The sequence below is a fragment of the Nocardia sp. NBC_01499 genome, from assembly GCF_045040275.1.
In the GTDB taxonomy this organism is placed as follows: Bacteria; Actinomycetota; Actinomycetes; order Mycobacteriales; family Mycobacteriaceae; genus Nocardia.
Genome location: NZ_CP109426.1, coordinates 1,954,005 through 2,184,690, shown reverse-complemented (window position 1 = coordinate 2,184,690; position 230,686 = coordinate 1,954,005). Strand labels below are relative to the sequence as shown.

General features: G+C 67.3%; 217 protein-coding genes and 1 pseudogene (2 of these 218 only partly in view). 145 read left to right on the top strand and 73 right to left on the bottom strand.

Annotated elements, in window-relative coordinates:
* The 5 genes from alaS to OG203_RS09915 form a co-directional block, all read left to right on the top strand.
* Positions 1-1,378, top strand: partial view of an alanine--tRNA ligase gene (gene alaS / locus OG203_RS09935; RefSeq protein WP_405165383.1) — the 3' portion only. 1,286 nt of this gene lie to the left of the window's left edge; the window shows 1,378 of its 2,664 coding nt (coding positions 1,287-2,664); its start codon lies off the left edge, out of view; its stop codon occupies positions 1,376-1,378.
* Between the two features lie 335 nt (positions 1,379-1,713).
* The gene (ruvX, locus tag OG203_RS09930) at positions 1,714-2,256 is read left to right on the top strand and encodes a Holliday junction resolvase RuvX (protein WP_405167816.1); all 543 of its coding nucleotides are present in this window, start codon (positions 1,714-1,716) and stop codon (positions 2,254-2,256) included.
* Positions 2,253-3,818, top strand: a complete 1,566-nt coding sequence (mltG, locus tag OG203_RS09925) for an endolytic transglycosylase MltG (RefSeq protein WP_405165382.1) — start codon at positions 2,253-2,255, stop codon at positions 3,816-3,818. The genes ruvX and mltG overlap by 4 nt, the downstream gene beginning before the upstream one ends.
* 97 nt (positions 3,819-3,915) lie before the next feature.
* The gene (locus tag OG203_RS09920; protein ID WP_405167815.1) at positions 3,916-4,749 is read left to right on the top strand and encodes a shikimate dehydrogenase; all 834 of its coding nucleotides are present in this window, start codon (positions 3,916-3,918) and stop codon (positions 4,747-4,749) included.
* A 676-nt stretch (positions 4,750-5,425) separates the two neighbouring features.
* Positions 5,426-5,872: a B-4DMT family transporter gene (locus tag OG203_RS09915; protein ID WP_405165381.1), complete on the top strand. Its 447-nt coding sequence runs from the start codon at positions 5,426-5,428 to the stop codon at positions 5,870-5,872.
* A 439-nt stretch (positions 5,873-6,311) separates the two neighbouring features.
* Here OG203_RS09915 and aroB read toward each other — a convergent pair whose 3' ends face one another.
* From aroB to OG203_RS09895, 4 genes and pseudogenes are all read right to left on the bottom strand, one after another.
* Positions 6,312-7,430, bottom strand: coding sequence for a 3-dehydroquinate synthase (gene aroB, locus OG203_RS09910; protein ID WP_405165380.1), 1,119 nt, complete (start codon positions 7,428-7,430; stop codon positions 6,312-6,314).
* Between the two features lie 572 nt (positions 7,431-8,002).
* Positions 8,003-8,521, bottom strand: a pseudogene (locus OG203_RS09905) (shikimate kinase); the annotation flags it as partial.
* Positions 8,518-9,729, bottom strand: coding sequence for a chorismate synthase (aroC, locus tag OG203_RS09900; RefSeq protein ID WP_405167814.1), 1,212 nt, complete (start codon positions 9,727-9,729; stop codon positions 8,518-8,520). The pseudogene OG203_RS09905 and the gene aroC, both read right to left, overlap by 4 nt.
* 217 nt (positions 9,730-9,946) lie before the next feature.
* Positions 9,947-10,414 carry a prepilin peptidase gene (locus tag OG203_RS09895; RefSeq protein WP_405165379.1) on the bottom strand — a complete coding sequence of 156 codons (468 nt, stop codon included), beginning with the start codon at positions 10,412-10,414 and terminating at the stop codon, positions 9,947-9,949.
* Positions 10,415-10,648: 234 nt separating this feature from the next.
* Between OG203_RS09895 and OG203_RS09890 the strand changes: the two genes are divergently transcribed.
* From OG203_RS09890 to OG203_RS09860, 7 genes are all read left to right on the top strand, one after another.
* Complete coding sequence (locus OG203_RS09890; RefSeq protein ID WP_405165378.1) at positions 10,649-11,776, top strand: M24 family metallopeptidase; 1,128 nt, start codon at positions 10,649-10,651, stop codon at positions 11,774-11,776.
* A gap of 47 nt (positions 11,777-11,823) precedes the next feature.
* The gene (gene efp / locus OG203_RS09885) at positions 11,824-12,387 is read left to right on the top strand and encodes an elongation factor P (RefSeq protein ID WP_397135805.1); all 564 of its coding nucleotides are present in this window, start codon (positions 11,824-11,826) and stop codon (positions 12,385-12,387) included.
* Positions 12,388-12,480: 93 nt separating this feature from the next.
* On the top strand, positions 12,481-12,987 hold the full coding sequence (gene nusB, locus OG203_RS09880; RefSeq protein WP_405165377.1) for a transcription antitermination factor NusB: 507 nt from the start codon (positions 12,481-12,483) through the stop codon (positions 12,985-12,987).
* Complete coding sequence (locus OG203_RS09875; RefSeq protein ID WP_405165376.1) at positions 12,984-13,247, top strand: YciI family protein; 264 nt, start codon at positions 12,984-12,986, stop codon at positions 13,245-13,247. Before nusB ends, OG203_RS09875 begins: the two co-directional genes overlap by 4 nt.
* A gap of 235 nt (positions 13,248-13,482) precedes the next feature.
* Positions 13,483-14,373: a hypothetical protein gene (locus tag OG203_RS09870; RefSeq protein WP_405165375.1), complete on the top strand. Its 891-nt coding sequence runs from the start codon at positions 13,483-13,485 to the stop codon at positions 14,371-14,373.
* Positions 14,373-15,059 carry a hypothetical protein gene (locus OG203_RS09865; RefSeq protein WP_405165374.1) on the top strand — a complete coding sequence of 229 codons (687 nt, stop codon included), beginning with the start codon at positions 14,373-14,375 and terminating at the stop codon, positions 15,057-15,059. Before OG203_RS09870 ends, OG203_RS09865 begins: the two co-directional genes overlap by 1 nt.
* Positions 15,059-15,916 carry an inositol monophosphatase family protein gene (locus OG203_RS09860; RefSeq protein WP_405165373.1) on the top strand — a complete coding sequence of 286 codons (858 nt, stop codon included), beginning with the start codon at positions 15,059-15,061 and terminating at the stop codon, positions 15,914-15,916. Before OG203_RS09865 ends, OG203_RS09860 begins: the two co-directional genes overlap by 1 nt.
* 49 nt (positions 15,917-15,965) lie before the next feature.
* On the opposite strand, the gene OG203_RS09855 is transcribed toward OG203_RS09860, so the two are convergent.
* Positions 15,966-17,234 (bottom strand): SLC13 family permease, encoded by a 1,269-nt coding sequence (locus OG203_RS09855; RefSeq protein WP_405165372.1) that lies wholly within the window; start codon positions 17,232-17,234, stop codon positions 15,966-15,968.
* A gap of 27 nt (positions 17,235-17,261) precedes the next feature.
* On the opposite strand from OG203_RS09855, the gene OG203_RS09850 reads away from it, so the two are divergent.
* The 3 genes from OG203_RS09850 (at position 17,262) to OG203_RS09840 (ending at position 25,035) form a co-directional block, all read left to right on the top strand.
* Complete coding sequence (locus tag OG203_RS09850; protein WP_405165371.1) at positions 17,262-23,000, top strand: TIR domain-containing protein; 5,739 nt, start codon at positions 17,262-17,264, stop codon at positions 22,998-23,000.
* A gap of 116 nt (positions 23,001-23,116) precedes the next feature.
* The gene (locus OG203_RS09845; RefSeq protein WP_405165370.1) at positions 23,117-23,677 is read left to right on the top strand and encodes a DUF4334 domain-containing protein; all 561 of its coding nucleotides are present in this window, start codon (positions 23,117-23,119) and stop codon (positions 23,675-23,677) included.
* Between the two features lie 122 nt (positions 23,678-23,799).
* Positions 23,800-25,035, top strand: a complete 1,236-nt coding sequence (locus tag OG203_RS09840; protein WP_405165369.1) for an FAD-dependent oxidoreductase — start codon at positions 23,800-23,802, stop codon at positions 25,033-25,035.
* A gap of 269 nt (positions 25,036-25,304) precedes the next feature.
* Here OG203_RS09840 and OG203_RS09835 read toward each other — a convergent pair whose 3' ends face one another.
* Positions 25,305-26,273 (bottom strand): zinc-binding alcohol dehydrogenase family protein, encoded by a 969-nt coding sequence (locus OG203_RS09835; RefSeq protein ID WP_405165368.1) that lies wholly within the window; start codon positions 26,271-26,273, stop codon positions 25,305-25,307.
* 85 nt (positions 26,274-26,358) lie between these two features.
* Here OG203_RS09835 and OG203_RS09830 point away from each other — a divergent pair, with 85 nt between their 5' ends.
* On the top strand, positions 26,359-26,934 hold the full coding sequence (locus tag OG203_RS09830) for a TetR/AcrR family transcriptional regulator (protein WP_405165367.1): 576 nt from the start codon (positions 26,359-26,361) through the stop codon (positions 26,932-26,934).
* A gap of 14 nt (positions 26,935-26,948) precedes the next feature.
* On the opposite strand, the gene OG203_RS09825 is transcribed toward OG203_RS09830, so the two are convergent.
* From OG203_RS09825 to OG203_RS09810, 4 genes are all read right to left on the bottom strand, one after another.
* Complete coding sequence (locus tag OG203_RS09825) at positions 26,949-27,761, bottom strand: CPBP family intramembrane glutamic endopeptidase (protein WP_405165366.1); 813 nt, start codon at positions 27,759-27,761, stop codon at positions 26,949-26,951.
* A gap of 88 nt (positions 27,762-27,849) precedes the next feature.
* Positions 27,850-28,563, bottom strand: a complete 714-nt coding sequence (locus OG203_RS09820) for an HD domain-containing protein (RefSeq protein ID WP_405165365.1) — start codon at positions 28,561-28,563, stop codon at positions 27,850-27,852.
* 326 nt (positions 28,564-28,889) lie between these two features.
* Positions 28,890-29,516, bottom strand: coding sequence for an alpha-ketoglutarate-dependent dioxygenase AlkB (locus OG203_RS09815; protein ID WP_405165364.1), 627 nt, complete (start codon positions 29,514-29,516; stop codon positions 28,890-28,892).
* A 56-nt stretch (positions 29,517-29,572) separates the two neighbouring features.
* Positions 29,573-30,127, bottom strand: a complete 555-nt coding sequence (locus OG203_RS09810) for a TetR/AcrR family transcriptional regulator (RefSeq protein WP_405165363.1) — start codon at positions 30,125-30,127, stop codon at positions 29,573-29,575.
* 97 nt (positions 30,128-30,224) lie between these two features.
* On the opposite strand from OG203_RS09810, the gene OG203_RS09805 reads away from it, so the two are divergent.
* The 17 genes from OG203_RS09805 (at position 30,225) to OG203_RS09725 (ending at position 49,942) form a co-directional block, all read left to right on the top strand.
* Positions 30,225-31,073, top strand: coding sequence for an SAM-dependent methyltransferase (locus OG203_RS09805; RefSeq protein ID WP_405165362.1), 849 nt, complete (start codon positions 30,225-30,227; stop codon positions 31,071-31,073).
* A gap of 145 nt (positions 31,074-31,218) precedes the next feature.
* Positions 31,219-31,851 (top strand): bifunctional pyr operon transcriptional regulator/uracil phosphoribosyltransferase PyrR, encoded by a 633-nt coding sequence (gene pyrR / locus OG203_RS09800; RefSeq protein WP_405165361.1) that lies wholly within the window; start codon positions 31,219-31,221, stop codon positions 31,849-31,851.
* A gap of 67 nt (positions 31,852-31,918) precedes the next feature.
* Complete coding sequence (locus tag OG203_RS09795) at positions 31,919-32,875, top strand: aspartate carbamoyltransferase catalytic subunit (protein WP_405165360.1); 957 nt, start codon at positions 31,919-31,921, stop codon at positions 32,873-32,875.
* The gene (locus tag OG203_RS09790; RefSeq protein ID WP_405165359.1) at positions 32,872-34,164 is read left to right on the top strand and encodes a dihydroorotase; all 1,293 of its coding nucleotides are present in this window, start codon (positions 32,872-32,874) and stop codon (positions 34,162-34,164) included. The genes OG203_RS09795 and OG203_RS09790 overlap by 4 nt, the downstream gene beginning before the upstream one ends.
* A gap of 147 nt (positions 34,165-34,311) precedes the next feature.
* A complete protein-coding gene (locus OG203_RS09785) occupies positions 34,312-34,830 on the top strand; it encodes a transporter (protein WP_405165358.1) in 519 nt (172 codons plus the stop codon).
* Positions 34,827-35,942, top strand: coding sequence for a glutamine-hydrolyzing carbamoyl-phosphate synthase small subunit (gene carA, locus OG203_RS09780; RefSeq protein ID WP_405165357.1), 1,116 nt, complete (start codon positions 34,827-34,829; stop codon positions 35,940-35,942). Before OG203_RS09785 ends, carA begins: the two co-directional genes overlap by 4 nt.
* Entirely contained in the window at positions 35,942-39,268 is a 3,327-nt protein-coding gene (gene carB / locus OG203_RS09775; protein WP_405165356.1) for a carbamoyl-phosphate synthase large subunit, read from the top strand. The genes carA and carB overlap by 1 nt, the downstream gene beginning before the upstream one ends.
* A 19-nt stretch (positions 39,269-39,287) precedes the next feature.
* A complete protein-coding gene (gene pyrF, locus OG203_RS09770) occupies positions 39,288-40,112 on the top strand; it encodes an orotidine-5'-phosphate decarboxylase (protein WP_405165355.1) in 825 nt (274 codons plus the stop codon).
* A gap of 612 nt (positions 40,113-40,724) precedes the next feature.
* Entirely contained in the window at positions 40,725-41,045 is a 321-nt protein-coding gene (gene mihF, locus OG203_RS09765; protein ID WP_014986450.1) for an integration host factor, actinobacterial type, read from the top strand.
* A gap of 8 nt (positions 41,046-41,053) precedes the next feature.
* Positions 41,054-41,638 (top strand): guanylate kinase, encoded by a 585-nt coding sequence (gene gmk, locus OG203_RS09760; RefSeq protein WP_405165354.1) that lies wholly within the window; start codon positions 41,054-41,056, stop codon positions 41,636-41,638.
* A 26-nt stretch (positions 41,639-41,664) separates the two neighbouring features.
* Positions 41,665-41,946: a DNA-directed RNA polymerase subunit omega gene (rpoZ, locus tag OG203_RS09755; RefSeq protein ID WP_357392002.1), complete on the top strand. Its 282-nt coding sequence runs from the start codon at positions 41,665-41,667 to the stop codon at positions 41,944-41,946.
* A 128-nt stretch (positions 41,947-42,074) separates the two neighbouring features.
* Entirely contained in the window at positions 42,075-43,298 is a 1,224-nt protein-coding gene (gene coaBC, locus OG203_RS09750; protein ID WP_405165353.1) for a bifunctional phosphopantothenoylcysteine decarboxylase/phosphopantothenate--cysteine ligase CoaBC, read from the top strand.
* Between the two features lie 214 nt (positions 43,299-43,512).
* On the top strand, positions 43,513-44,724 hold the full coding sequence (gene metK, locus OG203_RS09745; RefSeq protein ID WP_405165352.1) for a methionine adenosyltransferase: 1,212 nt from the start codon (positions 43,513-43,515) through the stop codon (positions 44,722-44,724).
* Positions 44,725-44,901: 177 nt separating this feature from the next.
* Positions 44,902-48,099: a hypothetical protein gene (locus OG203_RS09740; protein WP_405167813.1), complete on the top strand. Its 3,198-nt coding sequence runs from the start codon at positions 44,902-44,904 to the stop codon at positions 48,097-48,099.
* A 60-nt stretch (positions 48,100-48,159) separates the two neighbouring features.
* Positions 48,160-48,561 (top strand): SSI family serine proteinase inhibitor, encoded by a 402-nt coding sequence (locus OG203_RS09735; protein ID WP_405165351.1) that lies wholly within the window; start codon positions 48,160-48,162, stop codon positions 48,559-48,561.
* An 80-nt stretch (positions 48,562-48,641) separates the two neighbouring features.
* Complete coding sequence (locus OG203_RS09730; RefSeq protein ID WP_405165350.1) at positions 48,642-49,247, top strand: TetR/AcrR family transcriptional regulator; 606 nt, start codon at positions 48,642-48,644, stop codon at positions 49,245-49,247.
* The gene (locus OG203_RS09725; protein WP_405165349.1) at positions 49,244-49,942 is read left to right on the top strand and encodes a hypothetical protein; all 699 of its coding nucleotides are present in this window, start codon (positions 49,244-49,246) and stop codon (positions 49,940-49,942) included. The genes OG203_RS09730 and OG203_RS09725 overlap by 4 nt, the downstream gene beginning before the upstream one ends.
* A 3-nt stretch (positions 49,943-49,945) precedes the next feature.
* On the opposite strand, the gene OG203_RS09720 is transcribed toward OG203_RS09725, so the two are convergent.
* Positions 49,946-50,791: an SDR family oxidoreductase gene (locus tag OG203_RS09720; RefSeq protein WP_405165348.1), complete on the bottom strand. Its 846-nt coding sequence runs from the start codon at positions 50,789-50,791 to the stop codon at positions 49,946-49,948.
* 79 nt (positions 50,792-50,870) lie between these two features.
* On the opposite strand from OG203_RS09720, the gene OG203_RS09715 reads away from it, so the two are divergent.
* The 8 genes from OG203_RS09715 (at position 50,871) to OG203_RS09680 (ending at position 58,138) form a co-directional block, all read left to right on the top strand.
* A complete protein-coding gene (locus OG203_RS09715; protein ID WP_405165347.1) occupies positions 50,871-51,455 on the top strand; it encodes a TetR/AcrR family transcriptional regulator in 585 nt (194 codons plus the stop codon).
* A 104-nt stretch (positions 51,456-51,559) separates the two neighbouring features.
* Positions 51,560-52,210 (top strand): PadR family transcriptional regulator, encoded by a 651-nt coding sequence (locus tag OG203_RS09710; RefSeq protein ID WP_405165346.1) that lies wholly within the window; start codon positions 51,560-51,562, stop codon positions 52,208-52,210.
* Positions 52,211-52,355: 145 nt separating this feature from the next.
* Positions 52,356-53,279 carry an esterase/lipase family protein gene (locus OG203_RS09705; RefSeq protein ID WP_405167812.1) on the top strand — a complete coding sequence of 308 codons (924 nt, stop codon included), beginning with the start codon at positions 52,356-52,358 and terminating at the stop codon, positions 53,277-53,279.
* Positions 53,280-53,416: 137 nt separating this feature from the next.
* On the top strand, positions 53,417-54,016 hold the full coding sequence (def, locus tag OG203_RS09700; protein ID WP_405165345.1) for a peptide deformylase: 600 nt from the start codon (positions 53,417-53,419) through the stop codon (positions 54,014-54,016).
* On the top strand, positions 54,016-54,939 hold the full coding sequence (gene fmt / locus OG203_RS09695; protein ID WP_405165344.1) for a methionyl-tRNA formyltransferase: 924 nt from the start codon (positions 54,016-54,018) through the stop codon (positions 54,937-54,939). Before def ends, fmt begins: the two co-directional genes overlap by 1 nt.
* Positions 54,940-55,384: 445 nt before the next feature.
* On the top strand, positions 55,385-57,013 hold the full coding sequence (locus OG203_RS09690) for a transcription antitermination factor NusB (protein ID WP_405165343.1): 1,629 nt from the start codon (positions 55,385-55,387) through the stop codon (positions 57,011-57,013).
* A gap of 25 nt (positions 57,014-57,038) precedes the next feature.
* The gene (locus OG203_RS09685) at positions 57,039-57,674 is read left to right on the top strand and encodes an HD domain-containing protein (RefSeq protein WP_405165342.1); all 636 of its coding nucleotides are present in this window, start codon (positions 57,039-57,041) and stop codon (positions 57,672-57,674) included.
* 119 nt (positions 57,675-57,793) lie between these two features.
* On the top strand, positions 57,794-58,138 hold the full coding sequence (locus tag OG203_RS09680) for an MmcQ/YjbR family DNA-binding protein (RefSeq protein WP_405165341.1): 345 nt from the start codon (positions 57,794-57,796) through the stop codon (positions 58,136-58,138).
* Position 58,139: 1 nt separating this feature from the next.
* Here OG203_RS09680 and OG203_RS09675 read toward each other — a convergent pair whose 3' ends face one another.
* Both OG203_RS09675 and OG203_RS09670 read right to left on the bottom strand, forming a co-directional pair.
* Entirely contained in the window at positions 58,140-59,048 is a 909-nt protein-coding gene (locus tag OG203_RS09675) for an RNA polymerase sigma factor SigF (RefSeq protein WP_405165340.1), read from the bottom strand.
* Complete coding sequence (locus OG203_RS09670; protein WP_405165339.1) at positions 59,048-59,470, bottom strand: anti-sigma factor; 423 nt, start codon at positions 59,468-59,470, stop codon at positions 59,048-59,050. The genes OG203_RS09675 and OG203_RS09670 overlap by 1 nt, the downstream gene beginning before the upstream one ends.
* 96 nt (positions 59,471-59,566) lie before the next feature.
* On the opposite strand from OG203_RS09670, the gene rpe reads away from it, so the two are divergent.
* Positions 59,567-60,223 carry a ribulose-phosphate 3-epimerase gene (gene rpe / locus OG203_RS09665; protein ID WP_405167811.1) on the top strand — a complete coding sequence of 219 codons (657 nt, stop codon included), beginning with the start codon at positions 59,567-59,569 and terminating at the stop codon, positions 60,221-60,223.
* A gap of 13 nt (positions 60,224-60,236) precedes the next feature.
* Here the strand turns inward: rpe and OG203_RS09660 are convergent, their stop codons facing one another.
* Positions 60,237-60,707, bottom strand: a complete 471-nt coding sequence (locus OG203_RS09660) for a hypothetical protein (protein ID WP_405165338.1) — start codon at positions 60,705-60,707, stop codon at positions 60,237-60,239.
* A 589-nt stretch (positions 60,708-61,296) separates the two neighbouring features.
* Here OG203_RS09660 and OG203_RS09655 point away from each other — a divergent pair.
* From OG203_RS09655 to OG203_RS09635, 5 genes are all read left to right on the top strand, one after another.
* A complete protein-coding gene (locus OG203_RS09655) occupies positions 61,297-61,920 on the top strand; it encodes a riboflavin synthase (protein WP_405165337.1) in 624 nt (207 codons plus the stop codon).
* A gap of 244 nt (positions 61,921-62,164) precedes the next feature.
* Complete coding sequence (locus tag OG203_RS09650; protein ID WP_405165336.1) at positions 62,165-63,409, top strand: bifunctional 3,4-dihydroxy-2-butanone-4-phosphate synthase/GTP cyclohydrolase II; 1,245 nt, start codon at positions 62,165-62,167, stop codon at positions 63,407-63,409.
* A gap of 22 nt (positions 63,410-63,431) precedes the next feature.
* Positions 63,432-63,911, top strand: coding sequence for a 6,7-dimethyl-8-ribityllumazine synthase (gene ribH, locus OG203_RS09645; protein ID WP_405165335.1), 480 nt, complete (start codon positions 63,432-63,434; stop codon positions 63,909-63,911).
* A 155-nt stretch (positions 63,912-64,066) separates the two neighbouring features.
* Positions 64,067-64,528, top strand: a complete 462-nt coding sequence (locus OG203_RS09640) for a PH domain-containing protein (protein ID WP_405165334.1) — start codon at positions 64,067-64,069, stop codon at positions 64,526-64,528.
* A gap of 84 nt (positions 64,529-64,612) precedes the next feature.
* The gene (locus OG203_RS09635; RefSeq protein ID WP_405165333.1) at positions 64,613-65,152 is read left to right on the top strand and encodes a GNAT family N-acetyltransferase; all 540 of its coding nucleotides are present in this window, start codon (positions 64,613-64,615) and stop codon (positions 65,150-65,152) included.
* Positions 65,153-65,199: 47 nt separating this feature from the next.
* Here the strand turns inward: OG203_RS09635 and OG203_RS09630 are convergent, their stop codons facing one another.
* Entirely contained in the window at positions 65,200-67,164 is a 1,965-nt protein-coding gene (locus OG203_RS09630) for a gamma-glutamyltransferase family protein (RefSeq protein ID WP_405165332.1), read from the bottom strand.
* Between the two features lie 224 nt (positions 67,165-67,388).
* Between OG203_RS09630 and OG203_RS09625 the strand changes: the two genes are divergently transcribed.
* The 9 genes from OG203_RS09625 (at position 67,389) to tpiA (ending at position 77,377) form a co-directional block, all read left to right on the top strand.
* A complete protein-coding gene (locus OG203_RS09625; protein ID WP_405165331.1) occupies positions 67,389-68,084 on the top strand; it encodes an HAD family hydrolase in 696 nt (231 codons plus the stop codon).
* Between the two features lie 137 nt (positions 68,085-68,221).
* Entirely contained in the window at positions 68,222-68,665 is a 444-nt protein-coding gene (locus tag OG203_RS09620) for a hypothetical protein (RefSeq protein ID WP_405165330.1), read from the top strand.
* 172 nt (positions 68,666-68,837) lie between these two features.
* Positions 68,838-70,847, top strand: coding sequence for an excinuclease ABC subunit UvrC (uvrC, locus tag OG203_RS09615; protein WP_405165329.1), 2,010 nt, complete (start codon positions 68,838-68,840; stop codon positions 70,845-70,847).
* 174 nt (positions 70,848-71,021) lie between these two features.
* Positions 71,022-72,002 carry an RNase adapter RapZ gene (gene rapZ / locus OG203_RS09610; RefSeq protein WP_405165328.1) on the top strand — a complete coding sequence of 327 codons (981 nt, stop codon included), beginning with the start codon at positions 71,022-71,024 and terminating at the stop codon, positions 72,000-72,002.
* Positions 71,999-73,045, top strand: a complete 1,047-nt coding sequence (yvcK, locus tag OG203_RS09605; protein ID WP_405165327.1) for a uridine diphosphate-N-acetylglucosamine-binding protein YvcK — start codon at positions 71,999-72,001, stop codon at positions 73,043-73,045. The genes rapZ and yvcK overlap by 4 nt, the downstream gene beginning before the upstream one ends.
* Positions 73,036-74,019, top strand: a complete 984-nt coding sequence (whiA, locus tag OG203_RS09600) for a DNA-binding protein WhiA (RefSeq protein ID WP_040736336.1) — start codon at positions 73,036-73,038, stop codon at positions 74,017-74,019. The genes yvcK and whiA overlap by 10 nt, the downstream gene beginning before the upstream one ends.
* 307 nt (positions 74,020-74,326) lie before the next feature.
* Complete coding sequence (gene gap, locus OG203_RS09595) at positions 74,327-75,346, top strand: type I glyceraldehyde-3-phosphate dehydrogenase (protein WP_405165326.1); 1,020 nt, start codon at positions 74,327-74,329, stop codon at positions 75,344-75,346.
* A 4-nt stretch (positions 75,347-75,350) separates the two neighbouring features.
* A complete protein-coding gene (locus OG203_RS09590) occupies positions 75,351-76,565 on the top strand; it encodes a phosphoglycerate kinase (protein WP_405165325.1) in 1,215 nt (404 codons plus the stop codon).
* A 14-nt stretch (positions 76,566-76,579) separates the two neighbouring features.
* Entirely contained in the window at positions 76,580-77,377 is a 798-nt protein-coding gene (gene tpiA, locus OG203_RS09585; protein ID WP_405165324.1) for a triose-phosphate isomerase, read from the top strand.
* A 57-nt stretch (positions 77,378-77,434) separates the two neighbouring features.
* Here the strand turns inward: tpiA and OG203_RS09580 are convergent, their stop codons facing one another.
* Positions 77,435-78,217 (bottom strand): META domain-containing protein, encoded by a 783-nt coding sequence (locus OG203_RS09580; RefSeq protein ID WP_405165323.1) that lies wholly within the window; start codon positions 78,215-78,217, stop codon positions 77,435-77,437.
* Positions 78,218-78,265: 48 nt separating this feature from the next.
* Positions 78,266-79,687: a lipase family protein gene (locus tag OG203_RS09575; RefSeq protein ID WP_405165322.1), complete on the bottom strand. Its 1,422-nt coding sequence runs from the start codon at positions 79,685-79,687 to the stop codon at positions 78,266-78,268.
* 162 nt (positions 79,688-79,849) lie between these two features.
* On the opposite strand from OG203_RS09575, the gene OG203_RS09570 reads away from it, so the two are divergent.
* The 4 genes from OG203_RS09570 (at position 79,850) to secG (ending at position 83,876) form a co-directional block, all read left to right on the top strand.
* Positions 79,850-80,479, top strand: a complete 630-nt coding sequence (locus tag OG203_RS09570; protein WP_405165321.1) for a TetR/AcrR family transcriptional regulator — start codon at positions 79,850-79,852, stop codon at positions 80,477-80,479.
* Positions 80,480-80,821: 342 nt separating this feature from the next.
* The gene (locus OG203_RS09565; RefSeq protein ID WP_405165320.1) at positions 80,822-81,742 is read left to right on the top strand and encodes a DMT family transporter; all 921 of its coding nucleotides are present in this window, start codon (positions 80,822-80,824) and stop codon (positions 81,740-81,742) included.
* 244 nt (positions 81,743-81,986) lie between these two features.
* Positions 81,987-83,582, top strand: a complete 1,596-nt coding sequence (locus tag OG203_RS09560; protein WP_405165319.1) for an MFS transporter — start codon at positions 81,987-81,989, stop codon at positions 83,580-83,582.
* Between the two features lie 60 nt (positions 83,583-83,642).
* On the top strand, positions 83,643-83,876 hold the full coding sequence (gene secG / locus OG203_RS09555) for a preprotein translocase subunit SecG (RefSeq protein ID WP_405165318.1): 234 nt from the start codon (positions 83,643-83,645) through the stop codon (positions 83,874-83,876).
* On the opposite strand, the gene OG203_RS09550 is transcribed toward secG, so the two are convergent.
* Positions 83,863-84,996, bottom strand: coding sequence for a YbfB/YjiJ family MFS transporter (locus OG203_RS09550; RefSeq protein WP_405165317.1), 1,134 nt, complete (start codon positions 84,994-84,996; stop codon positions 83,863-83,865). The genes secG and OG203_RS09550 overlap by 14 nt on opposite strands.
* 84 nt (positions 84,997-85,080) lie before the next feature.
* A complete protein-coding gene (locus tag OG203_RS09545; RefSeq protein WP_405165316.1) occupies positions 85,081-85,929 on the bottom strand; it encodes an SDR family NAD(P)-dependent oxidoreductase in 849 nt (282 codons plus the stop codon).
* A 134-nt stretch (positions 85,930-86,063) separates the two neighbouring features.
* On the opposite strand from OG203_RS09545, the gene OG203_RS09540 reads away from it, so the two are divergent.
* Both OG203_RS09540 and OG203_RS09535 read left to right on the top strand, forming a co-directional pair.
* The gene (locus OG203_RS09540; protein ID WP_405165315.1) at positions 86,064-87,053 is read left to right on the top strand and encodes an alpha/beta fold hydrolase; all 990 of its coding nucleotides are present in this window, start codon (positions 86,064-86,066) and stop codon (positions 87,051-87,053) included.
* A 60-nt stretch (positions 87,054-87,113) separates the two neighbouring features.
* Positions 87,114-87,716, top strand: coding sequence for a hypothetical protein (locus OG203_RS09535; RefSeq protein ID WP_405165314.1), 603 nt, complete (start codon positions 87,114-87,116; stop codon positions 87,714-87,716).
* A 48-nt stretch (positions 87,717-87,764) separates the two neighbouring features.
* Here the strand turns inward: OG203_RS09535 and OG203_RS09530 are convergent, their stop codons facing one another.
* The gene (locus tag OG203_RS09530; protein ID WP_405165313.1) at positions 87,765-88,274 is read right to left on the bottom strand and encodes a hypothetical protein; all 510 of its coding nucleotides are present in this window, start codon (positions 88,272-88,274) and stop codon (positions 87,765-87,767) included.
* Positions 88,275-88,706: 432 nt separating this feature from the next.
* Between OG203_RS09530 and OG203_RS09525 the strand changes: the two genes are divergently transcribed.
* Genes OG203_RS09525 through OG203_RS09500 form a run of 6 tightly spaced genes read left to right on the top strand, consistent with a single transcriptional unit; the run spans position 88,707 to position 93,926 of the window.
* Positions 88,707-90,053 (top strand): sensor histidine kinase, encoded by a 1,347-nt coding sequence (locus tag OG203_RS09525; protein WP_405165312.1) that lies wholly within the window; start codon positions 88,707-88,709, stop codon positions 90,051-90,053.
* On the top strand, positions 90,050-90,466 hold the full coding sequence (locus OG203_RS09520) for a roadblock/LC7 domain-containing protein (protein ID WP_405165311.1): 417 nt from the start codon (positions 90,050-90,052) through the stop codon (positions 90,464-90,466). Before OG203_RS09525 ends, OG203_RS09520 begins: the two co-directional genes overlap by 4 nt.
* On the top strand, positions 90,463-90,834 hold the full coding sequence (locus OG203_RS09515; RefSeq protein WP_357392043.1) for a DUF742 domain-containing protein: 372 nt from the start codon (positions 90,463-90,465) through the stop codon (positions 90,832-90,834). The genes OG203_RS09520 and OG203_RS09515 overlap by 4 nt, the downstream gene beginning before the upstream one ends.
* Complete coding sequence (locus tag OG203_RS09510) at positions 90,815-91,429, top strand: GTP-binding protein (protein ID WP_405165310.1); 615 nt, start codon at positions 90,815-90,817, stop codon at positions 91,427-91,429. The genes OG203_RS09515 and OG203_RS09510 overlap by 20 nt, the downstream gene beginning before the upstream one ends.
* The gene (locus tag OG203_RS09505) at positions 91,426-92,709 is read left to right on the top strand and encodes a cytochrome P450 (RefSeq protein WP_405165309.1); all 1,284 of its coding nucleotides are present in this window, start codon (positions 91,426-91,428) and stop codon (positions 92,707-92,709) included. The genes OG203_RS09510 and OG203_RS09505 overlap by 4 nt, the downstream gene beginning before the upstream one ends.
* On the top strand, positions 92,706-93,926 hold the full coding sequence (locus tag OG203_RS09500) for a cytochrome P450 (protein ID WP_405165308.1): 1,221 nt from the start codon (positions 92,706-92,708) through the stop codon (positions 93,924-93,926). The genes OG203_RS09505 and OG203_RS09500 overlap by 4 nt, the downstream gene beginning before the upstream one ends.
* 244 nt (positions 93,927-94,170) lie before the next feature.
* Here the strand turns inward: OG203_RS09500 and OG203_RS09495 are convergent, their stop codons facing one another.
* The 6 genes from OG203_RS09495 to tkt all read right to left on the bottom strand — a co-directional run bounded on the left by OG203_RS09495 (position 94,171) and on the right by tkt (position 103,358).
* Complete coding sequence (locus tag OG203_RS09495; RefSeq protein WP_405167810.1) at positions 94,171-96,513, bottom strand: thiamine pyrophosphate-dependent enzyme; 2,343 nt, start codon at positions 96,511-96,513, stop codon at positions 94,171-94,173.
* Between the two features lie 354 nt (positions 96,514-96,867).
* The gene (pgl, locus tag OG203_RS09490) at positions 96,868-97,617 is read right to left on the bottom strand and encodes a 6-phosphogluconolactonase (protein WP_405165307.1); all 750 of its coding nucleotides are present in this window, start codon (positions 97,615-97,617) and stop codon (positions 96,868-96,870) included.
* Complete coding sequence (gene opcA, locus OG203_RS09485) at positions 97,610-98,518, bottom strand: glucose-6-phosphate dehydrogenase assembly protein OpcA (protein ID WP_405165306.1); 909 nt, start codon at positions 98,516-98,518, stop codon at positions 97,610-97,612. The genes pgl and opcA overlap by 8 nt, the downstream gene beginning before the upstream one ends.
* Positions 98,515-100,074, bottom strand: a complete 1,560-nt coding sequence (gene zwf / locus OG203_RS09480) for a glucose-6-phosphate dehydrogenase (RefSeq protein ID WP_405165305.1) — start codon at positions 100,072-100,074, stop codon at positions 98,515-98,517. Before zwf ends, opcA begins: the two co-directional genes overlap by 4 nt.
* A 5-nt stretch (positions 100,075-100,079) precedes the next feature.
* Complete coding sequence (gene tal / locus OG203_RS09475; RefSeq protein ID WP_405165304.1) at positions 100,080-101,210, bottom strand: transaldolase; 1,131 nt, start codon at positions 101,208-101,210, stop codon at positions 100,080-100,082.
* 6 nt (positions 101,211-101,216) lie between these two features.
* Positions 101,217-103,358 carry a transketolase gene (gene tkt, locus OG203_RS09470; RefSeq protein ID WP_405165303.1) on the bottom strand — a complete coding sequence of 714 codons (2,142 nt, stop codon included), beginning with the start codon at positions 103,356-103,358 and terminating at the stop codon, positions 101,217-101,219.
* A 571-nt stretch (positions 103,359-103,929) separates the two neighbouring features.
* Here tkt and OG203_RS09465 point away from each other — a divergent pair.
* Entirely contained in the window at positions 103,930-104,919 is a 990-nt protein-coding gene (locus OG203_RS09465; RefSeq protein ID WP_405165302.1) for a heme o synthase, read from the top strand.
* Here OG203_RS09465 and OG203_RS09460 read toward each other — a convergent pair.
* Positions 104,912-106,333 (bottom strand): FAD-dependent monooxygenase, encoded by a 1,422-nt coding sequence (locus OG203_RS09460; protein ID WP_405165301.1) that lies wholly within the window; start codon positions 106,331-106,333, stop codon positions 104,912-104,914. The genes OG203_RS09465 and OG203_RS09460 overlap by 8 nt on opposite strands.
* 90 nt (positions 106,334-106,423) lie before the next feature.
* On the opposite strand from OG203_RS09460, the gene OG203_RS09455 reads away from it, so the two are divergent.
* The gene (locus tag OG203_RS09455) at positions 106,424-107,020 is read left to right on the top strand and encodes a TetR/AcrR family transcriptional regulator (RefSeq protein ID WP_405165300.1); all 597 of its coding nucleotides are present in this window, start codon (positions 106,424-106,426) and stop codon (positions 107,018-107,020) included.
* Positions 107,021-107,098: 78 nt separating this feature from the next.
* Here OG203_RS09455 and OG203_RS09450 read toward each other — a convergent pair whose 3' ends face one another.
* Positions 107,099-108,064 (bottom strand): quinone oxidoreductase family protein, encoded by a 966-nt coding sequence (locus tag OG203_RS09450; RefSeq protein WP_405165299.1) that lies wholly within the window; start codon positions 108,062-108,064, stop codon positions 107,099-107,101.
* Between the two features lie 119 nt (positions 108,065-108,183).
* On the opposite strand from OG203_RS09450, the gene OG203_RS09445 reads away from it, so the two are divergent.
* The 15 genes from OG203_RS09445 to OG203_RS09375 all read left to right on the top strand — a co-directional run bounded on the left by OG203_RS09445 (position 108,184) and on the right by OG203_RS09375 (position 121,424).
* Positions 108,184-108,534, top strand: coding sequence for a hypothetical protein (locus OG203_RS09445; protein WP_405165298.1), 351 nt, complete (start codon positions 108,184-108,186; stop codon positions 108,532-108,534).
* 3 nt (positions 108,535-108,537) lie between these two features.
* Positions 108,538-109,332, top strand: coding sequence for a transporter substrate-binding domain-containing protein (locus tag OG203_RS09440; protein WP_405165297.1), 795 nt, complete (start codon positions 108,538-108,540; stop codon positions 109,330-109,332).
* Positions 109,333-109,439: 107 nt separating this feature from the next.
* A complete protein-coding gene (locus OG203_RS09435) occupies positions 109,440-109,649 on the top strand; it encodes a hypothetical protein (protein ID WP_357392166.1) in 210 nt (69 codons plus the stop codon).
* A gap of 9 nt (positions 109,650-109,658) precedes the next feature.
* Positions 109,659-111,119: a flotillin family protein gene (locus tag OG203_RS09430; RefSeq protein ID WP_405165296.1), complete on the top strand. Its 1,461-nt coding sequence runs from the start codon at positions 109,659-109,661 to the stop codon at positions 111,117-111,119.
* A gap of 387 nt (positions 111,120-111,506) precedes the next feature.
* Complete coding sequence (locus OG203_RS09425) at positions 111,507-112,382, top strand: MlaE family ABC transporter permease (protein WP_405167809.1); 876 nt, start codon at positions 111,507-111,509, stop codon at positions 112,380-112,382.
* Positions 112,382-113,251 (top strand): MlaE family ABC transporter permease, encoded by an 870-nt coding sequence (locus OG203_RS09420; protein ID WP_405165295.1) that lies wholly within the window; start codon positions 112,382-112,384, stop codon positions 113,249-113,251. Before OG203_RS09425 ends, OG203_RS09420 begins: the two co-directional genes overlap by 1 nt.
* Positions 113,252-113,254: 3 nt before the next feature.
* On the top strand, positions 113,255-114,283 hold the full coding sequence (locus tag OG203_RS09415) for an MlaD family protein (protein ID WP_405165294.1): 1,029 nt from the start codon (positions 113,255-113,257) through the stop codon (positions 114,281-114,283).
* Complete coding sequence (locus OG203_RS09410; protein WP_405165293.1) at positions 114,280-115,287, top strand: MlaD family protein; 1,008 nt, start codon at positions 114,280-114,282, stop codon at positions 115,285-115,287. The genes OG203_RS09415 and OG203_RS09410 overlap by 4 nt, the downstream gene beginning before the upstream one ends.
* Positions 115,284-116,330, top strand: a complete 1,047-nt coding sequence (locus tag OG203_RS09405) for an MlaD family protein (RefSeq protein WP_405165292.1) — start codon at positions 115,284-115,286, stop codon at positions 116,328-116,330. The genes OG203_RS09410 and OG203_RS09405 overlap by 4 nt, the downstream gene beginning before the upstream one ends.
* Positions 116,330-117,379, top strand: coding sequence for an MCE family protein (locus tag OG203_RS09400; protein WP_405167808.1), 1,050 nt, complete (start codon positions 116,330-116,332; stop codon positions 117,377-117,379). The genes OG203_RS09405 and OG203_RS09400 overlap by 1 nt, the downstream gene beginning before the upstream one ends.
* Positions 117,376-118,395 (top strand): MlaD family protein, encoded by a 1,020-nt coding sequence (locus tag OG203_RS09395; RefSeq protein ID WP_405165291.1) that lies wholly within the window; start codon positions 117,376-117,378, stop codon positions 118,393-118,395. Before OG203_RS09400 ends, OG203_RS09395 begins: the two co-directional genes overlap by 4 nt.
* Positions 118,392-119,336, top strand: a complete 945-nt coding sequence (locus tag OG203_RS09390; protein WP_405165290.1) for an MlaD family protein — start codon at positions 118,392-118,394, stop codon at positions 119,334-119,336. The genes OG203_RS09395 and OG203_RS09390 overlap by 4 nt, the downstream gene beginning before the upstream one ends.
* A gap of 15 nt (positions 119,337-119,351) precedes the next feature.
* Positions 119,352-120,137: a hypothetical protein gene (locus OG203_RS09385; protein ID WP_405165289.1), complete on the top strand. Its 786-nt coding sequence runs from the start codon at positions 119,352-119,354 to the stop codon at positions 120,135-120,137.
* Positions 120,138-120,141: 4 nt separating this feature from the next.
* Positions 120,142-120,816: a TetR/AcrR family transcriptional regulator gene (locus OG203_RS09380; protein ID WP_405165288.1), complete on the top strand. Its 675-nt coding sequence runs from the start codon at positions 120,142-120,144 to the stop codon at positions 120,814-120,816.
* Positions 120,813-121,424, top strand: coding sequence for a TetR/AcrR family transcriptional regulator (locus tag OG203_RS09375; RefSeq protein WP_405165287.1), 612 nt, complete (start codon positions 120,813-120,815; stop codon positions 121,422-121,424). Before OG203_RS09380 ends, OG203_RS09375 begins: the two co-directional genes overlap by 4 nt.
* On the opposite strand, the gene pip is transcribed toward OG203_RS09375, so the two are convergent.
* From pip to mptB, 5 genes are read right to left on the bottom strand one after another with little or no spacing between them, the layout of a single operon-like run.
* On the bottom strand, positions 121,421-122,419 hold the full coding sequence (pip, locus tag OG203_RS09370; RefSeq protein ID WP_405165286.1) for a prolyl aminopeptidase: 999 nt from the start codon (positions 122,417-122,419) through the stop codon (positions 121,421-121,423). The two genes, OG203_RS09375 and pip, sit on opposite strands and share 4 nt — an antisense overlap.
* Positions 122,420-122,459: 40 nt before the next feature.
* Positions 122,460-123,428, bottom strand: a complete 969-nt coding sequence (locus OG203_RS09365) for a COX15/CtaA family protein (RefSeq protein WP_405167807.1) — start codon at positions 123,426-123,428, stop codon at positions 122,460-122,462.
* A 55-nt stretch (positions 123,429-123,483) separates the two neighbouring features.
* Positions 123,484-124,275 (bottom strand): ABC transporter permease, encoded by a 792-nt coding sequence (locus tag OG203_RS09360; RefSeq protein ID WP_405165285.1) that lies wholly within the window; start codon positions 124,273-124,275, stop codon positions 123,484-123,486.
* Positions 124,272-125,204, bottom strand: coding sequence for an ABC transporter ATP-binding protein (locus OG203_RS09355; RefSeq protein ID WP_405165284.1), 933 nt, complete (start codon positions 125,202-125,204; stop codon positions 124,272-124,274). Before OG203_RS09355 ends, OG203_RS09360 begins: the two co-directional genes overlap by 4 nt.
* Positions 125,201-126,895 carry a polyprenol phosphomannose-dependent alpha 1,6 mannosyltransferase MptB gene (gene mptB, locus OG203_RS09350; protein ID WP_405165283.1) on the bottom strand — a complete coding sequence of 565 codons (1,695 nt, stop codon included), beginning with the start codon at positions 126,893-126,895 and terminating at the stop codon, positions 125,201-125,203. Before mptB ends, OG203_RS09355 begins: the two co-directional genes overlap by 4 nt.
* A gap of 105 nt (positions 126,896-127,000) precedes the next feature.
* On the opposite strand from mptB, the gene OG203_RS09345 reads away from it, so the two are divergent.
* The 9 genes from OG203_RS09345 (at position 127,001) to OG203_RS09305 (ending at position 135,518) form a co-directional block, all read left to right on the top strand.
* On the top strand, positions 127,001-127,747 hold the full coding sequence (locus tag OG203_RS09345; RefSeq protein WP_405165282.1) for a TetR/AcrR family transcriptional regulator: 747 nt from the start codon (positions 127,001-127,003) through the stop codon (positions 127,745-127,747).
* A gap of 52 nt (positions 127,748-127,799) precedes the next feature.
* Positions 127,800-128,819 carry a zinc-binding dehydrogenase gene (locus OG203_RS09340; RefSeq protein ID WP_405165281.1) on the top strand — a complete coding sequence of 340 codons (1,020 nt, stop codon included), beginning with the start codon at positions 127,800-127,802 and terminating at the stop codon, positions 128,817-128,819.
* Between the two features lie 346 nt (positions 128,820-129,165).
* A complete protein-coding gene (locus OG203_RS09335) occupies positions 129,166-129,969 on the top strand; it encodes a helix-turn-helix transcriptional regulator (RefSeq protein ID WP_405165280.1) in 804 nt (267 codons plus the stop codon).
* Entirely contained in the window at positions 129,966-131,402 is a 1,437-nt protein-coding gene (sufB, locus tag OG203_RS09330; RefSeq protein ID WP_405165279.1) for a Fe-S cluster assembly protein SufB, read from the top strand. Before OG203_RS09335 ends, sufB begins: the two co-directional genes overlap by 4 nt.
* Positions 131,402-132,610 carry a Fe-S cluster assembly protein SufD gene (gene sufD, locus OG203_RS09325; protein ID WP_405165278.1) on the top strand — a complete coding sequence of 403 codons (1,209 nt, stop codon included), beginning with the start codon at positions 131,402-131,404 and terminating at the stop codon, positions 132,608-132,610. The genes sufB and sufD overlap by 1 nt, the downstream gene beginning before the upstream one ends.
* A gap of 37 nt (positions 132,611-132,647) precedes the next feature.
* Positions 132,648-133,424 carry a Fe-S cluster assembly ATPase SufC gene (sufC, locus tag OG203_RS09320; protein WP_405165277.1) on the top strand — a complete coding sequence of 259 codons (777 nt, stop codon included), beginning with the start codon at positions 132,648-132,650 and terminating at the stop codon, positions 133,422-133,424.
* Between the two features lies 1 nt (position 133,425).
* On the top strand, positions 133,426-134,679 hold the full coding sequence (locus tag OG203_RS09315) for a cysteine desulfurase (protein WP_405165276.1): 1,254 nt from the start codon (positions 133,426-133,428) through the stop codon (positions 134,677-134,679).
* A gap of 3 nt (positions 134,680-134,682) precedes the next feature.
* Positions 134,683-135,153: a Fe-S cluster assembly sulfur transfer protein SufU gene (gene sufU / locus OG203_RS09310; RefSeq protein ID WP_405165275.1), complete on the top strand. Its 471-nt coding sequence runs from the start codon at positions 134,683-134,685 to the stop codon at positions 135,151-135,153.
* Positions 135,150-135,518, top strand: coding sequence for a metal-sulfur cluster assembly factor (locus tag OG203_RS09305; RefSeq protein ID WP_405165274.1), 369 nt, complete (start codon positions 135,150-135,152; stop codon positions 135,516-135,518). Before sufU ends, OG203_RS09305 begins: the two co-directional genes overlap by 4 nt.
* 41 nt (positions 135,519-135,559) lie before the next feature.
* On the opposite strand, the gene OG203_RS09300 is transcribed toward OG203_RS09305, so the two are convergent.
* Positions 135,560-136,459 (bottom strand): type IV toxin-antitoxin system AbiEi family antitoxin domain-containing protein, encoded by a 900-nt coding sequence (locus tag OG203_RS09300; protein WP_405165273.1) that lies wholly within the window; start codon positions 136,457-136,459, stop codon positions 135,560-135,562.
* A 326-nt stretch (positions 136,460-136,785) separates the two neighbouring features.
* Between OG203_RS09300 and OG203_RS09295 the strand changes: the two genes are divergently transcribed.
* Positions 136,786-137,181 (top strand): DUF4189 domain-containing protein, encoded by a 396-nt coding sequence (locus OG203_RS09295; RefSeq protein WP_405165272.1) that lies wholly within the window; start codon positions 136,786-136,788, stop codon positions 137,179-137,181.
* Between the two features lie 152 nt (positions 137,182-137,333).
* The gene (locus tag OG203_RS09290; protein ID WP_405165271.1) at positions 137,334-137,765 is read left to right on the top strand and encodes a DUF4189 domain-containing protein; all 432 of its coding nucleotides are present in this window, start codon (positions 137,334-137,336) and stop codon (positions 137,763-137,765) included.
* A gap of 76 nt (positions 137,766-137,841) precedes the next feature.
* On the opposite strand, the gene OG203_RS09285 is transcribed toward OG203_RS09290, so the two are convergent.
* The 3 genes from OG203_RS09285 to OG203_RS09275 are packed head-to-tail and all read right to left on the bottom strand — an operon-like array spanning position 137,842 to position 140,398.
* Complete coding sequence (locus tag OG203_RS09285) at positions 137,842-138,504, bottom strand: methionine ABC transporter permease (protein ID WP_405165270.1); 663 nt, start codon at positions 138,502-138,504, stop codon at positions 137,842-137,844.
* An 11-nt stretch (positions 138,505-138,515) separates the two neighbouring features.
* Positions 138,516-139,526, bottom strand: a complete 1,011-nt coding sequence (locus tag OG203_RS09280) for a methionine ABC transporter ATP-binding protein (RefSeq protein WP_405165269.1) — start codon at positions 139,524-139,526, stop codon at positions 138,516-138,518.
* A complete protein-coding gene (locus OG203_RS09275) occupies positions 139,523-140,398 on the bottom strand; it encodes a MetQ/NlpA family ABC transporter substrate-binding protein (protein WP_405165268.1) in 876 nt (291 codons plus the stop codon). Before OG203_RS09275 ends, OG203_RS09280 begins: the two co-directional genes overlap by 4 nt.
* A 132-nt stretch (positions 140,399-140,530) precedes the next feature.
* Here OG203_RS09275 and OG203_RS09270 point away from each other — a divergent pair, with 132 nt between their 5' ends.
* Positions 140,531-141,397, top strand: a complete 867-nt coding sequence (locus OG203_RS09270; protein WP_405165267.1) for a MetQ/NlpA family ABC transporter substrate-binding protein — start codon at positions 140,531-140,533, stop codon at positions 141,395-141,397.
* A 6-nt stretch (positions 141,398-141,403) separates the two neighbouring features.
* Here the strand turns inward: OG203_RS09270 and OG203_RS09265 are convergent, their stop codons facing one another.
* Complete coding sequence (locus tag OG203_RS09265) at positions 141,404-142,441, bottom strand: isopenicillin N synthase family dioxygenase (RefSeq protein ID WP_405165266.1); 1,038 nt, start codon at positions 142,439-142,441, stop codon at positions 141,404-141,406.
* Positions 142,442-142,593: 152 nt separating this feature from the next.
* Between OG203_RS09265 and OG203_RS09260 the strand changes: the two genes are divergently transcribed.
* The 3 genes from OG203_RS09260 to OG203_RS09250 all read left to right on the top strand — a co-directional run bounded on the left by OG203_RS09260 (position 142,594) and on the right by OG203_RS09250 (position 145,178).
* Positions 142,594-143,880, top strand: a complete 1,287-nt coding sequence (locus tag OG203_RS09260; protein WP_405164989.1) for an IS256 family transposase — start codon at positions 142,594-142,596, stop codon at positions 143,878-143,880.
* Positions 143,881-143,988: 108 nt separating this feature from the next.
* Positions 143,989-144,516 (top strand): hypothetical protein, encoded by a 528-nt coding sequence (locus OG203_RS09255; RefSeq protein WP_405165265.1) that lies wholly within the window; start codon positions 143,989-143,991, stop codon positions 144,514-144,516.
* A gap of 44 nt (positions 144,517-144,560) precedes the next feature.
* Positions 144,561-145,178, top strand: a complete 618-nt coding sequence (locus OG203_RS09250; protein WP_405165264.1) for a hypothetical protein — start codon at positions 144,561-144,563, stop codon at positions 145,176-145,178.
* 41 nt (positions 145,179-145,219) lie between these two features.
* On the opposite strand, the gene OG203_RS09245 is transcribed toward OG203_RS09250, so the two are convergent.
* The 5 genes from OG203_RS09245 to OG203_RS09225 form a co-directional block, all read right to left on the bottom strand.
* Positions 145,220-145,774, bottom strand: a complete 555-nt coding sequence (locus OG203_RS09245; RefSeq protein WP_405165263.1) for a GNAT family N-acetyltransferase — start codon at positions 145,772-145,774, stop codon at positions 145,220-145,222.
* Positions 145,775-145,808: 34 nt separating this feature from the next.
* Complete coding sequence (locus OG203_RS09240; RefSeq protein ID WP_405165262.1) at positions 145,809-146,729, bottom strand: Ku protein; 921 nt, start codon at positions 146,727-146,729, stop codon at positions 145,809-145,811.
* Positions 146,730-146,817: 88 nt separating this feature from the next.
* Positions 146,818-147,954 carry a lycopene cyclase family protein gene (locus tag OG203_RS09235; RefSeq protein WP_405165261.1) on the bottom strand — a complete coding sequence of 379 codons (1,137 nt, stop codon included), beginning with the start codon at positions 147,952-147,954 and terminating at the stop codon, positions 146,818-146,820.
* The gene (locus OG203_RS09230; RefSeq protein WP_405165260.1) at positions 147,927-148,385 is read right to left on the bottom strand and encodes a hypothetical protein; all 459 of its coding nucleotides are present in this window, start codon (positions 148,383-148,385) and stop codon (positions 147,927-147,929) included. Before OG203_RS09230 ends, OG203_RS09235 begins: the two co-directional genes overlap by 28 nt.
* Before the next feature lie 75 nt (positions 148,386-148,460).
* Positions 148,461-149,225: an SDR family oxidoreductase gene (locus OG203_RS09225; protein ID WP_405165259.1), complete on the bottom strand. Its 765-nt coding sequence runs from the start codon at positions 149,223-149,225 to the stop codon at positions 148,461-148,463.
* 161 nt (positions 149,226-149,386) lie between these two features.
* Between OG203_RS09225 and OG203_RS09220 the strand changes: the two genes are divergently transcribed.
* Together OG203_RS09220 and OG203_RS09215 are read left to right on the top strand one after the other, a co-directional pair.
* Entirely contained in the window at positions 149,387-151,018 is a 1,632-nt protein-coding gene (locus tag OG203_RS09220) for an ABC-F family ATP-binding cassette domain-containing protein (RefSeq protein WP_405165258.1), read from the top strand.
* 80 nt (positions 151,019-151,098) lie between these two features.
* Positions 151,099-151,332: a helix-turn-helix domain-containing protein gene (locus OG203_RS09215; RefSeq protein WP_040736162.1), complete on the top strand. Its 234-nt coding sequence runs from the start codon at positions 151,099-151,101 to the stop codon at positions 151,330-151,332.
* 269 nt (positions 151,333-151,601) lie between these two features.
* Here OG203_RS09215 and OG203_RS09210 read toward each other — a convergent pair whose 3' ends face one another.
* The 4 genes from OG203_RS09210 to OG203_RS09195 form a co-directional block, all read right to left on the bottom strand.
* A complete protein-coding gene (locus OG203_RS09210) occupies positions 151,602-152,564 on the bottom strand; it encodes a hypothetical protein (RefSeq protein WP_405165257.1) in 963 nt (320 codons plus the stop codon).
* Positions 152,565-152,575: 11 nt separating this feature from the next.
* Positions 152,576-153,094 carry a hypothetical protein gene (locus OG203_RS09205; RefSeq protein WP_405165256.1) on the bottom strand — a complete coding sequence of 173 codons (519 nt, stop codon included), beginning with the start codon at positions 153,092-153,094 and terminating at the stop codon, positions 152,576-152,578.
* Between the two features lie 271 nt (positions 153,095-153,365).
* Entirely contained in the window at positions 153,366-153,782 is a 417-nt protein-coding gene (locus OG203_RS09200; RefSeq protein ID WP_405165255.1) for an acyl-CoA thioesterase, read from the bottom strand.
* Between the two features lie 77 nt (positions 153,783-153,859).
* Positions 153,860-154,363, bottom strand: a complete 504-nt coding sequence (locus tag OG203_RS09195) for a cupin domain-containing protein (RefSeq protein WP_405165254.1) — start codon at positions 154,361-154,363, stop codon at positions 153,860-153,862.
* 99 nt (positions 154,364-154,462) lie between these two features.
* On the opposite strand from OG203_RS09195, the gene OG203_RS09190 reads away from it, so the two are divergent.
* The 7 genes from OG203_RS09190 (at position 154,463) to OG203_RS09160 (ending at position 165,439) form a co-directional block, all read left to right on the top strand.
* A complete protein-coding gene (locus OG203_RS09190) occupies positions 154,463-155,005 on the top strand; it encodes a MarR family winged helix-turn-helix transcriptional regulator (protein WP_405165253.1) in 543 nt (180 codons plus the stop codon).
* 450 nt (positions 155,006-155,455) lie between these two features.
* A complete protein-coding gene (locus OG203_RS09185) occupies positions 155,456-156,277 on the top strand; it encodes an SDR family NAD(P)-dependent oxidoreductase (RefSeq protein WP_405165252.1) in 822 nt (273 codons plus the stop codon).
* A 33-nt stretch (positions 156,278-156,310) separates the two neighbouring features.
* On the top strand, positions 156,311-156,385 hold the full coding sequence (locus OG203_RS09180) for a 50S ribosomal protein bL37 (protein ID WP_405167806.1): 75 nt from the start codon (positions 156,311-156,313) through the stop codon (positions 156,383-156,385).
* Positions 156,386-156,577: 192 nt separating this feature from the next.
* Positions 156,578-157,372, top strand: coding sequence for a hypothetical protein (locus tag OG203_RS09175; protein WP_405165251.1), 795 nt, complete (start codon positions 156,578-156,580; stop codon positions 157,370-157,372).
* 875 nt (positions 157,373-158,247) lie between these two features.
* A complete protein-coding gene (locus OG203_RS09170) occupies positions 158,248-161,115 on the top strand; it encodes a hypothetical protein (protein WP_405165250.1) in 2,868 nt (955 codons plus the stop codon).
* A gap of 60 nt (positions 161,116-161,175) precedes the next feature.
* Positions 161,176-161,406, top strand: a complete 231-nt coding sequence (locus tag OG203_RS09165) for a hypothetical protein (protein ID WP_405165249.1) — start codon at positions 161,176-161,178, stop codon at positions 161,404-161,406.
* Positions 161,407-161,644: 238 nt separating this feature from the next.
* Entirely contained in the window at positions 161,645-165,439 is a 3,795-nt protein-coding gene (locus tag OG203_RS09160; protein WP_405165248.1) for a WD40 repeat domain-containing protein, read from the top strand.
* Between the two features lie 100 nt (positions 165,440-165,539).
* Here the strand turns inward: OG203_RS09160 and OG203_RS09155 are convergent, their stop codons facing one another.
* Both OG203_RS09155 and OG203_RS09150 read right to left on the bottom strand, forming a co-directional pair.
* On the bottom strand, positions 165,540-166,106 hold the full coding sequence (locus OG203_RS09155) for a helix-turn-helix domain-containing protein (RefSeq protein WP_357392088.1): 567 nt from the start codon (positions 166,104-166,106) through the stop codon (positions 165,540-165,542).
* 87 nt (positions 166,107-166,193) lie between these two features.
* Positions 166,194-169,013: an aconitate hydratase gene (locus OG203_RS09150; RefSeq protein ID WP_405165247.1), complete on the bottom strand. Its 2,820-nt coding sequence runs from the start codon at positions 169,011-169,013 to the stop codon at positions 166,194-166,196.
* 368 nt (positions 169,014-169,381) lie between these two features.
* Here OG203_RS09150 and OG203_RS09145 point away from each other — a divergent pair, with 368 nt between their 5' ends.
* The 8 genes from OG203_RS09145 to OG203_RS09110 all read left to right on the top strand — a co-directional run bounded on the left by OG203_RS09145 (position 169,382) and on the right by OG203_RS09110 (position 177,838).
* Positions 169,382-169,957 (top strand): DUF6676 family protein, encoded by a 576-nt coding sequence (locus tag OG203_RS09145; RefSeq protein WP_405165246.1) that lies wholly within the window; start codon positions 169,382-169,384, stop codon positions 169,955-169,957.
* A gap of 266 nt (positions 169,958-170,223) precedes the next feature.
* Positions 170,224-171,636, top strand: coding sequence for an NlpC/P60 family protein (locus OG203_RS09140; RefSeq protein WP_405165245.1), 1,413 nt, complete (start codon positions 170,224-170,226; stop codon positions 171,634-171,636).
* Between the two features lie 204 nt (positions 171,637-171,840).
* Positions 171,841-173,061: an AAA family ATPase gene (locus OG203_RS09135; RefSeq protein ID WP_405165244.1), complete on the top strand. Its 1,221-nt coding sequence runs from the start codon at positions 171,841-171,843 to the stop codon at positions 173,059-173,061.
* A gap of 26 nt (positions 173,062-173,087) precedes the next feature.
* A complete protein-coding gene (locus OG203_RS09130) occupies positions 173,088-174,044 on the top strand; it encodes a DUF58 domain-containing protein (RefSeq protein ID WP_405165243.1) in 957 nt (318 codons plus the stop codon).
* Positions 174,041-175,045: a VWA domain-containing protein gene (locus OG203_RS09125; protein ID WP_405165242.1), complete on the top strand. Its 1,005-nt coding sequence runs from the start codon at positions 174,041-174,043 to the stop codon at positions 175,043-175,045. The genes OG203_RS09130 and OG203_RS09125 overlap by 4 nt, the downstream gene beginning before the upstream one ends.
* Before the next feature lie 114 nt (positions 175,046-175,159).
* Positions 175,160-175,882, top strand: a complete 723-nt coding sequence (gene fabG1 / locus OG203_RS09120; protein ID WP_405165241.1) for a 3-oxoacyl-ACP reductase FabG1 — start codon at positions 175,160-175,162, stop codon at positions 175,880-175,882.
* A 45-nt stretch (positions 175,883-175,927) separates the two neighbouring features.
* The gene (gene inhA, locus OG203_RS09115) at positions 175,928-176,764 is read left to right on the top strand and encodes an NADH-dependent enoyl-ACP reductase InhA (protein WP_405165240.1); all 837 of its coding nucleotides are present in this window, start codon (positions 175,928-175,930) and stop codon (positions 176,762-176,764) included.
* 18 nt (positions 176,765-176,782) lie between these two features.
* Positions 176,783-177,838: a ferrochelatase gene (locus OG203_RS09110; protein WP_405165239.1), complete on the top strand. Its 1,056-nt coding sequence runs from the start codon at positions 176,783-176,785 to the stop codon at positions 177,836-177,838.
* A gap of 21 nt (positions 177,839-177,859) precedes the next feature.
* Here the strand turns inward: OG203_RS09110 and OG203_RS09105 are convergent, their stop codons facing one another.
* The 3 genes from OG203_RS09105 to OG203_RS09095 form a co-directional block, all read right to left on the bottom strand.
* On the bottom strand, positions 177,860-178,612 hold the full coding sequence (locus tag OG203_RS09105; RefSeq protein ID WP_405165238.1) for a serine protease: 753 nt from the start codon (positions 178,610-178,612) through the stop codon (positions 177,860-177,862).
* 149 nt (positions 178,613-178,761) lie between these two features.
* Positions 178,762-179,577, bottom strand: a complete 816-nt coding sequence (locus tag OG203_RS09100; RefSeq protein ID WP_405165237.1) for a hypothetical protein — start codon at positions 179,575-179,577, stop codon at positions 178,762-178,764.
* An 89-nt stretch (positions 179,578-179,666) separates the two neighbouring features.
* The gene (locus OG203_RS09095; RefSeq protein ID WP_405165236.1) at positions 179,667-180,482 is read right to left on the bottom strand and encodes a DUF3097 domain-containing protein; all 816 of its coding nucleotides are present in this window, start codon (positions 180,480-180,482) and stop codon (positions 179,667-179,669) included.
* 138 nt (positions 180,483-180,620) lie between these two features.
* On the opposite strand from OG203_RS09095, the gene OG203_RS09090 reads away from it, so the two are divergent.
* The 4 genes from OG203_RS09090 to OG203_RS09075 all read left to right on the top strand — a co-directional run bounded on the left by OG203_RS09090 (position 180,621) and on the right by OG203_RS09075 (position 183,517).
* Positions 180,621-181,052, top strand: coding sequence for an NfeD family protein (locus OG203_RS09090; protein WP_405165235.1), 432 nt, complete (start codon positions 180,621-180,623; stop codon positions 181,050-181,052).
* On the top strand, positions 181,052-182,371 hold the full coding sequence (locus tag OG203_RS09085) for an SPFH domain-containing protein (protein WP_405165234.1): 1,320 nt from the start codon (positions 181,052-181,054) through the stop codon (positions 182,369-182,371). The genes OG203_RS09090 and OG203_RS09085 overlap by 1 nt, the downstream gene beginning before the upstream one ends.
* Positions 182,372-182,425: 54 nt before the next feature.
* Positions 182,426-182,563, top strand: a complete 138-nt coding sequence (locus tag OG203_RS09080; protein ID WP_405165233.1) for a hypothetical protein — start codon at positions 182,426-182,428, stop codon at positions 182,561-182,563.
* Positions 182,564-182,839: 276 nt separating this feature from the next.
* Positions 182,840-183,517: an O-methyltransferase gene (locus tag OG203_RS09075; protein ID WP_405165232.1), complete on the top strand. Its 678-nt coding sequence runs from the start codon at positions 182,840-182,842 to the stop codon at positions 183,515-183,517.
* Positions 183,518-183,789: 272 nt separating this feature from the next.
* Here the strand turns inward: OG203_RS09075 and OG203_RS09070 are convergent, their stop codons facing one another.
* From OG203_RS09070 to OG203_RS09060, 3 genes are read right to left on the bottom strand one after another with little or no spacing between them, the layout of a single operon-like run.
* Complete coding sequence (locus OG203_RS09070) at positions 183,790-184,362, bottom strand: exonuclease domain-containing protein (protein WP_405165231.1); 573 nt, start codon at positions 184,360-184,362, stop codon at positions 183,790-183,792.
* Positions 184,363-184,416: 54 nt separating this feature from the next.
* A complete protein-coding gene (locus OG203_RS09065; RefSeq protein ID WP_405165230.1) occupies positions 184,417-185,412 on the bottom strand; it encodes a zinc-binding dehydrogenase in 996 nt (331 codons plus the stop codon).
* Between the two features lie 52 nt (positions 185,413-185,464).
* A complete protein-coding gene (locus OG203_RS09060; protein WP_405165229.1) occupies positions 185,465-186,145 on the bottom strand; it encodes a TetR/AcrR family transcriptional regulator in 681 nt (226 codons plus the stop codon).
* 91 nt (positions 186,146-186,236) lie between these two features.
* On the opposite strand from OG203_RS09060, the gene OG203_RS09055 reads away from it, so the two are divergent.
* From OG203_RS09055 to OG203_RS09035, 5 genes are all read left to right on the top strand, one after another.
* Positions 186,237-187,742: an MFS transporter gene (locus OG203_RS09055; RefSeq protein ID WP_405165228.1), complete on the top strand. Its 1,506-nt coding sequence runs from the start codon at positions 186,237-186,239 to the stop codon at positions 187,740-187,742.
* Between the two features lie 79 nt (positions 187,743-187,821).
* Positions 187,822-188,712 (top strand): SDR family NAD(P)-dependent oxidoreductase, encoded by an 891-nt coding sequence (locus OG203_RS09050; protein ID WP_405165227.1) that lies wholly within the window; start codon positions 187,822-187,824, stop codon positions 188,710-188,712.
* Positions 188,713-188,872: 160 nt separating this feature from the next.
* Positions 188,873-189,505, top strand: a complete 633-nt coding sequence (locus tag OG203_RS09045; protein WP_405167805.1) for an urease accessory protein UreF — start codon at positions 188,873-188,875, stop codon at positions 189,503-189,505.
* A gap of 26 nt (positions 189,506-189,531) precedes the next feature.
* Complete coding sequence (gene ureG, locus OG203_RS09040; RefSeq protein ID WP_405165226.1) at positions 189,532-190,248, top strand: urease accessory protein UreG; 717 nt, start codon at positions 189,532-189,534, stop codon at positions 190,246-190,248.
* On the top strand, positions 190,238-190,891 hold the full coding sequence (locus tag OG203_RS09035; protein WP_405165225.1) for an urease accessory protein UreD: 654 nt from the start codon (positions 190,238-190,240) through the stop codon (positions 190,889-190,891). Before ureG ends, OG203_RS09035 begins: the two co-directional genes overlap by 11 nt.
* 417 nt (positions 190,892-191,308) lie before the next feature.
* On the opposite strand, the gene OG203_RS09030 is transcribed toward OG203_RS09035, so the two are convergent.
* Together OG203_RS09030 and OG203_RS09025 are read right to left on the bottom strand one after the other, a co-directional pair.
* On the bottom strand, positions 191,309-192,028 hold the full coding sequence (locus tag OG203_RS09030) for a hypothetical protein (RefSeq protein WP_405165224.1): 720 nt from the start codon (positions 192,026-192,028) through the stop codon (positions 191,309-191,311).
* A 389-nt stretch (positions 192,029-192,417) separates the two neighbouring features.
* Positions 192,418-193,854: an NAD(P)/FAD-dependent oxidoreductase gene (locus OG203_RS09025; RefSeq protein ID WP_405165223.1), complete on the bottom strand. Its 1,437-nt coding sequence runs from the start codon at positions 193,852-193,854 to the stop codon at positions 192,418-192,420.
* A 197-nt stretch (positions 193,855-194,051) separates the two neighbouring features.
* Here OG203_RS09025 and OG203_RS09020 point away from each other — a divergent pair, with 197 nt between their 5' ends.
* Positions 194,052-195,563, top strand: coding sequence for a cytochrome P450 (locus OG203_RS09020; RefSeq protein ID WP_405165222.1), 1,512 nt, complete (start codon positions 194,052-194,054; stop codon positions 195,561-195,563).
* 22 nt (positions 195,564-195,585) lie between these two features.
* Here the strand turns inward: OG203_RS09020 and OG203_RS09015 are convergent, their stop codons facing one another.
* Positions 195,586-196,431 carry a tat pathway signal sequence gene (locus OG203_RS09015; protein ID WP_405165221.1) on the bottom strand — a complete coding sequence of 282 codons (846 nt, stop codon included), beginning with the start codon at positions 196,429-196,431 and terminating at the stop codon, positions 195,586-195,588.
* Positions 196,432-197,110: 679 nt separating this feature from the next.
* Here OG203_RS09015 and recC point away from each other — a divergent pair.
* From recC to OG203_RS08975, 8 genes are all read left to right on the top strand, one after another.
* Positions 197,111-200,494, top strand: a complete 3,384-nt coding sequence (recC, locus tag OG203_RS09010; RefSeq protein WP_405165220.1) for an exodeoxyribonuclease V subunit gamma — start codon at positions 197,111-197,113, stop codon at positions 200,492-200,494.
* Positions 200,495-200,756: 262 nt separating this feature from the next.
* Positions 200,757-204,242, top strand: coding sequence for a UvrD-helicase domain-containing protein (locus OG203_RS09005; RefSeq protein WP_405167804.1), 3,486 nt, complete (start codon positions 200,757-200,759; stop codon positions 204,240-204,242).
* Positions 204,239-206,152, top strand: a complete 1,914-nt coding sequence (gene recD / locus OG203_RS09000; RefSeq protein WP_405165219.1) for an exodeoxyribonuclease V subunit alpha — start codon at positions 204,239-204,241, stop codon at positions 206,150-206,152. Before OG203_RS09005 ends, recD begins: the two co-directional genes overlap by 4 nt.
* Positions 206,153-206,195: 43 nt before the next feature.
* The gene (locus OG203_RS08995) at positions 206,196-206,675 is read left to right on the top strand and encodes an RNA polymerase sigma factor (protein WP_405165218.1); all 480 of its coding nucleotides are present in this window, start codon (positions 206,196-206,198) and stop codon (positions 206,673-206,675) included.
* Positions 206,675-207,289 (top strand): methylated-DNA--[protein]-cysteine S-methyltransferase, encoded by a 615-nt coding sequence (locus OG203_RS08990; RefSeq protein ID WP_405167803.1) that lies wholly within the window; start codon positions 206,675-206,677, stop codon positions 207,287-207,289. The genes OG203_RS08995 and OG203_RS08990 overlap by 1 nt, the downstream gene beginning before the upstream one ends.
* A gap of 76 nt (positions 207,290-207,365) precedes the next feature.
* Complete coding sequence (locus tag OG203_RS08985; RefSeq protein WP_405167802.1) at positions 207,366-208,094, top strand: 2OG-Fe(II) oxygenase; 729 nt, start codon at positions 207,366-207,368, stop codon at positions 208,092-208,094.
* Between the two features lie 7 nt (positions 208,095-208,101).
* Complete coding sequence (locus OG203_RS08980) at positions 208,102-208,365, top strand: Ada metal-binding domain-containing protein (RefSeq protein WP_405165217.1); 264 nt, start codon at positions 208,102-208,104, stop codon at positions 208,363-208,365.
* A complete protein-coding gene (locus OG203_RS08975) occupies positions 208,362-208,937 on the top strand; it encodes a methylated-DNA--[protein]-cysteine S-methyltransferase (RefSeq protein WP_405165216.1) in 576 nt (191 codons plus the stop codon). The genes OG203_RS08980 and OG203_RS08975 overlap by 4 nt, the downstream gene beginning before the upstream one ends.
* Here the strand turns inward: OG203_RS08975 and OG203_RS08970 are convergent.
* Positions 208,930-209,325: a hypothetical protein gene (locus OG203_RS08970; RefSeq protein WP_405165215.1), complete on the bottom strand. Its 396-nt coding sequence runs from the start codon at positions 209,323-209,325 to the stop codon at positions 208,930-208,932. The two genes, OG203_RS08975 and OG203_RS08970, sit on opposite strands and share 8 nt — an antisense overlap.
* Positions 209,326-209,435: 110 nt before the next feature.
* Here OG203_RS08970 and OG203_RS08965 point away from each other — a divergent pair, with 110 nt between their 5' ends.
* On the top strand, positions 209,436-210,080 hold the full coding sequence (locus OG203_RS08965; RefSeq protein WP_405165214.1) for a TetR/AcrR family transcriptional regulator: 645 nt from the start codon (positions 209,436-209,438) through the stop codon (positions 210,078-210,080).
* Positions 210,081-210,141: 61 nt separating this feature from the next.
* Here the strand turns inward: OG203_RS08965 and OG203_RS08960 are convergent, their stop codons facing one another.
* Complete coding sequence (locus OG203_RS08960) at positions 210,142-210,345, bottom strand: cold-shock protein (RefSeq protein WP_069166293.1); 204 nt, start codon at positions 210,343-210,345, stop codon at positions 210,142-210,144.
* 410 nt (positions 210,346-210,755) lie between these two features.
* Positions 210,756-211,058, bottom strand: a complete 303-nt coding sequence (locus OG203_RS08955; protein WP_405165213.1) for a cytochrome P450 — start codon at positions 211,056-211,058, stop codon at positions 210,756-210,758.
* A 324-nt stretch (positions 211,059-211,382) separates the two neighbouring features.
* On the opposite strand from OG203_RS08955, the gene OG203_RS08950 reads away from it, so the two are divergent.
* The 7 genes from OG203_RS08950 to OG203_RS08920 all read left to right on the top strand — a co-directional run bounded on the left by OG203_RS08950 (position 211,383) and on the right by OG203_RS08920 (position 217,410).
* Positions 211,383-212,321: an alpha/beta hydrolase gene (locus tag OG203_RS08950; protein ID WP_405165212.1), complete on the top strand. Its 939-nt coding sequence runs from the start codon at positions 211,383-211,385 to the stop codon at positions 212,319-212,321.
* 115 nt (positions 212,322-212,436) lie between these two features.
* Positions 212,437-213,033, top strand: coding sequence for a TetR family transcriptional regulator (locus OG203_RS08945; protein WP_405165211.1), 597 nt, complete (start codon positions 212,437-212,439; stop codon positions 213,031-213,033).
* Between the two features lie 107 nt (positions 213,034-213,140).
* Positions 213,141-214,343 (top strand): cytochrome P450, encoded by a 1,203-nt coding sequence (locus OG203_RS08940; protein WP_405165210.1) that lies wholly within the window; start codon positions 213,141-213,143, stop codon positions 214,341-214,343.
* A gap of 12 nt (positions 214,344-214,355) precedes the next feature.
* Positions 214,356-214,586 (top strand): ferredoxin, encoded by a 231-nt coding sequence (locus OG203_RS08935; RefSeq protein WP_405165209.1) that lies wholly within the window; start codon positions 214,356-214,358, stop codon positions 214,584-214,586.
* A 267-nt stretch (positions 214,587-214,853) separates the two neighbouring features.
* Positions 214,854-215,213 (top strand): hypothetical protein, encoded by a 360-nt coding sequence (locus OG203_RS08930; RefSeq protein WP_405165208.1) that lies wholly within the window; start codon positions 214,854-214,856, stop codon positions 215,211-215,213.
* A gap of 48 nt (positions 215,214-215,261) precedes the next feature.
* Positions 215,262-216,053: a MerR family transcriptional regulator gene (locus tag OG203_RS08925; RefSeq protein WP_405165207.1), complete on the top strand. Its 792-nt coding sequence runs from the start codon at positions 215,262-215,264 to the stop codon at positions 216,051-216,053.
* A 67-nt stretch (positions 216,054-216,120) separates the two neighbouring features.
* Positions 216,121-217,410 (top strand): IS256 family transposase, encoded by a 1,290-nt coding sequence (locus OG203_RS08920; RefSeq protein WP_405167794.1) that lies wholly within the window; start codon positions 216,121-216,123, stop codon positions 217,408-217,410.
* 88 nt (positions 217,411-217,498) lie between these two features.
* On the opposite strand, the gene OG203_RS08915 is transcribed toward OG203_RS08920, so the two are convergent.
* The 3 genes from OG203_RS08915 to OG203_RS08905 are packed head-to-tail and all read right to left on the bottom strand — an operon-like array spanning position 217,499 to position 219,011.
* Positions 217,499-217,900, bottom strand: coding sequence for an NUDIX domain-containing protein (locus OG203_RS08915; RefSeq protein WP_405165206.1), 402 nt, complete (start codon positions 217,898-217,900; stop codon positions 217,499-217,501).
* Positions 217,897-218,766: a helix-turn-helix domain-containing protein gene (locus tag OG203_RS08910; RefSeq protein WP_405165205.1), complete on the bottom strand. Its 870-nt coding sequence runs from the start codon at positions 218,764-218,766 to the stop codon at positions 217,897-217,899. The genes OG203_RS08915 and OG203_RS08910 overlap by 4 nt, the downstream gene beginning before the upstream one ends.
* Positions 218,763-219,011 carry a DUF6879 family protein gene (locus OG203_RS08905; protein WP_405165204.1) on the bottom strand — a complete coding sequence of 83 codons (249 nt, stop codon included), beginning with the start codon at positions 219,009-219,011 and terminating at the stop codon, positions 218,763-218,765. Before OG203_RS08905 ends, OG203_RS08910 begins: the two co-directional genes overlap by 4 nt.
* A gap of 355 nt (positions 219,012-219,366) precedes the next feature.
* Between OG203_RS08905 and OG203_RS08900 the strand changes: the two genes are divergently transcribed.
* Positions 219,367-219,699 carry a hypothetical protein gene (locus OG203_RS08900; protein WP_405165203.1) on the top strand — a complete coding sequence of 111 codons (333 nt, stop codon included), beginning with the start codon at positions 219,367-219,369 and terminating at the stop codon, positions 219,697-219,699.
* 112 nt (positions 219,700-219,811) lie between these two features.
* On the opposite strand, the gene OG203_RS08895 is transcribed toward OG203_RS08900, so the two are convergent.
* The gene (locus OG203_RS08895) at positions 219,812-220,561 is read right to left on the bottom strand and encodes a nucleotidyltransferase domain-containing protein (protein WP_405165202.1); all 750 of its coding nucleotides are present in this window, start codon (positions 220,559-220,561) and stop codon (positions 219,812-219,814) included.
* A gap of 151 nt (positions 220,562-220,712) precedes the next feature.
* The gene (locus tag OG203_RS08890) at positions 220,713-221,306 is read right to left on the bottom strand and encodes a helix-turn-helix domain-containing protein (RefSeq protein ID WP_405165201.1); all 594 of its coding nucleotides are present in this window, start codon (positions 221,304-221,306) and stop codon (positions 220,713-220,715) included.
* A 76-nt stretch (positions 221,307-221,382) separates the two neighbouring features.
* On the opposite strand from OG203_RS08890, the gene OG203_RS08885 reads away from it, so the two are divergent.
* On the top strand, positions 221,383-222,405 hold the full coding sequence (locus OG203_RS08885; RefSeq protein WP_405165200.1) for an NAD(P)/FAD-dependent oxidoreductase: 1,023 nt from the start codon (positions 221,383-221,385) through the stop codon (positions 222,403-222,405).
* Positions 222,406-222,769: 364 nt separating this feature from the next.
* On the opposite strand, the gene OG203_RS08880 is transcribed toward OG203_RS08885, so the two are convergent.
* The 7 genes in view from OG203_RS08880 to OG203_RS08850 are tightly spaced (at most 32 nt apart) and all read right to left on the bottom strand, a layout consistent with a single transcriptional unit that may run on beyond the window.
* A complete protein-coding gene (locus tag OG203_RS08880) occupies positions 222,770-224,884 on the bottom strand; it encodes an MMPL family transporter (protein WP_405165199.1) in 2,115 nt (704 codons plus the stop codon).
* Positions 224,881-226,080: a peptide synthetase gene (locus OG203_RS08875; protein ID WP_405165198.1), complete on the bottom strand. Its 1,200-nt coding sequence runs from the start codon at positions 226,078-226,080 to the stop codon at positions 224,881-224,883. Before OG203_RS08875 ends, OG203_RS08880 begins: the two co-directional genes overlap by 4 nt.
* A 32-nt stretch (positions 226,081-226,112) precedes the next feature.
* Positions 226,113-227,159 carry an NAD-dependent epimerase/dehydratase family protein gene (locus OG203_RS08870; protein ID WP_405165197.1) on the bottom strand — a complete coding sequence of 349 codons (1,047 nt, stop codon included), beginning with the start codon at positions 227,157-227,159 and terminating at the stop codon, positions 226,113-226,115.
* Positions 227,156-227,431, bottom strand: a complete 276-nt coding sequence (locus OG203_RS08865) for a hypothetical protein (protein ID WP_405165196.1) — start codon at positions 227,429-227,431, stop codon at positions 227,156-227,158. Before OG203_RS08865 ends, OG203_RS08870 begins: the two co-directional genes overlap by 4 nt.
* Positions 227,428-229,101, bottom strand: coding sequence for a fatty acid CoA ligase family protein (locus tag OG203_RS08860; RefSeq protein WP_405165195.1), 1,674 nt, complete (start codon positions 229,099-229,101; stop codon positions 227,428-227,430). Before OG203_RS08860 ends, OG203_RS08865 begins: the two co-directional genes overlap by 4 nt.
* Positions 229,098-230,006: a hypothetical protein gene (locus tag OG203_RS08855; RefSeq protein WP_405165194.1), complete on the bottom strand. Its 909-nt coding sequence runs from the start codon at positions 230,004-230,006 to the stop codon at positions 229,098-229,100. The genes OG203_RS08860 and OG203_RS08855 overlap by 4 nt, the downstream gene beginning before the upstream one ends.
* Before the next feature lie 8 nt (positions 230,007-230,014).
* On the bottom strand, positions 230,015-230,686 hold the 3' portion of the coding sequence (locus tag OG203_RS08850) for a 3-oxoacyl-ACP synthase III family protein (protein ID WP_405165193.1). The gene runs 378 nt beyond the window's last position; only the last 672 of its 1,050 coding nucleotides appear in the window; its start codon lies beyond the right edge, outside the window; its stop codon occupies positions 230,015-230,017.

The following is a 230,686-nucleotide window of genomic DNA, read 5'->3' as shown; positions in this document are numbered from 1 at the left end:
CGAGCAGCGCAAGCGGGCCAAGGACGACGCGCAGGCCCGCAAGCACGCGCACGCCGACCTGACCGTCTACAAGGAACTGGTCGACCGCGGCGCCACCGAGTTCACCGGCTTCGACGAGCTGACCTCCGAGGCGCACGTGCTCGCGCTGATCGCCGACGGCGTGCGGGTTCCGGTCGCCACGGTCGGTCAGGACGTCGAGGTGATCCTGGATCGCAGCCCGCTCTACGCCGAGTCCGGTGGTCAGATCGCCGACCGCGGTTCGATCACGGCCAGCGGGCTGAAGTTGCGCGTCAACGATGTGCAGAAGATCGCCAAGAAGCTGTGGGTGCACAAGTCCACCGTCGAGCAGGGTCAGGTCACCGAGGGCGATGTCGTTCTCGCGCAAGCGGATCCGGCGTGGCGCCGCGGTGCCACCCAGGGTCACTCCGGCACGCACATGGTGCATGCCGCGCTGCGTCAGATCCTTGGCCCGAACGCGGTGCAGGCCGGTTCGCTGAACAAGCCGGGCTACCTGCGGTTCGACTTCAACTGGCAGGGCCAGCTCTCCGAGCAGCAGAAGTCCGAGATCGAGGCCGTGTCCAACGACGCGGTCAGCGCCGACTTCCCGGTGAACACCTTCGTCACCGACCTGGCCAAGGCCAAGGAAATGGGCGCGATGGCGCTGTTCGGCGAGAACTACGGCGACGAGGTTCGCGTGGTCGAGATCGGCGGCCCGTTCTCGATGGAGCTGTGCGGTGGTACGCACGTGCAGCATTCCTCGCAGATCGGCCCGATCACCGTGCTCGGCGAGTCGTCGGTCGGGTCCGGTATCCGGCGTGTCGAGGCCTTCGTCGGCCTCGACTCCTACCAGTACCTGGCCAAGGAGCGCGCGCTGCTTGCCGGTGTGGCGTCCTCGCTGAAGGTGCCGTCGGACGAGGTGCCCGCGCGGGTCGAGCAGCTGGTCGAGCGGCTCAAGGTGGCCGAGAAGGAACTCGAGCGGACCAAGATGGCCGCGGTGCTGTCCTCGGCGGGCAAGTTCGTCGAGGAGGCCGAGCGGATCGCTGGCGTGCTGCTGGTCGCCGTCGCCGCGCCGGAGGGTGTTCCGGCGGGGGATCTGCGGACGTTGGCCACCGATATTCGCGGCCGGTTCGGCACGCAACCCGCCGTGGTTGTGCTGCTCGGCAATGCCGACGGCAAGGTGCCGTTCGTGGTGACCGTGAACAAGGGTGCTCAGGAACTCGGCTTCAAGGCCGGAGATCTGGTCGCCGCCTTCGGGCCGAGCATCGCGGGACGCGGTGGCGGCAAGCCGGAGATGGCGCAGGGCGCCGGTTCGGATCCGTCGGGTATTCCGACCGGTCTTGCCGCCGTCCGCGCTCGGGTGGCCGAACTGGCCGGGTGATGGCTGACCCCGATAGTCCCGAGAGGTCGGCGTCGCAAGGCGCCGACCGGTCCCATCCCGATACTGATCCCGGTCGGGCAACGCGTGAACCCGCCGACCTCAAGAGACCGGAGCCGCACGGTGCCGACCGCCCCGACACCGATCCCGGTCGGGCGACGCGTGAACTTGCCGACCTCAAGAGACCGGAGCCGCACGGTGCCGACCGCCCCGACACCGATCCCGGTCGGGGGACGCGTGAACTTGCTGACTGCGAGAGGTCGGTGCCGCGTGGTGCCGACCGATCCAACGCTGACTCCGATCGCGGTCGGGCGACGCGTGAACCTGCCAACCTCGAGATCTCACCGCTGAACGGTGCCGACCGACCCGACCCCGCCACCGATCCCGGTCGCGGCAGGCGAATTGCCGTTGATGTCGGCAGTGTCCGAATCGGTGTCGCGTCAAGCGATCCCGACGGCGTCCTCGCGACGCCGGTGGAGACCGTGCCGCGCGCGAAGCCGAACAAGCGCTCGGCCGGGCCCGCGCCCGATATCGCCAGGATTGCTGAAATTGTGCGGGAGTACGAGGCAGTCGAGGTAATCGTCGGACTGCCGCGAACATTGCGCGGGGAGAAGGGCACTGCCGCTACCATTGCCACCGCATTCGCCGAGCAGTTGCGGAGCGCCGTGTCGCCGGTACCTATACGACTTTCCGACGAACGTTTGACTACGGTGTCAGCTGCACGTGCATTGCGGGACAGCGGAGTTCGCGCGCGTGGCCAGCGGCAAGTGATCGATCAGGCGGCGGCCGTCTCGATCCTGCAAGGATGGTTGGACGAACGGAGTGCGGTGTTGAGGTCGGTTGAAGCGGTGCGTCATGCGTCGTCCGAGGACGACGCATGACGGATCGATGGGCGCGGGCCGAGGAACGATACCGACAGCGCGAAGCTGATCGGCGTTACCGGCGTGACGACCGAGCCTGGGGTGGGCAGAACAGCAGAGACGCGCGCGGCAAAACGAACAACCGGGTGGTCGGCCGGGAGCAGGACGACTGGGACGACTACGACGACGACACCACGATCATCCCGCGCTACACCGACGAGATGGACGACCTGCCGCCCCCCGCACCGGCCCCCCGCCCCCGCGAGCGTCGGGAACCACCGCGCTCGCGTGTCGGCCGCAGGGAAGCCAGGGAAGCCAGGGAAGCCGCCGAACGCGACGAGGAACCCGAAGAGCGGCGGCGGTCGAAGAGCCCGCAGCGCAGCAGGCGGTCAAGGGCCGCGTCGCGCAAAGCCAAAGAGCGTAAGCGTCGCCGTCGCACGCTGTGGCTGGTCGCCGGTGTCTTCGTGCTGCTGTTCGCGGGTGCCGCGGTGTTCGCCGGTATGAAGCTGGTCAGCTCGCTCGGCAGTCCCGAGGATTACGCCGCCGGACCGCCAGGACCGCTCGTGGTGGTGCAGGTGCACGACGGTGACGCCTCGCAGCAGATCGCGGCCTCGATGAAGGACCGTGGCGTCGTCGCGAGCACGGGCGCGTTCTTCCAAGCGGCAGTGCGGAATTCGAATATGAACTCGGTGCAGCCTGGCTTCTACGCGCTGCCGAGCCACATCCCCGCCGCGCAGGCGGTTACCGCGCTGGTCGGTAAGGAATCGCGGGTCGGCAACCTGGTCGTCTCCGAGGGACGGCTGCTGCACGACCAACACGACATGAGCACCGGCGGGCGATACGACGGCCTCTACCGCAAGATCGCGGAGGCAAGCTGCATCGGCACCGGACCCAACCAGAAGTGCGTGACCTACGAGCAGCTCGATGCCGCAGGCGCGAGCCTGGACCTGGCCGCGCTCGGGGTGCCGGCGTGGGCGGCGCAGGGCGTCAAGGACTGCCCGGACCGGTCGCGGCAGTTGGAAGGCCTGATCGCTGCGGGCACATGGGATTTCGATCCGAGCGCCCCGCCGGAGCAGATCCTGAAGCAATTGATCACCGCGAGCGCGAAGAGTTATGAGTCGACCGGACTGGTGCAGTCCGGCGGCGACACCAAGCTGACGCCGTATCAGACGCTGGTCGCGGCCTCGCTGGTGGAACGCGAGGCGAAAGCCGAGGACATGGGCAAGGTGGCCCGGGTGATCGTGAACCGGCTGAAGGTCGATCAGATGCTGCAGTTCGACTCGACGGTGAACTACGCGCTCGACCGCACCGAGGTGGCGACCACCGACGCCGATCGTGCCCAGGAGACCCCCTGGAACACCTATGCGATGCGTGGCCTGCCCAAGACACCGATCGCCGCGCCGTCGCTGAATGCGTTGCGGGCCATGGAGAATCCGGAAATCGGGCCGTGGTTGTACTTCGTCACCGTCGACAAGCAGGGGACCACGCTGTTCACCGACGACTATCAGGAGCATCTGCGCCTGATCGCGCGTGCACAGCGCAGCGGGATTCTGGATAGTCCCAAGGACACCGGTGGGCGATAGTCGCGAGGGTTCGGCGTCGGGCCGTGAGGGTTCGGCGTTGGCTCGTGGGGCGGTGGTGTCGGGTCGTGAGGGTTTGGCGTCGGGTCGTGAGGCAGCAGTGTCGGGTCGTGAGGTCGTAGTGCCTGGTCGTAAGGCCGCAGTGCTTGGCAAGCCGATCGCGCACTCGCGCTCGCCTCAGCTACACCTGGCCGCGTATCGCGCGCTCGGACTCGACTGGAGTTACGAGCGCATCGAATGCACGGCCGAGCAACTGCCCGGGTTGGTCGACGGGCTCGGGCCGGAATGGGTCGGGCTCTCGGTGACCATGCCGGGCAAGGAGGCCGCGCTCGCGCACGCCACCGAGCGCACCGAGCGGGCGGTACTCGTCGGCTCGGCCAACACCCTTGTCCGCACTGACGCGGGCTGGCTGGCCGACTGCACCGACGTGGACGGCGTGCTCGGCGCGCTGCGCGGCGGCGGCGTCACCGACGTGACCGAAGCGGTCGTGCTCGGTGCCGGTGGGACTGCGCGCCCCGCGCTGCTCGCGCTGTCCGAACTCGGCGCGAAGACGGTCACCGTGATCGCCCGCGATGCCGGACGGGCAAGCAGCGCACTGGATCTCGCGGAACGCCTCGGCATGAACGCGGCGGTAACCAGCTTCGACCCCGCCGCCCTCGCCGGACTCTGCGAACGAGCCGGCGCCGTGGTCAGCACGATTCCGGCCGAGGCCGCAGCGGTGGTCGCGGACGCGGTCGCCACGGCCCCCGTCGTGCTCGACGCGATCTACAATCCCTGGCCCACGCCACTGGCCGAAGCGGTGGCGCGGGCCGGGCACACGGTGGTCAGCGGGTTGCAGATGCTGCTGAATCAGGCCTACGGGCAGGTCGAGCTGTTCACCGGTCATCCGGCTCCACGCGCGGAAATGGCAGCGGCGCTGGAGACTTCGGCCTGAGTCCGGCCGCGTAGTCTGCTCGAGTCGGCTGGGGAGATCGGTCAAGTCGATCCTCGCGTCGCCTTGGCTCACTGCGGGCGCCCGACTCGAGTTGACTCGTATGGTCGGGCGGAGTGGGTTCTTGTGTCGCCTTAGCTCACCGCTGGTGGTGGCTGTGGTGGCCCGGCCGGGTCGTTTCTCGCGTTGGCCTGAGCTTCGGCAGCGCTGGAGGATTCGGGCTCAGCTGGCTCTCGGTGGGCCGAGGCAGCGGCGTGAACTGGGTGCGCCGGGGCAGTGCTTCGCGGGTACTGCTCGATCCGGCGTACGGGCCGGGTGAACTGTTCGCCGATCGTCCGGCCCCGCGTGCGGAAGATGGCGGCGGCCGTAGGGTTCGGCCTGAGTCCGGTCTCGTGGTCGGCCTGAGCTGACTTCTGGTGGTCGGCCGAATTGGTTCTCGCGCCTGAGCGCTGATTTCTAGTGATCGGTCGAGTCGGTTGCCGCGTCGGCCGTGGCTCAGTCTGGTGGCGCTGTCGTTGTCGGCCTGGGGACGCTCCTGGCGTGTAGAACGAAACGAATCAGGGCGTTCGACAGACCGTCGCCCTCGATCCTCTCGATGGCAGGTGTGCTGCGACGTCCGGCCAGAAACTGATACCGGTTCTAGTTTGGATCGGCGCGGCGCAGGGTTATGGTGGTGCGCATGAATGCTTGGGTGTTGCGGGCCGTTGTGCTCGGTGCGCTGGTCGTCGTGTTGCGTGCAGCGCTCGGGTTCGCGATGGTGAACTGGCCGACCCACGGGGTCTGGATGCGGGTGTTCTGCCTGGTCGTGCTCGTGGTGGCCGTGCTGTACTGGGGCGTGCTCGACGGACGCAAGGACCGGTCGGACCAGCCAGACCCGGAGCGCGGCACTGACCTGACCCTGCTGTGGCTGAAGGCCGCGGCGGCGGGCGGCCTCGGTAGCGGGCTCGTCGCCTGGATCATCGACTGGCTGCCCAAGTTCGACCTCGGCGACAACGGCATCCTCTTCGAACTCACCGCAGGCGCCGCGTTCATCGTCCTGCTCATCTTCATCCCCGCCCTCATCGGCGTCGGCGTCGGCCGCCTCCTCGCCGACCGCGTCCACAACAAACAGTCCACCCCCGCCTGACGCCAGCTCGGCCGCGCCCGAATCGCCTGCCTGACGGCCAACTCGGCCGCGCCCAAATCACCCGCCTGACGCAAGCCCGCCCGCCCACGGAGCCGCCCGCCGCGCACTAAGTCGTCAGCAAAGTCGTGCGCGTCCAGAGAGTTCGTGCGCGGTAGGTAGCCCCGCCGGGCTGCGCGCAACGTGACTGGCCGCGTACCGATTGGCGTGCCGCGTACCGATTGTTCTGTAGCGCGGAATCAGTGTGTGGCGCACGAATTCGTCACTGAAGCCGTACACGGCCGGAGTATTCGTGCGTGGCCCGGGGGCCCGCAGTGCTGCGCACGGACTGACAAGCTACGCACCGGTTGGCATGCCGCGCGCCGGTTGCGTGCCGCGCGCGAATCGGGCTGCGTACGGAATCGTCAGCGAATCCATGCGCCGCACGCGAATCGGTGCGTGGTTACAGCAGAATGCCGGTGCTCGGGGTGCCTTCGCGGAGGATAGCGGAGTAGGCGGCGGCGAGGAGGGTGGGGTCGGGGCCCTCTAGGCGGCCTGGTTTGGCCAGGCCGTCGAGGACGACGAAGCGCAGGACGCCCGAGCGGGTTTTCTTGTCGGTCTGCATTGTGTCGAGCAGTTGGGGGAGGGCGTCGGCGTCGTAAGTGGTTGGCAGGCCGACGCTTTCCAGGACGGCGCGGTGCCGGTCGGCGGTGGCGTCGTCGAGACGGCCGGCGAGGCGGCCGAGTTCGGCGGCGAAGACGAGGCCGACGGAGACGGCGGCGCCGTGGCGCCAGCGGTAGCGTTCGCGGCGCTCGATCGCGTGGCCGAGGGTGTGGCCGTAGTTGAGGATCTCGCGGAGGCTGGCCTCCTTGAGATCGGCGGCGACGACATCGGCCTTCACCTGGATCGCGCGGCGGATCAGCTCGGGCAGCACCTCGCCGGTCGGGTCGAGAGCGGCCTGCGGGTCACGTTCCACCAGGTCGAGAATCACCGGGTCGGCGATGAAACCGGCCTTGATGATCTCGGCCATGCCAGCCACGATCTCGTTGCGCGGCACCGTTTCCAGCGTCGCCAGGTCGACGAGCACAGCGGCGGGCTCATGGAAGCAGCCGACCAGGTTCTTGCCCGCCTCGGTGTTGATGCCGGTCTTGCCGCCGACGGCCGCGTCGACCATGGCAAGCAGCGTGGTCGGCACGTGCACGATCTGCACGCCGCGCATCCAGGTGGCGGCCACGAAACCGGCCAGGTCGGTGGCGGCGCCGCCACCGAGGCTCACCACGACATCGTTGCGGGTCAGGCCGATTCGGCCGAGCACCTCCCAGCAGAAGCCCGCGACGGCGAGTTCCTTGCCTGCCTCGGCATCCGGGATCTCGATGCGGTGTGCGTCGAGGCCGCTGTCGGCCAACGCTTTCCGCACCGCCTCTGCGGTCTCGGCGAGCGGCGGCTGGTGGAAGATCGCGACCGAGCGCACGCCGCTCGTCGCGCCGTTGACCGCCTCGACAAGCTCACCGAGCAACCCGCGACCGATGATCACCGGATACGGATCGGCGGTACGAACTTCGAGACGATTCGGCTCTGTCACGACTTCTCCGATTCTGTTTGTGCTTCCTGGGTTTTACGCGCACGCACGCGAGCGCGCCGGGCACGAGCACGCCTGGCCCGCCCGCTGGATCGCGAATTCTGGCTGGGTTCTTCCGTACCGTCTGATTTCTCAGTCGCGTCGGTCTCGCCGTGCGAAGCCGCGCGACGGCCGCGCCAGCTTCGGCCGGTCGAGTGCGAACCATCAGCGGGCTTTCCATCACTGGACTTCGCAGCTGTAGTTCCTTCGGCCGCAGGCTCTCCGCTCGGAGTGGAGTCCGACGCCGAGGTCTCGCCGGTCGGTGCCGCCGCTTCGGCGCGACGCGCGCGCCAGCTTCGACCACCCGCGGTCGCGGCGGATTTCCCGGTAGGAACCGACTCGCCTGATGCTTCCGCCGATTCCCGCGCGGCCGCTGCCCGGCGTGCGGCGGCACGCGCTCGCGCCCGACGCCGGGCCCGAGATCGGCTGCTGCCCTGCGGAGTTCCGCCGTTCTCGGCCGTGGTCGCCGGAGTGATCTCCGGCAGATCCGGGCTGTCGAGATCCGTTGCGGTGTCCGGAACGGTCGGTTCGACGCCGAGTTTGGCAAGCACCATCTTGACGACCCGGCCGGGACTACGACCGTCGGTGCGCACCCGGACCGACGCGACCTCGCGGTAGAGCGGGCGGCGCTTGCGCATCAGCTCGCGATACTTGGCGGCGGGATCGGCGCCGTTGAGCAGCGGCCGGTTGGTGCTCGCGCCGGTGCGGCGAAGTCCTTCGCCGACACTGATTTCCAGGTAGACGACGGTGCGGTTACGCAACAGCGCACGGGTGTCCTGGGACAGCACAGCACCGCCGCCGAGCGAGACGACGCCGCGCTCGGCGAGGATGGCGCGGCGCACCACCCGCTCCTCGATCTTGCGGAACTCGGGCTCGCCGTCGGTGGCGAAGATCTCGGGAATGGTGCGACCGGTCTCGCGCTCGATGCCGGCGTCGGTGTCGTACAGCTCGACGCCGAGCTCCTTGGCGAGCTTGCGGCCGATCGTCGTTTTCCCCGCGCCCGGCGGTCCGACCAGCACCACGCGCGGCGCGCGCGGATCGGTCTGCACGATCATGGCGCGGGTGCGTCAGCGGGCGCGTTATGCGGGCGGTCGCTGATCCGCTTGACGTAACCGGTGATGTTTCCCAGCGTCTCGCCGAGCGAGTCGCCGCCGAACTTCTCCAGCGCGGCCTGCGCGACAACCAGCGCGACCATCGATTCGGCGACCACGCCCGCGGCGGGCACGGCACAGACGTCCGAGCGCTGGTGGATGGCGACGGCTTCCTCGCCGGTGGTCATGTCGACGGTCGCCAGCGCGCGCGGCACCGTCGAGATCGGCTTCATCGCGGCGCGCACGCGCAGCGCTTCGCCGTTGGTCATGCCGCCTTCCAGGCCACCGGCCCGGTTGGTGGAGCGCAGCACGCCGTCGGTGCCGGGGCGCATCTCGTCGTGTGCCTGGCTGCCTCGGCGGCGCGCGGTCTCGAAACCGTCGCCGACCTCGACACCCTTGATGGCCTGAATGCCCATGAGCGCGGCCGCGAGTCGCGAGTCGAGCCGGTTCTCGCCGCTGGTGAACGAGCCGAGGCCGACCGGAAGTCCCTCGATGACCACCTCGACGACGCCGCCGAGGGTGTCGCCGTCCTTCTTGGCGGCCTCGATCTCGGCGATCATCGCGGCCTCGGCGTCCTTGTCGAACGCGCGCACCGGGCTCTCATCGATGGCAGCGAGATCGGCGGCGGTCGGCACCACGCCCGTGGTGTTCTCGGCGGTGCCGATCGAGACGACGTGCGAGACCACCTCGACGCCGAACGCCTGCCGAAGGAAGTTGCGAGCGACGGTGCCCGCCGCGACGCGTGCCGCCGTCTCCCTGGCGCTGGCGCGCTCCAGCACGTTCCGGGCGTCGTCGAAGCCGTACTTGAGCATGCCGGAGTAGTCGGCGTGCCCGGGCCGCGGCCGGGTGAGCGGGGCGTTGCGGGACAGGTCGGCGAGCTCGGCCGGGTCGACCGGGTCGGCGGACATGACCGTCGTCCACTTCGGCCACTCGGAGTTGGCGATCTCGATGGCGACCGGACCGCCCATGGTGCGGCCGTGCCGGACACCACCGACGACGGTCACCTTGTCGGCCTCGAACTTCATCCTGGCGCCGCGGCCGTACCCTAGCCTGCGGCGCGCCAACTGCGCGGAGATCTCGTCGGACGTGACCTCGACACCGGCCACCATCCCTTCGAGGATGGTGACGAGAGCGGGACCGTGGGATTCTCCGGCAGTTATCCAGCGCAACACACTCTCCATCTTCCCATGTCGGCGCGCCTGCTCCGGCACGCGGCCTCGTGCACGCGCGCCCGCAACCGCTCCAACCGGCCCGTCGCGATAGCGAACGCACGTTCATCCAGCACTCGCACTGGCAAGCGCATAACCATCGCCAGGCACATGGCCGATCCGTACGGTATCGAGATTCGGCGAGGCGAGGCGGCGGGCACCCGGATTCGATGCGGCCCGATCATCCGGCACTCGCACTGGCCAGCGCGCATACCGTCGCAAGACACATCGCGGGCCCGTGCGGTACCGAGATTCGCCGGAGCGGGCCTGGCCAGTCGGTGGGGGCTCTGATTCGACGCAGCCCGATCACAGCAACTCCGACGCTCGCGGTGAGCAACGGCGCAGCCAACGCCGCCAGCACCCACGCCTGCCCACCCCCGAGCGCCGCCGCCGCGCCGAGCCCGACGGCGAGTTTCACATCTCCGGCGCCGAAGGCATCGGGGAGAACCAGATGCACCAGCAGATACGGCACCGCGAGCAGTGCGGCCCCCAGTAACGCGGCTGTGCATTGAGTTGTGGACAGGGCATACCCGAACACCGCGACGGCACCCCATCCGGTCAGCGGATTCGGTAGCCGCCGCTGCCGAAAATCGATGACGCTCAACACAACACACCACGCGAGGAGGGCGGCGAAGGCAACTATCGGCATGCCGTCCACTCTTGTCCGATCGCGGCGCGAGACAACCCCTCTTCCCCCGAATGTGGATAGCTTTCCGACATGTGGACAACACCCGATCCGCATGCCGTCCGGTACGGAAACCGCCCAGCGCCAACGGCATTCCGCGACCGTCACCAAGATCAGCACCACCGGCTCAGCGCAGCGGCAGTGACCAGTACACGTGTTGTATGCGGAGATACGGCGTGTCGGCGGTAGCTTTGAACCATGTGTGCTGATCACCTGGGCCAAGCGCCCGACTACGCCGCGCGGCGTGGCGCGCTGCGGAGTCTGCTGGTGGAGAACGGGGTAGACGCCCTGCTGGTCACCGACCTGGTGAATCTCCGGTACCTGACCGGGTTCACCGGATCCAACGCGGCACTACTCGTGCATTCCTGGGACATGCGCAACGCCGAGGAGCGCACGGTCATCGGCACCGACGGCCGATACCAGACCCAGGTCGCCGAACAGGTCCCCGACCTGCGCGCCGAGATCGCCAAAGCCACCGCCCGCCGGATCATCGAGCTAGCCGGGGAGTGGCAGCTCGGCCGGGTCGGCTACGAGAGCCACATCGTCACCGTCGATCAGCACCGCGGCTTCGTCGACCAGTGCACCGGTCTCGAATTCGTCGCGACACCGAGCCTGGTCGAGCAGCTGCGCATGGTCAAGGACGCCTACGAGGTGGCCCAGCTCCGCGCGGCCTGCGCGGCGGGCGACGCCGGACTCGCCACCCTGCTCGAACGCGGCCTGCTGCGCCCGGGCCGCACCGAGAAGCAGGTCGCCAGGGACCTGGAGTGGGCCATGTTCGAGCACGGCGCCGACGCGGTGTCGTTCGAGACCATCGTGGCGGCGGGCGTGAATTCGGCTGTCCCGCACCATCGCCCGACCGAGGCGGTGCTCGCCGCCGGTGATTTCGTCAAACTCGACTTCGGCGCGATGATCGGCGGGTACCACTCGGACATGACCCGCACCCTCGTACTCGGGCCGCCGAGCGACTGGCAGCGCGAGGTATACGCGCTGGTCGAAGCCTCGCAGCGGGCCGGGTGCGCAGCGCTGCGACCCGGTGTGCCGGTCGACGTCGTCGACGCGGCGTCGCGCTCGGTGATCGAGGCGGCGGGGCACGGCAAGCTGTTCGTGCACGGCCTCGGGCACGGGGTCGGACTGCGGATCCACGAAGCGCCGGGCATCGCGAAAAACGGAACCGGTACACTTCTTGCTGGCGTGGCGGTGACCGTCGAACCCGGTGTGTACTTTCCCGGCCGCGGCGGAGTCCGGATCGAGGACACGCTCGTGGTGCGCGAAGGGGGCCCGGAGTTGCTCACCAACACCAGCAAAGACCTGACCGTCGTCGAATGACGCCGGTTGACCAACATGTTGTTTACGAACTAGGAGATCCGAGGACAGTGGCGGACACCAGCGACTTCAAGAACGGCCTTGTGCTGAAAATCGACGGTCAGCTCCAGCAGATCATCGAATTCCAGCACGTCAAGCCGGGCAAGGGTCCCGCGTTCGTGCGGACAAAGCTGAAGAACGTGCTGTCCGGCAAGGTCGTCGACAAGACGTTCAACGCGGGCGTCAAGGTGGAGACCGCGACGGTCGACCGCCGCGACATGACCTACCTGTACCACGACGGTTCGGACTACGTCTTCATGGACGGCGACACCTTCGACCAGATCTCCATCTCCGAGCAGACCATCGGCCCCGGCGCGCGTTTCCTGCTGGAGAACATGACCGTGCAGGTCGCCACGCACGAGGGCGCGCCGCTGTACGTCGAGCTCCCGGTCACGGTCGAGCTCCAGGTCCAGCACACCGACATCGGCCTGCAGGGCGACCGCTCCACCGGCGGCACCAAGCCCGCCACCCTGGAGACCGGCGCCGAGGTGCAGGTACCGCTGTTCATCAACACCGGCGACAAGCTGCGCATCGATTCGCGTGATGGCAGCTACCTCGGCCGCGTCAACGCCTGATCGCCGCCCGCGGCGGGAGTGCCGGGCCAGGAAGTAACCACGCCGGGCCTGCTGCTACCGCCATAGGAAACAGCGACTGAGATAATGGTGACTGTGGCTGAACAGCCGTTAGACAAGAAGTCCTTCAAGAAGCTCGGCACGCGGCACAAAGCCCGCCGCCGGGCCGTTGACCTGCTCTTCGAGGCGGAGGCGCGGGATGTCGATCCGGCCGACCTGCTCGACGAGCGGGTCGAGCTCGCCACCCGCGACCAGGCCGTCGCGCCGGTGCACGCCTACACGCACACGCTGGTCGAGGGCGTCGCCGACGACCTCGACCGGGTGGACGGCACCATCGAGTCCTACCTCAAGGACTGGGAGCTGTCCCGGCTGCCCGCCGTCGACCGCGCCATCCTGCGGATCGCGGTGTGGGAGTTGTTCCACGCCAACGACGTTCCGCCGGTCGTTGCGGTGGACGAGGCGGTGGAGCTGGCCAAGGAGCTGTCCACCGACGACTCACCGTCGTTCGTGAACGGCGTGCTCGGCCAGGTCGTGCTGGTCGCGCCGCAGGTCCGCGCCGCCGCGGCCGCCACCCGCGCCCCGCGCCCGGAGGCCGACGCGTGAAGAAGTACCTGGTCATGGCGATGCGCACGCCGCGTTTCGACTCGGCCGTACTCCAACCGCACAAGGACTTCCTGCGCCAGCTGAGCGAGCGCGGTCAACTGGTGGAGAGTGCGCGTTTCACCGACGGCACCGGTGGGGCGTACTTCCTCGCCGCCGAAAACCTGGATGCCGCACGGGAACTCGCGTTCGCCGACCCGGTGCACACCACCGGCTCCTCGACCGTGACCGTCTACGAGTGGGAACCGACCACCCCGAACTGACTCGCGGGAGACCCTTGCACTCCCGCCGGGGGTGTACGGGACCGGCGGGAGTGGGATGCCGTGGCATCCGGGCCTGCGGTCGTCGAGTTGTTCGGCGACCGGTTCCCATCCTGGTTCCTCAACCGCACTCGAGGTCAAGCCGTAGCGCCAAGCCGTTGGCGCGCACGACTTCTGGTTTCCTTCGCGTCGCGTGCGCGGCTGCCTCTATCCTGGGGGGAATAGAGGGGAGGGCTGCATGGCGCGGTTGCTGATCTGGTTCCGCAACAACGTCGACGGTGTCGTCGCGCTGGTGCTCGCCGTGACCGTCGGCCTGCTCTCGGTGATCGACGTGATCCCCGTCGATAACGTGAACGCGGCGGTGCTGCTCGTCCTCGCGCTGCTGGCGACCACCCTGCTGCGCGATCGGCACCTGTCGGCCAAGGCCCTCCGCGACGCGACCTCGGTGCAGCTGCTGTACGGACCCGAGATCGGCCACGCGCACACCATCGCCAGGCGCGGCACCGAGCAGTGGATCTTCAAGGGCGGCACCGGAACCTACATCCGAGCGGTGACGCTGCGCGAATGCGTGGAGAACGCGCGACGCGAACAACGCCCGCTGCGTATGCAATTGGAGATCCTCGACCCGACCAACGAAGCGCTGTGCAAGACCTACGCCCAGTTCCGTTCCTCGCTCTCGCCCGAGGCCGACCGCACCGGCGAGCCGTGGACCACCGAACGCACCCGCAAGGAAGCGTTCGCCACCGTCCTCGCCGCCTGCTGGTACCGGCAGCGATTCACCTTTCTGACCATCGACGTCGGTTTGTCGACGGTGATGACGACGTTCCGCTGGGACCTGTCGTCGAGTTGCGTCATTGTCACCCAGGACAATCCGAACACCCCGGCGCTGATGTTCGAGCGGGACAAGCCGTATTACCGCGATTACAACCGCGAACTTGTCGCCAGCTTCAAGCAGACCCGTCAGGTCCCGCTGAGCCGCAGCGAGGAACTGGCGCTGTCCGATGAGCCGACCGTCGACCAGGTCCGCGGCCTGTTCCAGGCGCTGTCGCTGGAACTTCCGTCCGCCTTCACCGATCGCGACGTCGCCGACATCGTGCGTCGCGCGCTCCAGCCGAGGAACCCGTATTAGTGACTGAATATGCCCGCTTGCGCACGCTGATCGGCTCCGATGCCACCGGGGCCGCGGTGCGTGACTGGGTCCGCGAGGTGCTCGCGGGTGTCGTCGACGGTAGCTCGGAGCTGATAGCGGTCCGACATCCGTTGGGGTTCTTGTGTTTTCCCGCCTGGCGCGGCGGCGGTTTCGGTATCTGCGTGCACGTCTGGACCGAGGGGGTGCGCGCCGACCCGACCACGTCCAAGATGCACGCGCACAGCTGGGACCTGCTCAGTACCGTGCTGTACGGCATCGTCGGCAACGAGATCATCGAAATCATCAATGCCCCAGTGCATCCCACGCACCGGCTGTTCGAGATCCAGAGTGCCGCCGACGGCGACTTGGTGCGCGCGACGCAACGACTGGTCACCTACCGCACCCGGTCCCGCGAACACTTCCACACCGGCGAGGTCTACACCCTGCCGCACGGTGCGTTCCACGTGTCCGACGTGCACGGCGAGGCGGCGACCGTGGTCCTCGGTGAGGACAATCGCGGCCGCCCCGACCTGTCGCTCGGCACGCTCGCCACCACCGACCACTGGGTGCACCGAACCCTGTGCACCCCCAACGAAACCCGGCGCGCGGCGCACACCGTGCTCGCCCAGCTGCAGGGCCAGCCCCTGCCGACACAACTGGAGAACCGATGCGAGCGGGCGACGTAATGAACCAGGTACTGCCGGACACCCTCCTCGACATCGCGGCCGGTGTCGCCGTCGCGGCGGCCGTCGAAGCGGGTCACGCGATCCGCTCCGGGCTGCTAGAGGCGCTGACCATCAGCACTAAGGACCCGACCGGCGACGTGGTCACCGACCTGGATTTCCTTGCCGAGGAGATCATCCTGCGTCACCTGCGGCAGGCCTTCCCCGGCCACCGCATCCTCGCCGAGGAATCCGGTGCCATCGACAGCACCGACGACGCCTGGTGCTGGGTCGTCGACCCGCTCGACGGCACCAACAATATCGCCATCGGCCTGCCGGTCTGCACCGTCGGTATCGCGCTGTGCCACAACGGAACACCGGTCCTCGGCGTCGTGCACGAACCGATCGCCGACCGCACCTGGACCGCCATCCGCGGCCGCGGCGCGCACGGCCCGAACGGCCTGCTGTGGCACCCCGCGCACCGGCCCGCGGCTGCAGCCCCGGTCCTCGCGTGGCTCCAGGGTTATCCCGTGGCCCGCGCCGACCCCATCGCCCGCGCCCTGCGCCTCACCCTCGAATCGGCTTCCCGCCGCCTGATCCAACTCTGGTCCCCGCTGCTGTGCTGGGTCATGCTGAGCAACGGCGACATCGACGGCTTCGTCGGCTACCGGGCCGGTCTCATCGATCTCCCCGCAGGTGCCCTGCTCGCCCGCGAATCAGGCATGCACATAACGGATTTCGATGGCACCCTGCTCGACGAGCGCCTCGACCTTCCCGCCGGGGAAGTGGATTTCATCGCAGGCAGCTCCGAAATGATGTCCGAACTCACGTTATTGGTGAAGTCCGCGGCGGAAGTCACCGTCACCGGCCTGCCTGGCTAAGTGCTTTGTCGGAACGCTCAGTGCGGCAAGTATTCTCGCATGCGTCTGCCTATCCGATGACAAGCAGTGCCGCGACCGCCCCGGTGGTACCGATGAGGGCGAGCCCGAGGCCGGTGAGCACGAAGCGGAGCATTGGGACGCGGACGTTGTGAGTGCGGCAGAACTCCAGACACAGCAGGGTCGCGAGCGAAGCCCACGGGGTGACGATTGGGCCGATGTTGGTGCCGATGAGCAGGGCGAGTAGCTGGTTGTGGTTTTCGGGTGGCACGACCGCCTCACCCGCGGTGTAGGCGGGCAGGTTGTTGGCGATATTCGACAGGGTCGCACCCGCGCCTGCCGCACGGAAGGCGCCGACCGCGCCCGAATCGGAGCCGATCAGCGTGTGCATCAGATCAGAGAGGCCGAGGCGGCCGAGGGTGGGGACCACCAGGAACAGCCCGACGACGAAAACCAGCAGCCGCCACGGGATCAACGCGAACCGCAGCGACGAGCGGTCGAACACGGCGAAGGCGAGGACCGCGATGGCGGCCGCGATGGTCGCGGCGATACCGATGCGGGTGCCGACGAACGGGATCGCGAGGATGAACAGCAGGCAGGCACCCGCCGTGGTGTACAGCAGTGCCCGTTCTTTCCCGTTCTCCGGGCGGATCGGCTCGGGCGGAAGGTAGCGGTCGGTATCACGGCGACCACGCCGCCAATACCACAGCCACAGGCACAGCATCGTCGCCACGAGCGAAACGAGCTGCGGCGCCCACATTTTCGCGGCGAACCCGGTCGCGGTCAGCGCGACCCGGTCGGCGGCAAGCAGATTGGTCAGGTTGGACACCGGCAGCAGCAGGCTCGCGGTGTTGGCGAGCCACACGGTGGTCATGGCCAGCGGCAGCGGCGGGATGCGGGCAGGCACGGCGAGCGCGAGCATGACCGGGGTGATCAGCACGGCCGTCGTATCGAGGTTCAACAGCATCGTGGTTGCCGACGCGAACAGCACACACAGCACGAACAGCGCCGGATAGTAACCTCGCCCGAGAATGGCAAGCCGGTGCGCGATCACATCGAACACCTTGGCCTGGCGGGTCAGCTCGGCCAGCACGATCACGCTGCCGAGGAACAGCAGCAGCGGACCGATCCTGCGCATGTTGTCGGCGGCCTCGTCCCGGGGCAGCAGCCCGGTGAGCACGCACAACAGTCCGGCGAGCAACAGCCCGATCCGGACCCAATCCAGCACGCTCAAGCCCCAGCGGGGGCGTTGGACCGCCGCCGTGGCGCTCGACGGAGAGTTCCGTTCGGAGGAGTCGACCTGTTCGGGCACGACTGCCATGCTATTGGCCTGGGCCATACTGGGTGCGTGACACAGCAGGGCGGGCGGGCGCGGGACTTCTTCATCAGCTATTCCCCGGCGGATGAGCGATGGGCTACTTGGCTTGCCTGGCAATTGGAAAGCTCCGGTTATCGCACTCTGATCCAGGCGTGGGACTTCGTGCCAGGCACCAACTTCATCGACTTCATGGACCGCGGCGTGCGTGAGTCGGCCGTCGTGCTCGCCGTGCTCTCCGACAACTACCTCGAATCGCGTTACGGGACAATGGAATGGCAGGCCGCGTTCCGCACCGATCCCGGCAAGCTGCTGCCGATCCGCGTCGCCGACTGCGCGCTGGAGGGCCTGCTCGCCACCCTCACCTACATCGATCTAGTGGACGTGCAGACCGACGAGGAGGCCCGCCGAATCCTGATGGAGCGGGTGCGGCACCTGCTCGCGGGCCGGGGGAAACCGCAGCACGAACCGCGGTTCCCCAACGAGCTCGATGCCGCCGCAACGGACCGGTATGCCGACGAGGACCACGCCGGCCCCGTCGAGTCACCGTTGAACAGGCGTACTCCCGTTGCGGCCCCGGCCTTTCCTGGCGGCACGCACCGTGCCGAGCATCGTTCCGGTGTCAGCGTGCTGCACGTGGCTGGCCCGCGCTTCGGCCGCGGACTGTTCGCGCCCGACGAGCCGAGCACCGCCCGCGAACTGCAGTCCCGCATCTATGCCAACGTCACCCAGCTGGTCGACCAGGGCGTGCCGAAACCCGACATGATCGTGGTGACCGGCGATCTCACCGAATCCGGCCGCCCGCGCGAAGTCGACGAGGCGCTCACCTTTCTGACCGGCTTGCGCGTCCTGCTCGGTCTCGAACCGGACCGGCTGATCGTGGTGCCTGGCAATCACGATGTGTCCAAGGTCGCCTGTCACGCCTATTTCCTGAATTGTGAAGCGCGCGACCGCAAACCGCAGCCACCGTACTTCCCGAAGCTCGAGCAGTACGCGCGGCTGTTCGCCGAGCTGTACCAGGGCCTCGACCATCTGGTGTTCGACGTCGGCCAGCCGTGGACGCTGTTCCCGATTCCCGAATTGCGGGTGGTGGTCGCGGGTTTGAACTCGACGATGGCCGCGACCCACCTGCCCGACGACGACTACGGCCGGATCGGCGAACCCCAGGCCGCCTGGTTCGCCGAGCGCCTTCGCCCGTTCGAGGAGAACGGCTGGCTGCGGCTCGGTGTGGTGCGGCACGACCCGTTGCCAGGCCCGGCCGCCTCGCCGCGCGATCCCGCCCTGCTGCGTGACGCGGACACGCTGTCCCGGCTGCTCGGCGGTCGGCTCAATCTGCTGCTGCACGGCCCGGGTCCCGGTGGGCCGCACCTGGATCGGTTGGACGGCAAGCTCCCCGTCCTCCCCGCGGCGGCCGCGGGTCGCGACGAGATCATCCACCTGACCGCCGATGGCCTCGCTCGATTCTCCGCTACCGCAGCACATTCCGCGGAACCCACCGCGCGCCTGGAGTCGTCCTGGTCGAATGCCGTTGCGGCACTGGCCTCGAATACGCTGCTCGAGCTCACCGCCCCCGACGAGCCCGTCGTGGAAACCCCCGCCATCATCGACCCGCACGGCCGGCTGCTGGAACGGGTGGCCGAGGTGTGCGAGACCCGCTTCCCTGATGCCAAAATCCGCCGTGTCGAGACCGATCCGCCGCACCTGTTCATCACCCATCAGCGCGACGACGTCACCGCGCAGTGGCGCGTCGGTGTGCACGTCGGCGATATGACAAGGGAGGTCGTCGAGGAATTCCTCGGCAACGACCCGGAATACGGCTCCGAACTCGTCTATCGCGGTGCCCCGCCGCCGCGTTCGCTGCGTGACGAGGCGGCGAGCCACGGCCTGCGCGTGCGCAGCTTCACCGAATTCCAGGGCCTGCTCGACCTGGACGACTATCTCGCCAAGCAGGTGGAGCGGCTGCGCACCGACCGCCGCTACCCGCCGGATCTGTATGTGCCGCAACGTTTCCGGGTGCTCGAGCATGGCGATCAGCTGATCAGCGAGGATCTCGTCGCCGAACTGCTGCGCCTGGTCGCCGTCGATCACGGCCGATTCGTCCTGGTACTCGGCGATTTCGGGCGTGGCAAGACCTTCGCGCTGCATGAGCTGGCCCGCCGCATCACCGAGACCATGCCGGTGCTGATTCCGATCCTGATCGACCTGCGCACCCTGGACAAAACCCATTCGGTGGACGCGTTGGTCGCCGCGCATCTGGCCAATCACGGCGAGGACCGGATCGACCTGAAAGCGTTGCGCTACATGCTCCGTGAGGGTCGCGTGGTGCTGTTGTTCGACGGCTTCGACGAACTCGTCACCCGGATCAGCTACGAGTTCGCCGCCGACCATCTGGAGACCCTGCTGCAGGCCGCGGTCGGCAAGGCGAAAATCATTGTGGCGAGCCGCACTCAGCATTTCGAGTCGCGCGCGCAGGTGCTGACCGCGCTGGGGGAGCGGGTCGGGCTGCTGCAGGACCGGCAGATCCTCAATATCGAGGACTTCGCGCCCGCGCAGGTGCACGCCTTCCTCACCAACCGCTACGGCGGTGACGTGCACCGCGCCGACGCCAGGATGCGGCTGATCACCGGCATCCAGGATCTGCTCGGCCTGGCCCAGAATCCGCGGATGCTCAGCTTCATCGCCGATCTGGACGAGCGGCGGCTGCGGGCAGCGGCCGGTGCGCAGCAGACCGTCGGCGCGGCCGGGCTGTATCGGGAGATCCTCGAATCCTGGCTGTCCTACGAGACGGACCGCACCGCGGCGACCACTGGTTCGCTGCCCGGCCTCGGGCTGCACGAATTGTGGCTCGCGGTCACCGAATTCGCGTTGCGCATCTGGGAGACCGGCGAGCCGTACCTGCGGTTGGCCGAATTGACCGAGGTGGCACAGAGTCTCGTGGAGATGACCGGGTCCAACCGAATGTCGGTGCAGCAGTCCGCGCACGCCATCGGGTCGGGGAGCCTGCTGGTGCGTACCGAGGACAACCTGTTCGGCTTCATCCACTCGTCGGTGCCGGAATGGCTTGTCGCCAACCACATTGCCGAACAGTTCGGCGCGGGCATCGCCGCGCCGCCGCAGCTCGCGCACCGGCCGCTGTCCCAACTCTCCATCGACTTCCTGTGCGATCTCGCCGATGTCCGCAAGGCGCGCACCTGGGCCGACGGCGTACTGGATGACCTGGCCGCCGATGAGATCTCCCGCACCAACGCGATCCGGCTCACCACCCGCCTGCGCACCGCGCCGACCGCCGACCTGCGCGGCGCGATCCTGGTCGGCGAGGACCTTTCCTATCGCGATATGCAGCAGGTCGACCTGACCGGCGCGGACCTGACCGGCGCCCGGCTGGTCGGGGTGAACCTGGACCGGGCGATCCTGCGCGGCGCCCGGTTGACCGGTGCTCGGCTGGACGAGGCGAGCCTGGTCGGCGCGGACCTGACCGACGCCGATTTCACCAGAGCTCGGCTGGCGCGTGCGGACCTGACCGGTTCCCGCGGGACGGGCAGTCGCTGGAACCGAGCGGCACTGCTCGACGTCATCGGGACACCGGCGGGCACCGACCTGCACGGCGCGGCGGTGGTGCCCGGCTCGGTGGCCAGGACCGAATTCGCCCCTGCCGCAATCGGAGTCAGGCACGGGTTTCACGCCAGGCACGGCAGGTTGCCGCAGCCGCTTGCCTACAGCCCGGACGGCGGCACCCTTGCTATTGGCAGCGACGACGGCGGCGTGCTGATCTGCGACGCCGAGACCGGGCTGCCGCTGCGCACGCTGCAGGGGCATCGCAACCGCTCGTTCGCCGTCGCCTACACCGATACCGTGCTGATCAGCGGGTCGAGCGACGGCACGGTCGGCATCTGGGACGCGGCGACCGGCGAGCTGCGCCGAATCCTGCACGGGCACAGCGAATGGCCGTGGCCGGTCGTGCTGAACCGCGCGGGTGATCTGCTGGCCACCGGTGACGCGGAAGGGAAGCTGCGACTGTGGTCGCTGCCGAGCGGTGACCTGCGGCACGAGTGCCTGCCCGCGGACGGAAGCCGGGAGCTGATCTACAGTTTGGCCATTCACGACGGAGTGGTCGCCGCCGCCTATCGCGACGGGGTGGTTCGGCTGTGGGATATCGAAAGCGGGCGCGAGCGCGGCGAATTCGTCGGTGCGTCCGGCTCGGTGTTCCGGATCGCGTTCAACCCGGCGGGTGATCTGCTCGCCGTCGGCGACGTGCACGGCCTGGTCGCGCTCTGGGATCCGGTGCGCTGCACGGTGATTCGCGAGCTGCCCGGCCACACCGGACGGGTATACACCCTGGCTTTTCATCCGCGGCTTCCGCTACTCGCCAGCGGGGATACCGATGGGGGACTGCGCATCTGGGATATCGAGACCGGTCAGTCGAAGCACGCGCCGACCGACCACAACGCCGCCATCTACTGGGTGATCTTCGATCCGAGCGGCGATCTACTCGTCTCCGGCGACAGCGCGGGCCTGCTCTGCCTGCGCGACAGCGCCACCGCCGAACTGCGGCACCGGATCACCGCGCACACGGGCTCGATCTGGCCGTTCGCGTTCCGGCCGGACGGCGCGCAGCTCGCCGTCACCGACGACCAATTCACCACGCGCCTGTGGGATCCCGTGACGGGAGTGTGCAGGCATGTGCTCACCGGGCACGGCAGGCAGGTCAGGTCGGTGACCTTCAATACCGACGGCACGCTGTTGGCGGCCGGTGGCAACGACGGCGTGGTTCGGCTGTGGGATCCGGTGACGGCCAAGCTGATTCGGCGTCTGGTCGGCAGCGAGGATCGCCTGGTGACCTTCGAATCGGCGCTGTTCAGCAGGAAACAGCCGCAACAGCTCGGAGTGGTCGGCAACGACGGACGGTTCAGTCTGCTCAATCTGGATACCGGGTTGTTCCAGCGGCACATCAATGTCGAGGCCGCGCCCGTCTGGGCGATCGCTTTCGATCCCACCGATCAATACGTGGCCACCGCGAACGACGACGACACGGTGATCATCTGGAGCCGTACCACCGGCGCGCTGCACATGGTGTGCGCGCAGCATCACGGACGGGTGCGGTCCATCGCCTTCAACGCCGACGGCACCCTGATGGCCACCGGCTGCGACGATTCCGTGGTGCGGCTGTGGGACGTCGATTCCGGCAGGCTGCTGCGCGAGCTGACCGGCCATAGCGATCGGGTCTACGCGGTGGTCTTTCACGGTGATCGGCTGGGCAGCGTCTCCTGGGACAAGACGGTGCGCATCTGGGATGTCGACACCGGGGTGAGCCTGCACGAGCTGACCAGGCACACGGGGCGCGTGTGGGCGGCGGCGATCGATCCGCGCAGCGGCATCCTGGCCACCGGTGGTGAGGATCTGGTAGTTCGCCTGTGGGACATGGCGACTGGGCGTCATCTGCACACCATGGAGGGGCACAAGCGGCAGGTGTGGTCGCTGGCCTTCCATCCGTCCGGGCGGCTGCTGGCCAGTGGCGGTGACGACGGCAACACGATCCTGTGGACCGTGCCAGGGGGCGACGACCCGGATATGGAGACCGCGCCGACCATTCGCGCCGAGCTGCTCGGACTGCCGGAAGGATGGGCGGCGCTCGCGCCCGATGGGCGATACAAGTTCGAAGGGAATACGGCGGGTCAGTTCTGGCATGTGATCGGGATGTCACGGTTCGAATCCGGGGAGCTGGATCCGTATGTGCCGGAGGTCGGGCAGCTCCCGTTGGACGCGCCGTTCTGAGCTAGCAGGCGCCGCGCGCGAGGGGCACCCTCGGGTTTGCCCCGTCGCGCCGACGGCGGCTCTGACGCAGAGATAGTGTCAATGGCGCGACGTTGCCCCTAGTGAGGAGAGCTGAGATGGCCGAGACGAAGGGAACGGGAGCAGCCGAGTTGGCGGCGCTCCGAGCCCACCGCTGCACCCCGGAACAGGCATCGGCGTTGTTCGACAGCCTGCCCGAGGTGCCGTTCGCCGAGATCACCACCGGGCGCTGGCGCGGCGATGAACTCGATACCGGGCACCCGTTCGCCGGGGTGCTGGTCGCGTCGGGGTGGTACGGCAAGCAGTTCGATGACGCGGACACCGTGCATCCGCTGCTGTTCGCCGCCGACGGGGTCGTGTTTCCGGTCGACCCGCGCCGGGTGCCGCTCGGGCTCGCCGGGAAGGTGCCGATGGCGGGGGTTCGGGTCGCGAAGAAGCTGCTCGGCTACCTTCGGTTCGCGTTCCAAACCCACAGGCCGACAGCGCGTTTGCGGAATATCGAGTATCGCGGCGTTGTGAGTGCCGCGATGATCTACGACCACCTGCCGATCGTCGATCACTTCCGGCGGGTCGACGAGCGCACCCTGCTCGGCGTGATGGACATGCGCGGGTTGACCGAGCCGTACTTCTTCATCCTGCAGCAGGACGCCGCCTCTTGATCGACGGCCCACCCGGGTTATGGCCCGCGACAACCGATCTCGGCCCAGCACCGATCACCGCGCAGTAGCATTGGAGTACAGGCGATACCTTGCGGCGATGCGGTGACCGAGGAGGGAAGTCGATGGACGAGACGACATGCCTGGTGGTCGGCGGTGGTCCGGCCGGGATGATCCTCGGACTGTTGCTTGCCAGGGCCGGGGTCGACGTGACCGTGCTGGAGAAGCACAAGGACTTCCTGCGCGACTTCCGCGGCGACACCGTGCATCCCACCACCCTCGACCTGCTCGATGAACTGGGGCTCGGTGCGGAATTCGCGAAACTGCCTGCGCGCAAACTGGATCAGGTCGCGCTGCCGACCACCGGCGGACTGCAAACCCTTGCCAGCCTGAAACATTTGCCGGGTAAGCACAAGTACATCGCCATGGTGCCGCAGTGGGATCTGCTCGATCTACTCGCCCGCGCCGCCGACCAGGAGCCGAGCTTCCATCTGCGGATGAATACCGAAGCGACCGACCTTGTTTGGTCGAACGGAAAGGTTACCGGCGTCAGCTATCGGACCACCGACGGTGGTAGCGGCGAGATCCGCGCCGACCTCACCGTCGCCTGCGACGGCCGTGCCTCGGTGCTGCGCGCCGCGGCGGGGTTGCCCTCGCGAAGCTGGCCGACGCCGATGGACGTGTGGTGGTTTCGCGTGCCGCGCACCGACATCGACCCCGTGGGCGCCATCCCCATCGTCACCGCCCGCCGAGCCGCGGTGTTCCTCGACCGCGGCGACTACTGGCAATGTGCCACTCTCATCGCCAAAGGCACCGATGAGGCGGCGCGGCGCGGGCCGGTCGAGGAAATCATGGGCGCCATGTCCGACTCGGTGCCCTGGCTCAAGGACCGTGTCGACGCCCTCACCAGCTGGGACGAGGTGAAACTCCTCGACGTTCAACTCGACCGCCTGACCACCTGGTACACCGACGGCCTGCTCTGTATCGGCGATGCCGCGCACGCCATGTCCCCGGTCGGCGGCGTCGGCATCAACCTCGCCGTCCAAGACGCCGTCGCCGCCGCGAGAATCCTGGCCGCCCCGCTGATCGCGGGCTCGGTCAGCACCCGCGACCTGGCTCGCGTCCAGCGCCGCCGAAGCCTGCCGACCGCGGTAACCCAAGGCATACAACGCTTCTTGCATGCCCGCGCGATCCAACCGGCTCTCGCGGGAACCGTCGACATTGCCGGATCCGCCCGAGCGCCATTGCCGATCCGCGTCATCCGCCGAATCCCCGTGGTCCGCAGCATCCCCCCGTTCCTTGTCGCCCGCGGCATCCGCCCCGAACACGCCCCCGGCTTCGCCCGCCGCGCCCCCAAATAACGTCCCGCGCAAAAAGGTTCGGCCCGTGCGCGAATTGGTTGGCAATTCCGTGCGCAGCTGGACGACCCGTGCGTAGCGCCACGTCGAGCCGGATAGTGCGTTGCCGCATGCAAGAATTCGATCGCTCGCGATGGCACGCCCCCGCTGGGGCGCCGGGCAGGTCTTGCCTTTCCGCGTACGAATCGGCCAGCGATTTCGTGTGTGGCGCGAGAATCAGTGCGCGGCGGGAGAATTGGTGCGCGTGGTGTCAACTCGGCGGTGACATCGGGCTAGGGGCGGAGGATGAACTTACCCAGGGGGCTGCGGGCTTCGATTAGTTGGTGGGCGTGGGCGGCTTGGTCGAGGGGGAGGACTGCTTCGATCAGGGGAGTCAGGGTGCCGGTGGCGGCGCGTTGGAGGGTTGCGGTGCGGGCGTTGGCGACTCGGGTCAGCCAGTCAGGGCCCGCGCAGCCGGTGAGGGTGAGGCCGCGGGTGATGAGGTCGGTGGCGGTGAGTTGGGCGGGAGCGCCGGAGAGCCAGCCGTAGCTGAGCATTCGGCCGCGGAGGGGAGTCATGGTGTCGAGGAGGTCGAGGGCGGTGGTGCCGCCGATGGAGTCGAAGATTACGTCGAGGGTTGTGCCGCTTAGGGTTTCGCGCAGTCGGGTGGTCCATTCGGGGTCGTTGTGGTCGATGACCTCGTCGGCGCCGAGTTTGCGTGCGTGTTCGGCCTTCTCGGGACCGCCCGCGGTGGCGATGACGCGGGCCGCGCCGTATTCCTTGGCGAGCTGGGTGAGGTAGCTGCCGATACCCGTTGCGGCGGCTTCGATCAGCACTGTTTCGGCGCCGGTGAGGGCGGCTGTTTCCAGCAGCGGCAGTGCCACCGAGCCGCTCATCAGGACCGCGGCCGCGTCCACCGAGGACAGACCGTCCGGGATCAGGGTGACGGAATCGGCTGGTGCGCTGACGAATTCGGCGTAGGAGCCGAATCTCATGGTGGCCACCGTGACTCGGCGGCCGATCAGCGCGGGATCGACGTCGGTGCCAACCTCGGTCACCACGCCCGCGGCCTGGAAGCCGAAGACCAGCGGCGGCTCGACACCGAGGGGGAACTCGCCGGCGCGTAGCTTGGTCTCGGGGAACAGGACAGGGATCGCCTCGGCGCGGATCACGACGTCACCCGCTGCAGCCCGTGGCGCCGGGATCTCCTCGAGGACCAGTACCTCGGGCCCGCCGGTCGCCGTCATTACGATTGCCTGCATTATGAACTCCATAAGTTGACTGCCGGTCCAGTTGCCTTCGCAACGATATGGACCGCCGGTCAAGTTGTCAACGAAAGCGGGTGTGATGACCGACGGGCGTCCGAAGGAACGGGCCGACGCCGCGCGCAACCGGCGCGCGATTCTCGACGCGACGACCGCGCTGCTCGCCGAACACGGCGCCGAGGCGATCACCATGGACCGCGTCGCCGCCGCGGCCGGGGTGGGGAAGGGCACGATCTTTCACCGCTTCGGCAATCGTGCCGGACTGTTGCACGAGATGGTCGCCGAGAGCGCGCTCACGCTGATGGACGCGATCACCGATGGGCCGCCGCCGCTGGGGCCAGGAGCGCAGGCCGGTGCGCGGCTGCTCGCCTACTTCGACGCGATGACGCGCTTGGTGATCGAGAACTCGGAGCTCATGGTCGCCTATCGCACGGTGCCGCCGCATCCGCGGACCGGGGAGTTCCACGCGTTCTGGGACAACCACATCACCGCGCTACTGCGCGAGGCGCGACCGGATCTGGATGCCGAGGTGGTCGGCAGGCTGCTACTCGGTGCGATCGGTGGGGAATTGGTGCACACCATGGTTCGTTCCGGCGAGACCGATCGACTGCTCGGCGCCGTTCGTGAACTGGTCGAATCGGTGCTGCGCACGCCCTGAAAAGCCGTGTGCCGTCACCATATTGCGGCGAGCATCGGAATCGGCAGATTGATGACGCCGTGAACAAGGAAGAGCAGCCAGGGATTTCGGTATCGAGACCACAGGTAGCCGAGGAAGATCCCGTATCCGCCGATGTGCACGAAGGCGCTGGCGAGGTCGACACCGAAACCGTTGCCGCCGTGGATCACCGCGTGCCAGGAAGCGAATACCAGCGAGGTGACGAGGATCGCGGGCCAACGCCCGACGCTGGCCTCCAGCCGGGTCTGTAGCCAGACTCGGTAGAAGATCTCCTCCAGCATCGCATTCAAGATGAATACGCCAAGCACCGTGATCAGGTCCGGTCGCGAGCCGGTATAGCCGTGTCCGAACAGCGTGAACAGGGCAAGGAAGATGAGTATCGCGGGCGCGGGTCGAAGCCATCGGCCTCGGGTGTCGACCCGATACCACTCGCGCCAGGACGCCAATCGGAACAGCAGCGGAATGGCAAGCAGCAGTGGCAGTTTCAGGCCGAGGAACCAGCCGTTGCCGCCGGGGGAGAGGGCGAAGGCGATCACGAAGGTGAGGGCGAGCGCGAAAAGCCACCAGCCCTGACGTGTGGTGCGTGGGTCGTCCGGCAGTCCGTCGTCGCGGCGTTTCGGCGGCACCAGCCAGGCGACCGCGAGCCCGCCGAACACCGTCAGGCCGAGCATCCATAGCGGCAATGTGTCGGTGTTGTCGGCGGAGATGCGCAGTTCGGTGTGGTCTGTCCAGATCAGCGTCACCAGCGCGGCGACGAATACCAGAAGTCCCGCTGCCAGTAGAAAGCCGCCCGCCCCTCGGAGTTTCATGCGCATCACGATGCCATCGGGGGCGCGCCGTTCGAACCCGGTGAGTCCGATATCGGCCAAATGTCATACGAAGGGATGACGGCGGAGATCAATCACCGGCGAGGATGGCCTCGAAACGTTGGTCAGCACTGTCGAGTTGGTCGAGGATATGCTGTTTGACGTCGTCGGCCAGTGGCGTGTCGGGGCGGGTGACGAGGTCGCGGTAGATGGCGGTGAGCGGGCGGTATTTGGTCGCGAGCCGGTGCATGGCCGGGCCGGTCGCGTACAGGATGCCGACGCCGTTGTCGGTGAAGTCGGACAGCTTGATGATCCTGGCCCACGGTGCGCGGTCGAGGTTGGCGGCGACGTGCTCGCGGTATTGCAGATGCCGGTCGATCGCCGGGTCCGGTTCCGGGTTGGTGACGGCCGCGACGAGCTCGGCAACGCGGTCGCCGAAGCGGTCGGCGAGTTCGGCGAGGGCGGCGGCGGTGGGCGGGCCAGGTCGGTCACCGGCCAACTCCGTCGGATGATCCTCGACGGAATCGTGCAGCAGGCCCGCGGCGATCAGATCGCTGTCCGGGACCTTGTAGTGGCTGATGATCCGGATCGCCACCCGCAGTAGATGATTGAGATACGGTTCGCGGCCGTACCGATCGTCGCGGTGTAGTTCTGCGGCCAGGTCGAGGGCCGCGATGAGTCGATCGGTATCGGGTAGCTCCGCGATCTCCAGTAGTAATCGTTCGCGCAGACCGGCCTCGCCGTAGACCTCGCTGATCGTATGCAGCGGCATCACGGCCAGGACTCCCGCCCCAGGATTGCTCATGCTGCCAATCTAACGGGGTCGCGCGGTCGGCGTCGCATGGAAAATCCGTTGCCGGTCACTGCCCGGCCGTGGCGTCCAGAATGCACCGCGAGGCCAGGAATCGGACCGTCTCCACCCTCCCGGAGCCCTCCCCGAACAGACGCCATGGTGCGCATGGAGTTTGGTGGGTCGCGTTCAAGATCATGGGGAACTGGTGGCGGCATCGGGCGAGAAAAACCCGCCGTCAGTTCCCCATGATCAGTCGTCCAGATCCCTCCGGCGCAGCGCCGCACCCCTCGGTGCTGTTGCGGCGCTGCGCCGTTGGGGGCGGTTAGTCGGTTCGGTGGTCAGCGAACTCCGCGCGGGCGGAACTGAATGCTGATCCGCGGACCGGTCGGCTTCCTGGTCTTCGGTATGGCATGTTCCCAGGTGCGCTGGCACGAGCCGCCCATCACCAGCAGATCGCCGTGCCCCACCTGGTATCGAATGCTTTCGCCACCCCCGCGCGGCCGCAGCAGCAGCGCTCGCGGCGCACCGATCGACACGATCGCGACCATGGTGTCGTGGGTCGCGCCGCGGCCGAAGTTGTCGCCGTGCCAGGCGACGCTGTCCTGTCCGTCGCGGTAGTAGCAGAGTCCGGCCGTGCGGAACGACTCGCCGAGCTCGCGTCGGTAGTGCTCGCTCAGGGTCTCGCGCGCGTCGGCCAGCGCCGGATCGGGCAGCGGCTCGTGCTCCTCGTAGAACTTCAGCAGCCGAGGCACATCGACCACGCGGTCGTACATCGGCCGCCGCTCGGCCTTCCATGGCACGTCGTCGACCAGCCGATCGAACAGCGCGTCGGCGCCGGACAGCCAGCCGGGCAGCACATCCACCCAGGCACCGTGATCGAGCACCGTGCGCCGCGCGGCACGAAGCGACCCGAATTCGGTATCACCGAACCCGTCGAGCAGTGATCCCTGCAGCGGTGTCGACATGCCAGCGAATCTACCCGCAATCGAACGTATGTGCTAGCGCCATTCGGACGCGACAGTCAATTCTTGGCGAGAATCCCGTGCGCGATATCCACCGCGGCCGCGTAGCACTCGTCGTCGCTGAGCGGCAGATCGCCCATCATGGCGGTGCTCCAGCTGATGGCGAGCAGCGCCTGCCTGGCATGAAAGACCGCGCGCGGCTCGTGGTCGGGTTCGGTCATCAGATCGGCAAGTACCCGGAACTGATACCGCAGACTCACGCCGAAGCCGAGTTCCCGGAACGCGGGCTGGTTTTCGGCCATGAAACGCACCATGTCGCGTCCGACGCCGTGCAGCAGCGCGCCGTAGCGGTCGAGAATCTGTTGCGCGCGTTCAGGTCCCGGCGCTGCGGTCTCGGCCAACGCGACGATGTCGTCGATGCCGCGCCGCAGGTCGTCGGACAGGCTCGCGACGATGTCCTCTTTGGTGCGGAAGTGGTAGTAGAGCGCGGCTTTGGTCACGTCGAGGCGCTCGGCGATCTCCCGCAGTGACGTCTTCTCGTAGCCGCGCTCGGAGAACAACTCCATCGCCACCGCGCGGATTCGTTCCCGCATGTCGCTGCGACGGCGATCCATGGCTCTCCCTTTGCTTGACGACCGGCTAGTTGGAGCCTAGCGTGACGGCTGCGGCGAGATACCTAGCCGGTCGGCAAGTAAATCTTTTGGAGGGATCATGACCGAAACGCGACCTGAGGCACCGACTGCCGGTGTGGCGCTGACGGCGATCGGGGTGGCGGTGATCCGAGCGCGGGAATCGCGCAGGCCGGACCGGCTGTACGACGACCCGCTGGCGCAGCGTTTCGTCGACGCCGCGCGGCGCAGTTATGGGGAGGAGGGGGCGCAACGCTGGGCGCGGCTGGAAGCGTTGGCCGACACGTTCTTCGAGGGGCGGACCGTCGGGGTCCGGCTGGTCGACGATCGGATGGTGGCGGCCGTCGAGGCCGGTTGCCGCCAGATTGTCATCCTCGGGGCGGGCTTGGACACCCGCGCGTTCCGGTTGACGCTGCCCGCTGATGTTCGATTCTTCGAGATCGATCTGCCGGAGCTGTTCGCGTTCAAGGAGCCGGTGCTGGCCGACGCGGTGCCGAAGTACGACCGCACCGTCATCGCCGCCGACCTCCGTGAAGAGTGGTCGGAGATGCTGCGCGCCAAAGGTTTTCGCGCGGACGTGCCGACCTACTGGGTCGATGAAGGGTCCCTCGGCTATCTAGGCCGTGCCGATGCGTTGCGAGTCGCCGAGACCCTGACCGAACTCTCCGCTCCCGGAAGCCAATTCGGCGCGGGCCGCTTCCACGTCGACCGAAACCTGCCGCACTACACCGAACTCGGGCGGTTGGTCGGCGGCGAGCACCACGGCGAAGGTCGCGACCTGAGCGGACTCGGGCCGGACGCGCAGAACTGGCTCACCGCGCACGGCTGGCGCACCAGCTTCCGGAGATGGGACGACATGGTCGCTCCGCTGAACCGTCCCGCCGCCATCCGCGACGCCGAGGTCGGCCTCATCCTCGCGATCCGCGAATAGCCGATGTGGCCGGGCCAACCCCCTTCCCGTGGCCCGGCTCACACCGCGCTACACCTGGTGAAAGCCGGGCTCGGACCGCTGTTACGCTGCTTGCCGTAAGACATCCTTTAACGGACCGTCCGGTGAGGCGGGGAAGGAGGTCGGCATGGCCGTGCCCGAACGGGCCGCCAAGTCCGGCGCTGCCGAAACATCGCAGCGACACACCCCAGAGGGGGTGGAGGCGGGGCGGGAGCTGTTGTCGGCTTCCGATGTCAGTCGGACCATCGCGCGCATCGCGCATCAAATCATCGAAAAGACCGCGCTGGACGCGGGCGAGCAAGGCGCACCGCGCGTCGTGCTCATCGGCATTCCCACCAGGGGCACCTCCCTGGCCGCGCGGCTCACGGACAAGATCGAGGAATTCTCCGGCGTCCGCCCGGCCCTCGGCTCGCTCGACATCACCCTCTACCGCGACGATCTGCGCACCCGGCCGCACCGGCCGCTGGAACGCACCTCGGTCCCCGAGGGTGGCATCGAAGACGCGCTTGTCGTGCTGATCGACGATGTCCTCTTCTCCGGCCGCACCGTCCGCTCCGCCCTCGACGGACTGCGCGACCTCGGCCGCCCCCGCGCCGTGCAGCTCGCAGTGCTGATCGACCGCGGCCACCGCGAACTCCCGATCCGTGCCGACTACGTCGGCAAGAACGTGCCAACTTCGCGCGCCGAGGACATCTCGGTGCTGCTCACCGAACACGACGGCCGCGACGGCGTTTACCTGCGCCAGGAGGCTGAAGCGTGAGCGAGCGAACCATGGACACAGCGGCCCTGTGCCGAACGACGGAGCCGAGCGTCAGCGAGGTGGAGTCGTGAGGCATCTCCTTACTGTCAGTGATCTTGATCGCGCCACCGCGATCGAATTGCTCGACGAGGCCGAACGTTTCGAGCAGGCCCTGCTCGGCCGCGAAGTACACAAGCTGCCGACCCTGCGCGGACGCACCGTGATGACGGTCTTCTACGAGAACTCCACCCGCACCCGCGTCTCGTTCGAGGTCGCGGGCAAGTGGATGAGTGCCGACGTGATCAACGTCAGCGCGAGCAGCTCCTCGGTCTCCAAGGGCGAATCCCTGCGCGACACCGCGCTGACCCTGCACGCCGCCGGCGCCGACGCGCTGATCGTGCGGCACCCGGCTTCCGGTGCGGCACACCAGATCGCGCGCTGGATGGACGCCTGGGCCGTTGCATCCGGCAGCTCCGGCCCGGCCATCATCAACGCGGGCGACGGCACTCACGAGCATCCCACGCAGGCGCTGCTCGACGCGCTGACCCTGCGCCAGCGGCTCGGCGATATCGAGGGCAAGCGGGTCGTGATCGTCGGCGACATCCTGCACAGCCGGGTCGCCCGCTCCAACGTTTTCCTGCTGGCCACCCTCGGTGCGGAGGTCGTGCTTGTCGCCCCGCGCACGCTGCTTCCGGTCGGCGTCGACGCATGGCCCGCGCGGATCGCGCACTCGCTGGACGCCGAATTGCCCGGCGCCGACGCGGTTCTCATGCTTCGCGTGCAGGCCGAGCGGATGAACGGCGGGTTCTTCCCGTCGGCCCGCGAATACTCGATCAATTACGGACTGTCCGAACGCAGGCTCGCCCTGCTGACCGAACACGCGACGGTCCTGCATCCGGGCCCGATGCTGCGCGGCATGGAAATCGCCTCGCCGGTAGCCGATTCCGCGCAGGCCGCGATCTTGCAACAGGTGACGAACGGAGTACACATGCGCATGGCCGTCCTGTTCCGGCTGCTGGTCGGTACGCAGGAGGCGGTGGCATGACGCGACTTCTGATCAAGGGCGCCCGGGTCTACGGGGAGGGCGAACCGGTCGACGTGCTGATCGCCGACGGTGTAATCCGGGAGATCGGCACCGATCTCAGCGCCGACGACGCGGAAGTCATTGCGGCTGAGGGCCAAATCCTGCTGCCCGGCTTCGTCGACCTGCACACGCACCTGCGTGAGCCGGGCCGCGAAGATACCGAGACCATCGAATCCGGTTCCGCCGCAGCCGCGTTGGGCGGTTACACGGCGGTGTTCGCGATGGCCAACACCAGCCCGGTCGCCGACTCGGTGGTCGTCACCGATCACGTGTGGCGCCGCGGCCAGGAGGTCGGCCTTGTCGACGTGTACCCGGTGGGTGCGGTGACCGTCGGTCTCGAAGGCAAGCAGCTCGCCGAAATGGGCACCATGGCCGCCGGAGTCGGCGCGGTGCGGATGTTCTCCGACGACGGCCACTGCGTCTACGACCCGCTGCTCATGCGCCGCGCCCTGGAGTACGCGAACACCCTCGGCGTGCTGATCGCCCAGCACGCGGAGGAGCCGCGACTCACCAAAGGCGCGATCGCGCACGAGGGCCCGACCGCGGCCCGCCTCGGCCTGGCCGGCTGGCCGCGCGCGGCCGAGGAGTCCATCGTGGCCCGCGACGCGATCCTCGCCCGCGATGCCGGTGCGCGCGTGCACATTTGCCACGCTTCCACCGCAGGCACCGTGGAACTGGTGAAATGGGCCAAGGCGCAAGGCATTTCGATCACCGCCGAGGTCACCCCGCACCACCTGCTGCTGGACGACTCGCGCCTGGAGACCTACGACGCGGTGAACAAGGTCAACCCGCCGCTGCGTGAGGCGTCCGACGCCGCCGCGCTGCGTCAGGCGCTGGCCGACGGGATCATCGACTGCGTCGCCACCGACCACGCCCCGCACGCCGAACAGGACAAGTGCTGCGAGTTCGCCGCCGCCCGTCCCGGCATGCTCGGCCTGGAGACCGCGCTCTCGATCATCGTGCAGACCATGGTCGAACCCGGCCTGCTGGACTGGCGCGGTGTCGCCAGGGTGATGAGCGAGCAGCCCGCCGCGATCGTCGGGCTCGACGAGCACGGCAGGCCGATCGAGGTCGGTGAGCCAGCGAACCTGACGCTGGTCGACCCCGACGCCAGCTGGACGGTGCGCGCCAAGGAGCTCGCCAGCATCTCGAACAACACACCGTTCGAGGACATGACGTTCCCGGCCCGAGTGACAACGACGTTGCTCCGTGGTCGGGTAACTGCCCGTGAGGGCAAGGTCGGTGGGTAGCCGCGCGGTGCGAGCGACGGGCCCGGAGGCGGTAGCGCCGAATCAGCGCAGTCGGCCGGAGGCCGGCCGTTGAGGGCGGCGGTGGGTGACGGGTGGGCCCACACAGGGCACCGGGAGCGCAGCCGATTGGACACGGGAGGTTCGTAAGTGGAGAGAACGCTTTGGGTTATCGGGCTGCTCGCGCTGTTCGCCGTGTGCGTCTGGCTGATGTATCGGGGCTGGCAGAACCGGGCCGCGCGCCAAGGGGCACGCATCGGTGAACTGCCGACCGTGCCCGCCGACCTGGGCGCACAGGTGCTCGAGCCGACCACCGGACTGTATCTCGGCAGCACCATGGCGCCCAGCTGGCAGGACCGGATCGCGGTGGGCGACTTGGGTTTCCGGGCCACGGCGGAACTCACGCGGTTCGAACGGGGGATCCTGCTCGAGCGCGACGGCGCGACGGTGATCTGGATCCCGCAGGAATCCATTACCGCGGTGCGCACCGAGCGCGGGCACGCGGGCAAAGTAATGACAGCAGATGGTGTGCTGGTAGTTCGCTGGAAGCTGCCCACCGGAACCGAGATAGATACCGGTTTCCGGGGTGACGACAAGGCGGTGTACCCGGCTTGGACTCGGGGGTTGCAAGCAGACACCAGCACGACGACGGGAGACGACGAGGGATGAGTCAACAAGACGCTGCTCTAGTGCTGGAGGACGGCCGGGTATTCCGCGGCTCGGCCTACGGCGCCGTGGGCGAGACGCTCGGTGAGGCGGTGTTCTGCACCGCGATGACCGGCTACCAGGAGACCCTCACCGACCCCAGCTACCACCGCCAGATCGTGGTCGCCGCGGCACCGCAAATCGGCAACACCGGCTGGAACGACGAGGACGACGAGTCCGGCAAGATCTGGGTCGCCGGTTACGTGGTGCGCGACCCCGCGCGCCGCGCCTCCAACTGGCGGGCCACCGGCACACTGCCCGAGGCGATGCAACGCCAGGACATCGTCGGCATCGCTGGCATCGACACCCGCGCCCTGGTGCGCCACCTGCGCACCCGCGGCTCGATGAAGGCGGGCATCTTCTCCGGCCCCGCCCTCGCCGACACCGACGAGCTGCTCGGCCGGGTCACCGGCCAGCCGTCCATGCTCGGCGCCGACCTGGCCGAAGAGGTGAGCACCGACTCGATCTACACCATCGAGCCGACCGGCGATCCGCGCTTCACCGTCGTCGCGGTCGATCTCGGCATCAAGACCAACACCCCGCGGATGTTCGCCGAACGCGGCATGCGGGTGCACGTGGTGCCCTCGAACACCTCGATCGACCAGATCCTCGCGCTGAACCCGAACGGTGTCTTCCTGTCCAACGGCCCCGGCGACCCGGCCACCCAGGACGGCGCGGTCGCGCTGACCAAGGGCGTGCTCGAGCGCGGCCTGCCGCTGTTCGGCATCTGCTTCGGCAACCAGATCCTCGGCCGCGCGCTCGGCCGCAAGACCTACAAGATGAAGTTCGGCCACCGCGGCATCAACGTCCCGGTGATCGAGCACGGCACCGGTCGCATCGCGATCACCGCGCAGAACCACGGCTTCGCGCTGGAAGGCGAGCAGGGCGAGCAGTTCGACACCCCGTTCGGCAAGGCCGAGGTCAGCCACGTCTGCGCCAACGACGGCACGGTCGAGGGCGTCCGCCTCATCGACGGCCGCGCGTTCTCGGTGCAGTACCACCCGGAGGCCGCCGCCGGACCCCACGACGCTGCTTATCTCTTCGACCGTTTCGCCGGTCTCATGGAAGGAGCCTGATGCCACGCCGCACCGATCTGAAGCACATCCTGGTGATCGGCTCTGGACCGATCGTCATCGGACAGGCCTGCGAGTTCGATTACTCCGGCACCCAGGCGTGCCGGGTGCTGCGGGCCGAGGGCCTGCGGGTTTCACTGGTGAACTCCAACCCGGCGACCATCATGACCGACCCCGAGTTCGCCGACGCCACCTACGTCGAGCCGATCACCGCGGAGTTCGTTGAGAAGGTCATCGCCAAGGAACGTCCCGACGCCATCCTGGCCACCCTCGGCGGGCAGACCGCGCTGAACACCGCGGTCGCGCTGCACGAGAACGGGGTGCTGGAGAAGTACAACGTCGAGATGATCGGCGCCGACTTCGACGCCATCCAGCGCGGTGAGGACCGGCAGAAGTTCAAGGACATCGTCGCCAAGGTCGGCGGCGAAAGTGCCCGCTCCCGTGTCTGTTACACGATGGACGAGGTGCGCGACACGGTCACCGAGCTCGGATTCCCTGTGGTGGTGCGGCCTTCGTTCACCATGGGCGGCCTCGGCTCCGGAATGGCCTACAACGACCAGGATCTCGACCGCATCGCCGGTGGCGGCCTGTCCGCCTCGCCGACCGCGAACGTGCTCATCGAGGAATCCATCCTCGGCTGGAAGGAATTCGAGCTCGAGCTGATGCGCGACCGCAGCGACAACGTGGTCATCGTCTGTTCGATCGAGAATGTCGACCCGATGGGCGTGCACACCGGCGACTCGATGACCGTCGCGCCCGCGATGACGCTCACCGACCGCGAGTACCAGAAGATGCGTGACCTCGGCATCGCGATCCTGCGCGAGGTCGGCGTCGATACCGGCGGCTGCAATATCCAGTTCGCGGTTGACCCCGCCGACGGTCGACTGATCGTCATCGAGATGAACCCGCGCGTCTCGCGTTCGTCCGCATTGGCTTCCAAGGCAACGGGATTCCCGATCGCCAAGATCGCCGCCAAGCTGGCCATCGGCTACACCCTCGACGAGATCGTCAACGACATCACCAAGGAAACCCCGGCCTGCTTCGAGCCGACCCTGGACTACGTGGTCGTCAAGGCGCCGCGGTTCGCGTTCGAGAAGTTCCCCGGCGCCGACCCGACGCTGACCACCACCATGAAGTCGGTCGGCGAGGCAATGTCGTTGGGGCGCAACTTCGCCGAGGCGCTCGGCAAGGTGCTGCGTTCGCTGGAGACGAAGGCCGCCGGCTTCTGGACCCTCGAAGACGGCAAATGGACTGACGTCGAAGCGATCCTGGAAGACCTGCGCACACCCATCGAGGGACGCATCTACCAGGTCGAGCGGGCGCTGCGCCTCGGCGCGAGCATCGAAGACGTCGCCGCCGCTTCTGGCATCGACCCGTGGTTCGTCGCGGAGGTCGCCGGACTGGTCGAGCTGCGTACCGAGATCATGGACGCGCCCGTGCTCGACGAGACGCTGCTGCGCCTGGCCAAGCACTACGGCCTGTCCGACGGTCAGATCGCCGCGCTGCGCCCGGAATTGGCCGGGGAGACCGGCGTTCGCGCGCTGCGGCACCGGCTCAGCGTCCGCCCGGTCTTCAAGACGGTCGACACCTGCGCCGCCGAGTTCGAGGCCAAGACCCCGTACCACTACTCGACCTATGAGCTCGATCCCGCCGCGGAATCCGAAGTGGCCCCGCAGCGCGAGCGCGACAAGGTGATCATCCTCGGCTCCGGCCCGAACCGGATCGGCCAAGGCATCGAGTTCGACTACTCGTGTGTGCATGCGGCGCAGACACTTTCGCAGGCCGGGTACGAGACGGTGATGGTCAACTGCAACCCGGAGACCGTCTCCACCGACTACGACACCGCCGACCGGCTCTACTTCGAGCCGCTCACCTTCGAGGATGTGCTCGAGGTGTACCACGCGGAAAGCGAGTCGGGGCACGTCACGGGCGTCATCGTGCAGCTGGGCGGGCAGACCCCGCTCGGCCTGGCACAGCGGCTCACCGACGCCGGTGTCCCGGTGGTCGGCACCAGCGCCGCCGCCATCGACCTGGCCGAGGACCGCGGCGAATTCGGTGACGTGCTCGTCGCGGCCGGACTGCCCGCGCCGAAGTACGGCACCGCCACGACCTTCGCGCAGGCCAAGAAGATCGCCGCGAGCATCGGCTATCCGGTACTCGTCCGCCCGTCCTATGTCCTCGGCGGGCGCGGCATGGAGATCGTCTACGACGAGAACTCCTTGGAGGGCTACATCTCTCGGGCCACCGAGCTCAGCCCCGAGCATCCGGTGCTTGTCGACCGGTTCCTGGAAGACGCCATCGAGATCGACGTCGACGCGCTGTGCGACGGCGACGAGGTCTACCTCGGCGGTGTGATGGAACACATCGAAGAGGCAGGCATCCACTCCGGCGACTCCGCCTGCGCGCTGCCGCCGATCACACTGGGCCGCAGTGATATCGAGGCGGTGCGGCGCTCGACCGTCGCGCTGGCCAAGGGCATCGGCGTCAAGGGCCTGCTCAACGTGCAGTACGCGCTCAAGGACGACGTGCTCTACGTGCTAGAGGCGAATCCGCGGGCCAGCCGGACGGTTCCGTTCGTGTCCAAGGCCACCGCGGTGCCGCTGGCCAAGGCGGCCGCGCGGATCATGCTCGGCGCCACCATCGCCGACCTGCGCAAGGAAGGCATGCTGCCCGGCGAGGGCGACGGCGGGCACGTCCCGCTGGACGCACCGGTCGCCGTGAAGGAGGCCGTGCTGCCGTTCCACCGGTTCCGCAAGGCCGACGGCACCGGCGTGGATTCGCTGCTCTCCCCGGAGATGAAGTCCACCGGCGAGGTGATGGGCATCGACGCCGACTTCGGCACCGCCTTCGCCAAGAGCCAGACCGCGGCCTACGGTTCGCTGCCCACCGAGGGCACCGTGTTCGTCTCGATCGCGAACCGGGACAAGCGCGCGATGGTCTTCCCGGTCAAGCGCCTGCACGACCTCGGGTTCCGCATCCTGGCCACCGAGGGTACGGCGGAGATGTTGCGCCGCAACGGTATTCCGTGCGAGCAGGTGCGCAAGCACTCGGAGCCGGAAACGGTGGCCGCCAATGGTGATGTGCCGCAGCCGACGATCGTCGAGCAGATCAGGGACGGCGAGATCGACATGGTCTTCAACACCCCCTACGGCAATTCCGGGCCGCGCATCGACGGTTACGAAATCCGCAGTGCCGCGGTCGGTGTGAACATCCCGTGCATCACCACGGTGCAGGGTGCGGCCGCCGCGGTGCAGGGCATCGAGGCGAGCATCAACGGTGGGATCGGGGTGCGTTCGCTGCAGGAACTGCACTCGGTGCTGCGTGGGTGAGCGGGACGGAGACGACACCGTGAAGAGCTTCGGCGCTCGATTGCAGCACGCCATGGGGCATTTCGGCCCCGTGTGCGTCGGCATCGACCCGCACCCCGGCCTGCTGGAGTCGTGGGGTCTCACCGCCGACGCGGACGGGCTGGAGAAGTTCGCGGAGATCTGCGTCGAGGCCTTCGACGGCCGCGTCGCGCTGGTGAAGCCGCAGGTCGCGTTCTTCGAGACCTACGGCTCGGCCGGAATCGCGGTGCTGGAGCGCACGATCGAGGTGTTGCGTGCCTCGGGCACGCTGGTGCTCGCCGACGCCAAGCGCGGCGACATCGGCTCCACCATGGACGCCTACGCGCACGCCTGGCTCAGCGACGGCCCGCTCGGCTCCGACGCCGTCACGGTCTCGCCGTACCTCGGATTCGGTTCGCTGGCACCGGCTTTGGCGCTGGCCGAGGCCAACCGTCGCGGGGTGTTCGTGCTCGCGGCGACCTCGAATCCCGAAGGGGCGCAACTGCAACGGGTCGTCACGGCGGACGGCCGCAGCATCGCCAAGACGATGGTCGACGAGGCCGCCGCGCGCAATGCCGGCCCGGAATTCGGGTCGGTCGGCGTGGTGATCGGCGCGACGTTGACCGAGGCGCCTGACCTGTCTGCGCTCAACGGGCCGATCCTGATGCCCGGTGTCGGAGCACAGGGCGGGGGCCCGGAAAACATCCGTGACCTGGTCCCGGAGGCGATGCTGGCGGCCGCGGTGCCGACCGTCTCGCGGGAGGTTCTGCGCGCCGGACCGGCCGTTCCGGCGCTACGCGCCAGCGTGAGCGAGCTCCAGGAAACGTTCGCGTTCTTGCAGAAATAACCACGGGGACCGGCGCAATCGCGCCGGTCCCCGGTGGTTTCCGGCCAGCGTGCGGTCATGTGCACGCGTGCATGTGGCCCGTAGCGGGGTCTGTATGCCCTGCTACGGCCGTATCCCGGCCGGATGGTGCTCCGCATGGGCCGAACCGCCCGGATCGGCCCAGAACGGCGATTTCGTCAGTGCAGGTCGACAAACCCGGCGGTGCAGATCGACAATCGATCGGCCGCCGAAGCCGCCCGAACCGGTCGTTCGACCTGTCTGTGGTCCACGACACGCTGAAGGACAACGCGACACGCGGGAATTTCCGAGAAAGTTCCTGGTCGGGCAGGCATGGGTTTGCTGGCGCCGCATGTCACGTCATAGCAACCCTCCCGCTAACCTGTGTCAATAGTGAAAACTCCCTGCTGAGGAGGCATTTCGCGATTTCGGCGGTACGATCTGCGCAGCGACAGAGGAGCAGTGCGGATCGCGCTGCTCTCGCGTCTACGGCATCCGGAATCATGCGCTGACCTGGGGGGTGGGTTCGCAATCTGCGGATGCCGTGGGTACGGTCGCTGAGACTGCCGGGTTACCGGCAGGAGTTGATGCAATGAACGATGAGACGGAGGAACCGTGGCCCTTCCCCAGCTGACTGACGAGCAGCGCGCCGCTGCTTTGGAGAAGGCGGCTGCCGCTCGCCGCGCTCGGGCGGAGCTCAAGGAGCGCCTGAAGCGAGGCGGCACCAACCTGAAGCAGGTCCTCACCGATGCCGAGTCCGATGAGATTCTCGGCAAGATGAAGGTGTCGGCGCTGCTGGAGGCTTTGCCGAAGGTGGGCAAGGTCAAGGCAGCGGAAATCATGAGTGAACTGGAGATCGCCCCCACCCGGCGTCTGCGCGGACTCGGCGATCGGCAGCGCAAGGCGCTGCTTGCCCGGTTCGACTTCGACGCCTGATAACGAGGGTGGTCGAACATACGCGGAAGGGTCGACTGGTTGTACTGGTCGGCCCCTCGGCCGTCGGAAAGTCGACCGTGGTCCGTTGCGTCCGCGAGCGACTGCCGCACCTGATCTTCAGTGTGTCGGCAACGACTCGGGCCCCTAGGCCCGGGGAGGTCGACGGCCTCGACTATCGATTCGTGTCCAGGGAAGAGTTCGACGCCATGATCACGGCGGGCGAACTACTCGAGTGGGCGGATATTCACGGTGGTTTGCAACGTTCGGGCACCCCGGCCGCACCGGTACGGGCCGCCCTCGCAGAGGGTCTGCCCGTACTGGTCGAGGTCGATCTAGCAGGGGCGCGGTCGGTACGCGAGGCCATCCCCGAAGCGATCCTCGCCTTCCTCGCCCCACCCAGCTGGGACGAACTGGTATCCAGGCTCACCTCGCGGGGCACCGAATCACCGGAAGTGATCGAGCGCAGGCTGGAAACCGCCAGGACCGAATTGGCGGCCTGTGACGAGTTCGACATCGTCATCGTGAACGACGAGGTGACCAGCGCCTGTGAGCAGTTGGTATCCTTGTTCGTTAGCACAAATTCGAGTTCGTAATCCTTCGATCCGCAGGAGCCCCCCTAGTGAGCAGTACGGACAGCAAAGTCGTTCCCGCCTACGACACCCCGATCGGCCTCACCAACCCCCCGATCGATGAGCTGCTGGAGCGCACTTCGTCCAAGTACGCCCTGGTCATCTACGCGGCCAAGCGCGCGCGTCAGATCAACGACTACTACAACCAGCTCGGCGACGGCATCCTCGAGTACGTCGGCCCGCTGGTCGAGCCGGGCCTGCAGGAAAAGCCCCTCTCGGTCGCCATGCGCGAGATCCACTCCGACCTGCTCGAGCACACCGAAGGCGAGTAAGCGCCGCCGTTGTTCCGCAGTACCGAACTCCCCGTGTTGACGGGGATGATCCAGCCGGAGGCGTAGTGACCGCACGGATTGTCGTCGATTTCCCCGCGGCCGCGGGGTTCAGCGAGCCGGAGGCGTAAGTGACCACACGGATCGTCGTCGGCGTCGGCGGCGGGATCGCCGCGTACAAGGCCTGCTCGCTTGTCCGGCGGTTCACCGAGACCGGACACCAGGTCAGGGTGATCCCCACCGAGTCGGCGCTGCAATTCGTCGGTAAGGCAACCTTCGAGGCACTGTCCGGGAACCCGGTGCACACCGACGTGTTCACCGATGTGCCCGAGGTGCCGCACGTTCGGCTCGGCCAGGAGGCGGACCTCGTTGTCATCGCCCCGGCGACCGCCGACCTGATGGCGCGCGCCGCCCAGGGCCGCGCCGACGACCTGCTCACCGCGACGCTGCTGACGGCCCGATGTCCGATCCTGTTCGCGCCCGCGATGCACACCGAGATGTGGGAGCATCCGGCGACCGTCGCCAATGTCGCGACGCTGCGCGCGCACGGAGCGATCGTCATGGAACCCGCGTCGGGCCGACTCACCGGCACCGATACCGGTCCTGGACGGTTGCCCGAGCCCGAAGAGATCTTCGGGCTCGCCGCGCTGCTGCTCGAACGCGCCGACGCCATCCCGCGTGACCTGGAAGGCCGCCGGGTGGTCATCACCGCGGGCGGAACCAGGGAACCGCTGGATCCGGTGCGTTTCCTCGGCAACCGCAGCTCCGGGAAACAGGGTTACGCCCTGGCTCGGGTCGCGGCCCAGCGCGGCGCGCATGTGACGCTGATCGCGGGCAACACGATCGAGATGGCCGCGCCTGCGGCCGTCGACCTGGTGCACATCACCACCGCCGAACAGCTCAAGACCGCCGTCGACAAGCATGCGGTCGGTGCGGACGCGGTGATCATGGCGGCGGCGGTGGCCGACTTCCGGCCCACCGATGTGGCCGCGGCCAAGATCAAGAAGGGCGTCGGGGAACCGGACACCATCGCGCTGACCAAGACCACCGACATCCTGGCCGGTCTGGTGCAGGCCCGCCGCGACGGGCAGTTGACCGGCACCGCGATCGTCGGATTCGCCGCCGAGACCGGCGATGAGCACGGCGACGTCCTCACCTACGCGCGGGCAAAACTCGCGCGCAAGGGATGCGACCTGCTGGTGGTCAACGCGGTCGGCGAGGGCAAGGCGTTCGAGGTGGACACCAACGACGGCTGGCTGCTCGGTGCGGACGGTACCGAACAGTCGCTCGATCATGGATCCAAGGCGCTGCTCGCCAGCCGGGTGCTCGACGCGCTCGGTCCGCTGTTGCGCTGAAATCCGTTGTGTGACTGGGATAATGACCCGGTGATCAACCATCGGCGCCGCGGTGTCCCCGAGACCGATCGGACGAACTGTCTGAGATAGAGATCTCTTGGTCCCCGGCATGTCAGTGGTTTGCCATAGTCTGGAAAGAAGGGTTGCGCGGTAACGGCATCGCGTTACTGTCGCAAACCGAGACGAAATACCCGTTGAGGGAGAGGGAAGAACTGTGCGCACGTCCGGCAGCCGGCTATTCACCAGTGAGTCCGTGACCGAAGGTCACCCGGACAAGATCTGTGACGCCATCAGCGATTCCATTCTCGACGCGTTGCTTGCGGACGACCCGCGCAGCCGGGTCGCGGTGGAAACCCTCGTGACGACCGGCCAGGTCCACGTCGCGGGTGAGGTCACCACTTCCGCCTACGTCGACATTCCCCGGATCGTTCGGGAAAAGGTCCTCGAGATCGGATACGACTCCTCGGCAAAGGGATTCGACGGGAACTCCTGCGGCGTCAACATCGCGATCGGCGCGCAGTCGCCCGATATCGCGCAGGGCGTCGACACCTCGCACGAGGCGCGCGTCGGCGGGTCCGACGACGAGATCGAGAAGCAGGGCGCGGGCGATCAGGGCCTGATGTTCGGCTACGCGACCACCGATACCCCCGAGCTCATGCCGCTGCCCATCGCGCTCGCGCACCGGCTCTCGCGCAGGCTCACCGAGGTGCGCAAATCCGGCGTGCTGCCGTACCTGCGCCCCGACGGCAAGACCCAGGTCACCATCGAATACGAGGGTGACCGCCCGGTTCGGCTCGACACCGTCGTGATCTCCACCCAGCACGCCGCCGACATCGACCTGGACAACCTGCTCGCGCCCGACATCAAGGAAAAGGTCGTCGAGGCCGTGATCGCCGACCTCGAGCTGCCCTCGCTGGACACCTCGAGCATCCGGCTGCTTGTCAACCCGACCGGCAAGTTCGTGCTCGGCGGCCCGATGGGCGACGCCGGCCTGACCGGCCGCAAGATCATCGTCGACACCTACGGCGGCATGGCGCGCCACGGCGGCGGCGCCTTCTCCGGCAAGGACCCGTCGAAGGTGGACCGTTCGGCCGCGTACGCCATGCGCTGGGTCGCCAAGAACGTCGTCGCGGCCGGGCTGTCCGAGCGCGTCGAGGTCCAGGTGGCCTACGCCATCGGCAAGTCCGCACCGGTCGGCCTGTTCGTGGAAACCTTCGGCACCGAGAAGGTCGACCCGGCCCGCATCTCGGCCGCCATCGCCGAGGTCTTCGACCTGCGCCCCGGCGCGATCATCCGCGACCTCGACCTGCTGCGCCCCATCTACGCGCCGACCGCCGCGTACGGCCACTTCGGCCGCACCGACGTCGACCTGCCCTGGGAACACACGGACCGTGCGGACAAGCTCCGCGCCGCCGTCGGCCTGTAGGAAGGTGGCGGTGTGGATGTGTCGACCTGCCCTGGGAAGCCCCATCCGATGCGCGCGGACAAGCTCCGCGCCGCCGTCGGCCTGTAGGCCCGACCGCACCGAGTGAACAAACCCGCGGCGGGCACCCCCGCCACACCGGGGGTCCCGCCCGCGGGCCCCGCAGCCGTGGAGCACCCGATCGCTCGGGTGCTCCCTTTGCTGTCTCCGGCACACCTGGACCGCGACTTCGACTACCTGGTTCCGCCCGAGCTGGACGAACTCGCCCAGCCGGGGGTCCGCGTCCGCGTCCGCTTCGCGGGGCGGCTCGTCGACGGCTATCTGCTGGAGCGCCGCACCCACAGCGACCACAGCGGCAAACTGGTGAAACTCGAACGAGTCGTTTCCGCCGAGCGTGTCCTCACACCCGAGATCATGAAACTGGCCACCGCGGTGGCCGCGCGTTATGCGGGCACCCGTGCCGACGTCCTGCGCCTGGCCATCCCGCCGCGGCATGCGCGCACGGAAACCGGGGGATCGAAGAAGAAGTCGGCCGAAGCCGATGCGACACAAGAGGACTCGACGGCTACCGCTGCGGATACGGCGAGTCCCGCAGGGCGGCAAAAAGGTTCAGCTGCGAGTTCCCCGCTCCGTGTGAACCCGTTGCCCGCGGGGCCCTCCTCCGCCGATTCCATTGGGGTCGAGGGTGATTCGGCTGACCCCGGTCCGACACTCGATGCGAGTTCCCCTACCGTCGCGTCCAATACGGCTGACGCCGCGGAGACTCGCGGCGATCCGGACATATCCTCTGGCGCGGATGGCGCGGATGGCGCGGATGGCGCGGATGGCGCGGATGGCGCGGACGGCGCGGACGGCGCGGACGGCGCGGACGGCGCGGACGGCGCGGCTCGGTCGGCGCAGCCGTCCAGCACTGCGGTGAGTACCGATTCTGCTGGAGTCGAAGCTGATTCGGTGACGCGCGCTCCGGCGACTGATACGAATCCCGCCGCCGATTCGGCCGCGGAAAGCCCCGCTGCGATACGACGTGTCTCACCCACGCCATCCGGCGTCAATGCGCCAGTGCGGTCGGCGAAGTCGCGAGAGTCGGCACCCTTGAGCACGGATCCGCTTGTGGCTGAAGCTGATTCGGCGACACTCGGTCCGACGGCCGATTCGCGCCCCCTCGCCGCCGATCCTGTTGGGACGCAAGGTGACCCGTCCACGCCGCTAGGAGTGGACAGTGCCGCCCAGTCGGCGCACTTCCCCGACGCGACGCCTCCGGAGGGTGATTCCGCTGGTGTAGAGGCCGATTCGGTGCCGACTGGCCGTGCCGCTGGTGCGAGTGCCGCAGCGGACGCCGTGGCGGACGCTGCTGGTTCCGCACGGGCACAAGGGGACCCGCCCGAGTCGTCGGACAACAATGCCACCGCGCGACTGTCGAAATCCGTATCCTCGAATGCCGACCGAGTCGAATCCAAAGGGGCGCAAGACGACCCGTCCACACCGTCGTCAAGCGATGCTGCGGCGCTGTCGCCGGAATCGGCGTCCTCGACCGCCGACCGAACTGAATCCAATTCGATGCTCACCGGTCCGACGGCAGACGTGGCCCAGACGGCAGGGGTGGGGGACGCGGGCGGTGAGTCTGGTTCGGTGATTGCCGGTTCGGCGGCAGACGTGGATGAGGCGGTAGGCGCGGGGGATCGGGGTGGCGAGCCTGTCGCGGCGTCGGCGTCGGCGTCGGCGTCGGAGTCGGAGTCGGAGTCGGTGGGGGGACAACCGGCTGTCGACCACGGACCTTGGGGGCAGTACATCCATGGTCCGGCGTTTATGGCGGCGCTGGTGGAGGGTAGGGGGCCGCGGGCGGCGTGGCAGGCGTTGCCGGGGGAGGATTGGCCGCGGCGGTTGGCGGAGTTGGCGGCGGCGGTGGCTGGGCGGGGGCGCAGTGCGATTTTGATGGTGCCGGATCAGCGGGATTTGGATCGGGTGTTGGCGGAATGTGATCGGCTGCTGGGGGATTCGGCGGTCGGGTTGTCCGCGGGGCTCGGTCCGGCCGCGCGGTATCGGCGGTGGCTCGCGGTGTTGCGCGGGACGGCGCGGGTGGTGGTCGGGACGCGCAGTGCGGTGTTCGCGCCGGCGAAAGACCTTGGGCTGATCGCGATCTGGGACGACGGCGATGACACGTATGCCGAGCCGCGCTCGCCGTATCCGCACGCGCGGGAGGTGGCGATGCTGCGGTCGCACGAGACGGGGGCGGCGTTCGTCGCGGCCGGTTTCGCGCGGACCGCGGAGATCCAGGCGGTGGTGGAGTCAGGCTGGGCGCACGACCTGGTCGCCGATCGGGCGGTGGTGCGTGACGCGGCGCCGCGGATCAGCGTGCCAGGTGACACCGATCTCGCGATGGAGCGGGACCCGGTCGCGCGGGCGGTCCGCATCCCTGGTGTGGCGTACGCGGCCGCGCGGGCGGCGCTGAAGGAGGGGGCCGGTGTGCTGGTGCAGGTGCCGCGCCGCGGGTACGTCCCGTCGCTGGCCTGCGCGAAATGCCGGACCCCCGCCAGGTGCAGGCGCTGTAACGGACCGCTCGCGTTGCCGGATGGCCGTGCGCGGCACAGTGATACGCAAGGCGATGCCGCGCACAGCCCGAGCTGTCGGTGGTGCGGCATCACCGAGGCGGCGTTCCGCTGCTCGTCCTGTGGTTCGCGCGCCCTGCGCGCCGTGGTGATCGGCGCGACCCGCACCGCGGAGGAACTCGGCCGAGCGTTCCCCGGTGTGCCGATTCGCGGCTCCGGCGGCGGCGCGATGCTCGACACGGTGGAACCGGGTCCACAGGTGGTGGTCGCCACCGTCGGCGCCGAACCGGTCCTGCCGGGTGGCTACGGAGTTGCTCTGCTCCTCGACAGTTGGGCACTGCTCAGCCGCGCCGACCTGCGGGCCTCCGAAGACGCGCTGCGCCGCTGGATGACCGCCGCGACACTGGTGCGCTCGCGCGGTCAGGTCATCGTGATGGCCGACCCCGGCATACCCACCGTGCAGGCCCTGGTCCGATGGGACCCGGTCGGCCATGCCAGGGTCGAGATGGCGTCCCGCGCCGAGGTCGGTTTCCCGCCAGCGGTGCGGATGGCTGCGGTCGACGGTACCTCCGACTCCATCGCCGAATTGCTTTCCGCCACAGACCTTCCTGATGATGTCGAGGTGCTCGGCCCGGTGCCGCTGCCGTACGGCGCGCGCAAGCCGTTCTCCTCAGGCGACTCCCCGGCCGAGGTCGAACGGATCCTGCTGCGCGTCGACCGCAAGTCCGGCGCGGCGCTGGCCCGCGCCCTCACCGCCGCTCAGGCCATCCGAAGCACGCATCGTTCCGACGCGCCGCTGCGGGTGCAGATCGACCCGGTCGACATCGGCTGATCGAGAAAACTCGGTCGAAGAATCAGCCGTTCATCCGATAACGCGTGATTAACTGGCGCGATGACGACCTCGTCGCTCCGCCGCACCTTCGCGACCGCGTGCTTTGCGGTCGTCGCGCTCAGCCTGCTTGCGGCCTGCTCCTCCGATGATCCCAAGCCGCCGAAGTCCGACCTGACGCTGACCGTCACCCCGGCGGCTCAAGGCTCGACGCCGACCCGAGTCACCCTCACCTGCGAGCCGACCGGCGGTAATCACACCAACGCCGAAGCGGCCTGCGCCGCGTTGGCGGCCGCGGGCGGCGACTTCGACAAGCTCGTCGGCGACCCCACCGCCGTCTGCACGCAGGTCTACGAGCCGGTCACCGCCGCGGTCACCGGCACCTGGCAGGGCAAGAAGGTCGACTGGCAGAAGACCTTCGGCAACAAGTGCGAACTGAGCGGCCGCACCACTCCCGTCTTCTAGCTCTCCGCGAGTGCCATCCTCGCTCGCTCGGTCGAGGTCTATTCTTTAACTGGCCGATCAGTTAATGATACGATCGGCGCGTGGCCCGCACCGTCGATCCGAATCGTGTTGCCGAACGCCGTCGCGCCATCACCCTCGCCGCCGCCGAGCAGTTCGCCACGCACGGCTACGAACGGACAACGGCCACCCAGATCGCCCGCGCCGCCGGACTGAGCTCGGGCAGCGTCTTCTACTACTTCAAGGACAAGGCCGCTGTCTTCCGCTCGATCTTCGAGCTGTCGATTCCCGAGCACACCGAGGTCATCGCGCGCCACATCGACCGAACCGATTGCCTCGACGCCATTCTCGACATCGTCGAGGTGCTGGCCGGTGAGGCGCGGGATCCGGCGGCGCCCGGGCTGATGTTCGAACTGCTGCGCCGCCTCGGCCACGACGAGGAACTGGCGCGGGTCGTACTCGAGGACGCGCGACTGAGCGCCGAGGCCCTCGCCGCGCTGCTCGAGCGCGGCATCCGCACCGGCCAGATCGCCCCGGGATTCGAACCCATGGAAACCGCGCGCTGGATTCTGGCCGTCATCGACGCCGCCTTCCTCAACGCGGACTCCGACAACCCGCACGACCCGCGCCCACTGGTGCGCGCGACGGTCTCCAGGCTGCTACGGCCGATCGAAACGGAGAAACCATGACGACCACCTCCGCGCCAACTGTGCTGCGCTTTTCCTCGGTGTGGGCCTGGCTGTTCGCCGTCGGCGGCGTCGCCATCGGATGCGGCGTTGGTTTCGCCGTGCATCCCGTCGGCCGCTGGGCGACCGACACCCTGCACGGGAGCCCTGGCGCGCTCAAGCTCGCGATGAGCGTGCCGGAGGTGTGGCTGGTGCCGATCACCACCTTCGTCGGAGTTGTTGTGGGCGTGGTGCTTTACGAAATGGCCCGCTCGGAAAGCCTGACCCTCACCATCGCCGACGATCACGTCGAGCTGGTCAAAGAGGGTCGCGCGCAGCATGTGTCGCGCAAGCGCGTGGCCGCCGTGTTCCGCGAGGACGCCGACCTGGTGCTCACCGATCGGCACAAGCGCAGGCTCGCGCGATTCGGCGCGAATGACCTGAGCCGCACCGACATCGAGAACGCCTTCCGCGCGCACGGCTACCCCTGGCTGGACCAGAACGACCCGTTCGGCGCGGACTTCTTCCGCTGGATCGATGGCCGACCCGAGACAGGGAAAGACGTCGACGCCGTCCTACGCGCCCGTCGCCGCGCGCTCGCGGACGAAAAGCCCCTCGACGTCGAAGAACTCGATGAGGAACTGCTCGAACTCGGCATCGATGTCCGAGATCGCCAGGGCGAGCAGCACATTCGAGTCTTCGATCTGTCGGCATGGTGAAGGTCAGGCGAATACGGCCCGATTGCGTTGCGCCCATTCGAGATAACTCGCGGGCGCCCGGCCGAGCACCCGCCGCACGTCCGGGCTGATCTCCTGCTCGGCGGCCGTCGGTTCGCCGAGAATCGACAGCGTGTGCTCGACCACAGGCTCCGGCATGAACCGCGACATCCCCGTATATGCCTGTGCCCGAGTCAATTCCACGAATCGCACCGATGTGTCTAGCGCGGCGCCGATCGCCTCGGCCTGCTCGCGTGGCGTGCTCAGTGCGGGTCCGGTCAGGGTGTAAACCTTTCCGGCGTGCCCGTCCTCGGACAACGCGGCGGCCGCGACCGCGGCGATATCGGCCGGATCGATGGACGGCAAGCCGATCGCACCGAAGGGCGCCGCGACCGTCCGTTCGACGCGCACGGATTCCGCCCACGCGTACGTATTGGCGTAGAAACCCGCGGGCCGCAAGATGGTCCACTCCAGCCCGGATCGTTGGATGGCCTCCTCGAAGGCGACCAGCCGCGCATACCCCTCGGCACTGGCCCTGGTGGCCACGCCCTGTGAGGACACGAACACCACCCGCCGGACACCACCCGCCATCGCGACCTTCAGTACCCGCTCCGGATCCGGGCCACTCACCAGCTGCTCGCCGGTGATGAGCAGGAACAACGCGTCGGCGCCCGCGACGGCAGGGGCGAGGCTGTCCGGATCGGCCAGGTCGGCGACTATCGAACGCACGCCCTCCGGCAGCGCGACGTCCCTGCTGCCACGGGAAACCGCTATCACTTCCCGGCCCGCCTCGGCCAGGTTCCGCACGAGGTGTGCGCCGATGTTTCCGGTTGCTCCGGTAACCACGATCATCTTGTCGGCTCCATTTAGTTAGTTGACTGACTTAAACGAACGTAGCCGACAAACGCCCAGCTTGTCTACAGTGAGTTACGTGACTAACTCAGCAGCCCCGGCGCGCCCGAAGGGTGGTAAACGCGAGCGGCTCGGTGCCGCCGCCGCCCGCGTATTCCACGAGCAGGGGGTGGAGAAGACGACCATCGCCGACATCGCCAATGCCGCCGACGTGCCGGTCGGCAACGTCTACTACTACTTCAAAACCAAAGATCAGCTGGTCCGCGCCGCGATCGGCGCCCACGAGCAGGCGCTGAGCGACCTGATCGCGATGCTCGAACGGCTGCCGACCCCGCGGGACCGGCTCACGGCGCTGATCGGCGGCTGGGTGGCCGAACGCGAGACGGCCGCGCGATTCGGCTGTCCGTCGGGCACCCTCGCCACCGAACTCGACAAGCGCGCCGACGGCCTGGACCGTGAGCTCGCCGCCGTCATGCGGCAGCTGGTCGACTGGGTCGAGGGGCAGTTCGAGGCGATGGGCCGCACCGACGCGCGGCAGCTCGCCGTCGCACTGATCGCCGCATACCAGGGAATCTCGTTGCTCACCAACACCTTCCGCGACCCCGAGCTGATGGTGGCGGAGGGGGAGCGGCTGGCGCGCTGGATCGATTCACTCGCGGCCTGAGTCTGGCGGGTGCCCGGGAATTCTGCCACGGACCCTTGCTTTCGATGCATTGACGATATATCGTCGATAATATGAAACGAACACGAGAGCCTGAGGAGGCTTACATGGAAACGCAAGGACATCGAGAATTTGGACGACGCGGCCCCTGGCAGCGTCAGGGCGAGGACTTCGATCCTCGTCAGCGGCAGCGCCGCGGCGGACGACACGGTCACGGCCATGACTTCGGACCGGGCTTCGGCCCAGGTTTCGGGCCCGGCTTCGGCCCTGGGTTCGGTCGCGGTCGCGGACGCGGCGGTCGTGGCCGGCGCGGCGACGTGCGGGCGGCGGTCTTGCTGCTGCTCACCGAGCGGCCGATGCACGGCTATGAACTCATCCAACGGATCCGCGAGCGCAGTGACGACCTCTGGCGTCCGAGCCCGGGATCGATCTACCCCGCGCTGGCCCAGCTGGAAGACGAGGGCCTGGTCCTCATCGAGAAGGTCGCCGGGCGCAAGACCGCGCAGCTGACCGAGGCGGGCACCGCGTACGTCACCGAACACAAGGACGAAATCGGTGACCCGTGGGCAGACGTCAAGGAAGACGTCGGCACCCAGGCCATTGACCTGCGGGAACTCGTCAGTCAGCTGATGGGTGCGGTCGCGCAGGTCGCCGCGGCGGGCACGCCGGCACAGGCGGCACGCGCTGCGGAGCTGCTCACCGAGACCAGGAAGTCTCTATACCGAATCCTGGCCGAAGACGAGACCCCCGAAAAGTAATGGGGTGTGAAACGCCCCGTTGGAGCGCGCATTTGGGGCGGGTTCAGTAGATCATTGTGAGATGCGACAGTTTCGGGGTGTATGGGTTTGGGGTATTTCACACTTGGGTAGGGCCGTGCTGGTCGCCGCACTCGCCGTAGTAGCAATGCTCGGCACCGGTGCGGCGCACGCCGAGCCGTCCGGCTACCGCCCGCCCGAGGCCCCCACCCAGCCCGGCCCGCCGCAGTCCGATCATCTCGGCGCGGCAAGTTATCTCAAGTCACACAAGAACGTTGCCCCGTTGGGCACCAACGACTTCGGCTGCAAGCCGAGTTCCGCCCACCCGCGGCCGGTGGTGCTCGCGCATGGTACCGACTCCAGCGCCTACTCGGATTACTCGGCGATCGCGCCGCAGATCGCCGCGGCCGGATTCTGCGTCTTCGCGCTCAACTACGGCGGCACCCCGGGGGGCGACAGCTACGGCACCGAGGACGTGGTGCTCAGCTCGTATCAGATCGGCGCGTTCGTCGATCAGGTGCTCGCCGCGACCGGCGCCAAGCAGGTCGACCTCGTCGGGTTTTCCCAGGGCGCCACGGTCACCCGGTTCTACCTCAACAAGCTCGGCGGCGCGCCGAAGGTCGGCCAGTGGATCGGCCTGGCCTCGCCGAGTTACGGCGGGGTGATGTACGGACTGGTGCCGGTCGTCGACGCGGTGCCGGGCGCCATGCAGGCGTTCGCCAGGGTGACCTCGCTCGCCGCGATACAGCAGGCGCAGGGATCAGAGGTCATGGTCGAGCTCAACGCGGGCGGCGACACCGTGCCCGGCCCCAAGTACACGACGATCGGCAGCAAGGTCGACGAGATGATCCAGCCGAACAGCAATATCGCGTTGCGCGGCCCCGGCGCGGTGAACATCTCGCTGCAGGATCGCTGCGCGATCGACCTGACCGGTCACTTCCACATGGTGTACGACCCGTTCGTGCAGCAGCTGCTGCTGACCGTGCTCGATCCGAGCATGCCCGCGCCGGTGTGCCGCCCGGTGATGCTCGGTACGGGTATTCCCGAAGTGATCATCGCCGGGAACTCGTAACAGGGCGGCCGGACGGAGGACAGCTCACCCCGTCCGACCGCACTGGAGTTGTACCAGCTTCGGGCTGGTGGATCGGGGACATTCGGTCGTCTCACTAGAATGAGACGACCGTGTTCGTCCGCTTCCGGGAGTTTGCCGTGACCATTCAGCCTGTTCGCCTGTTCGGCGATCCCATTCTGCGTGCCCGCGCGGCGGAGGTCACCGAATTCGACCGCGAACTGCAGCAGCTGGTGACCGACCTGACCGACACCATGCACGACGATGGTGGCGTCGGCATGGCCGCACCGCAGATCGGAGTGGGGTTGCGTGTTTTCGTGTACGACACTCATGACGCCGCGGGGCATCTGGTGAACCCGCGGTGGGAAGTGGTCGGCGACGAGGAGCAGGTCGGCCCCGAGGGCTGCCTATCGATTCCGGGTGTGCGGTACGACACCCGGCGGGCGCTGCGGGTGCGGGCCACCGGCGTCGACATGCACGGTGCGCCTGTCGAATTCACCGCCGAGGGCCTGCTTGCCCGGTGCGTGCAGCATGAGACGGACCATCTTGACGGCGTGTTGTTCATCGATCGGCTCGACCCGGCGGCGCGCAAGGACGCGATGCGGACCATTCGCGAATCCGATTGGTTCAGCGCGGGCGTGACATCGCGGCCGTCGCGTTCGGCCGGGGGGACGGCAGCCGGCGGGGCGGGTATACACAGTGCGGCGGGCCAAGCCGGTCCGTTCGGACGGGGTCGCTGATGCGCATCGTCTTCGCGGGCACGCCGGAACCGGCCGTGCCGTCGCTGCGGCGCTTGATCGAATCCGATCGCCACGCGGTGATCGCCGTTGTGACCAGGCCCGATGCGGTTGCCGGACGTGGGCGCAAGGTGACAAGATCGCCGGTCGGGTTGCTGGCCGACGAGCACGGGATTCCGGTGCTGACGCCTCGGCGACCGTCCGAACCCGAGTTCATCGAGCAGCTCACCGCGCTGGCTCCCGACTGCTGTCCGGTGGTGGCCTATGGCGCGCTGCTGCCGCAGCGGGTACTCGACATCCCCCGATTCGGCTGGATCAACCTGCACTTCTCGCTGCTGCCCGCCTGGCGTGGCGCGGCGCCCGTACAGGCCGCGATCGACGCGGGCGACGAGATCAGCGGCGCGTCCACCTTCCAGATCGAGGCCGGGCTCGACACCGGTCCGGTGTTCGGCATGGTGACCGAGAAGATCGCCGTCACCGACACCGCGGGCGGGCTGCTCGACCGCCTCGCTCTCAGTGGCGCCCAACTGCTCGAGGCGACCCTCGACGGCGTGGAAGACGGGACCTTGCAAGCGGTTCCGCAAGCCACCGAGGGCGTCTCGCACGCCCCCAAGATCACCGCCGACGCCGCGCACATCCGCTGGGACCTGCCCGCGCTCGCCATCGGCCGCCGCATCCGAGCGGTCACCCCCGCGCCCGGCGCCTGGACCGAGGTCGACGGCAATCGCCTGAAACTCGGCCCCGTCGAACTGGTCGAGGAGACGCTGCCGCCCCGGACCATCGAGGTCCGCAAATCCGGCGTCTACATCGGCACCGCGACCACCGCGATCCGCCTGGATCAGGTTCAACCCCAAGGCAAACGCATGATGGCCGCCCTCGACTGGGCCCGCGGCGCGCGCTTGCAGCCCGGTGCGGTGGTCGAGTGACGATCCCCGATCGTCCCGCAGTCCTTTCTATCCGTGGCGATGCGCCGCGACCTCAACGAGAGCGGTGGACCATGACAGCACGGTGCGAGATTTCGCTAGCCGACCGGGCAGTCGACGCCGGTTTCGAGCAGGCGGTGGTTCGATGACATCCCCGGAACGCAAGCGCGACAACGAGTCTCGCGACTCGGGTCGGCCACGCAACGACCGATCGAGCGGGACCGAGTCCGGTCGCGGGAATGCGGCTGCCCGAACGGGCAACCCGCGTACGGGAGATTCCGCCCCACGGCGTGACGACTCGCGCGGGCGAAACGGCAGCGCGAATCAGCGGCCCGCACAGGCGAAATGGAGTCGTGACGAATCGAGCGGTGAACGACCCGCTCGCCGTGCGGCCGCATCGAATCCGGGTGGTAGTGCTACCCGGTCGGATTCCGGGCGCGGCGGTTCGGTGCAGGGCGGTTCGCGCTCGGCCGGTGGATCGGCTGGGCGTTCGAACGCTGGGCGCGATGCCGGATCGGCGAAAGGTGACGCGGGCGGCGGCCGGTCGTTAGCAGGGCGCGGGGCGCAGGGCGGTTCGCGTTCGGCCGGTGGATCGGCTGGCTGGTCCGCGGCGGGACGCGACGGGCAGTCCCCACGGGGTGGCGCTCGTTCGACCAATGCGTCGGGTAAGTCCACCGCGTCGGCGAAACAGGGTGGTGGCGTCAAGGATCGGGGGTCGGCCTCGGGCGGACGTCCCGGTGCGAATGATCCCGCCGACGCCCCTCGGCTCGTCGCGCGCGATGTGTTGCGGGCGGTGCGGGAGCGGGACGCGTACGCGAATCTTGTACTGCCCGGGCTGCTTCGGGATCGTCGGATCACGGGGCGGGACGCGGCGTTGGCTACCGAGCTCACGTATGGGGCGTGCCGTTCGCGTGGGCTGCTCGACGCGGTGATCGAGGCGGGGGCGGGGCGGCCGATCGGGGAGATCGACGGGCCGCTGCTGGATGTGTTGCGGCTCGGGGTGTATCAGCTGCTGCGGACCCGGATCGGGGCGCACGCGGCGGTGGATACCTCGGTGGCGCTGGCGCGCGCCGAATTCGGTGCCGGCAAGGCGGGATTCGTGAACGCGGTGCTCCGCCGGGCCGGGGAGAAGACGGTCGAGGAATGGGTGGAGCAGCTCGCGCCGCGGGATCCGGTGGGGCGGTTGGCATTCGAGTTCGCCCATCCGGTGTGGATCGCCCAGGCCTTCGCCGATGCGCTCGGTGCGCGGGCGGGGGAGCTGCGTGACGCGCTTGCCGCCGATGACGCGCGGCCCGCGGTGCACCTCGTCGCTCGACCCGGTGAGATAACCGCCGAGGAATTGGCGCTGGTCACCGGCGGCGAAGAGGGCCGCTGGTCGCCGTACGCGGTCTACCTGGACGGCGGTGACCCCGGCAAACTCGAGCCGGTCCGCGACGGCATGGCCGGTGTGCAGGACGAAGGCAGTCAACTTGTCGCGCTCGCGCTGACCCGCGCCCCGCTGAACGGACCGGACGGCGGCCGCTGGCTCGACCTCTGCGCGGGACCTGGCGGTAAAGCCGCGCTGCTCGGCGCGCTCGCCGCGATCGACGGCTTCCGCGTCGACGCGGTCGAACCCGCCGAGCATCGCGCCGAACTCGTCCGAAAGTCCGTGCAGGGCATGCCCGTCGACGTCCACGTCACCGACGGCCGCGACAGCGGACTGACCCCCGGTTACGACCGCATCCTGGTCGACGCGCCGTGCACCGGTCTCGGCGCATTGCGCCGCCGCCCCGAGGCCCGCTGGCGCCGCACCCCCGCCGACGTCGCCGAACTGGTCACCCTGCAACGCGAATTGCTCACCGCCGCATGGGATCTGCTCCGCCCCGGCGGCGTCCTGCTCTACTCCACCTGCTCGCCCCACCTCTCGGAAACCATGGTGGTGGTAGCCGACGCGGTCCGCCGCACCGGCGCCGAACAACTCGACACCCGAGCACTGCTCCCCGGCGTCGAGGACCTGGGCGACGGTCCAACCGTCCAACTCTGGCCCCACCGCCACGGCACCGACGCTATGTTCATGGCGGCCCTGCGCAAACCCTGACTCATAGCCGAATACTCTCGCCGCCATGGAATTCTCCCTGGATCTGCCGTGCACCTCGCTTGCGGATGCGGTTATGGCGGTCGTGTGGAGCTCCTTGCCGGAGCCGATCGCCAACCACAGCGTGCGTAGCTTCCTCTTCGCCGAACTGCTCGCCAAGCATCAAGGACTGACGAACGACCCGGACTACGACCGCGAGCTGGTGTTCGCGGCGTCGGTGATGCACGACCTAGGCACCGGTAGTCGGGCCACGGGTAGGGCGCGCTTCGAGGTCGAAGGTGCCGACATCGCCGCGGAGGTGCTCACCCGGCACGGTGCGCCCGCCGTGAACGTGGACCGGGTATGGGAGGCGATCGCCTTTCACACCTCCGAGGGCATCGCCGAGCGGCGCGGTCTGCTGCCGTACCTGACGGCGGAGGGCAGCAAGATGGACATCGGCTACAACGCGGACCTCACCGACGAATATCAGGCGGCCATCCACGCCGCCTACCCCCGGTTGAACATGGTGAAGGTCCTCACCGACGCGATCGTCGACCACGCCGCTCGCTCCGACGACAGCGCCCCGATCTTCTCCCTCGGCAACCTGCTCACCAAGGAACGTCAAGCGACCGGCATCACCGAACTGGAACTGCTGACAGCGGGAGTATCTCCCTGGGGCGAGTAGCCACCGGCTCAGCATCGGGGCTCGGTCGCCGAGCGCGCAACCGAGCTCCGATGCATAAACCCCGATGTGGTTCCATTCGTCCAAGCCTGTGCGCCCGGTCATCAAGCACACTGACAGTCATGGCTCTGACGTGGCAAGACGTGGTCGCACTCGCGACCAAGCTCCCGGGTGTCGAGGAATCGACGTGGTGGCGAAGCCCGGCACTCAAAGTCGGCGACAAGGGCTTCGGCCTGCTGCGCGGCGAAGGCGGTTTGGCCCTGGTATGTGATCTCACCGAGAAGGAAGCGCTACTCGCCTCCGGCGATCCGGCGTTCTACACCACCCCGCACTACGACGGCCACCCCTACATCCTCGTCGACCTGAACCGCGTTGCCCCCGAACAACTTCGCGAGATGCTCGACGACGCATGGTGGCTCACCGCCCCGCCGAAGGTGCGCGGACAGCGGGAGTTCCAAACGTACTGAGCTACTCCCGGCTGGACTGCTCCCGCAGCCGCGCAAGGGTTTTCGCGAGAATGCGCGAGACATGCATCTGCGAGATGCCCATCTGCTGGGCGATCTGGGTCTGCGTCATCGATTCGAAGAACCGCATCGTGAGGATCCGCCGCTCCCGCTCCGGCAGTCCCGCCAGCAGCGGGCGAATCGCGACATACTCTTCGACCCGGTCGAATTGGGTCTCTTCCTCGCCGAGGGTGTCGAGCAGCGAGGCGTCGGTGTCGCGGCCGAGGGTGGCCGCGTCGATGGAACTCGGCTGGTAGGCGTTGCCCGCGATGACGGCCTGGGTCACCTCGTCCGGGTCGACGTCGAGTTCGGCGGCGATCTCCTTGGCGGTCGGTGACCGGCCGAGGCGCTGCGAGAGCGCGTCGATCGCCGCGCCGATCCGCAGATGGGTCTCCTTGACCCGTCGCGGCACCCGCATCGCCCAGGTGTTGTCGCGGAAATACCGGCGAACCTCGCCCATGATGGTCGGCACCGCGAAGGACAGGAAGTTCGAACCGCGCTCGACGTCGAAACGGTCGACCGCGTGCACCAGCCCGACCCGCGCCACCTGGGTGAGATCGTCGAACGGCTCACCGCGCCCGCTGAATTTGCGCGCGATGTGATCGGCAAGCGGGATGCAGCGGCTGATCAGTTCGGCGCGGATCGCGGTGTGCCGCGCGGTCCCCGGCTTGCTCGCGCCGAGCTGTTCGAAGAGCAGGCCGACGTCGTCATAGCTGGCTACCGTCTTTACGGCTTCGAGGGTTTCGGTTTCCTCGGCGGCGTCCTCGGTGGTGACGGTCTCCGCTTCGTCGTCGGCGGGGGTCTCCGCCTCATCGGTGACGGTGTCGGCGTTGTCGTCGCGATCGGAGTCGAACACGGTGTCCTCGTCCGCCACTACGCTTTCCCCCGGACCCGACGGAACTCGACCGTCGTCGGATATCCGGAAACCGTCTCGTCGAATGAATCCTGTGTCGCCTGTACCTCATCGGTGAGCGTGCGCAGCACATGCCAGCCGAAGCTGCGCTGATCCGGTAAGCCCGCCTTGGCAGCGATCCCGCTGACGTGGACCAGCAATTCGGTCTCGCCGACGGTGAATCGACAGTTCAAGCTGGTGTCGGGTCCGGCGACGGCGATCAGCGTCGAGCAGACCTCGTCGACGGCGAGCCGGATGTCGGCCACCTCGTCCAGCGTGAAATCGCTTAGTAGGACCAGAGTTTCGGCGAGCCCACGAACGATGGGCAGCTGTGTGACCGACGCGGCCACCCGAATCTCCACCGGGGTGCTGTACAGCCCCTGTTCCGCCGAAATGTTGATCACCCTCATCAGGCTACCCACTCCCGCGCTGGACAACCCTCACTACCGATAGACTGCGACGTTGTGTCCACCCCGACTTACGCGCGTCCGGCCGTCCCGATGATCGCCCCCTCCATCCTGTCCGCCGACTTCGCGCACCTCGCGGACGAGGCGCGCGCGGTGGCCGGTGCGGACTGGCTGCACGTCGATGTGATGGACGCGCACTTCGTGCCGAACCTGACCCTCGGACTACCGGTGGTGCAGAGCCTGCTGAAGGCGACCGATATTCCGCTGGACTGCCACCTGATGATCGACGACCCCGGCCGTTGGGCACCGCCGTACGCCGAGGCGGGTGCGCACAATGTGACCTTCCACGCCGAGGCGACCGATGATCCGATCGCGGTGGCCCGCGATATTCGCGCGGCGGGTGCCAAGGCCGGTCTCTCGGTGAAACCGAACACACCGATCGAGCCGTACCTGGAGATTCTGCGCTCGTTCGACACGTTGCTCGTGATGAGCGTCGAGCCCGGTTTCGGCGGGCAGTCCTTCATCGCCGACGTGCTCGACAAGGCGCGCACGGTGCGCAGGCTGGTCGACGCGGGCGAGCTGCGGCTGCTGGTGGAGATCGACGGTGGCATCAACACCGACACGATCGAGGCCGCCGCGGAGGCGGGCATCGACTGCTTCGTCGCCGGGTCCGCTGTGTACAACACGGCCGATCCCGGTGCCGCCGTCGAGGCATTGCGCGGGCAAGCCGCCGCGCTGCGTTCTATCTGATCCGCGAAAGCGCTTACAGCGCGCGGACTTTGCGGGTGCCGATGGCGCGGGTCGCCTCGATCACCGCGTTGAGCGGGGGCCGGGTCGTCGCCGTCTCGGGCGGGCGGATCCAGGTGCGATAGCCGGTGTGCTCGTCGTCCGGTGAGGGCAGCACGACCTGGCTGCCGGTGCAGGCGACCGTCGCGTACATCCGGAACAGCTCGGCGGAGACCGCGGCGCTCAGGGTGTCCGGACGGTACGGGCCGGTCAGGAAGGTCCAGCGCTTGGCGCGCGGATGATCGACCACCGGTCCCGCGATGGCGGCCTTTTCGAGCCGCTGCTGCACCCGCTCGCCGAGATCGGCGGGCATGGTGATCGCACCGTAATGTGCGCCGATATGCAGCAGAATGCGACGCGAGGTCGGATCGATCGAGGCGGGCAGGTGCAATTCGCGCCGATACTGCACGCAGCGAACTTCCAGCGTCGAATCGAGAAGAGTGGTCACTCCGCGCCCCCAACTGTGTCGAACTTGATTTGAACCACTGTGGTTATCTGACTTCCTCGAGTGGTGGACAATCCCTTGGTCGAACTTCCTGACGGTCGTACGGGCACCACCGGGGCGAACGGTTCCGTTGCGAACTGCTCGGTTCGGAAGTTGAACGGTCGGAATCAGCTACATAACAATATTGCTTCTATTTCGGTCACGGCGCAAGCAAACGTTAAAAGTGTGTTGCAACTGGGTATGTGAAGGTTTCGCGGGTTGCCAGAAGTCTGCAAAACGCAACTTTGCGGTATCAATAATGCGTACAAACAATTATCGCTGACATTGAATGGGCGATATTTCCGTATGCTCGAACTTCATTCGGCATTAATTCGTTATTGGTCGTTGGCTCACGCGCCCGTCCCCTGGCTGGCGGTTTGATTCCCTCGGCGGTTGCCGGGACGCGGTCCGAAGGTTCCCTGGGCGGAACCGTGCTGTCGGCTACGACGAGCCGTCGTTAAGCTGAGGTCCAGCGGCACCGACCGGCGGGAATACCGGCCGCGGCCGGACTGTTCCGCAACCCGGGGACAACGAGGCGACAGGGAGTCATGGGATGTTCACAGGCATCGTCGAGGAACTGGGCGAGATCGTCGCCACCGAGCGGTTGGCCGACGCCGCCCGGCTGACGATCCGGGGCGAGCTGGTGACCTCCGATGCCGGGCACGGTGATTCGATCGCGGTGAACGGCGTGTGCCTGACCGTCGTCGAGGTGGTCGGCGGCGATTCGTTCACCGTCGACGTAATGCAGGAGACGCTGAACCGTTCCAGCATCGGCAAGCTCGACAACGGTTCGAAGGTCAACCTGGAACGCGCGGCCGCGCTCAACAGCAGGCTCGGCGGACACCTGGTGCAGGGCCACGTCGACGGCACCGGCACCGTGCTCTCCCGCACCCCCTCGGAGAACTGGGAGGTGGTGCGCATCTCGCTGCCCGATGCGATCGCCCGCTACGTGGTGGAAAAGGGCTCGATCACCGTCGACGGCATCTCGCTCACCGTCTCCGGTCTCGGCGTCGCCGACGAGCCCGCGGAAGCCGACAGCAAGGACTGGTTCGAGGTATCCCTCATTCCCACCACACTTGCCCTGACAAACCTCGGCTTTGCCACCGTCGGCACGACGGTCAATCTAGAGGTGGACGTGATCGCCAAGTATGTCGAGCGCCTGCAGCAGCGCGGGTGAGCATGACTGATCGTGCGGCTGCGATAGTTCGATCGCAGCGGAAACGACCGACACGCGCGAGGCTTTCGAGCGCCGTTCGCGGCCCGTCTTGCGTCCGAGTGGTCGAAGCGCATGCGCCGCAGGCGCGAGTCTCGGCCGCTCGGACGCAAGACTAAGGGGGGCGCGAACACGCAGCGCCGCAGGCGCTGCAGATCCAACACAGTAGTGTAGGGGCGGACCTATTTCGAGATGGAGCACAACAGACGTGACCAGGTTCGACACCATCGAGCGCGCAGTCGCCGACATCGCCGCCGGTAAGGCGGTCGTCGTCGTCGACGACGAGGACCGCGAGAACGAGGGCGACCTCATCTTCGCGGCCGAGAAGGCCACCCCTGAGCTGGTGGCCTTCATGATTCGCTATACCTCCGGTTATATCTGTGTGCCGCTGACGGGTGACGATTGCGATCGGCTCGGCTTGCCGCCGATGTACGCGATGAACCAGGACAAGCACGGCACCGCCTACACCGTGTCGGTCGACGCGCGCGAGGGCATCACGACCGGTATCTCCGGTGCCGACCGCGCCACCACCATGCGACTACTTTCCTCCGTCGAGGCGAAGGCCGACGACTTCACCCGGCCTGGGCATGTGGTGCCGTTGCGCGCGAAGGACGGCGGCGTGCTGCGTCGGCCAGGGCACACCGAGGCCGCGGTCGATCTGTCCCGGATGGCCGGGTTGCGTCCGGCGGGTGTGATCTGCGAGATCGTCAGCCAGAAGGACGAGGGCCACATGGCCCGCACCGAGGAGCTGCGCGTCTTCGCCGACGAGCACAACCTCGCGCTGATCTCCATCGCCGACATGATCGCCTGGCGGCGCAGGCACGAGAAGCACGTGGTTCGGGTCGCCGAGGCGCGGATCCCCACGGCGCACGGCGAATTCATGGCCGTCGGCTACCAGAGCATCTACGACGAGGTCGAGCATGTCGCGCTGGTGCGCGGCGATCTCGCCGACGGCGACGATGTGCTGGTGCGGGTGCACTCCGAGTGCCTCACCGGCGACGTGTTCGGCTCGCTGCGCTGCGACTGCGGTCCGCAGCTCGACGCCGCGCTGGAGATGGTGGCCGAGGAAGGCCGCGGCGTGGTGCTCTACATGCGCGGGCACGAGGGGCGCGGCATCGGGCTGATGCACAAGCTGCAGGCCTACCAGCTGCAGGACTCCGGCCACGACACCGTCGATGCGAACCTGGAGCTCGGGCTGCCCGCCGACGCGCGTGATTACGGCACCGGCGCGCAGATCCTGGTCGACCTCGGGATTCGTTCGATGCGGCTGCTCACCAACAATCCGGCCAAGCGGGTCGGCCTGGACGGGTACGGGCTGAAGATCACCGAGCGGGTGCCGATGCCGTTGCGCGCCAACGCCGAAAACCTGCGCTACCTGCGGACCAAGCGCGACCGGATGGGCCACGACCTGATCGGGCTCGATGACATCGATCTGGGCGAGTCCGCCCGCTAATTGACGAAAGAGGCTGACATCGATGAGCGGTACCGGCGTACCGACTTTCGCGCTCGCGGATGCCAAGGATCTGAAACTCGGCATCGTCGCGTCGCGCTGGCACACCACGATCTGCGACACCCTGGTGGCGAACGCCGAGCAGGTGGCCAAGGACGCCGGCGTCCTGCACGTCACGGTGGTCCGCTGCGCTGGCGCGATGGAACTGCCGGTGGTCGCGCAGGAACTGGCCCGCACGCACGACGCGGTCGTCGCGCTCGGCGTGGTGATTCGTGGTGGCACACCGCATTTCGAGTACGTGTGTGACGCGGTGACGGCCGGGCTCACCCGGGTCTCGCTGGACGCGGGCACGCCCGTCGCGAACGGGGTGCTCACCACCAACGACGAGGAGCAGGCGTTGGACCGGGCCGGGCTGCCCGGTTCCGCCGAGAACAAGGGTGAGCAGGCGTGTGCGGCGGCGCTCGATGCCGCGCTCACCTTGCGCTCGCTGCGGCAGTCCGTCTAGTGAGCGGGCTGGTCCCTCTCGCTGCGTCATGCCGCTCGGGGCCGGGCGCGTCCTGCCGCCGAGTCGATCCCACTGCGCGTCGCCGCAGTTCACGCGGAGGTGCACGTTAACTGATGCCGGTCGTCCGCATTTTCCGAAGGAACGCCGAACCCGTTGTGGGACAGGGTGATACGCCGGAGTGGGACCTCGAGGTCCGCCCGCACCGCGCGGTGTTCACCGCACGAATCGTCGCCGCCGTCATCGCCATCGCCTTCCTCGCTGGCGGCATCTGGCTGCGCACCGGCTCCACCGGAGTGAACTTCCGCGTCGCCGACCAGCTCGCCATGATCGGCATCGGCCTGCTCATCGCCGCCGCCGTTCTCCTGCTCACCCGCCCCAGGGTCCGCGTCGGACCTTCCGGCGTCTCGGTCCGAAACATCCTGGGCGACAGCGACTTCCCCTGGAACACCGTGCTCGGCGTCACCTTCCCCGACAAAAAAGCTTGGGCCCGCCTCGAACTCGTCAACGACGACTACGTCCCCATGCTCGCCATCCGCTCCAACGACAAGGAGCGCGCCGCCCAGGCAATGGACAAGCTCCGCGAGCTGGGCGCGAGGTACACCGCCGAACAGGAGTGACCGGCGGCGCCACCGTTGCGACGCGGCGCGCGTGTCGGGGGTTGGTGTCGGGGTTGGCGGCGCGATGGCCGTTAACCTGCACGTATGCAGACCGGTGCGTTCGTGCTTGCGGCGGCCTTCGCAGAGGATCCGCTGATGACCTACTTCTGGCAGCGTCCTGCGCTGCGGCAGCACGCGCTGCCACTGTTCTGGGATTCGCGCATCGCGTCGCGGACCGAGACCGGCATGGTCGATTCCATGTGTGACGAGGACGGCAACATCGTCAGCGTCGCGCTGTGGGAACCCGCCGGTGTGGTCGCGTCGATCGCCAAGCCGTTCACGCTGTTCCGCGCGTTGAAGGGCAGCCTCCCGCGCGCACTCGCGGCATCCCGCCAAATAGAAGACGTCCGCCCCGAAACCCCGCACCTGTACCTGGCCGCCGTCGGCACCCGGCCGGATGCACAGCGCAAGGGCTTCGCCTCATCCCTGCTCGAGCAACGCCTCGCCAGCTCTGTAGAGCCCTGCTTCCTGATCTCCCACTCCCGCGCGGACCTCCGCTTCTACGAGCGCTTCGGCTTCGTCCAACAAGGTGAGCTGGCCATCGACCACGGCCCCGTCGTCTACCCGATGCTCCTGTCCCGCTGACCAGGCCGCGCCACATGACCAACGGGACATGGTGGCGTGGCTGTTGCTCAGCGCGGGTCGCCGAGGACCGCGCCCTCGCGGCGTGGATCGGCGCCGCCGACCCAGCCGGTGCCGTCGTGTAGCAATGCGCTGAGGCCACTGGATTGGGGAGCTAGCGAGACCTGGTGGCCCAGTTGGCGGAGACGGGTGACCAAGGGATCGTTGTTGCCGTTGTCGGCGGTGATGATGCTCGGGTGTTCGCCGCCGAGGTCGGTCTCTGGACTGTTGCCGGCGCCGAAGGAGAGGGAGGACACGGCCTGTTGCGGGTCGAGGCCCCAATCCAGCATGCCGATCAGGGTTTTCACGACGAACTGGATGATCACCGAGCCGCCGGGAGAGCCGGTCACGTGGGTGAGGGCGCCGCGGGAGCCGTCGGCGGCCTTGTCGAACACGAAGGTCGGGGCCATCGAGCTGCGCGGGCGCTTGTTGGGCTGGACGCGGTTGGCCACCGGGACACCGTCGGTGCCGAGCGGGTCGGCGGAGAAGTCGGTGAGCTGATTGTTCAGCACGAATCCGTCGACGATGTGGAACGAGCCGAACGCCGATTCCACCGTGGTGGTCATCGAGGCCGCGTTGCCGTACTTGTCTACAACGGAGAGGTGGCTGGTGCCGTGCTCGGGCGGCTGCGGGCCGACGCCGAGCGGGACGGGGCCGAAGTCGCCGGGCTGTGCGGTACCCATGCTGTGACCGCGGTCGATCAGTGCGGCGCGCTGCTTCAGGTAGTCCTTGTTCAGCAGGGTCTGCGGTGAATTGCCAGGCAGCGGAATGAAATCGGTGTCGGCCACGTACTTGTTGCGGTCGGCATAGGCGAGGCGCTCGGCCTCGGTGATCAGGTGGACCGCGTCGGCCTTCGGTTTGCCACCGTTGCGGGCCTCGACACCGGACCCGAGATTGTCCGGGGGCAGCGCGGCGAGATCGAAGTTCTCCAGGATGCCGAGGGTCGAGGCGACGGTGATCCCGCCGGATGAGGGACTCGGCATGCCGCAGATCTCGTGCGTGCGATAGGTGGTGCAGAGGGCGGTGCGCTTCTTCGCCTGATAGTTCGCCAGATCGGCGGTCGTGATCAGGCTCGGGGTGCGGCCGCCTGAGGTCGTGGTCGCGGCCTGCACGATGTCGGCCGCGATCGCGCCGGTGTAGAAGGCCTGGGCGCCATCGGAAGCGATGGCACCCAACGTCTTCGCCATCGCCGGGTTGGTGAGCACGGTGTCGGCGGCCTTGGCGGTGCCGTCCGGATTCAGGAAGTACGCCTTCGCGGCATCGTCGAGGGCGAGATCCTTGGCCGACTCCCCGATCTGTTCGGCCATCCTGGGGCTGATCGGGAAACCGTGATCGGCGAGCTGGATCGCCGGGTCGAACAGTTCGCGCCAGCCGGTCTTGCCGTGATCGCGATGCGCCATCTCCAGCATCCGCAAAACGCCGGGCACGCCGATGGATCGACCGCTGGCTCGCGTGTTCGGCTTCGGCTGGGACCGGTCGACGTCATTGACCCAGCGCAGATAGTTCTCGGTGGCCGCGGCGGGCGCGACCTCGCGTCCGTCATAGGCGTCGACCGACTTGGTCGCGGCGTCGTAGTACATCAGGAACGAGCCGCCGCCGAGGCCCGACGCCTGCGGCTCGACCAGCCCGAGTACCGCCTGCGCCGCGACCAGCGCGTCCGCGGCGGTGCCGCCGTCGCGCAACACCGCGCACGCGGCCTTCGTCGACACCGGGTTGGCCGTCGACACCGCGAACGTCTTGGTGTGCACCGGCGTCATGCCCGACCGGTAGCCGGTGGAGATCTCCGGGTTGGTGCTGATGTTCTGCGTCGTGCCGCCCGCGGCACCGGTCGGTGTCGCGGCTACCGGTGTTCCGTTCGGCACGGTGTCGCAGACGCCGCCCGCCGTGTTCTCGTCGGACGTACAGGCCGTGACCGTCCCGAGAGCGAGCAGCACCGCCGCCGCAACACCCGTCCACGTTCCTCGCGCGCGCCTCATGGGGGGACTCTAACTCCCGGCACCGACACCGGGGGATGGTTTGTCGTACCAGAGGTCCATCGCCTCGCCGAGGGCGGATTCGTCCCATCAAGGGGCGTCGATTTCCCAGCTACCGGGATGAACTCGATTGCGCGGCACCGCTTGTCGTCCCGGTCCGGCCCGATCGGCACCACCGCGGCCTGCGACGACCTGGCCCACCGCGCACCGATCGGTAGGCTGGTCCGGTGACCATCGAGGCGGTGCTCTTCGACTATTCCGGGACCTTGTTTCGACTGGAGGAGGACGATTGGTGGGTCGACCATCTGGTCGCGGCCGACGGTCGAGCCTTCGACGTGCACGAGAAGGCCGAGATCCTGCGCAGAATGACAGCGCCGGTCGAGCAACTCGTGCAGTTCGGCACGGAAGGCCAGTACGCCTGGGACAACCGCGATCTTGACCCCAAGCTGCATCGACAGGCTTATATGGCAGTCCTGCGTAAGTCCGGCGTGCCGACCGACGATCAGGCGGACTTCCTCTACCGGCGCCTGATCGATCCGATGTCCTGGACGCCCTACCCCGACGCCGAAGAAGTGCTGACTCTGCTTGCGGCCCAAGGCATTCAGGTCGCGGTAATCAGCAATATCGCCTTCGACATCCGCCCCGCCTTCAGCTCGCGGAACTGGGACAGATACGTCGACGCCTTCGCCCTCTCCTTCGAGATCGGCGCGATGAAACCCGATCCCCGCATCTTCGCCGCCACCCTCGACAAACTCGGTGTCGAACCCGAGGCCGCCCTGATGATCGGCGACAGCGCCGAGGCGGACGGCGGCGCGACCGCCCTCGGCTGCCGATTCGCCCTGGTACACCCGCTACCCACCCAGGAACGCCCGACCGGACTCCTCGACGCCCTACGCGAGCACGGACTTTCGCGCTATCAGTGATCCCCGGCTCCGGTCACCGATCACGGTCGGATCTTTTTCCGGTCACGAATTCGGTGCCCGAGTTGTCCGACTCCTCGTGGTGATCTACCGTTCTGCCCGCGCGCCCGTTGATTCGGGCCGAGAGTGTGGATCGGGAAGTGGGGGGCGCCGTGGGCGCGGAGTTTTCGGACGAGGATTTAGCCGTCGCCGAGAAGCTGTGGGCATGGGATGTGCTGCCCGAGCCCGCCAGGGAAGCGCGGGAGGCGGCGTGGGGTCTCGCGGGATTCGGTCTCGCCTACTCGGTGATCATCGGGCTGGCGTTCGGGGGTGAAGCCGCAGGTGGCGCGGCGATTCAATTCCTGTTCAGCTGGCTGCTCGCCCTCGTCGCCTGCGGGTTCGTCCGTGGCGCGAGCGGCGTGCGTGTGCTGGCGATCATCTTGGCGCTCGCGCAGGCCATGGTCGGCTGGGGAACCCACCCCGGCGAAGTGCCGTTCGAGCCGTGGATAGTGGCGGTGCTCTATTCGCTCGGCGCGACGATCGCCATCGTCTACCAACTGAACCGCGCCGAAACCAAGGCATGGTTCGCCGTCTACGAATCCTGAGGTCGCGGCCTGCAGCAGGGCGAAACGGGTCGGGCAGCGAACCTCAAGTCGTGCAGTGTGTTTCGGCGAGGCGCCGCGTGACCGGCCGAATCGCAACACCGCCCGCGGGCTGAACCCGGCCGACACCCGGCGCTGTGCCGTACCTGTCGGACGTGCTCGATAGGCTTGGTGGGTGGCAGATCCAGCGACGTACCGGCCCAAGCCGGGCACGATCCCCGTCGAACCCGGCGTGTACAAGTTCCGGGACGCACATCGGCAGGTCATCTACGTCGGCAAGGCAAAGAGCCTGCGCAGCAGGCTCAACTCGTACTTCGCCGACGTCGCGTCGCTGCATCCGCGCACGCGCCAGATGGTCACCACGGCCGCGAGCGTCGAGTGGACGGTCGTCTCCACCGAGGTGGAGGCGCTGCAGCTCGAATACAACTGGATCAAGGAATTCGACCCCCGCTTCAACGTGCGGTACCGCGACGACAAGTCGTACCCGGTGCTCGCCGTCACGTTGAACGAGGAGTTCCCCCGGCTGTTCGTCTACCGCGGCGCGCGCAAGAAGGGTGTCCGGTACTTCGGCCCCTACGCGCATGCCTGGGCGATCAGGGAAACCCTCGATCTGCTGCTGCTGGTGTTCCCCGCGCGCACCTGCTCCAACGGAGTGTTCAAGCGGCACAACCAGATCGGGCGCCCCTGCCTGCTCGGCTACATCGACAAGTGCTCGGCGCCGTGCATCGGCAGGGTCAGCGCCGCGGAACACCGCCAGATCGTCGAGGACTTCTGCGACTTCCTGGCCGGGCGCACCGACCGTATGGTGCGCCAGCTCGAGCGCCGCATGCAGGACGCCGCCGAGGACCTCGACTTCGAGAATGCCGCGCGCCTGCGCGACGACGTGCAGGCGCTGCGCCGCGCGCTGGAGAAGCAGGCCGTCGTGCTCGGCACCGGCACCGACGCCGACGTGATCGCCTTCGCCACCGACGAGTTGGAGGCGGCGGTCCAGATCTTCCACGTCCGTGACGGCCGGGTCCGCGGCCAGCGCGGCTGGGTGGTCGACAAGTCCGGCGACGCCATCGACGCCCCCGAGGCGGGCAGCGAGCTGGCCGTGCTGGTCGAGCAGTTCCTCACCCAGTTCTATGGCGAACAGGTTTCGGTCGCCGAACTCGGCGAGGCCGAGCAACCGGCCACCGTGGTTCCGCGTGAGGTGCTGGTCCCCGAACTGCCCGCCGACGCCGACCAGATCCAGGAATGGCTGTCCAACCTGCGCGGCTCGACCGTGCAGCTGCGGGTACCTCAGCGCGGCGACAAGAAGGCCCTCGCCGAGACCGTGCAGCGCAACGCGATGGAGGCCCTGCAGCAGCACAAGCTCAAGCGCGCGGGCGACCTCACCTCGAGATCGGCTGCGCTGCAAGCCATTCAGGACGCGCTCGAACTCGACAGCGCCCCGCTGCGGATCGAATGTGTCGACATCAGCCACGTGCAGGGCACCGACGTGGTCGCCTCGCTGGTCGTATTCGAGGACGGCCTGGCCCGCAAATCCGAGTACCGCCACTACACGATCAAGGAGGCCGCGGGCGACGGCCGTTCCGACGACGTCGGCAGCATCAGGGAGGTGACCAGGCGGCGCTTCTACAAGCTGCAAAAGGAACGCGACCTGATGGCGAGCGAGGATCTGGCGGAGGCTGAGAACATCGACGGCACACCGGATCTCCTCGCCCGCCCCGGCATCGATCCGGACACCGGCCGCCCACGCAAGTTCGCCTACCCGCCCAATCTGTACGTCGTCGACGGCGGCGCACCCCAGGTCGCGGCCGCGGCCGAGGTGCTCGACGAACTCGGCATCACCGATGTCGCGGTGATCGGCCTGGCCAAACGCCTAGAAGAGGTGTGGGTGCCGGGGGAGAGCGACCCGGTGATCATGCCGCGCAACAGCGAGGCCCTGTTCCTGTTGCAGCGGGTCCGCGACGAGGCACATCGATTCGCGATCACCTTCCACCGCAGCAAACGCTCCCGCCGGATGACCGCGTCCGCGCTGGACTCGGTGCCCGGCCTCGGTGCGGCGCGCCGAACCGCATTGGTTACCCATTTCGGTTCCGTCGCCAAGCTCAAACAGGCCACGGTGGAGGAGATCACCGAGGTCCCCGGCATCGGCCTGGCCACCGCCAAAGCGGTGCTCGCGGCACTGCAGGGTGGGTGAGAAACATCGGAATCATCGGCTTCGCTGCCATCCACCTATATCCTCGGTACGGTTCCAATGCATGTTTGTGAACCGTCCACTGCGCTACGGAAGGTAATCGCGCATGTCTGCGCCCGATACCGGGACAGGTGCGGGATGATTCGAGAGGTACCCAAGAGACGGATCCGGTAGGACATGACACGCGTCGAATCGAACAACACTGCGGGCAATCCGCGACAGACCGAGGGGCGGGCCAGCCCCTCGAGCGCTGTCGCGGCGTCGAACCCGCAGGTCGAGGTCGTGATCGTGACCGGACTATCCGGCGCGGGCCGAGGCACCGCCGCCCGCGTGCTCGAGGATCTCGGCTGGTACGTGGCCGACAACCTACCGCCGGAACTCATCGGCCGGATGGTCGAACTCGGCTCCTCCGCCGAGCCGCCGATCCGGAGCCTTGCCCTGGTGATGGACGTGCGAAGCAGGTTCTTCACCGGCGATCTCTCGGTGGTCACCGACCAGTTGCGCACACTCGGCATCCAAACCAGGGTGCTGTTTCTCGAAGCATCCGACGATGTGCTGATCCGCCGCTTCGGCTTTGCCCGCCGCCGCCACCCGCTGCAGAGCGAGAGCAAGGACGGCACGCTCTCGGCGGGCATCGCCGCGGAACGAGTCCGGCTCTCGGCCGTGAAAACCGCGGCAGACCTGGTCATCGACACCACCGAACTGTCCATCCACCAGCTGCATCGCAAGCTGGAGGAGGCCTTCGGCGGCGGCGCGCCCAGCGCGCTGCAGCTGACCGTGCAGTCCTTCGGCTTCAAGCATGGGGTTCCACTGGACGCCGACATGGTGTTGGATGTGCGTTTTCTACCTAATCCACATTGGATACCGGAATTGCGGGAACACACTGGTCAGGAATCAGTGGTGAGCGAGTACGTGTTGTCGCGCCCCGGCGCGGACGATTACCTGCGTACCTGCCACCACCTGGTCGATCTGACGATGGACGGTTACCGCCAAGAGGGGAAGCGATACATGACGGTGGCAGTGGGCTGCACCGGAGGCAAGCACCGCAGCGTGGCGATAGCCGAGGCGCTCGGCGAACTGATGAGCGAGGTCACCGGCGTGACCGAGGGATCAGCCGACGTGGTGCGGGTCGTGCATCGGGATCTGGGGCGCGAATGACAGGGTGGGAATCCGATCCCAGCATTGTCGCGCTGGGTGGCGGGCACGGGCTCTACGCGACTCTCACCGCGATCCGGCGGCTGACCAGAAAGATCTGCGCGGTCGTCACCGTCGCCGACGACGGCGGTTCGTCCGGTCGCCTACGCGCCGAACTAGGCGTGCTACCGCCCGGTGACCTGCGCATGGCGCTCGCCGCGCTGGCCGCCGAGTCCGACGGCATCTGGACGCAGACCGTGCAACACCGCTTCGGCGGCACCGGCGCGCTGGCCGGGCACTCGGTCGGCAACCTCATCCTGGCCGGATTGACCGAGGTGCTCGGCGACCCCGTGGCCGCCTTGGATGAACTCGCGAAGATGTTGCGCATCACCGGACGGGTGCTCCCGATGTCACCCATCGCGCTCGATATCGAAGCGGATGTGGCTGGGCTGGAAGCGGATCCACGCGTCAGCCGCTGCATTCGCGGTCAGGTCGCCATCGCGACCACGCCCGGCAAGGTCCGGCGGGTTCGGTTGATACCGTCCGACCCGCCAGCGAGCCAGGAAGCCACCTCGGCCATCGAACACGCCGACGTGGTCGTTCTCGGACCAGGATCCTGGTTCACCAGCGTCATCCCCCATGTGCTCGTCCCCGAACTACGAGAGGCGCTGGTGTACACCCGAGCCAGAAAAGTTCTCGTGCTGAATCTCGCCGCCGAGCCCGGTGAGACGGCGGGTTTCTCCGCCGAACGGCACCTGCATGTATTGTCCCAGCACGCACCGGAATTCGTGGTCGACGAAGTTTTGGTCGATTCGGGGTCGGTGCCCGAGGGTCGCGAAAGAGAACATGTGGCGAGAGCTGCCGAACAGCTGCGAGCACGGGTAACCTTCTCCGATGTCGCCGAGGCGGGGACGGACCGGCATCACCCCGGAAAGCTTGCCGCCGCACTGGATCAACTGATCCGGCAACCTCGGCCGCAAATGGCAGGGCTTCGAGTCGAGGGACGGCACATGGGTCAGGATGTGCGTTCCGGGTTGGGTGGAAAGGAGCGCGTCTCGTGGCGATGACAGCCGATGTGAAAGACGAGCTGAGCAGGCTCACGGTGTCGCAAGTCAGTTCCCGCAAGGCGGAACTGTCCGCACTGCTGCGCTTTGCGGGCGGCCTGCACATCGTCGGCGGGCGGGTGATCGTCGAGGCCGAGGTGGACATGGGTTCCATCGCCCGCAGGCTGCGCCGGGAGATCTTCGAGCTATACGGCTACGGCTCCGACGTGCACGTGCTCGGCGCGGGCGGTCTGCGCAAGACCTCCCGCTACGTGGTGCGCGTGTCCAAGGAGGGCGAGGCGCTGGCCAGGCAGACCGGGCTGCTCGATGTGCGCGGTCGTCCGGTGCGCGGCCTGCCGGCCCAGGTGGTCGGCGGCAGCATCGCGGACGCCGAAGCCGCTTGGCGCGGAGCGTTTCTCGCGCACGGTTCGCTCACCGAACCGGGTCGCTCCTCCGCGCTGGAGGTCAGCTGTCCTGGTCCGGAGGCGGCGCTCGCGCTCGTCGGCGCGGCCCGCAGGCTCGGCATCACCGCCAAGGCACGGGAGGTGCGCGGCACCGACCGGGTCGTGGTGCGCGACGGCGAGGCCATCGGCGCGCTGCTCACCAGGATGGGTGCGCACGGCACCCGCATCGTCTGGGAGGAGCGCAGGCTGCGCCGCGAGGTACGGGCCACCGCCAACCGGCTTGCCAACTTCGACGACGCCAACCTGCGCCGCTCGGCCAGGGCCGCGGTCGCCGCGGCCGCCAGGGTGGAGCGCGCGCTGGAGATCCTCAGCGACGACGTGCCCGACCATCTCGCCGCCGCAGGCAAGCTGCGCGTGCAGCATCGTCAGGCGTCGCTGGAGGAACTCGGCCAGCTCGCCGACCCGCCGATGACGAAAGACGCTGTGGCGGGCCGGATTCGGCGCCTGCTGTCGATGGCGGACCGGCGCGCCAAGGAGCTCGGCATCCCTGACACCGAGTCCGCCGTCACCGCCGAGCTGCTCGACGAAGCCTGACGCACTAGTCATCCGGCCGGTTGCCTGCCCAGGCGACCGGCCGGACGTCTGTGCCGCGAGCGGGCATGCGGATACCGGCAAAGGGGACGTATGTCACCCGTGCGGGGGAATCGCCCTGGAATGTCAGGGTGATTGACGGGACTGCGGTGCTGGTAGGCGCACCGTACTGTGAGGAAACAGACCGGTCGGTGATTGATTTCGCTGGTTACCGTGGTGGTGTGTCCAGGTGCATGTCAGTGCGGTTACCGGCGGGCACTAGGGTTACAAGACATCGGAATGATCCGCTTGAAAGCTGAGGAGCGATAACGTGACTGTCCGGGTAGGCATCAACGGCTTCGGTCGTATCGGACGTAACTTCTTCCGGGCGGTGGAGGCGCAGAAGGCGCTGGGCACCACCGACATCGAGATCGTCGCGGTCAACGACCTCACCGACAACGCGACTCTCGCGACCCTGCTCAAGTACGACTCGATCCTCGGCCGCTTGCCGCAGGATGTCTCGCTCGACGGCGACGACACCATCGTGGTCGGTGACCAGCGGATCAAGGCGCTGGCCATCAAGGAGGGCCCGGCGGCGCTGCCGTGGGGCGACCTGGGTGTCGACGTGGTCGTCGAATCCACCGGCATCTTCACCGATGCGACCAAGGCCAAGGGCCACCTCGCCGCCGGTGCCAAGAAGGTCATCATCTCCGCGCCCGCCAAGGGTGAGGACCTGACCGTCGTCATGGGCGTCAACGACGACAAGTACGACGGCAGCCAGAACATCATCTCCAACGCCTCGTGCACCACCAACTGCCTCGGCCCGCTGGCGAAGGTGCTCAACGACAGCTTCGGCATCGAGCGTGGTCTGATGACCACCATCCACGCCTACACGCAGGACCAGAACCTGCAGGACGGCCCGCACAGCGACCTGCGTCGCGCCCGCGCCGCCGCGCTGAACATCGTGCCGACCGGCACCGGTGCGGCCAAGGCCATCGGCCTGGTGCTTCCCGAACTGCAGGGCAAGCTGGACGGTTACGCGCTGCGCGTGCCGGTCCCGACGGGCTCGGTCACCGACCTCACCGTCAAGCTGGCCAAGTCGGCCTCGATCGGCGACATCAACGCCGCGTACAAGGCCGCCGCCGAGGGCCCGCTCAAGGGCATCCTCAAGTACAACGTCGACCCGATCGTGTCGAGCGACATCGTCACCGACCCGCACTCCTGCATCTACGACGCGCCGCTGATCAAGGTCATCGACGATCAGGTGAAGGTCGTCGGCTGGTACGACAACGAGTGGGGCTACTCCAACCGTGTCGCCGACCTCATCGGCCTCGTCGGCAAGTCGCTCTGAGGCCATGACAGTCAAAACTCTCGAAGATCTGCTGAACGAGGGTGTCGAGGGTCGGGGCGTGCTCGTGCGTTCCGACCTGAACGTCCCCCTCGACGACAGCGGCCAGATCACCGACCCCGGTCGGATCATCGCATCGGTGCCAACGCTGAAGGCGCTGGTCGAGGCGGGTGCGAAGGTGGTCGTCACCGCGCACCTCGGTCGGCCGAAGGGCGCGCCGGACGCCAAGCTCTCGCTGGCGCCGGTCGCCGCGAAGCTCGCTGAGGAACTCGGCCGTAACGTTCAGCTCGCCGGTGACGTGGTCGGCGGGGACGCGCTCGCGCGCTCCGAAGGCCTGACCGACGGCGACGTGCTGCTGCTGGAGAACATCCGCTTCGATCCGCGCGAGACCAGCAAGGACGACGCGGAGCGGGCCAAGCTCGCCGCCGCGCTGGTCGAGCTGGTCGGCGACGACGGCGCGTTCGTCTCCGACGGCTTCGGTGTGGTGCACCGCAAGCAGGCGTCGGTGTACGACGTGGCCAAGCTGCTTCCGCACTACGCGGGCAAGCTGGTCGCGGCCGAGGTCGAGGTGCTCGCCAAGCTGACCACCGACACCGAGCGGCCCTACGCGGTCGTGCTCGGCGGCTCCAAGGTCTCCGACAAGCTCGCGGTCATCGAGGCGCTCGCGCCGAAGGTCGACACGCTGGTCATCGGCGGCGGCATGTGCTTCACCTTCCTTGCCGCGCAAGGTCTTTCGGTGGGCACCTCGCTGCTGCAGGAAGAGATGATCGAGACCTGCAAGGGCCTGCTCGACCGATACGCCGACGTCATTCACCTGCCGCGCGACATCGTGGTGGCGAGCAAGTTCGCGGCCGACGCCGACTCGAAGGTCGTTCCAGCGCACGAGATTCCGGACGGTTGGATGGGCCTCGACATCGGCCCCGAGTCGACCGCCCGGTTCGCCGCGCTGCTGACCGAGGCGAAGACGGTGTTCTGGAACGGCCCGATGGGCGTGTTCGAGTTCGAGAACTTCGCGGCCGGAACCCGTGGTGTGGCCGAGGCCATCGTCACCGCGACCGGTAAGGGCGCGTTCACCGTTGTCGGCGGTGGCGACTCGGCCGCGGCCGTGCGTGCGCTCGGTCTGCCCGACGACGGTTTCTCGCATATCTCCACCGGCGGCGGCGCGTCGCTGGAATACCTGGAGGGCAAGGAACTTCCGGGCATCGCAGTGCTGGACGATTGAGGAGTGGTACGGCTGTGACAAAGTCCCTTGCCAGGAAACCGCTCATCGCGGGCAACTGGAAGCTGAACCTCAACCACCTCGAGGCGATCGCCCTCGTGCAGAAGATCGCGTTCGCGTTGCCGGAGAAGTACTTCGCCAAGGTCGATGTCTCGGTGCTGCCACCGTTCACCGACCTGCGCAGCGTGCAGACGCTGGTCGAGGGCGACAAGCTGCTGCTCACCTATGGTGCGCAAGACATTTCGATGCACGACTCGGGCGCCTACACCGGTGAGATCAGCGGTGCCATGCTGGCCAAGCTCGGCTGCACCTTCGTCGCGGTCGGGCACTCCGAGCGGCGGCAGTACCACCACGAGGACGACGCCACCGTGCTCGCCAAGGCCAAGCAGGCGCTGAAGTTCGGGATCACCCCGATCGTCTGCATCGGCGAGGGCCTGAACGTCCGCGAGGCGAAGACGCACGTCGAGTACAACCTCGAGCAGCTGCGTGGTTCGCTGAAAGGCCTGACGGCGGAGGAGATCTCGAAGGTCGTCATCGCCTACGAGCCGGTCTGGGCCATCGGCACCGGCAAGGTCGCCACCCCCGCCGACGCGCAGGAAGTCTGCGGCGCGATCCGCGCGGAGCTGGCCGTGCTCGCCAACGCGGAGGTCGCCGCTGGCGTCCGCGTGCTCTACGGCGGCTCGGTGAATGCCAAGAATATCGGCGAGCTCATCAAGCAGACCGATATCGACGGCGCGCTGGTCGGCGGCGCATCGCTGAAGGGTGACGAATTCGCCACCGTGTCCGCGATCGCCGCGGGCGGCCCACTGCCGTAACCGTTTTCACGAACAAGAGCCGGGCATCAGCGATGCTCGGCTCTTTTCGTACTGGACTTACTCCGCGTGCAGTGTGAGCCCGCTGCCGTTGTCGTTGCGCAGGGTGAGGGTGTCGGCGTCGATGGTGGCGGTTGTCTTGCCGTCCAAGGCTTTCAGGACCGCCTGCTCGACCTCCATCACCGCCGGGTCGCACAGCATCCTCGTGGTGGCGATCTGGAAGGTGAGGTCGGCGTCGGGACCCGTTGCGCGGCCGGTCATTCGGTTGCAGCCCGCGCTGCCGGTGACGGTGCCGTCGGCGTCGATGGTGAGGGTCGGCTTCACCTCATCGATTGTCTGAGAACGGATTTTGGCGTCGGGGGTGATGAGGGCGGTGACGATCCACGGCGTGCCCTTGATCGGCTTGTCCGGCTGGGCGAGCTTCTTGTCCACCATGGTCACCGTCAGCTTGTCGGTCTTCAAGGTCAGCGTCGTGCTGTCGAGCTGCCAGGTTGGCTCGGAACTCAGTAGGCCGGTGAGCCATTCGTCGGTGCCCTGGCGGTCGCCCGTGCAGGCCATCAGGGTGCCGGCCAGGCCGGATACGTGCAGTTTGTGGTTGTCGAGGGTGACCGCGCCGGAATAGGAGTTACAGCCCGCGTCCGCGGCTATCCGGTCGTCCTTGAAGGAGAGGTTCAGTGGGCCGCCGCCGGGAATCGGGGCACCCTCCACCCTGGTGGAAACGAAGGTGCGGCCGACCAGCGTCGGCGCGGCCGGTTTCGGGTTCGAGTCGCCGCTCGAGCAAGCCGTGACCGCGAGGAGGGCCAACAGGACGACCGGGCCGAACCGCGCGAAAGTAGCCGACATGACGGCGATGCTACCGACGCCCTGCGGTCCGGCCGGGTGTTCAGCAGGTCAGACCGGCATGCCGAGCGCTGAGGCGAGAACTCCGCCGATGGTGTTGACCACAGCGCCGATCGCACCGGGGTCGAGGATCTCCGAGGGCACGTCGCGGTTGTGGCAGCCGGCCGCGGCGGGGATGCCGTTGAGTCGATCGTTGAGCCAGATCACGGCGGAACCCGCACCGGAGACGGCGGCGACACCGTGCTCGCTGAGCAGGTCACGGGTGTAGGCGACCTTGGCGTTCGGATCCTTGCAGTAGGTGTCGTAGAGCCTGTTGACCGCGTTCACCGGCATGACCTCGTCGAGCGGGGCCTCGTAGATGTAGATCGGCGCGGTAGGGGTGCCACGGCGGCCGAGGGCCAATTCGTCGAGCACCGGCTGCATTTCGGGCGCGCGGAGCGGATCGCCGCCGGGGTAGTCGAACAGGCCCTTGATGTTCACGAACGGGAAGCCCGCGAATTGCAGTGCGACACACTGCCCTTCGTGCACCACCCGCAATGCCTTACCGAACGGGTTCATGTACTGCTCGATGAACTGGTTGACCTGCGGGTATTCCCTTGCCACCCCGAACAATCCGCCGAGCACCGCGCCACCGAAGGTCGAGGTGCCGTTGTTGTAGTCGACGGCCATGGTGATATCGGCCATCAGGCCGCCGGTCGCGGAGCCGACGAGGTTCAGCTCGGGCGCGTACTGGGGCTGCAGTTCGGCGGCATGCCCGGTCGGGATGGCGCCGCCGGAATAGCCCCACAGGACGGTCCTGGTGGCCGCGCCGGACAGCCCGGCCTGGTCGAAGTTCTCCGCAGCCCGAATCCCGTCCAGGGTGATCCGCCCGCCGAGCGGGCCGACGGCATAGGCGGCGTTCGGCCCTTCATGGTCGGGAATGACCACGGCGTGCCCCAACTGGAGCATGGCCTGCACCTCGACGAACTCCATCTGGTGGACCGGACTCAGCGGGTTCGGCAGCGACCCCATCTGCAACGCATAGGACGGTGCGCAGTTCTGCGACAGCGAATCCTCCGCGAATTGGAACGAGACCAGTCCGCGCTGCCCGCTCGGTGCCGGGCGATACGGCACGATCACCGTGGCGACCGCGGGAATGGCCTCGCCGCGGGTATTGGTGCTGCGATAGGACAACTGCCAGGCCCGCGTATTGAGCGGGATCAGCCAGGCGTTGGCGAGATTGACCTGGCGTGCGGACAGGATTTCGCCAGGCTGCGCGGCGGCAACCCGGCCGGGGTCGGGGTTGTAGAACGCCGGGTCCAGGAACGGCGGGGCTGGCGGCAGCGGAAACGGCAGCGGCGGCGCCACCGGTACCGGATCCGCGTGTGCGGTGCCGATCAGCACGGGGCATACCGCGACGGTCAAGCCCGCGGTCAGTGCCAGACAAGTTCGCGCGACCATTCTCTTGGTGCCCGCGGCAGTGCCCATCTTCATCTCGGAACTCCTCTATACGCAACGCTGCGCGCTCTCGGGCAAAAAGAGAGCAACCGCTTCCTAAGTGGCGGGTCGACTGTAGAGTGCGCTTTGTCGCTGTGTCAACGATCACGCTGACCCGCTGTCGGCCGGTACGGGACCGAGCGGGCAGGATGGGCAGTCATGACCGGGAGCGCCGAAACATCGCGTCCACGCCGGACGCAGCAGCAACGCCGAGCCGCCACCGTGGCCAAGCTGATCGATGCGACGATCGCCGCGATCGGCGAGGTCGGCTATCAGCGCACGACCGTGCAGGAGATCTGCGGCCGCGCCGGGCTGTCCGTCGGGGCCATGTTCCGGCAGTTCGACAGCAGGCTCGACCTGATCGTGCGGACCGCCGAGGAGATCGTCACGCGGCAGACCGCCGCGTTCACCGCGGTGATGGAACACCTTGGGGATCAAGCGAATCCGCTCGACACCGCGCTGCGCTTCCTGCAGGCGGCCCAGTCCGACAACATCACCCACGCGCTGCGCGAGATCTACCTCGCGGCCCGCTCGGACGCCGAACTGCGGGTCAGGATCGCGCCGACCGTCGAGAACTACTACGACGAGGTCGTCGCCGCGGTGGACCGCACCGGGGTCCTGGACCAGTATCCGAAGCGCCTGCGCGAACCACTGTTCTTCATGGCGCTGCACGTGTTTTCGGGGCAGGCCGTCGTTCGCGGCGTGTATGAGCGCCCCGAACTCGACGACGCGGTCCTCACACTGGTCGAGGACATGCTCCGCGTCTACGCCGATTCGGTCGGCGAATAGGTCTCCCGGATGCGCTACACCGGCGGCTTCCTCGACGGCCCGGATCGGAGGGACAGGACCGGTCAGCTGGTCGCGCCGCCGGGCATTAGGATCGGGCGCGTGCACCGATGCTTTCCGATCACCCCGCCGCCCGCCTCCTGAGCGAGGTGTAGGCGTAACTCCGCATTCGCCCCGGGCAATAGGCAGTCCGACGACCGACTGCGCCCGGCGATGCCCGTTCCACGCAGTCGCTTCGGCGCTGCGCGATCCGAGGACCCGTTAAGGCGAACGCGCCCTTCGGCGTTCGTTGTGCACCTCGCTTCCGCGACCCCATCCCTCTCTGTCGCAGGAGCGCGAACCTTCATGTCCATATCTCTGTCAACGACCGGCCGTTCCGGGCTGGTCTATCTCGTCGGTGCCGGAATGCTCTGGGGCACCGGCGGTTTGCTCGGCACCCTGCTCGGACGTGCCAGCGGTTTGTCACCCGTCGCGGTGGCCACCTGCCGACTGGCCGTCGGCGGTCTGCTGCTCGTCGCCCTACTGACGGCAACCCGACGGCCTTGGCCGCGAAATCTGGTGGCCTGGCGCAGGATAGGCGCGGTCGCGGTGCTCGCCGCGACCTTCCAGGCGTGCTACTTCGGTGCCGTCGCGGCGTCGTCGGTCAGCGTCGCCACCTTGATCACCATCGGCGCGTCGCCGGTCATGGTCGCGCTGCTGGAACAGCTCACCGGACGCCGGGCGGTGGACCGCAGGCGGGCGGCGACGATCGGACTCGCGCTTGCCGGTCTGGCGCTGCTCGTCGGCGTGCCATCCGGCGATCTCGGCGCCGCCGGACTGCTTGCCGGTGCGGCCCTTGCCATTTCGGCCGCGGGCGCGTTCGCGACGGTCACCGTGATCAGCGCTCGGCCGATACCCGGCCTCGACCCGATGACCACCACCGGCCTCGGATTCACCGGCGGCGCAATCCTTCTCGCACCCCTCGCCCTCACCACCGGAATCACCTTCGACCCGAACCCCGGCACCCTCGCCCTGCTCGCAGCCCTGGGCTTGGTCCCGACCGCGGTCGCTTACACGCTCTACTTCCGCGGCCTGCCCGACACCGGACCCGGCACCGCCGCCGTCCTCGCCCTGCTCGAGCCACTCACCGGCGCGATCCTCGCCGCCATCGTCCTCGGCGAGCGGCTCACACCATGGGGCATGATCGGCGCCGCCTTGCTCACCGCGGCGCTCGTCCTCGCGGGCAGCAAGCCGAGTACCGGCGAAACAACGGATCGGATGCGCTGAGCCGCAGCCGGATCCGGCCGCAGGCGCAGACCGACACCGTCTCGCGGCACAAAGAACGCGGGCCTGGTGAGCAAGGCGATCTCGTGCTGCGCGACGGTGTCAGGTCCGTATGTTGTTGATCAACGCGGGGAGTCCGAGGACGGACGATGCGGCACCAGAGTTGATCTAGAGCGGGCCAGACGCGACGGCGTGCCGTCACCACCGGCGAGGCGGCCCTTCCGTTCGGATCGCTAAGCTTCAGTAAGTGATCACCGCCGTGAACAACACAGTCTCGACTTGGGCGCCGTTGCGGTCGAGGGTGTATCGCGCGCTGTGGATCGCCCAACTGGTGTCGAACCTGGGCACCTGGATGCAGACGGTCGGCGCGCAGTGGATTCTGGTCGATGAGCCGAACGCGGCCGCGCTCGTCTCGTTCGTGCAGACCGCGATCACGCTGCCGGTGATGCTGCTCGCCATTCCGTCCGGCGTGATCGCCGACCTGATGGACCGGCGCAGGCTGTTGCTCGGCGCGCAGTCGAGCATGGCGGTGCTCGCCGCGGTGCTCGCGGTGTCGACGGCGACCGGATACACCACCCCGTCGGTGCTGCTCACCCTGCTGTTCCTGATCGGCTGCGGGCAGGCGCTCACCGGACCCGCGTGGCAGGCGATTCAGCCGGAACTGGTGCCGCGCGAACAGATTCCGTCGGCGGCCGCGCTCGGCAGCATGAGCGTCAATATCGGACGCGCGGTTGGCCCGGCCATCGCGGGCGTGCTTGTCTCGATTTCCGGGCCGACGCTGGTGTTCACGCTCAACGCGGTGTCCTTCGGCGGCATCGTCGCGGTGCTGATCCTGTGGCGCAGGCCGCCGACGGATCGCCAGCTGCCGAGTGAACGCCCGCTGGCCGCGCTGCAGGCCGGGACCAGATTCATCAAGGCGGCGCCCGGGATCCGGCGGGTGCTGCTTCGCTCGATCCTGTTCATCGCCCCGGCCAGCGCGGTGTGGGCGCTGCTTCCGGTGATCGCGCGCGACGAACTCGGGCTGTCCTCGTCCGGCTATGGCCTGATGCTTGCCGCGCTCGGCATCGGCGCGGTGCTCGGCGCCGTCGGCCTGTCGCGACTGCGCACCCTGATGACGCCGACGCAGCGGCTGAGCACGGCCGCCGTGCTGTTCGGGCTCGCGTCGGCGGGCACCGCGGTGCTGCACATCGTGCCGCTCGTGCTTGTGCTGCTTGTCTTCGCCGGATTCGCCTGGCTGCTCGCCATGTCGACGTTGAACTCGACCATGCAGTTGCTGCTGCCCGCGTGGGTGCGTGCGCGCGGGCTTTCGGTGTATCTGCTGGTGTTCATGGGCGGGCAGGCGATCGGCTCGCTGGTCTGGGGTCTGGTCGCGGGTGCGGCAGGGCCGGTGTTCGCGCTGCTGACCGCCGCGGTGCTGCTCGGGCTCTGCGCGGTGAGCACGGTGTGGCTGCCGATCAGTCACAACGCGGAGAACATGGATCAGACACCGGCGGCGTTCTGGCCGGAACCGCAGCTGGTTGTCGAACCCGATCCGGCGGACGGCCCGGTCATGGTGCTGCGTACCTACGACGTCCCGCCGGAGAATGTGGACGAGTTCATGACCGCGATGGCGTTCGTCGGCCGGTCAAGGCAACGCACCGGCGCGATGGAGTGGCGGCTGTATCGCGACGTCGGCGTTGTCGACCGTTACGTCGAGGCGTTCGTGGTCCGCTCCTGGGCCGAGCACATGCATCAGCACCAGGTCAGGCTCACCGCGCAGGACCAGATCCGCGAGCAGGCGGCGTACGAATTCACCATCGGTGACGACCAGATCACCCACCTGGTCGCGATCTTGCCACCTTAAACTCGGCGTTGCCGAGTGCCTGATTCGGTGGTATTCGATCGTCCGCATACACTGTCGACCATGCGGATGTTCCTCGATATCCTCCTGATCATCGCCAGCGTGCTGCTGGTGCTGCTGGTGCTGCTGCACCGCGCCAAGGGTGGAGGTCTGTCCAGCCTGTTCGGCGGCGGTGTGCAGTCCAGCCTCTCTGGCTCGACCGTTGTGGAGAAGAACCTCGACCGAATCACCATCTTCACCGGCCTGGTGTGGCTCATCGCCATCGTCGGCATCGGCTTGGAGATCAAGTTCGCCTGATCAGGCGCGTCACCACACCGGCCGCGATCGTCGCAGCCGCCAGCACGATGGCGGCGATGACGAACGCGGCCGGATAGCTGTCGCCGATCACCGGCGCCACCACCAACGGACCGAGCATCTGCCCCGCACCATAAACGGCGGTGAGTGGTGCCGCCGTACTCCCGTCCGACAGCTCGCCGCCGATCCGAATCGCCAGCATCACGATGCCGAGGAACGTCGCGCCGAACAGCGCCGCCGCGACCACGGCGGGCCACACCGCGGTCGAGACGGCGGGCAGCACCGCCGAAACACACTGCGCCACCAGCGCGATCGGCATGGCGACCGCGGGGGACCAGCGGCGCGCGGCGATGCCCCACAGCACGGTCGCCGGTACCGCGGCCGCGCCGACCACCACCCAGACCGCCGAGCCGACCACCGGCCCGCGCTCATCGCTGACCGCCGCCACCAGGAACGTGCCGATCACGATATAGCCGACACCCTCCAGGAAGTACGAGACGAGCAGCGCCCGCCACGCGCCCCGCGACCGGATGGTCGCCTTGCCCCCGCGCCGACCAGGCTGGATATCGAGCCGCAAGGCGGGCACCAGCAACACCGCGGTCAGCACCGCCGAGACGAGCCACATGCTCTGCCAGCCCAGGAACGGCCGCACCGCCAACACCAGCACCCCGGTGAGCGCGATCCCGAATCCGACTCCGCCGAAAGCGATTCCGGCCGCCTCCCGACTGCTGCCGTGCCTGGCGGACACCCCGGCGCACGCGACGAAGATGACGGCGCTGGTGACACCGGCGATCAACCGCAGTGCGGCTGGGAAAATCGTCGGCGCCGGCACGGCCATCAACAGCTCGCTGACGATCAGCAGCGCGGCGCAGATACGGAAGGTGTTGCGGCTGTTCAGTTGCGGCCACCGCGTGAGCAGGATGGCGCCGAGCAGATAGCCCGCGTAGTTGGCGGTGGCGATCACGGCGCCGTCGTTGGTGCTGATCTGGTGTGCGTCCACCATGATCGGCAGCAGCGGCGTGTAGATGAACCGGCCGACACCCATCGCGGCGGCCAACCCGGCGGCGGCCGCGAACGCCGGTGCGAGACTACTGCGTGGTGCGGGAGCGATGGTAGCTGTCACTTCAATGACCGTACGGTCCGTCCCCGCGTCTGTGAAATGCTTTCTATGCACCGTGTATACGCGTGGTGCATGGACGAACGGGGGTCAGTCCGCGCGGGGAATGCGGCCGTCGAGGTCGGTGAAGTTGTAGGCGTCGGCGAGATCGGCCACCCGCCAGGCCGATCCGGTGCGGGTGCGGCGGTCGGGATCGGTGGCGAGCGCGACGACGGCGCGGCCGGGGAAGCGGGGTGTTTCCGCTTGGGCGAGGTCGAAGGTGCCTTCGCCGGGCAGGGTGACCAGGCGGTGGCCCTGTGCGTCGGCGGGGACCAGCTGCAGCAGTTCGGTGTCGACGATGCCCGGCCACAGGGAGACCACGGTGACCTTCGTGTCGGCCAGGTTGTGCGCCATGTCCGCGGTGAGGCGGTCCAGCGCGGTCTTCGCGACGCCGTACACCGCGTTGTGCATGTACCGTCGCGCACCCGGTGAGGAGATGTTGACGATCAAGCCGTCCGACTCGATCAGCAGCGGCGCCGCGAAAGCGCTTGCCACGTAATGTGATCGGACGCCGATATCGAAGGTCTCATCCCATGCCTTCGGCGGCACCTCCCAGAACGGCTTACCGAGCCAGCGTGCCGCGGCGGGGGAGTTGTAGACGTTGTTCACCAGGATGTCGAGGCGTCCGTGGTCGTCGCGGATCTGTTGGAACAGCCGTTGCACCGCGTCGTCGTCGCGGTGATCGCAGACGAACGGAATGCCGACCCCGCCTGCCGCATCGATCGCGGCGGCGGTCTCCCGCACCGTGCCTGGCAGTCGGCCCGGCGTGGCCGAGCGGCCGGTGACGAACACCGTCGCACCGGCCGCGCCGAGTTCCAGCGCGATGCCTTTGCCGATGCCGCGACTCGCGCCGGTGACCACCGCGATCTTGCCAGCCAGTGCGTTAAATATTCCACTCACGACTCCACCTCGCTAGCGCTCGGCTCCGTCGTGCGCGGACGCACGCTGTAATTGTGGTTCACTCGCTGACGCTCGCTCACGACTCCAGGACACTACAGTGAAACAAGAACACGTTCTAGGTTTTGGAGGCAGCAGTGGAGTTGACGCATCGGTTCGTGACGACCAACGGCGTCCGGATGCACGTCGCTGAGCAGGGCGAGGGGTATCCGGTGATCTTCTGCCACGGCTTCCCGCACACCTGGTTCATCTGGCACAACCAGCTGGCCTCGGTCGCCGCGGCCGGGTATCGCGCCATCGCGCCGGACCTGCGCGGTTACGGGCAGACCGACGTGCCGACGGACGTCGAGTCGTACACCAACCAGGCGGTGATCGGCGACCTACTCGCCCTGCTCGATGACATCGGTGCCGAGCAGGCGGTGTTCGTCGGCTTGGATTTCGGCGCGGCCCTGGTGTGGGAGTTGGCATTACGCGCGCCGGAACGGGTGCGCGGTGTCATCGTGTTGAACAATCCCTTCGCGCCGCGTCCGCCGAAGTCGCCGTCGCAGCTATGGGCGAAGGCCGCCGCACGACATTTCCTGCACCTGCACTACTTTCAGACCCCCGGCGTCGCCGACGCGGAATTGGGTGCTCGCCCAAGGGAATTCCTAGCCCGCGTCTACTACTCGCTCAGCGCCGACTACCACTACCTCGACACCTGGCAGTTCCCAGCGGAGGACACCGGATACCTCGATGTGCTCCCGGAAGCGCCGCCGCTGCCGTGGCGCTGGCTCTCCGAGCGCGAATTCGACACCCTGGCACGGGATTTCGAGCGCACCGGCTTCACCGGCGGCCTGAACTGGTATCGCGCGCTCGACCGCAACTGGGAACTCACCGCCGACTACGCCGACGCCTCGGTTACCGTCCCCGCCTACTTCATGTACGGCGATCACGACCCGGACATGGAGGGTTTCAGCGGCCGCGACCCACTGACGACGCTGCGTAATCACGTTCCCGGCCTGCGCGAAGTAACCAAGATCGCGGACGCCGGCCACCTGGTCCAGCTGGAGCGCGCGGCCGAGGTCGGCGCGCTGCTCACCGCCCACCTGCGCGAACTCGTCACCAATCCGTCCGACGTGCCCGCGTAGCGTCAAACCCGCTCCGCCGGTGCGCCGTTCATTGTCGGTGGGTGCCGCTAATGTTCGCTCATGAGTTACAGCCTGAGCGTTTACGTCGTCGAACTGGATAGGGTCAGGGCCGCCATCGGCTCGCGGGACGAACAGCTCGGGCGCATGATCGGCGGCCGGTTCAAGGCCCAGCTTGCGCACGCCGACGACTGGTTCGCCGACGAGATCGCCAACGGCGCCCCGGCCCGCTACGACGCGGTGCGCGCCGTCATCGACGGCGGCCCGTTCGATCAGACCTACGGCTTCCAATACGCCTACGCGTACCAAACGATCTGCCAGTTCTACGGCAGATTCCTGGACAACCGCTACTTCTCCCCGTTCCGTGGCAACTGGCTGGAAGAGGTCGACGAGGGCCTCGCCGAACTCGGCATCAAGGCGATCAGCCTCACCGGCTTCGTCTACCACGCGCTGCCCGCCGCCCTCCCCGAGCCGGACGAGCTACCCGGCTACGGCGAGTTGACCCCGGAGCAATGCGCCGAAGCCCTGGTGCAATGGGAATCGACGACCCCACAACAGCGCGAGGAAGTCGACCACGAGGTGCTGGCCGCGATCGAATCCTGCATGGAGTGGATTCGCGAGGCGCAGGCGCGGCCGGGCTGGGGGATCGCGGGATTCTTCGTCTAGACCGGCGGAGCTGGGCTGCAGGCAGCGGCCTGGCGTCGTCGGATCGCCCTAGCGGTATTCGTCCGCCCGCTTCGGATAGTCGGCCCACTGCGGCAGCGGTTGATAGTCGAGGTAGGCGGTGAGCCGGTCGAGCAGGTACTGCCAGCGGGGTCCGATCGCGCGCGCGTCCTCGGGGCTGACGTGACGGCGGATCAGTTCGACATTGGTGACCACGCCGACCTGGGTCATCCTGATCTCCAGCAGGCAACCGTCGATGTGCACGATCAGCTCGTGCGGCGCCTGGCAATGCCCGACGCGCACCGCGACGGGACGCGACACCGGTCCGTCCATCGGCTCGATCGTCAGATTGCCGCTGCCGCCCGACACCGCGCCGAGCCAGCGCGTCAGCTGCCCGCGGTCGGTCGCCGCCGACCACACCTCGAGCACCGGCTTACGGAACGATCGCAGGTAGTGCAGTAGAACTAGCTCGCTGTCCGCCGCGCCCTCGTGTTCCGGCCGAACCTCACCGAGCATGGACATCATGGTCATCGCCGTGCCCTTCGCCGCTGGTCTCGTCACTGCCACTGTATTTCCAGTATTCCCCGGTCGAATCCGAATCGTGGGGATACCGGACCGGCGTGCCAACACGGGATTCGACGTTGCCTCGACGAGGACGGCGGACGGCGGCGGCGTGACCGCGGTGTGACGAAGCGATGATCGGAAAACTACCGATCGGTAGCAAACCGGGGCGCAAGCATCGTTGAAAAATAAAGTAGCGCAATACAATACAACTATTGCGCAACCCGCTAACACCGCATATTAGATGCGCTCGCCGAGATGCGGAACCGGTTGGTGGTCTGTACATTTGGTGCAGCCCGAACTGCGCAGGAGGGGTCGGGACTCGTAGGGCATGCCTTCGTCGTGAACGTGAGTGCGAAAGTACGGAACTTGTCACAGTCATTGAATGCGCCGGAAGGCGAGCGTCGGGAACCACTGTTTCGACGACTGCGCATGCCCCTGTTAGCCCTGCTCACCTGCGCCGCGATCACCTCGGTGGTGGTGGTGATCGCGGTGTACTACGCGCCGACCGACTTCCGCATCGCGCTGACTGTTGGCGCGGTCACCGCCGCTATCGCGTTGTGCGCCACGGTAACCGCGGCGGTGCACTACCGCGGTGTGGCCGGGCGGGCGCGCGAGTCCGCGGCGGCCGTGACCGCCGAGGCGACGGCGCGCATGGCGGCCGCGAGCGAGGCCGCCGGTGTGCACGCGTGGGAATCGAAGAACAGCGAAAGCCGCCGGTCCGCGGCGATGGCCGCGTTCGCCGGTGCTGCGGGCCGCATGCAGGCGATGACCACCAGCATGCTCGCCGAACTGCGCGAGATGGAACACCGGCACGCCGACCCGAAGGTGCTTGCCGACCTGTTGCACCTTGACCACCGCACCGCGCAGGCGGGCCGCCTCGCCGACAGCATCGCCGTACTCAGCGGTGCCCGATCCGGGCGTCGCTGGGCCAAACCCATTGCCATGGAGTCGATCCTGCGTGGCGCGATGGGCCGCGTCTCCGGCTATCAGCGGGTCCGATTGCGCGCCATCGCCGAGATCGCCATCGCCGGTCACGCGGCCGAAGGCGTGATGCACACCCTGGCCGAGCTGCTCGACAACGCCTGTAACTTCTCCCCGCCAACCACCGAGGTGCACGTCTACGCCGCCGAGGTGCCCGCGGGCGTGGTGCTCACCATCGAGGACAGCGGCCTGGTGATGAGCGAATCGGCGCTGCGCCGCGCCGAACAGACCGTGTCGAACGCGAGCCAGGACGGGCGTGGCCAGCGTTCGTCGGACCTGTCGTCGTTGAGCGGAACGCGGCTCGGACTCGCCGTCGTCGGACACCTCGCGCGCAAGCACGGCCTCACCGTGTCCTACCGTCCCTCCGCCATCGGCGGCACCGCGGTGGTCGTGGTGGTGCCGCGCGATCTCACTGCGCGCGTTGATCGTTCGCAACTGGCCTCGCTCGCCACCAACCCCGCGATACCGACCGCGACGTTGCCAAGCGCGACATCGCCGGTCATCGTCGCGCCGCAGCCCGTCGACGAGCCGCAGGAAGCGCCAGCGCTCGAGCCCGCCGCCGAGCTCACCACCATGGGCCTGCCGAAACGGCGCCGCGGCAGCACCCTCGCCGCGGTGCACCCCGCCGGGCTTTCGCTAGCCGAGCCGAGCAAGCCCGCCGCGCCGACACCGCCCGCGGCGACCCCGGCGTCCTTCGGCGCGTTCCAGCGTGCGTTGGCCGGTCGTGACACCGACAACTCCGCTGCCGCAACACCTTCCCCGTCCCCTACCGTTGCCGTGGAGAATGATCGATGACAACGTCTGTTCCGTCGCAACTCAGCTGGCTGTTGGAGCAACTGCTCGCCCGCACCCCGCGCACCAGGCACGCGCTGCTGCTCTCCGGCGACGGGCTCAAGATCTGCCACACCCCGGAACTCAGTATGGACAAGGCCGATCAACTATCCGCCATCGCCGCCGGCATCCAGAGCCTGTCGCACGGCGCCTCCGTCGAGTTCGGTGACGGCAGAGGCGGTGTGCGCCAATCGATGACGGAGTTCTACGGCGGCATCCTCTTCATCGTCGAGGCGGGCCTCGCCGCACACATCGCGGTGGTCGCCGCCGAGGACGCGGACGCCGGACTGGTCGGGCACAACATGCGGGAGCTGGTCGAACAGCTAGGCCACCATCTCGCGTCCGCACCGCGTGTCGGGGGAGCGAGCGTGTCGTGAACAGGCCAGGCCGCGACGACGACCCCGACCGGCTCTACACACTGACCGGGGGACGCAGCAAACCCGACTCCGACAGCTTCGACCTGGTCACCCTCGTGGTCAGCGAATGCGATCCGACCCAGGGCATGCAGTCCGAGCACGTCGCGATTCTGGACATGTGCCGCGCGCCGACCGCGGTCGTCGAGATCGCCGCCGAGCTGCGCATCCCGGTCGGCATCGCGACCATTCTGCTCTCCGATCTGCTGCACGCAGGCAAGATCACCGTCCGGCACCCGAGCAACGGCCCCGCTTACCCGGACGCGCCGTGGAATTCGGTGCCCGACTCCACCACCCTCGAGAAGGTGCTCGTTGGACTCCGCAACCTTTGACGCTCGGCCCGCTCGTGCCGACGCGCCGCTGAACAGCGCAACCCGCCAGGGACTCAAGATCGTCATCGTCGGCGGTTTCGGTGTCGGCAAGACCACCATGGTCCGCGCGGTCAGCGAGATCCGCCCGCTCGACACCGAAGCGACGATGACCAACGCTGGCATCGGCATCGACGACCCGAGCGGCGCACCGGGCAAGTCGACGACGACGGTCGCCTTCGATTTCGGGCGCATCACCATCGACGCCGAAAACGTGCTCTACCTGTTCGGTGCGCCGGGGCAGGAACGGTTCTTCTTCCTCTGGGACCGACTGTTCAGCGGTGCGCTCGGCGCGATCGTGCTGGTCGACCAGCGCCGGATCACCGACTCCTGGTACGCCATCGACCGCCTCGAAGCCCAGCGCACCCGATTCGTCGTGGCGTGCAACAACTTCGGCGGACCCTCTCGACTCCATGAAGTCCGCGACGCCCTTGATCTGGATCCGCAGGTGCCGCTGGTCGACTGCGACGCAAGGTCGCGCGAATCCTGTAAGAGCGTGCTGATCAGCCTGGTCGAGCACATCTACGCCGATGTCCCGCGAGCGGAGACCGCATCATGACCACCTCGAGTGCCGCATCGGCTGCCACCGGCGGCTGCCCGGTCCACCCGGAGACCGGCGCCGTTCCGTTGAGCGGCCCGCGCTTCCACACCGACCCGCAACACCTCTACCGCGAGATGCGCCGCGAACACGGGCCCGTCGTCTCCGTCGAACTGCCGGGCAATGTCCCGGCCTGGCTCGTCATCGGGTATCGCGAGCTGCATCAGGTCACCAGCGATCCGGAGCTGTTCCCGCGCGATGTCAGCCTGTGGAACCAGTGGCCGAACATCCCCGAGGACTGGCCGCTGCTCCCGATGGTCGGGCAGCCGAGGCCGTCGATCTACTTCACCGCGGGCGCCGAGCATCGCAGGCACGTCGCGATGGTCGAGCCCGCGCTGGAATCGGTCGATCCGTTCGAATTGCGCCGCACCTGTGAGGAATTGGCCGACCGGCTGATCGACGGGTTCTGCGGCAGGGGCGAGGCCGACCTGGTCGCCGAGTTCGCCGTGCCGATGCCGGTGCTCGCGCTCGCCTGGGCCCTCGGCTTCCCGGATGAGGACGGCGCACGGCTGGCGTGGAGCATGAAGGCGCTTGCCGACGGCGGCGCCGACGCGCAGGCGGCGTACGGGCGTTTCTACGAGCAGATGCAGCACGTGCTTGCCGCGAAGAAGGCGCGGCCTGGCACCGATCTGGTGTCGCGCATGCTCGCGCACCCCGGCCAGTTCACCGACGAGGAGTACGTGCAGGACCTGATGGCGGTCACCGCCGCCGGGCACCTGCCGACCGCCGACTGGATCGGGAACTCGGTGCGGCTCATGCTCACCGACGACCGGTTCGCCGCGGCACTCGGCGGCGGGCGGCGCAGTGTCGGCGAGGCGATGAACGAGGTGCTGTGGGAGGACACGCCGACCCAGATCCTCGCCGGTCGCTGGGCGGCGCGCGATACCCGGTTGGCAGACAAGGTGATTCGGGCCGGCGACATGCTGCTGCTCGGACTGGCCGCCGCGAACGCGGATCCGCATGTGCGCCAACATCTTGTCGACGGCGTCGAACCCGCGCACACCGGCAACAGCGCGCACTTCGCGTTCAGCTACGGCGAGTACCGGTGCCCGTTCCCCGCTCAGCAACTCGCCGAGATCATCGCGCGGACCAGCATCGAGGTGCTGCTCGACCGGCTGCCCGATATCGATCTCATGGTTCCCGCACAGAACCTGGTTCGGCGTCCGTCGGCCTTCTTGCGCGGCATGACTTCTTTGCCGGTTCGTTTCACCCCAGTTCGTGCAGTCGGAGGTACCCAGTGACCCAAACATGTCCATTCGCCATCGATCCGATGGTCGGTGACCTCGCTGGAGAGACCACCTATCTGCGCACCGCCGGTCCGGTCACGCGGATCGAACTGCTCGGCGTTCCCGCCTGGACCATTACCGAACATGCCGTGGCCAGGCAGTTGCTCGTCGATCCTCGGCTGATCAAGGACATCAGCGGCTGGTCGCTGTGGAACTCCGGTGTGGTGACGCGGCAGTGGCCGCTGATCGGCATGATCGACGCGGGGCGTTCGATGTTCACCGTGGACGGTGCCGAGCATCGGCGGCTGCGGATCAAGACGACGCAGGCGTTGTCGCCGCGTCGACTAGCGGACATCCGGCCCGTGATCGAGCGACTAACCGCCGAGCTGCTCGACGATCTGAGCGCGGCGGGCGGCGATGGTTCGGTCGTTGATCTCAAACAGGTCTTCGCCTACCCGCTGCCGATGCGCGTTGTCGGCGAACTGATGGGCGTGGATCGCGCCGACCACCCGATGTTGCTCACCGCGTACAAAGCGTTCTTCTCGCTGCTCACCCCGCAGGACGAGCGGTTGCGGTTGATCGACGAATTGGATGTCTACTACACGGATTTGGTGCGCAAGAAGACCGCCAACCCCACCGACGACCTCACCAGCGCCCTCATCCTTGCCTCCGACGGCGGCGAACCGCTGACCGAAGAGGAAGTGGTCGGCAACCTGAAGGCGCTCGTCGCCGCGGGTCACGAAACCACCGTCGGCCTCATCCTCAACGCCGTCCGCGCCCTGCTTGCCCGCCCTGAGCAGCTGGACAAGGTCCGGACCGGTGACATCGAGTGGAAGCAGGTCGTCGAGGAAACGCTGCGCTGGGACAGCCCCGTCAGCCACCTCCTGATGCGCTTCGCCACCGAGGACATCACCATCGGTGACACCGTCATCGAAAAGGGCGACGGCGTAGTCATGTCCTACCGCGCCATCGGCCGCGACACCGCCGTACACGGCGAGACCTCCGACGACTTCGACATCACCCGCCCCACCGCCAACCGCCACTTGACCTTCGGCCACGGCCCCCACATCTGCCCCGGCGCCGCCCTCTCCCGCCTAGAAGCCGCCATAGCCCTCCCCGCCCTCTTCGAACGCTTCCCCACTCTGCGCCTAGCAATCCCCAACGAAGAAATCCGCAACCTCCCGGTCCTAACCCAAAACGACCTAGCCGCCTTCCCGGTCCACCTACGCTGACCCGCCCAAAATCCGCACCCTGACTCGGGATCCGCACTGGGAATAGAGGCCTATTCTGGGGCGGATTCAGGGAGTCATCACAACACTCCCTGATCAACAGTGTTGCAATGACTCCCTGAATCCGCCTGAGAATAGAGGCTTATTCCGGGTGCGGCTCCCGAGTCAGGGTGCAGATTTCTGTCCGTGGGTGTGAGGTTTGCCTGTGCTTCACCGCGTGAGGAGGTCGGCTAGCGGGAGTCGATGGTTACTCCGTCAGGAGTTTTCCGGCGGCGGTTTCGATTTTGGTTTCGTCGAGGAGGATGGTGTCGGCGGCGGGGCCCAGGGGGACGAAGGTGTCTTCGCTGGTGATTCTGGCGATGCGGCCTTCGAAGCCCGCGTCTATGAGGGCGGCGCAGAGGGACTCGGAAACGCCGCCGCTGTGGCGGGTTTCGTCGGCGATGAGGACTCGGCCGGTGGCTCGGGCGTGTTGGAGGAGGTCGTCGAGGGGGAGGGGGGAGAGCCAGCGGAGGTCGAGGACTCGGGTTCGGATGCCTCGGTCGGCCAGGCGGCGGGCTACCCGCAGGCTCATGGGGACGCCGTTGGCGAAGGTGACGATGGTGAGGTCGGTGCCGTCGCCGTAGACGCGGGCCTTGCCGATTTCGGCGTGGGTGGTGTCGGAAGTTGTTGCGAGCCAAGCGTTGTCGCCTGGTTCGTGGAGGTCGCGGGTGTGGTAGAGGGCGATGGGTTCTAGATAGACGCAGACGCGGCCGTCTACTCGGGCGGCGGACACGCAGGTGCGGAGGAGGGCGGCGGCGTCGTCGGCGCGGGACGGGGAGGCGACGATGAGGCCGGGGATGTCGCGGAGGGCGGCGATGGAGTTGTCGTTGTGGAAATGGCCGCCGAAGCCCTTCTGGTAGGCGTAACCGGCGATGCGGACCACCATCGGATTGCGGTAGCGCCCATCGGAGAAGAACGACAGGGTGGCCGCCTCGCCGCGCAACTGGTCGGCGGCATTGTGCACGTAGGCCAGGTATTGGATTTCGGGGATCGGGATGAAACCGGCGAGCGCGGTGCCGAGTGCGGTGCCGAGCACGCTCTGTTCATCGAGCAAGGTGTCGAAGACGCGGCGCTTGCCGAATTGCTTTTGCAGACCCTTGGTTACGCCGTACACGCCGCCCTTGCGGCCGACATCCTCGCCGAAGACGAGCACGTCGGGGTCGCGGGTCAGCAGGTTCGCCAGTGTGCGGTTGATCGCCTGCCCCAGGGTCACCGGATCCGCGTTCAGCGCATCGCTATTCGCCTCGCGGACAGTGGAATCGCGCTGTAGGCCAGCGCGTTGTGCCGCGGTTTGTGGCGCCGCGGCGGCACGTGCGGTATCGGTGTGCAGTGCGTCGGCGTCGGCCGCGGTCATACGCGCCGTGGATGTCGCCGGGTCGTCGTGCCGTGCGTCGACGCGGAGGACGTCCTCGCGCACCAGCGCTGGATGGGCGGGGGCGAGGGACGCCATTACCGCGGCGGCGGAGGTCAATTTCGGTTCGCGCCAGACGATTTCGGCCATGGTGGCGACGCGGTCGGCGATGCTGTCGTAGCGTTCGAGCACCTCGGTTGGCGTGGCGACTCCGGTCGCGACCAGCAGGCGGGCGGTCGCGGTTACCGGGTCGCGGAGCAGGTCGGCGGCGATGTCGGCGGGCCTGCGGTAGGCGGCCTCGACGTCGGAACCGGCGTGGCCCATCAGCCGGACCGTCCGCATGTGCAGGAAGGCGGGCTTGCGGTGTTCGCGGACCCAGGCGGCGGTCGCGGTCGCGGTGGTGAGTGCGTCGATGGGATCGCAGCCGTCGGCGCCGAAGTACTCGAGGCCCGGGCGGGAGCCGTAGGCCTGCTGGATCCAATCCGCGGGAGTCGGGACGCTGATGCCGATGCCGTTGTCCTCGCAGAGGAACAGGATCGGCAGCGGAACGCCTTGGCGGGCAGTGTGAATCGCCGCGTTGATCGCGCCCGCCGCGGTGGAATGGTTGGCCGACGCGTCGCCGAAACTGCACAGCACCACCGCATCCGACGGCCACTCACTCGAAACACCCAGCCGCGCGGCACGATCGATCGCGAAGGCGAGGCCGACGGCGCGGGGAAGGTGGGAGGCGATGGTCGAGGTCTGCGGGATGATGGCGGCGGGCTTGCTGCCGAAGACCTTGTGCCGCCCACCGGAAATCGGATCCGCCGCCGCGGCGACGACACCGAGCAGCACGTCGCGGATCGGATCGAGGCCGGGCACCCGCCGGGTGCGTTGCACGAAAAACGCGCCGGACCGGTAGTGCAGCAACGCGGGATCGGTCACCCGAAGCGCCACCCCGAGCGCCGCATTCCCCTCATGCCCCGACGACCCGATGCTGTAGTACCCGCGCTTACTCGCGCCCAACTGCCGCGCCGCCAGATCCAGCTGCCGACTCGTCGCCTGGGATTCGAACAACTCCAGCAGCGTCGCCCCGGTAATCCCAGGCGCGATGTCATCCACCGCCGCCTGCCCCGGCGTCAGCGCACCGACCGCCGCCCGAAACCGATCGTCAAGAACCTTGCCCGGACTGGATCCGGGGTTCGCGTCCCGCTCGCTCATTCGCGCCAGCTTAACGGTCATCCGATGATTTTGCGCGTCATCGAGGCTCTGGCCGGACTAATTCCCGTCAGATCAACTCGTGCCGTGCGAATGGTCGGCTATCGCCGCGATCACCGCACGCCTTTGCTGCAGCGGATGCGCCAGGTCCGGCCACCAGAAGTAACGCGAAATCGGCTCGCACAGCCAGTCCGAGCGCCGCGCTGCCGCTGGGCATTCGGCTCCACCATGTCCCGCTCGGCGGGCAGTAACCCTGCGGCGGTGCGCCGAACGGGACATGGTGGAGCGCCTTCTCGAACTTTGGCGCCACCAAGTCCCGTTTGGCGACCCGCCTCGCCGGGCGATGGAACGTGGGGTTCAGTCGGGCAGTTGGAGGGCTGAGGCGGCGTCTTGGTCAAGGAGCCAGGTGGTGGATTCGGCGCCGAGTGCGCCTGCGGAGGGGATGTCGACCGGGTCGGCGCCGGAGATGGCGGCGGCGACGGCTTCGGCTTTGGCGGCACCGCCGACGATCAGTACCACGTGGCGGGTGCGGTGGATGGCTGGGAGGGTGAGGGTGACTCGGACCGGCGGGGGTTTCGGCGAATTCGTTACGGCGACAACGAGTTCGTGTTCTTCGCGGACCGCGTCGGTATGCGGGAACAGGGAGTTGATGTGTCCTTCGCCGCCCATGCCGAGCAGGTGCAGGTCGAAGGAGCCGTGTTCGGCGAGGTAGGCGTGGACGGCCGTGGAGTATTCGGCGGCGGCCTCGATCGGGTCGGGGTATTCGCCGTCGGAGGCCGCTACCGGATGCACCCGGGACGGGTCGACGGGGACGTGGTCGAGCAGGGCTTGGCGGGCCTGGAGGTCGTTGCGCTCCGGGTCACCGGCGGGCACGAAACGCTCGTCGCCCCAAAAGAAGTCGACCTGAGACCAGTCGATGTCACCGGGCGACTTGCGGACCAGTTCGAGCAGTCCGATGCCGGTGCCGCCGCCGGTCAGCACGACCGACGCGGATCCGCGCTCGGCCTGGGCGGCGACGACCACATCAACGAACCGTGCCGCCGCTGCGGCAACAAGCGATTCGGTATCGATGTGGACTTCGACGGTGTCGCTCGCTGACTCACTCATAGGTCACCTTCTCGATTCCGGCGAGCGCCTCGGCATAGATCTCATCGGCGTCCAGCCTGCGCAGCTCCTCGGCAAGACAGTCGCGGGTTTCCCTGCGTGCCAACGCGATTCGCTGATCAGGATCACCGGTGCGGGTAAGCGTCGCGGTGCGCCCGGTCTGCGGTCGTTCGATCGTGACCGACACCGACGGCCGGTGAATCTCCACCCGCAGCGCGCCGGAGCGGCGGATCACCGGGCAGTTGAGCCGGATGGCGAGCCAGCCCGCCAGGGTGTCCAGCGCCGGTTCGTCGCGCAGCCCGGAGACCAGCACCGATTGCACCGGCTCGAAGGGTGGCTCGTCCATCGCGGCGGCAAGCAGCGCGCGCCAGTAGGTGATCCGGCTCCAGGCCAGATCGGTGTCACCGGCGGCATAGGAGCCGAGCCGCTTCTTGATCGCGGCCTGCGGGTCGGCGGCGAAGGTGGCGTCGGTGATGCGCCGAGTCGCCAAGCGGCCCACCGAATCCTTGGACGGGAACTCCGGGGCGCCGCGCGGCCACCAGGCGACCACGGGGGTGTCCGGCAGCAGGAACGGGATGACGACGCTGCTTTCGTGATTGATCAGCTCGCCCTGCAGCCGCAGCACGATCACCTCGGCCGCGCCCGCGTCACCGCCGACCCGGATCTGGGCATCGAGCCGGGTCTCGGCATCGCGATCGCCGCGCGCCAAAACGACCACCCGGCAAGGGTGTTCGCGGCTGGCGTCGTTGGCGGCGTCGATGGCATCCTCCGCCTCGGAGCTGTCAAGGGTGCACACCACCAGGGTGAGCACCCGCATCATGGTGATCACGCCGTTGCTCTCGCGCAGCGCCACGATGCGCTTGGTGACCTCGCCGGTGGTGGTGTTCGGAATGTCGATGATCATGGCCGCCGCCATTCGCGCCCGGTGCGAGCGAGCATCTCGTCGGCCGATGACGGACCCCAGGTGCCCGCCTCGTACGGTTCGGGTTTACCTTCTTCGGCCCAGCGCTCGAGCACCGGATCGAGGATGCCCCAGGACAATTCGACCTCCGCGTTCACCGGGAACAGTGACGGCACCCCGAGCAGCACGTCGAGGATCAGGCGCTCGTATGCCTCGGGGGAGGACTCGGTGAACGCCTCGCCGTAGCTGAAATCCATGTTGACGTCGCGCACTTCCATGCTCGACCCCGGCACCTTCGACCCGAACCGAGTGGTGATGCCCTCGTCCGGCTGCACCCGGATGACCAGCGCGTTCTGCCCGAGATCCTCGGTCATGGTCTGATCGAACGGCAGGTGCGGCGCCCGCTTGAACATCACCGCGATCTCGGTGACCCTGCGCCCCAAGCGTTTTCCGGTGCGCAGGTAGAACGGCACACCCGCCCAGCGGCGCGTGTCGACCTCGAGGGTGATCGCGGCATAGGTCTCGGTGCGCGATTCCGGGTCGAAACCCTCCTCGTTGAGCAGCCCGACCACTTGCTCGCCGCCCTGCCAGCCGTCCGCGTACTGCCCGCGTGCAGTGGTCTCGTCCAGCGGCTCAACGAGTTTGATGGCCGAGAGCACCTTGATCTTCTCGGCCTGCAACTGCTTGGGCTGGAAGCTGATCGGCTCCTCCATCGCGGTGAGCGCGAGCAGCTGAAGCAGGTGGTTCTGGATCACGTCGCGCGCGGCGCCGATGCCGTCGTAATAGCCTGCGCGCCCGCCCAATCCGATGTCCTCGGCCATGGTGATCTGCACATGGTCGACGTAGTTGGCGTTCCAGATCGGGTCGTAGAGCTGGTTGGCGAAGCGCAGCGCCAGGATGTTCTGCACCGTCTCTTTGCCGAGGTAGTGGTCGATGCGGAAGACCGTCTCCTCCGGGAACACGCCGTTGACCAGTGCGTTGAGCTCCTGGGCGCTTTCCAGGTCGTGCCCGAACGGCTTCTCGATCACCACCCGCCGCCACGGCTTACGGCCCGCGGCGTCGGTGGCGGTCGGCTGCGCGAGTCCGTGCTCGGAGAGCTGGTTCAGCACCACGGGGAACATGTTCGGCGGAATCGACAGGTAGAAGGCGTGATTGCCGCCGGTGCCGCGGTCCTTGTCCAGCTTCGCCAGGGTGTCCGCGAGGGTAGCGAAGGCCGTGTCGTCGTCGAAACTGCCCTGCACGAAACGGATTCCCTCGGCCAGGTGGTCCCAGACCTCCTGGCGGAACGGAGTGCGGGCGTGTGCCTTCACCGAGTCGAGCACCACCTTGGCGAAGTCCTCGTCCGCGTAATCCCGCCTGGCGAAGCCGACCAGCGCGAAACCGGGAGGCAACAGCCCCCGGTTCGCGAGGTCATAGATGGCCGGCATCAGCTTCTTCCGAGACAGGTCACCGGTGACACCGAAGATCACCACGCTGCACGGGCCCGCGATGTGCGGAACCCGCTTGTCCCGCTCGTCGCGCAGCGGGTTCTGCCAGGTCGGGGTTTTGGGGCCGGCCATCGTTGTCAGTTGTTCCCGGCCGCGGAAAGTTCGTCCGTGGTGGCGGAAATCAGTTCCGCCCACGACTTTTCGAACTTGTCAACGCCCTCGGTCTCCAATACCGCGAACACGTCGTCCAGGTCGATGCCGACGGCCGACAGCTTGTCGAAGACTGCCTGGGCGGCCTCGGCCGTGCCGCTGACGGTGTCGCCGCGGATCTCGCCGTGATCGGCGACGGCCTCCAGGGTCTTCTCCGGCAGCGTGTTCACCGTGTTCTTGCCGACCAGCTCGGTGACGTACATGACGTCGGAGTACTCCGGGTTCTTCACACCGGTCGAAGCCCACAGCGGCCGTTGCCGATTCGCGCCCGCGGCACCGAGGTTGTTGTAGGTGGAGGTGTGCTTGCCGCCGTCGAATACGTCCTGGTATTCGGCATAGGCCAAGCGCGCGTTGGCGATTCCGGCCTGCCCGCGCAACGCGAGGGCCTCGTCGGTGCCGATCGCCTCGAGCCGCTTGTCGATCTCGGTGTCCACCCTTGACACGAAGAACGAAGCGACCGAATGGATCTTGCCGAGGTCGTGGCCTGCGGTCTTGGCGGCGCGCAGGCCGTCGAGGTAGGCGCCCATCACCGAGCGGTAGCGCTTGACGGAGAAGATCAGCGTCACGTTCACGCTGATGCCCTCGGCGATCACCTTGGTGATCGCGGGCAGGCTCGCCTCGGTGGCCGGGATCTTGATGAACAGGTTGGGCCGGTCGACGGTCTTCCACAGGTCGATGGCCTGCGCGATGGTCTTGTCCGCGTCGAACGCGAAGCGGGGGTCGACCTCGATGGAGACGCGACCGTCGACGCCGTTGGACGCCTCGTAGGCACCGGCGAAGACGTCACAGGCGGCGCGCACGTCGTCGGTGGTGATGGTGCGGATCGCAGCGTCGGCGTCCGCGCCTTGGGCGGCAAGCTCTTTCAGCTGTCCGTCATAGGCGTTGCCCTTGCTGAGCGCGCCCTGGAAGATCGTCGGGTTGGTGGTCACCCCGACGACATTGCGGGTCTCGATCAGCTCGGCCAGGTTGCCGGACTGGATCCGGTCCCTGGACAGGTCGTCGAGCCATACGGAGACACCTGCCGCGGCGAGGGCGGCGGTATTCGCGTTCTGTGCCATGAGCGCTTATCCCTTCACATTCTCGAGTGCGCGCTGCGCGGCGGCAACGACGTTGTCCGTAGTGAAGCCGAACTCGCGGAACAGGGTCTTGAAGTCGGCGGAAGCACCGAAGTGCTCGATCGAGACGATCTCACCAGCGTCACCGACGAACCGGTGCCACGGCATCGCGATACCCGCCTCGACGGCGACGCGCGCACGCACCGCGGGCGGGAGCACCTCGTCCCGGTACGCCTTGTCCTGCGCGTCGAACCACTCCACACACGGCATCGAGACCACCCTGGTTCCGATGCCCTGCGACTCCAGCGTAGTCCTGGCGTCGACGGCGAGCTGGAGCTCCGAACCGGTAGCGATCAGGATCACCTGCGCAGTGCCCGTGGATGATTCGGCGAGCACGTAGCCGCCCTTGGCGACGCCCTCGTAGCTGGTGCCCTCCTGGATCGGCAGATCCTGGCGGGTCAGCGCGAGCGCGGACGGGCCGTCCTGGTGCGGCTGCTCGGACACCGAGAAGTGCGAGGTGTGCTCGCTGCTGTCGCGCTCCAGGATGGTGCGCCACGCGTAGGCGGTCTCGTTGGCGTCGCCGGGTCGGACGACGTTGAGGCCGGGGATGGCGCGCAGCGCGGCGAGGTGCTCGATCGGCTGGTGCGTCGGGCCGTCCTCACCGAGGCCGATGGAATCGTGCGTCCACACGTAGATGGCGGGGACTCGCATCAGCGCGGCCAGGCGCACCGCGGGACGCATGTAGTCGCTGAACACCAGGAAGGTGCCGCCGTACGGACGGGTCGGGCCGTGCAGCGCGATGCCGTTGAGGATCGCGCCCATGGCGTGCTCGCGCACACCGAAGTGCAGGGTGCGCCCGTACGGGTTGGCCTTCCACATGCCGGTGGAGATCGACTCCGGGCCGAAGCTGCCCTCGCCGGACATGGTGGTGTTGTTGGACTCGGCGAGGTCGGCCGAGCCGCCCCACAGCTCGGGCAGCACCGGGGCGAGCGCGGCGAGCACCTTGCCGGACGCCTTGCGGGTGGCGACACCCTTCGGATCCGGTTCGTAGGTCGGCAGCTTCTCCGCCCAGCCCTTGGGCAGGTCGCGCTTGGCGAGCCGATCGAAGAGGGCCTTGTTGTCCGGGTTGGCCTTCGCCCACGCGTCGAACTGCTGCTGCCACGCGGCGTGCGCCTGCTTGCCGCGCTCGATCGCCTTGCGGGTGTGCGCGATGACCTCGTCGGCCACCTCGAAGCTCTGCTCCGGGTCGAAGCCGAGGATCTTCTTGGTCGCGGCCACCTCGTCCGCGCCGAGGGCGGCACCGTGCGCGGCGCCGGTGTTCATCTTGTTGGGCGCCGGGTAGCCGATGATGGTGCGCAGCACGATGATCGACGGCTTATCGGTCTCCGCCTTGGCGGCCGCCAGCGCGGACTCGATGGCGACGACGTCCTCGCCACCCTCGACCACCTGGACATGCCAGCCGTACGCCTCGTAGCGCTTGGCGACGTCCTCGGTGAACGCGATGGTGGTGTCGTCCTCGATGGAGATCTTGTTGTCGTCGTAGATCAGTACGAGGTTACCGAGCTGCTGGGTGCCGGCGAGCGAGGACGCCTCGGACGTGACGCCCTCTTCCATGTCACCGTCGGAGGCGATCACGTAGATGAAGTGGTCGAACGGGCTGGAGCCTGCCGCGGCGTTCGGATCGAACAGGCCGCGCTCGCGGCGGGCGGCCATCGCCATGCCGACCGCGGAGGCCAGCCCCTGACCCAGCGGGCCGGTGGTGATCTCGACGCCGTCGGTGTGCCGGAACTCGGGGTGGCCCGGGGTGAGTGAGCCCCACTTGCGCAGGTGCTTCAGATCGTCCAGTTCCAGACCGAAACCGGCCAGGTAGAGCTGGATGTACTGGGTGATGCTGGAATGACCACAGGACAGCACGAAACGGTCCCGGCCGACCCAGCTCGGATCGCTCGGGTCGATGCGCAGCGTGCGCTGATAGAGGGAGTACGCCAGCGGCGCCAGGCTCATCGCGGTGCCAGGGTGCCCGTTTCCGGCGTTCTGCACCGCGTCCGCGGCGAGCACTCGGATGGTGTCGACGGCCTTGGTGTCCAGATCCGTCCAGTCGTCCGGGTGATTCGGCTGAGTGAGGGCGCGGATGTCGTCTGTGACTGACACGACCGAGGTTCTCCTGACATTGGTTTCGTCGACGGCGGCAAAACTGGCGGCGGTGAACGCACGGCAGCTGCGCGTGCATACCGGGTGTGTACCCAACCACCCTAGATGTGCACGCTGAGCGGCACGAGGGGAACCCTGTGTTTATTTGCCGCGCGGGCGCGGCGTGTTCGCGGCCCGTGTATCAGCATCGCGCAGCGATTCGATGAGGGGCGGTGGTCGGGTGACGGGTGGGCCTCACGTCCGAGTGGTCGAGACTCGCGCCTGCGGCGCATGCGCTTCGACCACTCGGACGCGAGACGGGCCGCGAACGCGCTCGTAAGACTCGCTTTGTGGGGGGCGGGTCGGGATATGAATCGCTTGGTCAGGTGGATCACACTCCGAATGTTGTTGTGTGGGGCTATGCGAGCACCGAGCGCGGCGGGGTCTACCATCCTCTGTAGTAGTAGCCGCGCCGCACGGCTGAGGGGCGCCGAGGCGGGCGAAGGTCCAGCTCTCGCGCATCCAGCTCTGCGGGACCGAGCGTGCTGCTTGGTCCATGCCGGATGCGATGCACAGCGTGCGAGGAGAAACAGTGCGGATTGGGCAACAGCCGGGTGGCAGTGACGCGCACGGCTCCGCTCCGACGGCGCTGGCCGACCGGTTCACGGGGCCGGGCCTGCCGTCCCGACTGATGCGGCGGGTGCTCGCGTATATCGCGCTCACCAAGCCGCGGGTCATCGAACTGCTGCTCGTCGCGACGATTCCGACGATGCTGCTCGCCGACCGAGGGCATATCGACATCCGCCTCATCCTGGTGACGCTGTTCGGCGGCTGGATGGGCGCGGCCAGCGCGAACACCCTGAACTGCGTCGCCGACGCCGATATCGACAAGGTGATGAAGCGGACCGCGAAGCGCCCGCTGGCCAGGGAGGCGGTGCCGACCTCGCACGCCTTCGTGTTCGGTGTCGTGCTCGGCCTCGCCTCGTTCGCCTGGCTGTGGTGGCAGGCGAACCTGCTCAGCGGTGTGCTCGTCGTCGCGACAATCCTGTTCTACGTCTTCGTCTACACCCTCGGCCTCAAGCGCCGCACCTCACAGAACGTGGTGTGGGGCGGCGCCGCGGGCTGCATGCCAGCCCTGGTCGGCTGGTCCGCGGCCACCGGCGGCATCGGCTGGCCCGCGATCGCGCTGTTCGGCGTCATCTTCTTCTGGACGCCGCCGCACACCTGGGCGCTGGCCATGCGCTACAAGGAGGACTACCGCGCGGCGGGCGTGCCGATGCTGCCGGTGGTGGCGACCGAGCAGGTGGTGACCAAGCAGATCGTCATCTACACCTGGCTCACCGTGCTCACCACGTTGGCCCTGGCTCCCGCGGCCGGAGTGGTCTACACAGCCGTCGCGCTGGTGGCCGGAGCGTGGTTCCTGCTCATGGCGCACCAGCTGTACTCGGGCGTGCGGCGCGGCGAATCGGTGAAGCCGTTGCGGCTGTTCCTGCAGTCGAACAACTATCTCGCCGTGGTGTTCTGCGGTCTCGCGGTCGATTCGGTGCTCGGCTGGGACACCCTGGGCAGCTTCCTCAACTGATCGCGCCGAGGTAGCCGTCCGGCCGGACGGTGACCCTGGTTCCGTCGACCGCGTGGTACGCGGCGAACGCGTGACCCTCGACATCGATGACGTGTCGTCCGATGGCGGTGGCGCCGGGCCGGATCACCGCGTATGCCTCGGGATCGGCGGGGAGTTCGCCGGTTTCGCCGAAGTACAGGTGTGTCGCGTGCGGGCCGCGGAACAGGTCGAACAGTCGGATCGCAGTGCCCGCCATATCTTTCAGCGGTGCGTCCGGGGCGCGATCACCCACCACGAGCGGACGGCGATCGGCCAGGTCGCGGTAGCTGATGTCCAGTTGCTGGGTCTCCGGGCCGCGTTCCATCGCGTCCTCGGCACCGTCGACCAGCTTGTCGAGCAATGCCGAGCTCACGCCGAGCACGCGAGCGGCGACCGTCCTGCGCTCGGATTCATAACTGTCCAACAGTGATTCGTCGCCGCCGACCGCGGCGGCCAGCTTCCAGCCGAGGTTGTAGCCGTCCTGGATGCCGGTGTTCATGCCCTGTCCGCCGGTCGGCGGGTGCACGTGCGCCGCGTCACCGGCCAGGAACACGCGGCCGTCCCGGAATCGTTCGGCCAGGCGGACATTCGGCCGCCATACGGTCACCCAGGTCAGGTCGGTCAGCGTGATGTCGGTGCGGCCGGAGTAGCGGTCGACGTACTCCTGCAGCACTTCGAGGGTCGGCTCGGCGTCGCCGGTCAGCGGGGCCGCGAACTGGAATTGGCGGCCACCGGGCAGGGGAGACATGGCGATTCCCTCCATCGGCCGATCGGCACCGGCGAACCAGTAGCCGAACTCATGGTCGAGCGCGTCGGCGCGGACATCGCCGAGCAGCATCCGCAGCGATTCGTCGGTGCTGCCCTCGAACGCGATACCCAGCGCCTTACGCACCGTGCTGCGGCCGCCGTCGGCGCCGACCAGGTAGGCGGCGCGCACGGTTTCCTCGATGTCGTCGTGGGTCAAGGTCGCGGTGACGCCGGTCGCGTCCTGCGTGAAGGTGGTCAGCGCTGTGCCGAGTTCGACCTGGACACCGAATTCCGCGAGCCGATCGCGCAGGATCGCCTCGGTCCGCGACTGCCCGAGCATCCATGGATTGGGGTAGGGGAGTGCGGGCGTCGGGTCGATCGGCTCCCAGATCCTGCGCTCGCCGACGAACTCGCCGCCGAGGTAGGCCCGCGTGATCGGCGCCGGGATGCCCGCGGCCAGCACCGCGTCGATGACCCCGAGGTCGTCGAACACTTCGAGGGTGCGGGGCTGGATGCCGTCGCCGCGTGAGCCAGCGAAGAACTCGGTGGCCTTGTCGACGACGCGTACTGGAACGTTCCGGCGGGCCAGTTCGAGCGCGAGGGTCAGTCCGGTCGGCCCGGCGCCTGCGATGAGTACCTGGTCCTGCACGATTCCTCCTATATGAACTTCAATTCAGTGAATGTAAATTCAGTATGAGAGTTGGTACGTTCCCTGTCAAGGAGGTGGGTGCAGGTGTCGATGAGTCGCAAAGAGAAGTCGGCCGAAACCGAGCTCGCGCTGAAGACGGCGGCCCTACGGCTGTTCGCCGAGCGTGGCTACCTGAACACCAAGATCGTCGACATCACGACAGCGGCTGGCCGCGCGGCCGGGTCGTTCTACAACCATTTCGCGGGCAAGGAAGAGCTACTCCAGGCGCTGTTGAACGACGTTGCGGCGCAAAGCGATGTGACGGCGGAGGGACCGGGCCACAACCCGGACTTCACCGATCCGGCGGCGATCCGCTTCCACGTCGAGGAATATTGGGTCGCGGCAAGGCAGCACTGGGCGGTGTTCCGATCGATCCAGCAGGCGGCCCTGATCAACGACGAATTCGCCAGGCAGGCAGGTCAGTTCGCGATCCAGCAACGTCGCGACATCGCCAATCACCTTGACGGCTTCGGGCCGCGCGGGCTGACGCTGCCAAGCACCCCCGACGCCAGTCTGGCGATGATGTTCCTACTCACCACCAGCATGGTGCAGGCCGTCGAAGAAGGCGCCGTCGAGCTGACCGACAAACAAGCCGTAGACGGCCTGACCCGCTTCATCTACCGAGGCCTGACCGGCCTGGACTACTAGCGGCTCGGCCGGACGCGCCCCGAGCCGCACGCGTGTTGGTGCGGCGAGTCGTGGTGTGGGGAATCAGAAGGCGTGCGGTCAGGGGATCAAGACGATAGAGCCGGTTGTCTTGCGCGCCTCGAGATCGCGGTGGGCTTGTTCGGCCTCGGCGAGGGGATAGGTCGCGCCGACGCGGATCTTCAGGGTGCCGCTGGCCATGGCGTTGAGGACATCTGTTGCGCGCCAGAGCAATTCGGCACGATCGCGGACGTAGTTGGCCAGGGTCGGGCGGGTGACGAACAGCGAGCCGGAACTGGCGAGGCGCTGCAGGTCGAATGGGGGCACGCGGCCGCTGGCGCCGCCGAAGAGCGCGAGCATGCCGCGCACGCGCAGCGAGGCCAGGCTGGCCTCGAAGGTGGCCGCGCCGACGCCGTCGTAGGCCGCCGCGACGCCGATGCCGTCGGTGAGCGCGCGTACCTGGTCGGCGAGGTTGTCGCCGTAGCGAAGCACCTCGGCGGCGCCCGCCTCGCGGGACAGCTTTTCCTTCACGTCGGACGACACCGTGGTGATCACGCGGGCGCCGCGGGCCACGGCAAGCTGGGTCAGGATCAGGCCGACACCGCCCGCGCCCGCGTGCACGAGGACGGACTCGCCCGGCTGCGGTGTGTAGATCGTTTCGAGCAGGTAGTGCGCGGTCATGCCTTGCAGCAGCGCGGAGGCGGCGACCGTCGGGTCGACATCGTCGGGCACCGCGATGGCCACCTCGGCGTCCACCGCGGCGCGCTCGGTGTAGCTGCCGGGCCCGGTCGCCCAGGCGACCCGGTCGCCGACGGCGAACTCGGTGACGTTCGCGCCGACCTCGGCGATCACGCCGGTGGCCTCGGAGCCGGGAATGTAGGGCACGTCCTGGGGGTAACGGCCGGTGCGAATGTAGGTGTCGATGAAATTGATGCCTACCGCTTGGACATCGACGAGCAGCTGATCAGGGCCGATTTGCGGATCGGGCACCTCGACGTACTTCAGTACTTCGGGACCACCGAGTTCGGATACCTGGATCGCACGCATGAGATCTGTTGTACACCTTCGACGCAGCATCAGCCGGGGGAGGAGCTCGGGCAACCACGCACACCGACAATTCGGCACAGCGACTGGACCGTTTGCTACTGGCCGGTAAACTCCTTGCCATGAGTGCTCATGCCGCCACTGCCCCGGTGAAGTTGTCGGGCGCCCTCGTGGAGTCCGTCAAGGGATTCGTCGCCGATCACGACGGCTCGGCCACCGCCGTGCTGCAGCCCGTCGGCCGCGCCGGTGTCCGGGTGACGCTGGTCGGTGCCGACGGCATCCTCGGCGACCGCGTCGTCGCCGACCTGGCCACCGCGAAGGAACTCGTCGCGACCGTCGACGGGCTCACCGAGGCCGACGAGTGGGACCGCGAGCTGACCTCCGTGGTCACCCCGCGCAAGTCGCACTGGACCAAGATGGCGGGCTGGGTGGCCAACCAGAAGCGATTCCCCAAGGCGCGCAACGAGAACTGAGCGATGCGAGGGACGCGGCTGTTCGGCCGCATCGGCGCGGTATTGCTTGCCGGGTGGACAGTCCTTGTGGCGCCGGCGATTCCGGCGGGAGCCGACGAGGCGAACGCACTGCGCGTGTGCACGCCGGGGGACTACCCGCCGTACTCGATAGCCGATGCTGGCGGATATCGCGGCATCGATATCGATCTGGCGCGCGGATTCGCCGACATGCTCCGTCGGCCGGTCGAGTTCGTTCCGGTCACCTGGGCGACGATGAAGACGGATTTCGCTGAGCGCCACTGCGATATCGCGGTCGGCGGCATCTCCGACCAGCCCGCCCGCCGCGCCTACGCCGACTTCTCCCTCACCTACGGGACCGACGGAAAAACGCCGATCACCCGCCGCGCCAACGGCACCGACTACTCGACGATCGACCAGATCAATCGCCCCGAGGTGCGCGTGATCGCGAATCGCGGTGGCACCAACGAGGAATTCGCCCGCACGAACTTCCCGGACGCCCAACTCACCCGCTGGCCGGAGAATCTCACCATCTTCGACGAGATCGAGCAGGGCCGGGCCGACGTCTTCGTCACCGACGCCGTCGAGGGCCGCTACCGAGTCCGCCAGCACCCCGGCCTCCAGGTCCTGCACCCGGACAAGCCTTTCGACTCCTTCGGCAAGGTCCTGCTGGTCCGCAAGGATGACCCGGTCCTGTCCACCACCCTCAACGCATACCTGGCCACCCAACTGGCCACCGGCGCGATAGACCACCTCCTCGACCAGTGGATCGGCCCCGACGCGACGGTTCCCGTCGGCTGATACCGCCGGCCCGGAACCTGTCCGTATCGAATCCGTAAAGATGCTTGCGGCAAGGGATTAGGCGGGGTCACCGTGAGGGGTCGAACTGCGGCGGGGTCGGAGGAGTGGTGGCGACAGATGTAATCGGCAAGATTGCGCGCGTGACCGCGGCAATCCGGCCGGACCACCTCGGTGAGGTGGTGATCGAGGTGCGGGCGGGGACCGAACGATTCCTGGCGCGGGCCGCCGACGGGGAGACAACTATTCCCAAGCACACCCAGGTTCTCGTGATCGGGAGCCTGGGTGGGCGCACGGTCGAAGTCACTCCCTTGAAATGAAGGTGCATCATGGACGTCCAAATCTTGGTCGTCATCGGGATCGTCGTCGTTGTTGTTCTGCTGTTGGCCGTGCTGTTCCGGCTGTCCTGGCGGGTCGCCGAACCCGATGAGGCGCTGATCATTTCGGGCTTCCGCGCCGGTGCTGGGCCCTCGGGTGTCGGCGAGAGCATGGGCTTTCGCATCGTCACCGGACGCGGCTGTTTCGTCATTCCCGGCTTGACCAAGGTGCGGTTCATCTCGCTGGAGGCGCACGAGAGCCAGATCCTGGTGCCGTGCGTGAGCCAGCAGAAGATCAACCTGGAACTCGGTGGAGTGGTGGTGTACAAGATCGGCGACGACTACCGGTCCATCGCCAACGCGGCGCGCCGCTTCCTGGATCGTCCGGCCCAGGAGCTGGAGACCAAGGTGCAGAACGTCTTCGTCGGGCATCTGCGAGCCATCGCGGGATCGATGACCGTCGAGGACATGATCAGCGATCAGGACAAGTTCTCCGAGCAAGTGCGCGACCGGTGCTCGCAGGAGATGGAGTCGTTCGGTCTTGTCATCGACAGCTTCCAGATCCAATCGATCGCCAGCGGCTCCAATTACATTGCCAACCTTGCGATTCCGCACCAGGCGGCGGTGGAGCAGAAGGCGCGGATCGCGCGGGCCAACGCCGACCGGGAGGCCATCGAGCAGGAGCAGGCGGCGCAGCGGCAGATCGCGCTCGCGATGCGCGACACCCAGATCAAGAAGGCGGAGTACCAGGCCGAGATCGACAGCGCCAGCCAGGAAGCCGCGCAGCAGGGGCCGCTCGCGGAGGCCACCGCGCGGCAGGCGGTCGTCGAGGTCGCCACGAAGGTATCTCAGCTCGAGGCGCAGCAGATGGAACAACAACTGCAGGTGGAGGTGCGCAAGCCCGCCGACGCCGAGGCCTACCGGCAGACCACCCTCGCGACCGCCAACCGTGACGCGCGGATCAGCCAGGCCGAGGCCGACGCGCAGGAAACCCGGCTGCGCGCGGAAGCCGCTGCGGCACAGACGAAGATGCAGGCGCTCGCCGAGGCCGAGTCGATCAAGCTGCGCGCGGCCGCGCAGGCCGACGCGACCAGGCTGGCCGGTCAGGCCGAGGCCGACGCGATCAAGGCGCGCGGCCTGGCCGAGGCCGACTCGGTCCGCGCGCACATGGCCGCCGAGGCGGCCGGCATCCAGCTGCGGTCCGAGGCGATGAGTCAGAACCAGGAGGCGGTCATCGCCCAGCAGATCGCCGAGAAGCTGCCACAGATCGTCGCTGCGGCCGCCGCGCCGTTCGAGCACATCGACCAGTTCACCGTGCTCAACGGCGCCCAAGGGGTGACCTCGGCGCTGGCCGAGATCATCCAGCAGGCGGGCGCGCTCACCTCGTTGGCCCGCGAATCATTGCTCCCCGTGGTCAACCCCGGCGCGAAGCCCGCCGAGAACGGACAGGCCGACCTCAAGCTGCCGAAGTAGACATCGCCACATACCCGGTCTGAGCAGCCGGAGGGCTGCATCGGTGATCAACACCGCCGCTGGATCGGGCACCTACTCGCGGCCCATGGGTGGCCCGGACAGTTAGGGCCAGCGCATCTAATTCGGCGAGTAAGGCAGGTACTTCGTCGACGCCGTGCACTCCGTAGCGAATGCACGGCGTCGACGATTCCGCCGCGTTCGCGGCAGGTGTGCTGGCGCGCGTCCCTCGCCTATCCGGCCGAGCCATCGACGTTTGCCTCACTTCGCCCGTCGTCGCCCGGACATTTTCCGGCCGGTCGGTCCGTGCAAATGGATTTGTATGCAACTGTCTCAGTCGGTGGGAGGATTAGGCCGAAACGGCCGCAGAGTGACATATCAGTCGGTTAAATTGTGCCTCGCCGGGGGGTGGAGTCCGGCGGAATTGAGGTAGCGGTGGTCGACAGGGTCGCTCGGGTGTCCGAGCCGCTGGTGCGGTGGGGATTCGAACTGGTTCTCAACAGTTTGCGGACCTTCGGCCGGACGCTGCAGCTCGCGGTCGCGGCGTTCAGCTTTCTCGTCGGCGACATCATCAAGCTGCGACATCCCTGGCGAGACACGCTGCAGCAAGGCTGGTTCATCGTCAGTGTGACCGCGATTCCCGCTGTGCTGGTGGCGATTCCGTTCGGCGTGATCGTCTCGGTGCAGGTCGGCAGCCTGACCCAGCAGGTGGGGGCGACCTCGGTGGCCGGTGCGGCGGGCGGGCTCGGCGTCATCCGGCAGGGCGCGCCGATGGTGACCGCGCTGTTGCTCGGCGGCGCGGCCGGGTCGGCGATCGCGTCGGATCTGGGGGCGCGCACCATCCGCGAGGAAGTAGACGCGTTGCGCACCATGGGAATTGATCCGGTGCGGCGACTGGTCGCGCCGCGGCTGGCGGCGATGCTCGTGCTGACGCCGCTGTTGTGCCTGCTTGTCATCTTCATGGGGGTGTTCACCGGTTACGTGGTCGCGGTCGGGTTCCAAGGGGTGACGCCGGGCAGCTATCTGTCGTCGTTCGCGGCCTTCGCGAGCATGGGCGATCTCGCGGTGGCGGTGGCGAAATCGGTCATCTTCGGGGTGATCGTGCTGATCGTCGCCTGCCAGCGCGGGCTGGAGGCGACGCACGGTCCCAAAGGTGTCGCGAACGCGGTAAACGCGGCCGTGGTGATCGGGGTGATCGCCGCGTTCGGCGTGAATCTCGTGATCACCCAGCTTGTTTCGATGTTCCTGCCGCAAAAGGTGGGCTGATGACCGAAGTTCCCGCCCAGTATCGGCCGTTCGGCCGGGCCGGCCGTTTCGTCGAGCGCGGCACCCGCGGACCGCTGACCCTGTTCGAATCGCTCGGCCATCAGCTGTCTTTCGTGATCCAGGTGCTCGCCGCGGTGCCGCACACGCTGCGCGCGTACCGCCGCCAGACCATGCTGACGCTCACCGACATCACCTGGGGCAGCGGCAATATCATCGTCGGCGGTGGCACGGTGGCGGTGCTGATCTTCCTCGGCGTCGCGGTCGGCGGCTCGATCGGCGTCGAGGGATTCACCGCGCTGAACATGGTCGGCATGGGTCCGCTGACCGGATTCGTCTCCGCCTACGCGAACACCAGGGAGATGGCGCCGATGGTCGCCGCGATCGGCTTCGCGGCGCAGGCGGGCTGCCGGATGACCGCCGAGATCGGCGCGATGCGCATCTCCGAGGAGATCGACGCGCTGGAAGCCATTGGCATCCGGCCGATTCCGTTCGTGGTGACCACCAGGGTGATCGCGGGCATGATCACGATCGTCCCGCTCTACCTGCTGACGCTGATCCTCAGCTATCTATCCTGCGCGGTGGTCGTCAATGTGCTGCACGGCCAGTCCTCCGGCACCTACTACCACTACTTCGACGCCTTCCTGCAACCCGGCGACGTGATCGCGTCGCTGATCAAGGCGACGGTCTTCGTGGTGATGATCATCCTGATCCACGGCTACCAAGGGTTTTACGCGACCGGCGGGCCGGAGGGGGTCGGGCGGGCCTCGGGCCGGGCGATCCGCGCGAGCCTGGTGCTTGTGGTGATCGCGGACATGATCATGACGATCGTCTTCTGGGGTCTCGATGTCGGAATCAAGATTTCGGGGTGACGCGTGCCGATATTCGTTGATCATTCAGGGCGCACCGCCGGGCGGTGGACGCTGCGGCTGCGCGGGCTCGTCGTTGCCGCCGTCATCCTGGTGTTCGCCGTGGTCACCACGCAATACGCGCAGGGGAAGTTCGCCGACAAGTTCACCCTCACCATCGATGCGGCCACCCTCGGCGAGGGGCTCGCGCCTGGCGCGGAGGTGAAGTTCCGCGGCTTCGGGATCGGCACCGTGCGCAAGGTGGAGACGGTCGACTACGGGCATCAGCGCATCGTGCTTGCGCTGGATCGCACGCAGGCCGCCGCGTTGACCGACGACGTGTCGGCCCGGTTCACCTCGTCGAACATCTTCGGTTCCAGCGCAATCGAATTGGTGAACAACGGCAAGGGCGGACGGCTGCCGGAGAACACCACGCTGTTCATCGGCGCCAACGCGACCAACGCGACGGTGTCGAGTGTGTTCCGCAGGGCGGCGCGGCTGACCCAGGTGCTCGATTCCGACACCGTGCGTGCGCTGTTCGATCTGCTGCTGGACAACACCGCCTCGCTAGGTCCCGCGGTGCAGTCGTTTTTCGCCACCGCAAGAGTGCTTGCCATGAATCAGCGTGCGCCGCTGGGCCATTACCTGGATATCGGCGCCGATGTCGGTACCGGTGTCGCGCGGACGACGCCACCGGTGGTCGACGTGATCCTCGGCGTGCTCGACAACAGCGAGTACTTCGGCAGCGCCGAAAACCGGGAGCGGACAAAGCATGCGCTGTCCGCGTTGGATACCGGACTGCTGCTGCCGGTCACCGAACTGTTGCGCAAGGACAACCCCGATCTGGCCACCATTATCGGCGGTGTGCTGGACCTGGTGGTGCCGATCAGCGCGTCCGTCGGCACGGTCGCGCCCGCCTACAACCGGCTGCCCGCGCTGCTCGCCCGCATCGACAGCGCGTTCCCGGTGATCGACGGCAAGGTGCAGCTGCAGCTCGAGGTGATCGTGAAAAACATGCCCTACCTTGCGGATTCGATAATCGGGGTGCCGCGATGAACAGTGTGACCGCCGCCGCCGTCAAGCTCGGCATCTTCATCGCGATCGTCGCGGTGTGCTCGGCTTTCATTGTGGCCGCGTTGAATACGCCGGTGCCGGAGGACAAGGTCTCCTATGACGCTGTCTTCACCGATATCTCGGGGCTCTACGCCGGGGACGTGGTGCGGATGTCCGGGGTGGCCGTCGGGAAGGTCGACAACGTCGCGTTGGACGGCACGCAGGCCAGGGTCCGGTTCACCGTCGACCGCCAGCGGCCGATCTTCGACAACACCGAAGCCGCTGTGCGCTACCAGGATCTGATCGGGCAGCGCTACATCGAACTGATGACGGCGAAGACCGGCGGGACGCGGCTCGCGGCGGGCGCCACCATTCCGGTGGAGCGCACCATCCCGAGTTTCGATGTGTCCAAACTGTTCAACGGCTTCAAGCCGCTGTTCGAGACCTTGGATACGGCCCAGCTCAACCAGTTCGGCACGAACATCCTGCGCGTGCTGCAGGGCGACGGCAGCGGCATCGGTCCCGCGCTCGCCGATCTGGACCAGCTCACCAAGCACGCCAAGAGCAGCGAGGCGGTCGTCGTGCTGCTCATCCACAACCTCGGCGAGATCTCCCAGTCGATCGGCGGAAAGTCCGCCGCGGTCGGCGATCTCGTCAAGCAGCTCAACGGCGTGCTGAGCCAGTTCGGCAGCAGGACCTCGACGATCATCACCGCCATCGAACAGGCCAACCGCACCCTGGTTCCGCTCATCCCGCTGCTCGAGGAGCTGCAAGGGGCCTACGACACGAGTTACCTGCCGTTGGACGGGCTGTTGCGCCGGTTGTTGCCGCAGACCGATCAGCTGGTCGAAATCCTGTCGCTGGTGCCGTCGTTGATCACCGGGCTCGATCAGAACATCCCGGCCAGCGGTCAGGCGAAGACGTATTCGTGTGCGGGTGGTCAGCTCGGGCTACCCGGTATCGGCAATGTCGTGCTCGGCAATCAGAAGCTGGTGGTGTGCAAATGACTGGTGCGGCAAGGCAACTGGCCGGACTGCCGTTCCGGTTGTTCGGCGAGATCAAACAGTTGCGGGCGGAGAAGTCGGAGTCCTGGGGCCAATTGCGGTGGGGGATAGCGGGTGTGCTGGTCAGCGTGCTCGGGCTGGTCGCCGCCGCGGTGGTGTACGTGGTGCCGTTCGGGGAGCAGTCCTATACGGCAGACTTCCGTAGCTCCGGCGGCACCCGCACCGGCGACGAGGTGCGGATCGCGGGAATCAAAGTGGGTCAGGTCCGTTCTGTGGATCTGGTCGGTGACCACGTGGAGGTGCGCTTCGGCGTGGATCACGACGTGCACGTCGGCGATGGTTCGGCCGTGGCGGTGAAGATGCTGACGCCGATCGGCGGGCACTACCTGTCGCTGGCGCCGCAGGGGGAGAAGGCGTTGGGCGGCAAGCACATTCCGCCGGAGCGGACCAGCACACCGTTCGAGCTGACCGACATCATCGACGTCGCCACCCCGGTGCTCGGTCAGGTCGACGGAACAACCTTGCGCAGCACCATTGCCGAGGTGAATGCCGCGCTGGCCGGTCAGCCCGACGCGGTCCGCTCGATCATCGGCAACTTCAACGACCTGACCGGCGTGCTGGCCGACCGGTCGAAGCAACTGGATTCGGCGGTGCAGGTGTCCGACGAATACGTCGGCGCGATCGCCACCGACCGGGCGGTGCTCGCCGACTTCGTGCGCGAATTGGGCGTCGTCGCTGTCGTTCTCGGGCAACGTAAAGGTGAGGTCATCCAGGTCTTCGAGATGCTGAGGCGGTTCTTCGCGGTGCTGCACCGGCCCGTAATGGCCTACGGCGATTCGATCGAGCCGTCGGTCGCCGAATTCGAGGACCTGTTCAACAAACTCGTGCAGGACCCCGGTCGGCTCGACACCGTCATCACGGGGATCAAGGACTTCATCGGGAAGATCTCGGCCATGCTCGGCGCGGACGGGGTGACCATCGACCAGTCCGCCAGCGTGATACGCGGTCCGGCACTGTGCATTCCGTTCGAGGGGAGGACGTGCTGATGCGGGCATGGGGCAGAACGGGTGTTGTCATCTCCGTCGTGCTTGTCACGGTCGCGGTGGTGGTCGGCGTGAGCGGTGCGACCTGGATCGATCGGGTGCGGCCGACTAAGCAGACCATCTGCGCCGAATTCACCGACACCGTAGGGCTTTACCAGGGCAACAGCGTCACCATGCTCGGCGTCGAGGTCGGCACCGTGTCGGGCATCGAGGCGCGTGGTGACCGCATGCAGGTGACGATGACCATCGACGGCAAACGTGATCTCCCCGCCGATATCCAGGCGGTGACCATGTCGAGCTCGATCGTCACCGACCGGCACGTCGAGCTGACCAAGACCTACACCGGTGGACCGAAATTCGATACCGCGCACTGCATTCCGTTGGAGCGCACCAAGACTCCGGTCGGCATCAGCGACGCCCTCGACGCGCTCGGGCGACTGTCCGGTGACCTGCTCGGCGCACAGCAGTCGCCGACGCCGGGCGCGCCGTCGGACACGCTGATCGACCAGACGATCACCGGTGCGGTGCGGTCGCTCGACGGCACCGGGCCGCAGTGGAATGCCTTGCTACAGCATCTGTCTCAGGTGATCGGTGATCCGGCCGATCGGGATGTGGTGATCCGCAGGCTCGTCGACAACCTCGATCAGCTCACCACGATGTTCATCACCAACTGGCCGGATATGCAGGCGCTGGTTGACAATCTGAAGAACGGTATCCAGCTGGTCGACGGGTTTTCCGCACAGCTGTCTCGGGCGGTCGATCTCGCGCTCCAGTTCCTGCCGGTGATCGCGCGCAATGTCGGCAAGTACGACCAGCAGTCCTATGCGTTCCTGGATCGGATCGTGCCGGAGGTACACCGCTATGCGGTGCTGGCGGGCAGCATCGTGGATCTGCTCGTGCAGCTGCCGCCATTGAGTGATCGGTTGACCAAGGTGTTCGACCCGGCGACGGGTGCGGTGCGGGTGAATTACCGTCCGCCGCACTATGAGTCGGCGGATGGCAGCCAGCCGGGCCTCGTTCAGGTGATCCTCGGATCATTGGGGGCGCCGTGAAGCGTGTGATACCCGTGCTTGCCGCGCTGGCGCTGTTGTTGACCGGCTGCGGTGTGCGCGCGACCGACGTGCCGATCCCCGGGACGTATCTGGCGGGGGACACCTTCTCGATCAGGATCGAATTCGGTTCGGTGCTCAACCTTCCCGACCGGGCCAAGGTCATCGCCGAGGGCGTCGAGGTCGGCATGCTCGACCGGATCGAGTTGATCGGGGACACCGCCGTCGCCACGGTGAAGCTGAAAGCCGATGTGCAACTGCCCAAGTCGACCACGGCGGAACTACGGCAGAGCACGATCCTCGGCGATATTCACATCGCGCTGGAGGCGCCGCCGAACGCGGGTCCGCCGTTCCTGGTGAACGGCGACGTCATCCCGCGTTCGCGCACGGTGCCCGCCGCCAATGTGGAGGACATCCTGTGGGCGATGTCGAATATCGTCACCGGCGGCCGATTCGGCGAAATGCAGCAGCTCGTCAACAGCGTCAACGCCTCCTTCCCGACCGACCCGGCGGATCTGTCGCGCATCCTTGCGGGCGGAAAGAACGCGCTGCACGACCTCGCCACGCACAGCGACGATATCGATCGAATCCTCGCCGCCGCGGCCAGTGTGACGACCACGCTGGAGGCGAACAAGGACAATGTCGACCGCACGCTCACCCTCGGGCCGAGCCGCGCGGCCGGTCTCTCGGATGTGCTGTTCGGCCTGGTTCAGTTGATCATCGACGGCGGCGAATTGGCCAGGTATGTCGGCGATCTCGCGCTGCCGGTGCGCGGTGACCTGCACGACGTCATCAGCATTCTCGCGCCCGCCGCACTCACCATCGCGAGCGCCGACACGACGGTTCCGATGAATGTCGACACGATGAACAAGCTGTTGCGCGACAAGCTGATCCCGTTCTTCAGTGCGCCACCGAACATTCGGGTGCAGCGGGTCACCTCGGACGCGGTCGCCGCCGACGCGTCGGCCCGCTCGGACGAGATGATCCAGGTGCTGCGGTCGATAGGAATGGTCCGATGAAGCTCTCCGGTCCGGTCTCACTGGTGCTGCTGCTCGTGATGACCGTGGTGTGCGCCGCGTACATGGCCATCGGGGTGCTCGACATCGATCCGCGACGCACGACGAATACCGTGACGGTGCTGATGGATTCGTCCGGCGGGCTGCTGCAGACCTCCCAGGTCGACCTGCGCGGCATGCGGATCGGCAAGGTGCGCGCCATCACCGCCACCGGCACCGGGCTCGCGGTGCGGATCGAGCTCGACGCGAAGTACCGGGTGCCGATCGACAGTGAGGTGCACGTCAGCAATCTGTCGGCGGCGGGCGAGCAGTTCATGGACTTCCGCCCGACCGGCATGGCAGGCCCGTATCTCGCCGACGGCAGCGTCATTCCGGCGCATCAGGTGCGCATCGCGACGACGGTCAGTGAGGCGCTTGCCAAGCTGGATGTGCTGAACTCGCAGATAGATCCGGCGAAGATCGAACAGCTCGCCACCATCCTGTCGCAGGGCTACGCGGGCCGGGAGAAGGAGATCGCCAACCTCACCCGAACCCTCACCATGACGGCGCAGCTGCTGCACGACAAGCGAGACGAGATCACCCGGCTGTATCAGAACGGGCAGCAGCTCGCGGAGAACTTCAACGGCTACGGACCGGTAATCGGTGGCTGGGCAGACGATTTCACCCAGGTGCTCCCCGAAGTCGTGCACCTGATCAAAGGCTTTCAAGGCTATTCCTATGCGGGCGAACATATCTGGGACGACCCGCTCGGCCCGCTCGTCCAAAAGATCGACCAATACCTGGCAGTACTGGGCCCCGACCTCGCCCACATAGCCACCGCCCTGAAACCGTCCACCAGCGTCCTGAAACCCCTCCGAGTAGACGCCGGTTCCATCATCGACCTGCTGTCGGCAACCTTCCCCGAGAACGGAACCGCCCGAATCACACTCGACGTCCCAAAATAGAGAGTTGAGGACACCATGCCCCCGAACGACCCCGCCGACACCCCCGACCCCACCTCCAACCCGCTGCCCGCGACCGTCTCTGAACCAGCGCCCGAGGCCGCTGCTGCTCCGGCGCCCGACGCCGTCACCGAGTCAACCCCCGTCACCGTTGCCGCCGCCCCCGAGCCTGTCGCCGCCCCCGAGGCTGCTTCCACCTCAGCGCGAGACACCGTCGCTACGGTATCGCCCGAAACTGTCACCGCTGCTGCGTCTGGTGCCGCCAGTCCAGTATCAGGACTGAAAAAGTTGCGGCGCAACGGGATCAGCTACATCTTGGGCGGGCTCACGGTTGTGCTCGCGGTGCTCAGCATTGTGCTCGGGCTGTCCTGGCACTCCAGTTCCGACGATCTCAGTGCGTTGCGGCAGCAGAATGCTGATCGGGACAAGGCGGCGGAGATCGCTAAGGATTACACGCTGCGTTCGCTTACCTACGATCACAACAATCTGCCCGCGTTCTTCGACGGGGTGCAGCGGGGTACGTCCGACGCGTTGCGCAAGCGGTATGACGAGGTGCATGACACGCTCGCGAAGATCATGACCGAGGCGCAGGTGGTTGCTACGGGGCAGGTGCTCGGCACGGCGGTGGACGCGCAAGGTAATGACCAGTATTCGGTGACGGTGTTCGCGACGCAGAAGACGCAGAATATCCAGCAGCCGACTCCGGCGACCGTACCGAATCTGCTGGTGGTCACCGTGGCGAAGAATGGCGGTAACTGGCAGGTGGTCGACTACGGGCCGAAAGGTGAGGCGCCTGGACGTTAGTGCTGTGCCGGATCAGTCAGGCGCGGCCCGCCGCGGTCGGCCACCGCTTGCCGGTCTGCCGGAACGGCGCAGGCAGCAGATCATCGAATCGGCGTACGCGGTGTTCGTCGAGCGCGGTTATGAGGCGACGGCGATCTCCGATGTGGCCGCGCATGCGGGTATCGGGCAGGGCACGGTGTACCGGTACTTCGTGAGTAAGCGCGAAATCCTCGACCACGTAGTCGATTTCGGCTTCGGCAAGCTCGTCGACGCGTTGGAGCCGCATACGCTGCTCAGTCGCCCGACCTCGGCCGAGGAGATGCTCGCCGGTGTCGGGGCGGCCATCGTGCGGTTGTACACGATGCTGGAGCGCGATCCTGACTTCGTTCGGCTGGTGCTCGTCGAGGCGAGTGCGATCGACAAGGAGCTGAGCGATCGGCTGCTCGGTGTGGAGTTGCTCGTCAGTACCTTTGTGGCGCAAGAACTTCGGCGCGGTGTCGCGAACGGATGGATTCGCGCGGACATCGATCCGGAGGTGACCGCGCACATTACGCTGACCCTTGTGGTGCCCGGATTGTTGCAAGAGATGCGCGGCGACAACACGCCGCAGGCGCGAGAACGGGCCACCGCCGGTGTCCTCACTTTGCTCGGAAAGGCATTGCGGCCACGCGATTCCGTCGCGGCCGGACCCGCTCTATGAATGTCGAGGACCGCGGCGTCAGACGCCGCGCGGAACTGGTGTTCGCCGCCTATGAGCTGTTCGTGGACAAGGGTTATCGCTGCGTCGTTGTCGCCGATATCGTCGCCCGCGCCGGTGTCAGCCACGGCACCTTCTACAACTACTTCACCAACAAGCGCGACGTCCTCGACGCGGTCATCGACCACTATTTCGCGTTGATCCGCGACCGCGTCTTCAGCCGGGCGGTGACCGGGCAGCGTCCGCGGACCCTCGACGAGTTCTGCGCGCTGTTCATCCGCGTCATCGATCATTGCTACGAATTGGTCCAAGACGAACCAGGTTTGGTGACCTTCATCCTCATCGAGGCGACCTCGATCGATGACCGGGTCGCCGAGCGCTCGATGCAGAACCTGACCGGCTACGGCGACGAGGCCACCGCCTGGATCAAGAACGGAATCGCCCTCGGCTACCTGGATCCCACCCTCGACCCGAGGCTGACCGGCGAGCTTCTGCTCTCGATCCTGTTGTCCGCCTTGCTGTCCGCGATCCGCGACGGCGCCGACGGACTTGACCCGCAACGCGTCAGAACCGACCTCGTCGCGTTCGTCCGCGCGGCGCTCGAACCCTAACGGCGGCCGAAGCGGGCGACGGCGTCGAAGATCGTCGCGCGCATGATCGGGCTGCCGGTGTGGCCGGATTCGTCGATGATGTGCAGTTCGGCATCGGGCCATGCCTTGGCCAGCTGCCAGGCGTACCGCAACGGAGTGCCGAGATCCAGGCGTCCGTGGATCAGTACGCCGGGGATTCCGGCCAGCTTGTGCGCGTTATCGAGCAGTTGTCCGTCCGGCAACCAGGCGCCATTGGCGAAATAGTGCGTGCAGATCCGGACGAAGGCGAGCATCGCCGCATCGGGTTTGCTGCTGTATTGGCCTGGGTTGCCGAGGGATTCGTGTGCGATGACGGCGTCTTCCCACGTGCACCAACTGCGCGCCGCCGTCGCGCGTACCGCCGGGTCGGCGTCGTTCATCAAACGGCTGTACGCGGCAACGAGATTCCCGTCCCGCTCGGATTCCGGCAGCGCGTCGCGGAACGCCTCCCACGGGCCCGGCAGGAAGCGGGCGACGCCGCGGTAGAGCCACTCGGTCTCCTCGGGTCTGGTCATCGTGACACCGACCAGAATGATCTCGGACACCCGCTCGGGATACCGCTGCGCGTAGGCGAGGATCAGCGTCGACCCCCAGGAACCGCCGTACAGCAGCCATCTTTCGACGCCGAGGTGGACCCGAAGCCGCTCCATGTCGGCGATCAGATGCTCAGTGGTGTTGTGCGCCATGTCGACCGACGGATCCGAGGCGTGCGGCAGGCTTTCACCGCAGCCACGCTGATCGAACAGGATGGCGCGATAGACGCTGGGGTCGAAGGTCTTTCGCGCACCGCGACGGCCGCCACCGCCGGGCCCGCCGTGCACAACCAGCGCCGGTTTGCCGTCCGGATTACCGCTGGTCTCCCAGTAGATCTGGTTACCGTCCCCGACATCCAACAGCCCGTGCGCATAGGGCTCGATGTCGGGAAACGGTTGTGCCGCTACGCCTTCCGGCTGGTTCGCATTCGACGCCACTCCCATGGCCTCGAGCGTAGTCAACCTCGGGTCGGGCTGGGCTTGATTATGCGGACTGCTTCGCGGGGAGCGGGGCGTCGACCTTTTCCCTGGTGCGCAGGGATGCCCAGAGGGCGGCGGTGGCGGCGACGCAGGCGGTGGCCCCGCCGACGTGGACGACGACGAGGGCGGCTGGGACGTGGGTGAAGTACTGCACGATGCCGACCAGGGCCTGCGAGCAGACGAGGGCGAGCAGCACGAACATGCGGTTGCGGATCGCGGGGGTGATGCCGACCGCGAACAGGCCGAAGGCCAGGCCGATCAGCAGCGCGAGGTAGCCGACGAGCAGTTGGGAATGCAGGTGCACGAGGGTGACGATTTCGATCTGCAGGCGTGCCACCGGACGCTCGATGCTCTTGTCGCCGGCGTGCGGTCCGGCGGCGGTGACCAGGGTTCCGGCGATCAGCACACCGGTCAGCGCGACACCGCTGAGGGCGGTGAGCCAGCGCAGCGGGGCGGGGGCCTGCACGGTGGCGATGCCGTCGTCGGGTTGGTTGATCTTCGCGTAGAGCACAACGGCAAGCCAGACCATCAGCATGGACGCGAGCAGGTGCACCGAGACGGTCCACCAGAGCAGGCCGGTGCGCACGGTGATGCCGCCGATGATGCCCTGCAGCAGCGTGCCGCCCGGCATCAGCCAGGCGTAGGTCAGCACGTCGCGGCGGCGCCGGGCGCGGGTGACCGCGAGCACGATCAGCGCGGCGCACAGCGAGACGGCGAAGGTGAGCAGCCGGTTGCTGAACTCGACGGTCTGATGCAGGACCGGCACCTCGGAGACGCCGATCGGGGTGAAGCTGCCCGGGAAACACTGCGGCCAGGTCGGGCAGCCGAGGCCGGAGGCGGTGACCCGGACGACGGCTCCGGTGACCGAGATGCCCGCCTGCGAGAGGATGACCGCGATCGCGATCAGTCGCTGCACCCGCAGCGAGGGCAGCGGCAGCTTGTCGACGAGTCGCAGAAAGGCGCGATACAGCACGTCACGATGGTAGAGCACGGTCAACTACACGCTGTCGTTGGTACCGTGCGCGGTGCTATTCGAAGCGGAAGTAGCGTGCGGCGAGGATGCCGGAGATCGCGCCCCACGCGGCGAGCACGGCGATGCCGAACCAGTCGATGCTGCTGCGCATCGCGTCCTCGAGGGTGACCGCCAGCGCACCCGAGGGGATCAGGCGGGCAAGCACATTCACCGCGGTCGGCATGTCGTTGGAGGCGAACACCAGGCTGGCGATGCCGAGCATGACGAACCACAGGATGTTCGCAAGCGCCAGCACGATTTCCGCCTTCAGCGTGCCGCCGAGCAGCAGGCCCATGGCCGCGAAAGTCGCGGTGCCGAGCGCGATTACGAGCGCGCCAAGGGCTAATCCGGCGGGTTCGGGCCGCCAGCCGAGCGCGAAGCCGATGACGCCGAGCAGAATCGCTTGCAGCACAACGACGATCAGCACCGCCGCGCTCTTGCCCGCGATGATGCCCCAGCGTGGTAGCGCGGTGGCGCCGAGCCGTTTCAGCGCGCCGTAGCGGCGGTCGAAGCCGACGGCGATGGCCTGTCCGGTGAACGCGGTCGACATGATCGCCACCATCATCACCGCTGGCACGATCTTGTCCACCCGGTCGTCGCCGAGGTCGCCGAACGGCAGCAGGCTAAGCCCGACGAGCAGGGTGATCGGAATGAACATGGTCAGCAGCAGCTGTTCGCCGTTGCGCAGCAACAGGATCAGCTCGAGCCGCGTCTGCGCGATCATCATCGCGGCGCGCGAGTTCGGCCGTGGGTCGGGGGCGAAGGTGCCCGGCGCGAAGCGGTTGGCGGTCAGGTCGGGCTTGGTCATCCGCGTAGGTCCCGTCCGGTGAGTTCGAGGAAGACGTCTTCGAGCCTGCGCTGATCGATCCGAATGTCGGTGGCGAGCACGTTCACTCGCGCGCACCACGCGGTCACGGTGGCGAGCACCTGCGGATTGATCTCGCCCTCGACCAGATACGTGCCCGGCGTGGTCTCCCGTGGCGAAAAACCTTCCGGCAGCGCCGATTTCAGCAGATCGAGATCGAGTTTCGGTGGGGCCGAGAAGCGTAGCTGCCCCGCAGCGCCATGCGCGGTCACCTCGGCGGGCGTCCCCGAGGCGACGATGCGGCCGTGATCGATGATCACCAGCTGGTCGGCGAGCTGCTCGGCCTCGTCCATCAGGTGGGTGGTGAGCACAACGGTCACCCCGTCGCGGCGCAACGCGTCGATCAACTCCCATACGATCAGCCGCGCCTGCGCGTCGAGCCCCGCGGTCGGCTCGTCCAGGAACACGATCTCCGGCTTACCGACCAGCGCACACGCCAACGCAAGGCGCTGCTGCTGGCCGCCGGACAGCCGTCGATACGGCGTCCCCCGATTGTCCTGTAGGCCGAGCGTCCGCAGTAACCACTCGGGGTCAAGCGGATCGGCGGAGTAGGCGGCCACCAGATCGAGCATCTCGCCCGCCTTCGCCCCCGGATAGGCGCCGCCGCCCTGCAACATCACCCCGATGCGCGGCCGCAGCCGATCGGAATCGGCGATCGGATCGAGCCCGAGCACGCGCACCGAACCCGCGTCCGGCGTCACGAATCCCTCGCACATCTCGACCGTGGTGGTTTTGCCGGCCCCGTTCGGACCGAGCAGCGCGAGTACTTGGGCCCGTTCGACATCGAAGCGCAAACCGTCGACCGCCGTGGTCTCGCCGTAACGCTTGACGACACCGTCGACGCGAACGGCAGGTCCGGAGGCGAGGTTCACGATGTCACACCGTAAGACGTGGCCGCCTGTGACGGAGCCGACACCCCCCGCTCGCCGCGCCACGGCAGTTTGTTACGGGTGATCACGATGAACAGTACCGAGACGATCACGGTGGCGATGGCGGCGCCGACGATCTGGAAGACCTCGAGGTCGGCGCCGCGCGGCATCAGGATGACGCTGACGACCGCCGAGAAGGCCACGGCGGGAACGCGGAACGCGGGCCGGGTGGCCCAGGCGGCCAGCGGCACGATCGCCCACAGCACATACCAGGGCTGCACCACCGGGAACAGCAGTACGATCGCGCCCATCGCGACGCCGAGCGCGCCGACCGGATGCAGCCGCCCGGCGCCGGTGGCGACCAGCATGCGCACGGTGAAGAACCCCGCGATCACCGCGGCGATCGGCCGGGTGATGCTCAACAACGCGGTGGTGTGGTCGCCGAGCCCGAGCAGCACGCCGCCGAATCCGGTGATGATGCCGAGCACCGTCGGCACCGACATCCAGCTGCGCACCGCGTTGGCGACACCGAGGGTGTGGATCCAGCCGAAACCGAGCCCGCTCATCGCGCCGATGAAAACCGTTGTGCCGATGGCGATCGCGCCGATCATGGTCGCCGCGACGGCCACGTTGCGCAGCGTGAAACCCCAGCGTCTGGCCAGCGCCATGCCGACGAACCCGAGCGCGACGATCGAGGTCAATTTCACCGACGACGACATCGTGATGACGATCGCCCCGCCGATCAACCACGCGTAGGCCCGTTCGTTGAACGGATGGATGTCCTCGATGGCGCGTAAGCAGAACTCCATCCCGGCCAGCATCAGCCCGAGCATCAGGGCGTCGTTGTGCACGCCGCCGACCAGATGGAACAGCACCAGTGGATTCGCGGCACCAAGCCACAGCGCGCTCACCGGTGCGACGCCGCAGCGCACCGAAAGTCTCGGCAGCGCCCAGACGATCAACGCGACACCGGCCAGCGCGAGCATCCGGTGCACCCACACGCCCGCGATGATGTTGTCGCCGGTGATCTCGGCGATGCCGCGGCCGATCCAGAGGAACAGCGGACCGTACGGCGCCGGGGTGTCGCGCCAGATGGTCGGCACATTGTTGGTCAGTACGTTGTCGATGCCGAGCCCCGCGACCGGCCCCTCCTGATAGGGGTCTATACCGCGTGCCGCGATTTCGCTTTGTGCCAGATAGGAATACACGTCGTTGCTGAACAGCGGCGGGGCGACGCTGAGCGGGATGATCCAGAGCAGCAGGGTGCGGTCGAGTTGGGAGCGGGTCAGCCGATGGCGTGGGGCACCGCCGATGCCACCGACCGCGAAGCGGCCGAGCAGCAGCCAAGCGAGCACAACGACGACCGTGCCGGTCATGCACATGGCGAGCGAGCCGGTGTGCGCGCGGGCGAAGATGCCGAGCACGCGGACGCCCGAGGTGGGGTTCTGATGCACCGGCTGCGCGCCGATGCCGAGGGCGCTGATCGCCATCAGCACCGTTCCGGTCGCGCCCATCAGGCGGATGCGGTCGAGTTGGACGCGTTCCTTCTGGTCGAGGCCGGGGACTTCGGTCTCGTCCTGGTGCAGGACCGCGATCGTGTGATCGGCGGTCGGCACGTCTAACCCGAGTGCTCGGCGCCCGAATGCCAGTGTCCTGCGCCGCGCGCCCTCCAGTACCGCCACGAGACGAAGCATAAGGGGCGCGGTCGGACCGAGTCCGGCCACAGACCGCACCGGCCATGGTGACGGGCAGTGCTCGTTCCAATCGGAAGCGTCGCCGACCGGGGCACAATCAGACATATGGTTTCGGAGTCCAGGCGGCGGATCGAGGTCGCCGCGTGCGGGCTGCTCGCACGGCACGGGTATCACGGGTTCGGTCTCAAGGCGTTGAGCGAGGCGGCCGGATTGCCGTATGGGTCTATCTACCACCACTTTCCGGGTGGCAAGGAGGAGATCGCGGTCGCCGCCATCACCGGGACGGGGACGTTGACCGGACGGATGATCAGGCAGGCGCCGACCGATGTCTTCGCCACCACGACCACCATCTTCGACTTCATGGTCGACAAGCTGGCCGCCTCGGAATGGGACGACGGCTGCCCGATCGGCACACCCGCGCTTGACGGCGGCAGCGATATCGAGGCGATCCGCGCCGCCTGCGGCACGGCCTTCGAGACGATGGAGCAGGCGTTCGTCGGATTGCTCGGCGAATTGGGGTTGTCCGCGCAGGACGCGGGGGAGTTGGCCACCACGGTGGTCGCCGCGTATGAGGGCGCGACCATTCTGGCCAGGGTGCGTCGCTCGGAGGCGCCGCTGCGCACGGTCGCCGCGGCGATGGAGCGGCTGATTCGGGTGACCTTCACCGAGGCAGGGCTGCTGAATGCCGAGGCGGGTGCGGTGGACTCGGATCCGTCGGGCACCGGATCGTCGGATATCGACGCCGGGATGCCCGCGGTGGACTCGGCCCTGTCGGTCGAGGCGCGGGTGGTGGCGGCGGCCGAGGCATCGGATCCGACCGGAAATGTTCCGGAAGTTGTTGTCGAGCAATGAAATTCCGCGCGGAGGCATTGACTAGAAAGAACGTTCTAGCGAAACTTGGACGATGAAGCGTCTGATGTTGACCGGCCCCGGCGAGCTGCGCTGGGAAGAACACCCCGAACCCGAACTCACCGGGCCGGATCAGGCGCTGGTGCGCCCCGTCGCCCTGGCCACCTGCGATATCGATCCGGCCGTCCTTCGCGGTGAGTTCCCGCTGGCCGGTCCGTACGCGTTCGGGCACGAGGGCGTCGTCGAGGTGGTCGCGATCGGCGACGACGTGCGCACCGTCGCGGTCGGTGACCGTGTGGTGGTGCCGTTCCAAATCTCTTGCGGCACATGCACTGCCTGTCTGCGCGGCCGCACCGGCAACTGTACGAGCCACCCTCGGCTGTCCAGCTTCGGCCTCGGCCCGCTCGGCGGACTGGAATGGGGCGGACTCTGGGCCGACCTCGCGCTCATCCCGCACGCCGACGCCATGCTCGTCCCGCTCCCGGCCGGCATCGACCCGGTGGCCGTCGCCAGCGCCAGCGACAACATCCCCGACGGCTATCGCGCCGTCGGCCCGCAGCTCGCCGACAGCCCCGGCGCCGAAGTGCTGGTCATCGGCGGTGCCACCGCACCGTCGATCGGTCTGTATGCCGCGGGCCTCGCGGTGGCACTCGGTGCGTCCAGGGTGGTTTACCTGGACGACGCCGTCGAGCGGCTGGAAATCGCGAAGTCCATGGGCGCCGAGGCGATCGAAGGACCGAGCGACGCCAGGGTCGGCCGCTTCCCGATCACGGTCGAGGCCACGGGCAATCCGACGTCGCTGCGCTCGGCGATCAACGCGACCGCCTACGACGGCTGGTGCACCAGCGTCAGCCTGCAGGTCACCGACGTGGCACTGCCGCTTTTCGGGATGTACTCGCGCTGCTGCACGTTCCACACCGGTCGCGCGCACGCCCGCCCCGCTATCCCCGAGGTCCTGGACCTGGTCGCCGCGGGCCGGTTCGATCCGTCGCTGGTCACCACTCGGACAGCAAACTGGGACGAGGCCGTCGACGCGCTCTTGGCGACCCCGATCAAGCTCGTCGTCGTCCGCTGAACGGTCTCGGTGAGGTGGTCGAATGACCAGATGTGATGTAACGCACTGATCAAGATCCAGGCGCGAGTGCTCGTCGAAGGGCTCGGCGGCCGGGAGGTCGAAGTGCGGCGGGCGAACTTACCGGCGGAGCTAGGCGTTCTCGGGTCGCTCGAGGAACGGGCAGGTCAGGGCTCGTATTTGCGGTCACTTTAAGGTTCGGCTTAAATATCGCGCGGTCCGCACGTCGATCCGCAACTCCGCGGCACTCCGGATCGTCCCCGCAACAGCGGTCTATGCAGGTCACAAGGCCCTAGAACTCAGGGCACCCTTATTAGATTTCGGGAACGAATTCCGCCACACTGATGTTGTGAAAACCGTGGGTTTGCGGAGCGAGGACGAAAGGGCTGGTCGTAAGGCCGGTACCGGATCGTCTGCTGCGCCCGCGACTGCCGGTGAGGGACATACCCGCGCGGCCATTGTCCAGCTACTGCTGGAAGAGGGTCCGATCACCGCGACCGCCATCGGCACCACATTGGGACTCGCCCCAGCAGGGGTCCGTCGCCATCTCGACGCACTGATCGACTCCGGTCAGGCACGGGCCAGCAGGTCCGCACCTTGGCAGCAGAAGGGTCGCGGCCGCCCCGCCAAGCAGTATCAGCTCACCGCCGCGGGCCGTGGCCAGCTCGGCCACGCCTACGACGACCTGGCAGGCGCGGCGATCCGCCAGCTCGGCGAGATCGGCGGCGAACAAGCCATCGCCGAGTTCGCGCGGAAACGAGCCAGGACTATCGTGGCCGGGATCGCACCGGTCGAGGACCACACGCCGCAGCACACCGAGGCCAAGGCCGAGGAGATCGCGGACGCGTTCACCGAGGCCGGTTTCGCCGCCTCCACCCGCAAGGTGGGCACCGGCGTGCAGATCTGCCAGCACCACTGCCCGGTCGCGCACGTCGCGGAGGAATTCCCGCAGTTGTGCGAGGCGGAACTCGAGGCGTTCCGTGACCTGCTCGGCACCCACGTGCAGCGGCTGGCCACTATCGCCAACGGCGACTGCGCGTGCACGACGCACGTGCCGCTGCTCGTACTACCGATTGCCAAACAAACTTCACCAGAAATCGCTGCACAGCCCGCAGCGGTACGAACGAACGACTCCGGAAGGAGTGCCGAATGACGACAACCACCGACCAGGTGCAGCCGCTCACTCAGGAAGAGACCATCGCTTCCCTGGGCAAATACGGTTACGGCTGGGCCGATTCGGATGTGGCCGGAGCCAGCGCGCAACGAGGCCTGTCCGAGGCGGTTGTTCGCGACATCTCGGAGAAGAAGAGCGAGCAGGACTGGATGCTCGACATCCGGCTCAAGGCCCTGCGCATCTTCGATCGCAAGCCCATGCCGAACTGGGGCTCCAACCTCGACGGCATCGACTTCGACAACATCAAGTACTTCGTGCGCTCCAGCGAGAAGCAGGCGGCCACCTGGGACGACCTGCCCGCCGACATCAAGAACACCTACGACAAGCTCGGCATCCCGGAGGCGGAGAAGCAGCGCCTGGTCTCCGGTGTCGCCGCGCAGTACGAGTCCGAGGTCGTCTACCACTCCATCCGTGAGGATCTGGAGAAGCAGGGCGTCATCTTCCTCGACACCGATACGGCGTTGAAGGAGCACCCTGAGCTCTTCCAGCAGTACTTCGGCTCGGTGATCCCCGCGGGCGACAACAAGTTCTCCGCGCTGAACACCGCCGTATGGTCGGGTGGCTCGTTCATCTACGTGCCGCCCGGCGTGCACGTGGACATTCCGCTGCAGGCCTACTTCCGGATCAACACCGAGAACATGGGCCAGTTCGAGCGGACCCTGATCATCGTCGACGAGGGCGCCTACGTGCACTACGTCGAGGGCTGCACCGCGCCGATCTACAAGTCGGACTCGCTGCACTCCGCGGTGGTCGAGATCATCGTGAAGAAGGGCGGCCGCTGCCGCTACACCACGATCCAGAACTGGTCGAACAACGTCTACAACCTGGTCACCAAGCGGGCCAAGGCGGAGGCGGGCGCGACCATGGAGTGGGTCGACGGCAATATCGGCTCCAAGGTCACCATGAAGTACCCGGCGGTCTGGATGACCGGCGAGTACGCCCGTGGCGAGGTGCTCTCGGTGGCGTTCGCCGGTGAGGGTCAGCACCAGGACACCGGCGCGAAGATGCTGCACCTGGCGCCGCACACCTCCTCGAACATCATCAGCAAGTCGGTGGCGCGCGGCGGCGGCCGGGCCTCCTACCGCGGCCTCGTTCAGGTGAACAAGGGCGCGTACGGGTCCAAGTCGACAGTGAAATGCGATGCGCTGCTTGTCGATACGATCAGCCGCTCGGACACCTACCCGTACGTCGACATCCGCGAGGACGACGTGACGATGGGTCACGAGGCCACGGTCTCGAAGGTCTCCGAGGACCAGCTGTTCTACCTGATGAGCCGCGGCATGACCGAGGACGAGGCGATGGCCATGGTGGTGCGCGGCTTCGTCGAGCCCATCGCCAAGGAACTGCCGATGGAATACGCGTTGGAATTGAACCGGCTCATCGAGCTGCAAATGGAAGGGGCCGTTGGCTGATGTCGACTGGTGTCATTGGAGCGGTCGAGGGCGAAAACCCCGCTAAGCCGATTCAGAACCCGGGCGCTGGCGCCGCGGTCAACAAGGGCGAGGTCTTCACCTCGTTCGACGTCGACAAGTTCGAGGTGCCCTCGGGCCGTGACGAGGCGTGGCGGTTCACCCCGCTGCGCCGCCTGCGCGGCCTGCACGACGGCACCGCCGTCGCGAATGGTGCTGCCGACGTTGCGGTGACGACGGTCGACGGCATCACCGTCGAAACCGTCGGACGCGATGACGCCCGCCTCGGCCAGGCCGGACAGCCCGCCGATCGCGTTGCGGCCCAGGCGTATTCGGCGTTCGAGTCGGCCACCGTGCTGAGCATCGCCGCCGAAACCGAGGTGGCCGAGCCGGTCGTCGTGACCATCACCGGTCCCGGCGTCGACAAGGTCGCCTACGGTCACCTGCAGATCCGGCTCGGCAACTTCGCCACCGCCACCGTGGTGATCGACCAGCGCGGCAGCGGAACCTACGCGGAGAACATCGAATTCGTGCTCGGCGACAGTGCCCGGCTGACCGTGGTCGCCGTGCAGGACTGGGCCGACGACGCCGTGCACGTCTCGGCGCATCACGCGCTGCTCAACCGCGACGCGACACTGCGGCACACCGTGGTCACCATCGGCGGCGACCTGGTCCGGCTGACCCCGGTCGTCAAGTACGCGGGCCCCGGCGGCGACGCCGAACTGCTCGGCCTGTACTTCGCCGACGCTGGCCAGCACTTCGAGCAGCGCCTGCTCGTCGACCACTCGCAGCCGCACTGCAAGTCCAACGTCGTGTACAAGGGTGCGCTGCAAGGCGATCCGGACTCCGGCAAGCCCGACGCGCACACCGTGTGGGTCGGCGACGTGCTGATCCGCGCCGCGGCCGAGGGCACCGAAACCTTCGAGCTGAACCGCAACCTGGTGCTCACCGACGGCGCGCGCGCCGACTCGGTGCCGAACCTGGAGATCGAGACCGGCGAGATCGTCGGCGCCGGACACGCCAGCGCCACCGGCCGTTTCGACGACGAGCAGCTGTTCTACCTGCGCGCTCGCGGCATCCCGGAGGACGTGGCGCGACGCCTGGTCGTGCGCGGCTTCTTCCACGAGATCATCCAGAAGATCGCGGTCCCCGAGATCCGGGAGCGGCTGGAGTCGGCTATCGAGGCCGAGCTCGCCGCTGTCGGCGTCTGATCCCGAAAACTCATACCCACAAAGGAACTCGAATTCGATGACCACCCTGGAAATCAAGGACCTGCACGTCGAGGTCGCCAACCCGGACGAGTCCGGCGCGCCCATTCAGATCCTCAAGGGCGTCAACCTCACCATCAATTCCGGTGAGACGCACGCCATCATGGGCCCCAACGGCTCCGGCAAGTCGACCCTGTCCTACGCGATCGCGGGCCACCCCAAGTACACGGTGACCTCCGGCTCGATCACCCTCGACGGCGAAGACGTTCTCGCGATGTCGGTCGACGAGCGGGCGCGCGCGGGCCTGTTCCTCGCCATGCAGTACCCGGTCGAGGTGCCCGGCGTCTCCACATCGAACTTCCTGCGTACCGCCGTCACCGCCGTGCGCGGCGAGGCGCCCAAGCTGCGGCACTGGGTCAAGGAAGTCAAGGAGTCGATGGCCGAGCTGGAGATCGACCCGGCCTTCGCCGAGCGCAATGTGAACGAGGGCTTCTCCGGTGGCGAGAAGAAGCGCCACGAGATCCTGCAGCTCGGCCTGCTCAAGCCGAAGATCGCCATCCTGGACGAGACCGACTCCGGCCTCGACGTCGACGCGCTGCGCATCGTCTCCGAGGGTGTCAACAAGTACAAGGAGCGCGAGAACGGTGGCGTGCTGCTGATCACGCACTACACCCGCATCCTGCGCTACATCCAGCCGGAATTCGTGCACGTCTTCGTTGGCGGCCGCATCGTCGCCGAGGGCGGCTCGGAACTGGCCGACGAACTCGACGCCAACGGCTACGTCCGTTTCACTCAGACTGCCACTGCGGGAGCTTGATATGACCGCCACGGTCCGCACCCTCGACGTGGCCCGCCTGCGGGCCGACTTCCCGATCCTGAGCCGCACGGTTCGGGACGGGAAACCGTTGGTGTACCTGGACTCCGGCGCGACCTCGCAGCGGCCCCTTGCCGTGCTCGACGCGGAACGTGAGTTCCTGGTCACCCACAACTCGGCGGTGCACCGCGGTGCGCATCAGCTGGCCGAGGAGGCGACCGACGCGTACGAGAGCGCCCGCGCGGATATCGCCCGGTTCGTCGGGGTCGATGCCGACGAGATCGTGTTCACCAAGAACGCGACCGAATCGCTGAACCTGGTGACGTACTCGTTCGCCGACGACCGCTTTCCGTACCACGTCGGGCCCGGTGACGAGATCGTCATCACCGAGCTGGAGCATCACGCGAATCTCGTTCCGTGGCAAGAGCTTGCGCGCCGTACCGGTGCGACGCTGAAGTGGTACGGCGTGACCGACGACGGCCGGATCGATCTCGATTCGCTCGAATTGTCGCCCGCCACCAAGGTTGTCGCGTTCACGCACCAGTCCAACGTGACCGGTGCCATCACCGATGTCGCCGAATTGGTGCGCCGCGCAAAGGCTGTCGGCGCGCTGACCGTGCTCGACGCCTGCCAGTCGGTGCCGCACATGCCGGTCGACTTCCGTGAACTCAGCGTCGATTTCGCCGCGTTCTCCGGACACAAGATGTTCGGTCCGTCCGGTGTCGGCGTGTTGTACGGGCGTCGGGCGCTGCTCGCGGAGACGCCGCCGTTCATCACGGGTGGCTCGATGATCGAGACCGTCACGATGGAGGCGACCACCTACGCGGCGCCGCCGCAGCGGTTCGAAGCCGGTGTGCCGATGACCTCGCAGGTGGTCGGATTGGGTGCCGCCGTGCGGTATCTCGAGGCGATCGGCATGGATGTCGTTGCGGAACACGAACATTCGCTGGTCGGTGCCGCGATCGAGGGCTTGAACGCGATCGACGGTGTGCGGATCATCGGTCCGACCGAGAACGTAGATCGCGGTGGCACGGTGTCGTTCGTGGTCGACGGGATCCACGCCCACGACGTCGGGCAGATCCTCGACGACGAAGGTGTCGCGGTACGGGTCGGTCACCACTGCGCGTGGCCGCTGATGCGTCGGCTCGGCGTGCCCGCCACCGCGCGCGCCTCGTTCGCCGCCTACAACACCCTCGACGAGGTGGACGCACTGGTCGCGGCCGTGCGGAAGGCTCAGAGCTTCTTCGGAGTTGTATAGAACATGCGCATGGAGCAGATGTACCAGGAAGTGATCCTGGACCATTACAAGCACCCGCACCACCGCGGGCTGCGGGAACCGTTCGGTGCCGAAGTGCACCACGTGAACCCGACCTGCGGTGACGAGGTCACCCTGCGCGTGCAGCTCGACGACAACGGTGACGTCGCCGACGTCTCCTACGACGGTCAGGGCTGCTCGATCAGCCAGGCCTCCACCTCGGTCCTCACCGACCAGGTCATCGGCTTGCCGGTGCAGCAGGCGCTGAAGGTGGTCGACTCGTACTACGAGATGATCTCCAGCCGCGGCACCGTCGAGGGCGACGAGGACATGATCGGCGACGGCATCGCCTTCGCCGGGGTCGCCAAGTACCCGGCGCGGGTCAAATGCGCACTGCTCGGCTGGATGGCGTTCAAAGACGCTGTGGTCCGGATAGCCTCGGCGGAAGAGACACAACGAAACGGGGACCAGGCATGAGTGAGACACCGGCAACCGAGACGGCCGAGCAGGTCGAGCTGTCCGCCGAAGACATCAAGCGGCTCGAGGACCTCGAGGAGGCGATGCGTGACGTCGTCGACCCCGAACTCGGCATCAACGTCGTCGACCTCGGCTTGGTCTACGGCCTGGCCGTGCAGGACGAGGTCGCCATCCTCGACATGACCCTCACCTCCGCCGCCTGCCCCCTCACCGACGTCATCGAGGACCAGTCCCGCAACGCCCTGGTCCGCAGCGGCCTGGTAGACGACCTCAAAATCAACTGGGTCTGGATGCCCCCCTGGGGCCCCGACAAGATCACCGAAGACGGCCGCGAACAACTCCGCGCCCTCGGCTTCACCGTGTAAATCCTGTTGGGGTGAGTCACATGGTCGCTGTTGAAGATCATTTAGCGACCCTTTGACTCGCGTCGACGCTGGTTGATCGCCTGCCTGATGGGGTCGGTGAAGAGTTGGGGCTGCTGGAGGACGTCTAGGGCGGTGGCGTAGAAGATTGTCCAGCCTTGGGTAGCTAGATGGTTGTGGCGGGCGTTGTCTCGTGCGGCGGCGTGGAGGCCGGAATGCCAAGCGACGCTGTCGTATTCGAGGCCAATCCGGTATTGCGGCCAGCCCAGGTCGAGTCGACGCTCGCCGTCTGGGGTCGGGACCGCTAGTTGCGGCTGAGGGTGGGGGAGTCCCGCGTCGATGCATCGCAGGCGGGTGCATGACTCCATCGGTGATTCAGCTCGGCCGTCCACCAATTCGATCAGTTCGGCGGCCTGCCGGAAGCCGCGGCGTCGGTGGTGGCGGGTGATTTCCTGCTCGAGCTCGTCGAATGAGAGCCCGAGGCGGATCGAGGTGTCCAGCGTGGCCAGTGCTTCCATTCGGTCCAGTGTGCGTGCCATGTCGATCGCGGTGCGGGCGGCGGTGGTAGTGGATACGCCGTTCACTATTGTCACCTGTGCGGGATCGAGCCGATCTCGATGTACAACAAGGTGTTTCGAGCGAGATAGTTGCACACCCAGTACGTGTGTCGCACTGCTCTCCGCCATCGAGAAGCCGTGTAACTCGGCGGCCGTGTCGTAGGCGGCGATCAGGACTGGCAAGCCCATCGACAGCCGCGCCGCTTCGATGCGCAGTTCTGGTCCCGGCCGCGCGGTAGCCTCCCGGTATACGCCGTGGAAGACCTGCACCCAATCGCCACGATGTAGGCGTGCGCGCAGTTCCGCGCGGGTGTATTCGATCTGCACCTGCGAGGTGGTGAAGACACCGAACTGTCTATCCCTCAGCCCCTCCAGTCGTGGCCTCATGCACCTAAGCATCGAGAGCCCCGCCACCAGCCCGCACTACCTCACCTGCGCAAACAACTCCCCTGTGCACAACTCGCCGCTGGGGATAGACCATCGAGGCGAGTCAAATGGTCGCTATTGAAGATCGTTAAGCGACCATTTGACTCGCCTTGATGAGATGTCGCGCTGTTACTACGGGGAGCGGGTGTGCGGGCGAGGATAGAAACCGCTGGGGTGCAACGGGATACTGGACATCGGGGCACTTGCTCGGCGATGATCAGCTCCGCGTTTACTTCTTTGAAACCGGGGAGAATCTGGTGTCAGTTCTGGGTAGGGTCGCGTTCGGTGTGGCTCTGACATCTACCGCGGCGCTTGCTGTGGTGGGGGCGGGCTCGGCGCATGCGGCGGGCAATTACTATGGGACGCTGGCATTTTCGCCGGGGGCAGGGAAGTTTGTCGAGGCGACCGATCAGTCGAGCTGGGTGGCGGCCGATGTGGTGGCGATCAGGGATTGCGGCGTGTACGACTGCCGGATTCTGGTGCGGTTCGTCAATGGTTGTGCGGCCGTCGCGCGGGGCGCGGACGGGCAGATCGCGGCCGATTCGGCCCCGTCGCGACAGGACGCGGAGCAGTCGGCGATCGCCAAGCTCGGCGAGAGTGCGCCGCCGTTCCCCGACCTTGGCAGTTCTTCGCCGCGGGCGGCGAGCATCGTGCTGTCCTCGTGCACCAAGAACGCGAGCTGAGGTTCGGCTCTGGTGCGCGCCACGATCTGAGAGGTTTCATTTCGAAAGACTCTGTGTTCCAGCAGGTTTCATTGCCTGAAGTGATTTGGACAAATCGGGTGCGGTGGCTCATGATCTGACTCGAAGTTATTTCTTTCTCGGGGAGGATCACAATGTCGTTGTCGCGCAAGGCTGCTCTCGGCCTGGTCGTGTCATCCGCGGCCGCTCTGGTCGCAGCCGGTGCGGGCGCCGCCCATGCCGAGCCGGATTCGGCGGGCAGGTACTACGGTTCGATCGCGCTGAACCCTAAGAGCGGGGCCACCGGAGCGGCGTGGAACTACCCGGGCTGGTCCTTGTCGGACACGGACGCACTGGCCGAATGCGGCAGTTGGGACTGCTTCGTCGTCGTGCGCTTCGCGGACGGGTGCGGTGCGGTCTCGGCGAGCTCGGACGGCAACTGGGCCGTCGGCACCGGCCGGAGCCGGGCCGAGGCGGAACGTAACGCGATCGCCGCCCTCGGGCCGCTTGCGCCGCCGTTCCCGAACTTCGGTAGCTCGGCACCCAAGCGCGCCGAGATCCTGCACTCGCAATGCACTCCGGAGTAGTCACGCCATAATCGAACGAGGGGTGTCCGCTGGACACCCCTCGTTTGTTTCGACTACCTCAGCGGCTTCGACTATCTCAGCGCCGCAACACCTTTCGAGCCAGCCAGTTGCCGAAGAACTGAATGACCTGCACGCCGGCGATAATCACGAGCGTGGCGACCAGGGTGACCTGCCAGTTGAACCGCTGATACCCCTGGACGAGCGCGAAATCGCCCAGCCCGCCGCCGCCGACGGTGCCTGCCATGGCGGAGATGTCGACGATCCCGATCACCACGAAGGTGTAGCCGAGCACCAGCGGGCCCAATGCCTCAGGTATCAACAGCGTCACGATGATTCGTAGCGGCCCGGCGCCGACCGCCCTGGCCGCCTCGATGACGCCGGGGTCGACCGTCACCAGATTCTGCTCCACGATCCGGGCGATGAAGAACGACGCCGCCACGATCATGACGAACACCGCGGCATCCTGGCCGATGGTGGTGCCGACCACCTTCAGCGTCACCGGGCCGAGCGCCGCGAGCAGAATGATGAACGGGATGGGCCGGACCACATTGACGATCACGTTGAGCAACAGGTTGATCGGCGCGTTCGCCAGCAGACCACCCTTGCGGGTGACATAGAGCACGGTGCCGAGGAACAAGCCGATCAGGCCGCCGACCACGAAGGTGACCAGCACCAGATAGATGGTCGTGCCGATCGCCTCGTACAGCAGCGGCCGCAGAGTATCCCAATTCGCATGCATGAGAACTCCTTTCAGACCGTCCGGCGATCGAGCTCGTCGATCACCTTGTCGATGGCGTCGTCGGGACCGTGCAGCGCCAGGGTGACACTGCCGAATGTCTTGTCCTGCAACGTGCTCACTCCGCCGTAGACCACCTCGAAGCCGACGTCGGCGTGTGCCGCGGCGGCCAGTGCCGCGCCGATGCCGCGCCGGTCATCGATGTCCACCGTGACCAGCCGACCACCGTGCAGCTCACCGAGCCTGCGCAGTTCGTCCTCGGACGGCCGGTTGTGCAGCACCGTCGCCACGAACGACTGCGTCGGCACCGCCTTCGGGGCCGCGAAAACCTCGAAGGTGCTGGCGAGTTCGACGATGCGACCCTCGGCGAGCACCGCGACCCGGTCGGCCACCGCGCGAATCACATCCATCTCATGGGTGATCACCACGATGGTGACGCCGAGCTCACGATTGATCTTCTTCAGCAGCCGGAGCACCTCGCCGGTGGTCTCCGGGTCCAGCGCCGAGGTCGACTCGTCCGCGAGCAGCAGCGACGGCGAGGTCGCCAGCGCGCGAGCGATACCGACCCGCTGCTTCTGTCCGCCGGAGAGCTGATCGGGATAGCTGCGGGCCTTGTCGGTCAGCCCGACGAACTCCAGCAGCTCCGCGACCCGCGCCTTGCGTTCGGCCCGCGGCCAACCCGCGACCTTGAGCGGATACTCGATATTGCCTGCGGCAGTGCGTGATCGGAACAGGTTGAACTGCTGGAATACCATCCCGATATCGCGGCGCAGTCGCCGCACCTCAGCCTCGCGCACCCCGGTGATCGGGGTGCCGGAGATCTCGACGGTGCCGCTGGTCGGCTTCTCCAGCGCGTTGATCAACCGGACCAGCGTGCTCTTGCCCGCGCCGGAATAGCCGATCACGCCGAAGATCTCACCCTGCTCGATGCGCAGATCGATAGCGTCCAGCGCGACATGGGCGTCCGCGCCCTTGCCGAAAACCTTGGTGACCGAACGGAACTCGACCGCGGGCGCGTTACTCACTTGCCGTCGCGGATGGACTGCTGCACCCGCTGCAGAATCTGTTCCAGCTCAGGACCATTGCGCCGCACCTCGACGGCGGTGCCCTTGGTCACCTCACTGTGTGCCTTCTGCACCTCGGGGTCGTGCCAGAGCTCGACCAGCTGCAGCAGTTTCGGATTGTTCTTGTCCTCGGCCCTGGTCACCAGCGCGTTGATGTACGGCTCGGCCGAGGGATCCTTCGGATCATCCTTGTACAGCGCCGAATTGGGGTCGATGTCGGCGCGGTCGAGGAAGGTGTTGTTGATCACCGAGCCGTCCACCGAGGCCAGCGAGAGCGCGGTCTGCGCCGCGTCAACGGTGGTCACCTTGACCTTGGACGCGCCCCTGTCGATGTCGGCGGGGGAGGGCGAGTTGGTCTTCGAGGACAGCTTCAGCAGACCGGCCGCCTGCAACACGAACAGCGCCCGCGCCTGGTTGGTCGGGTCGTTCGGGATCGCGATCTCCCCGCCCTGCGGAATGTCGGCGAGGGTCTTGTGCTTCTTGGAATACAGGCCCAACGGCACGATATAGGTGGACCCGATCGGCGTCAGGGTGTCGTTGTTCGCGACGTTGTAGGCACCGAGGAACTGCAGGTGCTGGAACAGATTCACGTCGATCTGCTGCTGCGACAGCGCGAGATTCGGTTGCTTGTAATCGGAGAAGTTGGTGACCTTCAGCGTGATGCCCTTGTCCTTGGCCCGCTGCTCGAAGACGTCCCAGGCTTTGTCCTTGTCGGTCGTGCCGATCCGCACTACCGTGTCGGAGGAGGCCTTGTCGTCAGAACCGCACGCCGTAAGGGTGAGGGCCGCGGTTGCTACCAGGACCGGGATCGCCAGTACCCGATGGAATTTCACTCGTGCTCCCGAAATGCTTGTCGCGATATGAACCCGGTAATCCAAGCGGCCCGGCAACCGGGCAGACAACGGTTTGGATTGTGGTGAGCGAAACCCTTCCGGAAACTTGTACGACCGTTTAGTTTGCTCGCAATGCGCTTGATGCACCGACTACTGCTCATCCCGATCCTGTCCGCCGTGGCCGTCGCCTCGGTTTCCTGTGGCGCGCAACACCGCGACGACGTGATCCGCATCGGTGTGAACGATCTCGCACTGCCGCACTGGGACGTGTACAAGAAGAAAGCCGCAGATCAGGGCATTGCCGTTGAGTTCGTCAACTTCACCGACTACAACCAGCCCAATCCCGCACTCGCGCAACGGCAGATCGATCTCAACAAGTTCCAGCACGTGCGCTACCTGGCCAACTACAACGCCCGCAACAACGACAACCTGGTGCCGATCGGCGCGACCGAGATCTTCCCGCTCGCGCTGTACTCACGTAAGCACAAGTCGGTGGCCGACATCCCGCGCGGCGGTCAGGTCACGTTGAGCAACAACTCGGCCAACCAGGTGCGGCCGCTGCTCAGCCTGGCCGCGGCCGGTCTGATCGTGCTGAAGGGCGGTGCCAGTTGGGATTCGAAGATCGAGGACGTGGACACCGTGGCGTCGAAGGTGAAGCTGACGCCCATCGATCCGACGCTGACCGCGCAGTCGCTCAGCAGCGTTGACGCGGCCTTCGTCGACGACACCTTCGCTCGCCCAGCGGGTTTGACGAAGAACGACACGATCTACACCGACGATCCGGAACTGCCCGAACTCAAGCAGTACATCAACATCTTCGCCGCGCGGGCCGCCGACAAAGACAACCCGACGCTGCTGAAACTGGCTCGGCTGTACCACGATCCGGAGGTCGAGGCCGCGGTGCGCGCCGAGACCGGGTATGAGGGCACCTTCAAGACGAACGACCCCGCCGACCTACAGGCCACCGCGACGGAACTGGAAGCCAAGTTCCGCAAGTAGTTTCGGCTACGAGCGCGCCGAGAGGGCCCGTGCCGCTTCTCTCGGCGCGTTCGTATTCGGTTGCAGGCCACGGGAACCGGCGAGCTTTGCCTGCACATGTTCGGAGACGGTGATCGGCGCGTACTTGCTGCCCGCGCCTATACACGAAGGCAGTGTTTCGATCAGCGCGTCGAAATTGCCGTCATGGAAAAACGCTGCGCTGCGGCGTCGTTCGACGGTGCCGTCGATGATCGGCGGCATTACTCGGTGCAGAGTCGAGAGCCAGCGTTCGTTCGTCCAGCGCGCCATCAGGTCGCCGAGATTGACCAGCAGTGCGTCGTCGGCGGGCTGCACGTCATGCCAGCGTCCGTCCGCGCCGAGCACCTGCAGGCCGGGTACCTGATCGGCCCAGAGCACGGTGACGATCCCGTAATCGGTGTGCTCGCCCATGCCCTTGAGTTCGCCGTCGAGGTCGACACTGCCCGGCGGCAGCGCATAGTTGTTCATCCGCAACACATTCAGCGAATGATCGGTGAAGCGGTCGAAGTACCCGGCAGGCAGATCGAGGGCATCGGCGAAGATGGTGGTGAGCGTTCCCGCGACGCGCGCGGCCTCGGCGTAATACGCCAGCACGCGTTTCCGGAACGTGGGAAGCTGTGTGGGCCAGACATTTTCGGCGTACCCCGCCGCCGCGGGCAGATCGAGCCCCGGATAATCGGCGGTAGTGGTGCCGATATTGAACGCCTCGAAGAAATCGTTCATCCGCGTCGCCGGCGCCACCCCGAGACTCAAGCTCAAACTCTCGCTCTTCGGCGGCGAATACCCACGATTGAACTCGACCGCCGCCCGATACCCCTCCTTCGTCGCCTGCTCGAGCGCGAAGAACTCATCGAGCGCCCCTGCGAACTCATCGACCACCGCCCCCGCGATCCCATGCCCCCGTATCTGCATGAACCCGACCTGCTGCGCCGCCGCATCGATCTGCCGCGCGACCGCCGCCCGCTCCGCAGCACTCCCACCGCCGACATAGGCGGAGATATCGATGACAGGAACCTCGAACTCCACGACAAGCCGTCCTTCCAGTAGCCGACAACCGCTCCCAGCATGGAACGCGCAGGCGTCCCTGGCTGCTCGTTCGAGTCACATTCGGGACTGTGGATTTAACGGTGGTTTCCGGCCTAACGCGCTGAGTGAAGTTCAGCGGGAAGGGTGCTGTGATGACGACACTGGATGTCGTGGCATCGAAGAAGAAGGCTCGTGAGTCCTCGCCGGAGGCCGTGGCAGCGGCGGAGCTGGTCCGGATGGCCAAGGAACAGGGTTTGTCGCTGACCGGCCCGGATGGGCTGCTCAAGCAGTTCACCAAGGCCGTGCTGGAAACGGCGTTGAACGAGGAGATGACCGAACACCTCGGCTATGACAAGAACTCAGCACCGGTCGATCGGGAATCAGCCAACATCCGTAACGGGACTCGGTCCAAGACGGTGCTGACCGAAGCGACCGGTCATGTGCCGATCGAGGTTCCCCGTGACCGGGAGGGCTCCTTCGAGCCGCAGATCGTCAAGAAACGCCAGCGTCGGTTGACCGGGGTCGATGAGATCGTGTTGTCGTTGTATGCCAAAGGCCTTACCACAGGCGAGATTTCGGCGCACTTCGCTGAAATCTATGGCGCCTCGGTGTCGAAGGAAACGGTCTCGAGGATCACTGACAAGGTGATCGAGGAAATGCAGGATTGGGCCCATCGGCCCCTTGATGCGGTCTACGCCGCGGTCTTCATCGATGCCATCGTGGTGAAGGTCCGCGACGGTCAAGTCGCCAACCGGCCGATCTATGCCGCGATCGGGGTCACGGTCGAGGGCGGCAAAGACGTGCTCGGGTTATGGGCCGGCACCGGTGGCGAAGGCGCGAAGTTCTGGATGAGCGTGCTCACCGACCTGCGCAATCGCGGTGTCAAAGACACCTTCTTCGTCGTCTGTGACGGGCTCAAAGGGCTCCCCGAGGTCGTCGGCAATATCTGGCCGTTGGCGATCGTGCAGACCTGCATCATCCACCTGATCCGCAACACTTTCCGCCTGGCTTCCCGCAAGGACTGGGATGGGTTGCGCCACGACGTGAAACCGATCTATACCGCAGTCAATGCCGCTGCGGCCCGTACCGCGCTCGATGACCTCACCGAGAAGTGGGGCACGAAATATGCTGCGATAGTTCGTCTTTGGGACAACGCGTGGGAGGAGTTCATTCCGTTCCTCGACTACGACGTCGAGATCCGGCGGGTGATCTGCTCTACCAACGCGATCGAGTCCTTGAACGCGCGCTACCGGCGAGCGATCAAGGCCCGAGGTCATTTCCCGAACGAGCAAGCCGCGTTGAAATGCCTCTACCTGGTCACCAGGTCCCTGGACCCAACCGGGCGCGGTCAGGCACGATGGACACAACGCTGGAAACCCGCGGTCAACGCCTTCGCGATCACCTTCGCCGACCGCTGGCCCAACGCCCAAACCTACTGAGAGAAACCGCCGGAAACACCGTTAGCGAGATAGTCCCTCACATTCCGGTAAACGGACGTTCCTGCCAGGAACGTACTAGTGGTCGTTTCTGGAACCTTGCCTGATTCAGTGAAGTTTCTGCCCGAATCAGCTGGCGTGTCTGTCGGTACCCAGCCCTACACTGGGGCCTTCATTCGAGGCGACAGGGGGCTCTACATGTCAGCGACGCTGCCACCGCTGGAGGTGCGTGTGACCAATTTGGAGACCAAGTACGAGGTGCTGGACGAAGACCGGCGCGCGTATGAGGAGGCCATCTTCCAAACGAACAGAAAGGTGAAGAAGACCCATCGGTGGGTCCAGGGGCTCCAACAGGAAGTCTGGGAGTTGCGCGAGGACTTCGTGACGTTCCGGCTGGAGATGGGGACCTTCAAGCATGAGATGAGGGCCTTCAAGCGGGACATGGGGATCTTCAAGGAGGATATGGGGGCCTTCAAGCAGGATATGGGAGGCTTCAAGCAGGAGATGGGAGGCTTCAGGCATGAGGTCCGAGACGAATTCGCAACGGTCAAAAGCGATGTTTCGGATCTGAAGCGAGGCATCAACGCGATCGTGTCGCACCTCGGGATCGCTACTCCTGAGGGGGAGGCTAAGCCCTAGGCGAAATCTCTGCGGGTGGCGTCCACACCGGACATGATTCCGGTGTGGACGAGCAGACTTATGAGCGGTCGCGGGTGGCGCTGCATGCGGCGGCGGAGTTGTTGATCGCGGGGCCGCAGTATCGGGAGTACGGGACTATTCGGTTGCAGGCTGTGCACCAGGGGTTCGGGGGTGTGCGGTGGCCTTATTCGGTGGTGGGGGCGGAGTTGGTGTGGCCGGAAGGGCGGACGACGCTGCAGGGGACCTATCGGGATGTCGGGAGGGCGGCGGGGTTCGAGGCGGAGGCGCCGAAGGGGGTGTACGCGGACACGACGGGGGTTGATCCCGACAGCGTGATCGATGTCGATCCCGAGGTCGCGCGGCAGATCGGCGCGTGGTTCGCGTTGGGGGACAAGGCTTTGCGAGGTTTGGCGCCGGATATTACGCCGGTGCTGTGGCCGGAGCATTTCGATCTGTCCAGCGCCGTCGGTGAGGTGAATTACGGTGTGTCCCCGGGGGATTCGGGGCATCCGGGACCGTACGCGTATGTCGGTCCGTGGACGCCGCGCACCGGGGAATTCTGGAATGCCTCGTTCGGCGCGGTGCGTTCGCGCGCGGAGGTGGACACGGTATCCCGCCTGCTCGAGTTCTTCGAGCAGGGACGGGCGGCGGCCGCGGCCTGAACCGTCGCACCGAATCCGTGCGCTACCAACTGATTTCGCGGTCAGCGGGCCATCCGGTTGTCACCGGCCAGGCGACCCCTGCGGATCAGCGCGCGCTTGTTGCCGGGGGCGATGGCCGCCGGGGTGAGCTGCGATTCCGGATCGGGGTCATCGGGATTCGGGCGGACGAACAGCGTCACCGTGGCGGCGGCCATGAACCCGCTGCGCGTCATCAACGCCGTCGAGGCCGCGTTGCGGTCTTCCACATCGGTGACGATGCGCCGGGCACCGCGCGCGAACAATGCCTCCGAGCAGACATCCACCAGCCGTCGGGCGATGCCGTGGCCCTGCATATCCGGCGCGACGGCGATCCATTCGAGGTACGCCCAGTCGTCACGGTTCTCAAACTCCATGGACCCGAGCACAAAACCAACCACACGGTCTGAATCGAGCGCGACCCAGCAGGCGTTGTCCGGGCTGTCGAGGTGCTCGGCGACGGAGGTCAGCGACCACGAGGTGTACGGCTTGACGGTGATGTCGAAGACTTCGTGACCGAGATCGAGGACCTGGCGCAGATGGCCGAGACCCATCGGGACGATCACAACGGCAGAATCCATGCTGACAGTTTGCCAGCAAGACGCGGTCGTTCCGTCACGCGCCCTTACGGGCCGCTGTCTTCTTGGCCGCCTTCTTCGCGGGCTTGGCGGCGGTCTTCTTGGCGGCCGCCTTTTTCGCTGTCTTCTTCGCCGGTTTGGCCTTGCCGTTGTCCTCGCCGCCGCCCGCCGCCCGCCTACCACTTGCCTCCAGGCTGCGTTGCAGGGCGGCGACCAGGTCGACCACCTCCGCGTCCATCTCGGCGGGCGCGGACTCGGGTTGCTCGGCGACCTTGCCGGTGCCGCTGGCGATGGCCTCGTCGAGCAGGCGCTTGAGTTCGATCTGGTACTCGTCGGTGTACTGGTCCGGGTCGAAATCGTCCGACATGGTCTCGACCAGCGTCTCGGCCATCTTGATTTCCTGTGGTTTCGGCGCGGCGACGCCGTCGAGGGATTCGAATTCGACCTCGCGCACCTCGTCCGGCCACAGCAGCGTCTGCAGCACCAGCATTCCGTCGCGCACCCGCAGCGCCGCCAGCCTGGTCTTCTGCCGCAGCGTGAAGTGCACGAGCGCGGTGCGGTCGATGCGTTCCAGCGTGGTCGCCAGCAACACGTACGCCTTGGGCGTGCTGGAATCGGGCTCGAGGTAGTAGCTCTTGTCGAACAGGATCGGGTCGATCTGGTCGGACGGGACGAACTGCAGCACTGGGATCTCGTGCTTCTCGGCGGCGGGCAGTTTGGCGAAGTCCTCGTCGGTGAGAATGACCTTGTCGCCGTCGGGCGACTCGTACGCCTTGTCGATATCGGCGTACTGCACGGACTTCCCGCACACCGTGCAGACACGGTCGTATTTGATCCGACCGCCATCCTTGGCATGCACCTGATGGAATCGGATGTCGTGGTCCTCGGTCGCGGTGTAGACCTTGACCGGGACGTTCACCAGCCCGAATGCGATCGAGCCCTTCCAGATCGACCTCACTGCTGCATCCCCTCGACGCGGGTACCTCGTCCGCGAGTCACCGATTCGGCGGCTCGGGAACGGATGAGTGCTGGACGGTAAGGCCCACTCATTGTTCCATGATGGCGGACGGTATTCGAATACGCGAGCGAATGCGCATCCCGAGTGTCGCGGCCGCGACGCGCCGACGCAGCGGCGGCGGGAGACCGTCGAAAAGCGTGCGCATGGCGGTAACGGTGCCGGTCAGGTCGGTTCGCCCGGACAGGTAGGCGCGCTGCGCGGCGGGCGGCATGGTGAAGAACGTGTCGAAGAAGACGGGGATGTCGGCGGGCGGTAGTGCGAGGAGTGCGCGCAGGCCTGCGGCGCGGAGCCGGTACACGGCGCGAGCCGACGCTGACCACGCGCGTGCGCCCGCCGCGACGGCATCGGCCGCGGTGAGGGACGCGGCCACGCTGTAACCGGTGGCCGTATGCGCGAACCCGCCTGCCGCGCCGAAGGTGTGTCGTCCTGGTCGGCCGCCCTCGACCGGGAAACGAACCCGTTCGACTCGCTCGTCACCGGTGAGTTCGATTCCGCGCGAACGCAATCGGTGATGCAGCCGGTCGCGCAGCGCGGTGCCGTCGAGCGCGGGCCGACCGGCCAGACAGGTTTCCTCCAGCAGCATCGCCCCGCCGCCGAGCGGCACCGCGTAGAGAAACGAACGCGGCGCGTCGGCGGGTGCGCCATTGTCCGCGCGCCAGTCCATGAACAACGGTTCGAGTCCCGCGCATCGCCGCGCGTCGAGCACGAGCCCGTAGGCCGTCTGCTCGGCCAGCGCGGGCGATCGGGCTATGCCACGCGCATCGATCACCCGTCGAGCCGTGAGCAGCCGCCCAGAGGCCAGTGACGCTGTGCCGGTGGTGAGCTCCACCGCCCGGTCGGCGACGATTTCGGCACCGGTCAGTTCGAGGGACTCCCGCAGCCGGTTTGTATCGAGCACGACGTAAGGCCGATCAATCCGATGCGCACGAGTTCCCCATGCCATCGGCTGATCGACGGTCGCTCCGACCGCCGCCGGATCCAGCCATTCAGGTAACTCATCAGCCCACGCCGCATAGGTCGCCGACCACACCCGATCCGGCACCGGGTCGACAACAGTGACCGACAGCCCACGCGCCAGACAACGATGCGCCAACGCCCGGCCCGCAGGCCCGAGCCCGCAGATGAGCACATCGGCCGTCACGCCGCCGCCATCGTCATGAGCCATGGCGTTGCCGCCATCGACCTGCGCCTTGACCTTGCCACCCGCGCGGGGCACCGCATCGGCTCGGTTGATCCCGTTGCGCGAGCAATCGCCGAGAGTCCGCCCCCACTTCGCGTGGTCGGCACCAGAGTCGTGCGACGGCCCGCCGGGCCGAGACCGCCGACGACCGTATCCGCCGTCACGCCGCGACCATCGGCATGCGCAGTGGTGTCGCCGCCGCGGAACTGTGCATCGGCCCGGCGGATCCATACGGCCTGCGTAGTCGCCGAGAGTCCGCTGCCGCTTCGTGCGGTCGGTGCCGGACTTGCGCGTTGGGCCGCCTGGGCGAGCCCGCAAGGGGCGATATCGGCGGTCATCCTGCCGCCACCGAGATCCGCCATGGCGTTGCCGCTGCGGAGCTTCGCATCAGCCCGGCCGAGAGTCCGCTGCCGCATCGCGTGGCTGACATCGGCACCGTGTGATGTCCGGTCGTCTGCGAATCCCCAACGGCCATCGGTGTTTCGGGAGGCTCAGAGTCCGCCGGTGGACAGCAGGCCGCCGTCGACGCGGACGGTCTCGCCGGTGATCCACGCGGCCTCGTCGGAGACCAGGAATCCGATCAGCCGGGCGACGTCTTCCGGCGTGCCGAGCCGTTTCATCGGGTACATGCTCGCTGCGCGCTCCTCGTCGTCGGAGTACAGGGCGTCGGCGAACTTGGTTTTGATCACGCCGGGTGCGACCGCGTTCACTCGGATCTTCGGGGCGAGCTGCCAGGCGAGTTCGTCGGTGAGCCGGATGAGCGCGGCCTTGGACGCGCCGTAGGCGGCGATCACGCCGGACGACCGGATGCCGGCCACGCTGGCGACATTGACCACCGCGCCACCGTGCTCACCCATCCACGCCTTGAACGCCTGCTGGATGTAGCCGAGCGCGGCGACCACGTTGACGTCGAAGATCTTGCGCACCGCGGCCAGGTCCGCGTCCATCAGCGAGCCGAACACGGGGTTGATGCCGGTGTTGTTGATCAGGATGTCCACCGAACCGAATTCGGCAAGCAGCCGGTCGATGGCCGCCGCACGATCTTCGTCGTGGCCGGAGTTGCCCGCCAACGCGACGACCTCACCTTGATGACCGAGTGCCCGCAGCTCGGCCGCTGCCTCTTCCAGCGGGTCCTTTTTGCGCGCCGTGATCAGCACGTTCGCGCCCCGGCTCAGCAGCTCCGCCGCCACCGCCTTGCCGATGCCCCGACTTGCCCCGGAGACAAGCGCGCTTTTGCCAAGTAGATCGGTAGTCATGCGATCGCACGCTACTCGCCGTTCAGTTAGCGCCATCACATGTACGTCGCCGCGGGTAAAAGCGGTCCACGGACCCAGGTAAAATCAGTGGTTCTTGTGCATATCGCGTCGCACAATCGTGTAGCTACCGCCCAGCACCACTGATCCGTGAGGAGAAATCTGTGATCACCGCGACCGACCTGGAGGTTCGGGCCGGCGTCCGCACCCTGCTGTCGGCCCCAGGACCGGCCCTGCGGGTGCAGTCGGGCGACCGGATCGGACTGGTCGGGCGCAACGGTGCTGGTAAGACCACCACGCTGCGCATTCTGGCGGGCGAGGGCGAGCCGTATGCCGGAAAGATTCTGCGTTCCAGCGATATCGGCTACCTGCCGCAGGATCCGCGCGAGGGCAACCTCGACATCCTCGCCCGCGACCGGGTGCTGTCCGCCCGCGGCCTGGACACGCTGATCCGCGATATGGAGAAGCAGCAGGCGCTGATGGCCGAGGTGGCCGACGAGGCCGAACGCGACAAGGCGGTCCGCAAGTACGGCCGCCTCGAGGAGCGATTCTCCGCGCTGGGTGGCTATGTCGCCGAGAGCGACGCCGCCCGCATCTGCAACAGCCTCGGCCTGCCTGATCGAGTACTCGCCCAGGCACTGCGCACCCTGTCCGGCGGTCAGCGCCGCCGAATCGAGTTGGCGCGCATCCTGTTCGCCGCCTCCGACGGCAGCGGCGGCCGCTCCGACACGATCCTGCTGCTCGACGAGCCGACCAACCACCTCGACGCCGACTCGATCACCTGGCTGCGCGGTTTCCTGCAGAACCACGACGGTGGCCTGATCGTGATCAGCCACGACGTGGAACTGCTCGGCGACGTGGTGAACAAGGTCTGGTTCCTGGACGCGGTGCGTGGCGAGGCCGACGTCTACAACATGGGCTGGCAGAAATACCTGGACGCCCGCGCCACCGACGAACAGCGCCGCCGTCGCGAACGCGCCAACGCCGAGAAGAAGGCGGGCGCACTGCGTATCCAAGCCGCCAAGCTCGGTGCCAAGGCCACCAAAGCCACTGCGGCACAGAACATGGCCAAGCGCGCCGACCGGTTGATCGCCGAGCTCGACGACGTGCGCGTCGCCGACAAGGTCGCCAGGATCAAGTTCCCCGAGCCAGCCCCCTGCGGCAAGACACCGCTGATGGCGGAGAACCTGACCAAGGTCTACGGCTCGCTGGAGATCTTCACCGGCGTCGACCTCGCGATCGACCGGGGCAGCCGGGTCGTCGTGCTCGGCCTCAACGGCGCGGGCAAGACCACGCTGCTGCGGATGCTCGCCGGGGTCGAACAACCGACCGCTGGCAACCTGGTGCCCGGACACGGCCTGAAGGTCGGGTATTTCGCGCAGGAGCACGACACCCTCGACGACACGGCCACCGTGTGGGAGAACATTCGCCACGCCGCGCCGGACGCGGGGGAGCAGAACCTGCGCAGCCTGCTCGGCGCGTTCATGTTCACCGGTCCCCAGTTGGAACAGCCGGCGGGAACATTGTCCGGTGGTGAGAAGACCCGCCTCGCGCTGGCCGGGCTGGTCTCCTCGGCCGCCAACGTGCTGCTGCTCGACGAACCGACCAACAACCTGGATCCGGTCTCGCGCGAGCAGGTGCTCGATGCGCTGCGCACTTACGCTGGCGCGGTCGTGCTCGTCACCCACGATCCGGGTGCCGCCGAGGCGCTCTCGCCGGAGCGCGTGATCTTGCTACCGGACGGTACGGAAGACCATTGGTCCGCCGAATATTTGGAACTTATTCAGCTTGCGTGACTTTCATCACAAGAATCCGTTGATCACGGACCCTCGAGTGCTTAGCCTGGAAAGAGCTGCTCGGCGACTCGGAGGAAGCCATGAGCGACAGGCCAACGCAAGTCAAAGCCACCCTGGGTAAGGGAACACGCGTCACGGGGAAGTCCCGAGACCGCCTACAGACCCAGTTGAAGAAGCAGTACGAGGCAGGAGCGAGCATTCGCTCGTTGGCGCGAGCAACCGGTCGCTCCTACGGCTTCATCCACAACGTGCTGGTGGAGTCGCATGTGCAACTCCGCAGTCGCGGCGGCGCGAACCGTCGCAAGAGCCAGTAGCGTCCGGCTGACTCGAAACCGGTTTCGGCGGTATGTTTTTCGCCGACAACGGTGAGTTCGGTCGGCCGGGTGCGCGACAGGAACCGGCCATTGCCGGTGCGCTGCCGTTCCGCTGGGTAACACGCGGTAGGTCAACGCGTCGTTGTGTCGGCACAACCTGATCCGGCGCCCGCGCGCGGATGAGCCTCGGCCGCTGATGTTTCCGTGTGATCGGTGCCGATCAGCGCGACGCGCCGGTCCCGCGTTCCGAAATCAGTTGTGCCGCACCGTCAGTAGCCGCTGACCGCCCCGTCGCCATCGACGAGCAGATTGGCCAGGCTGCGGAAAATGGGCAGCCCCGTTTTGATCTCCAGGTACGCGAACTGCCCCTGCGGGTTGACCTCGAGGAAGTAGTACTCGCCGTCGAGGCCGAGCCGAATATCCAAGACGCCGAACGACAATCCGAGCGCACCCATCAACGTCGCGAGCGACTTGCTCACCGACGCGGGCAGATGCTCCGGAGTGAAGTCGACCGAGGTGTCCAGGCGCGAATCGACGCGACCGACACCGGCCTGTGAGTCGATGCGCACCGTCCACTCGACGCCGTCCACCCAGACGACCCGCAGATCGCATTCGGCGTCGACGTAGTCCTGGAAGGTGGTCGGCGCGGAACGGATTCCCGCCAGCCTGCCGTAGTCGGCCTCGGTGATGATCCTGGTCTCCGCGAATTCCGCGCGGCTTGTCCCGGTGCGCTTGTAAACGACTGGGCCTGGCCGGGATTCGGCGAAGCTGCGTGCCTCGTCCGGATCGTTGGTGATCAGCGTCTCCGGCACCGCGAACCCGGCGCGCAGCGCGGTCTCCAGCTGCACGATCTTGCGGCCAGCGGTGCGGTCGGCGCCGGGGTCGTTGACCCAGCTCGCCGGAATGGACCACAGCATGCCCTGGATGAAGCTGTCGCATTCGGCCTGGCGGAAGTCGTCGTCGGCGGCGCGGACGCCACCGGGCACCTGGCTTGGGTGCGGTCGACGCCACCAGACCGAGCGCACGTCGTCGAGTCCGATCACGTGCGAGAGCGAGCGCGCGGTGCCGAGCCGGTCCAACCGGAAACTGCCCGACTCGCGCGGAAAGTCGCGCAGGTCGAGGTGAATCGCGCTGAGCGCGTGGTGTTCTCGCAGCGTCGCGGCCATCGCGGTGGCGTGTAGGTCGTCGGATTCCGACACAATGAGGACCGAGCTCGCCCGGCGTGCCGTCATGCGTGCACCGATCAGTCGAGACTGTCGCAGTTGATGCCGTCGTCGCTGGTCGCGAGCGACTTGGTCTGGCAGTACGTGAAGGTCGCGCCGTGTGCGCCGGCGAGGTCGACGAGTTGCAGACGATCGGCCCAGGTTTCGGTGAGCTCACGCAACTGCTCGTCGCCGAGCGCCGCGGACGGTGCCTCGGTGAGCGTCATCGGGCGGTCGACGAGGTCGATGCGCAGGCGACGGGTGAAGTCGGCGGTGGCGCCGGCCCGGATATCGACAAGCACCGGACGACCATCGTGCTCGCTGGCGACCGCGGCTGTTGTTCCGTCGGGCAGCGCGGCGACTCCGTCTGGCACGCGCGAGAGCCCGTCCGGCAGCGGCGAATCGAGGACGCGCAGCACGTCGGACCGACGGAAAGTCCACGTTCCCTCGGCGACGCGCACGGTGATATCTCGTTCCGATTCCGCTACCAGCAAACCCTGCAGCGGAGGAACGCGGTCACTCTTCGGCGCGGTGCCAGGGAGGCGGAGTGCGTCGGTCATAGCTCATTCTCCGATCTGAATCCGATCTGCTCGCGATTTGCCACGACCTCCGAGCGTGGGTTCGATCATATCGTGCAGCAGGGCAGGATCGGTTCGGATCGGGAGATTTCACGGCCGGTGGCAAACCGGATTTCGGTGCCGGATGCGCTAGTACCGAAAGATTTTCGGTACACCAGGAATAGTTCCTGTGCAATCGTTTAGCTACTTCTGAATGGAAGAGTTGATCTGTATATAGCCCGGGGTTGGCGGCTTTGCATCCGCACTTGCCGTCTCACAGACCGAGCAGGTCCGGGCGTTCGGCCAGCGCCGCGAAGCGCTCGCCCGGCGCGGCGACGAGCTTGCGGGCGGTCAGATCGAGCAGGCCGGCGGTCACCGATATCTCCGCCGAGACGGTGCCGTCGAGTTTGCGGACCTCGTGCCGGAAGCCGAAGGTCTTGCCCTTCTCGCCGGTGTATTCGACCGTGACCTCGATTTCGTCGCCGCCGCGCAGTTCGCGGAGGTATTTGATGGTGGTCTCAAGCACGACCGGGCCGACGCCGCTGGCGATCAGCTTGTCCTGGGCGAGCCCGGCCGCGCGCAGCAGTTCCCAGCGGGCGTGCTCGCCGTACTGCAGGTAGACGGCCTGATTGAGATGACCTTGGGTGTCGAGCTCGTAACCGCGGACGAGAATTGGCACGGAAAAGGTCATCTCCTGCGTACCTCCTTGGCGGCCAGAATCGCTCCGACCTGCATCGACGGGTGTCACAGGCGAATTGTGCACCAGTTTCAGCGCCGGTTGGCGTTGCGCTCGGCCCACCAGTTCGGCGCGTCGACGAAGTGGTTGTCGAATTCCTCCTGCGCGGCCGCGAGATCGGCCAGCGTCGATTCGCCCTTGGCGATGCGATCGAGCAGCCGGAAGTACTCGAAGCGCTGCACGCCGGGCATGAGGGCGATCATGATTCGCGCGGTGCTGTCGGGCGTGGCGCCGAACGCGTGCGGCATGAACTTGGGCACCACGATCGAGCCGCCCGCGCCGACGGTGACGATCTTGTCCCCGGCCAGCAGCTGCAATTCGCCATCGGCGACGTAGAACAGCTCGTCCGAACTGGTGTGGTAGTGCGGCGACGCGCCGTCGGCACCCTGCTTCATGGTGACCTCGAGCGTGCTCAGCGCGCCGTCGGTGTCCGCGGAATCGAGGAGCAGCCGCATGGTGACCGCGTCGGTGCCCAGCGTCTCGGCGTCCTGCGGCTGCCGGATCGCGACGTCCATGCGGGGGGTGGTGCTGCTCATGGTGCACTCCGTGTAGTTCGGTGATTGATAATTCGCTACCGAACTATATATCAGCGAATAGAATCCTGTCCATGGTTGAGATGCTGACTGCGCAAGCGCATGGATAGGTCGTCGGGCGCTCGACCGGCGGACCATGACGCCACCGGCGCGGCGGATCCCGTCGACGTGATCATCGATCAGTGGCGGCGCGAGCGACCCGATCTCGAGCTGGAGGCGATGGGGATCGCCGGCCGTCTCGGCAGGCTGCTCATGGTGGCCCAGCGGGTGATCGAGGAGGTCTTCACCGCGCACGGATTGCAGCGCGGTGAGTTCGATGTGCTTGCGGCGCTGCGTCGTTCGGGTCGGCCGTTCGAGCTCAACCCGTCCGTGCTCGCCGACACCTTGATGCTGTCGCGCGCGGGGATGACCGGTCGCCTCGACCGGTTGGAGTCGGCCGGTCTGGTCTGCCGGATCGCCGATCCGGGCGATCGCCGTGCCGTGCGCGTCGCGCTGACCGACGACGGGCGCAAGCTCATCGACACGGTCGTCACCGCGCACGCCGAGAACGAAACCCGCATCCTGGCAGTACTTTCCGCGGACGACCGCCGCGAACTCGACCGCATCGCCCGAGTGCTGCTCGGCAGCCTGGAACCGGGGGAGTAGTCGAGGGGGAACTGACGGCGGCGATCTCTCGCGATTTTCCGCCACCAGTTCCCCGTGATCATGCGTCCAACTGGGCGCGTCAGGGATCCGTCAAAGTGGGGGCGGATCGGTTGTGGTGGCGGGCGGGGTGCGGTTATATCGGGGGATGACCGCAACTTTCGGCCTTCGTCGCGCGCTGCGCGGGGTGTCCGTGGTTGTCGTGTGTCTCGAACGGGACCTCCCGTCCGCCCTGGAGCGTGTCGGTTTCGGGAGTGAGGACGAACCGCCGAGTCCCGGTTCGATCTGACCCATTCTCCGCGCGGCCGAAGTGTGCTGCGCGGCCTTCTCCGCGCAGGTGACCGGTGTTTCGGTGTGCGCGTTCATCATTCGCGGCTATGACCGCGAATCCATTCTCCGCGTGCGTCTTTCGCGACCTCTGAGGCCGGGGCGCGCGCCCTCGATAGGAGAGCTATGTCCGAATTCTCGTCCGATGGCCGGATTGTGCTGGTGACCGGCGTCGATGAACGCCTCGGTTACGCGACGGCGAAGCGCCTGGCGGCCGACGGAGCCACCGTCATCCTGCACGCGCAGGACAAGGAACTCGCCGACGACGCATTGGAACAGTTGCTCGCGGATGGCGTGCAGACGCACCGCCTCCGCATGGTGCACGCCGATTTCACCAGGCTGGCCGAGGTGGACGAACTGGCCGGGATGCTGGCCGCGACGGTGCCCTCGCTGGACGCATTGATCAATGCCGCGGCCATGCCCGGCTTGCAGCGGCGCTCGCACACCGAGGACGGCAACGAGCTGACCATGCAGTTCAACTACCTCGCGCCGCAGCGGCTGACCCTCGCGCTGGCCACCGCGCTCGCGGCAGCACACGGGCGGGTTATCAATGTGACCTCGCGGCTGCACGTCGGCGGCAACATCGACTACTCCGACCTTGACCGCAACCGTGGCATCTATACCCCCATGTCCGTGTACGCCCAGTCCAAACTGGCGCTGACGATGTTCACCCGCACACTCGCCGAGACCGGTCCGGCCGGGCTCACCGCGATCAGCGTGAGCCCCGCCGACTTCGAGCTCGACATGCCGCAGTTGCGCAGTCACGCGGCGGCGCCGGTCGAGGGGGCCGCGGATCTGCTCGTGGTGCTGAGCGCTCCGTCGACGCCGGTGGTCAACGGCGGCTACTACGACGGCATCGAGCAGGCGAAATCGGCTGCCCTGGTGCGTAATTCGCGCGCACGGGCTCGGCTGGCGGCGTGGAGTCGCCAGCCGGCGCACGCCGAGTAAACCCCAGATCTCACAACGAAAGCAGGCAGGTCAGTGTCCAAGCGCGCGAACAAGAAACGCGCCCGCCGCAAGAACAAGGCCAATCACGGCCGACGGCCGGGCGCCTGAACCCTCGCTATCCCTCCTGGACATAGCGAGCCGGTCCGCCGCGACTCCGAACGGGGTCGCGGCGGGTCCGTTCGGACCCGGTTGGTGCAGTGAGCGAATCAGGTGGTTCGTTACTCATGTTCGCGCTGTTCCATGGGCCTACCGTGGGGATTCGCGCCGAATATCTCGGTGTGCTGCGCTAGGAGACCAACGATGATCGACATCATCACCCTCCGCGGGACCGGCGAGCCGCGGAACTCGGACGGGGCACCCGTCGGAATGCTGCACGACGTCACGAAACTGCTCGATACCGAACGGTTCTCGTTCTTCGAGCCGGATTGGCCTGCCTCGGTCGGGCCGGACCCTGATCTCTGGGGGGTGTCGCTGGACACTTCGGTGCGGGTCGGCACCGCAGCGGGTGTCAAGGCGATCCAGGATTCGCCGAATGTCTGTGGGCTGCTGAGCTATTCGCTCGGCGGGATCTGCGTGAGCCAGATTCTGGAGGGGGTGCGCGCGGGTAAGTACAAGAACACCGACGGGTCGCCGCTGGAGATCGCGTTCGCGGTGAACATCTCCAACCCGCTGCGCAAGGCGGGCGAATCGGTCGCGAACCTGTGCCCGCCGTCGACCTTCGGCCTGCACGGCCAGCGCGGCACCTGGCCCGACGCGGTCGCCGTCCGCGAGTACGCCAATCCCGGCGACATCATCACCGCCGCGCCCGCCGATTCCCCGCTCCGGTTCATCGACGTCGGCATCGCCCCGTTCTCGTTCCTGGAGGGTGCCCGCATCGGCAATCTCGGTCCGCTGATCTTCGCGGAGCTGCTCGACTGGCTGATGCGCGACCCGATCGCCAATCTCGACCGCTACGTCACGGCCGTGCGCGGCCTCATCGGCTACCTCACCGCGTGGCCGGATGGGCAGCACGTGTTGTACTCCGGTCACAACATGCCCGGCACCGATCACCTCTGGACGACCGACGCCGCGGACTACATCAACGACACGTTCTGAATCGGATTCGCCGCGCGGCTTGACCAAGAATTCCGCGCGTCTCCCGGCCTCTGTGGGGACCGAGCGCGCGCCGCACAAAGTTAGCTGGATCATAGCTTTGGTATGACTGTCGGCTGTTTGAAATAGTTGAAAGTTGTATGTCAAGGGCAGTGGGCGTCAGTATCCCGTAAACGCATTCCGCGGCGGAAAGGTGAAATCTGTCCGCCTAGCTGGTCATATGTCCAGTGAGACCTTTTTGTCCATTGACGGGTAAGTGTCTGATCCCAAACCTGGAAGCATGACCAGTTACGAGAGATGCGGAAGAGTAGCTACCGCACGTGCATCGGTCGTCATGCGTTCCGCGTACGCCATGCCACCGGCACCGCGTGACCCACCAGCCGGGTGCCCCTCGACCGCGCGTCGCCCATCCGGGTCGCGATCGCCGGTCCGGCGGGGCGCACGTGCCGAGCAACGCGCTTACCTGTGCTCTCGCGATTCGAGCGGTGCGATCCACGTCCGCGTCGCGACCACCGTCGGAGTCAACGGCCTGTGGTCACTGGCGGCACCTGTGACCGGAGGAGGGGATCGGTCCGTCCGACGAATTCGTCCTCGTTCGATGAGTTCCGCGCGAGTTCCGCAAAGCCGATCGAATCCGGCCGCGTACTCGCTGCATCACCTCGATCGAAAGGTTCTCGTATGTTGCCACACCCAAACGTCGCCGGGTAACCACGCCCGCCGCGCGGCACCGCAAGGTAGCCGACCACGCTCGCAAAGGCCGGTACGCGGCGGCCGCGGTCGCCTCGCTGGCCACCGTCATGCTGTCGGCGGGTCACGCGGCCGCCGAAGCACCCCCACCGCCGCCGATGCCGGCGCCACCGAGCGAGATCGTGTCGGGTGTGAGCGCGGCGGTTTCGGCCGCACTGCCGGACATCCGACGTTCGGTGACCGAATTCGGGGATTCCGTGCCGCCCATCGCCACCGGTGTGCCCGAAATCGACGCCATCGGCGCGACCTTGGCTCCCGTCGTGCAGGACGTGGTCGGTCAGGCGCTCACCGCGCTCGGTCCCGTGCCCGCGGTCCCGCAGGCAGACGGCACCGGCGAGCTGATCCGCGACCTGACCACACCCACGCCTGAGCCCGCGCACTCGTCGTTGCCCGGGGGTCTGACCGCCGACGACGCGGTGGCCGCTGGCCCGATCGGCTCCGCGCCGTCGCCGGTCACCGAACTCGCGCGGGTCGCCGACACGGTCGATCTGCGTCAACTGGCCGGATGGGCCGATGCGGCGGTGCCGAGTGGACCGCTCGGTCAGCCCGTCCGCGATCTGCTCGTCTTCGTCGACGAGGCGATCGAGCAGGCCGGTGTCCGTCGCGACCCGCTCGGCGAGCCGCTCGCCGACCTGGCCAACCAGGCGCGCACCCGCTTCGGCTTCCCGAAGGATGGGCCCGACCCCACCGAGGCGCTGCGCGGGCTGCTGAACCCGATGCTCGGCCGGACCGTGGGTGACGGAGATCCCTTGCAGGACTTGATCTCCGGTGTCCGTCAGTTCATCGCGGACCCGGTCGCCGCGCTCGGTACCGGCCGCGCGCCGACCCTGAGCGATGTCCGCGGCATGCGCGACGACGGCGGCCTGCTCGGTCGCCACAACGCGACCCTGCCGTTCCTCGACCTGCCGATTCTTGCCGCGGTGCTCGGTGGGGGCACGCTCGTCGGTGCCATGGCGCTCGGCGCCCTCGCGTTGCTCGCGGCGCCCGAGGTCATTGGTGCGCTGGTGATCGGCGGAGTACTGCTCGCGCCGATCGCGATACCGGTGGTCCTCGGTATCGGCGCCGTGCTCGCCGGGATGGAGGTGCTGGCGTTGCCGTTCGAGATCACCATCGCGGTACCGGTTCTCGGCGGCGGCGCGGCCTTCCTCGCACTCGCTGCACCGGTCGTGCTCGGGGTGCTCGCGCTCGGCGCTACGGTGGTTGGCGGTTTGGTGATGTTCGCGATGCCGGAGGTGCTCGGGGTGCTCGCGCTCGGCGCTGCCGTTGTCGGTGGTTTGGCGATCTTTGCGATGCCGGAGGTGCTCGGGGTGCTCGCGCTCGGCGCCGCCGTTGTCGGCGGTTTGGTGATGTTCGCGATGCCGGAGCTGATCGGGTTCGGCGGGTTCGCGCTCGCCGCGCTGCTGGCAGGCGGTGCCGCGCTGTTCGTCGGACCGGCCATGCTGGCGGCCATGGCGGCCGGTGCGGTCGGCACCGTACTGATCGAGACCCTGATGGCGGGTGCGGCCGCGGCCGCGACGGCCACCGTCGGAATGGGTGCGTTGGCGATGGTCGGCATCCCGCTGATGGCCTACGGCGTGCCCGCGGTATTGGCTGTGCTGCTGACCGTCGCAGTGTTGTCGATGCTGCTCACCACGGTGCTGCCGGTCTTGATGGCAAGTGAGTTCCTGGAGGAGCTTGAACTCGGGGCTGGTGTCGGTGAGCTCATCGAGTCGCTGGTGAAGGGACTTACCCCCGGGTTCCCGGAGTCGTCGCCGAGTCCGGTGCCCTCGCCCTACGGTGAGTCCGTCCCGCGCACAGCGCCTTCGCCTTACGGTGAGGTTGCGCCGGGTCCGGCTCCGTTCGGTGAAGCCGCTCCGCGCCCGGCGCCGTCGCCGTTCGGTGAGACTGCCCCGCGCACAGCGCCTTCGCCGTTTGGTGAGGTCGCTCCGCGTCCGGCGCCGTCGCCGTTCGGTGAGTCCGCCCCGCGCACCGCACCGTCGCCTAATGGCGAAACTGCGCCGCGCACAGCACCTTCGCCCTACGGAGAATCCGCCCCGAGCACGGCGCCCTATGGTGAGTCTGCGCCGCGCACAGCACCTTACGGTGAGTCCGCCCCGCGTCCGGCACCGTCGCCCTACGCGGAGTCAGCGCCGCGCACAGCACCGTATGGTGAGTCCGCGCCGCAGCCCTACGGCGAAAGCGCCCCGCGCACAATGCCTTCGCCCAACGGTGAGTCCGCGCCGCGAGTTCAGCCGAGGCCTTACAGCGAACCCGCCCCGCAGGTCCAGCCCCGGCCGTATGCCGAGCCTGCTCCGCAGGTTCAGCCCCGGCCGTACGCGGAGCCTTGGCAGTACAGCGAGCCTGCCCCGCGAGTTCAGCCCCGGCCGTACGCTGAACCCGCTCCGCGAGTGGAGCCTTGGCAGTACAGCGAGCCCGCGCCGCGGGTCGAACCGCGGCCGTACGTTGAGCCTGCCCCGCAGGTTCAGCCGCAGCCGTATGCCGAGCCCGCCCCGTATGCCGAGCCTTGGCAGTACTCCGAGCCCGCGCCGCGGGTCGAACCCCGGCCGTATGTCGAGCCTGCCCCGCAGGTCGAACCGCGACCGTATGTCGAACCCGCTCCGCAGCTTCAGCCGCGGCCGTACGTCGAGCCTGCCCCGCAGGTTCAGCCGCAGCCGTATGCCGAGCCCGCTCCGTATGCCGAGCCTTGGCAGTACTCCGAGCCCGCGCCGCAGGTCGAGCCCCGGCCGTATGCGGAACCTGCCCCGCAGCCGTACGTCGAACCGGCTCCGTATGCCGAGCCTTGGCAGTACTCCGAGCCCGCTCCCCAGGTGGAACCTCGGCCGTATGCCTACTCGGAGCCTGGCCCGTATGCCGAGCCCTACCCGTACGCCGAGCCCGCGCCGCGAGTGGGACCGCGCGCTTACGGCACGTCCTTCAACGCGGGCGCTCCGTTCATCGGGAACGGCGCGGCAGCGGGAATCGGTTCGGACGGACATAGCCGTGAACTGGTTGCGGCCTGAGCCGATTGCTGACCGGAACCGGTCGCTAGCAACGGAATACAACGAGGATAGGAGTTCGCGATGCAGCCCATCCCGGCCACGAGTCCTGAGGGTCTGCTCGACATCAGTTCCGCGCCAATCGGTTTCGGCTACTACAAGCAGGACGCCGGCAAGACCGAAACCGCACCGACGGCTCGCGTCGGCTGGTGGACCCGGCACCGGCGGCTCGCGATCGGCGTCGGAATGACGCTGGTGACGGCCCTGGGATTCGTGCCAGCGGTGCAGTACGCCGTTCTGCTGGTGCAGGCGTAGCCGCCACGGTGACGCGCACCGTCCGAGCACGGTGCGCGTCACCCAACAGCCTCGCGAACCGGACCTAACATACCGACTGGTATGCTCGATCTGCTCAGCTCAGCGCCGCAATTCCTGGACACCCGACACCTTGGTGGTGAACATGCGATTGTCCTGTTCGCTGGTCTGTACCGACCCCCCGCCCACGCGGCGATAAGCAGCCGGTGCAGCGAGCAGCACGCCGGACGGCGGTGCGCACGTGGTAGCCCAACGAACCATCGGCGCCCCGAGTCGAGCCGAAGGTCGTCGCCTCTTCGCCGACCGGCTCAGCGAGCTCTTCGCCGCGGCCGGTGGCCCACCGTTGAAGACGGTGGTCCGTGCGGCCAACGCGCGGCTCCCGGAGGGCACGAGCCAGATCACCTTCCAGCGGATCAGCGACTGGCGGCGCGGCAGTCGCACGCCCGCCACGTTCGACTCGGTGCGTCCGGTGCTGGAAGTCCTGATCGCGGATGCCCGGCGGCGCAACCCCGACAACCCTCGGGCCGATCGATCCTTACTCGATCTGGCGCAGTGGCGTCAGGACTGGGCGGCGACCAGGGTCGAGCCGCCGACCATCGACGCCGACCGCGCACCCTACCTCGGTCTGCGGCCGTACGGAGTCGAGGACAGCGACCTGTTCTTCGGCCGCACTGACGCGAAACAACAACTCCTCGAACTGATTTCAGCCGCAGAGTCGAGCGATGAGGCGGCCGCGGCGCTGCTGCTCGGCCCGTCCGGCATCGGCAAATCGTCACTGCTCGCCGCCGGGCTGCATGCCGCGCCAGGACCGCGCACGCCGATCGCCATGACCCCCGGCCAGGATCCGGTGGCCGCGCTGGCCGCCGCGCTCGCCGGCCCGCCCCCGACGCACCGCCTGCTGCTGATCGATCAAGGCGAGCAGGTGTTCACGCTGTGCTCGGATGACGCACTGAGACGAGAGTTCCTGCGGGAGTTGACAATCCTCGCTGATCCGGCCGCGGACCCGCCGACCACCGTCGTCGTCGCGTTCGACATCGCGTATCTGCAAGAACTCCTGCGCTACCCGCGAATGGCAGACCCGCTGCGTCAGCGCGCGATGTTGCTCGACCCGATGACGCCGCAGGAACTTCGGGAGGCGATCGTCCGGCCCGCCGAGACCACCGGCCTTCGGGTCGAGGACAGCCTGGTCGAGGTGATGCTGCAGGACCTGGACGCGATCGACGCGCACAGTTCGGCCCGGCTACCGCTGTTGTCGCTGGCACTGAGCATGACGTGGGCGAAGCGGCACGGCAGGACACTGACGGTCGACGGCTATCGCGAAGCGGGCGGATTGAGCGGTGCGTGCGCGGTCGGCTGTGAAGCGGTCTGGTCCCAGCTCAGCGACGGCGAGCGGGAGATCGCGCGGCATGTGCTCCTCGCGCTGACGATCATCGAGCCGACCACGGTGGTGCGCAACCGAGTGCCGGTCGAGCTGCTGATCGAGGAATCGGCGGACCCGGCATCCGCCCGCGCCGTCATCGCGCGGATGGCCACAGCGCGAATACTCTTGCGGCACAACAACGATGTCGAACTGGTCCACGATCTGCTGCTGACCGGCTGGCCCCGACTGGCCGAATGGCTAGCCGAGGAAAGGGAATTCGCCGCGGACCGGCAGCGCATCGAGGCCGACGCGCGCGAGTGGACGCGCCTGGAACGACCAACGACGCTGCTGTACACCAAGTCTCGGCTCGAAAACGCGGCTGGATGGATGCGGCGCACCGAGTCGTCGAACCGGCTCGCCAGGGAGTTCGTGTCGGCCTCGCTGGCTCGACAGCGCACGCGCATCATCCGGTGGCGGATCTTCCTGTCCGCCGTCGCGGTGCTCACCGTGCTGGCACTGGTGCTGTCGGTGGTGGTGGTCGGTCAACGCGCGACCGTCGCACAGGAAGGCAAGGACGCCTTGCTCAGCCAGTTCGTCGATCAATCAGAGCGCGTCGAGAACGCCGACCCGGTGCTGTCCACCCAGCTCGCGCTCGCGGCATACCGGTTGAGTCCGACTGATCCGGCCGCCCGGGCCAGATTGCTTGCCGCACAGGTACAGCCGATCGAGGTCGCCTCGGCGGACACCCACGACGGACCCGTGCACGGGCTCGCCTTCAGTCCGAGCCACCAACTCGTGGCCAGCGCCGGTGACGACGGACTTGTCCGACTGTGGGACGTATCGAATCCGAATGCGATCACCCAGGTCGGACCGGCGCTGAGCGGGCAGCGTGGTGCCGTCGCATCGGTCGAATTCAACCAGGACGGCACCATGCTGGTCAGCGTCGGCACCGACGGCACATTGCGGCTGTGGGACATTCGCGACCCGCGGCGGTCGAGCCTGGCCGGTGTGTTCGACAACGGCACCGCGATCACCGCCGCCGCTTTCCTCCCCGATGGCCGCACGCTTGCCGCGGGCGGCGTCGACGGAACGCTCACCTTCCTCGATATCACCGCGCCGCAAGCCATTCGGCGGCGCGGCGCGGTCATTGGCGCGCATCCAGCGGGGATCAAGGCGATGGCGCTGGCGCCGGACGCGCCGCTGCTCGCCACCGCGGGCGATGACGGCGCCGTGCGAATGTGGGCCGTCGACGACCCTGACCAGCCGCACCCGGTGGGCCTGCCGCTCGACAGCGGTGGTGCCGTGCAGGCGGTCGCCTTCGGGCCGAACGGTCGGCTGGTAGCTGGCACCGCCGACGGCCTGCTGCTGTTCTGGGACGTGCGCGATCAGGATCGGCCGCGCAACGTCGACCGGAAACAGACTCGCCCCGTACCGATTTCGAACCTGCAATTCTGGCTGGACGGCCGAGCACTCGTGGTCACCGACGCGGGCGGCACCCCACGGGAGTGGAACACCAGCCGCCTCGACCGCGTGTCACCCGTCGTCTTGGAACTGGTCAGCAGTGAGACGATCCAGTCGTTCGTGGTCGTCTCGAACACCATGGCGATCAGCGCGGGCACGGACGGCAAGATCAGGACGTGGAGCCAGGCGGGTGCCCGGCTGCCCATCGTGTTCGCGAGTTCGCTCACCGCACTCGACGTCGACCGAGCGGGCAAGACCCTGGTCGGCGGCTTCCGCGACGGCCAGGTAGCCGTGTGGGATATCGGCGTACCGCTGCTCAGCTCGATGCTCAGCGAGGTGCGGGCGGGCCCGCCCGATCGCCACGGCACGGAGGTAGCGCTGCGACCGGACGGCGCACTGCTTGCCGCGGCCGACGCCGAGGAAGTACACCTGTGGAATCTGACCGATCGAGTGCGGCCGGCACCGGCCGGCGCGCTACCCGGCACCGGGCCAATTGCCTTCGCGCCCAAGGGAGATCGGCTGCTCACCGGAGTCGGTCACCGGTCACTGCAGCTGTGGGATATCGCCGATCCGGCTGTTCCGCGCCCCCTCGGCGGTCCGTTGTCGACCGGACACGACCGCGACATCGAACTCGCGACCCTCGCACCCGAACGGCCATTGCTCGCTGCCGCCGACAATGATTCGCGAATTCACCTGTGGGACATAGCCGATCCGAGCAAGCCAGCGGCATCGCTCGACCTGCACGGCGCGAAGGCGCGGGCACTGATCTTCGCGCCGGACGGCAAAACCCTGTTCAGCGCGGACGATACCGGCATGATCCGCTCGTGGGACGTCACCGATCCGGCTCAGGCTCGCGAACTGGACGCGGTACGCGCGCACACCGCCGCGATCCGAACGCTGACGATCGATCAATCCGGCCACCGCCTGGCCTCCGGCGGCGCCGACCAGACCGCCCGCCTGTGGGATATCGCCGAACCGTCCGCGATCCGCCCGCTCGGCGACCCGATCGAGGCGAAGATCGGCTGGACCTGGTTCCTGCGCTTCGACCCGGCCGACGAGTCGCGCCTGCTCGGCGTCGGCGACCAACTCTCTACCCTCTGGTACACCGACCCCGCCGCGGTCGCCGAGAAACTGTGCTCCTCCTCGGCCGCCATGCTCGATGAGCAGCAGTGGCGCAGCCTGCTGCCTTCGGTGCCCTACACCCGCGCCTGCTGACCACCCTCTTGATTTCCCGCACCGAGAATCGCACCCGATTCCAGGCGATTTCAGGTGCGGGAAGTCAGAAGTGGTGCGGCTCTGCGCAATCGGGGCGAGCTCAGTCCCGCCGACGCACCGAGGCTTCGACGAGATCCAGTACCGCCGTGAGGTTTTCGTTCGTATGCCCCGACGCGATCCGCGCGATGAGCCCGTCCAGCACCAGGTCGAGGTAACCGAGCAGCACGTCGGTGGGCACATCGTCACGCAGCGCACCGGCGGCCTTGCGGCGCTCCAACCGGGCCAGCGTCGCTGCGGTCAGTTCGGCCGATCGCTGAGTCCACCCCGCACGGAACTCAGGATCGGTCCGTAACCGCCGCGCGATCTCCAAACGTGTTCCGAGCCAATTGAATTGCTCGGGATGGGCGAGCATGTCCCGCATCACCCCGACGATGCCCTGGTTGGCCGCGACATCGGCCATCCGTTCGGCGTCCTCCTGCGCGAGCGCGAGGAACAGCGCGTCCTTGTCCCGGAAGTGGTGGAAGATCGCGCCGCGCGACAGGCCGATCTCCTCCTCGAGGCGGCGCACCGTTGCGCCCTCGTACCCGTATTCGGCAAAGCAGCGCCGCGCCCCGTCGAGAATCTGGCTGCGCCGGGCGGCGAGGTGATCTTCACTGACTTTGGGCATAGCGGGCGTGCTCCTCCAAGAGGTGTGAGAAGTCCGCGCACCGCGAAAACGCGGTGCGCGGACTCTCGACTAACGGCGTGTGCGTGATCAGCCGCGAATCATGTTGCGCAGCACGTACTGCAGGATGCCGCCGTTGCGGTAGTAATCGGCCTCACCGGGGGTGTCGATCCGGACCACGGCGTCGAAGGTGATCTTGTCACCGTTCTCCTTGGTGGCGGTGACCTTCAGCGTCTTCGGCGTCGTGCCCTCGTTCAGCTTGGTGATGCCCTCGATGTCGAAGGTCTCGGTGCCGTCCAGCTTCAGCGACGCGGCCGACTCACCGGCCGGGAACTGCAGCGGAATGACGCCCATACCAATGAGATTCGAGCGATGGATGCGCTCGAAGGACTCGGTGATGACGGCCTTGACGCCGAGCAGCGAGGTGCCCTTGGCGGCCCAGTCACGCGAGGAACCCGAGCCGTACTCCTTGCCGCCGAGCACGACCAGCGGGATGCCCGCGGCCTGGTAGTTCTGCGCGGCGTCGTAGATGAAGGCCTGCGGGCCGCCGTCCTGGGTGAAGTCGCGGGTGTAACCACCCGAGACGTCGTCGAGGAGCTGGTTGCGCAGCCGGATGTTGGCGAAGGTGCCGCGGATCATCACCTCGTGGTTACCGCGCCGCGAGCCGTAGGAGTTGTAGTCCTTGCGCTCGACGCCGTGACCCTCGAGGTACTGCGCGGCCGGGGTGCCGGCCTTGATGTTGCCCGCCGGGGAGATGTGGTCGGTGGTGACCGAATCGCCGAGCAGGGCGAGCACGCGGGCGCCGGAAATGTCGGTGACTGGCTTCGGGTCCTGTGGCATGCCGTCGAAGTACGGTGGCTTGCGCACGTAGGTGGAGTCGGCGTCCCAGTCGAAGATCTTGCCCTCGGGGGTCTCCAGCCCGCGCCAGCGCTCGTCACCCTTGAACACGTCGGCGTAGGACTTGATGAACATGTCCTGGCTGATCGCGGTGCCGATGGTCGCCTCGATCTCCTTCGAGGAGGGCCAGATGTCCTTCAGGAAGACATCGTTGCCGTCGGCGTCCTGGCCGAGCGCGTCGTGCTCGAAGTCGAAGTCCATCGTTCCGGCGAGCGCGTAGGCGATGACCAGCGGCGGCGAGGCCAGGTAGTTCATCTTCACGTCGGGGGAGATGCGGCCCTCGAAGTTGCGGTTGCCCGAGAGCACCGCGGTGACCGAGAGGTCGTTGTCGTTGATCGCCTTCGACACGGCCTCCGGTAGCGGGCCGGTGTTGCCGATGCAGGTGGCGCAGCCGTAGCCGACCAGGAAGAAGCCGAGCTTCTCCAGGTAGGGCCACAGGCCGGCCTTGTTGTAGTAGTCGTTGACGACCTGCGAACCCGGCGCCATGGAGGTCTTGACCCACGGCTTGGAGGTCAGGCCCTTCTCGACGGCGTTGCGCGCGAGCAGCGCGGCGCCGAGCATGACCGACGGGTTGGAGGTGTTGGTGCACGAGGTGATCGAGGCGACCACCACGGCGCCGTGGTCGAGCACGAAGTCGCCGTACTCCTCCGAGGAGACCTTGACCGGCTTGCTCGGACGGCCGACCGCGCCGTTGGCGGCGGACGGGATCAGCACCGCGTCGTCATCGGCGAAGGAGAGCACGGCCGGATCGCTGGCCGGGAAGGACTCCTCGATGGCCTCGTCGAGGTGCGTGTGCGGGGTGACGGCGGCGGGGCCGCTCTCCGCGTCGTTGGTGTAGTTGTGGATGTCCTTGCGGAACGCGGTCTTGGACTCCGACAACAGGATTCGGTCCTGCGGACGCTTCGGGCCCGCGATGGAGGGCACCACATCGCCGAGGTCGAGTTCCATGTACTCCGAGTACGCGGGCTCGTGCTCGGCGTCGTGCCACATGCCCTGTTCCTTGGCGTACGCCTCGACCAGCGCGAGCTGATCGTCGGTGCGGCCGGTCAGGCGCAGGTAGTCGATGGTCACCGAGTCGATCGGGAAGATCGCCGCGGTGGAACCGAATTCGGGGCTCATGTTGCCGAGGGTCGCGCGGTTCGCCAGCGGAACCTCGGCGACGCCCTTGCCGTAGAACTCGACGAACTTGCCGACAACGCCGTGCTTGCGCAGCATGTCGGTGACGGTGAGCACCACGTCGGTTGCGGTGACGCCGGGCTTGATCTCACCGGTCAGCTTGAAGCCGACGACGCGCGGGATCAGCATCGAGACGGGCTGGCCGAGCATGGCCGCCTCGGCCTCGATACCGCCGACGCCCCAACCCAATACACCGAGGCCGTTGACCATCGTGGTGTGCGAGTCGGTGCCGACGCAGGTGTCCGGGTATGCCTGGCCGTTGCGGACCATGACGGTGCGGGCCAGGTGCTCGATGTTGACCTGGTGCACGATGCCGGTGCCGGGGGGGACGACCTTGAAGTCGTCGAACGCGCCCTGACCCCAGCGCAGGAACTGGTAGCGCTCCCGGTTGCGGGAGTACTCGATGTCGACGTTGCGCTCGAGCGCGTCGGCGCGGCCGAACACGTCGATGATCACCGAGTGGTCGATGACCATCTCGGCGGGCGCGAGCGGGTTGACCTTGTCCGGGTCGCCGCCGAGGGTCTGCACGGCCTCACGCATGGTGGCGAGGTCGACGATGCACGGCACGCCGGTGAAGTCCTGCATGATCACGCGGGCCGGGGTGAACTGGATCTCGATGCTCGGATCGGCCGAGGGATCCCAATCCGCAATGGCGCGAATGTGATCGGCGGTGATGTTCGCGCCGTCCTCGGTGCGGAGCAGGTTCTCCGCGAGGACCTTGAGTGCGTAGGGGAGTTTCTTGGTGCCGGGCACGGCGGAGAGGCGGAAGATCTCGTAGGAGTTGCTTCCGACCTCGAGGGTGCCCTTGGCGCCGAAAGTATCGATACTTGTCGTCACGTCAGCTCCACTCGTCTGTGAGGGTTGGCCGTCGGCGGGGCTGTGCCGGCGGCTGGTTTTCTCGAGCGACCTGCAAGCAGTCGCTAGCGGATGGTCTTTGCAGGTGCTCCAGCGCTCGATTGCGCCGGTTCCTCGCGCTACGACCTTAACAGTACGCTTGTCCTGTGAGCGCACGGGCCCCGCCCGTTCAGTCTGCGCCAGGGCCCGTAGCGAGCTGCGCGGGGGCGCGTCGCGTGCCGTCTGCGCGTGCCGCGACTCTCCGTCGCGTACTGTGCTTTCGGAGCCAGCCGGGTGGCATTGAGCTCACCCCGCAGTGTTGGATGCACGTCGCTTCGGATGCCGATGCGGCTCGACAGACCGGATGGAAGATGACCGTCTCGCACACCTCGGTTTTCACACCCATGGCCGCCGAACTGCCGCCGAACGTCACCGAGGACACCGTCACCACCATCAACGCCGATCTGGCCGACAATCACGTCGCCACGGTGGATGGCAAGGACCAGACGGGGTTGGCGGCCGTCGCCGCCGACGCGCGAGCGCACGGAATCCAGCTGAACATCGTCGTCGTGCCCGGCAACCCCGGCCGCGACTCGAGCCTGCGTGACCTGGCCACCGAGGTCGGCAATACCCAGCACGGCACCGTTCTGGTGCTGAGCGACGACTTCGCGGGCACCTACAGCGACTCGATTCCCCGGGTCCGCCTCGAGTGGGCCGAAGATCAGGCGAAGTACAAGGGCGGGCACTCCACCGACGCGGCACAGTCATTCGTCGACCAGCTGGAGCGGCCCGAGGGCGTGTCCTGGACCGCGATCACCAGTGTGTTGCTCGCGGGTACCGCCGCGGTCGTGATCGGGCTCTACTTCGTGAAGTCCCGTCGGCGTGCCGAACCCGCCGCGCCGGTGAGTGTTTCCGAAACCGACGGCGATCGGGCCGCTACCGCATAGCTGGTTTCGATCCAGCTACTTTCCCTGACGACCGGTATGTTCTACCGCTCGGAAACCTTTGCCACATCCGGCTAATTTCAGGCAAAGGAAAAATTACGCGCCTGTCATTCTGTTGCTGGAGTTCCTTTGGTGACTGAAGTGTCGTACGGTCGTGTAGTTACTGATGGGGATGAAGTTGTAGTCAGGGGTTATCTGCCGACCACCGAGGTTGACGGTGCGGTTGGTGCTCACGAGGCGGTGCCTGAGTCGGGTCCTTGGGAGGTGCGATGCGCAACAACGGCGAGGCCGCTAATCGGCGTCCGCTGGGGGTCGCTCTGGGGTTGCTGGTGACGGTCGTCGTGGTGTTGGCCGGGCCTGCCGTCGCGGTGCCGCCTGCCCCGCCGAACCCGAGTGACGGCCAGATCGCCGGTGCCGGAGCGCAAGTCGACGCGGGCGTGACCGAGGTCGGCGGACTCATCAATCAGGTCGCGGTGGTCGACCAGCAGTTGCAGCAGCTCGACAGCGAGGTCGCCCGCAAGCGCGAAGAAGTGAACAAGGCCCTTGTCGACTTGCAGAACGCGCGCGACGCCGCCGACGCGGCCGCCGCCGTCGTCGCCGACACCCAGCGCGAATTGGCCGACGCCGGAACGCGAGTCGGCGCCGCGCGGCACAACTTCGACCAGTTCGCGGCCCAGGCTTACACCCGTCCCGCCGCGGAGTCGATGGTCGTCTACCTGGCCGCCGCCACCCCGGCCGCCGCCCTCGACCAGGCCCAGTTGCTATCCCTGGTCTCGAAGAATCAGCAGCAGGTCCTCGACGGCCTACGCCGGGCCCAGATCGACCAGGGCAACAAGAATTCCAGTGCGCGCCAAGCGAAGTCGGACGCCGACGCGGCCGCCGCTGCCGCCGAGCAGGCGAAGGCCGACGCCGAGCAGGCGGTCGTCGCCGCCAAGGCCGCGCTCGACCAGCAGACGGTGCAGCGCGACAATCTGCAACGGCAGCGCGCGGATGCGCAGGGCCGCTTGGACTTCGCGCGACAGAACGTGGCGGGACTGCAAGGACAGCGCGATGCCTACTTGAACTGGGAGCAGCAGCGCAAGGCCGAAGAAGCCGCGGTGCGCGCCGCCGCCGCGGCGGCCGCCGCCCGCGCCTCCGCCGATCAGAACGCCCAGGGACGCGCCGGTCAACTCAACGACGGCAAGCGCCCGCACACCCAGCTGGAGAATTCGCCACCGCGCCGAGGCACCCCGCGTCCGAGCCTGCCGTCCATCGGCGGCTCCGCGGCGGTCGAGACGGTGGTCGACCGTGCCATGTCCCAGGTTGGCGTCATCTATGCCTGGGGCGGCGGCGACGAGGACGGCCCGACACTCGGCATCCGCGACGGCGGCGTCGCCGACAGCTACGGCGACTACAACAAGGTCGGCTTCGACTGTTCCGGGCTGATGATCTATGCCTTTGCCGGGATCGGGGTTTCGCTGCCGCACTACAGCGGGTACCAGTACAACGCGGGCGTCCGGGTACCGGTTGCTCAGCGCGCCCGGGGCGACATGTTGTTCTGGGGTACGAATGGCAGCGAGCATGTCGCGCTGTATCTGGGTGATGGGCAAATGATCGAGGCACCGGAATCGGGTGAAGTGGTTCGGGTGACGGCAGTCCGTGAAGGCGGGATCATGCCGTATGCGGTGCGAATCGTCAGCTGACAGTCATCCGTCATGGTGGTCGAGTTCGCGGCAGGGAGCGCTTGCGAGTGCGGATGCACGAGGCCGCATACTTGCCCGAGCCGTGCATGGCGAACCGGACACCTGAACCTTTGAATTCCCTTCATGTCGGGTCCGGTTGCGGCACATACGGCCATTACCTGGAATAGTTGTGGCAGCACGCACAGGACCAAGGCGAAAGCGGGGATGTTGGTGACTTCGACAGACGGTGTGAGCGGGACGAATTTGGCGAAAGATGCGCCAGCGTCCACGCCTAACACCCTGGAGCGTGACGTCCAGATCCTGGAGAAGGCGATCTACGAGGTCAAGCGGGTAATCGTCGGCCAGGATCGGCTGGTCGAGCGGCTGCTTGTCGGCGTGCTCGCGCGTGGTCACGTGCTGCTCGAAGGCGTGCCTGGCATCGCGAAGACGCTGGCCGTGGAGACCTTCGCCAAGGTGGTCGGCGGCTCGTTCTCCCGGGTGCAGTTCACCCCGGACCTGGTGCCGACCGACCTCATCGGTACCCGTATCTACCGGCAGGGCCGCGAGGAATTCGACACCGAACTCGGCCCGGTCGTCGCGAACTTCGTGCTCGCCGACGAGATCAACCGCGCGCCCGCGAAGGTGCAGTCGGCATTGCTCGAGGTCATGGCCGAGCGGCACGTGTCGATCGGCGGCAAGACCTACCCGATGCCGAATCCGTTCCTGGTGATGGCGACGCAGAACCCGATCGAGAGCGAGGGCGTGTACCCGCTGCCCGAGGCGCAGCGCGACCGCTTCCTGTTCAAGGTCGTCGTCGACTACCCCTCGGTCGAGGAGGAACGCGAGATCATCTACCGGATGGGTGTCACCCCGCCGGAGGCGACGCGCATCCTGGCCCCGGAGGAGGTCGTCCGGCTGCAGCAGGTCGCGTCGAGCATCTTCGTGCACCACGCGCTGGTCGACTACGTGGTCAGGGTGATCGCGGCGACCCGCAAGCCCGCCGACTTCGGCATGCAGGACGTGGCGAGCTGGATCGCCTACGGCGCCTCCCCGCGCGCCAGCCTCGGCATCATCGCCGCGGCCCGCGCCGTCGCGCTGATCCGCGGCCGCGACTACGTGGTGCCGCAGGACGTGGTCGAGGTCATCCCGGATGTGCTGCGGCACCGGCTGGTGCTGTCCTACGACGCGCTCGCCGACGAGATCAGCCCGGAGGAAGTGATCAAGCGGGTGCTGCAGACCGTCGGCATGCCGCAGGTCGCACCGCAGGCCGTCGCACCGGGCGCGCCCGCCGCTCCCGGCGTCGGTTCCGGTGCGCCGCAACAGGTTTCGCAGCAGAACGGGCCGCAGCCCGCGCAGCAACCGCAGCAGCAGAGCGTCCCGCAGCCCGTGCCGCAGGCGCCGAACGGGCAGCAGTCCCAGCCCGCCGGCAACGTTCAGAACAAGTGACCGCGGCGCCGGAACCGCTTCCTGCCGTGGCAACCCCTTCGCACGCTCCGCCCTCGTTCCACGCAGGCGAGCTGACCGACCCGCGGCTGGCCGCGGCGCTGAAAACGCTCGAGCTCACGGTGCGCCGCAGGCTCGACGGCGTGCTGCACGGCGACCACCTCGGCCTGATCCCCGGCCCCGGTTCCGAGCCGGGCGAGGCACGCACCTATCAGCCGGGTGACGATGTGCGGCAAATGGATTGGTCGGTCACCGCCCGCACCACCCACCCGCACGTGCGCCAGACGATCGCCGATCGGGAGCTGGAAACCTGGATGGTCGTCGACCTGTCGGCCAGCCTCGACTTCGGCACTGCGCTGTGCCAGAAGCGCGACCTCGCCATCGCCGCCGCGGCCGCGATCACCCATCTCACCAGCGGCGGCGGCAACCGGATCGGCGCCGTCGTCGCGACCGGCGAGGAACTGGTCAGGGTGCCGGCCCGCAGCGGACGGGTGCACGCCCAGTCGCTGCTGCGCAGCATCGCGACCACGCCGCACGCCCGCGACGGCGTGCGCGGCGATCTGCGCGGCGGCATCGAATCGCTGCGCCGCCCGCAACGCAAGCGCGGACTCGCGGTGATCATCAGCGACTTCCTCGGCGATATCGACTGGCAGCGTTCGCTGCGCGCCATCTCGGCGCGGCACGACCTGCTCGCGGTGGAGGTGCTCGACCCGCGCGACCTGTCGCTGCCCGATGTCGGCGACGTCGTGCTGCACGATCCAGAAACCGGGCGCACCCGCGAATTCAGCGTGACCCCAACGCTGCGCGCCGATTTCGCGGCCGCCGCGCAACGGCACCGGAATCAGGTCGAAGAGGCGTTGCGCAGCTGCGGCGCGCCGGTGCTCACCCTGCAGACCGATCGGGACTGGATCTCCGACGTGGTCCGGTTCGTCTCCACCCGGCGCCACAGCTTGGGCGCCCCGAGCGGGCGGGTGCCACGCCAGTGAGTATTTCGCATTTCACCGCGCAGATCTGGCTCGGATTCCTTGCCGTCGTCGCTCTGATCGCGCTCGGCTACATCCTGGTCCAGCGCAGCAGGCACAAGCACATGCTGCAGTTCAGCAACATGGAGCTGCTGGAGAAGGTCGCCCCGTCGCGGCCGAGCCAGTTCCGGCACGTGCCCGTCGCGCTGATGCTGGTCGGCCTGATCTTTCTCACCGTCGCGGCCGCCGGGCCGACTGCGGTCAAGAAGGTGCCGCGCAACCGCGCGACCGTCATTCTGGTGATGGACGTTTCGTTGTCCATGGAGGCCACCGACGTGCCGCCGACACGGCTGCAGGTGGCGCAGAAGGCGGGCAAGGAGTTCGTCGACGGTCTCACCCCCGGCATCAACCTCGGCTTCGTCACCTTCGCGGGCACCGCCTCGGTGATGGTCTCGCCGACCACGAACCGGGAAGCCGTCAAGGCCGCTATCGACAACATCAAGCTGGCTGAACGGACCGCGACCGGCGAGGGCATCTTCACCGCGCTCAATTCCATCGACACCCTCGCTACCGTGCTCGGCGGCGCGGATACGCCGCCGCCCGCGCGCATCGTGCTGATGTCGGACGGTAAGCAGACCGTGCCCGACGACAAGGACGTCGACAATCCGCGGCACGGCTTCACCGCAGCGCGGCTGGCCAAGAACAAGGGCGTGCCGGTGTCGACGATCTCGTTCGGTACCGAGTGGGGGTCGGTGGAGATCCCTGACCAGGACGGACAGGGTTCGCAGCGGGTCAAGGTGCCCGTCGACAACGACTCGTTGCGCGAGATCGCCAAGCTCTCCGGCGGCGATTTCTACACCGCGTCGAGCCTCGCGGAACTGACCGCCGTCTACGACACCCTCGAACAGCAGATCGGCTACGAGATGACCAGGGGTGACGCGAGCCGACCCTGGTTGTTGCTCGGCATGCTGCTGGTCGCCGCCGGCGTCGTCACCGGCTTGCTTTATCGTCAACGCCTGCCGTAACGCCATGCGACTGTGGCTTCCCACCATGCTGCGGCCTCGCGCATCCGCGGCTCGCAAGCGCTTCCTGCGGAGCCAGGGCGCGGCGTCCGAACCTCACCAGATAGGTTGATCGTCATGTCGAACATCACATCCCGGTCTGTCCTCGTTACCGGCGGCAATCGCGGCATCGGTCTCGCGGTCGCGCAGCGGCTGCTCGCCGATGGTCACAAGGTTGCCGTCACGCATCGCGGATCGGGCGTGCCGGACGGCCTGCTCGGCGTGAAATGCGATGTGACCGACTCGGAATCGGTGGACCGCGCGTTCACCGAGGTCGAGGAGAAGCAGGGTCCCGTCGAGGTGCTCGTCGCCAATGCGGGCATCGTCGACAACACGCTGCTGATGCGGATGAGCGAAGAGCAGTTCACCCGCGTCATCGACGCCAACCTCACCGGCGCTTTCCGCTGCGCCAAGCGGGCCAACCGTGCCATGTTGCGCGCGAAGTTCGGCCGGATCATCTTCATCGGCTCGGTGGTCGGCCTCAAGGGTGGACCGGGACAGATCAACTACGCCGCGTCCAAGGCGGGTCTGGTCGGGATGGCGCGTGCGATCACCGTGGAGGTCGGATCGCGCAACATCACCGCCAACGTCGTCGCGCCCGGGCTGATCGACACCGACATGACCCGGGAAGATATGACCGAGGAAATGCGCGAGCTGGTGCTGAAGTACGGCATTCCGGCCAAGCGGATCGGCCAGCCGGAGGAGGTCGCTGGCGCGATCAGCTTCCTGGCCTCCGACGACGCGGGCTACATCACCGGCGCCGTCATCCCGGTCGACGGCGGCTTGGGCATCGGCCACTAGTCTTTCCCCTGCACCACACCTCGACTTCAGGAGAACCGAAAACCCATGGGCGGACTGCTCGAAGGTAAGACCATTCTGGTCACCGGCATCATCACCGACTCGTCGATCGCGTTCCACGCGGCCGCCGTCGCGCAGGAGCAGGGCGCGAAGGTGATCATCACCGGCATTCCGGAGCGGCTGCGGCTGATCGACCGGATCGCCAAGCGGCTGCCGCAAGAGGTCCCCCCGGCCATCCCGCTCGACGTCACCAACGAGGAGAACCTCGCCGAGCTGGCGGACAAGGTGCGCGAGCTGGCGCCCGAGGGCGTCGACGGCGTGCTGCACTCGATCGCGTTCGCGCCGCGCACCCTGATGGGTCCTGAAGCGCTGCCGTTCCTCGACGGCCCTGGCCCGGACGCGGCCAAGGCGTTCGAGATCTCGGCGTGGAGTTACGCGTCGCTGGCCCGCGCGGTGCTGCCGGTGATGAACGAGCGCGGCTCGATCGTCGGCATGGACTTCGATCCGCGCACGGCGATGCCGTTCTACAACTGGATGGGTGTGGCGAAGGCCGCGCTCGAGTCGGTCAACCGGTACGTGGCGCGAGAGGTGGGCGCCGCCAAGAAGATTCGCTCGAACCTGGTTGCCGCCGGTCCGATCAAGACCCTGGCCGCCAAGGCCATCGCCGGCACCGCGACCGACGACGCCGCCAAGCTGAACCAGCTCAACCAGTACTGGGACGGCGCGTCGCCGATCGGCTGGGACGTCGACGACCCGACGGTGGTCGCCAAGTCGATCGTCGCGCTGCTGTCGGACTGGCTGCCGGGCACGACCGCGTCGATCATCTACGTCGACGGCGGAGCCAGCCACAACACCTGGTTCCCCGAGGGCATGTCGATCAACTGATCTTCCCAGGAGGACATTGTGGTTCGGGCTGCCGACGCACTGCTGCTGCTGTCCTTCGGCGGCCCGGAACGCCCCGAGGACGTGATGCCGTTCCTGGAGAACGTCACTCGGGGCAGGGGAGTGCCGCGCGAACGCCTCGAAGAGGTCGCGCAGCACTACCTGCACTTCGGCGGGGTCTCGCCGATCAACGCGCTCAACCGGGACATCATCGCGGCGGTCGAAGCTGAATTGGCAACGGCCGGAATCGATCTCCCGGTGTACTTCGGCAATCGCAACTGGGCTCCGATGGTGGAGGACACCGTAGCGCGGATGGCCGCCGACGGTGTCCGCTCCGCGCTGGTGTTCCCCACCTCGGCGTGGGGCGGCTACTCCGGTTGCCTGCAGTACCACGAGGACATCGTCAGGGCCCGTACCGCTTTCGGTGCCGACGCGCCGGATCTGCTGAAGCTGCGGCAGTACTTCGACCACCCGCTGCTGATCGAGGCCTTCGCCGACGCCATTCGCGCCGCGCGGCAAGAACTTCCGGCCGACCGGCGGGACGGTGCACGCCTCGTGTTCACCGCGCACTCCATTCCGGTCACCGCCGACACCGCTGCGGGCCCGCCCGCCGACGGCGGCCATCTGTACAGTCGGCAGGTCGCCGAGGCCGCCCGATTGGCTGCCGTAGCAACCGGTTTCACCGATTACGACGTTGTCTGGCAGTCCCGGTCCGGCCCACCCCAGGTCCCGTGGCTCGACCCCGATATCGTCGACCACCTCGACGACCTTGCCGCTAAAGACGTGGATGCGGTCATTGTCTGCCCCGTCGGCTTCGTGTCCGATCACCTCGAGGTGATCTGGGATCTGGACAACGAGGCAAAGGAAAAAGCGGCTGAACTCGGCATGGCCTTCGCCCGCGCCGCCACCCCGGGTACCGACCCGCGTTTCGCTCGACTGGTTGTCGAACTGATCGATGAACAGTTGAACGACACCGCTTCTCGCCATCTTGGCGAGGTCTCCGGCTATGGATGCACGCTCAACGGAGAGCCGTGCGCCATCGGATGCTGCGCGCTGCCCGCCCGCCCGAAACGCTGACCTCCAGCAGGCTGCCTTCGGTCAGAGCGTGACCGTGGACAGCTTGGTGTAGACGCCCGGAAAACCCGGGCGCGCAGCGCCTTTACCCCATGACGTGATCCCGACCAGCTGTCCGTCCACGAGAAGTGGCCCGCCGCTGTCATAGGTGGCCGTGTCGGCCTCGGTGGAACCGGCGCACAGCATTTCGCTCGGCACGAACGCGGAGCCGTACGCCGCGTCGCAGTCGGCGTCGGGGCGGAGTGGGACGGTCGCGGTGCGCAGGTGGGTGTTGGTGTCGTCGTCTTCGGAGGTGGCGCCCCAGCCGAGGACGGTGCCGGTGTTCGATTGGGGTGCGCCGATTTTCGCGAAGGGACCGGGCTGGGGACGGTCGATGGTGAGCAGGGCGAGGTCGTTGTGGTGGACGGATTCGCCGTCGAAATCGGTGTTGTGGTAGCCGGGGTGGATGCGAACGTCCTTGACGTGCACCGTGACTCCGTCGGAATCGCGTAAGTCGGTGCGGCCGAAGGTGACGGTGACCGCGTGCGGAACCAACTGGGCGAGATCCACGCAGTGCGCCGCGGTGAGCACCTGGTCCGGTGCGATGAGCACGCCGCCACAGAACTGGCCGGCGGCCCTGGTGAGGAACAGGGGGCTGCCTACGGCGCCGAGCCAGGGGTAGGCGCTCGCGTCGGTTTCGGTGCCGCCGACGATCGCCGAGGCGGGCGCGGCGGCGGGCAGGCCGAGGGCGAGCAGCGCGGCGACGAGGGCCGTCGCGCCGCGACGCGGGAGCTGCATGTCATACCGCCTGGTGAGAGGGCCGATGGGTGGACCCATTCAATCAGAAAGTCGGCCGCGGCGGGTGCAGGGTCCGTAGGGTCCGTGTTGCCCGATTCCTCGGGTTCCGTGTCGGTCGCGCGTTCGAAGTCCCTGGGGCGCGCCCGAACTCACGGTGTGCTGCGCGCCGCCGCGTGAATGGCCACCAAGCGCGCGGCGCGGATCGCGTCCCACAGCGGGCGTAGTAGCGACTCCTGTGCGCCGATCGCGCTGGCCGAGGTCGGCGAGGACGCCGGTTCGCGTTGCGCCACAGTGAGTATGGCGGCGACATGGTCGGCGGTGTCGAGAATCTTCCTGGCGCGCAACGGGATCGAGTCCGGGTAGTCGTGCCGGGAGTAGTCGGCGAGTTCGGCCTCGATGAGTTCCCTCGGATCCGAATCGGCCGAACCGATCGAGGTGGTGTGCAGCTGCAGCAGTGCGTCGGCGGCGTCGCGGACCGCTTCGCGCATCGCGTATTCGGCCTCGCCGAGCGACATGTCCTGGCCGGGCACCGGTGGAATCGGGGTGCTGTAGACGGCCCACTGGAGGGTGTCCTCGTCGGTCCACTGCGGGATCAGGCCGGTGCCTTCGGTGCCGGGCACGCCGATCAGCAGGCCCTCCTCCGCCTCGATGGCGTCGGCGGCGAAGGCCGTGCCGGTGGGCAGGCCGCGCACATCGCCCGGCACTGGAAGCACAAGCCGCAGCTGTGCGCCCGGCTGCGCCATGCCCTCGCGAATCACCTTGAGCAGCGCCATCATTCCGGTACCGGGCAGGTTGCCTCGGGACGACCACGGCAGGTCGGTGCGGCCGCCGGTGACCGGGTCACCGGCGGCGATGGTGTGCTGGGGCGCCCACGCGTGCAGGGCCTCCAATACGTCGTCGGGCGCGCTACAGCCGGCCAGCCATGAGCCGGCCCACACCGTCAGCGTGGCACTAGGAGAGCACATAATTATCGAGCATAAAGGGTGACGGTTATTCGTGGGCATTCCCGGAAAGGGCATTCCTGAGCAGCGGTGCGAGTCGGTCCCGCGACGTGCTATTCCGGTTCGGTGACGAAGTCGATGAGCCGTTCGACGGCCCCGATGAGCGGCGCCTCCAAGTCGCGGAAGGACTCGACGGCGTTGTACACGCGACGCCAGCCTTCCTGCGGGGTGCCCCAACCCAATCGATCACAAATGCCGGTTTTCCAGTCCTCGCCGCGCGGCACGTCCGGCCACGCGGCGATCCCGACGGTCGCCGGGCGCACCGCCTGCCAGACATCGATGTACGGATGACCGGTGACCAGCACATTCGCGCCGAGCCCGGTGGTGAGCTGAGTTTCCTTTGACCCGGTGACCAGGTGGTCGACCAGCACTCCGACCCGGCGGCCGGGTCCCGGTGCGAACTCGGTGAGCCGTTCGCCCAGATTGTCCAGCCCCTCGAGATGCTCGACGACGACGCCTTCGACCCGAAGATCGTGCCCCCAGACCCGCTCGACCAGCGCGGCGTCGTGCACGCCCTCCACCCAGATCCGGCTGGTCCGTGCGACGCGCGCACGCAGACCCTCCACTCGGGTCGAGCCGGACGCGGAACGGGTCTCCTTCTTCGGCGCCGCGGCCGTCGGCCGGACCAACGTCACCGGCTCGCCGTCGATGAGGAACGCGGCTTCGCGCAGTGCGAACAGTCGCACCGCGCCGCGCGCGTCCTCGAGTTTCACGAACTCGCCGTCGTAGCTGCGATCGAAACCGACAACGGCACCGCAGAATCCGCTGGCCGCGTCCTCAACGACCAGGTCGCGATCCGCCGTTACCTGCGGTACCGCCCGCTTTTTCGCTCGGGAATGTCCGGAGAAGATGTCGCCGCCGTAGCTCACCCGCCTGAAGCTAGCACCGCCGCTGGCGATTTCGATACCGCGGCTCGGTCGGCGCGGGCGCGCGATTCGTGATTCACCCGAGATCTGTAGTCGTGTCAGTGCGACCCGAGATCATGTTCTGCCTACTAGAGTGGTTTTGTGGCCGCAATAGTCTGGCTGGTCGCGGGCATCTTGCTCGCGGCGGCGGAGATGCTCACCGGGGACCTGACGCTGCTCATGCTCGGTGTCGCCGCGCTCGGCACGGCGGGTGTCAGCGCTGTCGCGGACACCACGCTGGTGGTCGATGCCATCGTGTTCGGCGTGTTGACGCTCGTGCTGTTCCTCGGCGTGCGCCCGCTGCTGCGGCGCCGCTTCGGCACGCCGCCGCCGACTCCGACGAACGTGGATGCGCTGCAGGGTAAGTCGGCGCTGGTGCTCGAGCAGGTCGCCGAGCATTCCGGCCAGGTGAAACTGGGCGGGGAGGTCTGGTCCGCGCGGCCGATGGACGAGTCCGACGTTTATGAACCGGGTACGAAGGTGTATGTCATGAGGATCGAAGGCGCGACCGCCGTCGTCTGGAAGGGGCCGTAATGGCTGTACTGATCGTTGCCGCCGTACTCGTGCTTTTGGTAGTGGTGGTGGTGTTCAAGTCGATCGCGCTGGTGCCGCAGGCCGAGGCGGCGGTGATCGAGCGGCTCGGCCGGTATTCGCGCACGGTGTCGGGCCAGCTGACGTTCCTCGTCCCGTTCGCCGACCGCATCCGCGCCAAGGTGGATCTGCGCGAGCGGGTGGTGTCGTTCCCGCCGCAGCCGGTGATCACCGAGGACAACCTCACGCTGCACATCGACACCGTGGTGTATTTCCAGGTAACCAGCCCGCAGGCCGCGGTATACGAGATCAGTAACTACATCGCCGCGGTCGAGCAGCTCACCGTCACCACGCTGCGCAACGTGGTCGGCGGCATGACCCTGGAACAGACGCTGACCTCCCGCGATCAGATCAACGGGCAGCTGCGCGGCGTGCTCGACGAGGCGACCGGGCGCTGGGGCCTTCGGGTGGCGCGGGTCGAGCTGAAGAGCATCGATCCGCCCGCGTCGATCCAGGAGTCGATGGAAAAGCAGATGAAGGCCGACCGCGAGAAGCGCGCCATGATCCTCACCGCAGAGGGCACCCGCGAATCGCAGATCAAGATGGCCGAGGGCTCCAAGCAGGCGCAGGTGCTCTCCGCCGAGGGCGCCAAGCAGTCGGCGATCCTGGAGGCCGAAGGTGAACGGCAGAGCCGCATCCTGCGCGCGCAGGGTGAGCGGGCCGCCTCCTACCTGCAGGCGCAAGGCCAGGCCAAGGCCATCGAAAAGGTCTTCGCCGCAATCAAGAACGGCAAGCCGACGCCGGAACTGCTTGCCTACCAATACATGCAGACGCTGCCGATGGTCGCGCGCGGCGACGCCAACAAGGTGTGGCTGGTGCCGAGCGACTTCGGCAAGGCCCTCGAAGGATTCGCGACGAGCTTCGGCAGCAAGGGCGAGGACGGCATCTTCCGCTACGAGCCGCCCGCCTCCGACGGCGCGACGGTCAAGGTGGAGGACGACTCCGACGACGTCGCCGACTGGTTCGACACCGCACCCGACCCCACCATCGAGCGCGCGGTCCGCGCGGCGGAAGAGACCGCTCGCAAGTCGGTGGACGGCCTGATGACCGCAGCGACTTCCGTTCCGCAGCAACCGGTCTCGCCGCATCAGCCGGTGATGCCGCCGCGCGAGGAGGCCTACCCGCCGCGCGAGGAGTCGCCGCAGCCGCCGCAACAACAGCAGCTGCCGCAACAACAGCCGCCACAGCAGCAACCGCCGGTCTACCGCCCCGACGACCCGCACGGTCGGCCGTGGCAGCCGCCGGAGAACTTCTCGAAGTAGGTAGTTCGTCGAAGTAGGCGGGCCCCGGGGGTTATGCGAACCAGGCGGGAACTAGTGGCCGAATCGCTGACCCGCACCGAAGTCCACCGCCAAGCCAGCGGCTGGCTAGCCGAAGCCCACCGCCTCCACCCCACCGCCCGCTACGCCGAACACTATGCCGCCCAAGCCCGCTCGTCCCTCGGCGACACCTAACACGGCATCCGCAGATTCCTCCCACCCCGTCGCCCTCGACCACATCGACCGCTGGCCCCTTCCCAGCACCGACCCCCCATGATCAACGGAACATAGTGGCGACCAAAGTAACCCCGCCACCACGTCCCGCTGGTCGTGTACGCGACCGCTCCGCCGCCCGTTTCAAGATCATGGGGAACTGGTGGCGGCTCCTTCTCGAACGATGCCGCCATCAGTTCCCCATGATCTTGAAACGGATCCGGGCGGGGGGTTGGTTGCGGTGGCAGACTGCGAAGTATGACTTCAACTGAATGGGCCGATGTGGATGGCTACATCGTGGACACCCTGGTGCAGGATGCGGCGACGGCGGCCGCGCTGACGGCCAATGCGGCGGCGGACCTGCCCGCGATCGATGTTTCTCCGCCGCAAGGGAAGTTCCTGTATCTGCTCGCGCGGACGGCGCGGGCGCGGCGGGTGCTCGAGATCGGCACGCTCGGCGGGTACAGCACGATTTGGCTCGCGCGCGCGGTCGGCGCGAAGGGGCAGGTGGTCACCTTCGAGTTCAAGCCCGAGCATGCCGAGGTCGCGCGCAAGAACCTCGACAGCGCGGGCGTCGGCGACCGCGTCGACATTCGCGTCGGCGCGGCCCTGGACAGCCTCCCCGCGGTGGCCGAGGAACATCCCGAACCGTTCGACCTGGTGTTCATCGACGCCGACAAGGTCAACAACTCGAACTACGTCCAGTGGGCGCTGCGCCTGACCCGCCCCGGTTCGGTGATCATCGTCGACAATGTCGTCCGCAGGGGCGGCCTCGCCGACGCGACCTCCGAAGACGCGGCGATCCGCGCCAGCCGCGCCGTCCTCGAGCTGTTCGCCGCCGAGCCCACCCTGGACGCCACCGTCCTGCAGACCGTCGGCAGCAAAGGCTGGGACGGCTTCGCCTACGCCGTAGTGAACGGCGACCCAACCGACTGAGTCCGCGCGATTGTGAACGGCTAGGGCGCGCGATCGTGGGCGACGATCCGAGGCTGGGAACGCGAGTTCGCGAACGGCGGTCCGGGACTGGGAACGCGAGTTCGCGGACGGCGGTCCGAGTCAGGGAACGCGAGCTTGCGAACGGCGGTCCGAGTCAGGGAACGCGAGTTCGCGGATGGCGGTCCGAGTCTGGGAACGTGAGCTCGCGGACGGCGGGCCGGTCGACGTCGTCCGCGATCAATCGCGCAGCGCGCCAGCGGAGTTCGGATGGATCACTCCGTATTCGTCACCCGCCACGCGCTGCGTCCCGCGATATCGAGCACCAGGGCCGCGATGTTCCACGCGTCGTCCGTACCGCTATGGTGCCGTCCCTCGAGCGGAAGCCCGGCGATGTGCAGCGCTCCTGCCATCCCTTGGCGCCGCTCGAGGGCATAAGCCTCGCTGAAGAGCAGCTTGGCGTTGGTGTGCCGATGGCTGAACGGGTAGGCGGCGTTCGTGGCGGCACATTGGCTGAGGAACTGCTTGCGGTCGTAGTCGCCCCAGCTGGCCCACGGCCGTTGCCCCGCCTCGTGCTCGGTTGCCAGCAACCGGCACGCGGCGGCGAAGTCGACACCCGTATCGACTTCGTCCTGGGTGAGCCCGGTCAGTTCGGTGCAGAATTCGCTCACCGTGGAACGGGCGGGGCGGACCAGGATGCGATGCTTGCCACGCCGTTCGACCGCCGCCAAATCCACTACGGTCAAACCGATCTCGATGATCTCGCTCACCGCGCCGGGCGGCGTCGTACCGTCCCAGCAGGTCGCCTCGACATCGATGACGTTGAGCAGCTCCGTATTTCCTCCCATAAACGTCGAGCGTACGGAGGAACGACGAGGCTACTCAATCGGTTTTCGGTGCCGCTAGGGAATCAGCACGACCTTGCCGGTGGTCGCGCGGGTCTCCAACGCGTGGTGTGCGGTGGCGGCGTCGGCGAGCGGGAACGTGTGTACCGCGGGGCGTAATCGTCCGGCGCCCGCTTCGGCCATGGCGCGATCTTCGAGGACGCGAACGTCGCCACCCGCACGCTGCAGCATCGGCGGCCCGAGGACGAATTCGGAGGTGATACCGCGCGCGGCCAGTTCTGTGTCTGGAAGAGTCAGGGCTGCAGCATCTTTCGGGCTCTGGCCGGACGCACCGAAGACCAGGTGCTGCCCGCCCTTGCCGAGCAGATCGATGGCGGCGCGAGCAATGTCGCCGCCGACCGAGTCGAACAGCACGGTCGCACGACGGTCCGCGAGGAAACCTCGGACCTTTGCCGGCCAGTCCGAACCTAGATAGTCGACGGCCAGGTCGGCCCCATTGCGCTGCACCAGTTCGACTTTCGCGGCGCCACCCGCCAGGCCGATCACCGTCGCGCCAGCGTTCTTCGCGTATTGCACAAGGAGCGTGCCGATTCCACCCGCCGCGGCCGTCACGATCGCGACGCTGTCGGGGCCGAGCTCGGTGAACTGCAGAATGCCCATGGTGGTTCGGCCGGTACCGATCATCGCCACGGCCTCGGCCGGTGAGAGGCCGGACGGAATCTCGTGCAGCCGAGCAACTTCCGTCACCGCGAGCTCGGCATAACCGCCGGGCGCCATGCCGAGATGCGCAACCACTTGCTTACCGGCCCACCCGGGATCGACCTCGGCACCCACCGCGTCGATCGTCCCCGCGACCTCACGCCCCGGCACAGTAGGCAGTTCAGGAATCGGATAGGGCCCGGGCAGCCCCTTGCGCAACGCGGTATCGACAAGGTGAACACCGGCCGCCGCCACGGAGATTCGCACCTGACCCGCCCCCGGAGTCGGATCGGGAAGGGTCTCGTAGCGCAGATTGTCGGCCGGGCCGAAGGCATGAAGGCGAATCGCGTGCACGGTGGCTCCTGTTCGTGATGGTCGCCAACCACCGTGCAACATGAAGCTAGGTTCAGGTCAAGTCGGCCCGCTGCCGTGCCTGCGCCTCGAAGCCGTCGCAGAGCGCGGCCAGCCCGGCGTAGAGCAGATCCTCCTGCGACAGGTCATTGATCCCGCTGCCCTCCAGATCGGCGAGCGCGCTCGGCACCGGGAACTGTGATCTTCCTTTCAACATCGTGCGCAGCCCGTTGTCGCCCTCCGGGTTCATCCCCTTGCGCGCCATCAGCGCGGCGCTGATGTGCGGCAGGGTCGCGCCGGAGATGTGATTCCACACGGTGAACGCCATCGTCGTTGCCTCGCGCGTGGAGACATTCAGCTCGGAAAATCCCTCGACCATCCACGCCAGGCAGGCCAGACTCATCGGTCCGAAGCTGTAGCGCGGTGTCGCGAAGGTGAGCAGGACCCACGGATGTTGCTGGTAGAGCGCCCAATCGATCTCGGCGGCGATGCGGACCCGATCACGCCAGGTCCACTGCTGTCCCTCGGCCGACGGGTAGGGATTGCGCCGCGCCACCTCGTCGGTCATCTCCGCGAGCAGTTCGTCCTTGTTCGCGACGTGCCGATAGAGCGACATGGCGCCGACGCCCATCTTGTCGGCGATCCGCCGCATGGACAACGCGTCGAGGCCCTCTTCGTCGGCAAGCGTTATCGCGGTGTCGATGATGGCGGCTCGGTTGAGCTTGAGCTCAGACATCCCATGACTCACTTTCACTTCCGGGGGAGGTTGCGTACACTGTACTCCAGTTGTGCGTACGGCGTACGCGAGATGGAGAGGAAAACCCAGGATGACAGACGTTGAGGCGGTGCGCTCGGCCCAGGCGGCGCCCGCTGGCGGCTCGCGCCGTGCGTGGCTCGGCCTCGCGGTATTGCTGCTCCCGGTGCTGCTGGTGTCGATGGACATCTCGGTGCTGTTCCTGGCGATGCCGACCCTCACCGTCGACATGGACCCGTCGGCCGCCCAGCAGCTGTGGATCCTCGACATCTACGGCTTCCTGCTCGCGGGCCTGCTGATCACCATGGGCAACCTCGGTGACCGGATCGGGCGGCGCAACATCCTGCTCGTCGGCGCCACCATCTTCGGCATCGCCTCCATCCTTGCCGCCTTCGCGCCGAGCGCCGCGGTGCTCATCATCGCGCGGGCGCTGATGGGTGTCGGCGGCGCGACCCTGCTGCCGTCCAGCCTCGCCCTCATCTCCACCCTGTTCCCCGACGCGCGCGAACGGGCCGCCGCCATCGGCGTGTGGACCGCGTTCTTCGCCGGCGGCTCGGCCGTCGGCCCGATCATCGGCGGCATGCTGCTGCACAACTTCTGGTGGGGCTCGGTCTTTCTGATCAACATCCCGGTGCTGCTGATCCTGCTCGCGTTCGGGCCGTTCGTGCTGCCCGAGCACCGCGCCGGGGTGCGCGGACCGCTGGATCTGCCGAGCGTCGCGCTGTCCATCGGCGGCATCCTGCCGTTGGTGTACGGGATCAAACACGCTGCGGCCGAAGGGATCGACGCGCAGGCGATCATCATCTCGTTGATCGGCGTTGTGCTCCTGACCGTGTTCGTGCGCAGGCAGCGCACCCTCGACGACCCGCTGCTCGACCTGCACCTGTTCTCCCGCGCCGGGTTCTCGGTGGCCATCGGGTCCAGCCTGGTCGGCATGATGTCGCTGGCGGCGATGAGCTACCTCACCAGCATCTATCTCCAGTCGGTCACCGGACGCGACCCGCTCGCCGCGGCGATGTTCGGCATTCCGATGGCGATCGCGGTGTTCATCTTCTCGATGAGTGGCGCCAGGGTCGGGCACCGGTTCGGCGCACGCAACACCTTCGTGTTCGCGCTGACCGCTTCTGCCGCAGGCAATCTCATGCTGCTCGGCGTCGGCGTGCACGGTGGTCTCTGGTGGTACCTCGTCGGATCGACCATCGCCGGAATCGGTTACGGCCTCGCGTTCACCCTAGTGTCGGATGTCGCGGTGTCCTCGGTGCCCGCGGAACGCGCTGGCTCGGCCGTCGGCATCTCGGAGACCAGCTTCGAGCTCGGCAATGCGCTGGGCCTGGCGTTGCTCGGATCGCTTGCGGCACTGATCTTCCGGTCCGGCGGCGACTACTCCGCCACTCTCGGCGAGACCATTCAGGACGCGGGCGGCAACACCGCGCTGATCGAGTCCGCGCGCGAATCCTTTGTCTCCGGCATGCATATCGCGACCGCGGTCGGCGCGACGGTGCTCATCGCGATGGCGATGATCGCGCGCTTCGCCTCGCCGCCGCACGTTCGGGCGAACGCGGCCGCCGGTCACGAGTAGCGCCCCGCGAAACCAGTGGCGGTTGATCACGGCCGACGATCGGGAGCCAAATTGGCGCGGTGCTAATAGAGTCGGGAGCGTGAACGAAACTCCGGCGCAGAGCAATGGGCGGCCGCTCGCCGAGCGCGTGGCGAGCCGACTGCTGTATCCGACCGCACGCCCGCGCGAGAAGACGCTGCGCGAGGCCGTCGACGGCAAGGTCGTGCTGGTCACCGGCGCGTCGCACGGGATAGGCAAGGCCAGCGCGCGCAAGCTCGGCGCGGCGGGCGCGATCGTGCTGCTCGTCGCCCGTTCCGCCGACGACCTGCACCAGGTCGCCGCCGAGATCAAGGCCGACGGCGGCACCGCGCACGTCTATCCCACCGATCTCACCGATATGGACGCCGTCGAGCAGCTCGGCCGTCAACTCCTGGAAGAGCACGGCCACCTCGACGTGGTGATCAACAACGCGGGCAAGTCGATTCGCCGCTCGATCAGCAAGTCCTACGACCGTTTCCACGATTTCACCCGTACCATCGACATCAACTACCTCGGCCCGGTGCGTCTGCTGCTCACCCTGCTGCCGGACATGCGCGAACGCAAACAGGGTCACATCGTCAACATCTCCACCTGGGGCGTGCTGATGCCGCCCGCACCACAGTGGGCGGCCTACGGCGCGTCCAAGTCGGCCTTCGACGTGTGGCTACGCAGCGTCGCCGCGGAAGTCTCCGGCGACGGCGTCACCACCACCTCCATCTACATGCCACTGGTGCACACCAGAATGAGCGCACCCACCGACTTCAGCCGCGTCCCCGGCCTCACCGTCGACGAAGCCTCCGACCTCGTCTGCCACGCGGTCACCGCCAAACCCCGCGAAATCGCGCCGTGGTGGTCCGCCCCCGTCCAGGCCTGGACCAACCTCACCCGCAACCAGGTCCAACGCTTCTTCGAACGCCTACCTCGCCTGCCCGGTAGCTCACGCCGGACTTAGGTCCCATTGAGTCGAGTCATATGGTCGCTAGTTGATCTTCAACAGCAGTCATATGACTCGACTCGATTTCCGGAAAGATGAGGCGAGGGGCGAACAACCACCAGGACACGCCGATGCAACACGCCAGGCATAGGATCCGTCGGTGGGTGAAATCGGGTCGGTGAGTCTGGCGACGCTGTTGGCGTTGGCGGATTCGCGGTTGCCGATCGGTGGGCATGTGCATTCCGGTGGTGTCGAGGAGGCGATCGCGTCCGGGTTGGTGCGCGATGTCGCGACGGTCGAGTTGTATCTGCGTCGCCGGATCCGGACCTCCGGGTTGGTCGCGGCTTCGCTGGCCGCCGCGGTGTGTGCGGGGGCGCTCGAACCGCACCGGGCCGAGGCCGAAGCGGACGCGCGGACACCGGCGCCTGCCGCGCGAACGGCGTCACGCGCACAGGGGCGCGGCCTGCTGCGACTGGCCAAACAGCTATGGCCGCAAGAAGATTGGTCCGTGCTCGGCCCTCGTCCGCATCTGTCGACGGTCTTCGGCATGGTCGGCGCAGCCTGCCTGGTCACCCCGACGGAGATCGCGGGCGTGGTCGTCTACACGACCCTGACCGGTGCGGCCACCGCGGCCCAACGCCTGCTCGCACTCGACCCCGCCGCCATCGCGGGCTGCACCGTCCGCCTCGCCGACCTGTGCGATCGCACCGCAGCCGAGGCGGCCGACGGTCTCGCCTGCCTCTCCGACCCACTGCAGGACGTTCTCGCCCAACGCCACCTGCTCCGTGACATGCCCCTGTTCGCCAGCTGAGTCCCCGGAAGAAGGAGATCGCCACCATGCCACCGCATCTGATCGACGGTGAACCGCACGACCACACCCACGATCGGCCGAAACGCGAACGCACGCCCGGTGAGGCGTTGCGCATCGGCATCGGCGGGCCGGTCGGCTCCGGCAAGACCGCGCTGGTGGCCGCGCTGTGCAGGCAACTGCGCGAAGAACTTTCGCTCGCTGTGCTGACCAACGACATCTACACCACCGAGGACGCCGACTTTCTGCGCAGGCACGCGGTGCTGCCCGACGAGCGGATCACCGCGGTGCAGACCGGCGGCTGCCCGCACACCGCCATTCGCGACGACATCACCGCCAACCTGGACGCCATCGACGACCTCGTCGCCGCGAACCCGCCGCTTGACCTGATCCTGGTCGAATCCGGCGGCGACAACCTCACCGCGACGTTCTCCTCCGGCCTGATCGACGTGCAGATCTTCGTGGTCGACGTCGCGGGCGGCGACAAGGTGCCGCGCAAAGGTGGTCCCGGCGTGACGTTTTCGGATCTGCTCGTCGTCAACAAGACCGACCTCGCCCCGCTCGTCGGCGCGGATCTCGGCGTGATGGAGCGCGACGCGGCGAAGGTGCGCGAAGGCCGTCCGACCGCGCTGATCTCGCTCACCGACGACCCGGCGGCCACCCCGGTCCTGGCCTGGGTGCGCGAGCAGCTGCACGCCATGGCCGAGCAGGATCGGACCGGCACCGAATCCGCTGTTGCGCACTGAGGTTCGGATTGTCGCGAGCGTCGCGGCGTTACCCGAGATCCACGCGAGCGGCGGGCTGTCGGCCCGCCGCACCGGCCCGTACACCGTGCACCTGATCGGCACCGCGGCGACTCCACTCGGCGGCGACGAACTCGACATCACGATCGTCGTCGGGCCGGGCGCGCGGCTTGCCGTGCGCTCGGTCGCGGCCACCATCGCGTTGCCCAGCGCGGCGACGCCAGCGTCGTTGGCGCACTGGCATTTTCAGGTGGACAGCGGGGGAGACCTCGACTTCGATCCGGAGCCGACGATCGTCGCGGGCGGCGCGCAGCACCACACGATCACCACGGTCCTGCTGGCGCCGGACGCTCGGCTGCGCCTGCGCGAGCGGGTCCAGATCGGACGTTCCGGCGAGGACAACGGCGGTTGGCGCGGCGACATGATCGCCGATCTCGGCGAGATCCCGCTGCTGCGACATCGTTTGGAGTTGGGCTCCGACACGCCTGCCGACGACCCACTCGCCGCGCCACGAGCGCTGGAGAGCGAACTCCGCTATCCGGACGACCGACCGGTAGAAACCGCGGGCCTCACCGAGGCGCGCCTTCCGTTGGCGGCGGGCGGAACCCTGCTCACCCGAACGAGCGCACTCCTCGCGGTCCGTTGACCGGCGCGGACTGACCCCGAACGAGCGCACTGGTCGCGGTCCCGTTGATCGGCGCGGACTGACCCCGAACGAGCGCACTGGTCGCGGTCCGTTGATCGGCGCGGACTGACCCGAACGAGCGCACTGGTCGCGGTCCGTTGATCGGCGCGGACTGACCCGAACGCGCGCACTGCTCGCCGTCCCGGTGAGCCGCGCGGTTGCTCCGATCCGTCCGGTAATTGCTGCTATGTTGCGCTGATCTTGACCCGACGAAGACTCGCCGAACGCGACTCGCCGAATCAGAAACGCGCGTGGGTGGTGGGCGTCACCCCAGGGTGTAGCCCGCCCAGAACGGGAGAAAAGAGAAAGGGTGGGAACTCGACAGTGTCGTCGGGCTCCCACCCTTTTCGGTCTTCGTGAACTAGCCGCAAGAATCGGTCATTCGGCAACGACGCGCGAGGGCGCGTTGAACGCGTTGACCGCGCCGACGGCCGCACCGGCCGCCGCGCCGATCGCCGCCGCGGGGACGGTGATCACGGCCGCGCCGAAGGTCGCACCGAGCATCGGGCCAGCGACGACACCGACCGGCACGAACGGCAGCCCGACCGCGAGGCCGACAACGCCGCCGACGAGCGCGGAGGTCGCCGCGAACGGGGCACCCGACGCCGCACCGGCCAGCGCGCCCATGGCGGCCGTGCCGACGGTCTGCCCGGCGATCCGGTCGGACCTGCTGCGTTCCATCCCGATCGAGTCGAGGAAGGTGGCCAGGTTGGCCTCGGCGATGGCCGAGTTGTCGTTGATCTGGATGGCCTGTTCGGGGTTGATCCAGTCCGGCGCGTCGACCTGAACGTCGCCGAAGCGGAACTTGCCGGCTGGCGGCGCGATCGGCGGCACCGGGGCCACCGGGCCCGGCGCGTGCAGCACGCCGACCGGTGCCAGGTACTTCTTCTCCGGCAGCGGCCGCGACCACTGCAGCGAGCTCTTGGTGTTGTCCGGGATCTGCAGGCCCTCATACGGCATCGCGTTCGGCGGGTCGGCCGCTGGCCACTGCGCTGGCTTGTCCGGCTGTGCCGCCGCGTTGGGTTGTGCAGGCTCGGCATTGGCGGTGCCGGTGCCGACCAGTGCGAGGACCAGCGGTACCGCACCTGCCGCGACCATCGAGCCCACCTTTTGCCGCTGGGGGTTGGGGGCTCTGTGCTTGCCTGTGCCCATAGGTAGATCGCCTTTCGTCAGGTCAGAAGAGATGTCACTTTCGACGTCCCACATTCGGATCTGCTCGGCGCCTGGATGGGTTGATTTCCGGCCGATGTGGCGGCCATGGCATAGCTGCTGAATAGCTGCGTGTGGGTTGCGAATACGCCCGGCGAGCGGCATTTCAGACATCCGGGCACACATCGACCGAAGCGAACCCCGCAGTCGCTTCACTCCCCGCCGGGCGAGTCCGGAACAGCACTGACGACGAAGGCGACCTTCGGCTGTCGGACAGCTCGAAGGTCGCCTTCGGTCGAATCAGTCGAAAGTAGGCCGCAGCCCACTCGGCGTAGGTCTCAGCCCACCCGGCCTTCGACGGCCGCCTTGGCCTTCTCGGCCAGCTTGCCGTTCGCGGGTGGCGCACCGAGCGCGGCGGCGAGCTCGTCGGCCTCCTCCTCGTCGGAGTTGACCTGCTCGAGCGCGAGCCTGGCGAACACCCACTGCTCGGTGGCGGCCATCTGCCCGCGACTGCGGCCGAGGAAGGTGACGAACCACTGGATGACGGTGATGATCCGGCTGCGGTACCCGATCAGGTAGTACAGGTGCAGCGCCAGCCAGGCCAGCCAGGCGATGAACCCGCTGAATTCCAGCTTGCCGACCTGGCACACGGCGTTGAACCGCGACACGGTCGCCATGCTGCCCTTGTTGAAGTACTTGAACGGCTTACGGTCTTGCGGCGCTTGACCATTCAGGCCCGCCTTGATGGCCTTGGCCGCGTAGGTTGCGCCCTGGATCGCGCCCTGCGCCTGGCCGGGCACGTCCGGCACGGACATCAGGTCGCCGACGACGAAGACGTTCGGGTGTCCCTTGATGGTCAGGTCCGGCTCGACGATGACGCGTCCGGCGCGGTCCACCTCGGTGCCGTCGGAGCGTTCGGCGAGCATCTTGCCGAGCGGGCTGGCCTGCACACCGGCCGACCACACCTTGCAGGACGACTCGATGCGGCGAATGGTGCCGTCGGCGTCCTTGACCGTGACGCCGAGCGCGTCGATATCGGTGACCATGGCGTTGAGCTGGATCTCGACGCCCATCTTCTCCAGCCGCTTCTTGGCCTTGAGGCCGAGCTTCGGGCCCATCGGCCCGAGCACCGCGCCCGCACCCTCGAGCAGCACGACGCGGGCGTCGCGCGGATCGATGTTGTGGAACGTGCCTTCGAGCGTGCGATCGGCGAGTTCGGCGATCTGCCCGGCCAATTCGACGCCGGTGGGCCCGGCGCCGACCACGACGAAGGTGAGCAGCCGGTTCCGCACCTCCTGGCTGGTGGCCAGCTCCGCACCCTCGAACGAGCCGAGAATGCGGCCACGTAGTTCGAGCGCGTCGTCGATGGTCTTCATGCCGGGGGCATAGGTGGCGAACTGGTTGTTGCCGAAGTACGACTGCTGCGCGCCGGTGGCCACGATCAGGCTGTCGAACGGGGTGACCGTGTCCGAGTTGAGCAGGCGCGAGGTGACCGTCTTGGCTTCGAGGTCGATGTCGGTGACATCGCCGAGCAGCACCTGCGCGTTCTTCTGCTTGCGCAGCACCAACCGGGTCGCCGGCGCGATCTCGCCGACCGAGAGAATGCCGGTGGCGACCTGGTAGAGCAGCGGCTGAAACAGGTGCGACGTGGTCTTGGAGATCAACGTGATGTCGACGTCCGCGCGCTTGAGGTGCTTGGTGCCGAACAAGCCGCCGAAGCCGGAGCCGATCACCACCACCCGGTGACGACGGTTCTCGACAGACTGAGTGCTCATCGTCCTGACTCCTCGACAGACCTGGGGTTTGTCCCCCGCGAACGGTTGTTGTCAGGTCCTAACCGTAGTCGGGTCCATCTCGACCGTCGCGACGACATCCCTGTTCCGGGCATGTCGCCCCGCGTCTTCCCGCTGAACCGACCGAAGGAACGGGCAAAAGGGAATAGGATAAATGCCCTCGCTCAGGGAGGTTCGCGATGGTCACCGGGGACCGTGCAGTCGGCCGAAAGCCAAGCGCGCGCGGGAAATCCGAGGACTTACCGGATACCGAGAACTCCGCCCTGATCGACATTCCGCACGACCATCTGCTCGACCGAGCCTTGGCCATGCTCCCCGAACGGCACCACGTCCTCGCGAAACCGCCGAAGGGCAGCGAAACCACCGCGGTCCACGGCGGCGCCGGACTCCCGTACCTGGGTCGAGTGCTCCAGTACATGCGCTGGGGACCGGCCGAGGCGGTGGGTCGCTATCGGAAATACGGGCCGGTCTCGTTCAGCACCTCACTCGGTGTCGACCGGGTGCTCGTCGCCGGACCCGAGGCCCTCGACGAGGTACTCGGCCGACGCCGCCGCGACTTCGGGCAGGGCTGGGACTACTTCATCGGCCCGTTCTTCCGGCGCGGACTGCTGCTGCTGGAATTCGACGAGCACAAGTTCCACCGCAGGATCATGCAGCAGGCCTTCACCAGGGAACGCCTGGAAGCCCACCTCGCCGCGCTCACCCCGGTGGTGCGCGCGAGCATCGAACGCTGGATTCCGCAGGGCGGCAACGGCGAACGGACGGTGCGGCTGTATCCGACCATCAAGGAACTGACCCTCGATATCGCGGGCGAGACGTTCATGGGCGTCGATGTCGGCGCGCAACGGCACGAGCTCATCGACGCGTTCATCGATTGCACGCACGCGGGCCTCGCGATCATCCGGCACTCGGTGCCCGGCGGCAACTGGCGCGCTGGCCTGCGCGGCCGAAAGGTGTTGGAGGAGTACTTCACCGGGATGTTGCCGGAGAAGCGGCGCACCGAATCACCGGACTTCTTCTCCGGCCTGTGCCACGCGCGCAGCGAGGACGGCGGCGTGTTCGGCGACGCGGATGTGGTGAACCACATGATCTTTCTGATCATGGCCGCGCACGACACCACCACGACCACTGCCACCGCCGTCGCCTACTACCTTGGCAAGCACCAGGACTGGCAGGAGCGGGTGCGTGCCGAGGTGCTCGCGCTCGACGCCGAAATCGGCGGCGCCGCACCGACTATCGCCGATCTGGAGGGCCTGCGCGACCTGGATCTGGTGGTCAAGGAGAGCCTGCGGCTGATGCCGCCGGTGCCCTCGTTATCGCGTCGCGCGGTGCGCGACACCGAGATCGCAGGCCACTACATTCCGGCGGGCACCCCGATCGACCTCGCCTACCAGGTCAACCACCTGCTGCCCGAACTATGGACGCGCCCTGAGCTTTTCGATCCTGAACGGTTCAACGAGAAACGGCGCGAGGACAAGTCGCATCGCCTGGCCTGGCTGCCGTTCGGTGCCGGCGCGCACAAGTGCATCGGCATGCATTTCGGCACGTTCGAGGTGAAGACGGTCATTGCCGCGCTGGTGCGTGCGTACGCGTGGCAGATTCCGCAGTCCTACCGAATGCCGTGGGGGTTCACCACGATTCCGTTCCCGAGGGACGGAGCGCCGATGGTGCTGCGTCGGCGCTCCGCTTGAACCCGTTGTGTGCGTGCGGGGCTCAGCGACCCGCGAACAGCATCTCGGCCACCTTGGTGTCGGTGTCGGCACCGTCGGTGTAGCCGCCCGCGTTGCCGAGCGCGGTCATGATGGCCAGGGTGTATCGCTCGCCGGGGCCGGCGAATCCGACCGAATTGACCACCCAGCCGCCCTGTTCGTCGGACCAGCCGTTCTTCAGGCCCGGCCGCATCGCCTGGCCAGCGCCCCACACGCCCCAGTGCTGGTTGCTGTCCACCGAGCGCATGCGGTCGAGCAGGTAGGCGCGGTCGTCGGGGTGCATGTTGTTGAGGATGTTGTCCATCAACCGATCCAGGTCGGCGGGGGTGCACTTCTGGAACGACCAGTCCGGGAACAGCGCGGTGGTGGTCGGCTGCGGGACCAGGGTGTTCATGCCGTTGGCGCGGAAGGCGTTGTTGAACGCCATCCGGTCAAGGCCCGAGTACTTGGTCCACAGCAGATCCGCCGCGCCGTCGTTGGACGTGGCGAGCATCGACTCCATCGTCGCGCGATCTTCCGGCGTCAGGTTGATCGCGCCGACCCTGGCCCGGTTCAGCAGATCCTCGGCGATCGCCAGCTTGATCGTCGACGCGGTCCAGACCGCGCTCTCCGCGTTGGCATTCGCGTACACGCCACCGGAGACCCGGTCGCGCACAACGTAACCGGTGACGCCGGGACGGCCGGACAGGTACTTGTCGACCGCCGCGATCCGACTGCTCATATCGCAGTCGAAACCGGCCATGCACGCATTGGTATGCGCTAGCGGCACGGCCGCCGCGCTTGGCAGCAGAGTTGGCGCGCTGGGGATGAGGATCGCCGCAGCGGCGAGGACACAGGCGGATGCGGCCACGCGGGGAACGGAGCGGGTGGCGGGCGAGGGTTGACGCACGAGGGACCACGATCGCACATCGGCGAGCTCGACGCACGTCTTGAGCTCGGGACCGGCGTGTGCTAGGGCGTGTTGCGTGCTTGCGGCCCAGCGGGTTTCGGCCACCACCGCGCCGTTCAGCGGAACGCGGCCTGTAATTCCTCTACTGTGCGCCCATTGAGGCGATAGCAGTGCTCGAACGCCTCGGTGTGCTGATCGCGCGGCCAAGAGTGTAGGACGACGGTGCGGCCGTAGCCTCGCGAGTTGACGAGCTCCCAACGATCTCCTACGCGGCGGACTGTGAACCCGCCTCGTGGAACCAGGGGAATCACCATCGCAATCATGAACGCGAACCAGCCTTTCGGTGCAGCTCTCTCGTCCTCCCCGGTTCAGCACTGTTGCACATCGGGCGCGCGGATCCGAGCGGACACGGCGTAGGAATGTGTTCTTGTGTGGTTCATTTCACTCCTGTCACACAGGTAACGCGGAAGAGTCCGTTCGGACCTGCTTCGGGGTGGCGGAGTCGCGTCGGCGCGGCGACGCGTATAAACGTGCACGAAGCCCGAGGCGTCTCGCCAAACCCCAGCAACCATGGCGTCGTGCACCGCGCGGTTCGCCGATCGAGCGCCGTCCGATTACTCCACCGACCGAGAGGGCGCAGATGCCGCTGCACATCCACCGTGCCGAGCGGGCCGACGTCCTGGCCGACGGACTGGCCGGACTGCTGGCCACGCCGCTGCCCGACCCGTTCGCGGCCGAGGTGGTCGCGGTGCCGGCGAAGGGTGTCGAGCGGTGGTTGACGCAGCGGTTGTCGTCGGTGCTCGGAGTGTCCGGCGCGGTGGCGTTTTCCGCGTCGTTCGACGCCGCCTCGACCGACGGGGTCGCGGCTAATATCCAGTTCCCCTCGCCGTCCGGGCTGGTCGCGACCGCATTGGCCGCGGCGAGCGGCGTTCGCCCGGAGGACGATCCATGGTCTGGCGAACGCGTGGTCTGGACCCTGCTGCGGGTGATCGACGCCTCGCTCGGTGAGCCGTGGTGCGCGGTGCTCGCCCGGCATCTCGGCGCGCGGGACCCGGCCGGACGCGATCATCGGATCGGCCGCCGCTACGCCACCGCGGCGCACCTGGCGTCGCTGTTCGACAGTTACGCGGCGCAGCGCCCCGGGCTCATCCTCGAATGGGCCGCCGGCTCGGACACCGACGGCGCGGGCAACCCGGTGCCCGACGACCTGCTGTGGCAGCCCGAACTGTGGCGGCGGCTGCGTGCCGAGGTCGGCGCGCCGAGTCCGGCCGAGCGTCTCGATGCCGCCTGCGCGCGGCTGCGCGACGAGCCTGAACTTGTTCCATTTCCGGCGCGGATTTCGTTGTTCGGCGCGACCAGGATGTCCGCCGATCAACTCGCCGTGTTGTCGGCGTTGGCGGCGACACGCGAGATCCATCTGTGGCTTCCGCACCCCAGCCCGGTGATGTGGACCGAGCTGGCCGGGAGTCCGGCGGCCGGTTCGCGCGCCGCCGATCTCAGCGGGAGTGTCGTGCGTCACCCGCTGCTTGCCGGTCTCGCCCGCGACGTCCGGGAGCTACAGCAGCGGTTGGCCGAGACCGCCGACACCTACTATCCGACCTCGGATGATCTTGCGCCCGATAGTGATACGTCCCACACGACGCTGCTCGGCGCGTTGCAGGCGGGGATCCGCGACGATCGATGGCCGCCGGTCGCCGAGCGCGCGGGCGACGGCACCGTGCAGGTGCACGCCTGTCACGGACCAGCGCGACAGGTAGAGGTGTTGCGGGAAAGCCTGCTCGGACTGTTCGCCGCGGACGAGACCTTGGAGCCAAGGGACGTGCTGGTCATGTGTCCCGAGGTGGAGGCGTACGCGCCGCTGGTGCGTGCGGCGTTCGGGCAGCGGGTGCCCGGATCGGTTGAGGTGGTGACGGATTCGGGACATCCGGCGCATCGCCTTCGGGTCCGGCTCGCCGACCGGGGCCGTGGCATCACCAATCCGCTGCTCGCGGTGATCAGCGTGTTGCTCGAGCTGGCCGACGGCCGGGTCACCGTGACGCAGGTGCTCGATCTGGCGGCGGCCGAAACCGTCCGGCGGCGTTGCGGATTCGACGACGACGATATCGAGCGGTTGCGCGAGTGGGCCGCCGAGTCCGGCGCGCGGTGGGGGATCGGGCAGCGACAGCGACAGGCGTTCGGGCTTGCCGATTTCGCGCAGAACACGTTGAACGCCGCGGTCGATCGAATCCTGCTCGGCGTCACCGCCGGCGAAACCTCCGAGGACTGGCTCGATCTCGCGCTACCGCTCGACGACGTGGACAGCAACGACGTCGATCTGGCGGGCCGCTTCGCCGAATTCATCGACCGGCTCGCCGTCTGCCTGCGCGATCTGCGCGGCCCGCGCCCCGCGTCCGATTGGGCGGCGGTGCTCGGCCGTGCGCTGGATCTGCTGACGGACGTGCCGGATTCGCAGGCCTGGGTGCGCACCGAGGCGCGTCAGGAACTGGCCGCCGCCACCGACCACGCGGGCGATGTGGCGCTGCGGCTCGCCGATGTCGGGGTGCTGCTGCACTCCCGGCTCGCGGCCCGGCCCACCCGCGCCAACTTCCGCACCGGCGAGCTGACCGTGTGCACCATGGTGCCGATGCGCTCGGTGCCGCATCGCGTCGTGGTGCTGCTCGGCCTCGACGACGACGTGTTCCCGCGCGCCAGCGGCGTGGACGGCGACGACGTGCTCGCCCGTAATCCGCTACTCGGCGAACGAGATCCGCGCAGCGAGGACCGGCAGCTACTGCTCGACGCGATCCTGTCGGCAACGGACAAGCTGCTCGTGTTCCACACCGGCGCCGACCCGGTCACCGGCGCCCATCGCCCGCCCGCCATTCCGGTGGCCGAGGTGCTCGACGTGCTGCGCGCACATGTCGGCGCGGCAGGCATGGACGCGGTGGTGACCCGACATCCGTTGCAGGCCTTCGACCGTCGCAACTTCCGCGCCGAGGGTCCGTTCAGCTTCGACACCGTCGCGCTCGCCGGTGCCGAGTCCGCGGGACAGCCTCCGGTGCCGCGCCCCGCGTTCCTGCCCGAGCCGTTGCCGACACCGGAACTCGCGGATGTCGCACTGGCCGACCTGATTTCGTTCGTCGAGCACCCGATCCGCGCCTTCCTGTGGCAGCGGCTCGGCCTGCGCGTCCCCGAACACGAAGAGGACATCGCCGACCGGCTGCCCATCGAACTCGACGGCTTGGCGAAATGGGAACTTGGCGAACGCCTGCTCGCCGCCCGCCTGACCGGCGCCGACGCGGCCGGACTTCGTGCGGCCGAGTGGCGGCGTGGCTCGTTGCCGCCCTTCGGTTTCGGCGCCGCAGTACTCGACGAGGTCGAGCACACCGTGGACAAACTGGTCCGCGCCTCGCAGGGCGATTACGAGGGCGCCCCGCGTGCCGTCGACATCGCGGTGGACCTCGGCAACGGGCGCAGGCTCACCGGCACCGTGCCCGAGGTGCGCGGCGAGACCTTGGTCCGCACCACCTTCTCCCGGCTCGCGCCGAAACACCGGATCGCCGCGTGGGTTTCGCTGCTCGCCCTCGCCGTCACCGAGGATCGCTCCTGGCGCGCCGTCACCACCGGCCGTGGCCAATTCGGCCGTCCCGCATGGCGTTCCGAGATCACCGTCCCGGATATGCCTGCGGCCAGGACCATCCTGCGCGAACTCGTCGCCCTGCGCGATGCCGGACTGACCGAGCCGCTCCCGATCACCCCCGGTGCGACCGCCGCCTACGCCGAACGCCGCTTCCGCGGCGCCAACACCGACGAGGCCATCGTCGCCGCCGAACGCGAATTCAACGGCGGCCCGAACGGACCCGGCCCCTTCGGCGACCACACCGACCGCCACCTGCGCTACGTCTGGGGCCCGGCACCCCGCCTCGAACACCTGATGGAGATTCCCGCGCCGCCCGGCGAACCGGGGGAGACCACCCGGTTCGGCGCGCTGGCCCGGCGTATGTGGGTGCCGCTGCTCAGCGCGGAAAGCCAGGGGCAACCGTGAGTATTGGCAACACCACGTCGCGCATTCCGGCGGGTGATCGGTGTCGAGCCGGTCGGCCGACGCCGTATCGAATGCACCGCGCTGACCTGCTGCTCGGCGCGGCGGGGTCCGGCGATCGCGAGTTCGCCCCGGCGCCTGCGGCCGTCCGCACGCGTGTCGGTGGCGCAGGGGCATGCGCCGACCCGGCAGAATGGCTGTTTCGGCGGGTCGAAAGGCGGGTGTTCGGGTGACCGTGCAAGACACCTCGTTCGTGGTGCCCGAGATGGACGCACCCGACAGGTTCGAGCCGTACGGTCCGCTGCCCACCGGGACGACCGTGCTGGAGGCGAGTGCCGGGACCGGCAAGACGCACGCGATCGTCGGTTTGGCGGTGCGGTATGTCGCGGAGGCCGGGATCGACGTCTCGCAGCTGCTGCTCGTGACGTTCAGCCGGGCGGCAACGCAGGAATTGCGCGAGCGCACCCGGGATCGGTTCGTGGTCGTCGCCGCCGGGCTCGCCGACCCGGAACTGGCCCGCGCGCACGCCGACGAGCTGATTCGGCATCTGGCGCAGGCGGATTCGGACGAGGTGCGGCGTCGGCGGGCCCGATTGCTCGCGGCCCTTTCGGATTTCGACGCGGGCACCATCGCGACAACGCACAGCTTCTGCCAGCGCATGCTTGACGAGCTCGGCCTCGCGGGCGAGCACGATCCCGGTTCGCGGCTGGTCGAGTCCGTCGACGAGCTGATCGGCACGGTCGCCGACGACCTCTACCTGAACCGGTACGCCCGTACCGAACCGCCGTTCTCGGTGAAAGAGGCACACACGCTGGCCCTAGCAGCCGTGCGCGACCGGCACGCGGTGCTGATGCCGAAGGGCGACTCAGCGGCCGGGGAACGGGTCGCCTTCGCGACCGCAGTCCGCGCGGAAACCGAACGCCGCAAGCGACTTGCCGGGCTGCGCGACTTCGACGACCTGCTTGTGCTGCTGCACGACGTGCTCGCCGACACCGAGCACGGACCCCGCGCCTGCCGCCGCATCCGCGAGCGCTACCGGGTCGCGCTTGTCGACGAATTCCAGGACACCGACCCGCTGCAGTGGGACATCCTGCGCCGCTCCTTCCACGGCCACACCACGCTGGTGCTCGTCGGCGACCCGAAGCAGGCCATCTACGCCTTCCGCGGCGCCGAGGTGCTCAGCTACCTGGACGCGGTCGCGCACGCCGACACCCGCAAGGAACTCACCACCAACTGGCGCAGCGACGCCGGTCTGCTGGCCGCGCTGGACCACCTGCAAGGCGGAGCGGCCTTGGGGCACAAGGAGATCACCGTTTACCCGGTGGCCGCCACCCGGCCGTGGTCGCGTCTGTCCGGGCTCGATGAGCTCGTCACTCCGCTGCGGCTGCGCTGCCTGCCGCGCACCGGCGCGGGGCCGTTGAACAAGTCCGGCTTCCCCGCGGTCGGGCGCATGCGCGCGAAGGTTGCCGACGACCTTGCCGCCGATATCGTCCGGCTCCTCGAGTCCGGGGTCTCGCTGGCCGCCACCGGGCAATCGAGCCATGCTGGCCGGGTCATGCCGAATGCTGGCGCGGCCGCTACGTTCGGCGGTCCGATCGTCGAGCCGGGCGGAGCGCAGGACTCGAACGCTGGCATCGACCGATCGAGTCCGTCGGGCGAGATCGGGGGACGGCTGGCCGATGGCGTGTCCCCGGACAATGTGACGCGCAGGCCGATCAGCCCCGGCGATATCGCCGTCCTGGTCCGCACTCGCTCCCAAATCGACGTGGTACGAGCGGCTTTGGACCGTGTCGGTGTTGCCTCCGTGCTGGCGGGCGGCACCAGCGTGTTCGCGACGAGCAGTGCCACCGACTGGCTGTGGTTGCTGCGCGCACTGGAACAGCCGCATCGCGGCGACCGGGTCCGATTGGCCGCCTGCACACCACTGATCGGTGTCACCGCCACCGAAATCGATAGCGGCGGTGCGGATCTGGTCGGCCGCGTCAGCGCGCAACTCCGCGATGCCGCCCGGTTGTTCGCCCGCGCCGGTTTCGCCGCGGTCTTCGAAAAGATCTCCGCCGAAGCGGATCTGGCGCACCGGCTGCTCGCCGTCGAGAACGGGGAGCGGCAGCTGACCGATCTGCGGCACATCGCGCAACTGCTCGATCAGGTGTCGCTCACCGAGTCGCTCGGGTTGACCGCGTTGACCCGCTGGCTGGCCGATCGGGTGCGCGACCCCGCGTCGGGCAGCGTCGCCGACCGCAGCCGCAGGCTCGACCGCGACGCCGCGGCCGTGCAGATCGCGACCGTGCACGCCAGCAAAGGTCTCGAATTCCCCATCGTCTACCTGCCTTTCGCCTGGGACAACGCGAAGAACCCGTACCCGGCGACGCTGCTGTTCCACGACGACAACGACATGCGCGTGCTCGACGTCGGCGGACCGGACGCGTCCGGCTACGCCGAACGCAAGCTGCGCAGCGAAACCGAGGAGGCGGGCGAGGAACTCCGCCTGCTCTATGTCGCGCTGACCCGCGCCATGTGCCAGGTCGTCGCGTGGTGGGCGCCCGCGATCACGACCGCGGCGTCGCCGCTGCACCGGATGATCCTCGGCCGCCCGGACGGCGGTGACACCGTGCCGCCGCGGGCCACCGTGCCCGCGGATGCCGTTGCGCCAGGACTGCTTTCGGCCTGGGCCGGGGTCGCGGCGCAGGCCATCTCGGTGACGGCCGTCGCCGGTACCGACGAGATCGCGATCCAGCGGGTGCGCACCGAGCCCGTCACCGGCGAGCTCGCCGCCGCGCACTTCGACCGCAAGCTGGACCACCAGTGGCGGCGCACCTCGTACTCGGCGCTGACCGCGTCCGCGCACGGCCCGGCCACCCCCGAGCTGGAGATCGAACCCGAGGACAGCCGCGGCCCCGCCGACGAGCCGAGCACCCCCGTGATCGCCGTGGTCGAAGAGGTGTTCTCCGGCGCGGCGTCGCTGATGAACTCGCTGCCCTACGGCGCGGAATTCGGCACCCTCGTGCACGCCGTGTTCGAGCTGATCGACACGGACGCAACGGATCTGGCCGCCGAGGTGGACACCCGCTGTCGCGCGGTCATCGACGAACTCATGGCCGAAGCCGACCCGTCCGTGCTCAGCACGGCCGTGCTCGCCGCGCTGCGCACCCCGCTCGGCATCGGCTCGCTCGCCGATATCTCCACCCGAGATCGCTTGAACGAGTTGGAATTCGAGCTGCCGTTGGCCGGGGGCGACACCCCGAGTACCGAATCGGCGACGCTGCGGCAGATAGCGGACCTGCTGCGCACCCACTTACCCTCCGACGACGACCTTTTCGTCTATGCCGACCACCTGGCGACCCTCGACGACATCCCGCTGCGCGGCTACCTGACCGGCAGCATCGACGCCGTCCTCCGGGTAACCGACGGCGCGGACACGCGATTCGTGATCGTCGACTACAAGACCAACCGCCTCGGCACCGGCGATCTCACCGTCGATCACTACACCCGCGACCGCATGGCCGCCGAGATGCTGCGCTCGCACTACCCACTCCAGGCCCTCCTCTACGCGGTCGCCCTGCACCGCTACCTGCGCTGGCGCCTGCCCGACTACGACCCCGCCCGCCACCTCGGCGGCGCCCGCTACCTCTTCGTCCGCGGCATGATCGGCCCCGAAACCCCCACCAGCCACGGCGTTTTCGACTGGAACCCACCAGCCTCGCTCATCATCGCGCTCTCTCAACTTCTGGCTGGGGAGGCCCCCCGATGACCTCGATTCAGTTGGCGCAGCGGGGGACCGGTCTGTTGCGGACGTTCAACGAGGCGGGGGTATTGTCCGCCGCCGACGTGCACGTCGCGGTTCGATTGGGGCGCTTGGGTCGGGAGGACGCCGAGCAGGTGTTGTTCGCGGCGGCGCTCGCGGTGCGGGCGGTGCGCTCCGGCTCGGTATGCCTGGAGCTGCACCGAATGCGGGAGATCGGTATCGACGCCGACGAAACCTGGGACACCGGTGAACGCATCGATCCGGCGACGCTGCCGTGGCCCGACATCGAGGCGGTGGTGGCGGCGTTGCGGGTCAGTCCGCTGGTGACCGGTGGGCCCGCCGGTCCGCTGCAACCCTTGCGGCTGGTGGAATCGCAGCGCAGCGACGACACCGGCCCGCTGCTCTACCTGGATCGGTACTACCAGCAGGAGCAGACCGTCCGCCGCGTCCTCACCGAGCGGTCCGGGCATCACCCGGTGGTCGACCCGAATATCGTTCGGCGCGAACTGGATCGGCTGTTCGACGCACCGGTCGGCGGCGTCCCCGACCGCCAGCGTCTCGCGGCCGCGCTCGCCGCGACGCACTGGACCACGGTGGTGGCAGGCGGCCCTGGCACCGGTAAAACGCACACCATCGCGCGCATCATCGGCCTGCTCGACGCGCACCGCAAGGCCAATCCCAAACTGCCAGCACTGCGTATCGCGCTGGCCGCGCCGACAGGTAAGGCCGCCGCGCGACTCCAAGAGGCGGTCCGCGAACAAGCCGAGGAACTCGGCCTGCCCGACCTCACCGCCGCCACCCTGCACCGCCTGCTCGGCTGGCAGCGCGGCCGCACCACCCGGTTCAAGTACCACGAATTCAACCGGCTGCCCTACGACGTGATCGTCGTCGACGAAACCTCCATGGTGTCGCTCACCATGATGAGCAGGCTGTTCGCCGCCCTGCGCCCCGACACCAGGCTGGTGCTCGTCGGCGACCCGGACCAGCTTGCCTCGGTCGACGCGGGCGCGGTACTCGCCGACCTCGTCGCGGGACCCGTTGCGGGCACCCCGAATCCGATGCTCGACGAGATCCTCGGCGCGGATTCGCCGGAATCGGCGGCACCGGAACACAATCCGGCCGCATTGACGACACTGGAGCGAACTCGCCTGCGCGGCGGCATCGTTCGACTGACCCGAGGTCGCCGCTTCGGCGGCCGGATCGCCGACCTCGCCGTCGCGGTCCGCGCCGGCGACGCCGACACCGCACTCGAACTACTCCGCGCGGGCGGCGACGAACTGTCACTCAGCGCCCCCGACGAAATGGCCGGTGTCCGTGCGGATGTCGTACGCGCCGCGCGCGAGGTGACCACCGCCGCCCTCGACGGTGACGCCGCGGGCGCGCTCACCGCACTCGAATCGCACCGCCTGCTGTGCGCACACCGTCAGGGCCCGTTCGGCGTCGAGCGCTGGGATCGGATGGCCGCCGAGTGGGCCGCCGCCGGGGGAGCGGGCCCCGAATCCCACTCGGCGCCTTGGTATCCCGGCCAGCCGCTGCTTGTCACCGCGAACGACCACGAGGCCCGCATCTACAACGGTGACACCGGCGTCGTCGTGCGCATGCCCGACGGTTCGCTGCGTGCCGCACTGCAACGCGGCAGCGAGCCGTACCTGGTGCACCCGACCCAGTTCCCGGCCGTGGTCACCGTGTTCGCCATGACCATCCACCGCAGCCAGGGCAGTCAGTACGACACCGTCTCGGTGGTGCTGCCCGAACCGGAGTCGACCCTGCTGACCAGGGAACTGCTCTACACGGCGATCACCCGCGCCCGCCGCCACGTCCGCGTCATCGGCACCGACGAGTCCATCAGGGCCGGTATCGCCCGCCGGGTGCTGCGCGCCAGCGGGTTGTCCCGCCGCGAAGACGGAACCCGATGACCAGCGAATCTCACGTTTTCCACGCCCCGCACGTCTACCCAGTGTGAGATTGCCTCCGTTCGAGGAAGTGGTGGCCGAATACGGCCCGATGGTGCTGCGCGTGTGCCGGGCGGTGCTCGGTCCGACGGACGCGGCCGACGCGTGGTCGGAGACGTTCCTGTCCGCCCTGCGCGCGTATCCGGACCTCGACCCCGACGCGAACATCGAGGCATGGTTGGTCACCATCGCGCACCGCCGCGCGATCGACGTCGGCCGCGCGCTCACCCGCGCCCCCGTCCCGGCCGAGACACTGCCCGAGCGTCCGTCCTCGGCTCCCGACCCGGCCGACTACGACCCCGACCTCTGGGCCGCCTTGAAAGCGTTGCCGCCCAAGCAGCGCCAGGCGGTCGCCTACCACTATCTGGCAGGCCTGCCGCACGCCGAAATCGCCGAGCTGCTCGGCAATTCCACCGACGCCGCCCGCCGCGCCGCCGCCGACGGCCTCAAAACTCTGCGCAAGCTCTATCCGAAGGATGACTCATGATGGCCACCATCGACCGTGGCGACCCGAACGGCCTGTTCGACGGCCTGACCGCCGACCGCGACCTGCTCGCCCAACTGCACGTCCGGCTGGCCGCCGAGGCACAGTCCGCGGGCCTGCTCGACGTCGCCTACCGCACCATGGACACCCCCGTCGGCACGCTGCTGCTCGCGGCGACTCCGGCGGGCTTGGTGCGCGTCGCCTACCCCAACGAGGACCACGACACCGTCCTGAGCACGCTCGCCGAGCGGGTCAGCCCCCGCGTGCTCGCCGCCCCCGCGCGCCTCGACGCCGCGGCCCGCGAGATCGACGAGTACTTCGCCGGTGCCCGAACACATTTCGACCTGCCCCTCGACCTGCAACTGACCGGTGGATTCCGCCGCCAGGTGATCGAGCATCTGATCGACATCGGTTATGGGCAGCGCGAAAGCTACGCCGTCGTGGCGGCTGCCGTCGGCAATCCACGGGCGGTTCGCGCCGTCGGTTCGGCCTGCGCGCACAACCCACTGCCCGTGGTGATTCCGTGCCATCGGGTGGTGCGCAGCGACGGGTCCATCGGACAGTACGTGGGTGGCATCGAGGCCAAATCCGCGCTGCTGACCCTGGAAGCCGCGTAATCCGAGAGACATGAATTCCGGTGCGGCGCTGATCATCCAGCGCGGCATCGACAACCCCGCTGAACTTGGAGGCGGTATGCGAAACACCGAAACCCTTGCCCCGCTGGCCGATCGAGTAGACGCACAGCCCTGGCCCGACCTCATCGATGAGATCGACACCTACGGCTGTGCCCAGACCGGCCCGCTCTTGACGCCCGCGGAATGCGCCGAGTTCACTGAAATGTGGGATGACCTGGCGAGATTCCGCTCCACCATCGATATGGCGCGCTACCGATTCGGCCAGGGCACCTACCGCTACTTCGCCGACCCGGTCCCCGAACCGATCATGACCATGCGCGCGGCGTGCTACCGAAAGCTGTTGCCCGTAGCCCGATCCTGGGCCGAACGGCTCAGCGACCCGGCACCGTGGCCCGACGACTTCGCCGACTGGCTCGATGCCTGCCACGCCGCCGGACAGTCCAAGCCGACGCCGATCCTGTTGCGCTACACCGAAGGTGACTGGAACGCCCTGCACCGCGACCTCTACGGTGACCTGGTCTTCCCGCTGCAGGTGGTGATCGGACTGGATCGTCCAGGGGTCGACCACACCGGCGGCGAGTTCCTGCTCGTCGAGCAACGCCCGCGCGCACAGTCGAAAGCCACCGTCACCGTGCTGGAACAGGGCCACGGCCTGATCTTCACCACACGCGACCGCCCGACCCCGTCGAGCCGAGGCTGGTCGCGCGCGCCGGTTCGCCACGGTGTCAGCCGAATTCGCGGCGGCATCCGCCATACCCTCGGCCTGGTCCTGCACGACGCCCAATAACCAACTCATGTACACGCTGCTCGACGCCGACGGCCGCCCGTACCTCAGCCCGACTCCGGGCAGGTACGGCGGCCATCGGCGCGGCAGAATCTACGGCCGCCTCGACTGCCCGTCCGCCCTCCGAGCCCTAGCACGCGGCGCCTACCGCGCCCACCGCGTCTTCTTCGCCGACGAACCCACCGCGATCAGCGCGGGCTACCGACCGTGCGCGGTCTGCCTGCCGGAGCAGTACGCGACCTGGAAAGCGGCCGAGCGCAACAATTCTCGGTGATCTCACGTTCGCGGCTCGGCGGGCGTCTACCAGGTGACAAGAACGCCGAACAGGAGCACACCATGCAGACCTCGTCCGCCCGCACAGTTCACGCCTCGACGCTCGGCAACCTCCGCATCGAAGCGAGCCAGCTCGGCATCACCCGGGTGCGCTTCACCGATGAAGCTCCAGCCGCGCCGACCGCCGAGAATTCTTGTGCCCTCGACTATCTCGTCACCGCGATCGTCCAGATCGACGGATATCTGGCGGGCACCCGCCAGGACTTCACCGTCCCAACGGACCGCTCCGCGATGAGCGCCTTCGACCGGCAAGTCCTGGAAACCCTTGAAACCACAACCCGATACGGCCGCACGACCACCTACGGTGCGCTTACCCGTGCACTCGGCCGCGGACCCGAGGACGCCCGCAAGATCGGCGGCGCACTATCGCGCAACCCACTGCTGATCCTGCTCCCGTGCCACCGGGTCGTCGGTGCGGACGGCGCCCTCACCGGCTACGCGGGTGGACTCCCCGCCAAGCGCACCCTGCTCGACCTCGAGTCCGCCGATCTCCTACTGCCCCTGGCTATTTGACGATCACGCCGTAAGCGGTGGTGAGCATCGCGATAGCGAGCAGCGCACCACCGGAAGCGCTCAACGTGTTCGCGGCCGACCACTTGCCCGGCTTGCCGATCGCGAGATTGAGGAACATGCCGCCGGATTGGGCGATCACGCCGACCGCGAGCAGTGTGCACACGACCCACAGCACGCCGTCGCCGAATCCGGTGTCGCGCAGGATGGTCAGCGTCGCCAGGGTCATCACCAGTAGCACGCCAGCATGGGCGTGCCCGGCCCGGAAGTAGGTGCGCTGGTATTCGGTCAACTTCTCGGTGGCGAGTAGGCGCAAGGCCATGACGCCGCCGAACATCACGGTGGGCAGGGAGATCAGCGCGATCGCGGTGAACAGCTTGATGGGGTCCATGGTCGTCCCTCGGTAGATGTGTCCGTTCCACTAATCTGAACGGCGTACAGAACGTAAAACGATATCTGTATGCCGTACAGATGTTGTGAGGCAAATCACAGAGGGGTTGTATGACCGAGAGCAGTTCGCAGGCCGCGCGCCGCACCACCTACCGGCACGGCGCGCTGAAGCCGGCGCTGATCGAGGCGGGACTGCGGCTGGCGCGGGCGGGCGGCCCGGACGCGATCGTGTTGCGCGAGGCGGCTCGACAGGCCGGTGTCGCCCCGAACGCCGCGTACACCTATTTCGCGGACCGCAACGCTCTCGTCGACGCGGTGGCGACGGCCGCACTGGCGCAGATGGCGACCATGATGGCGGCGGAGCTGGACGATCTCACGCCGAGCGCGGATCCCGCGATGGCGGCACTGCAACGCTTTCGTGGCGTCGGCATCGGTTACCTCCGATTCGCCAGGACCGAACCCGGGCTGTTCCGCACCGCGTTCACGACCGGTCGGAATGCCACCGCGGTTGGCGTACCGGACGCGGCGGGGCCAACGGGCAGATCAGGTATCGAACTTCTCGGAGACGCGCTCGACGAGATGGTGGCTGCCGGGAACCTTCCCGCGGAACGCAGGCCGGGAGCCGAATACTTGGTGTGGTCGGCGGTGCACGGGATGGCATTCCTCGCCATCGACGGCCCGCTACGTACCTTGCCGGACGATCAGCTCGACGCTATGGGTCAGCGGATGCTGGACATGATCGGCCGCGGCATTTGACGAATCGTGCAGGTGTGCCCCTCCCACCGCGAAAGTGGGAGGAGCGTCAATCCGGCCTAGATCAGATGGCGCGGACGTCCGTGGCCTGCGGACCCTTCTGGCCCTGGCCGACCTCGAACTCCACGCGCTGTCCCTCATCGAGGGACTTGAACCCGGACCCGCCGAGAGCCGAGTAGTGGACGAAGACGTCGGGACCGCCGCCGTCCTGCGCGATGAAGCCGAACCCCTTCTCCGCGTTGAACCACTTGACGACGCCCTGTGTCATATTTTCTCCTTGTACTCAGTGATGTTTCAGTCCACAGAAATGTTGCAAAATTACGGACTCAGTGGACAGCATTCCATGCGCGCTGGCCGCATGGTTAACGCGGGCGAGCGGAATGTGTGCAAAAGCATTCTCCGCTCACTGCTCTACCGGCCTAGAGCCGATAGCACTAGCGCCGCGTCAGCCTACCTTTTTCCCGCCGATCGTGGGTGGCGCCGCCTAGACGGGTCGACGCAGATTCGATGTCGGCCGTTCGGCGCGCCGCGGAATCTGCTCGCGACATGTCATGGGTTCGGGTGCCGCCGGGTCCTCGATCCGCGCCGGTTTGTCGCTGCTAGCACCCCGCAGCTGCGGCGTTGCGGTCGCCGATCGCTGCCCGCGCGGTCCGGCATCGAATCGCCGGAGCGGGTCTGCTACGTCCGTTTGGGCAATTTGACACGAAATCCGAGTGGTTCGAGTGTGATTTGTTCACCGACATCGAGGGTGTAGTTCGGTTCGGGTTCGACGTCGAAGCTGTGCACGATGCCCGCGAGCGCGCGCGAAATTTCGTGGTATGCGAATTGGCGTCCTATGCAGGCACGTTCGCCGGTACCGGACGGCTTATACGCGTTGTGCACCTGAGTGTCGAGCTTGCGCAGATTTTCCGGCAAGAACCGGTCGGGATCGAATTCGTTGTGGTCGCGACCCCGGCGCGGGTCACGGCGACGTCGATCCACCGGCCCCCGCGATCCAACCGGTAGTCGATCAGCTCGGCGACGGTGTCGGCCATGGTCTGGTGGTAGGCGCGCATCGCCGCCGTCGGCGTGCTGAGCATTCGCTAGACCCCCTGATATCGCTGAATCAACCAGTCGTGCAGCCAGTTTCGATCCTGCTGTCCCTGCTCGCCCGATAGGCACTGTCCCCGTGCGTGTTCGGCGTCATCGTAGCTGGTCTCCGGGCTGGGAGGCGCATAAAACGACATGTCGGTGGCACTGTCAAGACCCGAATCTTGGTCTTACACTTCGGGTTTTCCGCTGATCTTCCAGCGGTATAACGGAATAGTGGCGGCTTCAAAGTATTTGGGTGTGTTGGTCGGTGTGTTGCTGGTTTCGGTCCTGTCCGTCGGACCGGCCGCGGCGGTGCCGACCGGGGCGCGGTTGGTCGAAGAGGCATCTCTTGGCGGGTCGGTGTCGCGGATGGATGTCTACTCGCCCTCGATGGATCGAGTGGTGACCAACCGGGTGATTCGAGCCGCGGGTGGCCCGGCACCGACGCTGTACCTGCTCACCGGAATCGGGGGCGGTCAGGACGGAATCTCCTGGTGGGACGACACCGATGTGCGGGAGTTCTTCGCCGACAAGCACGTCAACGTGGTGATGCCGGTCGGCGGCGCGTACAGCATGTACACCGACTGGCTCGCCGACGACCCGGCCGTCGGCCGCAATCGCTGGCTCACCTACCTCACGCGTGAACTCCCCGGCGTGCTCGACGCGCAGCTCGGCAGCACCGGACGCAACGCGATCGCCGGGGTGTCGATGAGTGCGGCGTCCGCGGTAGACCTCGCGATCCAGGCACCCGATGTGTACCGCGCCGTGGCGGCCTACAGCGGATGTCCTTGGACCGCTGACCCTCTCGGTGTCGTGATGGTCAGCGCCCAGGTGGTGCGCGGCGGCGGCAACTCGGCGAACATGTGGGGCGCGCCGGGCGGCGCGGTCTGGCGGTCGCACGACGCGTTCGCCAATGCGGCTGTGCTGGCAGGGAAAACGATCTACCTGTCCGCCGCCACCGGCACGCCAGGCGCGATTGACGAAGGCGGACTGCCCTTCCCGCCGATCGAGGCCATCGCGAGCGCGTGCACGGCCGCCTTCGCGGGCAGGCTCGGTCAGCTCGGTGTGCCCGCGGTGCACGTCAACCGGCCCGAGGGCGCGCACACCTGGGGACAGTTCGAAACGGACCTGCACGATTCCTGGCCGCACCTGGCTGGCGCGCTCGGCGCGTGATCTGACAGATAATCCTTAGCGTCAGTCGTTCGCTCGCACGCCGCGGCTGGTGTCAGCGAAGGGTCGGTTGCCTGCTTTACGCTGCACTTTCCGGAGATTGGCAACCGGAGGATACATGTCAAGCGAGAACGAGACGGTCAGCCGCAAAAGGGATTCGGTCGCCACCAGCGCCGCGATCCTCACGGCGGCACAGGAGTTGTTCGCCGAACGCGGGTACGAGCGCGCCACGGTGCGCGATATCGCGGCGCGCGCCGGGGTGAACCAGGCGCTGCTGTTCCGGTATTTCGGCAACAAGGACGAGCTGTTCCGCGCCGCGATCGCGGATCAGGGGCGCCGCAGGCTCGAGGAGGGGCCGGTCGAGGGGCTGCTGAGCAGGCTGCTCGCGGGGATGCTCGAGCCGACCGACTCAGCGGCGCAAGACTATTGGCTGCAGGCCGCGCTGCGCTCCCCTGGACACGACGAGGGGACATCGGCGATTCGCCGCGAGCTCGGCGACGAATATGTCCGCGCGATGTCCGCACTCGGCGACGGCCCCGATAGCGAGCTGTGTGCCGACCTGTTGCTCGCCTGGTTGCTCGGTATCGGACTGCTGCGCTCTGTGCACCTCAGGGAGCCGCTGGCCAGCGCGGACCCGGCGACAGTTGCCCGCCATGTGCTGCGCGCCGCCCAAGTGCTTTTGGCTAGGACGGACGTGAATTTCCCACCGCCGTAACAGAATCCGACCGTTGACTGAGCAGTGTGACCTCCCTAACATGAAGTCTTGTAAGCAATTGCTTACATAGCTACCGCGCCAGCTGGCGTCGGCCAAGGGAGACCCGCATGACCGTGAAAACTGAGGTGCGCCAATACCCTTTCGGTGAACCTGTCCGCCTCGATATGGACCCGCTCTTCGCCAAACTGCGCCGCGAGGAGCCGGTGTCCCGGGTCAAGTTGCCCTACGGCGACGAGGGCTGGCTGGTCACCCGATACGCGGACGCCAAGCTGGTGCTCGCCGACCCGAGGTTCAGCCGCGCCGCGACGGTGGACCGCGAGGACATCCCGCGCACCACCCGGAACCCGTCGCGGCAGAACTCGCTGCTCAGCATGGACGCGCCGGAGCACAGCAGGCTGCGCAAACTGGTCGCCAAGGCGTTCACCAGCCGCCGGGTCGAACAGCTCCGCCCGCGCGCGCAGCAGATCGTGGACGAGCGGCTCACCGAGATCGAATTGGCCGGTCCGGTAGCCGATTTGGTGCAGGGCCTTGCCTTGCCGCTGCCGGTCACCGTGATCTGCGAGATGCTCGGCATACCCACCGAGGACCAGCACCGGTTCCGCGACTTCTCCGACACCGTGCTGTCCACCACCGCATACACCTCCGAGGAGATCGATGACGCGCGCGCGGCCCTCGAGGCCTACCTCGCCGAGGTGGTGGCGCAGCGCAGGGAGCGGCCGACCGACGACCTACTCGGCGCGTTGGTGGCGGCCCGCGACAACGAGGACCGGCTGACCGAAGACGAGCTGGTCAACCTCGGCATCGGTCTGCTGATCGCCGGCCACGAGACGACCGCAAACCAGATCGCCAACTTCACCTATGTCCTGCTCAGCGAGCCGCAACACTGGGAACTGCTGCGCAGTCGGCCGGAACTGGTGCCCGACGCGATCGAGGAACTGCTGCGCTATGTCCAACTCGGCTCCGGCGGCGCGTTCGCCAGGGTGGCCACCGAGGATGTGGCGCTGAGTGGCGTCACCGTGCGTGCGGGCGAGTCGGTGATCGTCAACACTCAGGCCGCCAACCGCGACGAGGATGTGTTCGACAACTCCGAAAAGCTGGATCTCACCCGAATCAGCAACCCGCACATGGCGTTCGGTCACGGCGTGCACCATTGCCTCGGCGCCCAATTGGCCAGACTCGAACTGCAGGTCGCGTTAGGCTCGCTGCTGCAACGCTTCCCGACACTGCATCTCGCGGTGCCGTTCGAGGAAGTACCGTGGAAGACCGGTCTGCTTGTTCGCGGGCCGAAAGCGCTTCCGGTGAGCTGGTAAGGGGAAACTGGTATGGCAGAGCAACATTGGCGCATCGAGGTCGACCGGAGCACCTGCCTCGGCTCGGGAATGTGCACCGGCCTCGCCCCCGAACACTTCACCCTCGTCGACGGCCGCTCCAGCCCGATCACCGAGGTCGTCCCCCCGGACGACCTCCTCATCGACGCCGCCGAATCCTGCCCGATCGAAGCGATCCTCGTCCGCTCGGCCGACACCGGCGAAATCCTCAGTCCGGAGCCCTGATCGGGCGAGGTCTCGGCGGACCGCCGGGGAGCTGCACGTCGGGGTGGAACAAAACTGCCACCCCGCCACCAAAGCTCACCCGGCGTTCGTCGCTGACCTAGACACAACCGCTGAAGCCCTGTTTGCGGCCGGATTTCCGGTCCACCGGGCAGACCCCGGCCGAAGTCGCTTCCACACTCACGACCGAGTCGGCAACCGGCTGGAATTCCTCGCTCCCGACGGTCACGGACCGCGCCAGCACATGTCGAGGACCTCTACGCTGCTGGGATGATCGAGATCGGTTCGAGGGCGCGGCGGCTGCCCGCGCCGCCGCTCGTCGTGTGGGAGTCGCTGACGGAGCCGCGGCGGCGACAAGCTCGGGCTTGGCTCGAGTTGCTGTCCGATGAAGTCGAACCCCGAGTTCTAGAGGCCGACAAGCCGAGCCGGGTTGTGTGGTCGTCGCTTTGGCCGAGCAGGCCTGACGATCAGGTGCACTTCGAGTTGACCGCGGTCGAGGGTGGGGACACCTTGCTGAGGTTCACGTTGCTCAGTCCGGACGAAGCCCCGGACCAGAGCAAGACGGGACATCTCCGCCGCCGCCTCAACCAACTACTTTTCGCCGATCTCCGGTTCTCCTACGGCCAGTGACGTTTCGCCCTTGACACTCACGTCACGTGAGGCCGCACAGTGGCAGACATGGAACCATCCTTCGAATACACCGTCGGCACGGTCGCCGAACTGACCGGTGTTTCCATCCGCACCCTGCACCACTACGACGAGATCGGCCTACTCGAACCATCCGCGCGCAGTGCGGCCGGCTATCGCCTCTACTCCGACACCGACCTACAACGCCTGCAACGCATCCTGTTCTACCGCGAACTAGACCTCGGCCTACCCGACATCACCGCCGTCCTGACCGACTCCAGCATCGGCGACGAAGACCACCTCCGCCGCCAACGCGAGCTACTGACCGCGAAAATCACCCGCTACCAATCCATGATCGCCCTGATCGACAAGGAACTCACCGCCCGCCGAATCGGCATAACCCTGACCCCCACCGAACGACTGCTAGTACTCGGCATCGACAAACTCATTGACCGCGCTGACGAAATCACCGAAAAATGGGGCCACACACCCGAATTCGCCCAACGCCGCGACCGCGCCATCCACTACACCAAACAAGACTGGGAAACCCTACGCATCGAACAAGCCACCATCCACCAACACCTAGCCGACGCCATGCACGCAGGCACCCCCGCCACCTCCCCCCAAGTCATGGACCTAGCCGAACAACACCGCCAACACCTCCACCACTGGTTCCACGACTGCCCCTACGAAACCCACCGTCAACTAGCCACCGCCTACCGCACCAACCAACGCTCCGGCCTCAACTACGACGACATGGCCCCCGGCCTATCCCAATACATCCACGACGCGATCCTGGCCAATTGCCGCCGCCACGAGTCCGACTCGGCCGACACCGCCTGAGTGAACTGGGACTGTAAGAACAACGGTGTAACTCCGAAACAAGGAGTGGCACATGAACTCTGATGTGATGGCCGTCGATGTGGTCGATACTGACTCGGTGGCCAGACCCAGGAAGGCGAAGTCGTCGGTGGTGGATGCCGAGTTGGTAGGCCAGCTCGTGGCCCAGGCCCGCGCGAGCGGGCTGCAGTTGACCGGCGAAGACGGGCTGCTGGGGCAGCTGACCAAGATGGTGGTCGAGTCCGCTCTGGACGGGGAGATCACCGATCACCTCGGCTATGACCACGGTGACCCGGCGGGTCGTGGAACGGCTAACTCCCGCAACGGAACCCGATCGAAGACGATAGTGACCGATGTCGGTCCGGTCGAGATCGATGTCCCGCGTGACCGCGACGCCAGCTTCGAACCGCAGATCGTGCGTAAACGCCAGCGTCGATTGAACGGGGTGGAGAACATGGTGTTGTCGCTCTCGGCCAAGGGCCTGACTCATGGCGAGATCTCGGCGCATCTGCGCGAGGTCTACGGCGCCGAGGTGTCCAAGCAGACGATCTCGACCATCACCGACAAGGTCATCGACGGCATGACCGAATGGCAGAACCGGCCCCTGGACCGGGTTTATCCGGTGATCTTCCTGGACGCGATCCATGTCAAGATCCGCGACGGGAAGGTCGCCAACCGGCCGATCTACCTCGCGTTGGCCGTCACGGTCGAGGGCGGCCGCGAGATCCTCGGGCTCTGGGCCGGTGACGGCGGTGAAGGCGCGAAGTTCTGGTTGCAGATCCTGACCGAGCTGAAAAACCGTGGTGTCGATGACGTCTGCATGCTCGTCTGCGACGGGCTCAAAGGACTACCCGAAGCGATCGGGCAGACCTGGCCGGCCGCGGTCGTTCAGACCTGCATCGTGCACCTGCTGCGCGCGTCGTTCTCCTACGCCGGGCGCCAGGACTGGGCCGTGATCGCCAAAGCCTTGAAACCGGTCTACACCGCCGCGACCGAAGCCGCGGCGTTGGAACGGTTCTACGAGTTCGCCGAGGCCTGGGGCACGAAATATCCTGCTATCGTGCGGCTTTGGGAAACCTCGTGGGCCGAGTTCACTCCGTTCCTGGCCTTCGACACCGAGATCCGGCGCGTTATCTGTTCCACGAACGCGATCGAGTCGGTCAACGCTCGTATCCGCCGCGCGGTCCGCGCCCGCGGCCACTTCCCCAACGAGCAAGCCGCCCTCAAATGCGTCTACCTCGCGGTCATGGCCCTCGACCCCACCGGAGACGGCCAGAAACGATGGATCACCCGATGGAAAGCCGCGCTCAACGCCTTCGATATCACCTTCGAAGGCCGACTCACCGCCGGACGAAAATAGTTCAATCAACCCGAGTTACACCGTTATCTGGACAGACCCAGTGAACTCAGAGTCCGACTCGAGACATTCACGTTGCTGCTATACGGAGTCAGTGAAGTTCGCCGGTTTGGTAGAGATGATCGAAGATGATTTGGTCGACGGGTGAGACACGGTTGCGGTCGGCGTAGCTAAGCCAAACGACTTCGTCGATTTCACTACTGGGGGTTGGTATTCCATGGTGGTCGGCGGTATAACAGGTCATCTGAACGGTGACACCACCCGGGTGGCCATGAGCTTGGGCACAGAACGTGCCCAGGTGGGCAGCGGTCGCGGGAATGATAGTGACGGCAAGCTCCTCAGCAATCTCCCGGGCAAGGGTGTCGAGGTCCGTTTCACCGAATTCCCGCTTCCCGCCGGGAATGTAGTAGACATCCTTACCCCGTGAACGAGTACTGAGGATCCTGCCGTTGTCCAGGTAGATCCAGGCAACCTTGTCGATAGTGGTGTTCATCGTGGAAGATCCTTCGCGTTAGGTTCCCTCGGTGCCCGCCGACGGTCCATTGCCGACATGATCAGCGTTCGGGCGGATTCCCCCGTAACCGATTGGCTGACGAGAATATCGAAAGTCCGGTGGTAGACCTTGATTTCCCTTGGTTGGGTTATGTTGAGCTCGGCTGTTATTCCCTCGATCAGGATCATCTTGTTGTCGAACATGACGAAACTTGTTGTCGCCGTCTCGAATGATGCCATGAATGGCACGATGCCCAGAGTCACCCTTGACATCCCCTGAATAGCGATGAGCCGGTCTAGTTGGCCGATCATGGTTTGATCATTTCCGGCGGTGGTGTACAGCGCTTGTTCGGCGATGACGAAATGGAACAAGTGATCCCGCTGGTACAAAACGCGTTGGCGTTCCATACGTTTGGACACACCTTCGTCGAGGTCATCGGGAATCCGGTGGAAGTCGATGACCTTCTGCAGGATCGCCGTGGCGTAGTCTGCCGTCTGGAGCAGGCCAGGAATGAGTACCGGCTCGTACCATCGTAGGATCCGCGCCTCGGATTCCCATTTCACTGATGCTTGTTGGCGCCGCTTGGTTCCGGTGCCGAGAATCTTCCGCCATTCCATGTAAGCGGAATCAATGTTGTGCCTTGTTGCCAGCAGGTCCGCTAGCTGGTCGTCGGCGTTGCAGCCTCGGCAGTATGCCGCGATGTCATCACGGGATGGTTTGATCCTCCCGTACTCGATTTTGGAGACCTTGCTCGGATGCCATCCGTTGCGACGGGCAAGCTCGGCACCGGAAATGCTGGCGGCACAACGAATCTCCCGAAGCCGCGCCCCGAGAGACTCGCGTTGCTGCTGTACGGAGCCGGTCACGTCGTGACATACTCCGAGTACGGTATGGACAACGGCCAGAATCGTTCTTTGATTCGCTGGCAGTAGTCCACAATATTTGTATCAACGGTTACCGCACCAGACCACGCGCTGGACGGGCCGAACGCCGAGAAGATCACCAGCTGGTCGTCGAACAGCCAGAAGTCATCGCTGTCCTGGTCGGTGGCGAACAACGACGGGCAACCGTTGTTCGTGCTACCGCCTTTACCAAGGAACCGTAACCGCATGATCCGTCCTCCTTCGGTTCGTGCAGGATGATGCTCTCGATCGCTCTATTATCGCCGGTCGATACCGGTTGTGTAGTGGCAATATAAGTTTCGTGCACGGTTGTGCAATGCCCTGGACTGCCATCCGTCCGTCTTCCTAGCGTCATAGGTGGCGCTTGGGACTGGTGCCAGTCGACCCGGTCCCGAGCTGCCAGCCAACAACGACAGCTAGGGGGTTCGCTGTGCCGCTGACCGAGACACAAGCCATGGTGCTTGCCGCACTGGTGGAATTGACGCCTAGCGAGGCGTTGACGGTGAAACAACTATGTAGCAGAACCGGTTTCGCGCCCTCCGATTGTCTGTACGAGGTGAACCGATGAGGCAGCGGCCGACCGCGATCGGGTATCTGCGTCGGGATGTTTCCGGTATTTCCCAGCCGTGGCACGAGACTCAGATACGGAGTCTGGCAAAGCGATTGGGGTATGAGCTGGCGAAGACGGTCGTGTTCGGCCCGGATATCGACGACCCGGTCGACCGGCTCTTGAAGGTGGTCCGCACGGTTGAGGCCGAGGCCGTCGTGCCAAGCGCCGAGCACTTTGGCAGTGAGGTGCCGGACCGGGTCGTGCGAGCGTGCGACGTAATCACGCTTTCGCCGCACTACACATATGCGCGTTCGTCCGCGTCGCCGTTCCTCGGAGACGGCGCATGACCCGGTGTTGGTCGGTTGATCATGGGGAACTGATGGCGGCATTTGTCGAGAGAGCGCCGCCACCAGTTCCCCGTGATCACTTGTCCAGTTGCCGTCGGCCGCGTTCTCTGTGTCAGCGGAGGATGGCGGACCGGAGGAGGGCTTCTGTCTCGATGATCGCTTGGGGCAAGGAGTTTGGGTTGAGGGTGGTGAGGATTGTGTCGATGTCGCGTAGTCCGGCTCGGTGCAACAGGCGCTTTTCGTTGGTGGTCCATTCGCCGCGGGCGGCTAGGACGGCGTGGGCGGTCTGCATGGCGGCGATGGCGAGGGTTGCCGCTACTTCGGTGGACTGGCCGCGAGGGGCGTAGGTGGTTTTGGCGTAGTGCAGGGTCATGGTTGCTCGGTTGTGCCAGAACTGTGCGGCTGTGCGGCGTAGGGCTTGGGGGAAGGTGGGGCGGGGGAGGGTGCCGTGGCGGATCTGGTTGATGGCTAGTTCGGCAACCACTAGGTAGCTGGGGATGCCGGCCAGGTGGAACATCAGTGGCTCCCAATGGAATCGGCCCTGTTCGGCTTCGGCGAGTTCGTGTTCGACGACGTCGAGGTCGCGGTAGTGCACGTCGACCTGATGGTCGTCGATGGTGAACCAGGCGCCGCCGTTGAAGACGCCGCCGCCCCAGCCGCCGAGTTCGGAAACCTCGCCGGGCCAGCCGAGTTCGCGTAAGTCGTTGGGGTCGAGGGTTTCTCGGTAGTAGATGGCGAGGTCCCAGTCGCTGTCGGGGGTGTGGGTGCCCTGGGCGCGTGAGCCGCCGAGGGTGACCGCTTGGACGCCGGGGAGGGTGGCCAACCGGCTGGTGACGTGCTGAAGGAACGTTTCGTCGGTCATAGATGTCCTGGGTAGGAGGAGTGATGACTGATACGGGCAGCACCACCGGGCGCTGAAACCACAACTGGTGCAGCGGTATACGGCGGGCGCACGCGGTATCAGATCATCACTCCATGGTCGGATACTACCGACCTCGCGCGACGAACTCGACTTATTTATCGGCCGGTTGTTGGGGACGGGCGCGCACGTGCGCCCGCTCGCCCTGCTTGCCGAAAAGGCTGAGGAATTCGACGGGTTCGTTGGTGGCGGCACCGAACCAATGCGGCACCCTGGTGTCGAACTCGGCGGCTTCGCCGGGGGCGAGCACCAGGTCGCGTTCGCCGAGCACGAGCCGGAGTTTGCCGTTGAGGACGTAGAGCCACTCGTAGCCCTCGTGGGTTTGCGGCGACGGTTCCGTTCGACGGGAGTTGGCCGGGAGGATCATCTTGAAGGCTTGGATGCCGCCCGCTCGGCGGGTGAGCGGGAGGATGGTCATGCCGTGGGCGGCGACCGGGCGCAGGTGGATGCGCGGGTCGCCGGTGGGCGGGGCGTCGACGAGTTCGTCGAGCGTGACGCCGTGCGCTCTGGCGAGCGGGAGTAATTGTTCGAGGGTCGGGCGGCGGCCGCCGGATTCGAGGCGAGACAGGGTGCTCACCGAAATGCCGGTGGCCGCCGAGAGGGCGGCCAGGGTGGTTTCGCGTTGTCGGCGCAGCGCGCGCAGGCGCGGTCCGACCGCGTCGAGCGCTTGATCGAGGTCGTCGTCCATGAAGACAGCTTGCCAGATCGGCAACAAAGATTGCGCATATGACCGGTTTGCCCGCAGGGTGGTTGCGGAGGTGGTCATGGTGACTGAACAGCTGAAAGACGGCTATGACGTGGTGGTTGTCGGCGGCGGCGCGGCCGGATTGAGCGGGGCGCTGATGCTGGGACGGGCGCGGCGATCCGTGCTGGTGATCGACGCGGGCGCGCCGCGCAATGCCCCGGCCGCGGGCGTGCACGGGCTGCTTGCCCGGGAGGGAATCGCGCCGGGCGAGTTGCTGGAACGTGGTCGGGCGGAGGTGCGTGGGTACGGGGGTCGGGTGGTCTCCGGTCAGGTCGACACCGTGTCTCGCGACGACGACGGATTCGCGGTGACATTGTCCGAAGGCCGGACGGTCCGCGCGCGGCGACTGCTGGTGACTACCGGGCTGGTCGACGAGCTGCCGGCGATCCCGGGGCTGCGGGCTCGGTGGGGACGCGACGTACTGCACTGTCCGTACTGCCACGGATGGGAGGTTCGTGACCAGGCCATCGGTGTGCTCGGCACCGGGCCGATGATGGTGCATCAGGCGTTGCTGTTCCGTCAGTGGAGTGCTGACATCACGCTTTTCGTGCACAGCATGCCGTCGCCGACCGGTAGCGAGGCGGAGCAACTCGCGGCCCGTGGCATCACCGTGGTGGAAGGCGAGGCAGCGTCGCTGGAAATCGTCGACGACCGCCTGGTAGGTGTCCGGATGAGCGACGGCACGGTGGTTCGCCGCGAGGCACTGGCGGTCGCCCCGCGAATGGTGGCGCGCACCGATTTCCTTGCGGCACTTGGTCTCACGCCCGTGCAGCACCCGTCGGGTTTCGGTGAGCACATCCCCGCCGACGCGACCGGCCGTACCGAGGTGCCCGGCGTGTGGGTCGCTGGCAACGTCACCGATCTGTCCGCCCAGGTCGGCGGAGCCGCAGCGGCAGGAGCTTTCGCGGCAGCCCAGATCAACGCCGACCTGGTCACCGAGGAAACCCGGCAGGCGGTCGCGGCTTACCGAGACACGTTCTCCGCCGAAACCGAGGCACGTGTCAGCGAATTGGTGTCGGCCGACCGTCGCCACGGCCTGTGAACCACGAAAGGACCGGTACCGCAGGCGAGCACGCGATCCCTTGACACCACGGCTGGCGGCGTGCGGGAGATCAGCCCTCGGGAAACGGAATCATCTCGAGGTGCTCGGCCACCTTCGGTGTGCCGCAAGCACTCCGACCAGCCACCAGATTCACCCCGCCACCGTGCGAAACCAGAAACCTGCCGCACACGCAGCGCAAATACCGCACCGCCCCATGCGAGGAGACAAGCATCGGCGATGGCCAGGAGCAGGAGGGGCAGGCGGCGGACATGGGAGCTAAGCCTGCGGAGTGATCGGAGGTATTGCAATCTTCACTGCGGCGTGGCGACCGATCGGTATGAAAATAGGCCCGGAAACACGACATTCACGGAATCCGTGCTGATTGTTCTGTGTGTTCGACGGTGGCGGGGACGAGGCGGCGGCCGGCGAGGGGGTTCCACCAGTTGGCGGGGCCCATGAGTTTGACAAGGGCGGGGACCAGGAGCATACGGACGAGGGTGGCGTCGATGAGCAGGGCGATGATCATGCCTAAGCCGAGGAAGCGCATGGGGGTCAGCGGGGAGAGGGTGAAGGCACCGGTGACTATGACCAGGAGGGTCGCGGCGGCGGTGATTACGCGGGCGGTCTTCACGGTGCCGATGCGGACGGCTCCGGTGGTGTCGGCGCCCGCGTTGTGGGCTTCGACCATGCGGGAGAGGAGGAAAACCTCGTAGTCGGTGGAGAGGCCGAAGACGACGGCGATGATCAGGACGAGCATGCCCGCGGCGAGTGGGCCGGTGCTGATGCCGAGAACGCCCGCGAGGTGACCGTCGTTGAAGATCCAGGTGAGCACGCCGAAGGTGGCGGCGAGGCTGAGGAACGCCATCAGTACGGCCTTGAGCGGCAACACGATCGAACGGAAGGCCGCGAACAGCAGCAGCACGGTCGCGGTGACCATGGCGAGGATCATCCATGGCAGGGCGTGCACGATGGAGTGGACGCTGTCGACGGTGGCCGCGGTGTCGCCGCCGATGCGAAGGACGGTGCCGTCGGGGGGAGTCAGCGCTCGGATGTCTTTGACTGTGGCCGTGGCGTTTTCGCTGCGGTCGGTGGCATTCAGGAAGGCATGGAATACGACGAAATCGTCGGCGCGGCCCACCTGGAGTACCTGCCGGACGCCGTCGACGTGACCGAGGGCGGTGCTCGTGGCGTCGACCGCGGCCGACTGCGGCGGGCCATCGATTCCGCGCAATACTGCGGTGACACCGCTGCTCGCCGCGGGGAATCCCGCGGTGAGTTCCTCGACGGTGGTGCGCATTTCGTTGCCCGCGGGCAACGCGCGCTGATCGATGTCGCCGAGTTTCGCGCCGGTGAGCGGCATGGCAAGCAGCAGGAGCACCGCGCCGACCACGATGGTGACGAGGCCCGGCCTGCGCAGCACCGAGTCCACCACCCGGCCCCAGAATCGCTCGGTCCGATCCTTGGTGCCCGCCTTACCGATTCGCGCGCCGAACAGCGTGAGCATGGCGGGCAGCACGGTGAGCGAGAGTCCGGCGGCGAGCGCGACCGCGGCGATCGCACCGAAACCCAGCGACCGGAGCACGGCCTGCGGGAACACGAAAGTGCCCGCGAACGCGCAGATCAGCAGCAGCGCCGAGAAGGCGACGGTCCGGCCGGCGGTGGCGCAGGTGCGTTCGATGGCGGACTCGACGCCGCGCCCACCGGCGAGCTCCTCACGGAATCGGGTCACCAGGAACAACCCGTAATCGATCGCCATGCCGAGTCCGAGCAGTGAGGCGATATTCACCGCGAACGTGCTCACCTCGGTGAATTCGGTGAGCACCCGAATCGTGCCCATCGCACCGAGCACCGCGAGCACACCGACCGCCACCGGCAGCGATGCCGCGACCATGCCGCCGAACACCAGCACCAGAATCAGCAAAGTCAGTGGCAGCGAAATGGATTCGGCACGCACCAGATCGTGCTGCGACTGACCGTTGATCTGGGTCGCCAGCGCGCTGTAGCCGGACAGTTTGGTGTCGATGCCCGGAACCTTCAGTGCCGCTTCGATATCCAGGTAGGCGGTGACGCGTCGATTGTCGTCGCCCGCGAGGAACACCGCCGCCAGCGCCTGCCGATTATCGGCCGACTTCAGGAACTGCTTCCGCAACGGCACACTGTTCCAATAGGTTTCGATCGGGCGCTGCAGCAGTCCAGGATCGATCGTGGCCAATGACTGCTGAACCCGCGGGCCGATATCGTCGAGTGTCTGTCCGTCCGGCGCGGTGTACAGCGCGACCGCGTCGGGTGTCTGCGGACCGAAGTGGTCGCGGACCAGCTGATCGACTGCCGCCGATTCGCTGTGCGGGTCATTGAATCCGGCCGCGCTGACCTTGTCGGCGGTGTGCATGCCGAGCAGCCCGAACAGCAGCATCACCCCGACGACCACGGCGAGCACCGTGCGCGGCCGGGCGATGATGAACCGTGCCAAGCTGGTCATCGCACTGGCGAATCATGCGGCGCGAGATCGGCTTCCAGCGTCGCGGTGATCTTGTCGAGCAGCGCTTCCAACCGGGGCTCGATGCCAGCACCGTTGCGACAGGACACGGTCAGCTCGATCTGCCCGCGCGATTCCAGCATCCCGAACAGCAGCGGCATCGCCCCGCTGTGCTGCGGCAGCACCCGCATCGTGCTCGGCGTCCAGCCGGGCACGGCGAGCTCGTCCAGGTCGAACTTGCCCATATGCGAGACGGTGGCGGACACCATGTTCCGGTTGAGCCTGGCGCCGATCCAGTTGCTGATCCGCAGCACGGTGCGGATGGCGGCGGGCGGGAACTTCGACAGGCCGCCGTTATCCAGCTGGTTCAGCTCGGTTTTCTGCTGCAGTCCGGCACGCATTCGGGCGCTGATCGTCTCCCAACTGTCGCCGGGTGCGACGTCGAGAAACAGTGGCAGCGCGAGATTCCCGGTCGACCGCAGCGCCGGATCGTGCCTGCGCAGGTCGACCGGGACCATGAAACGCGACTTCACGCCGGCCTCGGCGGCGAGGATCGCCGAGACCCGCGCGACCATGCCCTTGCCGGTCGCGTGAATGGTCCGGTGCCGCAGCAACCATCGCGCGGCGCTCGGGTCCTGGCGGCCACGTCCGGTCGCCGCCGGATAGGTCGGCAGTACCAGCGTCTGCTTGCCTGGCGCACCGACCTGCGCCACCAATTCGGCGTCGGAGATCGGGTCGGGCGCCCCGACCGGTGCCGCCCCGCGCAGCGCGCGGAGTACGTCGTCGACCCACATGCGCATGCCCATCCCGTCCATCACTCCGTGGAAGACACGGAATACGACGGTGGTTTGTTCACCGGTCAGCAGCAGCACCTCGGTGGTCCGCTCGGGTGTCGGCCCGATCGGGCTGTTCAGCACCGCATCGTCTTCGAGCGTGGTGTAGTCGAGGGTCCAGCCGGGCACCACCCGAACCTGCGCCGGGACACCGCTGTCCACCCAATACTTGCCGTCGCGGACCAACCGCGCGCCGGGGTTCGCCTCCGACGCCACATCCACCGCGCGCTGCACCGCGTCCGAGTCGAGGGTGCCGACGCCGTGCACGACCATGTGCATCAGGAACGGCGGCGACACCTCCCTGGTGAAGAAGTACAGGCGCTCCGTTGGCGAGATCTTCCGACGGAAGATGGTGTCGTAGCTCATGTTGCCTCCGATGAGGGCTGGTCGTGCGAGTGTCAGCGCAGATTGCGAGTGAGTTCGACTGCGCCGCCCTGTGTTTCGAGCCACGCGAGGAAAGTGGCCAGCCCGCTGTCCCGGTCGACGACCGGGGTGTAGCCGAAATCGCGGGTGGCGGCGGCGGTGTTGTAGGTCGCGCTGCGCGTCATCAGCGCGACGGCATAGCGCGACAGCGGTGGCGACCAGCGGGTCGCGACAGCTGGTATCCGCCAGAGGGTTTCGATGACATTCACCACGGCGTTGATCACCCTGGGGTTCGGCTTCCGGCTCGGCGGCTGATAGCCGAGATCGGTGGCCACCTCGCCGAGGAACTCCCAGACATTGGTCTTCTCGGCATCGGCGAGGAAATAGGCCTTGCCGCCCACTGCCTCCGAGGACGCCGCCTTGACGCACGCCGCAACGACATTGTCGACGTGGCACAGCGAGGCATACACGGTACGGCCGAACGAGATGTCGGGCAGCTTCCCGGTGCCGGTCTTGCCGAGCAATCGCACGATCGGTCCGGACCGATCGCCCGCACCCCAGATCGCCCGTGGTCGCAGCGCGCAGGTGGTGAATCCCTCAGTGTCAGCGGCCAATACGGCGCGTTCGGCTGCGGCCTTCGTCTCCGAGTACAGGTTCAGGTAGCGCCGCGGGTAGGGGATTGATTCGTCGACGTCGAGCTGGTCGCCGCCGTCGTAGTCCATCAGAGCACTGGGACTGGAGATGAAGACGAAGCGGGACGCACCACCGCGTCGCGCCGCCTCGAGGAGCCGTTCGGTCGCGCGAACGTTCTCGTCCCAGAACTGTTCTCGGGTGCCGCGCTCGTCCACCCGTGCGGCACTGTGGAACACGATGTCGACGCCATTGGTCGCGGCAACCAGCGACGCCTCGTCGGTGAGATCGCCGTAGATCAGCTGCACTCGATCGACGTCCGCGCCGAGATCGGCCAGATTGCTGGTGCGCCGCACCAGAATCGACACATCGTGCTCGCCGTCGCGCACCAGCCTGCGGACGATGGCGCCGCCGAGGAACCCGGACGCACCGGTCACCAATACCTTGGTCATCGTTTCTCCTGCGTTCGCCACCAGGTCATTCCGAAGAGCTGCGTCAATACGGCCGTCTCGATGGGGGACCGGCCCGAACCCTCGGCTGCCCGGAGCGCGGGCCGGATCTGTGCCGCGTGCACCACGACGCTGAGGAACGCGTCGATCCACCACGCGGCGCGCAGCACCCGGCTCTCGGGCACCCGATCCGTCGCGACCGCGGCGACCCCACCGGCCAGGTACAGCCAGCCGAGCACGGGAATCGCCCGCAGCGCCGTCGTTTTCCCGCTCACCGGTTCGCTCCGATCTGCTTGGCCGCCCACTGCGACAGCTGCTCCCTGCCGATCTTGGCGTTGTGCCGGATATCGACCGGGAACCCGGGGTGAACCAGGAAGTCGTTGATCGCGCGGGTGAGCTCGAATTCCGCCCCGCGTGCCCGCAGCGCGACCCCGACCGCCGCGCCGTCGGCATCGGACTTCACTTCGAAGCACAGCACGGGCCGCTGCGCACCGCGCGCACCGACGCCGACCAGCGCCGTGCGGGCCACGCCCGCAACGGTATTGAAGATCTGCTCCACCTGGACCGTGAACATCGGTCCGTCGGCGGTGTCGACCCGCTGACTCTTGCGTCCGCAGAACCAGATTCGGCCCTCATCATCGATCCAGGCGAGATCGCCGGTGCGATGCCAGATCCGATCGCCGTCGCCGATCTTGCCCTGCCGGTTCGCCTCTTCCGGCCAGTAGTAATGCGTGCTGACATTCGGGCCGGACACGACGAGTTCGCCGATACCGCGCGAGGTTTCGAGTTCACCGGCCAGTTCATTGACCCGCGACCAGCTCGGGATCGGGTTGTCGGTGATGGCGATCACCCGTGCCTGGATCTTGTCGGCCGGCCGGCCGATACACGTGCCCTCGCCCTGGTGCGCTCGCTCCACCAAACCGCCGAACAGTTCCCGAGATTCGATGAGCGACATCGGCAATGCCTCGGTCGACCCGTATCCGGCGAAGATCTGCACGTCCTCGGCAAGCACCGCACGCAGCCCGGCGATGCACCAGTCGGGTACCGGCGCGCCACCGGAGTAGATGCTGCCCAACGTCTTCAGCTCGATCGGATGCTGTTCGAGATGCCGCAGCAGCGGAATCAGCAAGGCGGGCGAGGCGAACATCGTCCGCACGCCGAACTTCTCGATCGCGTGCGCGACATGCGCCGGATCGGTGGAGCCGACCTTGCTCGGAATCAACGGCGGTAGCACACACCGCGATCCGAGCAGCAGGTCGAGAATCCCGACCAGCGGCAACGTGATCAGCGAGGTTTCCGGGGCCACCTCGCCGCGGGCGGTGTGAACCTGGTCGATCATCGACGCCAGATTGCCGTGGGTCAGCTCTACCGCTTTCGCGGGACCCGTACTGCCGGTGGTGAATCCGATGACGAGCACGTCATCGGCGGGGGCGGGCGCCCGTTCGGGCGCGACGCCGGTCGGCGTGGTGCCCCATGCCGTCAGCCGCTCGCCACGCCAGAACCAGCGCTTGCCGACAGTCACCGTGGTCCGGACCTTGCGGAAGCTGCGCCGGAACAACACCCGCACGGCGTGCGCGGGCGGAATGCCGATGAACGCTTCCGCCTCGACCGCGCGCAGGCAGTGCACCATCTTGCGCAGGCCCATGCCCGGATCGATCACCACCGGCACCGCGCCGATCTTCAAGAGCCCGAACAGGATCGCGTACAGCTCCGGGCTTGGCAGCACCAGCACGATGGTGCGCGTGCCTGCCCCGACGCCTGCCGCGGTGAGCCGCTCGGCGATGGTCTCGGACCAGTCGTCGAGCTCGCGGTAGGTGACGTGTCGGTAGGACGGCAGGTCGCCCGACGTCGTCCCGTCCGGGTAGATGACCGCATCCCGATCCGGTTCCGTGCGCGCGAACGAACGGAACCGGTCGATGGCCGCCCAATAGGTCACCGAGGTCACGCAGCCGCCCCGGCGGGCGCGGGCAGCCGGTACAGCACCGCCGCCGCCGACGGGCCCGCGCCGGCCGCGACGAACAGCACCTTGGTGTGCTCGGCCAGGGTGTTCTGGCTGATGGCGCGGTCGTAGGCCTGCGTCAACGACGCGGTGTGCGGGTCGCCGTAGGCGAGGTCCGGTGTGCGCACCGAATCCTGGTCGATACCAAGGGCATCGGCCAGCCGCTTCGGGAACCCCGGAGTCGGCGTCGAGGCGATCAGTGCGATACCGGTGTGGTCGGCGTCCTCGGCCAGTGCGGCGCGCGCCGCCTTGACCGCCACCTCGAGCAGTCGATCCTCGAAGTCCGGCTCTCGTTCGACGGTCATCAGGCCGCGGCCCGCCGTTCCCATGGTCGCGGTGTCGACGTAGGCCTCGACGGCCGCGGTGCCCTCGCCCGCCACCGTGTGCACCTTGCCGAAGCCGACCGGATCGTCGGTGCGCTCCAGCAGCAGCGCGGCACCCGAAGTGGCGTAAGGGAATTCGTCATCGGCGGCATACCGCAGCAGCGACGGATGGGTGTCGCCGGAGACGACGAGCACGTGCTCCGTGCTGCCGGTCTCCAGGATGGCGGTGGCCACCTGTACCGCGTTGAGCACGCTGGTCGCGCCGTTCATCAGGTCGAACGAGAAGGTCCTCGGGTCGTCCTTGGCGTATTCCAGGCCGATGCCCGCCGCCTTCTGGATCAGCGCCGAGACGGCGGGCTCGACCGTGTTGTAGTCGCGGAAGATGCCCGCGTTGATGATCACACCGACCTGGTCGGGGCGAACTCCGACCCGCTCCAGGCTCTGCTTCGCGGCTCGGCCGCTGTGCTCGACGACACTGTGGGTGTCGCTGGTGCGGCTGACGCCGGTGGATTTGATGCGCACGCCCATGGCTGACCTCAGACCTTCAGAGACGAGATGGTGGTGGACAGGTAGCCGGCCACGATTCCGGAGGCGGCGGGGATCATCAGCAGCTTCGAGCCCGCCGGGATGTTCTGATCGCTCAGCTGATCGTGTAGCACGATGAAATGCGAAGTGGTGGAGGTATTTCCGTACTTCTCGATGACCCGCAGATCCGGCGGCATCGGGCTGCCGAGCTCGCGTTCGGCGATGGCGTTCATCCACGGGATCGCGGCCGCGCCGAACTGGTGATGGACGATGTAGTCGAATTCCTCGTCGGCGAAGGTGCGTCCCAGCTTTTCCAGGTGATTCTTCAAGCTGTTGGAGCCGAAGACGAAGCGGTCCTCGTTGTGCATTTTGCGGTTGTCGGTGTAGAGCGCAATCCCCTGGCTCTTGTCACTGGGCATGCCGAGACACAGGTGCGAGTACTCCGCGGCGGTCACCAGTTCGATGTAGTGGATCTTGTCGTTGTCGTCGACCGCCTGGTCCAGCACGACCGCGGCGCCCGAGTCGCCCACCGACAGCGACGCGAACTGCGGATCGTATTTCGCGGAAATCTCGTTGGCCGCGGTGTCTGCGATGGGAGTAATGGCCTCACCGCTCACCACCATGCCGTTGCGCACCGCACCGGAGCGGATCATCCGATCGAGAATGTAAGTGCCGGTAAGCAT

Coding starts and splice junctions, on each gene's coding strand:
- OG203_RS09055 (WP_405165228.1), top strand. CDS start 186,237: ATGACAGACGTTGAGGCGGTGCGCTCGGCCCAGGCGGCGCCCGCTGGC.
- OG203_RS09520 (WP_405165311.1), top strand. CDS start 90,050: ATGACAACGTCTGTTCCGTCGCAACTCAGCTGGCTGTTGGAGCAACTG.
- sufD (WP_405165278.1), top strand. CDS start 131,402: ATGTCGACTGGTGTCATTGGAGCGGTCGAGGGCGAAAACCCCGCTAAG.
- OG203_RS09290 (WP_405165271.1), top strand. CDS start 137,334: ATGTCGTTGTCGCGCAAGGCTGCTCTCGGCCTGGTCGTGTCATCCGCG.
- OG203_RS08890 (WP_405165201.1), bottom strand. CDS start 221,306: ATGGACGACGACCTCGATCAAGCGCTCGACGCGGTCGGACCGCGCCTG.
- zwf (WP_405165305.1), bottom strand. CDS start 100,074: ATGGCCGGCCCCAAAACCCCGACCTGGCAGAACCCGCTGCGCGACGAG.
- carB (WP_405165356.1), top strand. CDS start 35,942: ATGCCACGCCGCACCGATCTGAAGCACATCCTGGTGATCGGCTCTGGA.
- OG203_RS09705 (WP_405167812.1), top strand. CDS start 52,356: ATGCTCGGCACCGGTGCGGCGCACGCCGAGCCGTCCGGCTACCGCCCG.
- OG203_RS09570 (WP_405165321.1), top strand. CDS start 79,850: ATGACCGGGAGCGCCGAAACATCGCGTCCACGCCGGACGCAGCAGCAA.
- pgl (WP_405165307.1), bottom strand. CDS start 97,617: ATGAGTGAGTCAGCGAGCGACACCGTCGAAGTCCACATCGATACCGAA.
- mptB (WP_405165283.1), bottom strand. CDS start 126,895: ATGCTTCGTCTCGTGGCGGTACTGGAGGGCGCGCGGCGCAGGACACTG.
- OG203_RS09245 (WP_405165263.1), bottom strand. CDS start 145,774: ATGGATTCTGCCGTTGTGATCGTCCCGATGGGTCTCGGCCATCTGCGC.
- sufB (WP_405165279.1), top strand. CDS start 129,966: ATGACGACAACCACCGACCAGGTGCAGCCGCTCACTCAGGAAGAGACC.
- pip (WP_405165286.1), bottom strand. CDS start 122,419: ATGGGAGTGGCGTCGAATGCGAACCAGCCGGAAGGCGTAGCGGCACAA.
- OG203_RS09225 (WP_405165259.1), bottom strand. CDS start 149,225: ATGACTACCGATCTACTTGGCAAAAGCGCGCTTGTCTCCGGGGCAAGT.
- ureG (WP_405165226.1), top strand. CDS start 189,532: ATGCCACCGCATCTGATCGACGGTGAACCGCACGACCACACCCACGAT.
- OG203_RS09390 (WP_405165290.1), top strand. CDS start 118,392: ATGAAGCTCTCCGGTCCGGTCTCACTGGTGCTGCTGCTCGTGATGACC.
- OG203_RS09020 (WP_405165222.1), top strand. CDS start 194,052: ATGGTCACCGGGGACCGTGCAGTCGGCCGAAAGCCAAGCGCGCGCGGG.
- OG203_RS09840 (WP_405165369.1), top strand. CDS start 23,800: ATGGACGAGACGACATGCCTGGTGGTCGGCGGTGGTCCGGCCGGGATG.
- OG203_RS09735 (WP_405165351.1), top strand. CDS start 48,160: ATGACGACCTCGTCGCTCCGCCGCACCTTCGCGACCGCGTGCTTTGCG.
- OG203_RS09720 (WP_405165348.1), bottom strand. CDS start 50,791: ATGATCGTGGTTACCGGAGCAACCGGAAACATCGGCGCACACCTCGTG.
- OG203_RS09185 (WP_405165252.1), top strand. CDS start 155,456: ATGTCCGAATTCTCGTCCGATGGCCGGATTGTGCTGGTGACCGGCGTC.
- OG203_RS09085 (WP_405165234.1), top strand. CDS start 181,052: ATGGCTGTACTGATCGTTGCCGCCGTACTCGTGCTTTTGGTAGTGGTG.
- sufU (WP_405165275.1), top strand. CDS start 134,683: ATGCGCATGGAGCAGATGTACCAGGAAGTGATCCTGGACCATTACAAG.
- OG203_RS08990 (WP_405167803.1), top strand. CDS start 206,675: ATGGCCACCATCGACCGTGGCGACCCGAACGGCCTGTTCGACGGCCTG.
- OG203_RS09305 (WP_405165274.1), top strand. CDS start 135,150: ATGAGTGAGACACCGGCAACCGAGACGGCCGAGCAGGTCGAGCTGTCC.
- OG203_RS09655 (WP_405165337.1), top strand. CDS start 61,297: ATGTTCACAGGCATCGTCGAGGAACTGGGCGAGATCGTCGCCACCGAG.
- OG203_RS09440 (WP_405165297.1), top strand. CDS start 108,538: ATGCGAGGGACGCGGCTGTTCGGCCGCATCGGCGCGGTATTGCTTGCC.
- OG203_RS08930 (WP_405165208.1), top strand. CDS start 214,854: ATGATCGAGATCGGTTCGAGGGCGCGGCGGCTGCCCGCGCCGCCGCTC.
- OG203_RS09340 (WP_405165281.1), top strand. CDS start 127,800: ATGAAGCGTCTGATGTTGACCGGCCCCGGCGAGCTGCGCTGGGAAGAA.
- OG203_RS09710 (WP_405165346.1), top strand. CDS start 51,560: ATGGAAACGCAAGGACATCGAGAATTTGGACGACGCGGCCCCTGGCAG.
- sufC (WP_405165277.1), top strand. CDS start 132,648: ATGACCACCCTGGAAATCAAGGACCTGCACGTCGAGGTCGCCAACCCG.
- OG203_RS09895 (WP_405165379.1), bottom strand. CDS start 10,414: ATGCCGATAGTTGCCTTCGCCGCCCTCCTCGCGTGGTGTGTTGTGTTG.
- fmt (WP_405165344.1), top strand. CDS start 54,016: ATGCGCATCGTCTTCGCGGGCACGCCGGAACCGGCCGTGCCGTCGCTG.
- OG203_RS09300 (WP_405165273.1), bottom strand. CDS start 136,459: ATGAGGCCACGACTGGAGGGGCTGAGGGATAGACAGTTCGGTGTCTTC.
- OG203_RS08980 (WP_405165217.1), top strand. CDS start 208,102: ATGTACACGCTGCTCGACGCCGACGGCCGCCCGTACCTCAGCCCGACT.
- OG203_RS09165 (WP_405165249.1), top strand. CDS start 161,176: ATGCAGCCCATCCCGGCCACGAGTCCTGAGGGTCTGCTCGACATCAGT.
- OG203_RS09230 (WP_405165260.1), bottom strand. CDS start 148,385: ATGCGGCAGCGGACTCTCGGCCGGGCTGATGCGAAGCTCCGCAGCGGC.
- OG203_RS09005 (WP_405167804.1), top strand. CDS start 200,757: ATGGACGCACCCGACAGGTTCGAGCCGTACGGTCCGCTGCCCACCGGG.
- OG203_RS09450 (WP_405165299.1), bottom strand. CDS start 108,064: ATGCGTGCGATCCAGGTATCCGAACTCGGTGGTCCCGAAGTACTGAAG.
- inhA (WP_405165240.1), top strand. CDS start 175,928: ATGGGCGGACTGCTCGAAGGTAAGACCATTCTGGTCACCGGCATCATC.
- OG203_RS09070 (WP_405165231.1), bottom strand. CDS start 184,362: ATGGGAGGAAATACGGAGCTGCTCAACGTCATCGATGTCGAGGCGACC.
- OG203_RS09100 (WP_405165237.1), bottom strand. CDS start 179,577: ATGTGCTCTCCTAGTGCCACGCTGACGGTGTGGGCCGGCTCATGGCTG.
- OG203_RS09385 (WP_405165289.1), top strand. CDS start 119,352: ATGCCCCCGAACGACCCCGCCGACACCCCCGACCCCACCTCCAACCCG.
- mltG (WP_405165382.1), top strand. CDS start 2,253: ATGACGGATCGATGGGCGCGGGCCGAGGAACGATACCGACAGCGCGAA.
- OG203_RS08935 (WP_405165209.1), top strand. CDS start 214,356: ATGGCAGAGCAACATTGGCGCATCGAGGTCGACCGGAGCACCTGCCTC.
- OG203_RS09790 (WP_405165359.1), top strand. CDS start 32,872: ATGACGCGACTTCTGATCAAGGGCGCCCGGGTCTACGGGGAGGGCGAA.
- yvcK (WP_405165327.1), top strand. CDS start 71,999: ATGACAGGGTGGGAATCCGATCCCAGCATTGTCGCGCTGGGTGGCGGG.
- OG203_RS09140 (WP_405165245.1), top strand. CDS start 170,224: ATGCGCAACAACGGCGAGGCCGCTAATCGGCGTCCGCTGGGGGTCGCT.
- OG203_RS08870 (WP_405165197.1), bottom strand. CDS start 227,159: ATGACCAAGGTATTGGTGACCGGTGCGTCCGGGTTCCTCGGCGGCGCC.
- ribH (WP_405165335.1), top strand. CDS start 63,432: ATGAGCGGTACCGGCGTACCGACTTTCGCGCTCGCGGATGCCAAGGAT.
- OG203_RS09135 (WP_405165244.1), top strand. CDS start 171,841: ATGTTGGTGACTTCGACAGACGGTGTGAGCGGGACGAATTTGGCGAAA.
- OG203_RS08945 (WP_405165211.1), top strand. CDS start 212,437: ATGTCAAGCGAGAACGAGACGGTCAGCCGCAAAAGGGATTCGGTCGCC.
- OG203_RS09860 (WP_405165373.1), top strand. CDS start 15,059: ATGAACCAGGTACTGCCGGACACCCTCCTCGACATCGCGGCCGGTGTC.
- OG203_RS09025 (WP_405165223.1), bottom strand. CDS start 193,854: ATGAGCACTCAGTCTGTCGAGAACCGTCGTCACCGGGTGGTGGTGATC.
- OG203_RS09430 (WP_405165296.1), top strand. CDS start 109,659: ATGGACGTCCAAATCTTGGTCGTCATCGGGATCGTCGTCGTTGTTGTT.
- OG203_RS09210 (WP_405165257.1), bottom strand. CDS start 152,564: ATGACGGCACGCCGGGCGAGCTCGGTCCTCATTGTGTCGGAATCCGAC.
- OG203_RS09400 (WP_405167808.1), top strand. CDS start 116,330: ATGCGGGCATGGGGCAGAACGGGTGTTGTCATCTCCGTCGTGCTTGTC.
- OG203_RS08925 (WP_405165207.1), top strand. CDS start 215,262: ATGGAACCATCCTTCGAATACACCGTCGGCACGGTCGCCGAACTGACC.
- OG203_RS09565 (WP_405165320.1), top strand. CDS start 80,822: ATGTCCATATCTCTGTCAACGACCGGCCGTTCCGGGCTGGTCTATCTC.
- OG203_RS09145 (WP_405165246.1), top strand. CDS start 169,382: ATGACCGTCTCGCACACCTCGGTTTTCACACCCATGGCCGCCGAACTG.
- pyrR (WP_405165361.1), top strand. CDS start 31,219: ATGGCCGTGCCCGAACGGGCCGCCAAGTCCGGCGCTGCCGAAACATCG.
- OG203_RS08915 (WP_405165206.1), bottom strand. CDS start 217,900: ATGAACACCACTATCGACAAGGTTGCCTGGATCTACCTGGACAACGGC.
- OG203_RS09810 (WP_405165363.1), bottom strand. CDS start 30,127: ATGGATCGCCGTCGCAGCGACATGCGGGAACGAATCCGCGCGGTGGCG.
- OG203_RS09455 (WP_405165300.1), top strand. CDS start 106,424: ATGAGTCGCAAAGAGAAGTCGGCCGAAACCGAGCTCGCGCTGAAGACG.
- OG203_RS09030 (WP_405165224.1), bottom strand. CDS start 192,028: ATGGTCGCGGCAGGTGCGGTACCGCTGGTCCTCGCACTGGTCGGCACC.
- OG203_RS09835 (WP_405165368.1), bottom strand. CDS start 26,273: ATGCAGGCAATCGTAATGACGGCGACCGGCGGGCCCGAGGTACTGGTC.
- OG203_RS08895 (WP_405165202.1), bottom strand. CDS start 220,561: ATGACCGACGAAACGTTCCTTCAGCACGTCACCAGCCGGTTGGCCACC.
- OG203_RS09845 (WP_405165370.1), top strand. CDS start 23,117: ATGGCCGAGACGAAGGGAACGGGAGCAGCCGAGTTGGCGGCGCTCCGA.
- OG203_RS09630 (WP_405165332.1), bottom strand. CDS start 67,164: ATGAGGCGCGCGCGAGGAACGTGGACGGGTGTTGCGGCGGCGGTGCTG.
- OG203_RS08875 (WP_405165198.1), bottom strand. CDS start 226,080: ATGAGCTACGACACCATCTTCCGTCGGAAGATCTCGCCAACGGAGCGC.
- OG203_RS08985 (WP_405167802.1), top strand. CDS start 207,366: ATGCGAAACACCGAAACCCTTGCCCCGCTGGCCGATCGAGTAGACGCA.
- OG203_RS08880 (WP_405165199.1), bottom strand. CDS start 224,884: ATGACCAGCTTGGCACGGTTCATCATCGCCCGGCCGCGCACGGTGCTC.
- OG203_RS09205 (WP_405165256.1), bottom strand. CDS start 153,094: ATGACCGACGCACTCCGCCTCCCTGGCACCGCGCCGAAGAGTGACCGC.
- OG203_RS09345 (WP_405165282.1), top strand. CDS start 127,001: ATGGTTTCGGAGTCCAGGCGGCGGATCGAGGTCGCCGCGTGCGGGCTG.
- OG203_RS08970 (WP_405165215.1), bottom strand. CDS start 209,325: ATGGACCCCATCAAGCTGTTCACCGCGATCGCGCTGATCTCCCTGCCC.
- OG203_RS09155 (WP_357392088.1), bottom strand. CDS start 166,106: ATGCCCAAAGTCAGTGAAGATCACCTCGCCGCCCGGCGCAGCCAGATT.
- OG203_RS09195 (WP_405165254.1), bottom strand. CDS start 154,363: ATGAGCAGCACCACCCCCCGCATGGACGTCGCGATCCGGCAGCCGCAG.
- OG203_RS09575 (WP_405165322.1), bottom strand. CDS start 79,687: ATGAAGATGGGCACTGCCGCGGGCACCAAGAGAATGGTCGCGCGAACT.
- OG203_RS08920 (WP_405167794.1), top strand. CDS start 216,121: ATGGCCGTCGATGTGGTCGATACTGACTCGGTGGCCAGACCCAGGAAG.
- OG203_RS09445 (WP_405165298.1), top strand. CDS start 108,184: ATGAGTGCTCATGCCGCCACTGCCCCGGTGAAGTTGTCGGGCGCCCTC.
- OG203_RS09870 (WP_405165375.1), top strand. CDS start 13,483: ATGGCGCGGTTGCTGATCTGGTTCCGCAACAACGTCGACGGTGTCGTC.
- OG203_RS09215 (WP_040736162.1), top strand. CDS start 151,099: ATGAGCGACAGGCCAACGCAAGTCAAAGCCACCCTGGGTAAGGGAACA.
- OG203_RS09685 (WP_405165342.1), top strand. CDS start 57,039: ATGGAATTCTCCCTGGATCTGCCGTGCACCTCGCTTGCGGATGCGGTT.
- OG203_RS09235 (WP_405165261.1), bottom strand. CDS start 147,954: ATGGCTCATGACGATGGCGGCGGCGTGACGGCCGATGTGCTCATCTGC.
- OG203_RS08900 (WP_405165203.1), top strand. CDS start 219,367: ATGAGGCAGCGGCCGACCGCGATCGGGTATCTGCGTCGGGATGTTTCC.
- OG203_RS09580 (WP_405165323.1), bottom strand. CDS start 78,217: ATGTCGGCTACTTTCGCGCGGTTCGGCCCGGTCGTCCTGTTGGCCCTC.
- OG203_RS09315 (WP_405165276.1), top strand. CDS start 133,426: ATGACCGCCACGGTCCGCACCCTCGACGTGGCCCGCCTGCGGGCCGAC.
- OG203_RS09360 (WP_405165285.1), bottom strand. CDS start 124,275: ATGACCAAGCCCGACCTGACCGCCAACCGCTTCGCGCCGGGCACCTTC.
- OG203_RS09805 (WP_405165362.1), top strand. CDS start 30,225: ATGACCGAAACGCGACCTGAGGCACCGACTGCCGGTGTGGCGCTGACG.
- recC (WP_405165220.1), top strand. CDS start 197,111: ATGCCGCTGCACATCCACCGTGCCGAGCGGGCCGACGTCCTGGCCGAC.
- OG203_RS08905 (WP_405165204.1), bottom strand. CDS start 219,011: ATGCGGTTACGGTTCCTTGGTAAAGGCGGTAGCACGAACAACGGTTGC.
- OG203_RS09680 (WP_405165341.1), top strand. CDS start 57,794: ATGGCTCTGACGTGGCAAGACGTGGTCGCACTCGCGACCAAGCTCCCG.
- OG203_RS09505 (WP_405165309.1), top strand. CDS start 91,426: ATGACCACCTCGAGTGCCGCATCGGCTGCCACCGGCGGCTGCCCGGTC.
- OG203_RS09405 (WP_405165292.1), top strand. CDS start 115,284: ATGACTGGTGCGGCAAGGCAACTGGCCGGACTGCCGTTCCGGTTGTTC.
- OG203_RS09200 (WP_405165255.1), bottom strand. CDS start 153,782: ATGACCTTTTCCGTGCCAATTCTCGTCCGCGGTTACGAGCTCGACACC.
- opcA (WP_405165306.1), bottom strand. CDS start 98,518: ATGATCATCGACATTCCGAACACCACCACCGGCGAGGTCACCAAGCGC.
- OG203_RS09590 (WP_405165325.1), top strand. CDS start 75,351: ATGACAGTCAAAACTCTCGAAGATCTGCTGAACGAGGGTGTCGAGGGT.
- OG203_RS09890 (WP_405165378.1), top strand. CDS start 10,649: ATGTGTGCTGATCACCTGGGCCAAGCGCCCGACTACGCCGCGCGGCGT.
- OG203_RS09635 (WP_405165333.1), top strand. CDS start 64,613: ATGCAGACCGGTGCGTTCGTGCTTGCGGCGGCCTTCGCAGAGGATCCG.
- OG203_RS09815 (WP_405165364.1), bottom strand. CDS start 29,516: ATGTCGACACCGCTGCAGGGATCACTGCTCGACGGGTTCGGTGATACC.
- OG203_RS09495 (WP_405167810.1), bottom strand. CDS start 96,513: ATGAGCGAGCGGGACGCGAACCCCGGATCCAGTCCGGGCAAGGTTCTT.
- OG203_RS09270 (WP_405165267.1), top strand. CDS start 140,531: ATGCGCTTGATGCACCGACTACTGCTCATCCCGATCCTGTCCGCCGTG.
- OG203_RS09285 (WP_405165270.1), bottom strand. CDS start 138,504: ATGCATGCGAATTGGGATACTCTGCGGCCGCTGCTGTACGAGGCGATC.
- recD (WP_405165219.1), top strand. CDS start 204,239: ATGACCTCGATTCAGTTGGCGCAGCGGGGGACCGGTCTGTTGCGGACG.
- OG203_RS09525 (WP_405165312.1), top strand. CDS start 88,707: ATGCCCCTGTTAGCCCTGCTCACCTGCGCCGCGATCACCTCGGTGGTG.
- rpe (WP_405167811.1), top strand. CDS start 59,567: ATGATCGCCCCCTCCATCCTGTCCGCCGACTTCGCGCACCTCGCGGAC.
- OG203_RS09175 (WP_405165251.1), top strand. CDS start 156,578: ATGATCGACATCATCACCCTCCGCGGGACCGGCGAGCCGCGGAACTCG.
- OG203_RS09725 (WP_405165349.1), top strand. CDS start 49,244: ATGACGACCACCTCCGCGCCAACTGTGCTGCGCTTTTCCTCGGTGTGG.
- tal (WP_405165304.1), bottom strand. CDS start 101,210: ATGGCACAGAACGCGAATACCGCCGCCCTCGCCGCGGCAGGTGTCTCC.
- OG203_RS09825 (WP_405165366.1), bottom strand. CDS start 27,761: ATGAAACTCCGAGGGGCGGGCGGCTTTCTACTGGCAGCGGGACTTCTG.
- carA (WP_405165357.1), top strand. CDS start 34,827: ATGAGTCAACAAGACGCTGCTCTAGTGCTGGAGGACGGCCGGGTATTC.
- secG (WP_405165318.1), top strand. CDS start 83,643: ATGCGGATGTTCCTCGATATCCTCCTGATCATCGCCAGCGTGCTGCTG.
- OG203_RS09190 (WP_405165253.1), top strand. CDS start 154,463: ATGGATAGGTCGTCGGGCGCTCGACCGGCGGACCATGACGCCACCGGC.
- OG203_RS09260 (WP_405164989.1), top strand. CDS start 142,594: ATGACGACACTGGATGTCGTGGCATCGAAGAAGAAGGCTCGTGAGTCC.
- OG203_RS09060 (WP_405165229.1), bottom strand. CDS start 186,145: ATGTCTGAGCTCAAGCTCAACCGAGCCGCCATCATCGACACCGCGATA.
- rapZ (WP_405165328.1), top strand. CDS start 71,022: ATGACACGCGTCGAATCGAACAACACTGCGGGCAATCCGCGACAGACC.
- OG203_RS08885 (WP_405165200.1), top strand. CDS start 221,383: ATGGTGACTGAACAGCTGAAAGACGGCTATGACGTGGTGGTTGTCGGC.
- OG203_RS09915 (WP_405165381.1), top strand. CDS start 5,426: ATGAATGCTTGGGTGTTGCGGGCCGTTGTGCTCGGTGCGCTGGTCGTC.
- OG203_RS09410 (WP_405165293.1), top strand. CDS start 114,280: ATGAACAGTGTGACCGCCGCCGCCGTCAAGCTCGGCATCTTCATCGCG.
- OG203_RS09820 (WP_405165365.1), bottom strand. CDS start 28,563: ATGAGCAATCCTGGGGCGGGAGTCCTGGCCGTGATGCCGCTGCATACG.
- OG203_RS09535 (WP_405165314.1), top strand. CDS start 87,114: ATGAGTTACAGCCTGAGCGTTTACGTCGTCGAACTGGATAGGGTCAGG.
- OG203_RS08855 (WP_405165194.1), bottom strand. CDS start 230,006: ATGGGCGTGCGCATCAAATCCACCGGCGTCAGCCGCACCAGCGACACC.
- OG203_RS09855 (WP_405165372.1), bottom strand. CDS start 17,234: ATGGCAGTCGTGCCCGAACAGGTCGACTCCTCCGAACGGAACTCTCCG.
- OG203_RS08940 (WP_405165210.1), top strand. CDS start 213,141: ATGACCGTGAAAACTGAGGTGCGCCAATACCCTTTCGGTGAACCTGTC.
- OG203_RS09075 (WP_405165232.1), top strand. CDS start 182,840: ATGACTTCAACTGAATGGGCCGATGTGGATGGCTACATCGTGGACACC.
- OG203_RS08965 (WP_405165214.1), top strand. CDS start 209,436: ATGACCGAGAGCAGTTCGCAGGCCGCGCGCCGCACCACCTACCGGCAC.
- OG203_RS09105 (WP_405165238.1), bottom strand. CDS start 178,612: ATGCAGCTCCCGCGTCGCGGCGCGACGGCCCTCGTCGCCGCGCTGCTC.
- OG203_RS08960 (WP_069166293.1), bottom strand. CDS start 210,345: ATGACACAGGGCGTCGTCAAGTGGTTCAACGCGGAGAAGGGGTTCGGC.
- OG203_RS09375 (WP_405165287.1), top strand. CDS start 120,813: ATGAATGTCGAGGACCGCGGCGTCAGACGCCGCGCGGAACTGGTGTTC.
- OG203_RS09830 (WP_405165367.1), top strand. CDS start 26,359: ATGACCGACGGGCGTCCGAAGGAACGGGCCGACGCCGCGCGCAACCGG.
- fabG1 (WP_405165241.1), top strand. CDS start 175,160: ATGTCGAACATCACATCCCGGTCTGTCCTCGTTACCGGCGGCAATCGC.
- OG203_RS09420 (WP_405165295.1), top strand. CDS start 112,382: ATGACCGAAGTTCCCGCCCAGTATCGGCCGTTCGGCCGGGCCGGCCGT.